General features: G+C 64.3%; 202 protein-coding genes, 8 tRNA genes and 3 pseudogenes (2 of these 213 cut by a window edge). 91 read left to right on the top strand and 122 right to left on the bottom strand.

Translation table 11 applies throughout. The features are described from left to right. Positions 1-55: the 3' portion of an LLM class flavin-dependent oxidoreductase gene (locus CUJ90_RS12420; RefSeq protein ID WP_073432469.1), read on the top strand. It extends 941 nt beyond the left edge of the window; 55 of the gene's 996 nt are visible here — the last part of the coding sequence; its start codon lies beyond the left edge, outside the window; its stop codon occupies positions 53-55. 173 nt (positions 56-228) lie between these two features. On the opposite strand, the gene CUJ90_RS12425 is transcribed toward CUJ90_RS12420, so the two are convergent. After that, positions 229-1,347, bottom strand: a complete 1,119-nt coding sequence (locus CUJ90_RS12425; RefSeq protein ID WP_114162888.1) for an alpha/beta fold hydrolase — start codon at positions 1,345-1,347, stop codon at positions 229-231. 760 nt (positions 1,348-2,107) lie between these two features. Here CUJ90_RS12425 and glgC point away from each other — a divergent pair. From glgC to CUJ90_RS12450, 5 genes are all read left to right on the top strand, one after another. Next, positions 2,108-3,373 (top strand): glucose-1-phosphate adenylyltransferase, encoded by a 1,266-nt coding sequence (gene glgC / locus CUJ90_RS12430; RefSeq protein ID WP_114162889.1) that lies wholly within the window; start codon positions 2,108-2,110, stop codon positions 3,371-3,373. Positions 3,374-3,439: 66 nt separating this feature from the next. Next, positions 3,440-4,900 carry a glycogen synthase GlgA gene (gene glgA, locus CUJ90_RS12435; protein ID WP_114162891.1) on the top strand — a complete coding sequence of 487 codons (1,461 nt, stop codon included), beginning with the start codon at positions 3,440-3,442 and terminating at the stop codon, positions 4,898-4,900. A 414-nt stretch (positions 4,901-5,314) separates the two neighbouring features. Beyond that, positions 5,315-6,181: a pyridoxal kinase PdxY gene (pdxY, locus tag CUJ90_RS12440; RefSeq protein WP_114162892.1), complete on the top strand. Its 867-nt coding sequence runs from the start codon at positions 5,315-5,317 to the stop codon at positions 6,179-6,181. A gap of 115 nt (positions 6,182-6,296) precedes the next feature. Further along, complete coding sequence (locus CUJ90_RS12445; protein WP_073432464.1) at positions 6,297-6,758, top strand: hypothetical protein; 462 nt, start codon at positions 6,297-6,299, stop codon at positions 6,756-6,758. 511 nt (positions 6,759-7,269) lie between these two features. Next, a complete protein-coding gene (locus tag CUJ90_RS12450) occupies positions 7,270-8,421 on the top strand; it encodes a branched-chain amino acid ABC transporter substrate-binding protein (protein WP_073432472.1) in 1,152 nt (383 codons plus the stop codon). A gap of 28 nt (positions 8,422-8,449) precedes the next feature. On the opposite strand, the gene CUJ90_RS12455 is transcribed toward CUJ90_RS12450, so the two are convergent. Both CUJ90_RS12455 and CUJ90_RS12460 read right to left on the bottom strand, forming a co-directional pair. After that, positions 8,450-10,414 carry a DUF3857 domain-containing transglutaminase family protein gene (locus CUJ90_RS12455; protein WP_244219920.1) on the bottom strand — a complete coding sequence of 655 codons (1,965 nt, stop codon included), beginning with the start codon at positions 10,412-10,414 and terminating at the stop codon, positions 8,450-8,452. Beyond that, positions 10,411-11,334: a helix-turn-helix domain-containing protein gene (locus tag CUJ90_RS12460; protein WP_114162894.1), complete on the bottom strand. Its 924-nt coding sequence runs from the start codon at positions 11,332-11,334 to the stop codon at positions 10,411-10,413. Before CUJ90_RS12460 ends, CUJ90_RS12455 begins: the two co-directional genes overlap by 4 nt. Before the next feature lie 118 nt (positions 11,335-11,452). Here CUJ90_RS12460 and CUJ90_RS12465 point away from each other — a divergent pair, with 118 nt between their 5' ends. Next, positions 11,453-12,025: a hypothetical protein gene (locus CUJ90_RS12465; protein ID WP_114162896.1), complete on the top strand. Its 573-nt coding sequence runs from the start codon at positions 11,453-11,455 to the stop codon at positions 12,023-12,025. A gap of 44 nt (positions 12,026-12,069) precedes the next feature. On the opposite strand, the gene CUJ90_RS12470 is transcribed toward CUJ90_RS12465, so the two are convergent. Then, on the bottom strand, positions 12,070-12,735 hold the full coding sequence (locus CUJ90_RS12470) for a hypothetical protein (RefSeq protein WP_073432461.1): 666 nt from the start codon (positions 12,733-12,735) through the stop codon (positions 12,070-12,072). Positions 12,736-12,934: 199 nt separating this feature from the next. Between CUJ90_RS12470 and CUJ90_RS32835 the strand changes: the two genes are divergently transcribed. Next, positions 12,935-13,072: a hypothetical protein gene (locus tag CUJ90_RS32835; protein WP_167449656.1), complete on the top strand. Its 138-nt coding sequence runs from the start codon at positions 12,935-12,937 to the stop codon at positions 13,070-13,072. 283 nt (positions 13,073-13,355) lie between these two features. Here the strand turns inward: CUJ90_RS32835 and hutG are convergent, their stop codons facing one another. The 8 genes from hutG to CUJ90_RS12510 form a co-directional block, all read right to left on the bottom strand. Beyond that, positions 13,356-14,168: an N-formylglutamate deformylase gene (hutG, locus tag CUJ90_RS12475; protein WP_083084161.1), complete on the bottom strand. Its 813-nt coding sequence runs from the start codon at positions 14,166-14,168 to the stop codon at positions 13,356-13,358. A gap of 52 nt (positions 14,169-14,220) precedes the next feature. Further along, positions 14,221-15,645 (bottom strand): formimidoylglutamate deiminase, encoded by a 1,425-nt coding sequence (locus CUJ90_RS12480; RefSeq protein WP_114162897.1) that lies wholly within the window; start codon positions 15,643-15,645, stop codon positions 14,221-14,223. A 10-nt stretch (positions 15,646-15,655) separates the two neighbouring features. Then, the gene (hutI, locus tag CUJ90_RS12485) at positions 15,656-16,879 is read right to left on the bottom strand and encodes an imidazolonepropionase (RefSeq protein WP_114162899.1); all 1,224 of its coding nucleotides are present in this window, start codon (positions 16,877-16,879) and stop codon (positions 15,656-15,658) included. Positions 16,880-16,964: 85 nt separating this feature from the next. Then, positions 16,965-17,591 (bottom strand): HutD/Ves family protein, encoded by a 627-nt coding sequence (locus CUJ90_RS12490; RefSeq protein ID WP_114163544.1) that lies wholly within the window; start codon positions 17,589-17,591, stop codon positions 16,965-16,967. A gap of 32 nt (positions 17,592-17,623) precedes the next feature. Next, positions 17,624-19,312, bottom strand: a complete 1,689-nt coding sequence (gene hutU, locus CUJ90_RS12495; protein ID WP_114162900.1) for a urocanate hydratase — start codon at positions 19,310-19,312, stop codon at positions 17,624-17,626. 55 nt (positions 19,313-19,367) lie between these two features. Next, complete coding sequence (gene hutC / locus CUJ90_RS12500) at positions 19,368-20,063, bottom strand: histidine utilization repressor (protein WP_114162901.1); 696 nt, start codon at positions 20,061-20,063, stop codon at positions 19,368-19,370. Between the two features lie 54 nt (positions 20,064-20,117). Further along, positions 20,118-21,641, bottom strand: a complete 1,524-nt coding sequence (gene hutH, locus CUJ90_RS12505; RefSeq protein ID WP_176035801.1) for a histidine ammonia-lyase — start codon at positions 21,639-21,641, stop codon at positions 20,118-20,120. 363 nt (positions 21,642-22,004) lie between these two features. Then, positions 22,005-22,901, bottom strand: a complete 897-nt coding sequence (locus tag CUJ90_RS12510; protein ID WP_073432454.1) for a LysR family transcriptional regulator — start codon at positions 22,899-22,901, stop codon at positions 22,005-22,007. A gap of 114 nt (positions 22,902-23,015) precedes the next feature. Here CUJ90_RS12510 and CUJ90_RS12515 point away from each other — a divergent pair, with 114 nt between their 5' ends. Both CUJ90_RS12515 and CUJ90_RS12520 read left to right on the top strand, forming a co-directional pair. Next, positions 23,016-23,975: an NAD-dependent epimerase/dehydratase family protein gene (locus tag CUJ90_RS12515; protein WP_114162903.1), complete on the top strand. Its 960-nt coding sequence runs from the start codon at positions 23,016-23,018 to the stop codon at positions 23,973-23,975. Positions 23,976-24,093: 118 nt separating this feature from the next. Beyond that, positions 24,094-24,276 (top strand): hypothetical protein, encoded by a 183-nt coding sequence (locus CUJ90_RS12520; RefSeq protein ID WP_083084172.1) that lies wholly within the window; start codon positions 24,094-24,096, stop codon positions 24,274-24,276. A gap of 143 nt (positions 24,277-24,419) precedes the next feature. On the opposite strand, the gene CUJ90_RS12525 is transcribed toward CUJ90_RS12520, so the two are convergent. The 3 genes from CUJ90_RS12525 to CUJ90_RS12535 form a co-directional block, all read right to left on the bottom strand. Beyond that, entirely contained in the window at positions 24,420-25,154 is a 735-nt protein-coding gene (locus CUJ90_RS12525) for a DUF899 domain-containing protein (RefSeq protein ID WP_114162904.1), read from the bottom strand. A gap of 142 nt (positions 25,155-25,296) precedes the next feature. Further along, positions 25,297-25,722 (bottom strand): ArsR/SmtB family transcription factor, encoded by a 426-nt coding sequence (locus CUJ90_RS12530; protein WP_114162905.1) that lies wholly within the window; start codon positions 25,720-25,722, stop codon positions 25,297-25,299. A gap of 244 nt (positions 25,723-25,966) precedes the next feature. After that, positions 25,967-27,349: an NCS2 family permease gene (locus CUJ90_RS12535; protein ID WP_114162906.1), complete on the bottom strand. Its 1,383-nt coding sequence runs from the start codon at positions 27,347-27,349 to the stop codon at positions 25,967-25,969. A gap of 384 nt (positions 27,350-27,733) precedes the next feature. Between CUJ90_RS12535 and CUJ90_RS12540 the strand changes: the two genes are divergently transcribed. Together CUJ90_RS12540 and CUJ90_RS12545 are read left to right on the top strand one after the other, a co-directional pair. Next, positions 27,734-28,705, top strand: coding sequence for a PRC-barrel domain-containing protein (locus tag CUJ90_RS12540; protein WP_083084179.1), 972 nt, complete (start codon positions 27,734-27,736; stop codon positions 28,703-28,705). After that, a complete protein-coding gene (locus CUJ90_RS12545) occupies positions 28,702-29,955 on the top strand; it encodes an MFS transporter (protein ID WP_114162907.1) in 1,254 nt (417 codons plus the stop codon). The genes CUJ90_RS12540 and CUJ90_RS12545 overlap by 4 nt, the downstream gene beginning before the upstream one ends. A 190-nt stretch (positions 29,956-30,145) precedes the next feature. Here CUJ90_RS12545 and CUJ90_RS12550 read toward each other — a convergent pair whose 3' ends face one another. The 3 genes from CUJ90_RS12550 to CUJ90_RS12560 all read right to left on the bottom strand — a co-directional run bounded on the left by CUJ90_RS12550 (position 30,146) and on the right by CUJ90_RS12560 (position 34,414). Continuing rightward, positions 30,146-31,276, bottom strand: coding sequence for an IS481 family transposase (locus CUJ90_RS12550; RefSeq protein ID WP_114161853.1), 1,131 nt, complete (start codon positions 31,274-31,276; stop codon positions 30,146-30,148). Positions 31,277-31,393: 117 nt separating this feature from the next. Then, positions 31,394-32,524 carry an IS481 family transposase gene (locus CUJ90_RS12555; RefSeq protein ID WP_114161853.1) on the bottom strand — a complete coding sequence of 377 codons (1,131 nt, stop codon included), beginning with the start codon at positions 32,522-32,524 and terminating at the stop codon, positions 31,394-31,396. Between the two features lie 213 nt (positions 32,525-32,737). Then, a complete protein-coding gene (locus CUJ90_RS12560; RefSeq protein ID WP_114162909.1) occupies positions 32,738-34,414 on the bottom strand; it encodes a methyl-accepting chemotaxis protein in 1,677 nt (558 codons plus the stop codon). A 512-nt stretch (positions 34,415-34,926) separates the two neighbouring features. On the opposite strand from CUJ90_RS12560, the gene CUJ90_RS12565 reads away from it, so the two are divergent. Together CUJ90_RS12565 and CUJ90_RS12570 are read left to right on the top strand one after the other, a co-directional pair. Beyond that, on the top strand, positions 34,927-36,153 hold the full coding sequence (locus CUJ90_RS12565; RefSeq protein ID WP_114162910.1) for an MFS transporter: 1,227 nt from the start codon (positions 34,927-34,929) through the stop codon (positions 36,151-36,153). Positions 36,154-36,509: 356 nt separating this feature from the next. Further along, the gene (locus CUJ90_RS12570) at positions 36,510-38,414 is read left to right on the top strand and encodes a propionate--CoA ligase (RefSeq protein ID WP_114162912.1); all 1,905 of its coding nucleotides are present in this window, start codon (positions 36,510-36,512) and stop codon (positions 38,412-38,414) included. A 38-nt stretch (positions 38,415-38,452) separates the two neighbouring features. Here CUJ90_RS12570 and CUJ90_RS12575 read toward each other — a convergent pair whose 3' ends face one another. The 4 genes and pseudogenes from CUJ90_RS12575 to CUJ90_RS33220 form a co-directional block, all read right to left on the bottom strand. Beyond that, the gene (locus tag CUJ90_RS12575) at positions 38,453-39,280 is read right to left on the bottom strand and encodes a 5'-methylthioadenosine/adenosylhomocysteine nucleosidase (RefSeq protein WP_114162914.1); all 828 of its coding nucleotides are present in this window, start codon (positions 39,278-39,280) and stop codon (positions 38,453-38,455) included. Then, a complete protein-coding gene (locus tag CUJ90_RS12580; protein ID WP_073432920.1) occupies positions 39,277-41,628 on the bottom strand; it encodes a UvrD-helicase domain-containing protein in 2,352 nt (783 codons plus the stop codon). Before CUJ90_RS12580 ends, CUJ90_RS12575 begins: the two co-directional genes overlap by 4 nt. A gap of 180 nt (positions 41,629-41,808) precedes the next feature. Further along, on the bottom strand, positions 41,809-42,978 hold the full coding sequence (locus CUJ90_RS12585; protein WP_244143167.1) for an IS4 family transposase: 1,170 nt from the start codon (positions 42,976-42,978) through the stop codon (positions 41,809-41,811). A gap of 457 nt (positions 42,979-43,435) precedes the next feature. Further along, a pseudogene (locus CUJ90_RS33220) lies at positions 43,436-43,573 on the bottom strand (helix-turn-helix domain-containing protein); the annotation flags it as partial. 272 nt (positions 43,574-43,845) lie between these two features. Here CUJ90_RS33220 and CUJ90_RS12595 point away from each other — a divergent pair. Beyond that, positions 43,846-44,073 (top strand): sulfurtransferase TusA family protein, encoded by a 228-nt coding sequence (locus tag CUJ90_RS12595; RefSeq protein ID WP_027776570.1) that lies wholly within the window; start codon positions 43,846-43,848, stop codon positions 44,071-44,073. Positions 44,074-44,201: 128 nt separating this feature from the next. Here CUJ90_RS12595 and galU read toward each other — a convergent pair whose 3' ends face one another. Further along, entirely contained in the window at positions 44,202-45,083 is an 882-nt protein-coding gene (galU, locus tag CUJ90_RS12600; RefSeq protein ID WP_073432963.1) for a UTP--glucose-1-phosphate uridylyltransferase GalU, read from the bottom strand. Between the two features lie 70 nt (positions 45,084-45,153). After that, a complete protein-coding gene (locus tag CUJ90_RS12605) occupies positions 45,154-48,033 on the bottom strand; it encodes a valine--tRNA ligase (protein WP_073432964.1) in 2,880 nt (959 codons plus the stop codon). Between the two features lie 339 nt (positions 48,034-48,372). Here CUJ90_RS12605 and CUJ90_RS12610 point away from each other — a divergent pair, with 339 nt between their 5' ends. Beyond that, a complete protein-coding gene (locus CUJ90_RS12610; RefSeq protein ID WP_114162917.1) occupies positions 48,373-49,503 on the top strand; it encodes an IS481 family transposase in 1,131 nt (376 codons plus the stop codon). A gap of 187 nt (positions 49,504-49,690) precedes the next feature. Here the strand turns inward: CUJ90_RS12610 and CUJ90_RS12615 are convergent, their stop codons facing one another. From CUJ90_RS12615 to CUJ90_RS12625, 3 genes are read right to left on the bottom strand one after another with little or no spacing between them, the layout of a single operon-like run. Beyond that, positions 49,691-50,731, bottom strand: coding sequence for a Gfo/Idh/MocA family oxidoreductase (locus CUJ90_RS12615; RefSeq protein ID WP_114162919.1), 1,041 nt, complete (start codon positions 50,729-50,731; stop codon positions 49,691-49,693). Further along, complete coding sequence (iolG, locus tag CUJ90_RS12620; RefSeq protein WP_073432689.1) at positions 50,731-51,747, bottom strand: inositol 2-dehydrogenase; 1,017 nt, start codon at positions 51,745-51,747, stop codon at positions 50,731-50,733. Before iolG ends, CUJ90_RS12615 begins: the two co-directional genes overlap by 1 nt. Next, a complete protein-coding gene (locus tag CUJ90_RS12625) occupies positions 51,740-52,621 on the bottom strand; it encodes a MurR/RpiR family transcriptional regulator (protein WP_073432687.1) in 882 nt (293 codons plus the stop codon). Before CUJ90_RS12625 ends, iolG begins: the two co-directional genes overlap by 8 nt. A 278-nt stretch (positions 52,622-52,899) precedes the next feature. Here CUJ90_RS12625 and CUJ90_RS12630 point away from each other — a divergent pair, with 278 nt between their 5' ends. The 9 genes and pseudogenes from CUJ90_RS12630 to CUJ90_RS12675 form a co-directional block, all read left to right on the top strand. Then, positions 52,900-53,946: a sugar ABC transporter substrate-binding protein gene (locus CUJ90_RS12630; RefSeq protein WP_073432685.1), complete on the top strand. Its 1,047-nt coding sequence runs from the start codon at positions 52,900-52,902 to the stop codon at positions 53,944-53,946. Positions 53,947-54,092: 146 nt separating this feature from the next. Further along, positions 54,093-55,250 (top strand): ABC transporter permease, encoded by a 1,158-nt coding sequence (locus CUJ90_RS12635; protein ID WP_114162920.1) that lies wholly within the window; start codon positions 54,093-54,095, stop codon positions 55,248-55,250. Positions 55,251-55,263: 13 nt separating this feature from the next. Beyond that, positions 55,264-56,091 carry an ATP-binding cassette domain-containing protein gene (locus CUJ90_RS12640; RefSeq protein WP_073432681.1) on the top strand — a complete coding sequence of 276 codons (828 nt, stop codon included), beginning with the start codon at positions 55,264-55,266 and terminating at the stop codon, positions 56,089-56,091. Positions 56,092-56,156: 65 nt separating this feature from the next. Then, positions 56,157-58,196 (top strand): bifunctional 5-dehydro-2-deoxygluconokinase/5-dehydro-2-deoxyphosphogluconate aldolase, encoded by a 2,040-nt coding sequence (locus CUJ90_RS12645; protein ID WP_114162922.1) that lies wholly within the window; start codon positions 56,157-56,159, stop codon positions 58,194-58,196. Then, the gene (iolD, locus tag CUJ90_RS12650; protein ID WP_114162924.1) at positions 58,193-60,160 is read left to right on the top strand and encodes a 3D-(3,5/4)-trihydroxycyclohexane-1,2-dione acylhydrolase (decyclizing); all 1,968 of its coding nucleotides are present in this window, start codon (positions 58,193-58,195) and stop codon (positions 60,158-60,160) included. The genes CUJ90_RS12645 and iolD overlap by 4 nt, the downstream gene beginning before the upstream one ends. A 10-nt stretch (positions 60,161-60,170) precedes the next feature. Further along, positions 60,171-61,097 (top strand): myo-inosose-2 dehydratase, encoded by a 927-nt coding sequence (gene iolE / locus CUJ90_RS12655; protein WP_114162925.1) that lies wholly within the window; start codon positions 60,171-60,173, stop codon positions 61,095-61,097. Next, entirely contained in the window at positions 61,094-61,894 is an 801-nt protein-coding gene (gene iolB / locus CUJ90_RS12660) for a 5-deoxy-glucuronate isomerase (protein ID WP_114162927.1), read from the top strand. The genes iolE and iolB overlap by 4 nt, the downstream gene beginning before the upstream one ends. 271 nt (positions 61,895-62,165) lie before the next feature. Beyond that, complete coding sequence (locus tag CUJ90_RS12665) at positions 62,166-63,362, top strand: IS4 family transposase (protein ID WP_114161999.1); 1,197 nt, start codon at positions 62,166-62,168, stop codon at positions 63,360-63,362. A 104-nt stretch (positions 63,363-63,466) separates the two neighbouring features. Then, positions 63,467-64,338 (top strand): annotated as a pseudogene (locus tag CUJ90_RS12675) (IS3 family transposase); the annotation flags it as partial. Positions 64,339-64,345: 7 nt separating this feature from the next. Here CUJ90_RS12675 and CUJ90_RS12680 read toward each other — a convergent pair. Beyond that, positions 64,346-65,743: an IS30 family transposase gene (locus CUJ90_RS12680; RefSeq protein WP_167449657.1), complete on the bottom strand. Its 1,398-nt coding sequence runs from the start codon at positions 65,741-65,743 to the stop codon at positions 64,346-64,348. Positions 65,744-65,783: 40 nt separating this feature from the next. Here CUJ90_RS12680 and CUJ90_RS12685 point away from each other — a divergent pair. The 5 genes and pseudogenes from CUJ90_RS12685 to CUJ90_RS12705 all read left to right on the top strand — a co-directional run. Continuing rightward, positions 65,784-66,062, top strand: a pseudogene (locus CUJ90_RS12685) (integrase core domain-containing protein); the annotation flags it as partial. 612 nt (positions 66,063-66,674) lie between these two features. Further along, on the top strand, positions 66,675-67,331 hold the full coding sequence (locus tag CUJ90_RS12690; protein ID WP_114162933.1) for a LuxR C-terminal-related transcriptional regulator: 657 nt from the start codon (positions 66,675-66,677) through the stop codon (positions 67,329-67,331). 52 nt (positions 67,332-67,383) lie between these two features. After that, on the top strand, positions 67,384-68,016 hold the full coding sequence (locus CUJ90_RS12695) for a hypothetical protein (protein WP_114162935.1): 633 nt from the start codon (positions 67,384-67,386) through the stop codon (positions 68,014-68,016). A 65-nt stretch (positions 68,017-68,081) separates the two neighbouring features. Continuing rightward, on the top strand, positions 68,082-69,161 hold the full coding sequence (locus CUJ90_RS12700) for a DUF535 family protein (RefSeq protein WP_114162936.1): 1,080 nt from the start codon (positions 68,082-68,084) through the stop codon (positions 69,159-69,161). 78 nt (positions 69,162-69,239) lie between these two features. After that, entirely contained in the window at positions 69,240-69,896 is a 657-nt protein-coding gene (locus tag CUJ90_RS12705; protein ID WP_152035348.1) for a hypothetical protein, read from the top strand. 359 nt (positions 69,897-70,255) lie between these two features. On the opposite strand, the gene CUJ90_RS12710 is transcribed toward CUJ90_RS12705, so the two are convergent. From CUJ90_RS12710 to CUJ90_RS12750, 9 genes are all read right to left on the bottom strand, one after another. Continuing rightward, the gene (locus tag CUJ90_RS12710) at positions 70,256-70,969 is read right to left on the bottom strand and encodes an ABC transporter ATP-binding protein (protein WP_114162940.1); all 714 of its coding nucleotides are present in this window, start codon (positions 70,967-70,969) and stop codon (positions 70,256-70,258) included. Next, a complete protein-coding gene (locus CUJ90_RS12715) occupies positions 70,966-71,718 on the bottom strand; it encodes an ABC transporter ATP-binding protein (RefSeq protein WP_114162941.1) in 753 nt (250 codons plus the stop codon). Before CUJ90_RS12715 ends, CUJ90_RS12710 begins: the two co-directional genes overlap by 4 nt. Next, positions 71,715-73,013 carry a branched-chain amino acid ABC transporter permease gene (locus CUJ90_RS12720; RefSeq protein WP_114162943.1) on the bottom strand — a complete coding sequence of 433 codons (1,299 nt, stop codon included), beginning with the start codon at positions 73,011-73,013 and terminating at the stop codon, positions 71,715-71,717. The genes CUJ90_RS12715 and CUJ90_RS12720 overlap by 4 nt, the downstream gene beginning before the upstream one ends. After that, on the bottom strand, positions 73,006-73,944 hold the full coding sequence (locus CUJ90_RS12725; RefSeq protein ID WP_114162944.1) for a branched-chain amino acid ABC transporter permease: 939 nt from the start codon (positions 73,942-73,944) through the stop codon (positions 73,006-73,008). The genes CUJ90_RS12720 and CUJ90_RS12725 overlap by 8 nt, the downstream gene beginning before the upstream one ends. Positions 73,945-73,948: 4 nt before the next feature. After that, the gene (locus CUJ90_RS12730) at positions 73,949-74,398 is read right to left on the bottom strand and encodes an acyl-CoA thioesterase (protein WP_083086636.1); all 450 of its coding nucleotides are present in this window, start codon (positions 74,396-74,398) and stop codon (positions 73,949-73,951) included. 66 nt (positions 74,399-74,464) lie between these two features. Continuing rightward, on the bottom strand, positions 74,465-74,995 hold the full coding sequence (locus tag CUJ90_RS12735; protein WP_073432649.1) for an NUDIX hydrolase: 531 nt from the start codon (positions 74,993-74,995) through the stop codon (positions 74,465-74,467). Between the two features lie 303 nt (positions 74,996-75,298). Beyond that, positions 75,299-76,330: a threonine aldolase family protein gene (locus tag CUJ90_RS12745; RefSeq protein WP_114162946.1), complete on the bottom strand. Its 1,032-nt coding sequence runs from the start codon at positions 76,328-76,330 to the stop codon at positions 75,299-75,301. Between the two features lie 226 nt (positions 76,331-76,556). Then, positions 76,557-76,796 (bottom strand): hypothetical protein, encoded by a 240-nt coding sequence (locus tag CUJ90_RS32365; RefSeq protein ID WP_152035349.1) that lies wholly within the window; start codon positions 76,794-76,796, stop codon positions 76,557-76,559. 28 nt (positions 76,797-76,824) lie between these two features. Next, complete coding sequence (locus CUJ90_RS12750) at positions 76,825-78,357, bottom strand: YbfB/YjiJ family MFS transporter (protein WP_114163546.1); 1,533 nt, start codon at positions 78,355-78,357, stop codon at positions 76,825-76,827. Between the two features lie 116 nt (positions 78,358-78,473). Between CUJ90_RS12750 and CUJ90_RS12755 the strand changes: the two genes are divergently transcribed. After that, positions 78,474-79,403, top strand: a complete 930-nt coding sequence (locus CUJ90_RS12755) for a LysR family transcriptional regulator (protein WP_114163547.1) — start codon at positions 78,474-78,476, stop codon at positions 79,401-79,403. 59 nt (positions 79,404-79,462) lie between these two features. Here CUJ90_RS12755 and alaS read toward each other — a convergent pair whose 3' ends face one another. Then, positions 79,463-82,087, bottom strand: coding sequence for an alanine--tRNA ligase (gene alaS, locus CUJ90_RS12760; RefSeq protein ID WP_114162947.1), 2,625 nt, complete (start codon positions 82,085-82,087; stop codon positions 79,463-79,465). A gap of 294 nt (positions 82,088-82,381) precedes the next feature. Here alaS and CUJ90_RS12765 point away from each other — a divergent pair, with 294 nt between their 5' ends. Beyond that, complete coding sequence (locus CUJ90_RS12765; protein WP_114163548.1) at positions 82,382-83,602, top strand: CaiB/BaiF CoA transferase family protein; 1,221 nt, start codon at positions 82,382-82,384, stop codon at positions 83,600-83,602. Positions 83,603-83,636: 34 nt separating this feature from the next. Here CUJ90_RS12765 and CUJ90_RS12770 read toward each other — a convergent pair whose 3' ends face one another. Continuing rightward, complete coding sequence (locus tag CUJ90_RS12770; protein ID WP_114162949.1) at positions 83,637-84,212, bottom strand: RBBP9/YdeN family alpha/beta hydrolase; 576 nt, start codon at positions 84,210-84,212, stop codon at positions 83,637-83,639. Between the two features lie 94 nt (positions 84,213-84,306). Further along, the gene (ggt, locus tag CUJ90_RS12775; protein ID WP_114162950.1) at positions 84,307-86,076 is read right to left on the bottom strand and encodes a gamma-glutamyltransferase; all 1,770 of its coding nucleotides are present in this window, start codon (positions 86,074-86,076) and stop codon (positions 84,307-84,309) included. Between the two features lie 389 nt (positions 86,077-86,465). Here ggt and CUJ90_RS12780 point away from each other — a divergent pair, with 389 nt between their 5' ends. Both CUJ90_RS12780 and CUJ90_RS12785 read left to right on the top strand, forming a co-directional pair. Next, complete coding sequence (locus CUJ90_RS12780; protein ID WP_073431216.1) at positions 86,466-88,175, top strand: glutamine--tRNA ligase/YqeY domain fusion protein; 1,710 nt, start codon at positions 86,466-86,468, stop codon at positions 88,173-88,175. A 140-nt stretch (positions 88,176-88,315) separates the two neighbouring features. Beyond that, the gene (locus CUJ90_RS12785; protein ID WP_114163549.1) at positions 88,316-89,335 is read left to right on the top strand and encodes a transporter substrate-binding domain-containing protein; all 1,020 of its coding nucleotides are present in this window, start codon (positions 88,316-88,318) and stop codon (positions 89,333-89,335) included. A gap of 79 nt (positions 89,336-89,414) precedes the next feature. Here CUJ90_RS12785 and CUJ90_RS12790 read toward each other — a convergent pair whose 3' ends face one another. Together CUJ90_RS12790 and CUJ90_RS12795 are read right to left on the bottom strand one after the other, a co-directional pair. Further along, complete coding sequence (locus CUJ90_RS12790) at positions 89,415-89,864, bottom strand: NUDIX hydrolase (protein WP_073431230.1); 450 nt, start codon at positions 89,862-89,864, stop codon at positions 89,415-89,417. Positions 89,865-89,949: 85 nt separating this feature from the next. Then, a complete protein-coding gene (locus CUJ90_RS12795; protein ID WP_073431215.1) occupies positions 89,950-90,339 on the bottom strand; it encodes an RT0821/Lpp0805 family surface protein in 390 nt (129 codons plus the stop codon). Between the two features lie 297 nt (positions 90,340-90,636). Here CUJ90_RS12795 and CUJ90_RS12800 point away from each other — a divergent pair, with 297 nt between their 5' ends. Next, complete coding sequence (locus tag CUJ90_RS12800) at positions 90,637-90,876, top strand: hypothetical protein (protein ID WP_114162951.1); 240 nt, start codon at positions 90,637-90,639, stop codon at positions 90,874-90,876. 35 nt (positions 90,877-90,911) lie between these two features. Here CUJ90_RS12800 and CUJ90_RS12805 read toward each other — a convergent pair whose 3' ends face one another. Further along, complete coding sequence (locus CUJ90_RS12805) at positions 90,912-92,366, bottom strand: cytochrome-c peroxidase (protein WP_208645218.1); 1,455 nt, start codon at positions 92,364-92,366, stop codon at positions 90,912-90,914. A gap of 215 nt (positions 92,367-92,581) precedes the next feature. Here CUJ90_RS12805 and CUJ90_RS12810 point away from each other — a divergent pair, with 215 nt between their 5' ends. Beyond that, positions 92,582-94,159: an acid phosphatase gene (locus CUJ90_RS12810; RefSeq protein WP_114162953.1), complete on the top strand. Its 1,578-nt coding sequence runs from the start codon at positions 92,582-92,584 to the stop codon at positions 94,157-94,159. A 370-nt stretch (positions 94,160-94,529) separates the two neighbouring features. Continuing rightward, complete coding sequence (locus CUJ90_RS12815) at positions 94,530-94,913, top strand: DUF427 domain-containing protein (protein ID WP_073431211.1); 384 nt, start codon at positions 94,530-94,532, stop codon at positions 94,911-94,913. A gap of 34 nt (positions 94,914-94,947) precedes the next feature. Here the strand turns inward: CUJ90_RS12815 and CUJ90_RS12820 are convergent. Continuing rightward, positions 94,948-95,021 (bottom strand) — tRNA-Arg (locus CUJ90_RS12820). Positions 95,022-95,318: 297 nt separating this feature from the next. Continuing rightward, entirely contained in the window at positions 95,319-96,149 is an 831-nt protein-coding gene (locus CUJ90_RS12825) for an undecaprenyl-diphosphate phosphatase (protein ID WP_114163551.1), read from the bottom strand. 628 nt (positions 96,150-96,777) lie between these two features. On the opposite strand from CUJ90_RS12825, the gene CUJ90_RS12830 reads away from it, so the two are divergent. From CUJ90_RS12830 to CUJ90_RS12840, 3 genes are all read left to right on the top strand, one after another. Next, positions 96,778-97,686: an aldose epimerase family protein gene (locus CUJ90_RS12830; RefSeq protein WP_114163552.1), complete on the top strand. Its 909-nt coding sequence runs from the start codon at positions 96,778-96,780 to the stop codon at positions 97,684-97,686. A 184-nt stretch (positions 97,687-97,870) separates the two neighbouring features. Next, positions 97,871-98,584 carry a peptidoglycan DD-metalloendopeptidase family protein gene (locus CUJ90_RS12835; RefSeq protein WP_073431208.1) on the top strand — a complete coding sequence of 238 codons (714 nt, stop codon included), beginning with the start codon at positions 97,871-97,873 and terminating at the stop codon, positions 98,582-98,584. A 125-nt stretch (positions 98,585-98,709) separates the two neighbouring features. Further along, positions 98,710-99,036: a hypothetical protein gene (locus CUJ90_RS12840; protein ID WP_073431207.1), complete on the top strand. Its 327-nt coding sequence runs from the start codon at positions 98,710-98,712 to the stop codon at positions 99,034-99,036. A gap of 838 nt (positions 99,037-99,874) precedes the next feature. Here the strand turns inward: CUJ90_RS12840 and CUJ90_RS12845 are convergent. After that, positions 99,875-100,615 carry a pentapeptide repeat-containing protein gene (locus CUJ90_RS12845; RefSeq protein ID WP_114162955.1) on the bottom strand — a complete coding sequence of 247 codons (741 nt, stop codon included), beginning with the start codon at positions 100,613-100,615 and terminating at the stop codon, positions 99,875-99,877. 110 nt (positions 100,616-100,725) lie between these two features. Between CUJ90_RS12845 and CUJ90_RS12850 the strand changes: the two genes are divergently transcribed. Further along, the gene (locus CUJ90_RS12850) at positions 100,726-101,034 is read left to right on the top strand and encodes a DUF2288 domain-containing protein (RefSeq protein ID WP_073431205.1); all 309 of its coding nucleotides are present in this window, start codon (positions 100,726-100,728) and stop codon (positions 101,032-101,034) included. A gap of 56 nt (positions 101,035-101,090) precedes the next feature. Beyond that, positions 101,091-102,419: an MATE family efflux transporter gene (locus CUJ90_RS12855; RefSeq protein ID WP_114162957.1), complete on the top strand. Its 1,329-nt coding sequence runs from the start codon at positions 101,091-101,093 to the stop codon at positions 102,417-102,419. Between the two features lie 263 nt (positions 102,420-102,682). Here CUJ90_RS12855 and CUJ90_RS32640 read toward each other — a convergent pair whose 3' ends face one another. Further along, positions 102,683-102,850, bottom strand: coding sequence for a hypothetical protein (locus CUJ90_RS32640; protein ID WP_208645219.1), 168 nt, complete (start codon positions 102,848-102,850; stop codon positions 102,683-102,685). 256 nt (positions 102,851-103,106) lie between these two features. On the opposite strand from CUJ90_RS32640, the gene CUJ90_RS12860 reads away from it, so the two are divergent. The 5 genes from CUJ90_RS12860 (at position 103,107) to CUJ90_RS12880 (ending at position 105,805) form a co-directional block, all read left to right on the top strand. Then, positions 103,107-103,286 carry a hypothetical protein gene (locus tag CUJ90_RS12860; RefSeq protein WP_073431204.1) on the top strand — a complete coding sequence of 60 codons (180 nt, stop codon included), beginning with the start codon at positions 103,107-103,109 and terminating at the stop codon, positions 103,284-103,286. A 478-nt stretch (positions 103,287-103,764) separates the two neighbouring features. Beyond that, on the top strand, positions 103,765-103,923 hold the full coding sequence (locus tag CUJ90_RS12865; RefSeq protein ID WP_114162959.1) for a DUF3309 family protein: 159 nt from the start codon (positions 103,765-103,767) through the stop codon (positions 103,921-103,923). An 85-nt stretch (positions 103,924-104,008) separates the two neighbouring features. After that, positions 104,009-104,085: transfer RNA gene (locus CUJ90_RS12870), tRNA-Pro, on the top strand. Positions 104,086-104,334: 249 nt separating this feature from the next. Continuing rightward, the gene (gene sixA / locus CUJ90_RS12875) at positions 104,335-104,793 is read left to right on the top strand and encodes a phosphohistidine phosphatase SixA (protein ID WP_083086622.1); all 459 of its coding nucleotides are present in this window, start codon (positions 104,335-104,337) and stop codon (positions 104,791-104,793) included. A gap of 199 nt (positions 104,794-104,992) precedes the next feature. Continuing rightward, positions 104,993-105,805 carry a GNAT family N-acetyltransferase gene (locus CUJ90_RS12880; RefSeq protein ID WP_114162960.1) on the top strand — a complete coding sequence of 271 codons (813 nt, stop codon included), beginning with the start codon at positions 104,993-104,995 and terminating at the stop codon, positions 105,803-105,805. A gap of 74 nt (positions 105,806-105,879) precedes the next feature. On the opposite strand, the gene ppx is transcribed toward CUJ90_RS12880, so the two are convergent. Beyond that, on the bottom strand, positions 105,880-107,505 hold the full coding sequence (gene ppx / locus CUJ90_RS12885) for an exopolyphosphatase (protein ID WP_073431200.1): 1,626 nt from the start codon (positions 107,503-107,505) through the stop codon (positions 105,880-105,882). A gap of 201 nt (positions 107,506-107,706) precedes the next feature. On the opposite strand from ppx, the gene ppk1 reads away from it, so the two are divergent. Beyond that, positions 107,707-109,770, top strand: coding sequence for a polyphosphate kinase 1 (ppk1, locus tag CUJ90_RS12890; RefSeq protein ID WP_114162962.1), 2,064 nt, complete (start codon positions 107,707-107,709; stop codon positions 109,768-109,770). Positions 109,771-109,904: 134 nt separating this feature from the next. On the opposite strand, the gene phoR is transcribed toward ppk1, so the two are convergent. The 11 genes from phoR to CUJ90_RS12950 all read right to left on the bottom strand — a co-directional run bounded on the left by phoR (position 109,905) and on the right by CUJ90_RS12950 (position 122,042). Beyond that, positions 109,905-111,218 (bottom strand): phosphate regulon sensor histidine kinase PhoR, encoded by a 1,314-nt coding sequence (phoR, locus tag CUJ90_RS12895; protein WP_114162963.1) that lies wholly within the window; start codon positions 111,216-111,218, stop codon positions 109,905-109,907. 45 nt (positions 111,219-111,263) lie between these two features. After that, positions 111,264-111,965, bottom strand: coding sequence for a phosphate regulon transcriptional regulator PhoB (gene phoB / locus CUJ90_RS12900; RefSeq protein WP_073431197.1), 702 nt, complete (start codon positions 111,963-111,965; stop codon positions 111,264-111,266). A 26-nt stretch (positions 111,966-111,991) separates the two neighbouring features. Then, positions 111,992-112,696: a phosphate signaling complex protein PhoU gene (phoU, locus tag CUJ90_RS12905; RefSeq protein WP_073431196.1), complete on the bottom strand. Its 705-nt coding sequence runs from the start codon at positions 112,694-112,696 to the stop codon at positions 111,992-111,994. A gap of 28 nt (positions 112,697-112,724) precedes the next feature. After that, the gene (gene pstB, locus CUJ90_RS12910) at positions 112,725-113,573 is read right to left on the bottom strand and encodes a phosphate ABC transporter ATP-binding protein PstB (RefSeq protein ID WP_073431195.1); all 849 of its coding nucleotides are present in this window, start codon (positions 113,571-113,573) and stop codon (positions 112,725-112,727) included. Between the two features lie 17 nt (positions 113,574-113,590). After that, positions 113,591-114,487: a phosphate ABC transporter permease PstA gene (gene pstA / locus CUJ90_RS12915; protein WP_073431194.1), complete on the bottom strand. Its 897-nt coding sequence runs from the start codon at positions 114,485-114,487 to the stop codon at positions 113,591-113,593. Next, positions 114,484-115,485: a phosphate ABC transporter permease PstC gene (gene pstC, locus CUJ90_RS12920; protein WP_073431228.1), complete on the bottom strand. Its 1,002-nt coding sequence runs from the start codon at positions 115,483-115,485 to the stop codon at positions 114,484-114,486. The genes pstA and pstC overlap by 4 nt, the downstream gene beginning before the upstream one ends. Before the next feature lie 132 nt (positions 115,486-115,617). Beyond that, positions 115,618-116,649 (bottom strand): phosphate ABC transporter substrate-binding protein PstS, encoded by a 1,032-nt coding sequence (gene pstS / locus CUJ90_RS12925; RefSeq protein ID WP_114162965.1) that lies wholly within the window; start codon positions 116,647-116,649, stop codon positions 115,618-115,620. 284 nt (positions 116,650-116,933) lie between these two features. Beyond that, positions 116,934-118,292, bottom strand: a complete 1,359-nt coding sequence (glmM, locus tag CUJ90_RS12935) for a phosphoglucosamine mutase (RefSeq protein WP_073431192.1) — start codon at positions 118,290-118,292, stop codon at positions 116,934-116,936. Between the two features lie 25 nt (positions 118,293-118,317). After that, positions 118,318-119,217, bottom strand: coding sequence for a dihydropteroate synthase (gene folP, locus CUJ90_RS12940; protein ID WP_073431226.1), 900 nt, complete (start codon positions 119,215-119,217; stop codon positions 118,318-118,320). Positions 119,218-119,300: 83 nt separating this feature from the next. Continuing rightward, entirely contained in the window at positions 119,301-121,190 is a 1,890-nt protein-coding gene (gene ftsH, locus CUJ90_RS12945) for an ATP-dependent zinc metalloprotease FtsH (protein ID WP_073431191.1), read from the bottom strand. A gap of 189 nt (positions 121,191-121,379) precedes the next feature. Then, complete coding sequence (locus CUJ90_RS12950; RefSeq protein ID WP_073431190.1) at positions 121,380-122,042, bottom strand: RlmE family RNA methyltransferase; 663 nt, start codon at positions 122,040-122,042, stop codon at positions 121,380-121,382. Positions 122,043-122,251: 209 nt separating this feature from the next. Between CUJ90_RS12950 and CUJ90_RS12955 the strand changes: the two genes are divergently transcribed. Next, positions 122,252-122,779, top strand: a complete 528-nt coding sequence (locus CUJ90_RS12955; RefSeq protein WP_073431189.1) for a YhbY family RNA-binding protein — start codon at positions 122,252-122,254, stop codon at positions 122,777-122,779. 169 nt (positions 122,780-122,948) lie between these two features. Here CUJ90_RS12955 and CUJ90_RS12960 read toward each other — a convergent pair whose 3' ends face one another. The 7 genes from CUJ90_RS12960 to gloB all read right to left on the bottom strand — a co-directional run bounded on the left by CUJ90_RS12960 (position 122,949) and on the right by gloB (position 133,173). Further along, the gene (locus tag CUJ90_RS12960; RefSeq protein WP_073431188.1) at positions 122,949-123,458 is read right to left on the bottom strand and encodes a DUF4149 domain-containing protein; all 510 of its coding nucleotides are present in this window, start codon (positions 123,456-123,458) and stop codon (positions 122,949-122,951) included. A 20-nt stretch (positions 123,459-123,478) separates the two neighbouring features. Continuing rightward, positions 123,479-123,955, bottom strand: a complete 477-nt coding sequence (greA, locus tag CUJ90_RS12965) for a transcription elongation factor GreA (RefSeq protein ID WP_073431187.1) — start codon at positions 123,953-123,955, stop codon at positions 123,479-123,481. Positions 123,956-124,109: 154 nt separating this feature from the next. Next, on the bottom strand, positions 124,110-127,364 hold the full coding sequence (gene carB, locus CUJ90_RS12970; RefSeq protein WP_114162967.1) for a carbamoyl-phosphate synthase large subunit: 3,255 nt from the start codon (positions 127,362-127,364) through the stop codon (positions 124,110-124,112). A 180-nt stretch (positions 127,365-127,544) separates the two neighbouring features. After that, positions 127,545-128,699: a glutamine-hydrolyzing carbamoyl-phosphate synthase small subunit gene (gene carA / locus CUJ90_RS12975; protein ID WP_083086613.1), complete on the bottom strand. Its 1,155-nt coding sequence runs from the start codon at positions 128,697-128,699 to the stop codon at positions 127,545-127,547. Positions 128,700-129,140: 441 nt separating this feature from the next. After that, the gene (locus CUJ90_RS12980) at positions 129,141-130,382 is read right to left on the bottom strand and encodes an MFS transporter (protein WP_114162968.1); all 1,242 of its coding nucleotides are present in this window, start codon (positions 130,380-130,382) and stop codon (positions 129,141-129,143) included. A 200-nt stretch (positions 130,383-130,582) separates the two neighbouring features. Then, the gene (locus tag CUJ90_RS12985) at positions 130,583-132,226 is read right to left on the bottom strand and encodes a transglycosylase SLT domain-containing protein (protein WP_073431225.1); all 1,644 of its coding nucleotides are present in this window, start codon (positions 132,224-132,226) and stop codon (positions 130,583-130,585) included. A 155-nt stretch (positions 132,227-132,381) separates the two neighbouring features. Then, positions 132,382-133,173 (bottom strand): hydroxyacylglutathione hydrolase, encoded by a 792-nt coding sequence (gloB, locus tag CUJ90_RS12990; protein WP_114162970.1) that lies wholly within the window; start codon positions 133,171-133,173, stop codon positions 132,382-132,384. Between the two features lie 17 nt (positions 133,174-133,190). On the opposite strand from gloB, the gene CUJ90_RS12995 reads away from it, so the two are divergent. The 5 genes from CUJ90_RS12995 (at position 133,191) to CUJ90_RS13015 (ending at position 137,749) form a co-directional block, all read left to right on the top strand. Further along, positions 133,191-134,045, top strand: coding sequence for a class I SAM-dependent methyltransferase (locus CUJ90_RS12995; protein WP_114162972.1), 855 nt, complete (start codon positions 133,191-133,193; stop codon positions 134,043-134,045). Then, the gene (gene rnhA, locus CUJ90_RS13000) at positions 134,042-134,488 is read left to right on the top strand and encodes a ribonuclease HI (RefSeq protein ID WP_073431181.1); all 447 of its coding nucleotides are present in this window, start codon (positions 134,042-134,044) and stop codon (positions 134,486-134,488) included. Before CUJ90_RS12995 ends, rnhA begins: the two co-directional genes overlap by 4 nt. 74 nt (positions 134,489-134,562) lie before the next feature. Continuing rightward, positions 134,563-135,297: a DNA polymerase III subunit epsilon gene (gene dnaQ / locus CUJ90_RS13005; protein ID WP_073431180.1), complete on the top strand. Its 735-nt coding sequence runs from the start codon at positions 134,563-134,565 to the stop codon at positions 135,295-135,297. A 48-nt stretch (positions 135,298-135,345) separates the two neighbouring features. Further along, positions 135,346-135,420 (top strand) — tRNA-Val (locus CUJ90_RS13010). A gap of 451 nt (positions 135,421-135,871) precedes the next feature. After that, on the top strand, positions 135,872-137,749 hold the full coding sequence (locus CUJ90_RS13015) for an ABC transporter ATP-binding protein (RefSeq protein ID WP_114162973.1): 1,878 nt from the start codon (positions 135,872-135,874) through the stop codon (positions 137,747-137,749). A 145-nt stretch (positions 137,750-137,894) separates the two neighbouring features. Here CUJ90_RS13015 and CUJ90_RS13020 read toward each other — a convergent pair whose 3' ends face one another. The 3 genes from CUJ90_RS13020 to CUJ90_RS13030 form a co-directional block, all read right to left on the bottom strand. Further along, positions 137,895-138,359, bottom strand: coding sequence for a DUF2214 family protein (locus tag CUJ90_RS13020; RefSeq protein WP_073431178.1), 465 nt, complete (start codon positions 138,357-138,359; stop codon positions 137,895-137,897). A 152-nt stretch (positions 138,360-138,511) separates the two neighbouring features. Next, positions 138,512-139,363 carry a hypothetical protein gene (locus tag CUJ90_RS13025; protein ID WP_073431177.1) on the bottom strand — a complete coding sequence of 284 codons (852 nt, stop codon included), beginning with the start codon at positions 139,361-139,363 and terminating at the stop codon, positions 138,512-138,514. 241 nt (positions 139,364-139,604) lie between these two features. Further along, positions 139,605-140,669 (bottom strand): glycosyltransferase family 4 protein, encoded by a 1,065-nt coding sequence (locus tag CUJ90_RS13030; RefSeq protein ID WP_073431176.1) that lies wholly within the window; start codon positions 140,667-140,669, stop codon positions 139,605-139,607. 666 nt (positions 140,670-141,335) lie between these two features. Between CUJ90_RS13030 and CUJ90_RS13035 the strand changes: the two genes are divergently transcribed. After that, complete coding sequence (locus CUJ90_RS13035; RefSeq protein WP_193615301.1) at positions 141,336-143,207, top strand: ABC transporter ATP-binding protein; 1,872 nt, start codon at positions 141,336-141,338, stop codon at positions 143,205-143,207. A gap of 132 nt (positions 143,208-143,339) precedes the next feature. Here the strand turns inward: CUJ90_RS13035 and otsA are convergent, their stop codons facing one another. Together otsA and otsB are read right to left on the bottom strand one after the other, a co-directional pair. Further along, entirely contained in the window at positions 143,340-144,812 is a 1,473-nt protein-coding gene (gene otsA, locus CUJ90_RS13040; protein ID WP_114162975.1) for an alpha,alpha-trehalose-phosphate synthase (UDP-forming), read from the bottom strand. Positions 144,813-144,867: 55 nt separating this feature from the next. After that, complete coding sequence (otsB, locus tag CUJ90_RS13045; RefSeq protein WP_114163553.1) at positions 144,868-145,617, bottom strand: trehalose-phosphatase; 750 nt, start codon at positions 145,615-145,617, stop codon at positions 144,868-144,870. A 343-nt stretch (positions 145,618-145,960) separates the two neighbouring features. Here otsB and CUJ90_RS13050 point away from each other — a divergent pair, with 343 nt between their 5' ends. The 3 genes from CUJ90_RS13050 to CUJ90_RS13060 are packed head-to-tail and all read left to right on the top strand — an operon-like array spanning position 145,961 to position 147,999. After that, on the top strand, positions 145,961-146,647 hold the full coding sequence (locus tag CUJ90_RS13050) for an SCO family protein (RefSeq protein ID WP_422879704.1): 687 nt from the start codon (positions 145,961-145,963) through the stop codon (positions 146,645-146,647). Between the two features lie 17 nt (positions 146,648-146,664). Next, the gene (locus CUJ90_RS13055) at positions 146,665-147,126 is read left to right on the top strand and encodes a copper chaperone PCu(A)C (RefSeq protein WP_114162976.1); all 462 of its coding nucleotides are present in this window, start codon (positions 146,665-146,667) and stop codon (positions 147,124-147,126) included. A gap of 9 nt (positions 147,127-147,135) precedes the next feature. Further along, on the top strand, positions 147,136-147,999 hold the full coding sequence (locus CUJ90_RS13060; protein WP_114162977.1) for a cytochrome c oxidase assembly protein: 864 nt from the start codon (positions 147,136-147,138) through the stop codon (positions 147,997-147,999). Between the two features lie 62 nt (positions 148,000-148,061). Here the strand turns inward: CUJ90_RS13060 and CUJ90_RS13065 are convergent, their stop codons facing one another. The 3 genes from CUJ90_RS13065 to CUJ90_RS13075 all read right to left on the bottom strand — a co-directional run bounded on the left by CUJ90_RS13065 (position 148,062) and on the right by CUJ90_RS13075 (position 149,734). Further along, positions 148,062-148,556, bottom strand: coding sequence for a GNAT family N-acetyltransferase (locus tag CUJ90_RS13065; protein ID WP_073431172.1), 495 nt, complete (start codon positions 148,554-148,556; stop codon positions 148,062-148,064). 176 nt (positions 148,557-148,732) lie between these two features. Then, positions 148,733-148,933 (bottom strand): hypothetical protein, encoded by a 201-nt coding sequence (locus tag CUJ90_RS13070; RefSeq protein WP_244219921.1) that lies wholly within the window; start codon positions 148,931-148,933, stop codon positions 148,733-148,735. Positions 148,934-148,975: 42 nt separating this feature from the next. Beyond that, positions 148,976-149,734 carry a TraB/GumN family protein gene (locus tag CUJ90_RS13075; RefSeq protein WP_114162978.1) on the bottom strand — a complete coding sequence of 253 codons (759 nt, stop codon included), beginning with the start codon at positions 149,732-149,734 and terminating at the stop codon, positions 148,976-148,978. A 335-nt stretch (positions 149,735-150,069) separates the two neighbouring features. On the opposite strand from CUJ90_RS13075, the gene CUJ90_RS13080 reads away from it, so the two are divergent. Beyond that, positions 150,070-150,492 (top strand): YfiM family lipoprotein, encoded by a 423-nt coding sequence (locus tag CUJ90_RS13080; protein WP_114162979.1) that lies wholly within the window; start codon positions 150,070-150,072, stop codon positions 150,490-150,492. Positions 150,493-150,624: 132 nt separating this feature from the next. On the opposite strand, the gene CUJ90_RS13085 is transcribed toward CUJ90_RS13080, so the two are convergent. From CUJ90_RS13085 to uvrC, 5 genes are all read right to left on the bottom strand, one after another. Continuing rightward, positions 150,625-150,698 (bottom strand) — tRNA-Cys (locus CUJ90_RS13085). Positions 150,699-150,801: 103 nt separating this feature from the next. Next, a tRNA-Gly gene (locus CUJ90_RS13090) sits at positions 150,802-150,877 on the bottom strand. A gap of 62 nt (positions 150,878-150,939) precedes the next feature. Continuing rightward, positions 150,940-151,015 (bottom strand) — tRNA-Gly (locus CUJ90_RS13095). A 278-nt stretch (positions 151,016-151,293) separates the two neighbouring features. Beyond that, positions 151,294-151,887: a CDP-diacylglycerol--glycerol-3-phosphate 3-phosphatidyltransferase gene (pgsA, locus tag CUJ90_RS13100; RefSeq protein ID WP_073431808.1), complete on the bottom strand. Its 594-nt coding sequence runs from the start codon at positions 151,885-151,887 to the stop codon at positions 151,294-151,296. 176 nt (positions 151,888-152,063) lie between these two features. Beyond that, positions 152,064-154,271, bottom strand: a complete 2,208-nt coding sequence (uvrC, locus tag CUJ90_RS13105) for an excinuclease ABC subunit UvrC (RefSeq protein WP_114162980.1) — start codon at positions 154,269-154,271, stop codon at positions 152,064-152,066. 158 nt (positions 154,272-154,429) lie between these two features. On the opposite strand from uvrC, the gene earP reads away from it, so the two are divergent. The 4 genes from earP to CUJ90_RS13125 all read left to right on the top strand — a co-directional run bounded on the left by earP (position 154,430) and on the right by CUJ90_RS13125 (position 158,775). Next, positions 154,430-155,623: an elongation factor P maturation arginine rhamnosyltransferase EarP gene (earP, locus tag CUJ90_RS13110; protein WP_114163554.1), complete on the top strand. Its 1,194-nt coding sequence runs from the start codon at positions 154,430-154,432 to the stop codon at positions 155,621-155,623. 414 nt (positions 155,624-156,037) lie between these two features. After that, complete coding sequence (efp, locus tag CUJ90_RS13115; RefSeq protein WP_012433870.1) at positions 156,038-156,595, top strand: elongation factor P; 558 nt, start codon at positions 156,038-156,040, stop codon at positions 156,593-156,595. 276 nt (positions 156,596-156,871) lie between these two features. Continuing rightward, a complete protein-coding gene (locus CUJ90_RS13120; protein WP_083086595.1) occupies positions 156,872-157,078 on the top strand; it encodes a CsbD family protein in 207 nt (68 codons plus the stop codon). A gap of 314 nt (positions 157,079-157,392) precedes the next feature. Further along, positions 157,393-158,775, top strand: coding sequence for a sigma-54-dependent transcriptional regulator (locus tag CUJ90_RS13125; RefSeq protein ID WP_073431805.1), 1,383 nt, complete (start codon positions 157,393-157,395; stop codon positions 158,773-158,775). Positions 158,776-158,898: 123 nt separating this feature from the next. Here CUJ90_RS13125 and nagZ read toward each other — a convergent pair whose 3' ends face one another. From nagZ to CUJ90_RS13240, 22 genes are all read right to left on the bottom strand, one after another. Beyond that, positions 158,899-159,927, bottom strand: a complete 1,029-nt coding sequence (gene nagZ, locus CUJ90_RS13130; protein WP_073431804.1) for a beta-N-acetylhexosaminidase — start codon at positions 159,925-159,927, stop codon at positions 158,899-158,901. A 63-nt stretch (positions 159,928-159,990) separates the two neighbouring features. Next, complete coding sequence (gene acpS / locus CUJ90_RS13135) at positions 159,991-160,434, bottom strand: holo-ACP synthase (protein ID WP_073431818.1); 444 nt, start codon at positions 160,432-160,434, stop codon at positions 159,991-159,993. Between the two features lie 23 nt (positions 160,435-160,457). After that, positions 160,458-161,222, bottom strand: a complete 765-nt coding sequence (pdxJ, locus tag CUJ90_RS13140; RefSeq protein WP_073431803.1) for a pyridoxine 5'-phosphate synthase — start codon at positions 161,220-161,222, stop codon at positions 160,458-160,460. Then, positions 161,219-162,130: a DNA repair protein RecO gene (gene recO, locus CUJ90_RS13145; RefSeq protein WP_114162981.1), complete on the bottom strand. Its 912-nt coding sequence runs from the start codon at positions 162,128-162,130 to the stop codon at positions 161,219-161,221. The genes pdxJ and recO overlap by 4 nt, the downstream gene beginning before the upstream one ends. Then, positions 162,117-163,016 (bottom strand): GTPase Era, encoded by a 900-nt coding sequence (era, locus tag CUJ90_RS13150; RefSeq protein ID WP_114162982.1) that lies wholly within the window; start codon positions 163,014-163,016, stop codon positions 162,117-162,119. Before era ends, recO begins: the two co-directional genes overlap by 14 nt. A 54-nt stretch (positions 163,017-163,070) precedes the next feature. Further along, positions 163,071-164,342 (bottom strand): ribonuclease III, encoded by a 1,272-nt coding sequence (gene rnc, locus CUJ90_RS13155; RefSeq protein ID WP_114162983.1) that lies wholly within the window; start codon positions 164,340-164,342, stop codon positions 163,071-163,073. 173 nt (positions 164,343-164,515) lie between these two features. Then, positions 164,516-165,409: a signal peptidase I gene (lepB, locus tag CUJ90_RS13160; protein ID WP_114162984.1), complete on the bottom strand. Its 894-nt coding sequence runs from the start codon at positions 165,407-165,409 to the stop codon at positions 164,516-164,518. Positions 165,410-165,427: 18 nt separating this feature from the next. Next, the gene (gene lepA, locus CUJ90_RS13165) at positions 165,428-167,221 is read right to left on the bottom strand and encodes a translation elongation factor 4 (RefSeq protein WP_073431798.1); all 1,794 of its coding nucleotides are present in this window, start codon (positions 167,219-167,221) and stop codon (positions 165,428-165,430) included. Between the two features lie 229 nt (positions 167,222-167,450). After that, positions 167,451-167,693: a glutaredoxin family protein gene (locus CUJ90_RS13170; protein WP_073431797.1), complete on the bottom strand. Its 243-nt coding sequence runs from the start codon at positions 167,691-167,693 to the stop codon at positions 167,451-167,453. Positions 167,694-167,695: 2 nt separating this feature from the next. Beyond that, a complete protein-coding gene (locus CUJ90_RS13175) occupies positions 167,696-169,222 on the bottom strand; it encodes a DegQ family serine endoprotease (protein WP_114162985.1) in 1,527 nt (508 codons plus the stop codon). Between the two features lie 34 nt (positions 169,223-169,256). Further along, positions 169,257-170,300 (bottom strand): MucB/RseB C-terminal domain-containing protein, encoded by a 1,044-nt coding sequence (locus CUJ90_RS13180; RefSeq protein WP_073431817.1) that lies wholly within the window; start codon positions 170,298-170,300, stop codon positions 169,257-169,259. 4 nt (positions 170,301-170,304) lie between these two features. Then, positions 170,305-170,931 carry a sigma-E factor negative regulatory protein gene (locus CUJ90_RS13185; RefSeq protein WP_114163555.1) on the bottom strand — a complete coding sequence of 209 codons (627 nt, stop codon included), beginning with the start codon at positions 170,929-170,931 and terminating at the stop codon, positions 170,305-170,307. A gap of 82 nt (positions 170,932-171,013) precedes the next feature. Then, the gene (gene rpoE, locus CUJ90_RS13190; protein WP_073431795.1) at positions 171,014-171,613 is read right to left on the bottom strand and encodes an RNA polymerase sigma factor RpoE; all 600 of its coding nucleotides are present in this window, start codon (positions 171,611-171,613) and stop codon (positions 171,014-171,016) included. 100 nt (positions 171,614-171,713) lie between these two features. Then, positions 171,714-172,202: a protein YgfX gene (locus tag CUJ90_RS33700; RefSeq protein ID WP_310314529.1), complete on the bottom strand. Its 489-nt coding sequence runs from the start codon at positions 172,200-172,202 to the stop codon at positions 171,714-171,716. Positions 172,203-172,217: 15 nt separating this feature from the next. Beyond that, on the bottom strand, positions 172,218-173,456 hold the full coding sequence (fabF, locus tag CUJ90_RS13200) for a beta-ketoacyl-ACP synthase II (protein ID WP_073431793.1): 1,239 nt from the start codon (positions 173,454-173,456) through the stop codon (positions 172,218-172,220). Positions 173,457-173,674: 218 nt separating this feature from the next. Beyond that, a complete protein-coding gene (acpP, locus tag CUJ90_RS13205; RefSeq protein WP_004197638.1) occupies positions 173,675-173,914 on the bottom strand; it encodes an acyl carrier protein in 240 nt (79 codons plus the stop codon). Between the two features lie 151 nt (positions 173,915-174,065). After that, positions 174,066-174,815, bottom strand: a complete 750-nt coding sequence (fabG, locus tag CUJ90_RS13210; RefSeq protein WP_073431792.1) for a 3-oxoacyl-ACP reductase FabG — start codon at positions 174,813-174,815, stop codon at positions 174,066-174,068. 73 nt (positions 174,816-174,888) lie between these two features. Further along, complete coding sequence (gene fabD, locus CUJ90_RS13215) at positions 174,889-175,824, bottom strand: ACP S-malonyltransferase (RefSeq protein ID WP_073431791.1); 936 nt, start codon at positions 175,822-175,824, stop codon at positions 174,889-174,891. An 80-nt stretch (positions 175,825-175,904) separates the two neighbouring features. Then, positions 175,905-176,894: a beta-ketoacyl-ACP synthase III gene (locus CUJ90_RS13220; RefSeq protein ID WP_114162986.1), complete on the bottom strand. Its 990-nt coding sequence runs from the start codon at positions 176,892-176,894 to the stop codon at positions 175,905-175,907. Then, complete coding sequence (gene plsX, locus CUJ90_RS13225; RefSeq protein ID WP_073431789.1) at positions 176,894-178,000, bottom strand: phosphate acyltransferase PlsX; 1,107 nt, start codon at positions 177,998-178,000, stop codon at positions 176,894-176,896. The genes CUJ90_RS13220 and plsX overlap by 1 nt, the downstream gene beginning before the upstream one ends. Before the next feature lie 172 nt (positions 178,001-178,172). After that, positions 178,173-178,352 carry a 50S ribosomal protein L32 gene (rpmF, locus tag CUJ90_RS13235; RefSeq protein ID WP_006051932.1) on the bottom strand — a complete coding sequence of 60 codons (180 nt, stop codon included), beginning with the start codon at positions 178,350-178,352 and terminating at the stop codon, positions 178,173-178,175. Positions 178,353-178,453: 101 nt separating this feature from the next. Further along, the gene (locus tag CUJ90_RS13240) at positions 178,454-179,098 is read right to left on the bottom strand and encodes a DUF177 domain-containing protein (RefSeq protein ID WP_073431788.1); all 645 of its coding nucleotides are present in this window, start codon (positions 179,096-179,098) and stop codon (positions 178,454-178,456) included. Between the two features lie 212 nt (positions 179,099-179,310). On the opposite strand from CUJ90_RS13240, the gene CUJ90_RS13245 reads away from it, so the two are divergent. After that, positions 179,311-179,928 (top strand): Maf-like protein, encoded by a 618-nt coding sequence (locus CUJ90_RS13245; protein WP_114163556.1) that lies wholly within the window; start codon positions 179,311-179,313, stop codon positions 179,926-179,928. Beyond that, positions 179,925-180,644 carry an SAM-dependent methyltransferase gene (locus CUJ90_RS13250; protein WP_073431786.1) on the top strand — a complete coding sequence of 240 codons (720 nt, stop codon included), beginning with the start codon at positions 179,925-179,927 and terminating at the stop codon, positions 180,642-180,644. The genes CUJ90_RS13245 and CUJ90_RS13250 overlap by 4 nt, the downstream gene beginning before the upstream one ends. A 57-nt stretch (positions 180,645-180,701) precedes the next feature. Here CUJ90_RS13250 and CUJ90_RS13255 read toward each other — a convergent pair whose 3' ends face one another. The 4 genes from CUJ90_RS13255 to CUJ90_RS13270 are packed head-to-tail and all read right to left on the bottom strand — an operon-like array spanning position 180,702 to position 183,807. Continuing rightward, positions 180,702-181,706 (bottom strand): S49 family peptidase, encoded by a 1,005-nt coding sequence (locus tag CUJ90_RS13255; protein ID WP_114162987.1) that lies wholly within the window; start codon positions 181,704-181,706, stop codon positions 180,702-180,704. A gap of 25 nt (positions 181,707-181,731) precedes the next feature. Beyond that, positions 181,732-182,133 carry a Rieske (2Fe-2S) protein gene (locus CUJ90_RS13260; RefSeq protein ID WP_083086578.1) on the bottom strand — a complete coding sequence of 134 codons (402 nt, stop codon included), beginning with the start codon at positions 182,131-182,133 and terminating at the stop codon, positions 181,732-181,734. After that, positions 182,130-182,789: an HAD-IA family hydrolase gene (locus CUJ90_RS13265; protein WP_073431783.1), complete on the bottom strand. Its 660-nt coding sequence runs from the start codon at positions 182,787-182,789 to the stop codon at positions 182,130-182,132. The genes CUJ90_RS13260 and CUJ90_RS13265 overlap by 4 nt, the downstream gene beginning before the upstream one ends. Beyond that, positions 182,782-183,807 (bottom strand): RluA family pseudouridine synthase, encoded by a 1,026-nt coding sequence (locus tag CUJ90_RS13270; RefSeq protein ID WP_114162988.1) that lies wholly within the window; start codon positions 183,805-183,807, stop codon positions 182,782-182,784. The genes CUJ90_RS13265 and CUJ90_RS13270 overlap by 8 nt, the downstream gene beginning before the upstream one ends. A gap of 732 nt (positions 183,808-184,539) precedes the next feature. On the opposite strand from CUJ90_RS13270, the gene CUJ90_RS13275 reads away from it, so the two are divergent. The 6 genes from CUJ90_RS13275 to CUJ90_RS13300 all read left to right on the top strand — a co-directional run bounded on the left by CUJ90_RS13275 (position 184,540) and on the right by CUJ90_RS13300 (position 191,989). Next, complete coding sequence (locus tag CUJ90_RS13275) at positions 184,540-187,836, top strand: Rne/Rng family ribonuclease (protein WP_114162989.1); 3,297 nt, start codon at positions 184,540-184,542, stop codon at positions 187,834-187,836. Positions 187,837-188,029: 193 nt separating this feature from the next. Next, the gene (gene moaA / locus CUJ90_RS13280) at positions 188,030-189,139 is read left to right on the top strand and encodes a GTP 3',8-cyclase MoaA (RefSeq protein WP_073431780.1); all 1,110 of its coding nucleotides are present in this window, start codon (positions 188,030-188,032) and stop codon (positions 189,137-189,139) included. A gap of 10 nt (positions 189,140-189,149) precedes the next feature. Further along, entirely contained in the window at positions 189,150-189,764 is a 615-nt protein-coding gene (gene mobA, locus CUJ90_RS13285) for a molybdenum cofactor guanylyltransferase MobA (protein WP_073431779.1), read from the top strand. A gap of 74 nt (positions 189,765-189,838) precedes the next feature. Beyond that, positions 189,839-191,143: a molybdopterin molybdotransferase MoeA gene (gene moeA, locus CUJ90_RS13290; RefSeq protein ID WP_114163557.1), complete on the top strand. Its 1,305-nt coding sequence runs from the start codon at positions 189,839-189,841 to the stop codon at positions 191,141-191,143. A gap of 82 nt (positions 191,144-191,225) precedes the next feature. Beyond that, complete coding sequence (locus CUJ90_RS13295) at positions 191,226-191,501, top strand: hypothetical protein (RefSeq protein ID WP_073431778.1); 276 nt, start codon at positions 191,226-191,228, stop codon at positions 191,499-191,501. Next, on the top strand, positions 191,501-191,989 hold the full coding sequence (locus CUJ90_RS13300; RefSeq protein WP_114162990.1) for a GNAT family N-acetyltransferase: 489 nt from the start codon (positions 191,501-191,503) through the stop codon (positions 191,987-191,989). The genes CUJ90_RS13295 and CUJ90_RS13300 overlap by 1 nt, the downstream gene beginning before the upstream one ends. A gap of 41 nt (positions 191,990-192,030) precedes the next feature. On the opposite strand, the gene CUJ90_RS13305 is transcribed toward CUJ90_RS13300, so the two are convergent. The 5 genes from CUJ90_RS13305 to pncB all read right to left on the bottom strand — a co-directional run bounded on the left by CUJ90_RS13305 (position 192,031) and on the right by pncB (position 197,990). Then, positions 192,031-193,479 carry a DNA recombination protein RmuC gene (locus CUJ90_RS13305; protein WP_114162991.1) on the bottom strand — a complete coding sequence of 483 codons (1,449 nt, stop codon included), beginning with the start codon at positions 193,477-193,479 and terminating at the stop codon, positions 192,031-192,033. After that, a complete protein-coding gene (locus tag CUJ90_RS13310) occupies positions 193,476-194,465 on the bottom strand; it encodes a 2-hydroxyacid dehydrogenase (protein WP_114162992.1) in 990 nt (329 codons plus the stop codon). Before CUJ90_RS13310 ends, CUJ90_RS13305 begins: the two co-directional genes overlap by 4 nt. Before the next feature lie 54 nt (positions 194,466-194,519). Beyond that, positions 194,520-195,950 (bottom strand): sodium:proton antiporter, encoded by a 1,431-nt coding sequence (locus CUJ90_RS13315; RefSeq protein ID WP_114163558.1) that lies wholly within the window; start codon positions 195,948-195,950, stop codon positions 194,520-194,522. A 63-nt stretch (positions 195,951-196,013) separates the two neighbouring features. Further along, entirely contained in the window at positions 196,014-196,676 is a 663-nt protein-coding gene (locus CUJ90_RS13320; RefSeq protein ID WP_114162993.1) for a LutC/YkgG family protein, read from the bottom strand. A 117-nt stretch (positions 196,677-196,793) separates the two neighbouring features. Then, complete coding sequence (gene pncB, locus CUJ90_RS13325; protein ID WP_114162994.1) at positions 196,794-197,990, bottom strand: nicotinate phosphoribosyltransferase; 1,197 nt, start codon at positions 197,988-197,990, stop codon at positions 196,794-196,796. 281 nt (positions 197,991-198,271) lie between these two features. On the opposite strand from pncB, the gene fdxA reads away from it, so the two are divergent. The 8 genes from fdxA (at position 198,272) to CUJ90_RS13370 (ending at position 203,172) form a co-directional block, all read left to right on the top strand. Beyond that, a complete protein-coding gene (gene fdxA / locus CUJ90_RS13335; protein WP_006052862.1) occupies positions 198,272-198,595 on the top strand; it encodes a ferredoxin FdxA in 324 nt (107 codons plus the stop codon). An 82-nt stretch (positions 198,596-198,677) separates the two neighbouring features. Further along, positions 198,678-198,753: transfer RNA gene (locus CUJ90_RS13340), tRNA-Asn, on the top strand. Positions 198,754-198,815: 62 nt separating this feature from the next. Beyond that, positions 198,816-198,891, top strand: a tRNA-Asn gene (locus tag CUJ90_RS13345). A 185-nt stretch (positions 198,892-199,076) separates the two neighbouring features. Beyond that, on the top strand, positions 199,077-199,556 hold the full coding sequence (locus tag CUJ90_RS13350; RefSeq protein ID WP_114162995.1) for a CreA family protein: 480 nt from the start codon (positions 199,077-199,079) through the stop codon (positions 199,554-199,556). Between the two features lie 100 nt (positions 199,557-199,656). Continuing rightward, the gene (locus CUJ90_RS13355) at positions 199,657-200,487 is read left to right on the top strand and encodes a helix-turn-helix transcriptional regulator (RefSeq protein WP_114162996.1); all 831 of its coding nucleotides are present in this window, start codon (positions 199,657-199,659) and stop codon (positions 200,485-200,487) included. A 477-nt stretch (positions 200,488-200,964) separates the two neighbouring features. Continuing rightward, positions 200,965-201,789 carry an AzlC family ABC transporter permease gene (locus CUJ90_RS13360; RefSeq protein ID WP_114162997.1) on the top strand — a complete coding sequence of 275 codons (825 nt, stop codon included), beginning with the start codon at positions 200,965-200,967 and terminating at the stop codon, positions 201,787-201,789. Further along, positions 201,786-202,109 carry an AzlD domain-containing protein gene (locus CUJ90_RS13365; RefSeq protein WP_114162998.1) on the top strand — a complete coding sequence of 108 codons (324 nt, stop codon included), beginning with the start codon at positions 201,786-201,788 and terminating at the stop codon, positions 202,107-202,109. Before CUJ90_RS13360 ends, CUJ90_RS13365 begins: the two co-directional genes overlap by 4 nt. A 301-nt stretch (positions 202,110-202,410) precedes the next feature. Next, entirely contained in the window at positions 202,411-203,172 is a 762-nt protein-coding gene (locus CUJ90_RS13370; RefSeq protein WP_114162999.1) for a DUF4088 family protein, read from the top strand. A gap of 22 nt (positions 203,173-203,194) precedes the next feature. Here the strand turns inward: CUJ90_RS13370 and CUJ90_RS13375 are convergent, their stop codons facing one another. The 3 genes from CUJ90_RS13375 to CUJ90_RS13385 all read right to left on the bottom strand — a co-directional run bounded on the left by CUJ90_RS13375 (position 203,195) and on the right by CUJ90_RS13385 (position 206,499). Next, positions 203,195-205,360: an ATP-dependent helicase gene (locus CUJ90_RS13375; protein ID WP_114163559.1), complete on the bottom strand. Its 2,166-nt coding sequence runs from the start codon at positions 205,358-205,360 to the stop codon at positions 203,195-203,197. Positions 205,361-205,615: 255 nt separating this feature from the next. Beyond that, on the bottom strand, positions 205,616-205,879 hold the full coding sequence (locus CUJ90_RS13380) for a hypothetical protein (RefSeq protein ID WP_114163000.1): 264 nt from the start codon (positions 205,877-205,879) through the stop codon (positions 205,616-205,618). Between the two features lie 164 nt (positions 205,880-206,043). Further along, on the bottom strand, positions 206,044-206,499 hold the full coding sequence (locus tag CUJ90_RS13385) for a hypothetical protein (RefSeq protein ID WP_073427216.1): 456 nt from the start codon (positions 206,497-206,499) through the stop codon (positions 206,044-206,046). Between the two features lie 307 nt (positions 206,500-206,806). Here CUJ90_RS13385 and CUJ90_RS13390 point away from each other — a divergent pair, with 307 nt between their 5' ends. The 4 genes from CUJ90_RS13390 (at position 206,807) to fumC (ending at position 212,152) form a co-directional block, all read left to right on the top strand. Next, entirely contained in the window at positions 206,807-207,025 is a 219-nt protein-coding gene (locus CUJ90_RS13390) for an RNA-binding S4 domain-containing protein (RefSeq protein ID WP_011489423.1), read from the top strand. A gap of 314 nt (positions 207,026-207,339) precedes the next feature. Beyond that, on the top strand, positions 207,340-208,767 hold the full coding sequence (locus CUJ90_RS13395; RefSeq protein WP_073427215.1) for an MATE family efflux transporter: 1,428 nt from the start codon (positions 207,340-207,342) through the stop codon (positions 208,765-208,767). Between the two features lie 303 nt (positions 208,768-209,070). Next, positions 209,071-210,735 (top strand): phospholipase D family protein, encoded by a 1,665-nt coding sequence (locus CUJ90_RS13400; protein ID WP_114163001.1) that lies wholly within the window; start codon positions 209,071-209,073, stop codon positions 210,733-210,735. Positions 210,736-210,751: 16 nt separating this feature from the next. Next, on the top strand, positions 210,752-212,152 hold the full coding sequence (gene fumC / locus CUJ90_RS13405) for a class II fumarate hydratase (protein ID WP_073427213.1): 1,401 nt from the start codon (positions 210,752-210,754) through the stop codon (positions 212,150-212,152). 162 nt (positions 212,153-212,314) lie between these two features. Here fumC and CUJ90_RS13410 read toward each other — a convergent pair whose 3' ends face one another. From CUJ90_RS13410 to CUJ90_RS32840, 4 genes are all read right to left on the bottom strand, one after another. After that, the gene (locus CUJ90_RS13410) at positions 212,315-212,821 is read right to left on the bottom strand and encodes an acyl-CoA thioesterase (RefSeq protein WP_114163002.1); all 507 of its coding nucleotides are present in this window, start codon (positions 212,819-212,821) and stop codon (positions 212,315-212,317) included. Positions 212,822-212,990: 169 nt separating this feature from the next. Then, complete coding sequence (locus tag CUJ90_RS13415) at positions 212,991-214,061, bottom strand: GlxA family transcriptional regulator (RefSeq protein WP_114163003.1); 1,071 nt, start codon at positions 214,059-214,061, stop codon at positions 212,991-212,993. Next, the gene (locus CUJ90_RS13420; protein WP_244219922.1) at positions 214,061-215,380 is read right to left on the bottom strand and encodes an MFS transporter; all 1,320 of its coding nucleotides are present in this window, start codon (positions 215,378-215,380) and stop codon (positions 214,061-214,063) included. The genes CUJ90_RS13415 and CUJ90_RS13420 overlap by 1 nt, the downstream gene beginning before the upstream one ends. 128 nt (positions 215,381-215,508) lie before the next feature. Beyond that, positions 215,509-215,652 (bottom strand): putative periplasmic lipoprotein, encoded by a 144-nt coding sequence (locus CUJ90_RS32840; RefSeq protein ID WP_167449659.1) that lies wholly within the window; start codon positions 215,650-215,652, stop codon positions 215,509-215,511. Between the two features lie 193 nt (positions 215,653-215,845). Here CUJ90_RS32840 and CUJ90_RS13425 point away from each other — a divergent pair, with 193 nt between their 5' ends. Next, positions 215,846-216,559 carry an ArsR/SmtB family transcription factor gene (locus CUJ90_RS13425; protein WP_114163004.1) on the top strand — a complete coding sequence of 238 codons (714 nt, stop codon included), beginning with the start codon at positions 215,846-215,848 and terminating at the stop codon, positions 216,557-216,559. 216 nt (positions 216,560-216,775) lie between these two features. Continuing rightward, complete coding sequence (locus tag CUJ90_RS13430) at positions 216,776-219,565, top strand: DUF6600 domain-containing protein (protein WP_152035350.1); 2,790 nt, start codon at positions 216,776-216,778, stop codon at positions 219,563-219,565. A gap of 117 nt (positions 219,566-219,682) precedes the next feature. Here CUJ90_RS13430 and CUJ90_RS13435 read toward each other — a convergent pair whose 3' ends face one another. Then, positions 219,683-220,654, bottom strand: coding sequence for a thymidylate synthase (locus CUJ90_RS13435; RefSeq protein WP_114163006.1), 972 nt, complete (start codon positions 220,652-220,654; stop codon positions 219,683-219,685). Positions 220,655-220,935: 281 nt separating this feature from the next. After that, complete coding sequence (locus CUJ90_RS13440) at positions 220,936-222,333, bottom strand: sigma-54 dependent transcriptional regulator (protein WP_073427204.1); 1,398 nt, start codon at positions 222,331-222,333, stop codon at positions 220,936-220,938. Positions 222,334-223,122: 789 nt separating this feature from the next. Here CUJ90_RS13440 and CUJ90_RS13445 point away from each other — a divergent pair. After that, complete coding sequence (locus CUJ90_RS13445) at positions 223,123-223,623, top strand: dihydrofolate reductase (RefSeq protein ID WP_073427203.1); 501 nt, start codon at positions 223,123-223,125, stop codon at positions 223,621-223,623. Between the two features lie 104 nt (positions 223,624-223,727). Here the strand turns inward: CUJ90_RS13445 and pmbA are convergent, their stop codons facing one another. Beyond that, entirely contained in the window at positions 223,728-225,098 is a 1,371-nt protein-coding gene (gene pmbA / locus CUJ90_RS13450) for a metalloprotease PmbA (protein ID WP_073427202.1), read from the bottom strand. Between the two features lie 399 nt (positions 225,099-225,497). Between pmbA and yjgA the strand changes: the two genes are divergently transcribed. Together yjgA and mog are read left to right on the top strand one after the other, a co-directional pair. Next, positions 225,498-226,109 (top strand): ribosome biogenesis factor YjgA, encoded by a 612-nt coding sequence (gene yjgA, locus CUJ90_RS13455; protein ID WP_114163007.1) that lies wholly within the window; start codon positions 225,498-225,500, stop codon positions 226,107-226,109. After that, entirely contained in the window at positions 226,090-226,734 is a 645-nt protein-coding gene (gene mog / locus CUJ90_RS13460; RefSeq protein ID WP_114163008.1) for a molybdopterin adenylyltransferase, read from the top strand. The genes yjgA and mog overlap by 20 nt, the downstream gene beginning before the upstream one ends. A gap of 22 nt (positions 226,735-226,756) precedes the next feature. Here mog and orn read toward each other — a convergent pair whose 3' ends face one another. Continuing rightward, positions 226,757-227,365 carry an oligoribonuclease gene (gene orn, locus CUJ90_RS13465; protein ID WP_073427200.1) on the bottom strand — a complete coding sequence of 203 codons (609 nt, stop codon included), beginning with the start codon at positions 227,363-227,365 and terminating at the stop codon, positions 226,757-226,759. Positions 227,366-227,509: 144 nt separating this feature from the next. Between orn and CUJ90_RS13470 the strand changes: the two genes are divergently transcribed. From CUJ90_RS13470 to CUJ90_RS13480, 3 genes are read left to right on the top strand one after another with little or no spacing between them, the layout of a single operon-like run. Further along, the gene (locus CUJ90_RS13470; protein WP_073427199.1) at positions 227,510-228,769 is read left to right on the top strand and encodes a M48 family metallopeptidase; all 1,260 of its coding nucleotides are present in this window, start codon (positions 227,510-227,512) and stop codon (positions 228,767-228,769) included. Further along, positions 228,766-229,716, top strand: a complete 951-nt coding sequence (rsgA, locus tag CUJ90_RS13475) for a ribosome small subunit-dependent GTPase A (RefSeq protein ID WP_073427198.1) — start codon at positions 228,766-228,768, stop codon at positions 229,714-229,716. Before CUJ90_RS13470 ends, rsgA begins: the two co-directional genes overlap by 4 nt. A 31-nt stretch (positions 229,717-229,747) precedes the next feature. Continuing rightward, positions 229,748-230,068, top strand: a complete 321-nt coding sequence (locus CUJ90_RS13480) for a putative signal transducing protein (RefSeq protein ID WP_114163009.1) — start codon at positions 229,748-229,750, stop codon at positions 230,066-230,068. Between the two features lie 53 nt (positions 230,069-230,121). Here CUJ90_RS13480 and CUJ90_RS13485 read toward each other — a convergent pair whose 3' ends face one another. Then, positions 230,122-230,686, bottom strand: the 3' portion of a protein-coding gene (locus CUJ90_RS13485; protein WP_073427196.1) for a CobD/CbiB family protein. It continues 374 nt past the right edge of the window; the window shows 565 of its 939 coding nt (coding positions 375-939); its start codon lies beyond the right edge, outside the window — the gene reads right to left on this strand; the stop codon is at positions 230,122-230,124.

Raw genomic sequence — 230,686 nt, forward strand, 5'->3', positions numbered from 1 at the left:
GCGCTCGTTTGAAATCGGCGCGCAAGTGCGCGATGAGCTGAGCGCCGGCGACTAACGGCGCTATCAAAAGAGGACGGCCGTATCGGCAACGGCCGTTTTCTCTTTTGCCGATTCGACGGCTATCCGCGACACGAACATCGGAACACCACGCGCCAGGGCTCCCGCACGATGTTCGGATAGTCAGCGTCCAAAGCGAAGTTCTCGCCCCACCCCGGCCTCAGCCGGAGTTCAACGACTCCCCACCCCCGCCAACCCATCCAGCAACGCCTGATGAAACGCCTGCGGATCCTGCATCTGCGGCGCGTGCCCCAAGTCGGCGAATTCGACCAGCGTGGCGTGCGGAATCGCCTTCGCCGTGGCCTTGCCCAGTTCCGGGTAGCGACCGAGCTTCGCGCGCACGTCGGGCGGCGCGGCGTCCTTGCCGATCGCGGTCGTATCCTTCTGGCCGATCAGCAAGAGCGTCGGCGTGCTCAGTTGGCCGAGTTCGTACACCACCGGCTGCGTGTAGATCATGTCGTACAGCAGCGCCGAATTCCACGCGACGATCTGCTTGCCCGGACCGCGATACAAACCCGCCAGCATCTGCACCCACGGTTCATAGTCGGCGCGCCACTGGCCCGCGTAATACGTCGTCTGCTCGTAGCGGCGAATGCCGTCGGCGGTGGTCTTCAGTTCGCGCTCGTACCACTGGTCCACCGAAAGCGACGGCACGCCCTTCGCCTTCCAGTCCTCGAGGCCGATCGGGTTGACCAGCACCAGTTGCCGCGTCTCGCGCGGATACATCAGCGCGTAGCGGATCGCGAGCATGCCGCCGGTCGAATGACCGATCACGGTCGCGTCGCTCACGCCGAGCGATGCGAGCAGCGCATGCGTGTTGCGCGCGAGTTGCTGGAAACTGTACTGATAGTGTTCCGGTTTGCTCGACTTGCAAAAGCCGATCTGATCCGGCGCGATCACGCGATAACCGGCGTCGCTCAGCCGATGGATGGTCGCATCCCACGTCGCCGAGCAGAAGTTCTTGCCGTGCAATAGCACGACGGTGCGGCCGTTCGCGCGCGCCGGCTTTACATCCATATACGCCATGTGCAGCGCCACGCCTTGCGAGGTGAAGTCGTACTGCTCGACCGGCGCCGGGTAATCGAAGCCCTGCAACTCGGGGCCGTAAGCGGGACCGGCGTTGTCGGCGGCGGCGATGGTGGCGATGGTGGCGATGGTGGTGCTGGCGGCGCTACCCGGCGCGGAAGCGGAGCCAGCGGAGGCGCCAGCCGAAGCGGCGAAAACAGCCGGCGCCGCGCTCAGCACGCAGGCGCTCAAGAAAGCGATCAGGGAATGACGACGGAAATTCATCGATAGGTTTTCTTGCAAAAAGAAAGAAGCATGCGGCACCGACGCGCGGGCAAACCGGCGCTGGACCGTGGGGGTGCGGACGATTCTACGACGCGCCGCCGGACTGCGCAGCCGCGCGGGCGCGGCGCATCGGCGCGCAGGCCGCTGCCTTGCCCGGCTGGGCACGCATATTGCGACCGCCTCACTTCGCGCGCTATGTGGCGTGGCGCACGGATCGCCGCGGTGCAACGGTCGATCGTGCGCGAGTCGAGCGAGCGCCCGGCATCCGCACAATTCACACTATTCGCTCGCGGCAAATCGGGTTAGAAGTAGCGCACGCTCCGCGAAGACGGGGCCGCCTGACAGTGCGGATCATGAATGGAGGGCAAGCAAGCAGACCATCCGGGGTAGAGAAACAGGCGAGTGATTGCATGGGATCGGAGCGCGCTGCGTGGGACCGGAGTAAGTGCTGAAGCACTAACTCCGGATCGACATAAGCGCTAAAGCGCCAACTCTGATCGACCGCGCTGCATGGGATCAGAGTAGGCGCTAAAGCGCTAACTCTGATCGACCGCGTTGCATGGGATCAGAGTAAGCGCTAAAGCGCTAACTCTGATCGACCGCGTTGCATGGGATCAGAGTAAGCGCTAAAGCGCCAACTCTGATCGACCGCGTTGCATGGGATCAGAGTAAGCGCTAAAGCGCCAACTCTGATCGACCGCGTTGCATGGGATCAGAGTAAGCGCTAAAGCGCCAACTCTGATCGACACAGGAGACAGATATGAGTACCCCGGAACGGCTAAACGATCTGCAACGCACCACCCTCGCCATCGTCCTCGCAGGCGGACGGGGCACGCGGCTCGGGCCGCTCACCAACAAGCGCGTCAAGCCGGCCGTGCACTTCGGCGGCAAATACCGGATCATCGACTTCGCACTCTCCAACTGCCTGAACTCCGGCATCCGCCGCATCGCGGTGGTCACGCAGTACAAGGCGCACTCGCTGTTGCGCCACATGCAGCGCGGCTGGAGCTTCCTGCGCGGCGAATTCGGCGAATTCATCGACCTGTGGCCCGCGCAGCAGCGCGTGGAAGGCGCCCACTGGTATCGCGGCACCGCCGACGCCGTGTTCCAGAATCTCGACATCATCCGTTCGATCCGGCCGAAATATGTGGTGGTGCTGGCGGGCGACCACATCTACAAGATGGACTACACGCGCATGATCGCCGACCACGCGGAAAGCGGCGCGGATTGCACGGTGGGTTGCATCGAGGTGCCGCGCATGGACGCGGTGGCCTTCGGCGTGATGGCGGTGGATGAAAACCGCCGCGTGACCGGCTTCGTCGAAAAGCCCGCCGATCCGCCGGCGATACCGGGCCGCCCGGATACGGCGCTCGCCAGCATGGGCATCTATGTGTTCAACGCCGATTATCTGTACGCGCTGCTCGAGGAAAACATCTCCACCGTCGACACGGATCACGACTTCGGCAAGGACATCCTGCCGCGCGTGGTCACCCGAGGCATGGCGATCGCGCATCCATTCAGCATGTCGTGCGTGTCGTCGGACCCGAACGTGGAGCCGTACTGGCGCGACGTCGGCACGATCGACGCCTACTGGGCCGCCAACCTCGATCTCGCGTCCACCATTCCCACGCTCGACCTCTACGATCGCAGCTGGCCGATCTGGACGTATCAGGAGCAGTTGCCGCCCGCCAAGTTCGTGCGCGACATGAAAGGCTTGCAGGGATCGGCCACCAATCTGATCGCGTGCGGCGGCTGCGTGATTTCGGGCTCGCAGATTTCGCGCTCGGTGCTGTCGTCGAATGTCAAGGTGAGTTCGTTCTGTAACATCAATGAGGCAGTCTTGTTGCCGCAGGTCACCGTCGGCGCGAGCTGCCGGCTGCAGAAAGTGGTGATAGACCGCGGCTGCGCCATTCCGGACGGCACGGTGATCGGCGAGGATCCGGCGCGCGACGCCGAACGCTTCTACCGCACCGACGACGGCGTCGTGCTGGTCACGCCCGAGGCGCTGCGGCAGGACGTGCGCTAAGGCGCGTCAAGGCAGCCGGCGGCCCCGCCGCGTTTGAACAGTAACCGACAGGAATAGATCGAGCCTATGACGATTCGCGCCCTGCACGTCGCAAGCGAGCTGTATCCCCTCCTCAAAACGGGCGGTCTCGCCGACGTCGCGGGCGCGCTGCCGCCCGCGCTGATCGAGCGCGGCGCCGACGCGCGGGTGCTGCTGCCCGGCTTTCCGGCGGTGCTCGCCGGTTTGGGCGACTTGCGTCAGATCGCGCAACTGGGCCGGCGCTTTGACGCGCCGGGAGTCACGCTCGAACAGGGCACGCTGGCGTCGAACGGTCTGATCGTCTACGTGATCCGCGCCGGCACGCTGTACGACCGCCCCGGCAATCCGTATCTGAACGACGAGCACGTGCCCTACGGCGACAACGCGCAGCGCTTCGCGCTGCTCGGCTGGGTCGCCGCGCAACTGGCGCAGCAGCTCGATCCGGCGTGGTCGCCGCAAATCGTCCACGCGCACGACTGGCATGCGGGGCTCGCGCCCGCCTACCTGAAAGCCGCCGAGCGCCAGCATGGCCGTCCGCTCGCGCGCAGCGTCTTCACGGTGCATAACCTCGCGTATCAGGGCATATTTCCCGCGCACCAGTTTGGCCAACTGGCGCTGCCGGACGATTTTTTCAACATGCACGGCGTCGAGTTCTACGGACAGTTGTCGTTCCTCAAGGCGGGCCTCTACTACAGCGACCGCACCACCACCGTCAGTCCGACCTACGCGCGCGAAATCCAGACGCTCGCCCAGGGCGGCGGACTCGACGCGTTGCTGCGCCATCGCGCGCACGACCTGAGCGGGATTCTTAACGGCGTCGACTATACGGTGTGGAATCCCGCCGGCGATGCGCTCATCGACAATCACTACAGCCCCACGCGCCTCGCCGGCAAAGAGGCGTGCAAGGAGGCGCTGCAAAAGCGCTTCGGCCTCGCGCAGAAAAGCGATGCGCTGCTGTTCGGCGTGGTGAGCCGGCTTACCGAACAGAAAGGTCTCGACCTGCTGCTGGAGGCGGTGCCCGAGATCGTCAAACGCGGCGGGCAACTGGTGGTGTTCGGCACCGGCGACCCGGCGCTGGAGAACGGCTTGAAGCGTGTCGCGCAGACGCATCCTGAATCGGTGGCGGTCGAACTCGGCTTCGACGAAACGCTCGCTCATACCATCGTCGCGGGCAGCGACGTGATCGCCGTGCCGTCGCGTTTCGAACCCTGCGGGCTGACGCAGCTTTACGCGCTGGCTTATGGATCGCTGCCGCTCGTGCACGGCGTCGGCGGGCTGGCCGACACGGTGATGGACGCCTCGCTCGAAAATCTCGCCGACGACCTTGCCACCGGCTTCGTCTTCGAGCGCTTCGAGCCGAAGGGCATTGCCGCCGCGATCCGCCGCGCCTTCGCGCTGTATGGCCGGCGCACCGAATGGAAAGCGGCGCAGCGGCGCGCGATGCGCCAGGACTTCGGCTGGGGCGCGTCGGCCGAGCGCTACCTGGCGTTGTATCGCGAGTTGGCGTGAGCGTCGGCGCCGCGACGTTAAGCTGAGCGAGGCGCCGACGCGCCGGACACCGCGTTCCGTGCACGATCGACCGCATTGATGCGCGCGGCACCAGGTTCGCGCAACGCATGCCATGCTCGCGAGGCGCCGGTTTTCACGCACGCCTCACCGACAGACTGCCGGGTCGACTGCCGGCATCCCGTCGTCCCCCATCACTGCGCCGCGTTTGATGGTTCAGCGCAACAACCCGTTGGCCGGGCCAACTCGCGCGCGGCAAACTCATGTATTGTTTCCTGACTACGCAGACCGTGCACTTTTCTTGCATCATCTGAAGCAGTCACGCCGCACGAGGCGCCCGGCCCGAAGCCGGTTGGCCGTCGCGGCCCATCCTTCCCGTTTCCTTGATCGCGCACGACCGTTGGCGCGGGCGACACCATGACGAAAAATGTTTTGAGCATCCAGTCACATGTCGTTTTCGGGCACGCCGGCAACAGCGCGGCGGTGTTCCCGATGCGCCGGCTCGGCGTCAACGTCTGGCCGCTCAATACCGTGCAGTTCTCGAACCACACGCAATACGGCCATTGGACCGGTAGTGCGATCGAGGGCTCGCAGGTGGAAGAACTGGTCGAAGGCATCGGCGCGATCGGCATGCTGCCGCGCTGCGACGCGGTGCTCTCCGGCCACCTGGGCACGCCCGAACAGGCGCAGTCGGTACTGGAAGTCGTCAAGGCCGTGAAGGCCGCCAATCCGCGCGCGTGGTACTTCTGCGATCCGGTGATGGGCGCGGCGAGCAGTTGCAAACCCGCGCCGGGCATCCAGGAGTTTCTGGTGCGCACGATGCCCGAAGTGGCCGACGCGATGGCGCCGAATCACAGCGAGTTGCAGCGGCTGGTCGGCCGCGAGATCGAGACGCTGGAAGAAGCCGTGGCGGCATGCCGCGAACTGCTCGCGCGCGGTCCGAAGCTGGTGCTGGTGAAGCACCTGCTCGACCGCAACAGTCCCGCCGACCGCTTCAACATGCTGGTCGTCACCGAGCGCGAGGCGTGGATGGGGCAGCGCCCGCTTTATCCGTTCGCGCGGCAGCCGGTGGGCGTCGGCGATCTGACGAGCGCGGTGTTCGTCGCGCGCACGCTGCTCGGCGACTCGATCCGCGCGGCGTTCGAGCATACGCTCGCCGCCGTCAACGCGGTGGTCAAGACCACCTGGCAGGCCGGTCGTTACGAGCTCGAACTGGTGGCCGCGCAGAACGAAATCGCGCAGCCGCGCGAATGGTTCGACGCGTGGGTCGCGGATACCGCATAGGCTGCGGCGCACGCCGTCCTATAATGCGTGCCGCGTGAAAGGGGCGCCTATTCGCGCATGCAGTGTTTTTTCGCGCATCCAGTTCAGCATTCAGCATTCAGCAGACGAGGCATCGATGGACGGTTATATCCGCAGCGAGCGGGAAGAATTTTTTGAGCAGTTGTGCATCAGCGTCGACGCCGACGAAGCGCACGAGCAGGAAGCGATCGAGTACTTCGAAAGCCAGTTCGACCAGGCCGACTTCGATCCCGCACAGTGGCTCGACATCGCGCTCTACTACTCGCCGGCGGTGGCGCGCGGCATCGTCGAGATGGTGACGCCCGACGACAAGGCGCGCAGCAACATCGCCGAAGTGATCGCCGACAACCTCGACATCTCCTACGGCGAGGACGAATGCCAGCAGTTCGCCGAGACCATCGAATTCGCGCTGAACAACGGCGTGCCGGTGGACCTCGATCTGGTGCTCGACGGCTGCCAGCGCGCGATCGACGACCTCGACACATGGGCCGACGAGGAGACCAAGGCGCCGCTGCTGCGTCTGCGTGAGGAGTTGCTGCGCCAGCAAGGCGAGCATTGAGGGCGTTGTTATGGGCGGCTAGTGGTCGCCTTGTTGGTCCCCGCTTCTTGATCCCGCTTCGGGCGCATTCGCGGCGCGCTTTCTCCGCAGTGCGCCGCAGTAGTCATATTTGCCCGGCACGCGCCCCCGCGGCGCATGCCAAAGTTCACCCCCTCCGCTCCCGCAGCGACCCCCGCCCTTCTTAAGCATGTGCCGCAATCGGCACCCGCCATCGACACGCCGCACCGCAGCCCATGCGCCGCCAGCAGCCGCGCCGCGCGGTCTATGCCGAAATCCTCATTCAAAGCGCCGCGAACTGCCAAGACGTCCGCAAATTGGCTTTCTATATTCGCGCCAGATTGACCGGCTTTCAAACGCTGACGCACGCATTACATGCAATCGAGCATTGTCCACAGCGCCGGTCATCCGTAGTCTTTCGATGCGCGGACAGGGCGAACCATGTCCGCTCGTCGATCCCGCGTTACCGCCTTGCCGTTTTCACACCCTGAAACTGTCGATGGAAGGAGAGACCATGAGTCTTCGCAACACGCTGAAACCGCTTGCCTTGTTGATCGGCGCCGTCTTCGCGATCGCGCCGCCGGCCAGTTTCGCCGACGACCTGCCGGTGAAGATCGGTTTTGCCGCGCCGCTCACGGGCGCGAACGCCGGCTACGGCAAGGACCTCGAGAACGGCGTCCGGCTCGCCATCGAGGAAGCCAATGCGCAGAAGATCAGGATCGGCGACAAGGTGGCGCAATTCCAGATCGTCTCGCAGGACGATCAGGCCGATCCGCGCATCGGCGTGCAGGTCGCGCAGAAGCTGGTCGACTCGGGCGTGTCCGTGGTCGTCGGCCACTTCAACTCGGGCACCACGATTCCGGCCTCGCAGGTCTACGAGCAGGCCGGCATTCCCGTGATCGACCCGGCCGCCACCAATCCGACCATCACGGGGCGCGGCTTCGCGAACACCTTCATGGTGATTTCCACCGATGCGCAAAACGCCGGCAACGCCGGCGTCTATGCGGTGGAAGTGACCAAGGCCAAGCGCATCGCGATCATCGACGACCGCACCGCGTTCGGCCAGGGCGAGGCCGACGAGTTCGAGAAGGCGGTGAAGGCGCGCGGCGGCAACATCGTGGCGCGCGAATACACGGATAACCACGCGGTGGACTTCAGCACACAGCTCACCAAGATCAAGGCGGCTAACGCCGATCTGATTTTCTTCGGCGGTCTGGATACGCAGGCCGCGGGCTTCGCGCGGCGGATGAAGCAACTGGGGATGACCGCGCAACTGGTGGGCGGCGGCGGCGTGGAGGACCCGGAATTCATCAAGCTCGCCGGCGACGCGGCGGAAGGCGTGATGGCCTGGGAATACGGCCGGCCGTTGGCCGAATTGCCGGGCGGCAAGGACTTCTCCGCGAAGTTCAAGAAGCGCTTCGGGGCGGACATCCTGTCTTACGCGCCGTTCGGCTACGACGGCGCGTGGGCCGCGATCAAGGCGATGCAGCAGGCCAAATCCAGTTCGCCGGCGGTGTATCGCCCGGTGCTGAAGGCGAGCGAGTTCGAAGGCATTACCGGCAAGATTTCCTTCGACAACACCGGCGCGCTGAAGAGCGGTGCGTCCACGCTCTATCAGGTGAAGAACGGAACGTGGGTGCCGATCGTGACCAAGAGCGGCACTTGAGCCAAGGCTCGCGCAACGCCAGCGCCCGCTATCCGGCGACCTTGAGCACCAGCGCCGTATCGAGGTCGCGTTCGATTCGCACGAGGTCGTCCTTCATCTCGGCGAATTCGTTGGCGGAACACATCTGATGTCCGAAGGCGGCACGAAGGTGCCGCCTCACCTGCAACACCCGCGCCGCCGGATCGAAGACGTAACGCGACGAGAACTCGATGAAGCGGTTCTTCACCGCCGTATCGGCCGGCAAATCCGTCACGCGGACAAAGCGCGGCAACGTCATTTCCAGCGTCTCGTCGAACTCGCCGCCGATGCACGTCCAGGGCTGCGTCCGGGCAGGCTCGGCAAGCCACGCCTCGACCTGGGTGCCCATGCCGCCCGCCAAACTGGTCAGCGCCGGCACCGCCGTGGTTCCATCCGTCCACACGAAATGCTCCACCTTGCCCTGCATCGACGTGGCGAAGGGTCCGTCCGTGGCCGCCACGTCGCCGGCGCGCAATTGCGCCGTGCCATGCAGCCCCGTCTGCAATAGACGGCTCGCGGCAATCTGCTGGGTGCGCTGCCGCGTCGCGCGCCGCAGCGTATTGCGTTCGAGCTCGGCGGTGAAGCCCGCATCCTCCACGCGGTACGCGTAGTTGGCTGCGCCGCGCTCGTCGATGTCGATCTGCAACCGCGCCGTGCGCTCGCGCGACTGCGCGGCCGGCGTGCGCGACACCACGCCCTGGTTCACCAGCAAGACCGGCCGGTCCATCGCGCCCGGCGGCAGATAACCGAAACCCACGCCGCCCGCGGTCGTATCCGCGAACAATGAGAGTTCGGGCATCCAGACGATCGCGTGATTGATCGCGCTCGCTCCGTAGCCGGGCACGTCGGGCAAACCGTAATACGGGCCGAGATTGAGCAGCACCGCCTCGCTGCGGATGCCGACCGCCGCCAGCAACGCGCTGTAGAGCGCGACGTGGTCCTTGCAGTCGCCATAGCGGTTGCGCAGGATGTCGATCGCCTTGTGCGGGATCGCCGCCGTCTCGCCGAGAAAAAGCGCCACGTAGCGAATGTTCAAACGCATCCAGTCGTACAGCACCTGCGCCTTCGCGCGCGGATCGGCGGCTTGCGCCGTGAGAGCCTGCGCGAGGCGGACGATCGCGGGGTCGCTCATCGTCGCGTCGAGCGCGGGGCCGCGATAGCGCGCGGCGAAGCTCGCGAAGTCGGGCACCGTCGATATCATCAGGCGATCGCCCCAGTTCGCGTAGCCGACCGCGCCCGCCTCGATGCGCGCATACGGACCGTGCCGGTAGTCGAACTCGTAGCGGGTGCGGCCGTTCGCCGTGACCGGCGGCAGCGCGACGTAGCCGCGCGCGTCGGCGTAGAGCGGAATATCCGACGGAAGATCGAAGATCAGGCGCTGCATCTCGACCGGTTCGCGCGTCGGTTCCACCAGGTACGCGAACGTGCCGGCCTGCAAGGGCCGCGTGCGCGTCTTGCGAAACGCGAGATGCACGCGCGAGCCGGATTCGACGCCGGGAAAGATCACCGTGCGCAACACGCCGTTCTGGAAGCTCGGCGCGCCCGCCGAGCGCGGCTCCTGCACGTCGCGGATCGCCTCGGGACCGACCGGATGCGCGACGCCGTTCGGGTCGATCGTTTCGGCGCCGAGCAATTGCACCTGCTCGATGTCCTTGTTGAACCAGATATAGCGTTGCGCGATATCGTCGACGCCGCTCGTGGTATTTGCGCGCAATACCGTGTCGTCGTGCTCCTCGATGGAGCCGTCTTTCTGGATCGTGAAGAGATGCACGTCGCGCTCGATCGTGGCGGGCGCGAGATCGTTGGCGGATAGCGCGGCGGGGCTGTCCTCGGCGAACGCGGTGGCTGCGCATAGGCAGAGTGATGCGATGAACAGCGCCTCGGACAGTGCGCCGAACAGTGCACCGAACAGCGCGCCGGGCGTCGACCTCGCGGCCCGCCCGACGAAAGAGACGAACGCGCCGCCCCGCATCATGTGCGGCGCGCCCCGCCCCGCGCGCGCCATGCGCGCGGGCTCGAAGCAAACTCCGCGCGAAACGCGTGATTGAAATTCGACAGATCATTGAAGCCGCAATCGAGCGCGATATCGACGACCTTCGCGCCGCCGGCGCGCTCGTCCCCGACCTCGCGCAGACGCAGCGCAGCCGCACGCAAACGCGCCCGCAACAGGTATTGATGCGGCGTCACGCCGACCACGCGCTGGAACGTGCGCAGGAAGTGGAATTCGCTCAGCCCCGCCGCGGCGGCCAGGTTCGCGAGCGTATGCGGCGCGCCGGGCGTTTCGTCGATCACGCGCGCGATTTGCGCGACGCGCGACCAGGCCGTGGCGCTCGCGGACGGTTCCGGCCGCGTCAGCGCACCGGACGCGTTGAGCGCCGCGGCGGCCAGTTCAACGGCGAGTTCGTCCCACGCCGCTGCGCCGCTGCCGTCACCGCAAGCGCCGGCGCAAGCCCGCGCGATCAGCGGTGACAACGCGCGCAGCGACGGTAGGCGCGCGCGTTCGAAGTTCAGCTTGCCGCTCGCCACACCCGCATCGGCGGCCAGCCGCTCGAAGTACGCCGGCGCATAGCGAAACGCGATGCAGCGGTCGCCCGCCCCATGCCGGTGGCCGCATTCGAAGCAGTCGCCGGCGTTGCCGAGCAGCAGCGCGCCGGGCGTGAGCAGTTCGCGGCCCGGCGCGGCCCGATAGCCGAACGAGCCGGCCACCACCATCGCGATGCACACGCCGCCGTGCCGCTCCTCGAACGGCTGGTCACGCGGACCCAGCGTGCAGAGGACATCCGCGACGTCCCAGCCCGCGCCTTGGGCCAACCCACGCGCGTTCGTGCCGCCGCGCGCGCCTTCCTGTTCGCGCCGCGCGAGCGCCTGCTGCAAGGTGACGGCAATTTTCCCCAAGATGCACCTCGGCTGAGTCCGTATCGTGGTTTTAGCACATCGGCGGCCGGCGCGGTTTTGCCGGTTTTCGCCCATTTTGCTGATGCCGATCCGACCAGAAACCGAAGGAGCACACAGGATGAACACGCTGGAACACAATCCGCACGACGCCCTGCAAGATGGCTTTCACGCCGCGTTGAGCGCCCCCGCGCGAGCCGCCGACATCGACGCCGCCGACGACGTCTACGGCTGGCTGATCGGCAGTTGGGACATGGACGTGGTGCACTACCGCGTCGATCTCGGCAACGCGCGCCGTCGCGGCGAGATTCATTTCGGCTGGGTGCTGGAAGGCCGCGCCGTCCAGGACGTATGGATCATGCCGCCACGCGGCGAACGCCAAGACGGGCTCACGGTGAACGAGACGATGTACGGCACCACGCTGCGCGTCTGGGACCCCACACTGCGTGCGTGGCGCGTGACTTACCTCAATCCGCGCACCGGCCAGCGGGACGAACTGACAGGCCGTCGCATCGGCGGCGAGTTGGTGCAGATCGGCACGCACGCCGACGGCACGCCGATCCGATGGAATTTCACCGGCATCACGCGCGATTCGTTCCGCTGGACCGGCGTCGCGCTGGCAAACGACGGCGTGACGTGGACGCTAGAAGCCGAGTTTCATGCACGGCGCAAGGGTGCGTCGATGGCGAAGTGAGCACCGCTTTGCAAGCGCGGATCGACAGGCCCGCGTCGCCGGCATCATTCGCTTTCCCCTAGCTGGCTCAGCAAGGCCTGCAACCTCTCCACATGCCTGAGCAGCAGATGCCGATGCTTCTCGATCTGTTCCAGCCGGCCCGCGAGGTCGGCATGAATCGGATCGTCGAGATCGGCGGCGGCGATCACGTCCTCCACCTTCGAGCGCATCGACGCCAGTTCCACCGGCGCGTGACTCAGATGCCGCTCGAAGCGCCGCACGTCCTGTATCGCCAGATCGCGGACCTTGCGGAAATACGCCTGACGCCGATGCGCTTCCGCGTCGACGCTCTCCTCCTCGGCGCGTTTGGCGGAACCCGACTGGCCGAATATCGGCTCGGGCGGCCGCAGCACGGTTTTCTTGCGCACCGGATGCGCCGTGCCGCGAAACCGCGCGAGCGGCCGCTCGTTGTCGATCGCCTCGCGCGCCTCGGCGGGGATGTCCGCTTCGCCGTGCGGCGCGTTCATCCAGCCGTGGGGCAGCCCCGTGACCGCTTCGATGCCGCGCACGAACTCCTCGCTGAATTCGCGCTGGCCGGACAGCATCAACTTCAGATAGCTCGCGGAGAAGGTCATCATGCGCGCGAGGCGAGTCGCCGCGCCGACCTCGCGAGTCAGCAGCACCAGGTTCGCCCGCCAGACCGGGAGCAGCAATTCGTCGGAATCTTCCATCGCTGGGTCTTCCATCTTTTTCGCCCGATGTAGGATAGCGCGTGCGTCACGCTTGCACGCGTCATCGTTTTGAAAGCGTAGCCGCTTGAACGCAGCGCATGCGATCCCCGCGCGCACTCGTCGCGGCGGTTGCGGCACACACCGCGCCGCGACCGCATTGCCGTAACAAGACCGCCATCACCGATTCAAGGATTTCGTAATGAAGCAAGTCATTCTCGCCCTCGCCGCAGCGGTGGCGTCCCTGAGCGCGATCGCTCCCGCTCAAGCCTATGAGCATCATCACCGCGCATGCCACAAGGTGCACGTTCACCATCATTGGGAAAAGCGCTGCCATTGAGGGTCATGCGCGGCCGGCGACGGCGTGCATCGAAAAGCCCCGCTCGACGCGGGGCTTTTTTTCAGGTTGACCAGGCGGACGCGGGCCGTGACATGCAGCGACGCTCTCTACGTTCGGCGCGAAAACGTCGGCGCGCAATCACGGACACATGCTGTTACACCTTGGCGGTGTGAGCCGACGCGAAGTTGCCGCTCGCGGAAATACGCAAGCGGCATCGGCCGCGTGGAGAAAGAGGGATAACGGGTGGAGGCGTAGCGAAGGAGTAGCGACGGCGAGCGCACCGTCACGCGGCCTTGACCCGCTCCAATGCCGTCGTGACGAGTGCTTCGAGCAAGGGCTCGACCCTGGCGGCAAGCGTTTCGTCATAGGCATAGGGAAACCGCTCTTCCATATACGTGATCTGCGACAGTTCGAGCTGCACCGCATGCACGTCTTGCGACGGCTGACCGTACTGCCGCGTGATATAGCCGCCCTTGAAGCGCCCATTGGCGACCGCCGAATATTCGCCATGCCGCTCGACCACGGCGGCCAATTCCTCGGCCAATCCCGCCACCGCGCTTGCGCCATTCGACGTGCCGAAATTGAAATCCGGCAGACGTCCCTCGAAAAAACGCGGCACGTGCGAGCGGATCGAGTGAGCTTCCCATAACAGCACCTTGCCGTGCCTCGCCTTCAACGCGGCCAGTTCGTTTTTCAACGCATCGTGATAAGGCTTCCAGTAAGCATCGCGACGGCGCGCGACTTCCGCCTCGGTGGGCAGATGGCCTTCCAGGTACAAGGGCGCCTTGTCGAAGGTGTCGACCGGCAACAGGCCGGTCGTGTCCTGGCCGGGGTAGAGATTCGCGCCGTCGGGCGGACGGTTCAGGTCGATCACATAGCGCGCGTATGTCGGCGCAAGAATCGACGCGCCCATGCGTTTCGCGAATGCATAGAGACGGTCGAGGTGCCAGTCGCAATCGTCGGTGCGTTGCGCGACGGGTGTCATCGTCGCGGCGATGTCGGCGGGAATCTGCGTGCCCAGATGCGGGATCGAGATCAGCAGCGGCAGGCTTCCCTGATGCAGCGAGAAAACCGGCGGAATGTTCGAAGCAGTCATGTCAGTCCCGAATCGATGGGATCGAAAAGAGTCGGTTATTCACTTGAGCAACTCACTTGAGCAACTCGGCGAGCGCCACGCGATAGCGCGTATAAGCGCCCTCTTCATCGCGATGCCGGCGGTTTTCGACGACCTTGTCGCCACCGGCATACACGTCGCGAATCGGCGTCTCGCCATGCTCGCAGAATACGACGCCCGAAAGCCAGGCGCTCGGCGCATGCTCGGCGATGCTCGAATGATTCGGGTCGAGCACGAGCCAGTCCGCGCGGCGGCCGGCTTGCAACGCGCCGACCGCGCGGCCGGTTGCCTGCGCGCCGCCTTCGAGCGCGGCGTCGAACAAACGGTCGGCGACATGCGTGGCCTGCGCCGACGCCAGCACGTTGCGTTGACGGCGCATCAAACGCTGGCCGTATTCGAGCAAGCGCAACTCCGAGCGCCAGTCGACGCCGATATGGCTATCCGAACCGACACCGATGCGCCCTCGCGCGTCGAGATATTCCTGCGCCGGAAAAATGCCGTCGCCGAGATTGGCTTCGGTGGTCAGGCACAAACCGGCGACCGCGCCGCTCTTCGCGAGCGCCAGCGTTTCATTCGCGTCGACGTGCGTGGCATGCACGAGGCACCAGCGGCTGTCGACGTCGAAACGATCGAGCAGCCATTGCACCGGACGCGCGCCTTCGGTGTCGAGGCACGCGTCGACTTCGGCGGTTTGCTCGGCGATATGGATATGAACCGGCGCGCTCCGTTCGATACCATCGAGCAACGCACGCAACGAATCCGCCGACACCGCGCGCAGCGAATGTGGCGCCACGCCATAGCGCAAGGCCGCGCTTTCCGGACGCGCCGCGCGCAGCGTGCCGAGCAAGTCGAGCAGACTCTCCGGCGTGTTGATGAAGCGCCGCTGATCGTCGCGCGGCGCGCGCGAGCCGAAGCCGCTGTACTGATACAGCACCGGCAGCATCGTCATGCCGATGCCGCTCGCCGATGCCGCATCAACGACTCGCTGCGCCAGTTCCGCCTGATTCGCATAGCGGCCGCCTTCGGGCGTGTGATGCACGTAGTGGAACTCGCACACCGACGTATAGCCCGCCTTCAACATCTCGATGTACAACCACTGCGCGACGCTTGCGAGCCCTTCGGGCGTGATGCGCGCGGCGAAGCGATACATCAGGTCGCGCCAGCTCCAGAAGTTGTCCGTGGCGCCCGTGCCCGATGCGGCGCGGTATTCGGTGAGACCCGCCATCGCGCGCTGGAACGCATGCGAATGCAGATTCGGCATGCCGGGCAGCACGGGGCCGGCGGCTTGGGGCACGCCTTCGGGAACCGCCGCCGTGTCGGGCGTCACGGATAGCAAGGTGCCGTTCGCGTCCCACTCCAACAGCACGTTGCGGCGCCAGCCGTCCGGCAAGTACGCGTGGTCCGCGAATAGGGACTGTGCCGGTTGCTTGGGTTGCTCAGATTGCTTCGGTTGCGTCATTGCTCGGGCCTTAGCTCAATTCACGCCGCGTATAAACGGTCTCGCCCGCGCGCACGACTCGCGCGCACAACGGACGTCCCATCCAGTAAGCCAGCTCGGCCAGCGAGTCGACCGGCCACACCGCGAAATCCGCCGCGCGCCCTGCTTCCAGCGCGCCGTGGGTATCGGCTTTGCCGAGCGCGAGCGCCGCATGCGATGTCACGCCTTGCAGCACTTCGGGCACGGTCATGCGAAACAGCGTGGTCGCCATGTTCATCATCAGCAGCAGCGAGGTGGCGGGCGAGGTGCCAGGGTTGCTGTCGGTGGAAATCGCGATCGGCACCTCGTGGCGCCGCAGCAAGTCCAGCGGCGGCAATTGCGTTTCGCGAATGAAGTAGTACGCGCCCGGCAGCAACACCGCGACGGTGCCCGCTTCTTTCATCGCGACGACGCCGGCTTCGTCGAGGAATTCCAGGTGATCGGCGGACAGCGCACGATGACGCGCGGCCAAGGCGGCGCCGCCGCCGTTCGACAACTGCTCGGCATGCATCTTCACCGGCAGCTTGTAGCGCTCGGCGGCGTTGAACACGCGCTCGCTTTGCGCCAGCGAAAAACCGATGCGCTCGCAGAACACGTCGACCGCGTCGACAAGACCTTCGTCGGCAAGCGCGGGCAACATGACGTTGCACACCTCGTCGATATACGCATCGGCGCGGCCGGCGAATTCGGGCGGCAACGCATGCGCACCGAGAAACGTCGTATAGACCGTCACCGGATAGCGCTCGCCCAACCGGCGCGCGACGCGCAGCATCTTGCGCTCGCTGGCGAGATCGAGGCCGTAGCCCGACTTGATTTCGACGGCGGTCACGCCTTCGGCCAGCAAGGGCGCAAGGCGTGCGGCCGATTGGCGGAATAGCGAGTCTTCATCGGCGGCACGCGTGGCGCGCACCGTGGAGATGATGCCGCCGCCCTGCCGCGCGATTTCCTCGTAGCTGACGCCCGCGAGGCGTTGCGCGAATTCGTCCGCGCGCTGCCCGCCGTACACGAGATGCGTGTGGCAATCGACGAGGCCCGGCGTCACCCACGCGCCGTGCAGATTCTCGCGTGGCCATGCGGCGTAGTCGGCGGGCAGGTCGGCGGCCGCGCCGAGCCAGGCGATCTTGCCGTTTTCAACGGCTATCGCGGCATCCGGCAGCGTGTGCTGCGGATCGCCCCGCGGGCAAAGTTTCAGGTGATCCCAAACGGTTTGCTTCATCGCGTGCTCTTTGCAGCTCGTTGCGTTTCCGTGGTGATTCGCGTGTGCGCGTGGCGGAGTGCCGGGACGTACTCGCGAATCGTCGTCATCGTCGCGCGTCGTTACGTATAGACCTATAGCGGATGCTGATCGCGAGCACCGCGCCCGCGCCCTGGATCGTGCAAGGCAGCGCGTTGGGCGTATCGATACGCAGCGTGTCGTCCTGTTCGAGCGTCAGCGCTTGCCGGTCGGCCAGCGTGATTTCGACCGATCCGCTGGCGCAGAACAGCAACGCGACGTCCGCAGATACGGTGCGTGGCTGCATCTGGCCGCGCCACACTTCAAGCTCGCCCACCGCCGCGCCACGCCGCACCATCAGGTTGAAGTCGCGCGTCGCGCCGTTGATCAGGCGCGCGTCGATTCGTGCTTCACCGGCGAAACGCGCGACATCGAGCGGCTGCGCCAACGCATGCGTCTTCGCGGCATGCGCGTTTGCGCCGTCCGTTTCGTCGAGCAACATGCCCGCGCCGGACAACAGCACGAGCGTGCGATCGATGCCCGCAAAGCGCGAGAACGGCCCGGCCTGCGCGACATCGGCGACGCTGACCCGCCACACGAAATCATCGTGCGCAACACCTTCGGGAAAGACCGCCACTTCACGCGTGACGCCGCCGCCGTTCTTCCACGGCGCCGCCACGAGATCGGCGCCGCGCATCAGTGCGATGCTTGCCATGCTGCCGGCGGGCGGGCTGCGAAGCGCCACGATCAACGGCCGAGCATCGGCAGATTGAGACCCGCCTCGCGCGCGGTTCGCTGCGCGAGTTCATAGCCCGCATCCGCGTGACGCATCACGCCGGTGGCCGGATCGTTGAACAGCACGCGGCCGAGGCGCTTGTCCGCTTCGTCCGTGCCGTCGGCGACGATCACGACACCCGAGTGCTGGCTAAAGCCCATGCCCACACCGCCGCCGTGATGCAGCGACACCCACGACGCGCCGCCTGCCGTATTCAGCAATGCGTTGAGCAACGGCCAGTCGCTCACCGCATCCGAGCCGTCCTTCATCGATTCCGTTTCGCGATTCGGGCTCGCGACCGAACCCGTGTCCAGGTGATCGCGGCCGATCACGATCGGCGCCTTCAGCTCGCCGTTCTTGACCATCTGATTGAACGCTTGACCCAGGCGATAGCGATCCTTCACGCCGACCCAGCAAATGCGCGCCGGCAGACCCTGGAACGCGATGCGTTCGCGCGCCATGTCGAGCCAGTTGTGCAGATGCGGATCGTCGGGGATCAGTTCCTTGACCTTCGCATCGGTCTTGTAGATATCCTCGGGGTCGCCCGACAGCGCGACCCAGCGGAACGGACCCTTGCCTTCGCAAAACAACGGGCGGATGTATGCCGGCACGAAGCCCGGAAAATCGAACGCGTTTTCAACGCCCATTTCCAGCGCCATCTGACGGATGTTGTTGCCGTAGTCGAGCGTGGCCGCGCCGCGTTCCTGCAAGGTCAACATGGCCTGAACCTGCTTGGCCATCGACTGCTTGGCCGGCTTCACGATCGAATCCGGCGCGGTCTTCTGACGCTCGCGCCAGTCCTCGACGCTCCAGCCTTGCGGCAGATAGCCGTGAATCGGGTCGTGCGCGCTGGTCTGGTCGGTCACGCAATCCGGCGTGATGCCGCGCGCGACGCACTCGGCGAACACGTCGGCCGCGTTGCCGAGCAAACCGATCGACACCGGCTTGCCCGCTTTCTTGGCTTCGTCGAGCATGGCGAGCGCTTCGTCGAGCGTCCGCGCTTTTTGATCGACGTAGCGCGTCTTCAAACGGAAGTCGATGCGCGTCTCGTCGCACTCCACCGCGATCATCGAGAAGCCGGCCATCGTCGCGGCGAGCGGCTGCGCGCCGCCCATGCCGCCGAGACCGCCGGTCAGAATCCAGCGGCCTTTCGGGTCGCCGTTGAAATGCTGGTTCGCGACCGAGAAGAACGTCTCATACGTGCCCTGCACGATGCCCTGGCTGCCGATATAGATCCAGCTGCCCGCGGTCATCTGGCCGTACATCATCAAGCCCTTGCGATCCAGTTCGTGGAAATGCTCCCACGTCGCCCAATGCGGCACCAGGTTCGAGTTCGCCAGCAGCACGCGCGGCGCGTCGGCATGCGTGCGGAACACGCCGACCGGCTTGCCCGACTGGATCAGCAACGTCTCGTCTTCGTTCAGGTCTTTCAGCGAGGCCAGAATCTGATCGAAGCAATCCCAGTTGCGCGCGGCGCGTCCGATGCCGCCGTACACGACCAGCGCATGCGGATGCTCGGCGACTTCCGGGTCCAGGTTGTTCTGGATCATCCGGTACGCGGCTTCCGCGATCCAGGTCTTGCAGGTCTTTTCCGCGCCGCGCGGCGCGCGGATCGTACGGGTGGGATCGAGACGCGGATCGATGTGCTTGGGGTTGTTCATGGTGGCCCTCGGAATGCTTGAAGAATGTGCAGGAGATGTTCGGAAAGTGGCGAAATCAGAAATGTCCGGTGAAGCGATAGCGGCTGCCGGGATGCCAGAGGTTGGCGATCGACGCAACCTGGCTTTGCGACCACGTGCGCCGATGCAGCACGAGGCAGGGTTCCAGTTCGTCCATGGTCAGCAGTTCGCGGGTATCCGCATCGGCGGCCAATGCCTCGATGCGGTACTCGACGCGCTGCAACGGCGCGACGCGCACGAGGTACTGATTCGGCGTGGTGTTCGTGAAGTCCTGCAACGCGTACTCGGGCGCGACCGCCGGGTTGACCCAGCGCTCCTCGAGTTGCACCGGCTCGTCGTTTTCGAAATGCAGCACGCGCGAATGAAATACCGGGCTGCCGGCGTTCACGTTCATTTCCGCGGCGAGCGCCTCGTCGGCGATGGTGGCGCCGATGTGCAGCACCTTCGCCTGATAGCGATGACCGCGCGCGACGATTTCGTCCGAGATGCTGCGGATCGCCACCAGCGTCGATTCGTACTTCGGGCGCGCGACGAACGTGCCGGAGCCCTGCACGCGCGTGAGCACCTGCTCCGAGGTCAGCTCGCGCAACGCGCGGTTCACCGTCATGCGCGCGACGTTGAATTTGCGCGCGAGTTCGTTCTCGGAGGGCACCTGGTCGCCTTCAGCCCATTCGCCCGCATGAATGCGCGCGAGGATGAAGTCCTTGATGCCCTGGTAAGCCGGTGCGTTCATGTTTGGCTTGGTCCGCGTGCCTGAAAGTCGCTCGATGGCTGCTGAAGTGATGGCTTATTGCTCGGAGGCGAACGAGAACGGGCTCAGCTTCGCGATCGTGCCGTTCTGCACGAGACGCGTCACCGCCGCGATGTCGGGCGCGAAGTAATGATCGATCTCATAGTGCGCGACGTCCTTGCGCACCGCGTCCATCACTTTCTGCAAACTCGGGCTGGTCTTGTGCGGCGCGCGCAGATCGACGCCTTGCGCGGCGGCAAGCAATTCGATCGACAGGATGTTCGCGGTGTTCTCCGCGATGTCGCCAAGCTTGCGCGCGGCGAAGGTCGCCATCGACACGTGATCTTCCTGGTTCGCGGAAGTCGGCAGCGAATCGACCGACGCCGGATGCGCGAGCGTCTTGTTCTCCGACGCGAGCGCGGCGGCCGTCACGTGAGCGATCATGAAGCCCGAATTCACGCCGCCGTCGCGCACGAGGAACGGCGGCAGGCCCGACAGCGTGGCGTCGATCAGCAACGCGATGCGGCGTTCGGCCAGGGCGCCGATTTCAGCCGCGGCGAGCGCGAGGTTGTCGGCGGCGAAGGCGACCGGCTCCGCGTGGAAGTTGCCGCCCGACAGCACTTCACCCGTGTCCGGGAAAATCAGCGGATTGTCGGAGACGGCGTTCGCTTCGAGCAGCAGCACGTCGGCGGCATGGCGCATCTGGTCGAGGCACGCGCCCATCACTTGCGGCTGGCAGCGCAGGCTGTACGGGTCCTGCACCTTGTCGCAATCGGCGTGCGAAACGTTGATGCCCGAGCCTTGCAACAGCGAACGGTAAGCGGCCGCGGCGTCGATCTGGCCTCGATGGCCGCGCAGTTCGTGAATGCGCGCGTCGAACGGCTTGACCGAACCCATTGCCGCGTCCACCGACAGCGCGCCCGCCACCAGCGCGGTGCGGTACAGGTCCTCGATCGCGAACATGTTGTAAAGCGCGAGCGCGGTGGATGCCTGCGTGCCGTTGAGCAGCGCGAGCCCTTCCTTGGCTTGCAGCGTGAGCGGCTTCAGGCCGACCAGCGCGAGACCTTCGGTGGCCGGCATGCGCTCGCCCTTCGCGAACACTTCGCCGACGCCGAGCAGCGTCGCCGACATATGCGCGAGCGGCGCGAGGTCGCCCGATGCGCCGACCGAACCCTTGACCGGAATCACCGGCAGCACGTCGGCGTTGTACAGCGCGATCAGCGCTTCCATCACTTCGCGGCGAATGCCCGAGTGACCGCGGCCGAGGCTCGACAGCTTCAACGCGATCAACAGACGCACCACCGGCCGCGACATCGGCTCACCCACGCCCACCGCGTGCGAGAGCACCAGATTGCGTTGCAACAGTTCGAGCTGGTCGTGCGGAATATGCGTGCTGGCGAGACGCCCGAAACCCGTGTTGATGCCGTAGGCCGGCTCGCCCTTCGCGGCGATATCGGCAACGGCTTGCGCGCAGGCGTCGATCGCGGCGTGGCTGGCGGGATCGAGCCGCAGCGCGACGTGTTCGCGGGCGATGCGGCGCAGTTGCGGGAGGGTCAGGTGGCCGGGCTTCAGAGTCATCATGGTTGGGTTGTCCTGTCTATACAATTTGAGAGAAGTCTAGCTGCGCCTTCTTGTATATACAACCTGTTTTTAAAGCTGCCGGCCTGGGAGTTTCCATTAGGGTGCGATATTCACAAGGCATGCGGGCGCTTGAACCGGCGTTTCGTTCGGCATTGCCGTTCTCATGGCCTTTGGTTGAGATTGGCGTCAACTTGTATATACACGTCCAAAATACGCCGCGCCAGCCGGTCAATCAATTCGATGCCGCGCCGCCACGCGGATTCACCCGTTTAGAGAGTTATAGAAGAGTCCGCTCATGGCGTAAAAAAGCCCGCGCTCAGGCGAGCCGCGGGCTTCTTCAGACGCACTCTCGCGAAAGAACCGCTACAGCCTCACCCGCGCCGCCATGAAATCCAGAAAGCACTGCACGCGCCCCGCCAACGACGCGCTCTGGTAATACACCGCGCTCACCGGCTGCCGCTCGTCGACGAGCACGTTGCCGAGAATCGGCACGAGCCGTTCCTCGCGGATGTCGGCCGCGGTCATGAAATCGGCGAGGCAGGCGATGCCCCATCCGCAAAGCGCCAGTTGCCGCAGCGTCTCGCCGCTCGATGCGGTGATCGCCGGCTCGATTTTCAGCGACTCCGCGCGGCCCTTTCTGCCTTCGCGCAGCGGCCAGCGATTCAGATGCTCGGGCGCGGTGAAGCCGATCAGACGATGCGCGCGCAACGCTTCCACCGAGCGTGGCTCGCCATATTCGGCCAGATACGCGGGACTCGCGACCACCCGCAGCTTGCTGCTGCCCAACGCGCGCGCATGCAAGGTCGAATCCTGCAAGGCGCCGATGCGGATCGCGATGTCCACCTTCTGTTCCAGCAGATCGACGATCCGCTCGTTGCTGGTCAACTCCAGCCGGATCTCGGGATACAACGCCGAAAACGCTTTCATATGCGGCGCAATGCAATGGAGCATGAACGGCGATGCGGCATCCACGCGCAGGCGCCCCGAAGGGCGCTCCCGTCCGCGTGTGACCGATTCCTCGGCCTCCTCCATCGCGTCGAGAATCGCGCGGGCGCGCCGCAGGAAAGCCTCGCCCTCTTCGGTCAATTGCAGACGGCGCGTGGTGCGCCGCACGAGCGCGGTGTCGAGTTTCTTTTCGAGGCGCGTGAGCGCGCGGCTCACGCCGGACACGGTTTGCTGCAATTTCTCGGCGGCCGCCGTAATCGAACCGCTGTCGATCACGGTCACGAAAACCAGCAGTTCGTCGGTGGAAGTCTTCATTGTTGATTTCAAATCAAGATTGATTTGAGACTAACACGCTTTTTGCGAGAATCGAGACGACGGATACTGCGGGCCTGTCATTCGTGTTCCCTCCATTTCTCCCAGGAGAACGTCTTGAAGATTTTCATCACGGGCGCAAGCGGTTTTATCGGCGGTTCGATCGCGGCGCACCTCGTGCGCGCCGGCCATCAGGTGCGCGGTTTGATCCGCAAGTCCGAACATAGCGCCGAGTTGCAACGCCTCGGTATCGAACCCGTTATCGGCACGCTCGACGACCGCATGCTGCTGATCGCCGAGGCAAAGGCCGCCGACGCCGTCATCAACGCCGCGAGCAGCGATCACGAAGGCGCGGTAACCGCGCTGATCGAAGGCCTCGCCGGGTCCGGCAAACCGTTCCTGCATACGAGCGGTTCGAGCATCGTCGGCGATGCGTCGGGCGGCGAGGCGGGTCAGGCGCGCGTCTATCACGAGGACGCGGTGCCCGAACCGAGCGCCGACAAGGCGGCGCGCGTGGCGATCGATCGGCAGGTGCTCGACTCGGCGCAGCGAAACATCCGCTCGGCAGTGTTGTGCAACACGCTGATCTACGGTCACGGTGCGGTGGCGGGCAGCGCGAGCGTGCAGTTGCCGCGACTCGTGCGTCAGGCGCAAAAGAGCGGCGTGGTGCGGCACGTGGGCAGCGGCGGCAACATCTGGTCGAACGTGCATATCGACGACGTCGCCGAACTGTATCGCCTCGCGCTGGAGAAAACGCCGGCGGGCACGTTCTATTTCGTCGAAAGCGGCGAAGCGTCGTTCCGCGAGATGAGCGCCGCGATCGCGCGGGTCATGAAACTGGGCGAGCCGCAAGCCTGGCCGCTCGAAGAAGCGCAAAAGGAATGGGGCTATGAAATGGCCTCGTATGGCCTCGGTTCGAACAGCCGCGTGCGCGGCGAGCGTGCGCGCAAACTGCTCGGCTGGGAGCCGAAACGCACTTCGGTGATCGAGTGGATCGAGCACGACATGATGTCCCCCAAGGGGACTTCCTTCGGGGCGCCCCCCAAGGGGACTTCCTTCGGGGCGCAAGAGGCTTGAGGGACGTAAGCTGTGTAAGCGTCGGCGTTGCGAATCCGTAAGCTCCACTCGATAGAATCGCGCTCACCCGATAGTGCGATTCGACAATCCGTCTCGCACGTGAGCCCGGATTGCAACGATGACCTTGGCGCTGAACTTCGACTGGCTGACCAACCTGCTGGCGATTCTTTTTGTCGTAGCGTGCCTCTACGATGCACGCTACGACGAATACGGCACGTTGACGCTGTCGGCGGCCGCGATGGGTCTCGTCGTGATGGCGATCGAACTGTTCCTCAGGCCCGCTTTCGACATGGCGCTTTGAGCGGCCATTGAGCCATATCGACTCGCAATCCGGCTTATTCGCGCCGGCTTTACGATGGGCGCGTGGCGTCGATGTGCACGACGTCACGCGCTTTTCCTGCATCTCGCCTCTTACATCTCGCCTCTTACATCTCGCTTCCTGCATTAGCCGCACGCCGCGCAACCGCCATGCGCTTTCTCCTCGTAGCGATCGTGATGCTTGACCCAGTCGGTCAGATTGCTCGCCTCGTTGCGGCCCTTCGGCGTCACGTCCAGATGCGCATACGTGTTGATGAAGCGCTCGTCGCCGCGGCCGTAGCAGGAATACGTGTGATACACGTCGCCCTTTTCGTCCTTGTAGAACACGCTGTGGCCGTGTTGCTCGTCGATGCCGACGTCCTGTTCGGTGAAATTGTAGAAGCCCTTCCTGCTCTCGAGTTCCTCGGGCGTAAACGACACGTGATAGTCGAAATTGAAATCGCTGCCGCTCGACGACACCCACGGGAACGTCCATCCCATGCGTTTTTTGAAGGCTTCGATTTTTTCGAGCGGCGCATGCGATACGGTCACATACGACACATCGTGATGTTCGAGATGCGTGACGATACCGACCATGTGATCCGAGAGGAACGAGCAGCCAACGCAGCCTTCTTCCCAGTCCGGTCCCATCATGAAGTGATAGATAATCAACTGGCTGCGGCCGTCGAACAGATCGGCGAGTGTCTTGCGGCCGTGCGGCGTATCGAACACGTAGGTCTTATCGACCTTCACCCACGGCAGAGCGCGGCGTTTGCGCGCAAGCTCGTCGCCGTCGCGCATGTGCGCTTTCTCTTCGGCTAATAGCGCCCTGCTGGCGGCCAGCCATTCTTCTCTCGTGCCAACTCGATGTTGCGGGTCCATGTGCGTCTCCTTTTCTGAATGACTCTGCGCGATGCGGATTCGCATCACGCAACTTGCGCGATTTCACGCAATGTCAGGCGAAATAGCGTTCCAGCAATTCGTGGTCCAAGGACGGCTTCGGCGCCGCCCGCATGCATCCGCTTCATGATTTGCGCCTGTTCCGTCCTGGCGCGGAAGACTTTCGCGGACGTGGCGTCGAGCCGCCACCGCGAGATGAAGCCGGACTGGGCGGAGGTGGCGCTTCCTCCTCTTCGACTAAAGCGGCGAGACGATCGAGCGATTCGGACCAGAAGTGCTGATAGCGGCGCAGCCACTCCATCGCCTCTTCCATGGGGCCGGCGGATAGCCGGCATGCAACCGTGCGGCCGGTCTTGCTGCGCGTGACGAGACCGGCGTCGGACAGCACGTCGAGATGTTTCATCACCGCCGGCAACGACATGGCGAACGGCTCGGCGAGTTCGCTCACCGACAGTTCGTTGCGCGACAAACGCGCGAGCAGCGCACGCCGCGTAGGGTCCGACAACGCGGCGAAGGTGCGATCGAGTAGCGTTTCGTTAAACTTAACCATGAGGTTAAGTATAGAAACGCGAATGCGGATGTCAAGGACAGGTCCGCACGTTATCGAAACATGCGAGAACACGAGAAGGAGAACGCGGCATAAAAGACATGCGGCGCGTCGCAAACAAGGCACTGCAACGCGCCGCATCGAGATGGAAAACAACCGGCTACACGCTGGAGCAAAACGGCAAGCGCCCTGCCCTCACGTCACTGCAATACAACCAGCAAACTCCGTGCAAGGGCTCGAGCGGAATTCAGATCGCCCAACCGCCCAGATAGAAACCCGCCAGCACCACGGCGATCACCACCGTGCCCACATTCAGCTTGCGATACTCGCCGCTCACCACGCGGCCGATCACCAGCGTCGCGAAGCCGAGCATGATGCCCGTCACGATGTTGGCGGTCAGCACGATGAACACCGCGCACATCAGACCCGACATCGCGTCGACCATGTCGTCCATGTGCAGCTTGCTGACGTTCGAGAGCATCAACAGACCCACGTACATCAGCGCGGGCGCCGTCGCATATGAAGGCACGAGGCCGGCGAGCGGCGAGAAGAACATCACGACGAGGAACAGCAGGCCGACCACCGCCGCCGCCATGCCCGTCTTGGCGCCGGCCGCCACGCCCACCGTCGATTCGATGTAGGCCGCGGCCGGCGCGCCGCCGAGCAGGCCCGAGAAGATCGAGCTCAGCGAATCCGCCGTCAACGCGCGGCCGCCGTTGATGATGCGGCCGTTTTCGTCGAGCTGGCCCGCTTGTCCCGCGACCGCGCGGATGGTGCCGGTGGCGTCGAACACCGCGGTCATCACGAGCGCCAGCACGCTCGGCAGAACGGCCATCGAGAGCGCGCCCTTGAGGTCCATCGCGCCGATCAGCGACGCATGGCCCGGCGCGCTCAGCGACGGCACCGCGAACACGCCATGAAACGACACCGCCGGATCGATCAGCAGCGCGAGCGCCGAGATCGCGACGATCACGATCAGGATCGAGCCCGGCACGCGGCGGCGCACCAGGCCGAAGATCGCCGCGAGCCCCGCCACCGACATCAACGCCGGCAGCGCCGTGATATGACCGAGCGACACCGGCAGACCGGCGCCCGGATTCTTCACGACCAGACCGACCTCGTTGGCGGCGATCAGCAGCAGGAACAGGCCGATGCCGATGCCCGTGCCGTGCACGATGCCCGTCGGCAGATTGCGCAGAATCCACGAACGCACGCCGGTCACCGAAATCGCGGTGAACACGACGCCCATCAGGAACACCGCGCCGAGCGCGACGTTCGGCTGCAAGCCCTTGCCGAGCACGAGGCCGAACGCGGTGAACGCAGTGAGTGAAATCGCGCAGCCGATCGCGATCGGCAAACGCGCCCACACGCCCATCAGCAGCGAGCCGAAGGCCGTGGTCAGGCACACGGCGACGAACACCGCGCTGGTGTCGAAGCCCGCCTTGCCGAACATGCCCGGCACGACGAATACCGAATAGACCATCGCGAGAAAGGTCGTGATGCCGGCGACGATTTCCTGACGCTGCGAACTGCCGCGCGAGGAAATTTCGAAGTAGCGGTCGAGCAAGCCTTTACCGTCGAATGATTCGGCGCCGACTTCGGAAATCGGCTGGGCGTGGGGTTCCATCATGATGAATGCCTCCTTTATCAGCGTGCTGAAACGGCCGCCGATGCGGGCGTCGTCAGGTTCGTCTCGTGGCGTTGGTTCAATGTGTGCGGCTCGTTGTCGTGTCGAAATGTAGGCCAACACAAATATGTCTCCCATCGCATGAATGGCATGCCCGACATGTCGCGACGCTTATATCGTCCAAGCGACGGCGAAGCGCGTCGGCGGTCCGCGCGTTTACACCTACGGTTTGTCATGAAAGCGTGAAAGGCCGTTGTGGGCTTGGGGAAGAGACGCAGCCTGGCAAAACCGGGACCGGCCGACGCCGCGGGTTACACTCTGGCCCGTACCTGTCTAACCGCGGCGGTCCACAGCGCCCGCCCGCACCGGCCCACGGAGTCCTTCTTGATGAGCGGCGGTTTTTCGCGTCCTGCCTGGCGTCTTCTGCTTCTTGCTGTGTTTGCGATGTTCGCGCTGTCCGGTTGCGGCAGCTTGCTGTGGGGCCCGCAGCAGGCGCCGATCGTCGAGGCCACGATCATGCCCGTGGAGCCGGCGAGCGCGCCCGTGGCGGCGTCCGAGCCCGAACCGGTCGAAACCGAGACGGCCGGGCCGGAGCAGCCGAGAAAGCCCAAAAAGCCGGTCGTCAAGCCGCACAAGGTCGAGCCGCCGCCGCCCGTCGCCGCACCCGCGCCGCCGCCTCCACCGCCCCCGCCGCTGATCGTGCTGCGCACGATCGAGCGCAACGACGCGCGCGCGCTGCTCGACAGCGAAGTGCAGAAGCCCGACGGCAAGGTGGTCGGCCGCGCGGTCGACATGACCACCGACGCGCTCGGCAAGCCGCGCGAGATCGTGGTCAATCTGCAGGGCTTCCTCGGCGTCGGCGATCGCAAGGTGATCTTCCCGTGGGGCGCGTTCCGCTTCACGCCGACCGCGAAGAGCGCGCCCATCACGCTCAATCCGACGGCCGCGCCGACGCCCGTGGCGAAGGCCTCCCCTGTGCAATTGCCGCTGATCGACACGACCGTCGAGCGTTCGAACGGCGGCAAGGTCGGCCGCGTGATCGACGTGCTGATCGACGCCAACGCGCAGCCGCAAGCGGTCGTGCTCGACGTCAACGGCATGGTCAGCACCGAGCGGCGCACGATTGCCGCGAACTGGTCGGCGCTGCGTTTCGTCACGAAGGACAAGGAACTGCATCCGCTGCTGGATCTGAGCGACGCCCAGATCAACGCGACGCCGCCCTACGCGAGCGACAAGCCGATTCGCGCGGTGTCGCCCGCGCCGCCACCCGCGCCGCCCGCGGCCGCTTCCGCGGCTCCGGCGGCGGCTGCCTCCGCGGCCACGGCCACCGCGGTTTCCAACGCACGGGCGGCCCGATGACAGGCCGCACTCTGGTAACCGCGCGCAGTCTGCGCGCGCTCGATTGGCTGAATTTTTTCGTCGCCAACGTGCAAACGGGTTTTGGGCCGTTCATCGCGTCGTATCTCGCGTCGCATAAGTGGACGCAGGGCGAGATCGGCATGGCGCTCTCGGTGGGCACCATCAGCGCGATGGTGAGCCAGGTGCCGGGCGGCGCCGCCGTCGATGCGTTGCGCAACAAGAAAGGCGCGGCTGCGTGGGCGATCATCGCGATCATCCTGAGCGCGGTGCTGCTGGCCGCGAGTCCGACGGTGCTGCCGGTGATCGCCGCCGAGGTGTTCCACGGCTTCGCCAGTTGCATGCTGACGCCGGCGCTCGCCGCGATTTCGTTCGCGCTGGTGGGGCGCGCGAATCTCGGCGACCGGTTGGGCCGCAACGCGCGCTGGGCGTCGATCGGCAGCGCGGTCGCGGCCGGGCTGATGGGCGTATTCGGCGAATACTATTCGCCGCGCGCGGTGTTCTGGCTGACCGCTGGGCTCGCCGTGCCCGCACTGATCGCGCTGACGATGATCCAGCGCACCGACACGATCGAACTGCCCAAGGTCGGACCGACGCCGCAGCAGATCGAACGGCGCGAGAGCCTGCGCGAATTGCTACGCGACAAGCGGATGCTGCTGTTCGCCGCGTGCATCGTGCTGTTCCACTTGTCGAATGCGGCGATGTTGAATCTTGCCGCGGGCGAAGTGACGGCCGGCATGGGCGACAACGTGCAGCTCGTGATCGCCGCGTGCATCATCGTGCCGCAAGCGATCGTGGCGATCATGTCGCCGTGGGTCGGGCGCTCGGCCGAACGCTGGGGACGCAGGCCGATCCTGCTGCTTGGCTTTTCGGCGCTGCCGATACGGGCGTTGCTGTTCGCGGGGATCAGCAGCCCTTATCTGCTGGTGCCGGTGCAGATGCTGGACGGGCTGAGCGCCGCGGTGTTCGGCGTGATGCTGCCGCTGATTGCCGCCGATGTGGCCGGCGGCAAGGGCCGGTATAACTTGTGCATCGGGTTGTTCGGGTTGGCGGCGGGGATTGGGGCGACTTTGAGCACGACTGCTGCTGGGTTCGTGGCCGATCATTTCGGCAATGCGGTTAGCTTTTTTGGCCTGGCCGCAGCCGGGGCGCTGGCTGTCTTGCTGGTGTGGGCGGCGATGCCGGAGACGCGGAACGCGGCTGCGGAGGATGGGGCGCCGGTGGCTGGTGGGGGGAAGTCGGCGGTTAGGTAGTGGTTTTGCGGGGTTTTTTGCCTGCGCGGCGCTGTTGGTGGTGGTTGTTGCTTTGTTGGCCTTTGCTTGATTTGTTGGTGGTCTATTAGCGTTGCCCCTGTGCGGGGCGGCACCTACTTCTCTTTGCCGGCCGTGTACAGACCGGAGACATGGTTGACGAACGTGCGAGGACATCGTTGACACTTTATGGTCAGCGGTTTTCGCTCCTCAGGTCAAGGGTGAGGATGCGGTGATGGGCAAACCAGAATTCAAATACGCCGTCTTCGCCGTCCTTTGCGCGTGCTGCAACCGGCAGCCGGTAAAGTGCTTTCGAGACCTTCAGGCGCCGTCCTTCAAAGCGTAGCTCGCCATTTGCCTTGACCCGCAGCACCACGTCATCCGGGCCGTACTCCGGCTCGCGCAGGACCGATGGAAACGCCCGCGGGCTCGGCTGGTAACGGCTCATCGGAGTGTCCATGCCGATCGCCTCATGCGGGCGCTCGCAGTTATAGATGGTGCGCCAGCGGTCCAGTTCGCGTTGCACGTGCTGCTGGGTGGCGAAGCTCCGTTCGTTCAGCACTTCGGCCTTCAGCGTGCGGTGAAACCGCTCGTCCTTGCCGTTGGTCTGCGGATGGTAAGGCCGGCTGTAGCTGATGCGGATCCCCAGCCGGATCAGCCAGACGGCCAGTTCGGTGAGCTGCCCCGGGCTGCCCGGTGAACCCCATGGCGAACCGTTATCGGTGTTGATGCGCAACGGCAGGCCGTAGTGGCCGAATGCCTCGCGCAGGCCCGCCTGCACCGTGGCCGTATCGGTTGGCCCACAGGCGCGCAGCAGGATGCTGAAGCGCGAATGGTCGTCGAGCACCGTCAGGGGGCTACAACGCCCCTGCTCGAGGGTATCGAAGTGTCCCTTGAAGTCCATCTGCCAGAGGACGTTGGGCTGCTCGTGCTCAAAGCGCTTCCAGGGTTCACTCATCGCTGAACCGGCCGGCAGGATCAGATTGTGCCGGTGCAGGATGGCTGTCACGGTGCTGGGCTGCGGCACCGCTTCAAAGCCCAGATCCCGCAGGCGCCGGCTGATCTTGCGGCCGCCCCAGCGCGGGTGTGCCTGACGCAGGCGCACCACCTCCTGCTCCATCTCAACGGTGGTCTTTGAGGGACTGCTGGCAGGGCGCCGCGACTGATCCGCCAGCGCGTCCTCGCCACGTCTGAGCCATTTGTAGCCGGTCTGCCGGCTGATGTTAAAGCGCTCGCACAGTTCGGTGACCGTGAGCGTGCGCTGACTGGCCAGATGAACAAATTCCTGTCTGAGGCTCATGGTGTCTCTTGCGTTCCAGGGCATGGTCGGGACCGGGCGTTTTCGTACCCGGAAGTGTCAACCATGTCCTCGCACACCTGTCAGTGTACAGACCGGAGACATGGTTGACGAACGTGCGAGGACATCGTTGACACTTTATGGTCAGCGGTTTTCGCTCCTCAGGTCAAGGGTGAGGATGCGGTGATGGGCAAACCAGAATTCAAATACGCCGTCTTCGCCGTCCTTTGCGCGTGCTGCAACCGGCAGCCGGTAAAGTGCTTTCGAGACCTTCAGGCGCCGTCCTTCAAAGCGTAGCTCGCCATTTGCCTTGACCCGCAGCACCACGTCATCCGGGCCGTACTCCGGCTCGCGCAGGACCGATGGAAACGCCCGCGGGCTCGGCTGGTAACGGCTCATCGGAGTGTCCATGCCGATCGCCTCGTGCGGGCGCTCGCAGTTATAGATGGTGCGCCAGCGGTCCAGTTCGCGTTGCACGTGCTGCTGGGTGGCGAAGCTCCGTTCGTTCAGCACTTCGGCCTTCAGCGTGCGGTGAAACCGCTCGTCCTTGCCGTTGGTCTGCGGATGGTAAGGCCGGCTGTAGCTGATGCGGATCCCCAGCCGGATCAGCCAGACGGCCAGTTCGGTGAGCTGCCCCGGGCTGCCCGGTGAACCCCATGGCGAACCGTTATCGGTGTTGATGCGCAACGGCAGGCCGTAGTGGCCGAATGCCTCGCGCAGGCCCGCCTGCACCGTGGCCGTGTCGGTTGGCCCACAGGCGCGCAGCAGGATGCTGAAGCGCGAGTGATCGTCGAGCACCGTCAGGGGGCTACAACGCCCCTGCTCGAGGGTATCGAAGTGTCCCTTGAAGTCCATCTGCCAGAGGACGTTGGGCTGCTCGTGCTCAAAGCGCTTCCAGGGTTCACTCATCGCTGAACCGGCCGGCAGGATCAGATTGTGCCGGTGCAGGATGGCTGTCACGGTGCTGGGCTGCGGCACCGCTTCAAAGCCCAGATCCCGCAGGCGCCGGCTGATCTTGCGGCCGCCCCAGCGCGGGTGTGCCTGACGCAGGCGCACCACCTCCTGCTCCATCTCAACGGTGGTCTTTGAGGGACTGCTGGCAGGGCGCCGCGACTGATCCGCCAGCGCGTCCTCGCCACGTCTGAGCCATTTGTAGCCGGTCTGCCGGCTGATGTTAAAGCGCTCGCACAGTTCGGTGACCGTGAGCGTGCGCTGACTGGCCAGATGAACAAATTCCTGTCTGAGGCTCATGGTGTCTCTTGCGTTCCAGGGCATAGTCGGGACCGGGCGTTTTCGTACCCGGAAGTGTCAACCATGTCCTCGCACACCTGTCAGCTATGTCCCCGGTCTGTACACGGCCGGCAAAGAGAAGTAGGTGCCGCCCCGCACAGGGGCAACGCCAATAGACCACTAACGAATCAAGCAAAGGCCAACAAAGCAACAACCACCACCAACAGCGCCGCGCAGGCAAAAAACCCAAAAACACAATCACAACCTAAACTTCCCCACCATCTCCTTCAACCCCCGCGCCTGATCATCCAGCGACCGCGCAGCGGCCGTCGCCTGTTCAACGAGCGCGGCATTCTGCTGCGTGCCCGAATCCATCTGCGTCACCGCGAGGTTGATCTCCTCGATCCCGGCGCTCTGCTCGGACGACGCCGCCGAAATCTCGCCCATGATGTCCGTAACCCGCTTCACCGCCTTGACGACTTCGTCCATCGTCTGCCCGGCGTCCTGCGCCAGGGTCGAGCCATTGCTCACCCGCTCGACGGAAGCACCGATCAACCCCTTGATCTCCTTCGCGGCCGCCGCGCTGCGCTGCGCCAGGTTGCGCACTTCCGCGGCGACCACCGAAAACCCGCGCCCTTCCTCGCCCGCCCGCGCGGCCTCGACCGCCGCGTTCAAGGCCAGAATGTTGGTCTGGAACGCAATGCCCTCGATCACGCCGATGATGTCGCCGATACTGCGCGCACTGTCGTTGATCTCGTTCATCGTCGCGACCACGCGGCTCACCACCTCGCCGCCCTTCTCCGCGATCTCCGATGCGTTGTTGGCGAGCGTGCTCGCCTGCTTCGCGTTGTCGGCGTTCTGACGCACGGTCGACGTCAACTGCTCCATGCTGCTCGCGGTGCGCTCGAGCGCCATCGCCTGCTGTTCGGTACGTTGCGACAGGTCCTGATTGCCCATCGAAATCTCGCCCGAGGCGGTCGCGATCGCGTCCGCGCTCGCGGCAATGTCGGAGACCGTCGTCGCGAGACCGCCTTGCATGTCGTGCAGCGCGTACAACATGCTCGACCTGTCGTTGCGGCCGAGCGCGATCCGGTTCGTCAGATCGCCCGCCGCGATCCGGCTGGCGATTTCCTTCGCATACGCGGGTTCGCCGCCGAGTTGACGGGCAAGGCGCCGCACCACCCATTCGCTGATGCCGAACGCCAGCACGATCAGCCCGAGCGTCATCACCGCGATCATCACGAACGACGAGTGATAGATGAAGCCCGACGCGTCGATGGTCGCCTTCGCGGCCGTGCCGCGCTGCGCGACGAGTTCGTCGACGAGCTTTTCGAGCTTGCCGGTCTCGACCAGCAGGGAAACGTCCTGCGTGCCGACCTGCCAGTTCATCTGCGACAGATCGAGCGGCTGCGCCTTCACGAGCGTCACGAAGTCGCGCAGGTGGCCGCTCCATGTCGTGACGGCGGCGGCGAATTTCTTCTGCTGATCGACCGCCTTCGCGTCGGATGAATCGACGTACTGCTGCAGCGTGCCCAGTTGCGCGCCGAGGCCGGCAAGGCCCTTGTCGATGTCGGCGCCCAGTTCGTCGCGCTCCTTCGCGGTGGTCGCGGTCAGCAGCGTTTTTTGCGCGCGGCTCGCGCGCAGCATGTAGCCGCGCGCTTCCTCGGCCGCGCGGCTGGCGACGTGGCCCTGGTCGTAGATCGATTGCGTGGAGGCATTCAGGCGGCTGATCTGCGTGAGCGAGAACACGCCGATCAGCAGCGTGCCGATCAGCAGCACCGCGAACGCGAGGCGCAGCATAATCCTCACCGGCAAGCCCTTGAACCGCACGGCGCGTGAGCGCCCGCCCTGTCCACGCGACGGCGACTTGCCAGCCGCTTGTGCATCCGGTACGAACCCCGCGCCCGTCTGGCCGCCTGGCGAAATGACTTTCATATTTTCCCGTCCCCACGAGTTCGGACTGCCGGAAAGGTCGATTCCGGCAGGGCTGCTTCATTGCTGCTTATCTTTCCGGGTCTACGGCATCAACCTCCGCGATCTTTAGCGTCGCGTCGAGAAAAAGCCGCTTGCGTGTCGCCCGGTTTCAGCGCGCCGCCTGGATGAGCGACGCATCCGCGACCGTTTTATACACGGCCAAAAATCGCTCCAAGCGCACTCCAGGCGCATTTATTCGGCCACTTGCCACACCCGAACGGTCATGGCAGCCGATTCGCGGCGAGCACCGCGGCGGTGCGACCCGCTCGCGTCTGGGCGCCTTTTTCGATGATCTTTAGGGTTGCGCATGTCCGATTCTCGACAAAGCTTGTCCTTACAATTCACTCAAGCCACATTAAACTTCGGCAATCAGCTCGCAACGCCGAAGGCCGCGTCGATATGCCGCGACGCCCCGCTCCCAGGCATCGCGGCGTTGCAACGCGGCCGCCACCCTTTCTTTTCTGAACTCACGTATGGAAACGAGCCTCGACAAAAGCGCCCTCGCCGGCGCGCAAGCGCCCGCCAAAGTGCAACGCACGGTGTATTCCGTGCTGGGCGCGATCAGTTTTTCGCATCTGCTCAACGACATGATCCAGTCGTTGATCCTCGCGATCTACCCAATGCTGAAAGACAACTTTTCGCTGTCGTTCGGGCAGATCGGCCTGATTACGCTGACTTACCAGATCACCGCGTCGCTGCTGCAACCGCTCGTCGGCATCTATACCGACAAGCATCCGAAGCCGTACTCGCTGCCGGTCGGCATGGGTTTCACGCTCGCGGGCCTGCTGCTGATGTCGGTCGCGCCCAATTTCGGCGTGCTGCTGGTGGCCGCGGCGCTGGTCGGCTGCGGTTCGTCGGTGTTCCATCCCGAATCGTCGCGGGTGGCGCGCATGGCTTCGGGTGGCCGTCATGGTCTCGCGCAGTCGCTGTTCCAGGTGGGCGGCAACGCGGGTTCGTCGCTCGGACCGCTGCTCGCCGCGTTGATCGTGATTCCGCACGGGCAGCGCAGCATCGCGTGGTTCTCGGTCGCCGCGCTCGTCGCGATCGTGGTGCTGACGCAGATCGGCCGCTGGTACAAGCAGCATCCGTCGGTGAAGAAGGCGCGCGGCCAGACGGCTCACGCCACGCTGTCGCGCAACAAGGTCATGTTCGCGATGGGCGTGCTGGTCCTGCTGGTGTTCTCGAAGTACTTCTATCTCGCCAGCATCAACAGCTACTTCACCTTTTATCTGATCGACAAGTTCCATTTGCCGGTGCAGGCCGCACAGGTCCATCTGTTCGTATTCCTCGCGGCGGTCGCGGCGGGCACGGTGATCGGCGGGCCGGTCGGCGACCGGATCGGCCGCAAGTACGTGATCTGGGTGTCGATTCTCGGCGTCGCGCCGTTCACGCTGCTGCTGCCGTACGCGAACCTGTTCTGGACCGGCGTGTTGACGGTGATCATCGGCGTGGTGCTGGCCTCGGCGTTCTCGGCGATTCTGGTCTACGCGCAGGAGTTGATCCCCGGCAAGGTGGGCATGGTCGCGGGGCTGTTCTTCGGTTTCGCGTTCGGCATGGGCGGGATCGGCGCGGCGGTGCTCGGGCAATTAGCCGACGCCACCAGCATCACCTACGTGTACAAGGTGTGCTCGTTCCTGCCGCTGATCGGCGTGCTGACGGTGTTTCTGCCGGACGTCGAAGGCAAGCGCGCGAAGGCGTGAGCGTTTGTTTTCGGGGGTTGCGTGAGGAAAAAGGCGCCGCGGCGCCTTTTTCTTTGGTGCTGGCGGGTGGCGCGGCGGGTCGTTTCGGTGCTCGTCTTGGTGCTCGTCTCGGTGCTCGGTGCTCGGTGCTCGGTGCTCACGGCTCACGGCTCGCGCCTCGCGCCTCGCGCCTCGGTTCGACGCAATCATCATGGCCCGTGTCTCGCTCATGGTGAACCCGCGTTGTCCGCCGTGCCGGGCGTACCCTATGCTTGCGTGGACACACACGCCTTGCACTCGCGCCGCGCCACATTCGGCAATACGGCCGCATGCCGACTCGACGTCCGTCCATTCACGCAGCAGAAGGATCGCCGCAGATGACCACCTACCGCGACTTCCACCGCCGTTCGATCGAGAACCCCGAGGCATTCTGGCGCGACGAAGCGCGGCGGATTCACTGGGAGACGCCGTTCGACAGCGTGCTCGACCGCTCGAATCCGCCGTTCGCGCGCTGGTTCGTCGGCGGGCGCACGAACCTGTGCCATAACGCGGTGGACCGGCATCTCGCCGAGCGCGCGCAGCAGAACGCGCTGATTTATGTATCGACGGAAACCGGCATCGAGCGGCGCTACACCTACGCCGAGCTCCACGCGGAAATCAACCGGATGGCGGCGGTCATGCGCTCGCTCGGCGTGAAGCGCGGCGATGTCGTGCTGCTCTATCTGCCGATGATTCCCGAAGCGCTCTTCGCGATGCTCGCCTGCGCGCGGCTGGGCGCGATTCACTCGGTGGTGTTCGGCGGCTTCGCGGCGCCGAACCTCGCCGCCCGCATCGACGATGCGAAACCCGCGCTGATCGTCACCGCCGACGCCGGCGCGCGCGGCGGCAAGGTGATCGACTACACGCCGCTGGTGGACGAAGCGCTCGCGCGCGCGGCCCACAAGACCCCGCACGTGCTGCTGATCGACCGGCAACTCGCGCCCGAGCGCCTGAACGCGAACTATCTGGTTGCCTACGAACCGCTGCGCGGGAAGTTCTTCGACGCCCACGTGCCGTGCGAATGGCTCGAATCGAACGAGCCTTCGTATGTGCTCTACACGTCGGGCACGACCGGCAAGCCGAAGGGCGTGCAACGCGACGTGGGCGGCTATGCGGTGGCGCTGGCGGCGTCGATGGAACATATCTTCGAGGGCCGGCCCGGCGACACGATGTTCACCGCGTCGGACGTGGGCTGGGTGGTCGGCCATAGCTACATCGTCTACGCGCCGTTGCTCGCGGGCCTGACCACCGTGATGTACGAAGGCACGCCGATTCGTCCTGACGGCGGCATCTGGTGGCGCCTCGTCGAACAGCACAAGATCAATCTGATGTTCACCGCGCCGACCGCGTTGCGCGTGCTGAAAAAGCAGGACCCGGCGCTGTTGAGGAAAGCCGATCTGTCGAGCCTGCGCACGCTGTTCCTCGCGGGCGAGCCGCTCGACGAACCGACCGCCGCATGGATCGCCGATGCGCTCGGCAAGCCGGTGATCGACAACTACTGGCAGACCGAAACCGGCTGGCCGATATTGGCGATTCCGCGCGGCGTCGAGGCGCTGCCGACCAGGCTTGGTTCGCCCGGCGTGCCGTCGGCGGGCTTCGATCTGAAGTTGCGCAATGAACTGACCGGCGAGCCTTGCGCGCCCGGCGAAAAGGGCGTGCTCACGCTGGGCTATCCGCTGCCGCCCGGCTGCATGTCGACCGTATGGGGCGACGACAAGCGCTTCGTGAGCACCTACTGGTCGAGCGTTCCGAATCAGCAGGTGTATTCCACCTTCGACTGGGGCATTCAGGACGAGGACGGTTACGTGACGATCCTCGGCCGCACCGACGACGTGATCAACGTCGCCGGCCACCGGCTCGGCACGCGCGAAATCGAGGAAGCGTTGTCGAGCCACGCGGCGGTTGCGGAAGTAGCGGTGGTCGGCGTGACGGACGCGTTGAAGGGTCAGGCGGCGCTGGCCTTCGTGGTGCTGCGCGACGCGCAAGCCTACGCGAACGACAAGGCGCGCACGAAGCTGGAAGCCGAACTCATCGCGACGGTCGATCGCCAGCTCGGCGCGATTGCGCGGCCGGCGCGGGTGGTGGTGGTGTCGATGCTGCCGAAGACCCGCTCGGGCAAGCTGCTGCGCCGCGCGATCGCGGCGCTGGCCGAGGGACGTGAGCCGGGCGATTTGCCGACTATCGAAGATCCGGCGGCGTTGCAGCAGGTGCGCGACGCGCTGGGGAAATCCGATCAGACGTAACCGACTAATCGACCCGCGGTGATTCAACCCGCGGCGACTCAACCCGCGCTACGCGCCGCCAGAAACCGCGCCAGAATCGCATTCGAATAAGCTCCGGCGATCTCGGTGAGAAACGACACGAACGACTCCGGCGCGTGATCGTCGGCGGTGTCCGAGATCGTGCGCACGACGGCGCACGGCACACCGTACTCGTGACACACCTGCGCGATCGCCGCGCCTTCCATCTCGACGGCAAGCGCGTCCGGCAAGGCCGCGCGCAAGGCTTCGACGCCCACCGCACTGGCAATGAACTGATCGCCGCTGATAATCAGCCCGCGATGCACGCGCGGCTCGCGCGTGCCAAACCGCGCCGCGGACGCCGCGCCCGCTTCTGCCACGAAACGCTCGCACGCGGCGGCCAGTTGATCGGCAAGCGCCGCATCGGCGGCAAAACGCGACACGCCCAACAGCGGCACTTCAAAACGCGGAAACAGCGGCGACGCGTCGAGATCGTGTTGCAGCAGCGCATTGGCGACGACGATATCGCCGATCCGCACCTCGCTGCCCACGCCGCCCGCGACGCCCGTGAACACGACGGCCTCGACGTCGAACGCATGAATCAGCGCGCTGACGGTCGCCGCGGCCGCGACCTTGCCGACGCGCGCCAGCGTCACCACGCACGGCGCACCGTGAACGGTGCCGAGGTGATAATCACGCTGACCATGCGTGATGGTGCGCAGACTGGATTCGGCCCGCATCGCCTCGATCAGATCGCCGAGTTCCTGCGGCAAGGCGGCGAGAATGCCGAGCGGACGATGCGACGCGCTCGCGCCGCCGCGATCGGGATCGACACCGCCCGCCGCCCCAGCAGCGCCAGCCGCGCTCATTCGACCGCCTGCAATTTGGCGACCGCGAGCGCCAGCCACTTCTCGCCGTGCCGCTTGAATTTGACCTGCGCCTTCGCGTCGGTGCCGCCGCCTTCGAGCGCAGTGATCGTGCCTTCGCCGAACTTGGTGTGGAACACCTGCTGACCGACGCGAAAACCCGTTTCCGCCGCGCGCTGTTCGTTGGCGAAGGCCGGCAGCGGCGCGGGCGTGGACGACGCCGCGCCCGTGTAACCCGGCCGCGCGAACCAGTCGCGCCCGTAACCGGCGTTGTCCGAGCGGCCGCCCCAGCGCGCGCCCGCCTCCACTTTCGGCGTGAGCCACTTGAGCGTTTCCTGCGGCAATTCGTCGAAGAAACGCGAACGGATGTTGTAGCGCGTCTGGCCGTGCAGCATCCGGCTTTGCGCGAACGACAGATACAGCCGCTCCTTCGCCCGCGTGATCGCCACGTACATCAAGCGCCGCTCCTCCTCCAGACCGTCCGACTCCATCGCGCTGTTCTCGTGCGGAAACAGGCCCTCTTCCAGACCGGTGATGAACACCGCCGTGAACTCCAGACCCTTGGCCGCATGCACCGTCATCAGTTGCACCGCTTCCTGGCCGGCCTGCGCCTGGTTGTCGCCCGCTTCGAGCGACGCGTGCGACAGGAAACCGGCGAGCGGCGTCATCGTGTCCGGGTTTTGCGCCGGGTCGGCGATGCCGGGCGCGTCGAACACGACCGTATTCGGATCGTCGGTGGCGACGGCCAGTTCGGGCGCGGCGGTCGCGCCAGGGCGCAGCGGAATCGAGCGCGCCGGCGTATCCATGCCGTAGCCTTCCTCGCTGACGAACGCGGCGGCCGCGTTGACCAGTTCCTGCAAGTTTTCCAGCCGGTCCTGGCCTTCGCGTTCGTTCTGATAGAACTCCGCGAGACCGCTCGTGCGGACCACGTGCTCGACGGTTTCCGGCAAGCTCATCTGCTGCGTTTCCGCGCGCATCCTGCCGATCAGATTGGCGAACGCCGCGAGGCTCGAACCCGCCTTGCCCGCGACATACGGAATCGCCGCGGCCATCGAGCAGTTGTACAGGCGCGCCGCGTCCGCGAGTTGTTCGATCGAGCGCGCGCCGATGCCGCGCGTCGGGAAATTGACGACGCGCGCGAACGCGGTGTCGTCGTTCGGATTGTCGATCAGGCGCAGATAGGCCAGCGCGTGCTTGACTTCCTGGCGCTCGAAGAAGCGCAAGCCGCCGTACACGCGATACGCGATGCCCGCGTTCACCAGCGTGTGTTCGATCGTGCGCGACTGCGCGTTGCTGCGGTACAGGATCGCAATCTCGCTGCGCGACGTGCCGGTGCTGATCAGCGCCTTGATTTCCTCGACGATCCAGCCGGCTTCCTGCGTGTCGGTGGCGGATTCGTACACGCGCACCGGTTCGCCGTGGCCGGCGTCGGTGCGCAGATTCTTGCCCAGCCGCCGCGAGTTGTTGGCGATCAACTGATTGGCGGCGTCGAGAATATGGCCGTGCGAGCGGTAGTTCTGCTCCAGCTTGATGAGATGCCGCACGTTGAACTCGTGCTCGAAGTCGCGCATGTTGCCGACGTTCGCGCCGCGGAACGCGTAGATCGACTGGTCGTCGTCGCCCACCGCGAAGATCGAGTTGGCCTGGCCCGCCAGCAGCTTCAGCCACGCGTATTGCAGCTTGTTGGTGTCCTGGAACTCGTCCACCAGAATGTGCCTAAAGCGCGCCTGATAGTGGGCGCGCAGCGGCGGATTGTGCGCGAGCAGTTCATGACAGCGCAGCAGCAGTTCCGGAAAATCGACCACGCCTTCGCGCTGGCACTGCTGGTCGTAGGCTTCGTACAGTTCGACGAACTTGCGGTTGAAGTTGTCGGTGGCGTCGACGTCCTTCGGGCGCAGGCCTTGTTCCTTCGCGTTGTTGATGAAGTACTGGAGATTTTTCGCCGGGTACTTTTCGTCGTCGATGTTGAGGCCCTTCATCAGACGCTTGATCGCGGAGAGCTGGTCGGCGGTGTCGAGAATCTGGAAGGTGGCCGGCAGACCGGCGTCGCGATGATGCGCGCGCAGCATGCGGTTGCACAGGCCGTGGAAGGTACCGATCCACATGCCGCGCGTGTCGATCGGCAGGAGCGCCGAAAGACGCGACATCATTTCGCGCGCGGCCTTGTTGGTGAAGGTCACCGCCAGGATCGTGGCGGGCGAGGCCAGCCCATGCTGGATGAGCCACGCGATGCGGGTGATCAGAACGCGGGTTTTGCCGCTGCCCGCGCCGGCGAGAATGAGCGCCGGCTCATTGGGGAGCGTGACGGCGGCGTGTTGTTCGGGGTTTAGGTTAGCTAGCAGATCGGGCATTTTTCTGGAGGGACGGCGGTTCGTTCGTCATTATATGCCCCTGCGGGGAGTGGGATTTTTGGCCTGCTCGGCGGGGTTTTGGTTTGGTTGGTCTTGCTTTTTGGCCTTTTCTTGATTTGTTAGTGGTCTATTAGTGTTGCCCCTGTGCGGGGCAATGCTCTCAACTTAAGCCCCGCTGCATCAAGCGAGTTTGTACGCGAGATGGAAGTGGGGCTTGGCTTTTCTGGGTGGTCTTGGATAGGAGCGTGAGGGCTGTATCCGGCATCGGGTCTGGTGGATCATTTCCAGCACACCGGCGAGGCCGTCCAGACAGCGCTGGATGCGCAGAAGACACGCGCCGAGGATGGGCTTGAGTGCGCCCAGTGCATACACCCGGTTAGGACGGCTGGCATGTCTGTCGTCGTGCGGCGCATCGAGATCGCTGAGCAGTGTGCACAGGTTGTCGGCGAGGATTTTTGCGCCGAAGTCCTGCTGTAACGCCAGGTAATCGAGGCCTGTGACGGCTTCCAGCCGCAGCCGGTGCTTGAGTCGTTTGAATGCTTCCTCGACCCGCCAGCGCTGGTGATAGAGCGCGCCGAACGATGCCGCCGGATAACGCCCGCCATCGAGCAGCGAGGTCATCAGCACACGCACGCGACCGCCCGGCGTGACGTCGCGGATCAGGCGCACAGTCGTGGGCGTACGCGCCAGTTCATAGGCGCGGGCATCCGGTTCGCTGGGCGCTTCCAGTGTCACCACATGCTCGGCTTTACCGCTGCGGGTAAAGGCGCTGACGCATTTCCAGTTACGCGCATCGACGCGCATGCAGAACGGGATTTCGCGCTGTGCGAGCGCCGCCACCATCGCGTTGCCGATATAGCCGCGATCGAGCAGCAGCAGGTCGGTATGCGGTTGCAGTACATCGAGGGCTTCGAACAGCATCTGCCGCTCGCCGCCGTCGGCGGGATGAAGTGCAGCGTGCAGGGTCAGTTCGGAACCCGGCAGGAACAGCGCAAACGCGTAGTGATCGGCGCGCAGTTCATGGCCGCGACGCGTGCCCACACGCAGGCGGCTACCGTCAGCGGCGACCAGCCTCAGGCCGTGCCAGCGCATCGAATCGATATGGGGTTGGGCCAGCGAGATCAGGCGGGCGCGGGCCAGTTCGAACAGTTCGGCAGACACTCCCCGTCGCGCCTTGCTGAAGGCCTGTGCGCTGACAGCGCGGGTGCGCCCGCCGCTGCTTCCCAGTGCGCCGAATAGCGCGTCAAGTTCGGCCTGCACACTGGCGCACATGCCGGACATCATCAGCGCGGCCATGCGCGGCAAGGTCAGTGTGCGATTGCGGGTAAAGGCAGTGGGAGAACGACGCACGCGATCGGCGAGCGCCGGATCGAGCAGGAAATCGGAGAACTCAGCCAGAAGCCGCGAGGACGCTGGTATTTGAGTTCATATCGTTGATTTATCAGTGAGTTATGCGATGAAGTTTACAGGGGCAATGCCTCGTTTACAAGCTCTTTGAGGCTTAAGTTGAGAGCATTGCTGTGCGGGGCGGCACCTACTTTCTTTGCCGCCGCAAAGAAAGTAGGCAAAGAAAGCGGCTCACACCGCCAGCTTTCAAGCGGGTCTCCTGGCTTGGAGGGGGCAGTGGTGCGATAAACGGATGATCCCTCGCACAGCCAGCGTCAGTGACCAGGCCGTCATCAGCTCCCACTCCGCACTGCGTGCGTCGCGGATGGGTCTGCCAGGGAAGACAGCGGTAATTTTTTGCGCCGTGGGGGCCGCCGTCGGCCTCGCCTCGTCCTTGCCGATCCGCCAGCGCGTCCTCGCCACGTTTGAGCCATTTGTAGCCGGTCTGCCGGCTGATGTTAAAGCGCTCGCACAGTTCGGTGACCGTGAGCGTGCGCTGACCGGCCAGATGAACAAATTCCTGTCTGAGGCTCATGGTGTCTCTTGCGTTCCAGGGCATGGTCGGGACCGGGCGTTTTCGTACCCGCAAGTGTCAACCATGTCCTCGCGCACCTGTCAGCCATGTCTCCGGTCTGTACACGGCGGCAAAGAAAGTAGGTACCGCCCCGCACAGGGGCAACGCTAATAGACCGCTAAGACCAACAAAGCAAGACCAACCAAACCAAACCCGCCGAGCAGGCCAAAACATCAAACAACTCCCTGCGGTAGAATTTGACCCTCTGCCCGGCGCCGCAACCGGCGCCCCCATCCCGAAGGTCATCGTCGATGCAAATTCAGATCCACAAGGAAGTCGATGCGCGCGGGCTGATGTGCCCGCTGCCCATCTTGCGCGCCAAGAAGGCGCTCGCCGACATGGAAAGCGGCCAGATTCTCAAGGTGCTGGCCACCGATCCCGGCTCGCAGCGCGATTTCGCCGCGTTCGCGAAGCAAACCGGCAATGAAATCGTCGAAAGCTCAGCGCACGACAAGGTCTTCACGTTTCTGATGAAGCGCCGCTGATTCACGCGCGCTCCCGAACGCTCGCACCCAAAACAAAAGGCGCTGTGCCCGCGAATGCGGGTCACAGCGCCTTTTTCATGCCCGGCAAGACCAATAAATAACCGGGCGCCGGGAACGCAACTGCGCGTTCAGCCTTCGAGCACCGGCGAACGCGTGCGCAGATATTCCTCGAAATCGGCGGCTACTTCCGGGTGACGCAGCGCGAACTCCACCGTCGCCTTCAGATAACCCAGCTTGCTGCCGCAGTCGAAACGCGTGCCGTGGTACTTGTACGCCAGCACCTGCTCATCGGCGAGCAGCGACTGAATCGCGTCCGTCAGCTGCAATTCGCCGCCGGCGCCCGGTTTGAGCGCGCGGATGTGATCGAAAATCCGCGGCTTGAGCACATAGCGGCCCACCACGCCGAGATTCGACGGCGCCACGTTCGGCTCCGGCTTTTCGACGATGCCCGACATCTTGATGATCGAGTCTTCCCACTCCTTGCCGTCGACAATGCCGTACGACTTGGTTTCCTGCGCGGGAATCTCTTCGACGCCGATCACCGAGCTGTGATAGTGGTCGAACACCTCGATCATTTGCGTCATCACGGGCGGCGTGCCGTACAGCAGATCGTCCGCGAGAATCACGGCGAACGGGTTGTCGCCCACCAGCTTTTCCGCGCACAGCACCGCGTGGCCGAGGCCCAACGCTTCCGGCTGGCGCACGTAGAAACAGTCGACGTGGCTCGGCTTGATGCTGCGCACCAGTTCGAGCAGCTTGTCCTTGCCGCGCGCCTGCAGTTCGGCTTCGATTTCATACGACTTATCGAAATGGTCCTCGATCGCGCGCTTGCTGCGGCCCGTCACGAAGATCATTTCGGTGATGCCGGCCGCCATCGCCTCTTCCACCGCGTATTGGATCAGCGGCTTGTCGACGATCGGCAGCATCTCTTTCGGGCTCGCCTTCGTGGCAGGGAGGAACCGGGTGCCGAGACCTGCCACCGGAAATACCGCCTTTGTAACTTTTAGCATGTGATTACCCTAGTCCTCTGGTTTGCTATGAGTCCGTACCCGCCGCACGAGGGGCGGGCACGAGCCTCGATCAGGCCGGCAAGCGCGCGAACTGCGCTTTCAGCTTGCCGACCGTGGCTTCGAATTCCGCCAGCCTTTTTTGCTCCTGCTCGACGACTGCCGGCGGCGCCTTCGCCACGAAGCTCTCGTTCTGCAATTTGGCGTTGCACTTGACGATTTCCGTGCTCAACCGCGCGATCTCCCTGGACAAGCGCTCGCGCTCGACGGCCACGTCGATCTCCACCTTCAGCACCAGCTTGTCACTGCCTACGATAGCAATTGGCGCGCCATCCGCTTGTGCATCGAGCGCTGCCTCGTCGGCGATGATCTGCACTTCCGATAAGCGAGCCAACGCCTGGGCGTACGGCGCAAACGTGCGCAGACGCTCCGCGTTGCCGGTCGCGAGCAACGGCACCTTGACCGCCGGCGACAGATTCATTTCGCCGCGCAGGTTCCGGCACGCATCGATCACGGCCTTCAGGTCGGCCGCCCATTGCTCGGCGTCTTCGTCGATCTTCGATGGCTCCGCAACGGGGTAAGGCTGCACCATGATCGACGCTTCACCCTCGGCTTTGCCTTCGGGGTAACGGCCGGCCAACGGCGCGACTTTCTGCCACAACGCCTCGGTGATGAACGGAATCACCGGATGCGCGAGGCGCAACACCGTCTCGAGCACGCGCAGCAGCGTGCGGCGCGTGGCGCGCTGCTGGTTCGGCTGACCCGTCTGGATCTGCACCTTGGCGAGTTCGAGGTACCAGTCACAGTATTCATCCCATACGAACTTGTATAGGGCGTTGGCCACATTGTCGAAACGATAGTCGGCGAAACCCTTCGCGACTTCCGCTTCCACGCGTTGCAGGCGGGAGACGATCCAGCGGTCGGCCGCCGAGAAATTCAGGTGGCCCTCCGGACCGCATTCGCCGCACTGCGCCGGCTTGCCGAAACCGCAATCGTGGCCTTCGCAGTTCATCAGCACGAAGCGGGTGGCATTCCACAGCTTGTTGCAGAAGTTGCGGTAGCCCTCGCAGCGTGCCAGGTCGAAATTGACGTTGCGCCCGAGCGTGGCCATCGACGCCATCGTGAAGCGCAGCGCGTCGGTGCCGAATGCCGGAATGCCCGCGGGGAATTCCTTGCGGGTTTTCTTTTCGATCGACGCGGCCTGCCTCGGATTCATCAGGCCGGTGGTGCGTTTGGCGACCAGCGCGTCGAGGCCGATGCCGTCGACGATATCGATCGGGTCGAGCGTGTTGCCCTTGCTCTTCGACATTTTCTGGCCTTCGGCGTCGCGCACGAGACCGTGCACGTAGACCGTCTCGAACGGCACGCGCCCGGTGAAATGCGTGGTCATCATGACCATGCGCGCGACCCAGAAGAAGATGATGTCGAAACCGGTAACGAGCACCGATGACGGCATGAAGTGCTTCAATTCCTTCGTCTCGGCGGGCCAGCCAAGCGACGAGAACGGCACCAGCGCCGACGAGAACCATGTGTCGAGCACGTCTTCATCGCGCCGCAACGGGCCGGTGTAGCCGGCTTCCGCCGCCTTTTCGCGGGCGCCTTCCTCGGTCTTCGCGACGAAGATTTCGCCGTTTTCGCCGTACCAGGCCGGAATCTGATGACCCCACCAGAGCTGACGCGAGATGCACCAGTCCTGGATGTTTTCCAGCCACTGGTAGTAAGTGCTGGTCCAGTTCTCCGGCACGAATTTGATTTCGCCGCTGCGAACCACGTCCAGCGCGGTTTCCGCGATCGACTTGCCGGGATTGAAGGTGCCTTCCGGCGCCGGCTTGCTCATCGCGACGAACCATTGGTCCGTGAGCATCGGCTCGATCACGACGCCCGTGCGGTCGCCGCGCGGCACCATCAGCTTGTGCGGCTTGACCGATTCGAGCGCGCCGAGCGCTTCGAGATCGGCCACCACGAGCTTGCGGGCCTCGAAGCGGTCCATGCCGCGATATCTTTCCGGCGCGTTCTCGTTGATCTTCGCGTCGAGCGTGAGGATTTCGATTTGCGGCAGCTTGTGGCGCAGGCCGACCTGGTAGTCGTTGAAATCGTGCGCCGGCGTGACTTTCACGACGCCGGTGCCGAACTCGCGGTCCACGTAATCGTCGGCGATGATCGGCACTTCGCGGCCCGAAAGCGGCAGCGTGACCGTCTTGCCGATCAACTGCGCGTAGCGTTCGTCTTCGGGATGCACCATCACCGCAGTGTCGCCCAGCATGGTTTCCGGACGCGTGGTGGCGACCGTCAGATGGCCCGAGCCGTCGGTGAGCGGATACTGGATGTGCCACAGGTGGCCGTTCTCTTCCTCGCTGACGACTTCGAGGTCGGAGACGGCGGTGAGCAGCACCGGGTCCCAGTTCACGAGGCGCTTGCCGCGATAGATCAGGCCCTGTTCGTACAGGCGCACGAACACGTCGCGCACGGCGGCCGACATCTTGTCGTCCATCGTGAAGTATTCGCGCGACCAGTCGATGGAAGCGCCGAGACGCCGCACCTGATTCGTGATGGTCGAGCCGGATTCCTGCTTCCATGCCCACACGCGCTCGGTGAATTTTTCGCGGCCGAGGTCGTGACGCGAGACGCCTTGAGCGTCCAGTTGCCGTTCGACGACGATTTGCGTGGCGATGCCCGCGTGGTCGGTGCCGGGCACCCACAGCGTGTTCTCGCCGAGCATGCGGTGGTAGCGGGTGAGGCCGTCCATGATCGTCTGGTTGAACGCATGGCCCATGTGCAGCGTGCCGGTGACGTTCGGCGGCGGCAACTGGATCGAAAAGTCTTTTTTGTTCGCGTCGAAGGAGGGCGCGGCGTAGGCGCGCTTTTCCCATTCGGGGCCCCAGTGGGCTTCGATCGTGTGGGGCTCGAAGCTTTTGGCAAGCGTGGAGGTGGTATCGCTCGGGGTGTCGCTCATTTGTTGATCGGCTGGTGGATGCGGAGAATGTTCGATTATAAGCGGCGCTGCGGGTGGGGTTTGGTTTTGGCCTGCTCGGCGGGGTTTGATGGTTGTGGTTGTTGATTTGTTGGCCTTGCTTGATTTGTTGGCCTTGCTTGATTTGTTGGCCTTGCTTGATTTGTTGGCCTTGCTTGCTTTGTTGGCCTTTCCTTGATTTGTTAGTGGTCTATTAGCGTTGCCCCTGTGCGGGGCGGCACCTACTTCTCTTTGCCGGCCGTGTACAGACCGGAGACATAGCTGACAGGTGTGCGAGGACATGGTTGACACTTCCGGGTACGAAAACGCCCGGTCCCGACCATGCCCTGGAACGCAAGAGACACCATGGGCCTCAGACAGGAATTTGTTCATCTGGCCAGTCAGCGCACGCTCACGGTCACCGAACTGTGCGAGCGCTTTAACATCAGCCGGCAGACCGGCTACAAATGGCTCAGACGTGGCGAGGACGCGCTGGCGGATCAGTCGCGGCGCCCTGCCAGCAGTCCCTCAAAGACCACCGTTGAGATGGAGCAGGAGGTGGTGCGCCTGCGTCAGGCACACCCGCGCTGGGGCGGCCGCAAGATCAGCCGGCGCCTGCGGGATCTGGGCTTTGAAGCGGTGCCGCAGCCCAGCACCGTGACAGCCATCCTGCACCGGCACAATCTGATCCTGCCGGCCGGTTCAGCGATGAGTGAACCCTGGAAGCGCTTTGAGCACGAGCAGCCCAACGTCCTCTGGCAGATGGACTTCAAGGGACACTTCGATACCCTCGAGCAGGGGCGTTGTAGCCCCCTGACGGTGCTCGACGACCATTCGCGCTTCAGCATCCTGCTGCGCGCCTGTGGGCCAACCGATACGGCCACGGTGCAGGCGGGCCTGCGCGAGGCATTCGGCCACTACGGCCTGCCGTTGCGCATCAACACCGATAACGGTTCGCCATGGGGTTCACCGGGCAGCCCGGGGCAGCTCACCGAACTGGCCGTCTGGCTGATCCGGCTGGGGATCCGCATCAGCTACAGCCGGCCTTACCATCCGCAGACCAACGGCAAGGACGAGCGGTTTCACCGCACGCTGAAGGCCGAAGTGCTGAACGAACGGAGCTTCGCCACCCAGCAGCACGTGCAACGCGAACTGGACCGCTGGCGCACCATCTATAACTGCGAGCGCCCGCATGAGGCGATCGGCATGGACACTCCGATGAGCCGTTACCAGCCGAGCCCGCGGGCGTTTCCATCGGTCCTGCGCGAGCCGGAGTACGGCCCGGATGACGTGGTGCTGCGGGTCAAGGCAAATGGCGAGCTACGCTTTGAAGGACGGCGCCTGAAGGTCTCGAAAGCACTTTACCGGCTGCCGGTTGCAGCACGCGCAAAGGACGGCGAAGACGGCGTATTTGAATTCTGGTTTGCCCATCACCGCATCCTCACCCTTGACCTGAGGAGCGAAAACCGCTGACCATAAAGTGTCAACGATGTCCTCGCACGTTCGTCAACCATGTCTCCGGTCTGTACACGGCCGGCAAAGAGAAGTAGGTGCCGCCCCGCACAGGGGCAACGCCAATAGACCACTAACAAATCAAGCAAAGGCCAACAAAAACAACACCAAAACCACCACCGCCGAGCAGGCCAAACCACCAAAACCATCAAACCACAACAGCCTCCCCCCTCACCAACGACTCCCGCATAGCCACCCCAATCCGAGTAGCCTCAACCGCATCCTCCAATGTGGCGCCGCCCTGCCCCCGGCCCTGCCCTCCACCCCGCACCGCCGCGACAAACGCCCGCGCCTCATGCAAAAACGCCTCCTCGAACCGATCAAAAAAACTCGGCGTGCATTCATTGCGAACACCGGTCGCATCATAAATCTCAACACGATTCGCACGCGGATTGCGCCCGATCGCCAGCGCACCGCCCGTGCCGATCACCTCGCTATGCGTGTCATTCCCATGCGCCTGCGTGCGCGACGCATAGAACATCGCGAGCTTCCCACCTTCGAATTCACAAATCGCCACGCCATTGTCGACATCGCCGAACTCACGCAGCCCCTCGTGCAGCGCAATCGCGCCCGCCGCGAACACCCGCTTCGCGCGCGGCTTGCCCAGCAACCAACGCGCGACGTCGATGTCGTGCACGGTGCAGTCCAGAAAAATGCCGCCGGACGTTGCCGCGAACCGCACGAAGAAACCATCGGTATCGTTCTTGTCCGTGGTTTGCGAGCGCACGAGAAACGGCGTGCCGATCTTGCCGGCTTCGACCATGTCGAATGCGTTTCTATAGCTCGGATCGAAACGCCGCATGAAGCCGATCGTCGCCTGAAGATGCGGATAGCGCGCGGCCTCGGCCAGCACGCGCTCGCATTCGGCGAGGTCCAGCGACAACGGCTTCTCGCAGAACACATGCTTGCCGGCGTGCAACGCATCCACGATCTGCTGCGCGTGCAACGACGACGGCGTCACGAGCCACACCGCATCCACCTCCCGATCGGCGAGCAGGTCGGCGTAATCGTCATAAAGACGCGGTTCGGGCAGCGCCTCGCGCGCCCACGCCCGCTCTTCCTCCAGAGGGCTGCAAGCGGCGACGAGCACCGCGCCGGGCACGCGATACGCGAGATTCTCCGCATGACGCTTGCCCAACCGCCCAAGACCGACCACACCCAATCGAACCCGCCCCGCGGCCGCCTTCATCACGATGCCTCGCCGAGTTTCACCGCGCGGCCCTCGCGCCATGAACGCGTGGCGGCGTCGGCGAGTTCGAGCGCTTTCAAGCCATCGGCGACGGTCGTGCGCACCGGCTTGCCGTGCGTGACCGCGTCGAAGAAATGCGCGATTTCCAGCGCGTAAGCCGCGCGATAACGTTCGAGAAAAAACGCTTCCGGCACGTCGCTCGACACTTTGGTTCTCGAGTACGCGGTCACTTCCGTGGGCCGCACGTTGCCCGCCTGCAGCATGCCGGCACTGCCGAGCACTTCGAAGCGCTGATCGTAACCATACGCGGCGCGGCGCGCGGTATTGATCTGGCACAATCGCCCGCGCTTCGTGCGGATCGTCACCGCGGTCGAATCGATATCGCCCGCTTCCGCGATCGCCGGGTCGGACAGACAACTGCCGGTGGCGTGCAGCGTGTCCGCTTCGTCGTCGAGAATCCAGCGGAAGATGTCGAAGTCGTGAATCAGCATGTCCTTGAAGATGCCGCCGGAATGCTTGATGTACTCCACCGGCGGCGCGCCCGGATCGCGGCTAGTCACCACCAGCATTTCCGGCGTGCCGATCTCGCCGGCATCGATACGCGACTTCAGCGCGGAGAACGTCGGATCGAAGCGGCGCTGAAAGCCGATCATGCACACCACGCCCGCGCGCGCGACCGCTTCGGCGCAGGCGCGCGCACGCTCCAGCGTGAGATCGACCGGCTTCTCGCAGAACACGTGCTTGTTCTGCGCGGCCGATTGCATGATCAGGTCCGCATGCGTGTCCGTGCTCGAACAGATCACCGTCGCGCCGATCGACGCATCGCCCATCGCGCCGTCGATATCCGCGACCTGCGCGCCGTGTTCGGCCGCGAGCGCCGCGGCCGCCTCGCGATTCACGTCGACCACGTACTTGAGCCGCACGCCCGGTTGCCGCGCGAGATTGGCCGCATGAATCTTGCCGATGCGCCCCGCGCCGAATACCGCTACGTCGATCGTCCTTACCGCGTCAGTCATCGTATCCTCCCATGTCCTTGGATTCTTCCACGTTTAATTCGAGCTTGTACGCCAGCGCGATGAACAACGCCTGGCACAAGCAGATCGTGCTGGTCAGCGAGCGGAACGCGAACGCGCTGCCCTCTTTCACATACAGTTGCGTGGTGGCGTAGCGCGCGAGCGGGGAAAGCTGGCTATCGGTGATGACCAGCGTCTTCGCCTGATGATGGTGCGCCACGCGCAGGCAATACTGCGTTTCCTTGCCATAGGGCGCGAAGCTGATCGCGATCACCACGTCGCCCTTCTTCACGCTGCGAATCTGTTCGCGGTACATGCCGCCGAATCCCGACACCAGATGCACGCGCTTGGGCGTGTGCTGCAACGCGTAGACGATGTAGCTCGCCACCGGAAACGAGCGCCGCACGCCGACCACGTAGATGTTGTCGGCCTGCTGCAGCATTTTCACGGCGGCGTCGAACTGCTTGTCGTCGAGTCCCGCTTCGAGTTCCTCCAGACCGCCGCGCGAAGCCGCGATGAATTCGCGCGCGACCGAACCGCCGGACAACGCGCCGGGCTTCTCGTCGATCAGCTTGCGAATCCTCTGCTGATAACTCGGCGACGACGTGCCCTGCCCCGTGTAAGCCTGACGGAACACCGCCTGCAAATCGGAGAAGCCGGAAAAGCCGAAGCGCTGCGCGAACCGCACCACGGCGGACGGATGCACGCCGCAACTCGCCGCGATGTCGCTAGTGCGATCCACCATCACGCTCGACCGATGCTGCTCGATATACGTGGCCACGTTTTTCAACTGACGCGGCAACGCTTCGTAGTTTTCCGCGATGCGCTGCATCAATTCATCGACGCTCGGCAATTCCTCGGTGCTCTCTTCCGCCATGGCTCTCTCTCGGGTGCTTTATTGCAGTGCGACAGACGCTTGCAAAGCCCGCCCACACTGCCTCCTGACGCTGCCGATTATAGGCAGGGCGCCGGGCAAATGGAACGTATTTTCCATTTTTATTTATTATGAAATTTTCATTGCAACGCTTCGGAAGATGGCCTAATCTTGGTCGTGAGCAATGGTGCAAGGGCGACCCCATACCGGCCGCAAGCGGATCAAAAGCCGCCCGCCAGACGCTCCCTTCAATAACGACAGACCGAGAAAAGGTGGAGACAATGAGACTTTGCAAGGGCAAGGCTACGCTCAGGATTCTGGTAACGGCATTGACGTTGGCGACGGGATTCGGCGCGGCTTCGGCCGCCCGCGCGGCTGACGCCCACTTCGTGCTGATCAGCCACGCGCCGGATTCGGATTCGTGGTGGAACACCATCAAGAACGCGATCAAGCAGGCCGACGAGGACTTCAACGTCGAGACCGACTATCGCAATCCGCCGAACGGCGACATCGCCGACATGGCGCGTCTGGTCGAACAGGCGGCCGCGCGCAATTACGACGGCGTGATCGTCACCATCGCCGATTACGACGTGCTGAAAAGCTCGATCAGCAAAGTGACCGCGAAGAAGATTCCGCTCGTCACGATCAACTCGGGCACCGAGGAACAAAGCGCGCAACTGGGCGCGATCATGCACGTGGGACAACCCGAATACGTCGCCGGCAAGGCGGCCGGCGAGAAAGCGAAAGCAGCCGGCGTGAAGTCGTTCCTGTGCGTCAATCACATCGCCACCAACACGGTTTCGTTCGACCGTTGCCGCGGTTTCGCCGAAGCGCTCGGCGTCGACTACAAGTCGTCCACGATCGACTCCGGCCAGGACCCGACCGAAATCCAGTCGAAGGTCAGCGCCTATCTGCGCAACCATCCGAACACCGGCGCGATCCTCACGCTCGGACCGACCCCCGCTTCGGCCACGCTGAAAGCGGTTCAGCAGATGGGCCTCGCGGGCAAGATCTATTTCGCCACGTTCGACTTCTCCGACGACATCGCCAAGGCGATCCAGGCCGGCACGATCCAGTTCGCGATCGACCAGCAGCCGTACTTGCAAGGCTATATCCCGGTGGCGGTGCTCGCGATCGTGAAGAAGGAGCACACCACCGATCCGGCGAAGATCCGCCAGATTCTCGAAGCCAATCCGAAGTTCAAGGCGCGCCTCGATACCTACGGTCTCGCGCCGTCGTATGGACCGAAGAACATCCGCTCGGGTCCGGGCTTCATCACCAGGGACAACCTCGACAAGGTCATCAAGTACGCAGGGCAGTATCGCTGATTCTTTCCTCTAGTTAGTCACGCGCGCGGCGGGCGGCCGCTTCAATACGGGCGGCACGCCCGCCTCCACCGCGCATTTCACCGGCTGCCGTTCTCACTCCGCCTTCGCGCGTGAACCGAGACACAGCCGGGCTCCAAGGAGACGTCATGGGTGTAGCCGGCAAACACTTTCCCCCGCCTGTCGAAACGAGCAACACCAATGCGGCGCCGTCGCATTCGGATTCCGATGAGCGCGTGCGCAAGGAATCATGGTTCGGTCATTTGCTGAACCGGCCGGAATTCGCCGCGATATCCGGCGCGGTGCTGGTGTTCCTGGTTTTCGCGCTGACCGCCGGCGGTTCCGGCATGTTCAATCTCGACGGCGTGATGAACTGGTCGCAAGTGTCCGCCTATCTCGGGATACTGTCGGTCGGCGCATGTCTGTTGATGATCGCCGGCGAGTTCGATCTGTCGATCGGTTCGATGATCGGCTTCTCGGGGATGATGGTCGCGATTCCGTCGGTGTATTTTCACTGGCCGATCTCGCTCGCGATCCTGTTCGCGTTCGCCGGCTCCATGCTGCTCGGCGCGCTGAACGGCTATCTGGTGATGCGCACGCGCCTGCCGTCGTTCATCGTCACGCTCGCGTTTCTGTTCATCCTGCGCGGCCTCACGCTGGCGCTGTCGATCATGTTCGCGGACCGCACCATCGTCTCCGGCGTGGGCGATCTCGCGCAAAACGACTGGCTCGCCAATACGCTGTTTCATGGCGTGGCGTTCAACGGCTTCTTCACGATGCTCGCGCAACACGGCATCGGCACCATGCTCGATAACGGTCATGCGCTGGTGCCGGGCATTCCCAAAGTGATCTTGTGGTGGATCGCGCTCGCGGCTGTCTGCGCCTTCGTGCTTGCCAAGACACGCGCGGGCAACTGGATTCTCGCCGTGGGCGGCGACGCGAACGCCGCGAAAAACGTCGGCGTGCCGGTGCGCCGCGTGAAGATCTCGCTGTTCGTGCTGACCGCGTTCTGCGCATGCCTGTTCGCGGTGCTGCAAGTGTGCGACATCGGCTCGGCCGCGGCGGACCGCGGCTTGCAAAAGGAATTCGAGGCGATCATCGCCGCGGTGATCGGCGGCACCTTGCTGACGGGCGGTTACGGCTCGGTCGTCGGCGCCTGTTTCGGCGCGCTGATCTTCGGCGTCGTGCAAATCGGCATCACGTACACCAACGTCAGCTCCGACTGGTTCCGCGTGTTCCTCGGCGTGATGCTGCTGATCGCCGTGCTGTTCAATCACTACGTGCGCCGCCGCGTCGCGCAATCGTAACGAGGAGACGATCATGTCCGATACGACGAATACGGTAAGCACCGCAAGCGCGGCGCAGGACGACATCATTCTCGCGCTGGAGAACGTCAGCAAGTACTTCGGCAAGGTGATCGCGTTGAGCGGCGTGACCTTGCGCCTGAAACGCGGTGAAGTGCATTGCCTGCTCGGCGACAACGGCGCGGGCAAGTCGACGCTCATCAAGACGCTCGCCGGCGTGCATCAGCCCTCTTCCGGCCAGTATCTGGTGGACGGCAAGCCGGTGCTGTTCGAGTCGCCGAAAGACGCGCTCGATCTCGGCATCGCCACCGTCTATCAGGATCTGGCGCTGGTGCCGCTGCTCTCGGTCGCGCGCAACTTCTTCATGGGACGCGAGCCGCAAAAGAAACTGTTCGGCTTTCTGAGCGTGATGGACCTCGAAACCAGCGCGACCACCGCGCGCGACAAACTCGCGGAAATGGGCATCAACGTGCGCGACCCGCATCAGCCGATCGGCACCATGTCGGGCGGCGAGAAACAGTGCCTCGCGATTGCACGGGCGATTCACTTCGGCGCACGCGTGCTGATCCTCGACGAACCTACCGCCGCGCTCGGCGTGAAGCAGAGCTTCAACGTGCTGAAGCTGATTCACAAGGCGCGCGCCAAGGGCATTTCGGTGATCTTCATCACGCACAACGTGCACCACGCGTATCCGATCGGCGACTCTTTCACGCTGCTCAATCGCGGCAAATCGCTCGGCACGTTCACCAAGGACACCATCAGCAAGGACGAAGTGCTCGACATGATGGCCGGCGGCGCCGAGATGCAGAAGATGATCGGCGAACTCGAAGGCGCGGAGATCTGATTCATTCGCGCGGCGTTCCGGTGCTTGCCGCGCCGGTCGCCGCGTACAGCCACTCAGGAACATTCATGGATCATTCCAGCACATCCAGCGGCGCCGCAACCGGAGTCGGGACGGCGGCCAGCCGCTTCGCGCCGGATCGCGGCCGCGACATCGTCTGCCTCGGCCGCCTCGCCGTCGATCTCTACGCGCAGCAAGTCGGCGCGCGGCTCGAAGACGTGTCGAGCTTCGCGAAGTACCTCGGCGGTTCGTCGGCGAATATCGCGTTCGGCTGCGCGCGCCTCGGCCTCGCCTCGGCGATGCTCGCGCGCGTCGGCAACGATCACATGGGCCGCTTTCTCACCGAAACCTTGACGAAGGAAGGCTGCGACGTCAGCCATGTGCGCGTCGATCAGGAACGCCTCACGGCGTTGGTGCTGCTCGGCCTGAAGGACCGCGATACCTTTCCGCTGATCTTCTATCGCGAGAACTGCGCGGATATGGCGGTGGATGAAGCGGATTTCGACGAAGCGTTCATTGCGTCGTCGAAAGCGCTGCTGATTACCGGCACGCACTTTTCCACCGAGCAGGTGAACCGCACGAGCCGCCGCGCACTCGATTACGCGCGACGCAACCAGGTGCGCACGGTTCTCGATATCGACTACCGTCCGGTGTTGTGGGGTCTCACCGGCAAGGCGGACGGCGAAACCCGCTTCGTCGCGAGCGAAGGCGTGACCGCGCATTTGCAGCGCATTCTGCCGCTGTTCGATCTGGTGATCGGCACGGAAGAGGAATTCCGCATCGCCGGCGGCAAGACCGAACTGGTCGACGCGCTCGCGATGGTGCGCGCCGTCACGCCGGCCACGCTGGTGTTGAAGCGCGGGCCGATGGGTTGCCAGATCATCGACGGCAAGGTGCCCGCCTCGCTCGACGACCTGCCGGTTCACGGCGGCGTGGAAGTCGAAGTGTTGAATGTGCTCGGCGCGGGCGACGCGTTCGCCTCGGGCTTTCTCTCGGGATGGTTGCGCGATCAGCCGCTCGAAGCCTGCGCGCGCGCCGCGAACGCGAGCGGCGCGCTGGTGGTTTCGCGCCACGGCTGCGCGCCCGCCATGCCGACGCCGGCCGAGCTCGACTACTTCCTGCGCGAAGCGAAAGCCGACCCGCAGCGCATGCGCCGCCCCGATCGCGACGCGACGCTGGCGCGCTTGCATCGCGTCTCGCCCGCGCGCAAGCAATGGAACGAAGTACTCGGCTTCGCGTTCGATCATCGCAACCAGTTCTTCGAACTCGCGCAGCAAACCGGCGCGGACGAAGCGCGCATCGCGCGGTTAAAGGGGCTATTCGTCGAAGCGGTGGCGCAGACCGAAAGCGCGTTGGGTCTGCAAGGCCGCATCGCCGTATTGATCGACGACCGCTATGGTCAGGACGCGTTGAACGCCGCGACCGGCCGCGGCTGGTGGCTCGGCCGTCCGGTGGAATTGCCGGGCTCCGTGCCGCTGGTGTTCGATCATGGCCGCTCGATCGGCACGACGCTCGTCGCGTGGCCGCGGGAGCATATCGCCAAGTGCCTCGTGCAGTTTCATCCCGACGAACCGATCGAACAGCGCCTCGAACAGGAAGCGCAATTGCGCGCGCTTTACGACGCGACGCAAGCGAGCGGGCATGAGTTGCTACTCGAAGTGATTCCGCCGAAGCACGCCCATCTGCCGCAAGGGCCGGACATCGTGTATCGCGCGTTGAAGCGCCTCTACAACATCGGCATCTATCCGGAATGGTGGAAGCTCGAACCGATGGACGCCGCGCAATGGCAAGCCGTCGACGCGCTGATCGCCGAGCGCGATCCGTATTGCCGGGGCGTGGTGCTGCTCGGTTTGGCGGCGGGCGTCGAACAGTTGAACGAGGGCTTTCGCGCGGCGGCCCAATCCGCGACGTGCCGCGGCTTCACCGTGGGCCGCACGATCTTTCACGAGCCGAGCCATGCGTGGCTCGCCGGCGAGATCGGTGACGACGAACTGATCGCACGCGTGCGCCGCACATTCGAAACACTGATCGCATCGTGGCGCGCGGCTCGCGGCACATCAGCCGCGCAGTCCGCCACGGCGAGCCATCACCAGGAGCAGGCGGCATGAACCACCGCGTATTGCATCATGACGATGCGGCGTCCGCTCGAGGCACCGGCGAAGCAAGCTCGCGCCTCGCCGGCACCGTCCGGCTGACGACCGCCCAGGCGCTCGTGCGCTATCTCGCCGCTCAACGCGTCGCGACCGAGGACCGCGGCGGTAGCGAGCCGCTCTTCGGCGGCGTGTTCGCGATCTTCGGGCACGGCAACGTCGCGGGAATGGGCGAAGCCTTGTATCAGCACCGCGACGCATTGCCCACGCTGCGCGCGCATAACGAACAGGCGATGGCGCACAGCGCCATTGCGTATGCGAAGGCGCATTTCCGCCGCCGCATGATGGCGGTCACGACTTCCATCGGGCCGGGCGCGACCAATCTGCTCACGGCGGCCGCGCTCGCGCACGTGAACCGTCTGCCGGTGCTGCTGTTGCCCGGCGACATCTTCGTCTCGCGCGCGCCCGATCCGGTCTTGCAGCAGGTCGAGGATTTCAACGATGGCGGCGTGTCCGCCAACGACGCCTTCAAACCCGTGTCGCGTTACTTCGATCGCATCGTGCATCCGGCGCAATTACTCACCGCGCTGCCGCGCGCGCTTCGCGTGCTGACCGACGCCGCGCTGTGCGGTCCCGTCACGCTCGCGTTGCCGCAGGACGTGCAGGCGCAGGCATGGGATTTCCCCGCGGACTTTTTCGCGCCGCGTGTCGTGACTTTTCATGCGCCCGCGCCGCGCGACGACGAGATCGACGCCGCGTTCGCGCATCTGCGGCGCGCCAGGCGTCCGTTGATCGTCGCGGGCGGCGGCGTGCTGTATGGCCGCGCCAGCGACGCGCTGCACCGCTTCGCCACCATGCACGGCATTCCGGTCGCGGAAACGCAGGCCGGCAAGAGTTCGCTTGCATGGAACGATCCGTTGAACGCCGGCGCATTGGGCGTGACGGGCTCGCCCGCCGCGAACGCGCTCGCGCTCGACGCCGACTGCGTGCTGGCGATCGGCTCGCGCTTGCAGGATTTCACGACCGGCTCGAACACGCTGTTCACCCAGGCCGAGCTGATCGGCATCAACGCCAACGCCTTCGACGGCGTCAAGCATCGCACGTTGACGGTCGAAGCCGACGCGCGTCTCGCGCTGGAGGCGCTCGCGGAACGCTTGCAAGGCTGGCACGCGGACCGCGCATGGACCGCACGCGCGCACAAACTCGCGGCGAGTTGGCGCGACACGGTGAGCACGCTCACGCATGCGCCGCAACGCGAGACCGTGCTGCCTTACGAGGGCGACGTGATCGGCGCGGTGCAGCGTTCGAGCGCGGCGTCGGATAAGGACGATATCGTCGTGTGCGCGGCCGGCACCTTGCCCGCCGAATTGCACAAGCTGTGGCGCGCCGGCAGGCCGGGCGCGTATCACGTCGAGTACGGCTATTCGTGCATGGGCTACGAGATTGCCGGCGGTCTCGGCGTGAAACTCGCGCGCCCCGAGCGTGAAGTGATCGTGATGGTCGGCGACGGCAGCTATCTGATGATGAACAGCGAGATCGCGACTTCGGTGATGCTCGGCGCGAAGCTGATCGTCGTGGTGCTCGACAATCGCGGCTACGGTTGCATCAACCGCTTGCAACAGGCCTGCGGCGGCGCGCCGTTCAACAACCTGCTCGACGACTGCCTGCAAGGCCCGCTCGGCGCGCCGCGAATCGATTTCGCCGCGCATGCACGCGCGCTCGGCGCGCAGGCCGAGCACGCCGCGAATATCGCTGAACTCGAAGCCGCGCTGCAACGCGCGCGCGCCGCCGATCGCACCTACGTGATCAGCATCGACACGGACCCCGCCCGCACCACCGACGACGGCGGCTGGTGGTGGGAAGTCGCCGTGCCCGAGGTGTCGACGCGCGATAGCGTGCGCGTGGCGCGTGCGAAATACGAAGCACAGCTCGCGGCACGCGCCGAACCGATGGCCGCCGTCGAGCGCACCGACAAGGAATGAGGACACCCGCATGACCACTTTCGACGTACGCATCGGCATCAATCCGCTCTCGTGGATGAACGACGATCTGCCTTCGCTGGGCGGCGAGACGCCGCTCGAATTGGCGTTGACGGAAGGCCGCCAGATCGGCTATCAAGGCTTCGAGCTCGGCAACAAGTTTCCGCGCGAACCGCGGGCATTGAAAACGCTGCTCGCGCAATACGACCTCGCCCTGGTATCCGGCTGGTATTCGGGCCGGCTCGCGCGGCGCAGCGTCGAGGAAGAAATCGCCTCGGTCGGCCCGCATCTCGAACTGCTCGCGCAAAACGGCGCGACCGCGATGGTATACGGCGAAGTCGCCGATTCGATTCAGGGCGCGCCGCAGCCGCTGTATCAGCGCCCGCGTTTTTTCAGCGAGGCGCAATGGGCTGAATATGCCGCACGTGTCGATGAATTCGCGCGTTACACGCAAAGCCGCGGCGTGCGGCTGGCTTACCACCATCACATGGGCGCTTATGTCGAAACGCCCGCCGACGTCGATCAATTGATGTCGCGCACGAGCGATGCTGTCGGCCTGCTGTTCGACGCGGGGCACATCACGTTTGCCGGCGGCGATCCGCTCGCGGTGCTCGACAAGCATATCGCGCGCGTATGCCACGTGCACTGCAAGGACCTGCGCCCCGCGGTGACCAGGCTCGCGCGCAATCGCAACTGGAGCTTTCTCGACGCGGTGATCAATGGCGCCTTCACGGTGCCGGGCGACGGCGCGGTGAATTTCCCGGCGATCATCGACCGGTTGAAGCGGCACGGCTATCGCGGCTGGCTCGTGGTGGAAGCGGAACAGGACCCGGTGGTGGCCCCCTCGTTCGAGTATGCGCAGAAGGGCTACAGAACATTGCGAACGTTGGTCGACGCACCGCTCGGCGCCGCAAGCAAGACTGAGCAGGAGGCAGCATGAGTTTATTGGTGAAGGCGCAGCGCGAAGGCCAGACGATCGCGCGAGTGACGCCGGAATCGGCGTGTTGGCGGTATGTGGGATTCGCCGCCTACCGGATGGGCACGAGCGAGGTGGTGCATCTGTTCGAGCCGTCGCGTGAGATGTGCATTGTCGTGCTCACGGGTTCGGTGGATATCGAAACCGCGGAGCGCACGTGGAGCTCGCTGGGTTCACGCGATAGCGTGTTCGAGGATGCCGCGCCGTATGCGGTGTATTTGCCGCCCGGCGTGCGCGCGACGGTGCGTGCCTGCCGGGATGCGGAGATTGGCGTGGCTAGCGCGCCGGCGAAGGGCGAGTATGCCGCGAGGTTGATCGAACCTTCCTCGATGAAGCGCTCCACGCGGGGCAAGGGTCTGAATACGCGATACGTATGCGATATTCTTCCGCAGACGGAGCCTGCCGAGTCCTTGCTTGTCGTCGAGGTCAGGACGCCCGGCGGGCATGCGTCGAGCTATCCGCCGCATAAGCATGATACGGATAATGTGCCGCATGAGAGTTCGCTCGAGGAGACTTACTATCATCGGCTCGATCCGCCGCAGGGGTTTGCTTTTCAGCGCGTGTATACGGACATGCGGGATATCGATGAGTCGATGGCCGTTGAGAATCATGACGTGGTGATGGTGCCGCGTGGGTATCATCCGGTCGTTGTGCCTTATGGGTATGACTCTTATTACCTGAATGTCATGGCCGGGGCGCGGAGGGTTTGGCATTTTCGGAATGATCCGGCGCATGAGTGGATTGTTGGGAAGGAAGGTTGATGTTTTTGCCTGCTCGGCGCTTGGGGTTGTGGTTTTATGGTGTTGGCCTTTGCTTGATTTTCTAGTGGTCTATTAGCGTTGGCCTTTCCTTGATTTGTTAGTGGTCTATTAGCGTTGCCCCTGTGCGGGGCAATGCTCTCAACTTAAGCCTCAAAGAGCTTGTAAACGAGGCATTGCCCCTGTAAACTTCATCGCATAACTCACTGATAAATCAACGATATGAACTCAAATACCAGCGTCCTCGCGGCTTCTGGCTGAGTTCTCCGATTTCCTGCTCGATCCGGCGCTCGCCGATCGCGTGCGTCGTTCTCCCACTGCCTTTACCCGCAATCGCACACTGACCTTGCCGCGCATGGCCGCGCTGATGATGTCCGGCATGTGCGCCAGTGTGCAGGCCGAACTTGACGCGCTATTCGGCGCACTGGGAAGCAGCGGCGGGCGCACCCGCGCTGTCAGCGCACAGGCCTTCAGCAAGGCGCGACGGGGAGTGTCTGCCGAACTGTTCGAACTGGCCCGCGCCCGCCTGATCTCGCTGGCCCAACCCCATATCGATTCGATGCGCTGGCACGGCCTGAGGCTGGTCGCCGCTGACGGTAGCCGCCTGCGTGTGGGCACGCGTCGCGGCCATGAACTGCGCGCCGATCACTACGCGTTTGCGCTGTTCCTGCCGGGTTCCGAACTGACCCTGCACGCTGCACTTCATCCCGCCGACGGCGGCGAGCGGCAGATGCTGTTCGAAGCCCTCGATGTACTGCAACCGCATACCGACCTGCTGCTGCTCGATCGCGGCTATATCGGCAACGCGATGGTGGCGGCGCTCGCACAGCGCGAAATCCCGTTCTGCATGCGCGTCGATGCGCGTAACTGGAAATGCGTCAGCGCCTTTACCCGCAGCGGTAAAGCCGAGCATGTGGTGACACTGGAAGCGCCCAGCGAACCGGATGCCCGCGCCTATGAACTGGCGCGTACGCCCACGACTGTGCGCCTGATCCGCGACGTCACGCCGGGCGGTCGCGTGCGTGTGCTGATGACCTCGCTGCTCGATGGCGGGCGTTATCCGGCGGCATCGTTCGGCGCGCTCTATCACCAGCGCTGGCGGGTCGAGGAAGCATTCAAACGACTCAAGCACCGGCTGCGGCTGGAAGCCGTCACAGGCCTCGATTACCTGGCGTTACAGCAGGACTTCGGCGCAAAAATCCTCGCCGACAACCTGTGCACACTGCTCAGCGATCTCGATGCGCCGCACGACGACAGACATGCCAGCCGTCCTAACCGGGTGTATGCACTGGGCGCACTCAAGCCCATCCTCGGCGCGTGTCTTCTGCGCATCCAGCGCTGTCTGGACGGCCTCGCCGGTGTGCTGGAAATGATCCACCAGACCCGATGCCGGATACAGCCCTCACGCTCCTATCCAAGACCACCCAGAAAAGCCAAGCCCCACTTCCATCTCGCGTACAAACTCGCTTGATGCAGCGGGGCTTAAGTTGAGAGCATTGCTGTGCGGGGCGGCACTGTAGTGGTCCAATGACTCTGGACACCTCTAAAGGGGATAATCTCCAACCGAGGTGAGAAATGAGCAGACGGAACATAACCGACGAATTCAGGGCCGAGGCGGTGCAGCTGGTTGTCGCGCAGGGCTATTCGTTTGCCAGGGCCTGCGAGGCGCTGGGCGTTGGCGATACCGCGTTGCGGCGGTGGGTGGCGCAATGGCGGGCCGAGCAGGCTGAGCCTCCGCGCACCGAGGTGCAGTTCAAGGCCGACCAGCGACGTATCCGGGAGCTGGAGGCACGCGTGACCGAGCTCGAAAGGGAGCGCGAGATACTAAAAAAGTCCACGGCCTTCTTCGTCAAGGAACTGGATCGCTCCTCGAGGTGATCCGTTCGCTGAAGAAGGCCTGGCCAGTCAGCGTGATGTGCCGGTTGCTGAAGGTGCCGCGAAGCAGCTACTACACCTTTGCCGCGCGGCGGCCCGCCAGGGCTGCGGCTTCGCCGGCCCTGCTCAGGGCCGTGCGTGAAATTCACAACGAAAGCCGCGGCAGCTATGGCAGCCGCAGGATGGCTCAGGCGTTACAGCACCAGGGCCATGCGATCGGACGCTACCGCGCGCGGTCGTTGATGCGTGAGGCGCAACTGGCCGTGACGCGACGACGAACGCACCGTTACCGCAGGGCTGACGGTGAAGCGCTGGTGGCGCCCAACCTGCTTGAGCGCCGCTTCCAGCCGCCGGCGATCAATCAGGTGTGGGCGGGCGACATTACGTACGTGAGAACGCTTCAGGGCTGGTCCTATCTGGCGATCGTGATGGACCTGTATTCGCGCCGTATCGTCGGCTGGGCGTTCGCGCTGTTGCCGGATACGGTTCTGGTTATCCGGGCCTTGCAAAGGGCGCGCGAGCATCGACGCCCGCCGCCCGGCCTGATGTTCCACTCCGATCAGGGATGCCAGGGCGGATTCAACCGGTCGTCGCAACACTAGAATGTTGAACGGATTTTAGGTAGGCGTCCAGGGTTTCCGCAGGCGTCTTCCAGCCGAGCGTTTTCCGGGGCCTTGCGTTTAACGTGTTAGCAACTGCCTGGAGCTCTTGAACACTCCATCTGGACAGGTCCGTGCCCTTTGGAAAGTACTGTCTTAGAAGGCCATTGGTGTTTTCGTTCGTACCACGCTGCCATGGACTGTGCGGGTCGGCGAAGAAGACCTTCACGCCCGACTCAATAGTAAAGCGTGCGTGATCGGCCAGCTCTTTGCCACGATCCCATGTCAGTGATCGCCACAACTGAGCAGGTAAGTCCCCCACAGTCTTCTTGAGTGCGTTGGCCATCGTGACAGCTCCATAGCCGGCGAGCGCGGGCCCGTTCTTCGTGCGTGGGATCACCCCATAGCCTTTCTCGCGAGGCAAGTGCACGAGCATCGTAAAGCGGCTTGATCTCTCCACCAACGTGCCGATGGCTGATCGATTTAAACCGATAATCAGATCTCCCTCCCAATGGCCCGGCACAGCACGATCTTGCACCTCTGCAGGCCGGCTGGAAATCATCACCTCCTCGCTGACATGCGCCCATGCCTTGGCACGCGCTCTCGCTCGGGGAACGCGCAAGGCACGCCCGGTGCGAAGGCAACCCACCAGCTCCCGCTTGAGTGCACCGCGCCCTTGAATATAGAGGGCTTGATAAATGGCTTCGTGAGAGATGCGCATAGATTCATCATCCGGGAAATCGGCCTTCAATCGATTAGCAATTTGCTCGGGTGACCAGCCGTTGACCCACTTTCGGTCCCCGCGATGTGGTTTATTGCGCCCCTTGAAGGGCGCCTGCCTGGGACCTGCAATATCACGGCCATCCGCGTCACGCACCTTGCCCTCCAAACGCTCCCGTACGTATTGGAGCAGCCGTGCATTACTCGTTAGCTTCGCCGGCTTTGGTCGTTTGGCGATCCGCTCCGCCTTCCACTGCGCGACCGAAGCACGATACTCGAGGTACCCACCACGTGTCGCCGCATTGCGGGTAAGCTCTCTTGAAACGGTTGATGGACTGCGTCCGATGCGGCGGGCGATTTCGCGTACACCGATGTCTTGAATAGAAAGCAATGCTATCTCTTCTCGCTCAGCGAACGACAAGTATCGACCAGCGATAGGTTTCGACATGAATAGTGGCATGCCGCCACGATAGCGGAACCAGCGCGAGCCTACCGCCTGAGACACGCCGACCGCCTCCGCTGCTTTCTCGCTTGTAATGCCGGTTCCGATCTGTAGCCAAAAGCGACGCTCGACCTCATTTCCAAGCGACGGCGCACCCGGTGAGTACATCGCTGCTCGCCCTGTCAACTGATACACCCGCTTTGCACTTTGAACCATGGCAACACCTCCTTAGTTTAAGGTGTTGCGACGACCGGTTGAATCCGCCCAGTACACCAGCGCGCATTTCGTGAACGAACTGAAGGCAAACGGCATCATTCAGAGTATGAGCAGAAAGGGAAACTGCTGGGATAACGCGCCGGTTGAACGGTTCTTCAGAAGCCTGAAGAACGAGTGGATCGACGAGAAAGGGTACCCGGATCACGCGCAGGCCGAGCGCGACATCGGGGCCTACATCGACAACTTTTATAACTACAGGCGCATCCATTCGGCGGCAGGCGGTCTGCCACCGGCACGGTGCGAAGCTTCGCTTTTTTAAAAATTCGCCTTTGGGGTGTCCAGGTTTGCTTGACCACTACACACCTACTTTTCTTTGCCGGCCGCAAAGAAAAGTAGGCAAAAGAAAGCGGCTCACACCGCTAGCTCTTAAACGGGTCCCCTGGCTCGGAGGGGACAGTGGTGCATCTCGAATCCGTGTTCTCGCACATTCCGCATTGGTGACAAAGCCGTCATTAGCTCCCACTCCGCACTGCGTGCGTCGCGGATGGGGCTGCCAGGGAAACCAGGGCGCGTTTGTGCGCCTTGGGGGCCATCGACTTCGCCTCGGCGATGCTCCGTCGTGAATCGATTGATTGGCGACGGTGCGCGCCGCGCCGCGCCGCGTTTCCGCGGGTACGCGTCTGCGAATACTGCGACGCTTTATCGCTTCAACATGCGGTCGTCGCATGTTATTCCCAACCTCATGGCTGACATCGAGACGCCTGCTTCGGCCAAAAACATTGGCAAAAACAGGATGCGTCCAATTGAGTCACGCCATGCTTATGGAATACCTTAGCAGGCTATCGAGTCATGCACCCGGTCTTCCAATGACCGTTCGTGCTACGCGCCCTCGTCATCCCGTGTTAACTGAACCAGCTTTGGAGCACGACCCATGGCAATAAAAGTCATCGCTGCGGATAGCCATCCGCTCTTTACGCTGGGAATCGAGTCCGCGCTCAGCAAATGCGACGACGTCGACCTGGTCGGAATCGCACACAGTAGTAGCGAACTCTTTACTTTGGCCGCTGACATTCCCTGCGACGTGCTCGTTATCGATCACTGCTCGTGTAGGTGGGAAGGCTTCGGCTCATTGATGTCCGCGCTTCGTGCCGCTCACCCTCATTTGAAAATGGTCGTGCAGGTCTGCATGCACAATGCCGCGCTGCTGGCAACGATGTCGCGCTTAGGCATCGGCGCAGTGTTGCACAAATGCGATGCCGTCAACCACCTGGCGCACGCAATCCAGGCGGCACACGCCGGCGCCATCTACGTATCTCCCGCTCTTCAGTGTCTAAAGCCAATGGCGGGCAATCTCGACGTATCTTGCGTACTGACCGCACGGGAAACGGAAATTCTGCGGCTGTTCCTATCCGGCCTTCCGGTATGCGAGATCGCCCGTAAGCTGCACCGCGCCAAGCAGACAGTCAGTGCCCACAAATCGAAGGCGATGAGAAAGCTGGGCGTGGAGTCAGACGCAGAACTCTTTGGTCTCAGGTATCTGGATGCCCTGTTCGCGATTAATGGTTTCCAGGAAGCTACGCAGACGTGATTGATCTCGCGGCCATTCTTCCACGATTAAGCGACTATCAAAGGCCATGCGTATGAATGCGCTATTCACGGCGCGGCAGTCGATCCATGCGGCAATTGCCCCCTTGCTTGTTTCGGCGCTTAGCGGATGCTCCAACCCATTTGCGGATCACTACCGGCAGTTCGCCAATCACGGCACGTATCTGCCGGACTTCGAAAAGTCGCCGGAACTTGTCGCAACCGAAGCGTTAGAGAGCCGCCGTAATGAACTGAAAGCCCGCAACATGGTTCAGATCGGCCAATCTGTTTTCAGGGAATCGAAGTACGGATGGGCCCTCGAAGACGCGTTGGCACAGGGGCGTGTCACTGGCGCAAGGGTCGTGCTGTTCTCCGAGAGATCGGCTGGCGTACAGTCGAGCACGTTAGCCGTTAACGTCCCGCAAACAAGGCAAGAATACGAGCGCTGGTTGACACGCGGCCACCGCTCCGCGGCATACAACGGCCACGATACGGGCGACGAGCCTTTCTGCAAACCGGGACAAGCACTGGAAGGCAGGTCACCGTTGGGCTATCCCATGAAGCAGCGCCCAGATGCGACGACATCCTGCATCGTGTCCACGGTAGACGTCGTGGATTATCTCGCCGAGTACTGGGGCGAGAAGCGAGCAGTTGATGCTGCTGCATCGAGCAACGCCGTAGAAAACTGACTCCTATTTTTAATTCCGCAGTACCCCCGCTGCTACGAGGCAGACCAGACTAAAGGGCGTTACGCATGCAACTAACTCGGCGAAGATTGGAAGTGCCCACCGGTACATCGAAGGCGGATACTTTTCAGTTTTCATTCCAACGTATTTCCGTCAATCCTCTGACACTGCTGCGCTCAATTTCGCTCATAACCGCGAGTGCGCAGCAGGCCTATCCCGGCTCATCGTCATTTGAACGCTTGAGGCGTCTACGGTTCTTTTGCAGATCGCTGCTGTGGTGGCGGCCTACTGTCAGTTGGCTTGGCTTATGCACCCAACCTCCTCTGGCACACCTGGCGCGACACTGTCCGACCATGCTCGAACGAATGCACCGTCCTTTTCTGCATGGCAGTTTTACCGCGGAGCAGGCTTTTATCGTAAGCGCGCAACACCAGGCATTTACGCGGACTTCGATTCCGGGGATCGTGAACAGTCTCGCTGCCGGCCATGGGCACAGGGTGGCCAAGTTCGAAGTCGAGTCCGAGAACTGGCATGTGCTCATTGAATCGCTTGACCGATTCCAGAAGGAGGGCGACTGGACGCTCAGCGTCCGTGATATTGGAGGATGGCGCCTGGTTTCATGCACGTTCTCGCTGGCGCACATAGGTGGACGGATTTGTCGGCCCCGGCTTTTGATCGGATGTGTGCAAGGCCCGGATCGGTCTGCCGGAGGGCAAGACCTCTTTCGTTCGCTGACGCGGAAATGGCACGGTTTACGGCCCAAGGACCTTATTGTTTATTTAGCTCAATCCCTGGCATTCGCGCTCGAAATCCGCAACGTCATGATCGTGTGTCACGAGGCGCACATCTATTCGAGCTGGCGCTATCGATTCGGAAGGAACCGGATCGCCGCCGACTACGGGGCGCTCTCGAATCAGAAGGATAAGCGCAAAGTCTGGAAGGGTTGGTTCGTTCTCGGCAAGCCTCGATGCCCACATGAGGCGACGTTCAGGCAAACGACCGGTGCGCCGACTCGTCGGCAACGCCGAGAATCTCTGAAGGCGTCGCTGCATGTTCAGATCGGATCCGCCGTGGCAAGGGCCAGGGAAGCGAATTGCGCTCAAGTGAAAGGCCGGCCATGCAGGCACAGACGTTATCGGCGCCATTGATTACCTCCGCCATTGCCTATGACGTCGCCCGACATTGTCGGTTCGCAATGCGCCGATAGCGCGATCAACCCGAGAGTTATGACCTACGCCATTCTAAGCACGCCCGATATCGCGGATTCAGTGACCGAAGTGGATTGCGACGCATCGAAATGGATCGAGTACACGGACGGCGATTCGGTGTGTATAGCGAGGTTCCCCTCGCCAGTCAGCGAGACAATGCGCCAAGGGTTGCACGAGTACGCCCGCTGGAGTTTATGGGGAAACTTGTTCACTTCCGGCGAGCAGCAGCCGGTCACCGACGCGGACGTCGTCGACACAACATTGAATTGCCAGGCTGCGCCCACTGCGATCAGTTGGGGAGGATTTCTGGTGGCCGCATACGACCAGCGCTCGCAGCATTTTCTGGTGTTCGCGGACCCGACCGGTAAGTTGCAGGCACAGTATCGCCAGGACGAACACGGACATTTACACGTAGGCCAAGTGCCAAGGCCATGCAGACGAAGGGAGCCCGTGCAAAAGGCTGGACGGGATCGCTTTCCTGCTCGCAACACGCTTCGTACGCACGAACGCCACAGCAACCGTGCGCGCCAGGAGTTCGCTGTTTTGCCACAGGGGGCTGTCCTCTTATTCCGAAGCGGAGAGCTAAGCCTGCTGAGTCACATCTACCCGCAGAGCCCGGCGAAGGTGTTAAGCATTATCCAGAGGGCGAAGCTTCGCGTCGGCAATGCCTCTTGATGGAGTACTAGCGCTCCCCTCGAGCCAGCACCGAAGATCGCCAAAAGTACCGCGACGGCGCGCGCAGCGCCGCCGGAAGAATGACTGCTGTGTCACGAACGCGGAGTGCGCGAGAACACGGATTCCAGATGCACCACTACCGTTACTGCGCGAGGGCTCCACTTAAGAATTAGCGGTGTGAGCCGCTTTCTTTTGCCTACTTTTCTTTGCGGCCGGCAAAGAAAAGTAGGTGCCGCCCCGCACAGGGGCAACGCCAATAGACCACTAACAAATCAAGGAAAGGCCAACGCCAAAGCCATGTAGTGACAAAAAACCCCAAACACCACACCGCAATAAACCAGCCAGGCACCACCCCACCCTCACCCCACGCCAAGCCATTCCCTCGCCACCTCGGTCCGCTGCAAAAATACCGCGAGTTCGCCGTCGAACACGATCTCGCCGTGCCCCATCACCGCGACCCGGCTGGCGATGTCCTGTGCGATCACGAGCCGCTGTTCGATCAGCAGCATCGCGACACCGCGATCCCGCAGCATGCGCAGACACTGCGCGACCTGCGCGATCACCTGGCTTGCGAGACCCTCGCCAGGCTCGTCGATCACCAGCAAATCGGGGTCGCCGAGCAGCGCGCGGGCAAGCGTCAGCATCTGCTGCTCGCCGCCCGACAGCGCGCCGGCACGCGTGCGCTTCCGCTCGCGCAAAACGGGAAACAGCGCGTAAGCATCGTCGAAGCTAAAGCGCGGCATGCGGGCGCGCGCATGCGGCACGACACCGAGTTGCAGATTTTCGTGGACGCTCAGCGTCGGGAAAACGTCGCGCTGTTCGGGCACGTAGCCAAGCCCGAGACGCGCGATCTCAAAGGTGCGCAGCCCGCCGAGCGCGCGACCGGCGAAATGCAAGCCGCCCTCGCTGCGCACGAGGCCCATGATCGCGCGGGCGAGCGTCGAGCGGCCCGAGCCGTTGCGCCCGACGAGCGCCAGCACCTCGCCCGCCTCGATCCGCAACGTGACGCCGTGCAGCGCCTGGCTCGCGCCGTACCAGGCGTTGAGTTGCCGAATGTCGAGCAAGGCCGTCATGCGCGGAATCCGTCGCCGAGATAGGCGGCGCGCACCGCCGCATCCGCGCGAATCGCCGCCGGTGTGCCGGTCGCGATGATGCGCCCTTGCACCAGCACCGAAATGCGATCGGCGAGTGCGAACACCGCGTCCATGTCGTGCTCGACCATCAGCAGCGTGCGGCCCGCCGTGGTCGCGCGAATCAGCTCGATCGCGCGCGCCGCTTCGGCGCGGTTCATGCCGGCCGTCGGCTCATCGAGCAGCAACGTGTGCGCGCAGCCCGCGAGCGCGAGACCGAGGTCGAGCGCGCGCTGCTCGGCATAGCTGAGCGTGCCGGCCTGAAGGTGGCGGCGCGCGCTCAAGCCCACTGCGTCGAGTACCTGCTCGGCGCGCGCGTTCACCGTGGCCGAGCCGGTGAAACGCTGCCACCAGCGGGTGCGGTCGCGCTCGGCGAGCATCGCCGCGCAGCGCAGGTTGTCGAACACCGTCAGCCGGGCAAACACGCTGGTGGTCTGGAAGCTGCGCGCGAGGCCGCGGCGCGTGATCGCGGCCGGTGCGAGTCGCGTGATCTCCGCGCCGAACAGGTCGATGCGCCCCGCGTTCGGCCGCGCGCCGCCGGCGATCAGATTGAAGAGCGTCGACTTGCCCGCGCCGTTCGGGCCGATCAACGCATGGCGCTCGCCCGGCTCGATCGCGAGATCGACGCCGCGCAGAATCCGCGTGGACCCGAAGCGTTTTTCGATGCCGTACAGCGCGAGCGCCGGAATCATTGCGTGTCTCCGGCGATTCGCGTGGAGCGCGAGTTCATCGCAAGGCGCGCTTGCGCGCGAACGGCGTAGCGCGCCGACAGTGCGCCCAACGCGGCCAGCATGAATACGACGCCGCTGAACCATAGCGCCGACGACGCCATCCACAGCGGCAGGCCGTCGACGCCGAAAGACGCGCTGTCATCCATGCCGAATTGCACCGCGTATGCCCATTGCACCGCGAGCACGACAGCCAGCGTCCACAGCAACGCGGCAGCCGCACCCCATAGATACACGGCGCGGCACATTCGCCAACCGCATGCCGCGACGCGTGCGATATGCCGTTGCATGAAGCCCGCGATGCCATCGGGTGATATCACCACGACCACGACAAAGAACAGCCCGAGATAGAATAGCCACGCCCGCGTGACGCTCGCCACCGCGACGCTGAAAAACGTCAGCACGACCGCGCCCGCCACCGGTCCGAAGAACGCCGCCGTGCCGCCGATCACCGTCGCGATCAGCACCGCGCCCGAACGCATCATGCCGACGCTTTCGCTCGACACCAGTTCGACGTTGATCAGCCCCAGGGTGCCCGCGACGCCCGCAAAAAACGCCGACAACACCACGACGCCATGGCGAACGCGACGCGGATAGCAGCCGATCGCCGCGGCGCGCGCCGGGTTGTCGCGCACGGCGTTGGCAAGACGCAGGAACGGCGTGCGCGACAGCGCGAACAGCGCGGCGCTCGCCAGCAGGCACCACAGCGCGATCAGCGCATACGCCTCGCGGGCCGGCCCGAAGCTCCAGCTTCCGAGCGCGTGGCCGCTCGCGCGATCGATCGCCACGCCCGCCTCGCCGCCGAACCAGTCGGGCAGCGTCCATGCCGCCGCCGACACGAGTTCGCCGATGCCGAGCGTGATCATCGCGAAGGCCGTCCCGGCACGCCGCGTCGAGATGAAGCCGAACACGACGCCGCACAGCGCGCCGCCGAGTCCGCCGATCAGCGGCAGCAGGACGAGCGGCACGCCGACGCGATTGAAGACGTGCGCGGCGACGAGCGCGCCGAGTCCCGAGTAAGCGGCATGGCCGAAGGACAGCAAGCCCGTTTCGCCGAGCAGCAGGTTGTACGAGAGCGCGAACACGATCATCGTCGCGGTCTGCGCGAGATAGGCGAGCAGCCAGCTTTGCGGCCAGATCAACGGCGGCACGGCGAGGAACAGCACGAGCGCGAGCCACGGCGCGATCAGCCGCCACATGCGGCGCGACGCCGAGGCGGAGGTGGCGGTCAACGCGGACGGTCCGAAGGGCTCACGCATGCTCGTCGCGCCGCCCGAAGAGTCCGCGCGGACGCAGCGCCAGCATCGCGACGAGCAGCAGATAGGGAATCAGCGGCGCGAGTTGCGCGAGCGTCAAGGCGTCCCATTCGGCGGGCAGCGAGGCGCCGAACGCCGCCAGCACGCCGCCCAGCGACACGTCGCTCGCCACCGCGAAGGTCTGCACGCAGCCGACCAGCAGCGACGCCGCCAGCGCGCCGCTCAACGAGCCCAGGCCGCCGATCACGACCACCACGAACACGATGGAGCCGAGCGATTCCGCCATCGCCGGATCGATCACGAAGAGCGGCGCGCCGATCACGCCGGCCAACGCCGCGAGCGCCGTGCCGGCCGCGAACACGCCGGTGAATACGCGCGGCACGTCGTGGCCGAGCGCTTCGACGGCGCTCGCGTGCGTGAGCGCGGCGCGCACGATGAGGCCCGTCTTCGAGACGCGCAGCACCGCGTACAGCAGCGCGAGCATCACCAGCGACACCGCCATCATGAACGCCCGATAGCGCGCGAACGCCGCGCCGTAGAGCGTGAACAAAGGGCCGTCGAGCGCGGGCGGCACCGTCGCGCTCAATGGACTCAAGCCCCAGCCGAGCTTGACCAGCTCGCCCAGCAGATACGCCGCGCCGAACGTCAGCAGCAACTCGGGGAGGTGGCCGTGCACGCGCACGCGGCGCAACAGCCAACGCTCGAGCGCCGCGCCGATGGCGCCGACGATCAGCGGCGCGATCACGAGCGCGCTCCAGAAACCCGCATGCGCCGCCACCGAGAAACCGACGTAAGCGCCGAGCATGTAGAAGCTCGCATGCGCGAAATTCAGCACGCCGAGCATGCTGAAAATCAGCGTCAAGCCGGCCGACAGCATGAACAGCAGCAAGCCGTAGCTGACACCGTTGAGCAGATTGATGACGAACGACTGCACGCGCCTAGCCCGCCTGCCCGGCTACGTTTAGCGGTTCGAGCGCCGCGCGCAGATCGGCGGGCAAGCTCACGGGACGACGCGTGACGCGATCGACATACACGTGCACGAAGTGGCCCTGCGCGGCGGGCTCGTCGTCGCCTTCCTTGAAGAGCCCCACTTCATAGCGCACGCTCGACGTGCCGAGCCGCGCGACCCGCAAGCCGGCCTCGACGCGATCCGGAAACACCAGCGGCGCGAAGTAATTGCAGTGCGTCTCGACCACCAGACCGATCGTCGCGCCATGCTCGAAGTCGAGCACGCCGGTGCGGATCAGATAGTCGTTCACCACCGTGTCGAAGTAGCTGTAATAGACGACGTTGTTGACGTGACCGTAGACGTCGTTGTCCATCCAGCGCGTGGTGATCGGCAGGAAATGCGGGTACGCGGCGCGCGCGGCGGGGGCGGGTTTGTTCATGGTGGCGTGGCGTCGGGGGTGGTTGCGTTTTGGGCGGGCTGCGTGTGCGTGCGCCGGGCGGGGGCGTTATTGCCCCGGCTTCTCGACGAACTCGAAGGGCAAGCCGCGCCGCCGCATCCATTCGCCGAGCGCCTGGCCGGTGCCCGCTCGCCACGGTCGCAACTTCGCCGGCTCCACCAGCCGGTATTCGAGCAATTCCGGCGACAGCGCGATCGTTCCATACGCCTTCACGTGATACGCGATGATCAGTTCGTTCTTGCGGATGAATTCATACACGCCGATCAGTTCGACGGTCTCCGTGTGCAGCGAGGTTTCCTCGAGCACTTCGCGCGCAATGCCTTGTTCCGGCGTCTCGCCGTTCTCCAGGAAGCCGGTGATCAGCGCGAACATGCCCTCCGGCCACGCCGCGTTGCGCGCCAGCAGAATCTTGCCCTCGTACTCGACGATCGCCGCGACCACCGGCAGCGGGTTATTCCAGTGGACGTAGCCGCATGCCGTATCGGGACAGGTTTGACGGATGCGGCCGCCTTCATGCTCGGCATCGGCGCGTTCGATCAACGGCGTGGAACAGCGCGGACAAAATCGGTATTCGGTCATGGCGAGTGGGCGCGTTTCGTGGCGTAGTTCGTGGTGTTGGGCCGGCTAGGTTTTGCGTGTCGTGCGTGTCGTGCGTGTCGTGCGTATCGTGCGTGTCGTGCAGGTCATGCGTGTCGTGCAGGTCGTGCAGGTCGTGCAGGTCGTGCGATGCGGGTGTTCAGCAGGTGATTCCGTGGCTGGTTTTACGCCTGACTTCAACGTGCGGCTATCGCACTTCGCTCGGTATGCGGCTTCAGCACCGCGGTCGGCGCGCGATCCCAACGCGAGCGCGGCACCGATGCGGCGTCCAACTCCAATACGAACTCACGCCGCGCACAAGTCCCGCAGTTCGGCGGCGAAACGCTCGACGGTTTCCGGCTGCGTGTCCCACGCGCACATCAGCCGGCAACCGCCCGCGCCGATGAACTCGTAGAACTTCCAGCCGCGCGTGCGCATCGCGCTCGCGGCTTGCGGGGGCAACTGCGCGAAGACCGCGTTCGATTCCGCGGAGAACATGATGCTCACGCCGGGGATTTCCCGCAACCGCGTCTGCAGCAATTGCGCCATTGCGTTCGCATGACGCGCGTTGCGCAGCCACACGTCGTTATCGAGCAGACCGAGCCAGGGCGCGGAGATGAAGCGCATCTTCGAGGCCAGTTGGCCGGCCTGCTTCAGCCGGTAGGCGAAATCGTCGGCGAGCGTCCGGTCGAAAAACACCACCGCTTCACCGACCGGCAAGCCGTTCTTGGTGCCGCCGAAGCACAACACGTCGACGCCCGCGCGCCACGTGATCTCCGACGGATGCATGTCGAGCGCGGCGACCGCGTTCGCAAAACGCGCGCCGTCCATATGCACTTTCAGATGACGCCGTTTGGCGGTCGCCGTGATCGCCCGCACTTCGTCGACGCTGTAGACGGTGCCGACTTCCGTCGATTGGGTCAGCGTGACGACCTTCGGCTTGGGGTAATGGATGTCGGCGCGGCGCGTGATGACCGCTTCGATCGCCTCCGGCGTGAGCTTGCCGCCGACGCCCGGCGCGGTCAGCAGCTTCGAGCCGCCCGAGAAGAATTCCGGGCCGCCGCATTCGTCGGTTTCGATGTGCGCGAGTTCGTGGCAAATGACCGAGTGGTACGACTGACACAGCGACGCGAGCGCCAGCGAATTGGCCGCCGTGCCGTTGAACACGAAGAACACTTCGCAGTCGGTCTGGAACAGTTCGCGCAGACGGTCGCAGACCTGGTTGGTCCAGGAGTCGTCGCCGTAGGCCGGTTCGTGGCCGCTGTGGTTGGCGGCGATCAGCGCCTCGAGCGCTTCGGGACAGATGCCGGCGTAGTTGTCGGACGCGAAATGTTGCATGGATGGCGGCGCGTCCGGCGACGGGCGCGCTGAGATGGCGGGAAAGCGGTCATTTTAGAGCGCTGCGGGGTGATTTGTTTTTTGGCGGTGGGTTGGGTGGCGGTCCGGTGGCGGTTTGACTTGCCGTTGGTCGATGCGTTGGTCGATGCGGCCGAGGGGGCATGCGTCGACAATCGCGGCGATGGCGCGCGGCCACTTGCGGTTTAGGCGGCGGTCGGCGGCAGTATCAATCGCGCATTCGGCGACGGTTGCGGCGATGGGCTTTGCGGCGGGTCGATACGCCATTCGTTGCAGCGGCAAGCGGGCAACCGGCGGTGACAGCGGACAGGTTCGCTACGGACGCGTCGATACGCCCATTAATCGCAGTTGCAAGCAGGCACCCGGTGACAGTTACGGCAAGCGCCCCTTGGCTCGGCACGCCATGCGTTGCAGCGGCAAGCGGGCAACTGGCGGTGGTCGCGAACATGCCCTCTCCGGTCGCCTCGATCCTTCCCTCAACCGCAGTTGCAGGCGGGCATCCGGCCGCGTCCGCGCGACATCCGCGTCACGACGATCAGCCCGGCCGCGCCCAGCAGCAACGCGCCCGCCGCCAGCCACAACGCGGGCGAAAACGATCCGGTTCGTTCAGCGATCGGCGCGGCGACAAGCGGGCCGACGATCTGACCGACGCCGTAGGCCGCCGTCGCGTAGCCCATCAGACCGGCCGCGTCGTCGCCGCGCAGACGCCGCGCCTCGCGCATCGCGAACAGCGTGATCGCGGTGAACGGCAGGCCGATCAGGATGCTGCCGAGCGAAAAGCCGCCCGCCGTCGGCCAGACGATGCCCAGCGCGATGCCCAGGGCCTGTAGCACATAGCAGCCGGCGAGCAGCGTGCGGTTATCCCAATGCACCGGCAGGCGCGCCGCGAGCAGTGCGCCGACCATCAGCGCCGCGCCGAACATCGGCCAGAACAGATCGGGCCACGACGAGCCCGGCAGCGCATGGCGCGCGATCACCGGCAGGAAAGTCGCGGTGATGATGTAGCCGAAGCCGGGGACGCCGTAGAGCAGGATCAGCCAGAAGGCGTCGGCGCGGTGCGGGGTCGGGGTCGCTGGGGTTGGGGTCGGCGAGGTCCGGTTCGGCGAGGTTGGATTCGCCGAGGCCGGGTTCGCCGAGGCCGGATTCGCCGAAGTCGGATTCGCCGAGGCCCGGTTCGCCGAGGCCCGGTTCGCCGACGCCGGGTTCGCCGCAGTCGGGTTCGCCGAGGCCGGGACCGCCGGCGTCGGATTCGCCAGAGCGGGATTCGCCACGCTTGAGCCCACAACGTATTGGCTCGTGGCGCGTCGGTCTGCAACACGCTGGTTTGCATCGGTTGCGCCGGCGGAAGCGGCCGCGCGCGCATTCGCACTGCCCGCACTGCTCCCACTGCGCGCCGACGAGCCCGCCGCCGCCCCGAAAACCGGCCAAACCACGATCGACAGCACCGCCGCGATCAGCCCAAAGCCGATCCACCCGGCCGTGGCGCCGTAGCCGCCGGCGGCGCTGACCAGCAAACCCGTCCCGGCAATCCCGAAGCCCGGCCCCGTATAGATCACCCCGCCCCAGCCATGCGCGCCCAGTTCGGCGAGCCGCCGCAAGCCCCACTGCGAGGCGAAAACGAAACTCCACGCGCTGACCGCACCGGCGACGAAGCGTACCGCCGCCCACACCCAGAACTGATTCGTGACGCCCATTGCCAGGGTCAGCAGGGCGGTAGCGACGAGCCCCGCACGCACCATGCGCGCCGGTTCGACCCGCAGCGCCGCGCAGGTCACCGCGCCGACAAAATAGCCCGCGTAGTTGAACGACGCGAGCCAGCCGCCGTGCTGGATATCGATCTGCGGCTGACCCGACGCGCCGCCGTGGAGCATCAGCGGCAACAGCGGCGTGAAGGCAAAGCGCCCGATACCGAGGACCACGGCCAGCGTCACCATGCAGGCGAGCGCCGCGCGCCGGGCGGCGTCCCGTTCGGACGAAACGTGCTGCGTGGGGGAAGCGAGATCGTTCATGAGCAGGCGAAAAATGATATCGGACCCGGCGGTCACCGGTCTCAAAGCATATTAGCTTGACCTTTGGATCATGAAAAATGAATAATTTGGATGCCAACCATCGCCAGGAGAGAATCGTGGATCTGGCCGCCTTGACCATCTTTCGCGCCGTCGTGCGAGAAAACGGCGTGACGCGCGCCGCCGCCAAACTCAATCGCGTGCAATCGAACGTCACCACGCGCATCAAGCAACTTGAGCAGCAACTGGGCACCGACCTGTTCATCCGCGACGGCCGCCGTCTCGTGCTGACGCCCGCCGGCGAGACGCTGCTGCCCTACGCGGAGCGTCTGCTCGCGCTCGCTGACGAGGCGCGTCATGCGGTTCGCGAGGACCGTCCGAGCGGACGCTTGCGGTTGGGCACGATGGAAAGCGTCGCGGCAACGCGTCTGCCGGCCTTGCTCGCGCGCTATCACCAGCAGTGGCCGGCTGTCGCGCTGGAACTCGAGACCGGCACGACCGGCAAGCTGATCGAACGGGTGCGCGAGTTCGAGGTGGATGCGGCCCTGGTGGCCACGCCACCGGATCCGGCCTTGCTCGGTGAAATATTCGAGACGGTGTCGGTGTTCAGGGAAGAACTGGTGATGCTGACGCCGCGCGGGCATCGGCCGATTCACGAGGTGCGGGACATTGCGCTATCGACGCTGATCGCGTTCGAGCGCGGGTGCGCTTACCGGAGCTACATCGAGAATTGGTATCTGGAACATGGCGTGAGGCCGGCTCGCGTGCTGGAGCTGGGTTCGTATCACGCAATCGTGGCATGCGTGGCCGCGGGCGCGGGGGTGGCCGTGGCGCCACGGTCAGTACTGAATTTGCAGACCGATGCCAGCAATATCGCGGTTCATGCGCTACCGGATATCGGCGTGATCGAGACGCTTCTCGTGTGGCGGCGCGGGCATTTTTCGCCGGCGCTCAATGCGTTGAAGCAGACGCTGCTGGCTCGCGACGATGCGGTGGAATCGCCCGCGGTTACAGCGGTTACAGCGGTTACAGCGGTTGATGCGGGCTGATCGCAAACCACGCGGGACGCTAAAACCGCAGCGCCCGCGTGGCACACATCAACCTCGACTCAAAGCTGGGCCTCGACCCAGCCCTTGACGCCGGCAAGCGCCGCCGGCAGATTCGCCGGCTCGGTGCCGCCCGCCTGGGCCATGTCCGGCCGGCCACCGCCCTTGCCGCCGACCTGCTGCGCGACGAAGTTGACCAGCTCGCCGGCCTTGACCCGCTTGCTCGCATCAGCCGTCACACCGGCAATCAGGCTCACCTTGCCGCCCTCGACCGAGGCCAGCACGATGGCCGCGCTCTTGAGCTTGTCCTTCAGCTTGTCGACCGTCTCGCGCAGCGTCTTCACGTCCGCGCCGTCGAGCGTTGCCGCCAGCACATGCACGCCGGCCACTTCGATCGCCTGACCGGCCAGTTCGTCGCCCTGGCTCGACGCCATCTTCGACTTCAGCGCGCTCAGTTCCTTCTCGAGCGATTTCACCTGGTCCTGCACCTGCACGATCCGCTGCGTCAGTTCCGACGGCTGCGCCTTCAGCGCGGCCGCTGCCGCATTGATCTTCGCATCGAGGTCCTGCACGAAGCGCACGGCGTTGTCGCCCGTGATCGCCTCCACGCGACGAATGCCCGCCGCCACGCCGCCTTCCATCACGATCTTGAAGAAGCCGATGTCGCCGGTGCGATGCACGTGCGTGCCGCCGCACAACTCACGCGAGAAACCCAGATCGAGCACGCGCACTTCGTCGCCGTACTTTTCGCCGAACAGCGCCATCGCGCCGCCCTTCACCGCTTCGTCGAACGGCATGACGCGCACGATACCCGGCGCGTTCGCGAGCACTTCGGCGTTGACGATTTCCTCGACGCGGCGGATCTGTTCGTCCGTCATCGGCGCGTTATGCGCGAAGTCGAAACGGGTCTTGTCGGGATCGACCAGCGAGCCCTTCTGCTGCACGTGCGAGCCGAGCACTTCGCGCAGCGCCTTGTGCATCAGGTGGGTCGCCGAGTGATTGCGGGCCGTGCGGGCACGGCGCACCGCGTCGATTTCCGCCTTGACGACGTCGCCGACCTTCAGCGTGCCCTGCTCCAGCGTGCCGTGATGACCGACCACGTCGGCCTGCACCTTCAGCGTGTCGGCGACGGCAAAGCGCACGCTCGCGTTGGCGAGCAAACCCTGATCGCCGACCTGGCCGCCCGATTCGGCATAGAACGGCGTGTGGTCTAGCACGACGACCGCTTGCTGGCCGTGGCTCACTTCCCGCACCGACGCGCCGTCCACGTACAGCGCGATCACCTTCGCGTCGTCGAAGACGATTTCCTCGTAGCCGTGGAACGTGGTCTTCGCGCCCGAGTATTCGAGGCCCTGCGCCATCTTGAACTTGCCCGCCGCGCGAGCCTGTTCGCGCTGGCGCGCCATGGCTTCGTCGAACGCGGCTTCGTCCACCGTGACTTCGCGCTCGCGGCACACGTCCGCCGTCAGATCGAGCGGGAAGCCGTAGGTGTCGTGCAGCTTGAATGCGAGTTCGCCGTCGAGCGTCTTGCCGCCCTTCGCTTCGAGATCGGCCAGCGCGCTTTCGAGAATCGACATGCCGTGCTCGATGGTCTCGAAGAAGCGCTCTTCTTCCTGGCGCAGCACGTCGGTCACGCGTTGTTCGGCTTGCTTCAGTTCAGGATAGGCGCCGCCCATTTGCGCGACGAGGTCGGCCACCATGCGATGAAAGAACGAACCCTTCTTGCCCAGCTTGTAGCCATGCCGGATCGCGCGGCGCACGATCCGGCGCAGCACGTAGCCGCGGCCCTCGTTGCCAGGAATCACGCCGTCGACGATCAGGAACGAGCACGCGCGAATGTGATCGGCGATCACCTTCAGCGAATTGTTCGTGAGGTCGCTCACGCCGGTTTCGCGCGCGGCGGCCTGGATGAGCGCCTGGAACAGGTCGATCTCATAGTTGCTGTGCACGTGCTGCAGCACCGCGGCGATACGCTCCAGGCCCATGCCGGTGTCGACGCACTGCTTGGGCAGCGGCGTCATGTTGCCCTGGGCGTCGCGGTTGAACTGCATGAACACGAGATTCCAGATCTCGATGTAGCGGTCGCCGTCTTCCTCAGGCGATCCCGGCGGGCCGCCCCACACCTCGGGACCGTGGTCGTAGAAGATTTCCGAGCATGGGCCGCACGGCCCGGTGTCGGCCATCTGCCAGAAGTTGTCCGATGCGTAGCGCGCGCCCTTGTTGTCGCCGATGCGGATGATGCGCTCGACCGGCATGCCCACTTCCTTCGCCCAGATGTCGTGCGCCTCGTCGTCTTCCTGATAGACCGTGACCCACAGCTTGTCCTTCGGCAACTGATAAACGCCCGTCAGCAATTCCCACGCGTAGTGGATCGCGTCGCGCTTGAAATAGTCGCCGAACGAGAAGTTGCCCAGCATTTCGAAGAACGTGTGGTGACGCGCGGTGTAGCCGACGTTTTCCAGATCGTTGTGCTTGCCGCCGGCGCGCACGCTGCGCTGCGCGGTCGTGGCACGCGAGTACGGACGCGATTCCGCGCCGAGGAACACATCTTTGAACTGCACCATTCCCGAATTGGTGAAGAGCAGCGTGGGGTCGTTGCCGGGCACAAGGCTCGACGAGCGAACGATCGTATGGCCCTTCGATTCGAAGAACTTGAGGAATTTCTCGCGGATTTCGGCGGCTTTCATAGCGTGCGGGGGACGGGTTTGCCAGTTCCCTGGCTGTTACCGGCGGCATCGTAGGATGCGCCAACTGTTTGTTTCTTAATCGGCCGATTATACGGGATCGGCGCGCCTGCGCGGCAGCGCGCCGTGCGGGTTGGCCGTTCGGCCAGGATTCGTCGAGCCGGATCGGACATCGCCGGCGCGTCGTTCGTCCTATGCCGTTCGGCTGACTCCACCCGCGTGCCGGAATCGCTTAAGATCGCCTCACATCCGCGGCGCGAGATGCGCCGCCTCGGCTACCAGGAGACAACGACGAATATGGGCGCTCTCAGTCACATCCGCGTGCTGGATCTCACACGCGTGCTCGCCGGACCGTGGTGCGCGCAGACCCTCGCCGATTTCGGCGCCGACGTCATTAAGATCGAGCGCCCGCGGGTCGGCGACGACACGCGCCACTGGGGGCCGCCATACCTCAAAACGCCGGACGGCGCGGATACCCGCGAGGCCGCGTACTACCTCGCCGCGAACCGCAACAAGCGCTCGGTCACCGTGGACATCGCATCGCCCGAAGGCCAGCGGATCATTCGCGAACTGGCCGCGCAAAGCGACGTGGTGCTGGAGAACTACAAGGTCGGCCAGTTGAAGAAATACGGCCTCGATTACGCGTCGCTCAAGGAAGTGAAGCCCGATCTGGTCTATTGCTCGGTGACCGGCTTCGGGCAGACCGGGCCGTATGCGCAGCGAGCGGGCTACGACTTCATCGTGCAGGGCATCGGCGGTTTCATGAGCATTACCGGCGAACGCGACGGCCAGCCGGGCGGCGGTCCGCAAAAGGCCGGCGTGGCGATCGCCGACCTGATGACCGGCATGTATTCGACCATCGCCGTGCTCACCGCGCTCACACACCGCGACCGCACGGGCGAAGGCCAGTACATCGACATGGCGCTGCTCGACGTGCAGGTGGCGATGCTCGCGAACATGAATTCGAATTACCTCGCAAGCGGCCAGCCGCCGGTGCGCTGGGGCAATGCGCATCCGAACATCGTGCCCTACCAGACCTTCCAGACGAGCGACGGCTGGATCATCGTCGCGGTCGGCAACGACGGGCAGTTCCGCAAATTCGTCGAAGCGGGCGGCCGCGCGGAACTGGCCGACGACGAGCGTTTCGCCACCAACCCGGCTCGCGTGCGCCATCGCGAAGTTCTCGTGCCGATTCTGGCGGAAATGGTTCGACTGCAGGGCAAACAGCAGTGGATCGCGGCGCTGGAGGCGGCGGGCGTGCCGTGCGGGCCGATCAACGATCTGGGCGAGGTGTTCGAGAACGAGCAGGTGGTGGCGCGCGGCATGCAGGTGGATCTGCCGCATCCGTCGGGCGGCACGGTCAAGCTGGTGCGCAACCCGATCAATATGACGGGCACGCCGCCCGAGGCGTTGACGCATCCGCCCACGCTCGGCGAGCATACCGAGAACATTCTGCGCGACGTACTCGGTTACGACGAGGCAAGGATCGCGGCGCTGCGGGCGCAGTCGGTGATTTGAGCTTGCCGGCGCGGCGCGGGCACAAACGTCGGGCTCAACCTCGCTCGCCGAATGAAGCCAGCCAGCGCCGCCCTTCTTCCCAATCGCCGAGCCCGCTATCGGCGTTGATGTGGCCGCGCGGACCGAGGTCGATCCAGCGGCTGCCCCAAGCGTTCGCACAGGTCTGAGAGAACGGCACGCCGCCGTACGGATCGTCGCTGCTCGCCACGACGATGCTCGCGAACGGCAAGCGCGTGAGCGGCACCGGCGCAAAGCCGCTCGCGTCCTCTGGAAAATGAGCCTCGGCCGGATCGGGCACCGCCACCAGCAATGCGCCCGCCACCTTCGCAAGCTGCTTCGCGCTCGCATATCGCGCCGCCCAGAAAGCGGTCGTCAGGCAGCCCAGGCTATGCGCGGCCAACACCACCGGCGCGCGCGCCGCGGCCACGGCGGCGTCGAGCGTGCGGCACCAGGCATCGCGCACCGGATGATCCCAGTCGGGCATTGGCACCCGCAGGCACGAGGCATCGAGGGCTTCCCAGCGCGTTTGCCAGTGACCGGCGCCGGAGTTTTGATAACCGGGCAGGACCAGTGTGGTCGTTTCTTGTTGTGTGGTTGCGTGTGGTGTCATTGCGTTCCCCGCCGCCGTTTGCGACGATCCTTGTTGCCATTCTTTCTGGCCGTTGGCTTTGCAGTTCGTTTCGCTCGCGCGGCCGGCGCCCGCTTCAACGGATCACGCGAGCCACACCCGCGCCGCGCGGGTCCGCCGCCGGCTCGGGCAGCGTGCCGTCGATGCGAATCATCTGCACGTCGCCGTTGAACGACTGCCCTTCCAGCGCGTAGCCCATGCCTTGCAGTTGCTCGGCCAGCTCGCGCGTAATCGGATGATACGGCTCGAAGTAGATCGTCTTCGGTGGCAGCAACTGATGATGGAACCGCAGCGCGGCGAGCGCATCGGTGGGCGTCATGTTGAAGTCGTAGAGATCGGTCATCACCTGGAAAATCGACGTCAGGATACGCGAGCCGCCCGGCGTGCCGATCACGAGCGACACCTTGTCGTCCTTCAACAGAATCGTCGGCGTCATCGACGAGAGCGGCCGGCGTCCCGGCGCAATGGTGTTGGTGTCGAGGCTGTTCACGCCGGGCTGACTTGCTCCCGCAGCGCTCGCGCCGCTCGGCCTCGTGACGAAGTCGTCCATGGCGTCGTTCAGCAGAAAGCCGCCGCCGTCCACCACCACCCCCGAGCCGAATGGCCCGTTCAGCGTGTAGGTGTTCGAGACGGCATTGCCCCACTTGTCGACCACCGAGAAATGCGTGGTTTGCGCCTTTTCCGGCATCGCGTCGCCGAGGCCGGGCTTCACCGGCGTCGCGCCCGGCACTTCGTCGGGCTTGACCTCGTCGGCGCGTTGCGCGAGGTAGGCGTCGTCGAGCAGTTTGTCGACCGGCACCTTGAACGAATCCGGATCGCCCATGTATTGCTGCCGATCGGCGAACACACGGTCCTCGATTTGCGCGATCAAATGGATGTACGGCGCGGAGTTCAACTCGACACCGTCGAACGCCTGCTTCAGCGCGGCCTTCATTTTCAGCATCTGGATCAGGCCCACGCCGCCCGAGCTCGGCGGCGGCGCCGTGACCACCCGGTAGCCGTTCCAGTCGGCGGTGAGCGGCTGGCGCCACACGGCCTTGTATTGAATCAGGTCCTGTTTGGTGACGAGACCGTGGCCGTACATTTGCTGGGCGATCAGTTCGGCGGTGCGGCCTTCGTAAAACTCACGGCCGCCGTCGTCGGCGATACGCGCCAGGGTTTGCGCGAGCTCCGGCTGGCGGTACGTCACGCCCGCCTTGAGATTCGAGAAGTAGGCGTCGAAGTTGGTCTTGCCCGCGAAGGTCTTCACCACGGCGTCGCGGCGCTGCTGCAGCCAGGGCTCGGCCTGGAAGCCGTCGGTGGCATAACGTAGCGCGGGCCCCAGCACCTGCTTCCACTTCAGCTTGCCGAAACGGCGCTGCGCCTGCCACATGCCGTCGACCGTACCCGGCACGGCCACCGCGCGATGGCCGACGGCGCTCATGCCCGGCACCGGGTTGCCCTTGTCGTCGAGATACATCTCGCGGGTCGCCTGTTGCGGCGCGCGCTCGCGGTAGTCCAGAAAGTACGGCTTGCCGTCCATGAACACGGTCATGAATCCGCCGCCGCCGAGGTTCCCCGCGTCCGGCGCGGTCACCGCGAGCGTGAACGCGATCGCCACGGCGGCGTCCACCGCGTTGCCGCCGGCGGCGAAGATCTGCTGTGCGGTGTCCGCGCTGTAGCGATCGGGCACGGCGACCGCCGACGCGTCGAGCGCGGCCTTCGGCGGCGGCGTTTTCGCGAGCGCCGGGGCCGGCGTGACGACGCTGCCGGCGAACGCGACGACCACAGCCGAAACCATGACGAGGCGGGCGAAGGAAACAGAAGCGAAAGGCGCGCGAGGCGCGTCGTGCGTCGGGACTGACATCCGAGAAACTCCGGAAACGAAGGGCGCCACGGGGCGCGAGCAGACAGGATTCGGGCGCGGTGGCAAATGGGCGGTGCGTCTTGCAAGGGCGGCTGCCGTGCTTCTCGCGCGGTGCGGCTTGTGCGGAAATTCAAAGGCGGCGGCGCTTCCCGCGCGGCTCGCATCCCGAACTGCGCGCCCCGCGCCGCTCGCATCCTAAGTCGGCGGCGCGCGCGTCGACAAAACGTTTTACCTCCTGTTACAGCGCCCGGCCCCGCCCTTGAATTTCCGCGCAAACCGCCCGAACATGGGCCGCGCGCCGCACTCGCCTGCCGCCAAGGGCCCCGTCAGGTAGAATTAACGGATAAGTGGGCGCATTGCGCACCCCCGACAGACTTTCACCTTCTCGCATGAATACCGAACGCAACGACGCGCCAGCGGCATCCAATTTCATCCGCAACATCATCGACGACGACAACCGCAGCGGCAAGTGGGGCCAGCGCGTCGAAACGCGCTTTCCGCCCGAGCCGAACGGCTATCTGCACATCGGTCACGCCAAGAGCATCTGCCTGAATTTCGGCGTGGCGCGCAGCTACGGCGGCGTGTGCCATCTGCGTTTCGACGACACGAACCCGGAAAAGGAAAGCGTCGAATACGTCGACTCGATCATCGACGCCGTGCGCTGGCTCGGCTTCGAATGGGAAAAGGACGGCAAATCGCAGCTCTACTACGCGAGCGACTACTACGACAAGCTCTACGAATTCGCCGAACTGCTGATCGAGCGCGGCAAGGCGTATGTGGACAGCCAGTCGGCGGAAGAAATGCGCGCGAACCGCGGTTCGGCAACCGAGGCCGGCACGCCGTCGCGCTTTCGCGATCGTTCGGTGCAGGACAACCTCGACCTGTTCCGCCGCATGAAGGCCGGCGAGTTCAAGGAAGGCGAGCACGTGCTGCGCGCGAAGATCGACATGGCCTCGCCGAACTTCAACATGCGCGACCCCGTGATCTACCGGATCCGCTTCGCGCATCACTACCGCACCGGCGACAAGTGGTGCGTGTACCCGATGTACGACTACACGCACTGCATCTCGGACGCGCTGGAAAACATCACGCATTCGCTGTGCACGCTCGAGTTCGAGGACCATCGTCCGCTGTACGACTGGATCCTGAACGAGCTTGCCGACGCCGGCATCTTCACGCGTCCGCTGCCGCAGCAAATCGAATTTTCGCGCCTGAATCTGACCTACGCGATCACCAGCAAGCGCAAGCTGCTGCAACTGGTGAACGAAGGCCATGTCGACGGCTGGGACGATCCGCGCATGCCGACCATCGTCGGCGTGCGCCGGCGCGGCTTCACGCCGGAGTCGATCCAGTTGTTCTGCGAGCGCATCGGCGTCACCAAGGTCGATTCGTGGATCGACATGAGCGTGTTCGAAGGCGCGCTGCGTGACGATCTCGACGAAAAAGCGCCGCGCATCGCGGCCGTGCTCGATCCGGTCAAGCTGATCATCAATAACTTCCCGATGGGTCTCACCGAGCCGTGCAGCGCGCCGGTCCATCCGCATCATCCGGAACAGGGCATTCGCGAGTTCCCGATCTCACGCGAGCTGTGGATCGAGCGCGACGACTACACGGAAACGCCGCCGAAGGGCTATTTCCGCCTCTTCCCCGGCAACAAGGTGCGCCTGCGTTACGGCTACGTGATCGAATGCACGGGCGCCGACAAGGACGAGAACGGCAACGTCGTCGCGGTCCACTGCAACTACTTCCCGGACAGCAAATCGGGCACCGAAGGCGCGAACAATTACAAGGTGAAGGGCAACATTCACTGGGTCAGCGCGGCCGCCGCGTACCCGGCCGAAGTGCGCATCTACGACCGTCTGTTCAAGGAGCCGCAACCGGACGCCGGCGGCCGCGACTTCCTCGAAGCGCTGAATCCCGATTCCAAACGCGTGGTCAACGCGTACCTCGAGCAGGGCGCACACCACGCGCTGCCCGAGCAGCGCTATCAGTTCGAACGCCACGGCTACTTCGTCGCCGACCGTGTCGATTCGAAGCCGGGCAAACCCGTATTCAATCGCATCGTGAGCTTGCGCGACAGTTGGGGCAAGCCGGCGTAAGCTGAAGCGGATGCCGCTCCCGGCATGACCAGCGCTGATCGACGGCGTGCATTCCGCTCACGGGATGCACGCCGTTTCGTTACCAGAGTTCTATCGACAAACGCGGCGCAGCCATGTTCAAGCGCCGGCCCGGAGATCCGATGAAAGTTGCAGCCCGCCGCGAAGCGACTCCTGGGAACACGGCAAGCGGACCGCATCCTCATGCGGGCGCCGTTGCCGCCGCGCACCTCGCGCGCTCATCCCGTGCCGCACGTTTCGCGCATCGCGCGCGCCGCGCGCTCGTGGCGTTGGCGACATTGGGCGCGGCGTCGCTCGCCTGCGCCGCCAACACCGAAGAGCTCACCGGAACGCTGAAAAAGATCCACGACGACGGCGTCGTCACACTCGGCGTGCGAGAAGCATCGATTCCCTTCTCGTACTTCGACGGCAAGCAGACAGTCGGCTATTCGCAAACCATCGCATTGCAGATCGTCGACGAGATCAGAAAGACGCTCGGCATGCCGCAACTGCGAGTGCACGAAGTCACCGTAACCTCGTCGAACCGCACGCCGATGCTGCTGAACAACCAGATCGATCTGGAATGCGGCTCGACCACGCATACGGTGGAACGCGAAAACGCGGTCGCTTTTTCCAATAGTTTTTTCCAGTACGCGGTGCGCATGATCGTGCGCAAGAGCAGCGGCATCAGCGATTTTACGGACCTGGCCGGCAAGACGGTCGTGACCACCGCGAGCACCTCCGACGAACGCCTGCTGCGCCGTCTCAACGCAGACAGGCATCTGAACCTGCGCATTACCGCAGCGCGCGATCACGCGGAAGCATTCGCGGCGCTCAAGGAAGACCGGGCGGTGGCGTTCGTGATGGACGAGCCGATCGTCTACGGTTTCAAATCGACCGACCCGCGTCCCGGCGACTTCGTGGTGACCGGCACGCCGCTCGGCTACGAGGTTTACGCGTGCATGTTTCGCAAGGGGGACGAGCCGCTCCGCAAGCTCGTGAACGGCGTGATCGCGCGCGGACAAATTTCCGGCGACGCGGAACGGTTGTACAAACAATGGTTCACGCAGCCGATTCCGCCGCACGGCATCAACCTGAATTTCCCGCTGTCGGAGCAGAACCGCGCGCTCTTCGCTCATCCGAACGATCGCGCGCTGGACTGAGGCCGGCTGGCGTCCGGCTGCGATCGACACCGATTGAACTTGCGACTGCCGGCGCGCCGGGGTTGCGCGCCGTCGCGGCCTATAACGACCGATGCAGTTCCGCCAGCGATAGCGTGGTCTGAAAGAGCCGCGTGAGACTGCGGCTCGCATATTTCTCGACTTCGTGCGGCGCGACCCAGCGGTATGAATCCATCTCGGGAATCAGCGTGCCGTCGGAGCGGCGCGGAAACATCGACGTGCAGGTGCATGAACTCAGATCGAGTTCGCATGCCTCGGCGCGTGCCGCGAACAGATGCAGATCCTTGTCGCGCCGGTAGACGAACAGGCCGAGGTCTTTCAGACGCCCGGCCTCGATCGCGATGCCGGTCTCCTCGACCATCTCGCGCAGCGCCGTGACGTGCGGCGCCTCGCCCTCCTCGCCGTGTCCTTTCGGAATGTCCCAGTGCGACGTTTCGGTGGCGTGCGCAAGCAGCACTCGCCCGTCCGGATCGAGCAGCACGATGCCGCAGGAGACGACCCGCGCGGCCATCATCGGCGCACCGCGCCGGCCGGATGACCCGCGCCGGGACGCACCCGCGGCAAGCCGACGCGCGTTGTCATGCCGGCTCGCATGCTCAGTGCTTTTTCTGCAACTGCCAGTTGCCGCTGCCCTGCTTGCAGAATTGCGGGCGCAGGTTCATGGATTGCCCCTTCGCATTCAGCACGACGCCGACGTCGCGGCAGGTGCGCTCACCCATCTTCGCCGTGTTCCCGGCGGTGATGGTGGCGTCGATCTTCACGCTATTGCCGGTGCCTTCGTTGAGCCAGTTCGCGCTTTCGCCGTCCTGCTTGTCGTTCAGCACGGCGAAGACGGCCTTCTTGATCGAATCGACGTCGCGTTGCTTCATGTAGCTGACCGGCGTGTCGTTCAGAAACCCGAGATTCGCCGCTTGCGCGCCTACTGCGGTGGCAATCAACAGGGCGCCGGCGGTCAGATGAAGCAGGACGCGAGTTCGCATCGACATGAAGAATTCTCCTCGAGAAGTGTTTGGGGCGGTCTCGAACGCGCTTGTCGCGGCTCGTGATTGGACCCCAAAAGCATAGCATGCCGCCCTCGATGCGCCGCCGAAGCAGTGACCATGCCGCAGCGAAATTCGCCGCATTCATTGACGCCCTGACCCACGCGCCGCCGTGGCACACGAACGATCGGGCATGGCAAGCCTTCCGTGTTTTCGGACCCGTCAAGTATATTTTTATCGGGCGTGTTCCTAAGATCGCTCTATTGCGCACAGCGCGCCAGCGAGCCTTATTCAACACCTCAGATGAACGTCTATCTCACCCTCGAAACGCTCGCCGTCGCCCTTGCGCTGCTTTGTGTGGCGCTCATGCCGGCCTCCATCCGCATCGATACCGGTCTCGCGCGACGCATCGTGCCACTGGACAGAGTGCCCGGCATGCGCTGGCCCGCTCTGCTGACCCGCGTCGGGCTCGTATGCCTCCTCGCATCCTTCGTCCTGCTGCTCGTCGCCTGCTATTACATTCTGGCCGGCACCAGCTGGTAACCACGGCCTGGCGGCCGCTGTCCTCTTTCATCGGTTCAGTTCGCGGCGACTGCCTTGGTCTTTTCGGCGACCACCTTGCCGCCCGCTTCATATCCATCCGTGAGCGTATTCAGAAACGCCACCACGTCCTTGATTTCCGCCTCGTCGAGCGCCGGCTTGTTGCCCGGCTTGCGGTCGAACGGCGGCTCGGCATTCAGGTTGTCCCAGTAGCGCCGCGGCAAATCGTCGAACTTCCGCACACGGCCGTTGACGACCGGGTAGAACTTCTCGGGATGCGTGTCCCGCTCGGCGTAAAAGCGCAGCACCTGTTCCAGCGAGTCGTAGATGCCGTTGTGGAAGAAGCGCTTCTTCAACGCGACGTTGCGCAGCGTCGGCGTGCGGAACAGGCCGCAAAACTCGGCGCGGCCCTTCAGATCGGTACGCTCCGGCCCACACGCGCCGAGGTCGTAAAAATGCGGATCGCGATTCACCGGCAACGCGCGATTGCGCGGCACGCCGATCGCGATCAGGCCGAAGTCGCTGAACTGCGGCGGCGCGCCGTCCCGCGTGCGCTGGCTGATGTGGCAGCTCGCGCAATTGCCCTTCGTTTCGTCGTTGAACAGTTGCAGACCGTGAAGTTCGGCCTGAGTCAGTTGCGCCTTGCCCGCCAGAAACGCATCGTACTTGCTGGTGTACGGATAGAAAATCCCGGGTGCCTGCTCGAACGTTTCGAGCGCCTGCAACACGGCTTTGAACGTCGCTTCGTCGCTATCGAAAATGCGCGCGCCGAACGCCGCGCGGAAAGCGTCGGCATACGGCGCGGCTTTCACCGCGGCCGTGACCCTGGCCGGCGTGCTGCCCATTTCGAACGACGACAGCAGCGGAATGCGAGCCTGGTCGGCGCCGCGGTCGACGCGGCCGTCCCATGTCAAACCACCGGTCGGCCCCGCATCCACGCTTTCGTCGCCTTCGTCGTCCGACTCGTGATAGTGCTCGGCGAACGCGGGCACCGATTGCAGATATTTGAGCGTGGGCGCGGCGCGCATGCCGGTACGGTGCATGTCGCTGCCGCCCAGTTGCACGGGCAACGCATTGGCCGGCGAAAACGCATGGTCCGGGTTGTGGCACGACGCGCAGGCGAGTTTGCCCGAGCCGGATAGCGACGCATCGAAGAAAAGCTGTTTGCCGAGCGCCGTCATTTGCCGCACGGATTCGTAGACTTGCGCGCGGCTTTGACCGGCCTGCTGGCCGGCGACCGGTGTGGCTGAAGCCGCCGTTGGCGCGGCCGCGCGCGATCCGCTGACGGCAGCGCTCGCGCCACTCGCGGCGCTTGCAGCGGCAGCGAGCGTCGCCGTAGCGCCCGCAGCCGGCGCCCCTGCATCGCATGCGGCCAACGTCATCGTCATTCCGGCGAGCATGAACGCCGTCAGCGGCGTCTTCATCGTCGTCGATCGGACGCATCGCCGCGCCCGCGCCACAGCGCTCCGAATCCCCGTCAAGGCAAGCCGCATAGGAATGATGTGAGTTCGCGATATCGAAGTCCGCGAGCGTATTTCATGCATATGTCGCTCACATGACATGCGGCCGACCAAAAGCATCTCGAACCAAGCTGTTCGTAAGGCGAAACACATCGTGCTGTCAACTTTCCTTGCGAAACTTTCCCGGACGGCCATCCATGCAAGGCATCACGCGGCCCGTCCCCAACGCGAGAGAGAACCCACATCTTATGAACAAGAAATTGATCTGCGCGGCGCCCCTGGCGATCGCAGCAGCGTTGAGCCTGTATGCGTGCGGCGGCAATGAGATCACGCAGCCGGACATCACATCGATCAAGACGGTCGTGGTGATTTACGCGGAGAACCGCAGCTTCGACAACCTGTACGGCAACTTCCCCGGCGCGAACGGTCTGCAGAACGTGTCGAGCGCGAGCGCGACGCAGGTGGACCGTGACGGCACGCCGCTCGTGACGCTGCCGCAGGTCTGGAACGGCCTGACGCAAACCGGCGTGACGCCGGTGGTCACGCAGGCGATGACGGCCAATCTGCCGAACAGCCCGTTCGCGATCGACGACCCGAAGGGCTTCAACACGCCGATCACCGCGACCACGCGCGACCTGTATCACCGCTTCTACGAAAACCAGATGCAGATCGACGGCGGCAAGAACGACAAGTTCGCCGCGTGGGCCGATTCGGGCGGCCTCGTGATGGGCCACTACACGCTCGACGCCGACAAGCTGCCGCTGTGGAAGATCGCGCAGCAGTACACGCTGGCCGACAACTTCTTCATGGGCGCGTTCGGCGGCTCGTTCCTGAATCACCAGTGGCTGGTATGCGCATGCACGCCGATCTATCCGAATGCGGACAAGAGCCCGGCAGCGGCTTCGATTTCCGCGGTGGAAAGCGACGGCGTCACGCTGAAGCTCGCCAGCAATTCGCCCGCGTCGGCGTTGAGCGGGCCGCCGAAATACGTGCTGTCGGGCAACCTGACGCCCGACTTCTACGCGATCAACACGATGCAGCCGCCGTATCAGCCGAGCGGCAACAAAGCGGCCGCGGGCGGCGACGCGAACCTCGCCGATCCGGCCGCGGCCACCACGCTGCCGGCCCAAACGCAGCAGCACATCGGCGATCTGCTGAACAACGCCAAGGTATCGTGGGCGTGGTATGGCGGCGCGTGGGGCGCGGCGTTGTCGGCGGCGCAAACCGGCACGTCGAACGTGATCTACGGCGCGAATCTGTCGGCGCCGAACTTCCAGCCGCATCATCAGCCGTTCAATTATTTCGCCGACCTCGCGCCGGGCACCGCGAACCGCGCGCAGCATCTGCTCGACGGCGGCCTCGGCGGCTCGGAGTTCATCAAGGCGATCGATAACGGAACGCTGCCGCAAATGACGTTCTACAAGCCGCAAGGCAACCTGAACGAGCACCCCGGCTACACGGACGTCGCTTCGGGCGACCAGCACATCGCCGATGTGATCTCGCATCTGCAGAAGAGCCCGCAGTGGAACAACATGCTGGTGGTGGTGACATACGATGAAAACGGCGGCTTCTGGGATCACGTCGCGCCGCCGAAGGCCGACCGCTGGGGCCCGAGCACGCGCATTCCGGCGTTGATCATCTCGCCGTACGCGAAGAAGGGCTACGTCGATCACACGCAGTACGACACCACATCGATCCTGCGCTTCATCACGCACCGCTTCTCGCTGCCGACGCTGCCGGGCATCGCCGCGCGCGACGCGGCGCTCGCGAGCAACGGTGGCAAGCCGATGGGCGACCTCACCGCGGCTTTGAACATCCGGCAATGAGTGGCGTAGCAGCGCAAGGGGTGTGGGGGTTCGAGTCCCCTCCACTCGCGCCGGCGTCGGACGTTCAGCGATGAATGTCCGACGAAAGCGCTCGGCAATCCGGCGCGCGGCCACCGACAGTAAGCAATAGCCAGCCTCGTGACGAGGCTTTGACAGGGCAGCTCCGGCTGCCCTTTTTTGTTTTCGGCGCGCACCCCGGCGACGTCGTCACGCCCGCTCGTCGACGTGCTCGCGTGGCGACACAACGGGGCTTGCAATACAGCGTATGCTTCGACCGAAGGCGCGATCATCGTGTCGTCGCGAGCGGCGGCGGCGCTGAATTCCCGGCAATGCGTCGCAGCTTGGCCCACTCTTCCAGGAGCCCGACAGCATGACTGAAAAAACCATCAAGATCCCCGGCCCCGACCATCCGATCACCGTCGAACCGGCCAACGCGCGCGTCATCGTGACCGTGGCCGGTCGCGTGATCGCGGATACGAACAAAGCGCTGGCGCTGCGTGAAGCGTCGTATCCGGCGGTGTATTACATTCCGCGCGACGATGTCGACATGGCGCTGCTCGAACGCACCGATCACGCAACTTATTGTCCCTACAAAGGCGATTGCGCTTACTACAGCATTGCGATCGGCGGAGAGCGCGCGGTGAATGCGGTATGGACGTACGAGTCGCCTTATGCGGCCGTGAAGGAGATCGCGCGGCATCTCGCGTTCTATCCCGAGCGGGTCGATTCGATCGACGTGCAGCCGGTAGCTTGAGAGGCAATGCGCGGGAATGCGCGCAAGATTGAAGTACGGCAGGAGGGACTCGAACCCACCACCCTCGGCTTAGAAGGCCGATGCTCTATCCAGCTGAGCTACTGCCGTAATGAAGAGAGGCGATGCTACGCCAGGCTACGGCGTACAACGTGCATCACCCGCAATGAGAACCCGCGATCGGGAATTGGAATTGTGTGGGATCGCGCCACACGCGGTCGTGGCATACCGAAATTCTAACTGACCGGCGCGGAGACTGGAAATCTCGCTCCGCGGGGTCGTCGGCATTCGTCATAGCCACGCCGGAAAACAAACAGGCCCGGCGGGTTGAGCCGGGCCCGGATTATAACCGATCGCTCCTTGCCCGCCAGCACGCGGGCGCGCAACGAGGGCGGACCTCGAACGCGATCAGACCGGTTGCGGATGCAACAGGAACCAGCCGAGAAACACGATCCCCGCGATCACGCAGTACACGCCGAACGAAGCCAGACGTCCGCGACCTTCGAAATAGCGCATCAGGAAACGCACGCTCAGATACGCGGCGATCGCGGTAAGCACGCCGCCCAGCAGGGCGTCCGCCAGTTGACCGGGCGCATGAAAGAGCTTCGGCAATTCGAGCAGGCCCGCCGCGAAAATGATCGGCGTGCCGAGCAGAAACGAGAACTCGGCGGCCTTCTCCGTGGTCAAGCCGGCCGCATTGCCGGCGATCATCGTCAGACCGCTGCGCGAAAAACCGGGAATCAGCGCGCCGACCTGAGCCAGCCCGACGAGAAACGCCTGGCGGAACGTCATCTTCTCCGGCGGCTGATGCGCGCGCGAGCGTTGCAGGCGGTCGCCGAACCACAGCAGCACGCCGTTGACGATCAGCGCGATCGCGACGATGCGCAGGTCGTGAAAAATCAGTTCGAGCCGTTTCTCGAGCAGCAGCCCGACGATACCCGCCGGAATCGTGCCGATGATGAGCGCCCACATCATGTGCGCGTCGTCATTGCGACGGCCGCCGAACGAGGCGAAGAAGCCGCGCACCAGCGCGCACCAGCGCTCGCGGAAGTACCACAGCAGCGCGAACGCGGTGCCGAGGTGCAACGCGACGAGAAACGGCAGCAACTGCGGCGCGTGCTTGTCGATATGCATGTCGAACAATGCGGGCACCAGCAGCGTATGACCGAGACTGCTCACGGGAAACAGTTCGGTGACGCCTTGCAGCACGCTCAGAAAGATCAGAAACGACAGGTTCACGCGGCGGTCCTTGTAAGGAAAATGTCGGGGGAACAGCGCGCCGCAAAGGAGTGACCGGCGCGTCAAAAGCGCGTCGATTATGCCTGGCTGCAATGTCAGCGCCAAGCGTTTGAGCCTCGATCGGGGGAAATATTGATGCGCTGCGTCACAACTGGAAACCGTTGTTACGCGCCGGAAAAGAAACGGGCCGCCGTGAACGGCGACCCTGTCATCATGAGAAATTCGTGAGCTTCAAGCGACCGGCTTCACGCCGGCGCGTAATGGCGGGCCGGCAGGCGAAACGAAAGGTGGGATCAGCGCTCGAGCTGGTAGAAAAAGTAGACCGTGCTTGCTGCGAACATGCCGAACAGTGCGACACCCATTGCCATTGCGAGATCCATTACGCCCTCCTGAGCCGGTCTCGCCCGGTGTTCTGATCACCGGGCAGTGAGACGGATTATCTGCAAGGAAGCCCCTTGTGCGACACCCGCAATTTCCCCAGAAGGGTTTCCCCGTAGCACAAAGCGGCGCAAAATCTTCGTCTGACAACGCACATATTCGGCGTTGTCGGGCGTCCGGCACGTTCGTGAGGTATGCGTCGGATGCGTCTACCAACCTTCAACCCAATCTGATCAACCAGCCCATCGACATGCCCCTTTCCCCGCAACAGGACATTCTCGAAATCGCCCAGGACGCCTCCGTGCTCCGCTTCGCGCCGCAAGCCGGCGGCCGTCTGTTGTCGTGGACGATCGACGGCGAGGCCGTGATTCATTGGCCCGAGCACGCCGACTGGAGTCAGCCCGCGCGGATCCGTGGCGGCAATCCGCTGCTGTTTCCGTTTCTCGGCCGCCATCGTGTCGACGGCAAGATCGGCTATTGGCGCGACGCCGCGGGCGCGGTGCGCGAGTTGCCGATGCACGGCTTCGCGCGCGACCTGCCGTTCGACGCCCATGCCGACGTTCATGGCGCCGGCCTGCGCATGGTGCTGACCGACAACGCCGCGACGCGCGTCTTCTATCCGTTCGGCTTCCGGTTCGAGGCGGTCTACACCCTGATCGACGCAGCCACGCTCGAAGTCACGCTGCGCACCGCCAACACCGGCGACGCGCGGCTGCCCTACTACGCCGGCCATCACTTTTACTTCACGCTGCCGCACACACAGCGCGGCGAGACCTCGCTGGAACTGCCGCGCACCGAACGCCGCCATCAGCAGGACGACGGTTCGATCAGCGCCGCCGAGCCGGGCGAAGCGCGCTACACGCTCGACGAGGCGCGCATTCATGACCGGTTCCATTGCCTCGTCGGCGACCCGGATCAGCCGGTGCGGCTCATCGCGCCTGGTCTCAACCGGCTCGTCACCATCGATCTGCAGCGGCCGGACTCGGTGCCCTGGTACGCCGTCACCACGTGGACGGAAGCCGCTGATTCCGACTTCTACTGCGTCGAGCCGTGGCTGGGACTGCCGGATGCGATCCACAACGGCATGGGTTTGCGCTGGCTCGAACCGGGACAAACCGAGGCGGCCACGCTGCGTATCAACGTCGGCAAGCTGCGCTGATGGCGGCTTTCACGTCGAGCGACGCGCGGTGGATGGGGCCGCGTTGCGCCGCGTTTCATGCCGCGCGTGGTCTTGTCGCTGCCCGTTTTTCGCGTGTTGCAACGCAAAACCGTTAGAATCGGACGCTTTGCATCCACCTGCCGCGTGATCGGGATCGGCGCGCGGCAGCGCTTTGCGAGGTCCAATGCGGGGAACAACAAGAATGATCAAACGGCTCGCCTGCGCGTCGTTGGTGGCGCTGCTCGTCGCGTGCGGGTCGGCGCCGGTGGCGCCAGGCTTCTATCGGGTCGAACGGGGCGATACGCTGTCGAAAATCGCGCGCAGCAACCGGCAATCGGTGCAAAGCATCGTGCGCTGGAACAATCTGACCAACCCGGACAGCATCGAGGTCGGCCAGGTGCTGCGCGTCGTGCCGCCAGGCGGAGCATCGACGAGCGGCGCGACACGCAGCAACGGCGGCGCGAGCGCTTCGGCGTCGCCGCGCCCGGCGCCGGCCTCGGAGGACAGCGCGCCGTCGTCCGCGCCGGCTTCCGCGATCTCGCTGATCTGGCCGGCCGACGGCACCGTGATCCGGCGTTTCGACGGCGCCAATTCCAAGGGCATCGATATTTCGGCGGCCGCGGGCACACCGGTGGTCGCCGCGGCGGCCGGCACGGTCGTGTATGCGGGCAACGGTTTGCGCGGTTACGGCAATCTGCTGATCCTCAAACACAATGCCGAGTACCTGACCGCTTATGCGCACAACCGCGTGCTGCTGGTGAAGGAAGGCCAATCGGTCGCGCGCGGCGAAAAGATCGCCGAGGTGGGCAACACCGATACCGATCGTGTCATGCTGCACTTCGAGTTGCGCTATCAGGGCCGCTCGATCGATCCGTCGAAGGCGCTGCCGCCCAGATAGGGGCGTCTGAAGCGCTGGCACGCACCCTGCGTCCGCGGTCGAGGGAACCTCGCGTGCTACGCTCTTTCTCGACACGCGACGTGGCCGTGCGCCACGTCTTTCCCGTCATCTGTGAGGAATCTGTCATGAAGAGCGCATTTGCGTCCGTCGCGACCGCGGCGGCGATCGGTCTTGGCCTGCTGACGCTCGGCGGGCTCGGCGGCTGCTCCAGCACCACCACCATGACCTACCTGCCTAGCGGCGAAACCGGCTTTGCAATCAACTGCAGCGGCAGCGACGCCAGTTCCAGTTGGGGCGAGTGCTACAAGCGCGCCGGCGAAGTCTGCGGCAATTACGGCTACGACGTCGTTTCAAAAGACGTCGACAGCGGCGGCACTTCCGGCGGCTCGGTCGGCGGGATTTTCGGCGCGAATGTGAAGAACCGATCGATGGTGATTCGCTGCAAACAGTGACGGCCCGGCCCGCAACAAGCGGCACCGCTGGCACTGGCAGCGGCGGCAGATCCGCCGGAACCGGCAGGCATTAGCGCCTCCGCCGCCTTCGCGAGCGCGGACGGAGGCCGCAGCGAAATCCAAACCGCGCGCGCGACGACGCCCTTGGCGAGGCGCCAAAAAAATCAAGCACGTCGGGAGCGATAAAAAGGGATGTCACTTTCACGATCGACGGCGTATGAATCGGAGCAAAAAAAAGCCCGGCACGAGGCCGGGCTAACGGGGGTTCGGCGCATATCGGCAAAGGACCGGTTCACCATGCGCCAGAACGAAATCTAACAACTCGCTTTTACAAGCGCAATATATTAATTTCTCACGCAATGTGATGCGGCGTACGGATTCCGCATTATGTGAACCAGAAACGCCGGCAATAACCACGCTCAATCCACGCACCATTTCGTCCGGCAAAGCGATTAAGCGCGCCGAAGAAAATCCGTGCATCGCCCGACAGACGGGGCACCCATGCTTATACCCAAAGCGCGTTCAAAAACCCTGAAGAAAGACTAAAAACCGATTTTGGCGAGGCGCACCCGGCATAATCGTGGCGCATTTCGCGCCGCTCAGACTTGGTGCGCAAACACACCAACGCGGGCATTTAATCCGCGTTGATCCGTACGAATAAATCGAGGGAATTTCGTCACAAGAAAAATTCGCGAATGGCGAAATAATTAAAATTTGGTAATAACATACAAATTGCGAAGTTTTAAAACCATTATTCATTCTACCAATGGAATGATATGCGCGTCGCCCGTCGATTCGAACCGGCCATTGGTCTCGCCCGGCCGGCTAAAACCCCGGCTCACATGACTCGCAAACCGAGTTCGGTGACCAGCACCGCAGCTTGATGATGCGAAATCGTCGCGCCCTTGAAGAGCGCCGCATCGACAAGCCGCACGCCGCTCAAATCGGCTTCGCGCAAATCGGCGCCGTCGAAGCGCGCGCCCTTCAGATGCGCGTCCTTCAGGCTGCCGCCCTCGAAAATCGCCTCGCGGAAATCGACGCCGGCGAGATCGGCGTCCGAGAAATCGAGTTGCTGGAGCGTGGCCTTGCGAAACGACAGGCCGCGCAAATGCGCGCCCACCAGCAAGCTCTCGACGAAGCTCAAGCCAAGCGCGGCGCAAGCCTCGAAATTCGCGCCCGTCAGCTTGCAGCCGTGAAACGACGCCGACGCGAGCTTGGCGCGCCGCCAACTGGTGTTGTTCAGATCGCTCGACTGGAACGCCGCGTCGACCAGGTCGGCGGACGCGAAATCCGCCTCGCGCCCACGGCAACGGACCCAGCGCGTCTGCGAGAGCGTCGCGCCGAAAAACGAGGTCTCCACAATCGTGCAGCGATGAAATTCGGCGCCGCGCAGATCGAGCCGCGACAGATCGGCGCCTTCGAAATCACAGTCGGCGAAATGAAGCGGCTGCCGGGGCGGCTCGCTATCGCTCGCGCGATTCGCCGCGATGAGGCGCTCCACGTCGGCCCGCGCAAGCGTGGCGCCGAGCACTTGATGAGCTTGCGCGCCCGCAGCCGGCGCCGTTGAATCCAGTGACATGAGGGTTCAGAATCAGAATTTCGCAAGACCCAAAGCCTACCGGAATGCGCGCCGCCCTGGCGGTCCGCGCCAATGGTTTATAGTGACGGCCCGTCAAAAACGCGCGAACGATGACTTCCAACGACGCCACCCACAGCCCGCTGTACGCGAAACTGCTCGCCGAAACCGCCAAGATCGGCTGGCCCGAACTCGAACGCTTTTTCGCGCGCGGCATGCTGCTGCGCGTCGCACGCGACCTCGATCTGGTCAGCGTCGCCGAAGCCATCGCCAGCGACGACACCACGCAGGTCACGCAATGGCTGTCCGCCGGCCTCGTCGAACGCGTGCAGGCGGAAACCGCCGCGGATTTCGCCGCGCGCGATCCCGATCTGTGGGCAGTGGTCGTCTCTCCTTGGGTGTGCGTGCAGGAACGCGGTTGAGCGAACCCGCGCACGGTCCGAAGGAAGCCCCCTTGGGAGACGGCGCGGGCGCTGCCATGCCCGCCGTGCCCGCGCACTGGCATCGCCGGGTGCTGACGCTGGCGTTTCCCATCGTCCTCGCCAATCTGACGCAGCCGATTCTCGGCGCGGTCGACACCGCCGTCGCCGGCCATCTCGACGGCGCGTCGTATCTCGGCGGCGTGGCGCTCGGCGGCGTCTTTTTCAACTTCGTGTTCTGGGGCTTCGGCTTTTTACGCATGGGGACCACGGGCCTCGTCGCGCAAGCGCATGGTGCGCGCGACGAGGCCGGGCTGCGCAACGACGTCGTGCGCGCGCTGCTGCTCGCAGCCGCGATCGGCGCGGCGGTGCTGGCGCTGCAAATGCCGCTGATCGAGTACACGTTGCGCGCGATCGGCGGCAGCGAGGCCGTGCAGCATCAAGCGCGCATCTACTGCCACGCGCGCATCTGGGCGGCCCCGCTCGCGCTCGGCAATTACGTCGTGCTCGGCTGGCTGCTCGGCACGCAGCAAGTGCGACTCGCGCTGCTCTCGCAAGTGTTCATCAACAGCGTGAACATCGTGGCGGTACTGCTCTACGTGCATGGCTTCGACTGGGGCGTGGCCGGCATCGGCGCCGCGACCGCCACGGCCGACGCGCTCGGCTTCGTGCTCGGCGCCGCGCTGCTGTGGCGCGGCCGGCCGCGCGGTTTGCCCGCGCTGAACCGCGCGGCCTTGCTCGACGCGGCGGCGCTCAGGCGTCTGGTGGTGCTCAATCGCGACATCTTCGTCCGCACGCTGTGCCTGCTTCTGTCGTTTGGCTGGTTCGCGCATCTCGGCGCGAGCCAGGGCGACGCCATCCTCGCCGCCAACGCGCTGCTGCTGAATTTTCAAACCTTCATGGCCTACGGACTCGACGGCTTCGCGCACGCCGCCGAAGCGCTCGTCGGCGCGGCGATCGGCGCGCGCGACCGGCACGGCTTCAGACAGGCCATTAGCGTGACGGCGCTGTGGTCCGCGCTCGGCGCGCTGGGTTTCTCGCTCGTGTATTGGGGCGCGGGCGCATGGATCGTCGAGCGACTGACCGATCAGGCCGCGGTGCGCGCCGCCGCTGAAACGTATCTGCCTTGGGCCGCGTTGTCGCCCGTGGTGTCGGTGTGGGGCTTCGTGCTCGACGGCGTGTTCATCGGCGCGACGCGAACGCGCGAACTGATGATGTCGATGGTGGTGTCGTTCGCGGTGTTCGTGGCGGCGTCGTGGCTGTTGCTGGCGCTCTTCGGCAATCACGGTTTGTGGGCCGCGATGCTGATCTTCATGGCCGCGCGGGGCGTGACGCTCGCGCGCTATCTGCCGGGCATCGTGCGCGGCATGGCGGGTGCGAACGGCTAGCCGTCGATTGTGCGTCCGCTTGGCATGCCTTTGTTGCAACGCGAATCTGGCGCGAGACGGTGCTTTGCGCCTGCCGCCAAGACGTGACGCGCAGCGATCTCATGCATTCCGGCCGCGGCGCGGTGATGGCTTGAAACAGGCGCATGCGTGTCGCGCATGAGATGGGCTCTGGAATGACCGCAGCCCGCGCGCTCCGTGCGAACTGCATGCGTAACTGTGAGCGCGCGCGCGTCGGCGCTTTCGCTTTGATCTTCAGTCGACGCTCAAGGCGAGACCGGCGCGGGCACCATCGAGGGCGGCCGATTGTCGGTGGGCACCCCGTGATAGTCGGCGGGATCTTGCGGCGGCGGACCGCCGTGACGGCCGGGACCGTTCGCACAGCCGGCGAGGCCAGCGACCAGCAGCAGCACAACCAATGGGACGCGAATCATGGACACCAATCTCTCTCGAAACAGAATGAAGTAGCGGCAGCAAGCGCAAACCTGACGCGCTTCCAACCAGGCGCCGAGAGTCTACCCGCAAAGCACATTCCTCGCCGCCGCGATAAGCGAGGTACATCCCTGAACGACGCCTGGACACACCGCGACGGATTTCGGTTTCCCGTATTGCGGCAAGCGCTCTTCGGCTCCCAAATCGCCGGGCGTGACCTACTATTGATGTCACAGGCGCACGTCATAGGAGACTGCCATGGACGCTGAATCGATCGCAGGTCTGGTCGGGCTCGCAATAGGTCTGCTCGTGCTGCTGGCGCTGTCGATTTTCGAATCGCGGGAATACAAGCGCGAGCACCACGGCGAAGGCATGCTGCATCACTGGGTCACCCATCAGCACATGCATATGCCGCACTGGATGCGTCGCCGGCACTGAACAGGGTACTCGCGCTCGTTCGGCCTTTTCGTGGATTCGGTTGACAACGCGGTAGCGACTCCGGGGCCAAACGGGAACCGCATTGGCACCCGACGGCGCGGCGCTCGCGCCCGTCGTTTCGTTTGACCACTACGACGCCTGGATCGCCGCGGCTACCGCGCGCCGGCTACGATCGTTATCGGCCCGCCCCGGCTGCAAATGCCTTGCATGCACGCCGTCGCCCCTCAAACGCCGCCCCGAATACAAGGCGCCGCGCGCGCAAGTTTTTCCTGCCTGCAGTGGCATGAAAACACCGTCGCCCCACAACGCGCAGCCACACGCCCGGCGGCTTGCCCTGCCCGCCTTGTTCCCCGATAGGCACGTGCCTTGCTCCCTCACACCTGAAGGCGCGCATGCCGCGCGCCGATCGTCCCGGCGTGCATGCGCCGACCATCAGACCATGTGGCCCAGCCTCTGAGGGCCGGACAGGAGAACTCGAATGACCATCGGAACCATACTGCTTATCGTGCTCATCCTTCTGCTGATTGGCGCATTGCCGAGTTGGCCGTACAGCAGCGGTTGGGGCTATGCGCCGACCGGCGTGATCGGCATCGTCTTGATCATCGTGATCGCATTGCTCGTGATGGGGCGGCTATAGAAGCATGGCCGCGCGCTGCCTTTTCGCGCCGGCGCAATTCGTGATTGACTCTGGCACCCAATGCCAGATAAAATCTCGGATTCGTCGGAGCGTAGCGCAGCCTGGTAGCGCATCTGATTTGGGATCAGAGGGTCGAAGGTTCGAATCCTTTCGCTCCGACCACGAAAAGCAATACGAAACCCGCGTCGCCTCCGGCTTCGCGGGTTTTTGCTTTTGGGCGTTGCATTTGCTATCGGGCGTTGCACTTGCGATCCGGGTGATCGCGCATTTCACTTAGGAATCGATGAGGGCATCGACTTGCGGACTCGCAACGCCGCATGCGACAGTGAGTGAAAAATGGGCGGAAAACCGGCGCAGCCACCCTGGCCGCAACCCGGACCAACCTGAGCAACCAGAATCAAGGAGACATGCATGGACCTGATTCTCTGGCGTCACGCCGAAGCCGAAGACTTTGCCGCCAGCGATCTGTCCCGGGCGCTCACTACCCGGGGCCGCAAGCAGGCGCAAAACGTCGCCAAATGGCTGCGCGCGCGGCTGCCCGACGACGCCGTGGTCCTCGCGAGTCCGGCCGTGCGCACCATTCAAACCGCGGAGACCTTGAGCGACCAGTATCGCGTGATGCGCGAACTCGCGCCCAACGCCAGCGCCAATGACGTGCTCGAGGCGGCCGGCTGGCCCAAGGGCATCGCGCAAACGGTGGTGGTGGTCGGCCATCAACCCACGCTCGGCCACGTCGCCGCGCGGCTCGTCGGCAACAGCGAGGCAAGCTGGCCACTGAAAAAAGCCGGCGTATGGTGGATCGCGAGCCGTGAACGCGACGGTGATGAACAGGCCGTGCTGCGCGCCGCGATCAGTCCCGATCTGATCTAGGCAAGGCAACATTCAAAGCCCGCGCAACAACGCGTGCCGCCAGCGCAAAACCCACGCGCGAAAGCGCGGCATGGCGAGCCGCAAGCTCCTCATGCTTACGGGCAGTCATCCAATCGTCACGGCTTTGCCATGCGAGCGTCACCGGGCGTTACTACATTGGCGAAAAAAGAATTCTCCCTTTTTTCGACCAGGACGCCCCATGCGAGAACTGCCGACGCCTACCCTGCCCCTCGCTTCGATCTTCGAATTGCGTCGTCTGCCGCGCGCCGAAGAGACGGTCACCGCCCAGCATCGCCTGCAAGTCACGTGGGCCCGCACGGATGAAGAGCTGCGCGAGGCGCAGCGTCTGCGCTACCGCGTTTTCGCCGACGAAATGGGCGCGCGCCTGACGGGCCCCACGGGTCTCGACGTCGATGCATTCGACAACTACTGCGATCATCTGCTGGTGCGCGATCTCGACACGCTGAAAGTGGTCGGCACGTATCGCGCGTTGCCGCCACACCAGGCGGCACGCATCGGGCGCCTGTATGCGGAAAGCGAATTCGACGTGTCGCGTCTCACGCACCTGCGCGCGAAGATGGTGGAAGTGGGCCGCTCATGCGTGCATCCCGACTATCGCAGCGGCTCGGTGATCATGTCGCTGTGGGCCGGGCTCGCCGGGTACATGAAACACAACGGCTACGAAACGATGCTCGGCTGCGCGAGCGTCGCGATGGTCGACGGCGGCCACTACGCGGCGAATCTGTATTGCTCGCTGCGCGATAGCGCCATGACGGCGCCGGAATATCGCGCGTTCCCGCACACGCCGTTGCCCGTGGACGAATTGCAAACGGGCGCCGATGTCGCGCCGCCGCCGCTCGTGAAGGGTTATCTGCGTCTGGGCGCGAAGATTTGCGGCGCGCCCGCATGGGATCCCGACTTCAACACCGCGGACTTCCTGACGCTGTTCCGTCTGTCCGACATCAATGCGCGTTACGCCCGCCACTTCCTCGGCGATGCGATGCCGCGCTGAGCAGCGGCGATGTTCAAAAAGAAAAGCCCGGCAATGACCGGGCTTTTCTTTTTTCACCGACGATGAGACGCGCTTCAATCGTCGGTATAAACCACCCGATACGGGATGCCAACCTTCTCCCATTCCGCAGCTTCCTGGATCAGGCTGTAATCGGTCAGCGGATTGTTCGCCACCCATTCGTTCGGCAGACGCACCTCATAGCCGCCGTTGGCCTGCGCAACCGCGATATTCGGCAAGCCGACATCCGCACGCCGACGGCACAACAGCGCCGCGAGCCGCAGACAGAAGAGCAGCGGCCATTCCACTTCACGCGTTTGCGAGAGCTTGCCGAGCTTGCCCGCGTGACCGAGCACGAGCGCGGCGAGCCGCGCCTGGTCGGTGCGTGAAAAACCCGGCATGTCCGCGTTGCTGGCGATATAGGCCGAATGCTTGTGATACGCGCTGTGCGAAATCGATAGCCCGATTTCATGCAGCGCCGCCGCCCAACCGAGGAACATGCGGTTTTCCAGCCGGCGTTCCTCGTCCGGCTCCGCGAACTGGTCGTAAAAACGCACCGCGAGTTCGCCGATACGCCCGGCCTGCGCACGATCCACGCCATAGCGGCGCATGAAGCCCTCCACCGTGACCGTGCGCATGTCTTCGTGCTGCGAACGGCCCAGCAGGTCGTACAACACGCCGAGGCGCAGTGCGCCGTCTGTCGTATCGACGTAATCGACGCCGAGTTCGTCGAACACCGCGATCATGATCGACAGGCCGCCGGCCAGCACCGGCACGCGATCGCTCTTCAACGCGACGAGCTTCAAACGATTGACGTTCTCCGCCTTGATCAACGCGCGCTTGAGCCGCTCCAGCCCGCCGCGCGAAATGCCGTGGGTGACGCCCGGATCGTTGAAGCCGTTGGCCTCGACCAGTTCGGCCAACGCGCGCGCGGTGCCGGATGATCCGATCGCCTGCTCCCAACCGGTTTTCTTGTATTCGGCGGAAATGATCTGGATTTCGCGGCCCGCGGCGAGTTCGGCCTGGCGCATCGTGTATTCGTCGACATTGCCTGCCGGGAAGAACGTCCGGCTATGGCTCACGCAGCCGATGTACAGGCTCTCCATCTTGATCGGCGTGTAATGCGAACCGATGATGAATTCCGTCGAGCCGCCGCCGATATCGACCACGAGGCGCTTGCCGGCGCTGGCGGGCACCGAGTGCGCGGCGCCCGCGTAGATGAGGCGGGCTTCCTCGCGTCCGGCGATCACCTCGATCGGGAAGCCGAGCGCGGCTTGCGCCTCACCGAGAAATTCGCCCGCGTTCTTGGCGATGCGCAGCGTATTGGTGGCGACCGCGCGAACGTGGTCGGGATGAAAGTCGCGCAGCCGCTCGCCGAACCGCTTGAGCGCGTCCCAGCCGCGCACTTGCGAGGCGCGATCGAGCATCTTGTCGCGCGACAGACCGGCGGCAAGACGCACCGGCTCACGCAATGCGTCGACCTGATAGATCTGGCTACCCGCGTCGGTTTCCTCGACCCGGCCCACGATCAGACGGAAGCTGTTGGAGCCGAGGTCGACGGCGGCGAGGAGTTGTGGCGTATTGACCATCGGGTAAGCGGACTCCATGCGCGCGAGCGCGGCGGCGGTGGATGCGGAAGACACCGGATGCTCACCCGGCGCTTTGGGCGTCTTGTGGCCGGCCGCGCTGTTCAAAGACGCCATTCTAAGCGTACGGGGCCTCACGATGTCACCTCGCAGCAATGGGGTGCCCCATGGTCCCATATGCACTGCGTCATATTGACGACACGCGGCGAATACGGCGTAGAATTTATAACATCGAGAATGTCATAACCTTGTCATCATACTGTGAGAATTTCCGAGCGTCTTTTCGCGTCTCTACCTGATCCTCCATTCTCGCTGCCGATGTCCATCCGCTACCCGTTATTGAATCGCGAACTGGGCATTCTGGGTTTCAACGAGCGTGTGTTGGCGCAAGCAGCCGACCCCGCCGTTCCTTTGCTCGAACGCCTGCGCTTCATTTGCATCACCAGTAGCAATCTCGACGAATTTTTCGAAGTCCGCATGGCCGGACTGCAGGAACAGATGCGCGATAACCCCGGCGCGTTGTCGCCGGACGGCATGTCGTTGCAGCACGTCTACGACCTCGTGGTCGAGCGCGCGCAGAAGCTCGTGCATCGTCAATACACCATGCTGCACGATACGGTGCTGACCGCGCTCGAAGCGGAAGGCATCTACTTTCACGGCACCGAAGCATGGAACGAAGCGCAGACCGAATGGGCGCGCGACTATTTCTTCAATGAACTGCTGCCGGTGCTCACGCCGATCGGGCTCGACCCCGCGCACCCGTTTCCGCGTGTGCTCAACAAGAGCCTGAACTTCGTCGTCGAACTCGAAGGCAAGGACGCGTTCGGCCGCCAGGCGATGATGGGCATCGTGCAAGCGCCGCGCGCACTGCCGCGGCTCGTACGCATGCCGCAGGAACTGTCGGGCTATCCGCATGGTTTCGTGCTGCTCAGTTCGCTGTTGCAGCGCTTTGTCGGCGAGCTGTTTCCGAACCTGGTGGTGCGAAGCTGCAATCAGTTTCGCATCACGCGCAATAGCGAACTGTTCGTCGACGAAGACGAGATCACCAATCTGCGCGTCGCGTTGCAGGGCGAATTGCCGGCGCGCCATCTGGGTAATGCGGTGCGGCTGGAAGTGTCGGCGGAAACGCCGGCGCATGTCGTGCGGCGCCTGCTCGACGAGAGCAGCCTCACCACCAAGGATTGCTATTTCGCCGACGGCCCCGTCAATCTCGTTCGGCTCATGCAATTGCCGGAGATGGTGGACCGGCCCGACCTGAAGTTCGTGCCGCACATCCCTTCGATTCCGCCGCAGATCGCCAACAGCACCAGCCTGTTCGACGTGATCGATCAGGGCGACGTGCTGCTGCATCATCCGTATGAGAGCTTCCAGCCGGTGCTGGAACTGCTGTTGCAGGCGGCAAAAGATCCGAACGTGGTGGCGATCAAGCAAACCATCTATCGCACCGGCACCGACTCGCCGCTCATGGACGCGCTGATGCAAGCCGCGCGCAACGGCAAGGAAGTCACGGTGGTGGTCGAACTGCTCGCGCGCTTCGACGAGGAAACCAACATCAATTGGGCGGCGCAGCTCGAAGCGGTGGGCGCGCACGTCGTGTATGGCGTGGTGGGCCACAAGTGCCACGCGAAGATGATGCTGATCGTGCGGCGCGTGTCGGCCGGCGGCAAGACCACGTTGAAGCGCTATGTCCACCTCGGCACCGGCAACTATCATCCGCGCACCGCGCGTCTTTATACCGACTTCGGCCTGATGACCGCCGATCAGAAGATCTGCGAAGACGTGCACCACGTGTTCCAGCAACTGACCGGCATCGGCGGCGAACTGAAGCTGCACGAACTGTGGCAATCGCCGTTCACGCTGCATCCAAAACTCGTTGAAGCGATTCGCGCCGAGGCCGAGCATGCGCGCGCCGGCAACAAGGCGCGCATCGTCGCGAAGATGAACGCGCTGCTCGAACCCACCGTGATTGCCGAGCTATACGAAGCGTCACAGGCGGGCGTGAAGATCGATCTGATCGTGCGCGGCGTGTGTTCGTTGCAGCCGGGCGTGCCGGGGCTGTCGGAGAACATCACGGTACGCTCGATCGTCGGGCGCTTTCTCGAACATCATCGTATCTATTACTTCTACGACGGCGGCAAGGAACAGGTTTATCTGTCGAGCGCCGACTGGATGGACCGCAATTTCTTCCGTCGTGTCGAAGTCGCGTTTCCGATCAACAACCGGCGCCTGAAGCGGCGTGTGATCGCCGAAGGTCTGTCGGCGTTTCTCGGCGACAACCAGTCCGCGTGGCTGATGCAAAGCGACGGTCACTATCGGCGTCGCCGGCCGGGAAAATCGTCGCGCAATGCGCAGATGAGTTTGCTGGGGAAGTTCTGCCCGTGAGCTGACGGTCGTGGCGCTCGCTTCGGTGAGCGTGAACCGGCCATACGCCGGCCACACGCCGGCCACACGCGATATAAAGCCCGCCTTGCGTTCTTGCCAGGCGGGCTTGTCTTTTCAGCCGCTGCGCGCGCCGCTCAAGCCGGCGCCGGTTGCCGGCGCGCCGTGCGATATGTCGGAAAGCGCACGGTGAAGGTACTGCCGCGGCCTTCCTCGCTCTTCACTTCGAGTTGTGCATCGTGCCGTTGCAGCACGTGCTTGACGATCGCGAGGCCCAGGCCCGTGCCGCCCGTGTCGCGTGAGCGGCTGCGATCGACGCGATAGAAGCGCTCGGTCAGCCGCGGAATGTCCGCCGCCGGAATGCCCAAGCCGCTATCGGTGACGGAGAACACCGCGCCGCCGCCGCTCGCCTGCCAGTTCACCCTGATCGCGCCGCCGTCCGGCGTGTAGCGAATCGCATTCGTCACGAGATTGCCGAGCGCGCTGAGGATTTCCGTTTCCACGCCGGTCACGGTGAGGCCCTCGTCGACGTCGAACGCGATCTTGTGATGATCGCTCGACAGGCTTTCCGCATCGTGCTTCAGATGCCGCAGCACCGCGCGCATGTCGATCATCTGATCGCTCGGCGGCTTGTTGTCGCCCTCGAGCTTGGCGAGCACCAGCAGATCGTTGACGATGTGGCGCATGCGCGAGGCCTGCTGCTCCATCAGTTCCAGATAACGCCCGCGTTCGGCTTCGTTCAGCGGCAATTCGCGCATCGTCTCGAGGAAACCGGAGAGCACCGTGAGCGGCGTTTTCAGTTCATGCGAGACGTTGGCGACGAAGTCGCGCCGCATGGCGTCGGTGCGCTCCAGTTCGGTGATGTCTTGCGACAGCACCAGCTTGCGGTTTTCGCCGTAGGGAAACACCTGCACCGACAGCACGTTCTGGCGCTTGTCGCCCATGCCGCGCATGATCAGCATTTCTTCGTAGCGATGCGAATTCAGGTAGCGGACGAAATCGGGCTGACGCACCAGATGCGTGATGTGCTGACGCAGATCGCGCTTCGCGTCGAGACCGAAATGCAGTTCGGAAATCGCGTTGCACCATTCGATCTGGTCGTGATCGTCGAGCATCGCGACACCGTTCGGCGACGCCTGGATCGCCTGAATGAAACGCGAATGCTGCTGCTCGACTTGGCGCACCTGAGCGTGCCAGCGCTTCGCGAGCTTATGCAGACGGTAGTAGATTTCGCCCCAGATGCCGGGGGCGCTCGGCACCTCGCCGTAAACCGGCGCGTCGAGCAGGCGCCAGAGCTGCTGCTTGTGGAAAGTGCTGAAGAAGCTCTGCGCGAGCAGCAAGACGATCGCGAGGACGAGTGCCGCCTTGACGTTCACGAGCGCGCCGACCACCACGCACAGAACAGCCAGCAGCACGACCGACACGATGGAGCGCGCCCAGATGATGTTCATGGTCTAGCGATCGAGAGGAAGGACGTATGCGCCGGGGCGGCGAGTTCAGGCGCTCTTCGCAAGCCGGTAGCCGCTGCCGCGCACCGTCTCGATCATAGCATCGCACCCGGCCGGCTTGAGCGCCGCGCGCAGGCGCTTGATGTGCACGTCCACCGTGCGTTCCTCGACGAATACATGATCGCCCCACACCTGATCGAGCAGTTGCGTGCGGCTATGCACGCGCTCCGGGTGCGTCATGAAGAAGTGCAGCAGACGGAATTCGGTCGGACCGAGGTCGAGCTTGATCTCGCTGCCTTCCGCATGCGCGGCCACGCGATGCGTCGCCGGATCGAGCTTCAGGCCGTTGATCGCGACCACGTCCTCGGTAAGCTGCGGCGCGCGGCGGCGCAGCACCGCCTTGATGCGCGCCATCAGTTCCTTGGGCGAGAACGGCTTGGTGACGTAGTCGTCCGCGCCGATTTCGAGGCCGAGCACCTTGTCCTGCTCATCCCCACGCGCGGTCAGCATGATGATCGGAATGTGCCTGGTCCGCTCGTTGCTGCGTAGGTCGCGCGCGAACGCAATGCCGGACTTGCCCGGCAGCATCCAGTCGAGCAGGACGAGATCGGGCAACACGTCGCTGATCAGGTTTTGCGCCTGCTCCGCGTTGTACGCGCGAATCGGGCAGTGTCCGGCGTGTTGAAGATTCACCGAAATCAGTTCGGAAATGGCGGGCTCATCTTCAATGACGAGAATGCTGCTGGGCATCGGCACCTCTGGTCCTTATCTTTGGATTAACTGAGCGCTTCGCGTTCGAGCGCGTCGCGCGACTTGTGCCGCACGTCGGTGCCCTTCACGATGTAGATGATGAATTCGGCGATGTTCTTCGAGTGGTCGCCGATCCGTTCGATCGCCTTGGCGATGAACAGAAAATCGAGGCCCACCGAAATCGAACGCGGATCTTCGGTCATGTACGAAATCAGCTTGCGAACGAACGCGCGGAATTCCTCGTCGATCGCCTTGTCGTCGCGCACGATCTGCGCGGCGGCCACCGTGTCGAGACGCGCGAACGCGTCCAGCGCGCGGCGCAGAATCGACACCGCCATTTCGCCCGACAGTTTGATCTCGGCGATATTGATGGTGCGCGACGCGCCGTCTTCCATCAGCCGCTTGGTGCGCTTGGCGATTTTTTCGGCTTCGTCGCCGGCGCGTTCGAGATTCGTGATGGTCTTGGAAATCGCGATCAACAGGCGCAGGTCGCGCGCGGCCGGCTGACGGCGCGCGATGATGTTGCTGCACTCCTCGTCGATTTCAATTTCCATCGTGTTCAGGCGCTCTTCGGCGGCGATCACCTGTTCGGCGATGTCGAGATCGAATTCGTTGAGCGCCCGCATGGCGTTGACGATCTGCGATTCGACGAGGCCGCCCATTTCGAGCACCTTCGAGGAAACCAGATTCAGGTCGGCGTCGAACTGGCTGGACAGGTGTTTATCGGACATGTCGTACTCCGTTATTGTGCTCGGCGGTTTAGCCGAAGCGGCCAGTGATGTAATCCTCGGTTTCCTTGCGGACCGGCTTGATAAAGATCTTTTCGGTGTCGCCGAACTCGATCAGTTCGCCAAGGTACATATAGGCAGTGTAGTCCGAACAGCGGGCCGCCTGTTGCATGTTGTGCGTGACGATCACCACCGTGTAATCGCTCTTCAGTTCGGCGATCAATTCCTCGATACGGCCCGTCGAAATCGGATCCAACGCTGAGCACGGTTCGTCGAGCAACAGCACTTCGGGACGGATCGCGATACCGCGCGCGATGCACAAACGCTGCTGCTGACCGCCCGACAACCCATAGCCGCTCTGGCCGAGCTTGTCCTTCACTTCGTTCCACAGCGCGGCCTTCGTTAGCGCCCATTCCACGCGGTCGTCCATCTCCGAGCGCGGCAGCGTCTCGAACATCTTCACGCCGAACGCGATGTTGTCGTAGATCGACATCGGGAACGGCGTCGGCTTCTGGAACACCATGCCGATCCGCGCGCGCAGCAGCGAGATATCGCGCTTCGAGGTCAGCAGGTTCTCGCCGTCCATCAGGATCTCGCCTTCGGCGCGTTGCTCCGGATAGAGCGCATACATCTTGTTGAAGGTGCGCAACAAGGTCGACTTGCCGCAACCCGACGGGCCGATGAACGCGGTCACCTTGCCTTCGGGAATCCGCAGGTTGATGTTCTTCAGCGCGTGATACTTGCCGTAGAAGAAGTTGAGGTCGTTGACCTCGATCTTCGGGCGCGACTGAGCTTGCGCCTGACCGCTCTGGGCGGGATCGAAACCGGCGGGCGCGGTCGGGCGCGAAATCGGATTGAGTTGAGTTTCTGCCATATTCATCGGATTACACTCCGCCCTTACTTGTTCGAGAAGATCGTGCGCGCGAGGATGTTCAATCCCAGCACCGCGAGCGTGATCAGGAAGACGCCGGCCCACGCGAGTGATTGCCACTGCGCGAACGGGCTCATCGCAAACTTGTAGATCGTGACCGGCAGATTCGCGACCGGCTGGCCCATGTCGAGCGAGAAGAACTGGTTCGACAGCGCCGTGAAAAGCAGCGGCGCGGTTTCGCCGGCGATGCGCGCGATCGCGAGCAGCACGCCGGTGACGATACCGGCGACCGACGCCTTCAGCGTGATCGACAGCACCATCTTCCACTTCGGCGTGCCGAGCGCGAAAGCGGCTTCACGCAGCGCGTTCGGCACCAGCTTCAGCATGTTTTCGGTCGTGCGGATCACGATCGGAATCTGCAGCAAGGCGAGCGCGAACACGCCGGCCCAGCCACTGAAGTGGCCCATCTTCGCGACCACGAGTGCGTAGACGAACAGACCCACGACGATCGACGGCGCCGACAACAGAATGTCGTTGATGAAACGCGTGACGCTGGCGAGCCAGCCTTTCTGCCCGTATTCGGCGAGATAGACGCCCGCCAGGATGCCGATCGGCGTGCCGACGAAGGTCGCGAGCACAACCAGCATCACGCTGCCGACGATCGCATTGGCGAGCCCGCCGCCATCGGTGTTCGGCGGCGGCGTCGATTGCGTGAACAGTTCGACCGACAAACCGCCGATGCCGAGGCGCAGCGTCGTATAGAGAATCCACACGAGCCACAACAAGCCGAACGCCATCGCCGCGAGCGACAGCGTCAGCGCGACCGCGTTCTTCATGCGGCGGCGGCCCTGCAGGCGCACGCGCATGGCTTCGAGCGCGACGGCGTCGTTCGAGCCGGGCATATTCAGACTGGACTGGCTCATTTCGCGCCCTCCCCTTTCTCGAGGCGAAGCAGCATCATTTTCGAAATCGCCAGCACGATGAAGGTGATCACGAACAGGATCAGGCCGAGCTCCATCAGCGCCGACGTATGCAGGCCAGGATCGGCTTCGGCGAATTCATTGGCGAGCGCCGAGGTAATACTGTTGCCCGGCGAAAACAGCGAGACGTTGTCGAGCAGATTGGTGTTGCCGATCACGAAGGTGACCGCCATCGTCTCGCCGAGCGCGCGGCCGAGGCCCAGCATCACCCCGCCGATCACGCCGCTCTTGGTGAAGGGCAGCACGATCTTCCACATCACTTCCCACGTCGTGCAGCCGATGCCGTACGCCGATTCCTTCAGCAGCACCGGCGTGACTTCGAACACGTCGCGCATCACCGAGGCGATGTACGGAATGATCATGATCGCGAGAATCACGCCCGCGCACAGAATGCCGATGCCGATCGGCGCACCCTGAAACAACGCGCCCACCACCGGAATACCGCCGAGCACCGCGCCGAGCGGCTTCTCGAACCACGTCGCGAAGATCGGCGCGAACACCAGCAGGCCCCACATGCCGTACACGATCGACGGAATCGCGGCGAGCAGTTCGATCGCGATGCCGAGCGGCCGGCGCAGCCACGCGGGCGCGAGTTCGGTGAGGAAAAGCGCGATGCCGAAGCTGACCGGCACCGCGATGATGAGTGCAATGAGCGAGGTCGCGACCGTGCCGTAGATGGGCACCAGTGCGCCGAATTGCTTGCTGGGTGGATCCCATTCGGCGGTCCACAGGAAGGCGAGGCCGAACTGCTTGATCGAGGGCAACGAGGCGACGATCAGCGAGACGATGATGCCGCCGAGCAGCAGCAACGTGACGATGGCCGCAAGGCGTGCGAGGCCGCCGAAGATGATATCGCCGGCGCGGCTGGGCGCTTTCTGCTGCGACGCGCTGCCGGGCGGGGTCGAACGCGACGAGCCGGACGCTAAATGGATATCGGACATGAGAGCCTGATGGATCTGTTTCCAGTTGCCGTACGACACTTGTCGCGCGGCGATGTTGCCGGTCAATGCCGTTGGCCGTCCTCGCGCGAGGACGGCCAACGTGTTACGCGATGCGACTGTCTACCGCTTTAATTACTCCGCGAGCGGCTTGCCCGCGGCGTCCTTCACCTTCGACTTCCACTGCGTGCGGATTTCCGATACCACCGACTCCGGCAGCGAGATGTAGTCCAGATCGTTGGCGGCTTGCGTGCCGTTCTTGAATGCCCAGTCGAAGAACTTCAGCGTTTCGGAGCCTTGCGGCGCCTTTTCCTGCGTCGTGTGAACCAGCACGAACGTCGCGCCGACGATCGGCCATGCGTTCTTGCCCGGCTCGTTCGTCAGGATCTGGTAGAACGACTTCGACCAGTCCGCGCCCGCTGCCGCTGCCTTGAAGGTTTCCGTCTTCGGCTCGACGATCGTGCCCGTCGAATTCTTCAGTGCGACATACGTCATGTGGTTCTGCTTGGCATACGCCCATTCCACATAGCCGATTGCGCCCGGCAGACGTTGCACGAAGGCGGCGACGCCGTCGTTGCCCTTGCCGCCCGTGCCCGTCGGCCAGTTGACCGTCGAACCTTCACCGACCTTCGACTTCCAGTCGGCGTTGACCTTCGACAGATAGTTCGTCCAGATGAAGCTGGTGCCCGAACCGTCGGCGCGGCGCACCACGGCGATGTCGGTATCCGGCAGCTTGACCTTCGGGTTCAGCGCGACGATCGCCGGGTCGTTCCACTTCTTGATCTTGCCCAGGTAGATGTCGCCGAGCACTTCGCCCGACAGCGTCAGTTCAGCCGGCTTCACGCCCGGCACGTTGACGACCGGCACCACGCCGCCCACCACCGTCGGGAACTGGAACAGGCCTTCCTTGGCGAGTTCTTCGTCCTTCAGCGGAGCGTCCGAACCGGCGAAGTCGACGGTCTTCGCGACGATCTGCTTCACGCCGCCCGACGAACCGATGCCCTGGTAGTTAACCTTACCGCCGCCGGACTTCTGGTAGGCGTCGGCCCATTTCGTGTAAATCGGTGCTGCGAAGGTGCTGCCCGCGCCGGTGATGTCTGCGGCTTGCGCTGCGATCGCGAAAAGCGCGCCAGCGACGCCAGCGAACACGGTTTGCATCAATTTCATGAGACCTCCAAGGTGTGAGCGGTGTGAGCGAGTAACACGAACACCGCGAAGCTTAGGGTCTCTTTGTGACAGTAACGTGACCGACCGTGAAACTCGCGTGACAGTCTGTTTACGGATGTGAAAGGCGTTTTGTTCGGTGAAAGCGCCGGTTTTGCGTCGCTCTACAGATTAGGCGAAAAAGATGGGGCGCGAACGTTTGCGTGTGCGCGGGAGGGGATTTTTAGGTGGCGGTGGGCGTTGGGACGATCCGAGCATCGTCCCAACGCCGTGCAGGAAACCGTGGTTCAGGCGGTCGCTTCCTTGACCGCGCCGGCGATCGATTCAGCATGCAGCAGCGCGTCGTCGACCTTTTCGGCTTCGACCATCACGCGCAGCACGGGCTCGGTGCCCGAGGCGCGGATCAGCACGCGCCCACGGCCATTCAGCGCGCCCTCGGCCGTGCTGATGGCGCGGCGGATCGCGTCGCTGCCCTTCCAGTCGGCGCCAGGCTTCATCCGCACGTTGATCAGCTTCTGCGGAAACAGCGTGACGCCGTCGAGCAGCTCGGCGAGCGTCTTGCCGCTGCGCTTCATGGCCGCCAGCACGAGGAGCGCCGAGACGATGCCGTCCCCGGTGGAATGGCGGTCGAGCGAGAGAATATGGCCGGAGCCTTCGGCTCCGAGTTGCCAGCCGTGTTCACGCAACTGCTCCAGCACGTAGCGGTCGCCCACCGCCGCGCGCACGAATTTCACGCCGGCTTTTTGCAGCGCGACTTCGACAGCCATGTTGGTCATCAAGGTGCCGACCGCGCCTTCCACGTTGCCGTCGGTGGCGATGCGGTCCTTGACCAGCACGTACAGCAGTTCGTCGCCGTTATACAGGCGGCCGGCGGCGTCCACGACCTGCAGACGGTCGGCGTCGCCGTCGAGCGCGATGCCGAGATCCGCGTGGTTGGCTCGCACCGCGCGCATCAGCGCGTCGGGCGCGGTCGCGCCGACGCCGTCGTTGATGTTGAAGCCATTCGGCGCGACGCCGATCGGGATCACGTCGGCGCCGAGTTCGTGGAAGACATGCGGCGCGACGTCATACGCGGCGCCGTGCGCGCAATCCACCACCAGCTTCAGGCCGCGCAGATCGAACGCAGCCGGAAACGTGCTCTTGCAAAACTCGATGTAGCGGCCGGCCGCGTCGTCGAGACGCCGTGCCTTGCCGAGCTGCTCGGAGGCTGCGCACGCGAGCGGCAGGTCCAGTTGCTCCTCGATTTGCGCTTCCACTTCGTCGGGCAGCTTGTTGCCGTCGGCGGAGAAAAACTTGATGCCGTTGTCGTAGTACGGATTGTGCGACGCGCTGATCACCACGCCCGCGGCGAGCCGCAGCGCACGCGTCAGATACGCAATGCCCGGAGTGGGCATTGGGCCGGCCAGCATCACATCGACACCGGCCGCGGAAAAACCCGCTTCAAGCGCGGCCTCGAGCATGTAACCCGACACGCGGGTGTCCTTGCCGATCAGCACCGTGGGCCTCGCGCCCGTTCTCGCCCAGCGGTCCGCGCCCGCCAGCACTTTGCCGGCGGCATAGCCGAGCCGCAAAACAAACTCCGGTGTAATGGGCCCTTCGCCGACCTTGCCCCGAATTCCGTCCGTGCCGAAAAAACGACGTGCCATATTTTATTTTCCTCCTTCCTTGCGTTCAGCCGCGCGTGCGGCCGTGATTCGCCGCGTCGCGCATGGCCGTCCATACTTTCAATGCATCCACTGTTTGCGCGACGTCATGCACGCGCACAATCGCGGCGCCCCGCCCGGCTGCGCACACCGCCGCGGCGACGCTGCCCGCGATGCGCTCGGGCGCCGGGCGCCCGACCACCGCACCGATCATCGACTTGCGCGACATGCCCGCGAGAATCGGATACGGCGGCTCTGCTCGAGGCGCCGTATCCGGCAGATGCGCGAGTAGCGCGTAATTATGCTCGAGCACCGCCTTGCCGAAACCGAAACCCGGATCGACGCTGATGCGCGCACGAGCGATGCCTGACTGCTTGAGAGCCGCGACCCGTTCCTCCAGAAACTGCCGGACCTCGCTCACCACATCGACATAAACAGGTTCGCCGCGTTGCATGGTCTGCGGTTCGCCGAGCATGTGCATCACGCACAAACCGCATTCGCTATCGCGCACCGCCTCGATCGCGCCGGGCATCCGGAAACCCCAGACGTCGTTGATGAGATCCGCGCCCGCGCTCAAAGCCTGGCGCATCACTTCCGGCTTATAGGTATCGACCGACAACGGCACATTCGCGCCGCGCAACTGTTCGACGAGTGGGATCACGCGCTCCAGTTCCTCGTCGAGCGATACCGGCGGCGCGCCGGGACGCGTGGACTCACCGCCGATGTCGATGATGTCCGCGCCGTCGAGCAGCATGCGCTCGGCCTGGCGCAGCGCATCGCCGCGCATCACGTATTGGCCGCCGTCGGAGAAGGAGTCGGGCGTGACGTTCAGGATGCCCATGACCAACGGGCGTTCAAAGGTCAGCTTGAAGCGGCCGCATTGAAGGGGCTCGGGAATGGGAAAAGAGAGAAAGTCGACTTTCGACACGTGGCAGCGCTTCACATAAAACGGATAAATGCAAAACGGGCCGGTGTGAAACACACCGGCCCGCACTTTCTACTGGTCGCCTATCAGGCCGGCGCGGTAGCGCTGCCCGGCTTAACCTCGGTGCCCGGGCTGCCGCCCGACGAGGCGTCGCTTGCCGGCGGCGGCGAACTCTTCGGCGAACGCGGCGGACGTCCGGCCATGATGTCGTTGATCTGATCGGCGTCGATCGTCTCCCACTCCATCAGGGCGGCGGTCATCGCTTCGACCTTGTCGCGGTTCTCTTCCAGCAGGCGCTTCGCAAGGTTGTACTGCTCGTCAAGCACGCGACGGATTTCCGCGTCGACCTTTTGTTGCGTCGCTTCAGAAATGGTACGCGTGAACCCACGGCCAAACGGCGTTGCGTCGTTTTCGTCGTCGACGTAGACCATCGGTCCCAGCGCGTCCGTCATGCCGAAGCGAGCCACCATGGCGCGCGCGGTTTGCGTCGCCTTGTTGAAGTCGTCAGACGCGCCGGTGCTGATCAGGTTCAGGAACAATTCCTCGGCGACACGGCCACCGAACAGGATCGCGAGACGATCGAGCAGGTAGTCCTTCGAATACGTTTCGTTGTCGTGCTCCGGCAACTGCCACGTCACACCGAGGGCGCGGCCGCGAGGGATGATCGTGACCTTGTGCACCGGATCAGCCTTCGGCAACAGCTTGGCGATCACCGCATGGCCCGACTCGTGATACGCGGTGGCGCGCTTCGATTCCTCGCGGATCACGGCCGACTTGCGCTCCGGGCCCATGAAGATCTTGTCCTTCGCGTCCTCGAAGTCCGTCATCTCGACGATGCGCTTGCCGCGGCGAGCCGCGAACAGGGCCGCCTCGTTCACGAGGTTCGCCAGATCGGCGCCCGAGAAGCCCGGCGTGCCGCGAGCGATGACCGCCGCGTCGACGTCGTTCGAGATCGGCACCTTGCGCAGGTGGACTTTCATGATGTGTTCGCGGCCGCGGATGTCCGGCAGACCGACATACACCTGACGATCGAAACGGCCCGGACGCAGCAGCGCCTTGTCGAGCACGTCCGAACGGTTCGTTGCGGCGATCACGATCACGCCCGAGTTCGCCTCGAAGCCGTCCATCTCGACCAGCATCTGGTTCAGCGTCTGCTCACGTTCGTCGTTACCGCCGCCCATGCCGGCGCCGCGATGACGGCCGACCGCGTCGATTTCGTCGATGAACACGATACACGGCGCGTGCTTCTTGGCCTGCTCGAACATGTCGCGCACGCGAGCCGCGCCGACGCCGACGAACATTTCAACGAAGTCCGAACCCGAGATGCTGAAAAACGGCACCTTCGCCTCGCCGGCGATGGCGCGCGCGAGCAGCGTCTTGCCGGTTCCCGGCGGGCCGACCAGCAGCACGCCGCGCGGAATGCGCCCACCCAGCTTCTGGAACTTCTGCGGGTCGCGCAGGAAGTCGACCAGTTCGGAGACTTCTTCCTTGGCTTCGTCGCAACCGGCGACGTCGGTGAAATTGATCGCGTTGTTATTTTCGTCGATCAGACGCGCACGGGATTTGCCGAACGAGAACGCACCGCCTTTCCCGCCCCCCTGCATCTGTCGCATCATGTAGAACCAGAAACCGATGATCAGAATCGTCGGCCCGAGGTAGTACAGCGCCGACACCAGCGCATTAGGTTCGTCGTCAGCCTTGCCGCTCACCTGAACGCCATACTTCATCAGATCGCCGACCATCCAGATGTCGCCCGGCGACACGATCTGGTACTTCTGGCCGTCTGCTGGAGTGACCGTGAGGTTCCGCCCCTGGACAATGACGTTCTTGACTTTGCCGTTCTTCGCGTCGTCCATGAACTGCGAATAGGAAACGCCTTCCTGGACACGGGGCTTGTCGAACTGCTTGAACACCGTAAACAGCACCAGTGCGATAACCAGCCACACTGCTGCCTTCGAAAACATATTGTTGTTCAAAGCACCACTCCTTCACTTAGACGGGCGCCTACACTTGCCTTGCGGCACCACGAAAGCATTCTAATCCAGTCCGCAGACCCCTGCCATAAGGTTTCACTACCACAGAAATAGCGTAACCGGCTGTTACAGCGCCAATTTCCGGCGCCGGCAGACTATTTATCGGCAGATGCGGATCCGTCCTGCAGCGCCCTACGCGGGCCGCTTGAGATGCTTACCCAAAATAAACGTTTCTGACGACTTGTCCCGCGACGCCTTCGGCTTGCGGGCCGCCACCACCTTGAACTGATGCTTGAACTTTTCGACAATCTGGCTGTAACCGCTGCCGTGAAAACATTTGACTAAAAGGGCACCATCCGGCTTCAGGTGATTTTGCGAAAACTCCAATGCGAGATCGCACAAATGCTCGATTCGCGCGGCATCCGCCACCGCCACCCCCGACAGGTTGGGCGCCATATCCGAAATTACAAGATCAACCTGGCGTTCTCCGACTAATTCTTCCAGTTGGCCGAGGACCGAGTCCTCGCGGAAGTCACCCTGGATGAAGTGAACGTCGGCGATCGGCTCCATCGGCAGCATGTCCAGCGCGATGATCGTGCCGTCGATGCCGCCCTCGCGTTCGGCGTCGCGCTGCGCGCCCTTCGCGAGCTTGTTGCGTGCGTACTGGCTCCAGCTGCCCGGCACCGAGCCGAGGTCGACGATCACCTGCCCCGGACGGATCAGCTTGTCCTGTTCATCGATTTCCTTGAGCTTGTAGGCGGCGCGGGCGCGATAGCCCTCCCGCTGCGCCATTTTCACGTACGGGTCGTTGATATGGTCATGCAGCCATGCCGTGTTGAACTTGTTTTTTGCCATTAAACGTTGAACTCTTGCTGCGCCATGTCGCGCTTTAGCGGATAATACGCGGTTAATTTCGCGCGGCCACCGCCAAAACTGGCGGTCATCCGCGATTCTGTTGTTCTGACGCGCCGTCCTGCTGATCGATCGAAAACCCAATCGCCGCTAATCGAGCGAGTGGATCGGGAATGCAGGCGCCGCCATTTTAGTCGAGTCTCCCACTTTCCATGCCAGCCCTCAAAGTCTCTTCCGACCAACGCGCCGAATTGCGCTCCCAGGCACACGCGCTCAAACCGGTGGTGCTCGTCGGCGCCGAAGGCTTGACCGACGCTGTGCTCGCCGAGATCAAGGTGCACCTTGACGCCCATCAGCTGATCAAAATCCGCGTGTTCGGCGACGAACGCGAAGAACGCATCGCGATTTACGAACAAATCTGCGACAAGCTGAACGCTGCGCCGATCCAGCACATCGGCAAGCTGCTCGTGATCTGGAAGCCTGAAACCGCGCAACCGGCGGTGAAGACCAGGCGCGGCACCTTGCCGAGCGCCCGGGAAGCCGCCGCGGATGCCAAACCGGGCAAGGGCCGCGCACCGCGCGTGGTAACCGTGGTGAAGCCCAGCGAAATCCCGATGCGCAAGCCGAAGGCAAAAGCGGTCGTGGTGCGCGGCAATGAACGCGTTACGCAAGGCGGCAACATCAAGCGGGCCAAGAAGCGCCAGACCAGCGCGAAGCGCTCGCATCAGTCGTCGAAATAAGCAAATGAGGGTGGAGGTGCGGACCAGGTCCGCACTCTGGTTTGCTTTAACGCTGATTGCGCGAGGCGAATTGCTTGAACCGCGGCTTGAACTGCGCGTTCGGGCTGATGCCTGGGCGGACCTGCCGGGCTGCTCGAACACGAAACTGCGGCGGCGCGCGAACCGGCAATCAGCGCGTTACGCGCCCGGCGGCACCGCCGCCATCTGCTTCAGCCATGACTGCGCCGGCGCCCGCTGGCAGCTTCCACACCAGCGCCACGCCCAACAGGCTTTCGACCAGATAGAACAGGCTCGACACGCCATGCAGGATGCCAAAGCGCGTCGCATAAGCCGAATGGCCGACATCGCTACCCGCTTCGAACGCGGCCACGCGCATTGCATTCATGAACGGCTGCAACGCGAAGTAACCCACCAGCACGCACACGAGCATGCCCGCGATCAGCCAGCGCAGACGACGATACGCGTCGCCGCCGCGGCGAACCAATACGTTGGCGAGAACGAGCAGCAAAATGCCGCACACCGCACCCAGCACGCCCTCGATGCGAAACAACTGCGCGGCCACCGCGCCCGCCGTCGTGCGATCGAGCGACGTGAACAGCACCGGCGCGACAGCATAGCCGATAGTCAGCAGACTACCGACCCACACCACCGTCAGCAGACGGAAAAATCGATGCGGCATCAAGGACACCGGAGCCGCCTTCAAATGTAGCTAACCGCGATGATTTCGTATTCGCGCACGCCGCCCGGCGCCTGCACCGATGCCACGTCGCCTTCCGATTTGCCGATCAGCGCGCGGGCGATCGGCGAGCTGATCGAGATCAGGCCGTGGTCGATGTCCGCTTCGTCGTCGCCGACGATCTGATACTTGACCGGCGCCCCCGAATCCAGGTCTTCCAGTTCCACCGTTGCGCCGAACACCACGCGGCCGTCCGCGTCCACCTTGGACGGATCGATCACCTGCGCGCCGGCCAGCTTCGATTCGATTTCGGCGATACGGCCTTCGATGAAGCCCTGCTTTTCCTTCGCCGCGTCGTATTCCGCGTTTTCCGACAGATCGCCTTGGGCGCGTGCCTCCGCGATCGAGTTGATCACTGCGGGACGCTCAACCGATTTCAGGCGCTGCAATTCATCGCGCAGCATGTCTGCGCCGCGCTTCGTCAATGGAATAGTGCTCATAAACAACTCTAGAGGCTAAAAAACGGCCGTAAAAAAAATCACCGCGGTTAAGTGCATTTCGCGCGGACCAGAGCGCCGGGCGAGACCCGGGCCGAGGCACCTGCGAAACGCCGCTTAACCGCGGCACTTACGTCTTGGACAGGTATTCGAAGCCTTAGTTTAGGCGAGCGTGGAGTCCTTGTAAATCATAGACTTCCAGGTCCTTCAAATAGCGCAAGCCTTCCACCGCGGCCCGCGCGCCGGACATGGTCGTGTAGTACGTGACCTTGTTCGCCTGCGCGCTCATGCGGATCGAACGCGAATCGGCGATCGCCGCGCGGGTCTCGTCGACGGTCGTGAAGACCAGCGCGATCTCGCCGTTCTTGATCATGTCGACGATGTGCGGACGGCCGTCCTTCACCTTGTTGACGACCTTGACCGGCACGCCGGCCGCTTCGATCGCGGCAGCGGTGCCCTTGGTCGCGACGATCGGATAGCCGAGTTCGTGCAGCATGCGCGCGACTTCGACGGCCTTGGGCTTGTCGGCGTCCATCACGGTCAACAGCACCGTGCCCGACTCCGGCAGACGCGAACCCGCCGCGAGTTGCGACTTGAACAACGCTTCGCCGAAAGTCTGGCCCACGCCCATCACTTCACCGGTCGAGCGCATTTCCGGTCCGAGCACCGGATCGACTGCCGGGAACTTGACGAACGGGAACACCGCTTCCTTCACGCTGAAGTACGGCGGATCGATTTCCTTCGTCACGCCTTGCTCGGCGAGCTTCTGGCCGACCATCGCGCGCGCCGCGATCTTCGCGAGCGGCAGGCTGGTTGCCTTCGACACGTACGGCACCGTGCGCGATGCACGCGGGTTCACTTCGAGCACGTAGATCACGTCCTCTTTCGAACCGTCCGCTTGCGGCACTTGCTGGATCGCGAACTGCACGTTCATCAGGCCGATCACGTTCAGCGCCTTGGCCATCGCGCCCGTCTGACGCTTCAGTTCGGCCACGGTTTCCTTCGACAGCGAGTACGGCGGCAGCGAACAAGCCGAGTCGCCCGAATGCACGCCCGCCTGCTCGATGTGCTCCATCACGCCGCCGATGAACACGGCCTCGCCGTCGGAGATGCAATCGACGTCGCATTCGATCGCGTCGTTCAGGAAGCGGTCGAGCAGCACAGGCGAATCGTTCGACACCTTCACGGCCTCGCGCATGTAGCGCTCGAGATCACGCGGCTCGTGGACGATTTCCATCGCCCGGCCACCCAGCACGTACGACGGACGGACCACCAGCGGGTAGCCGATTTCGTCGGCGAGCTTGAGCGCTTCGTCTTCGGCGCGCGCCGTGCGATTCGGCGGCTGACGCAGGCCGAGATCCTGCAGCAGCTTCTGGAAACGCTCGCGGTCTTCCGCGGCGTCGATCATGTCCGGCGAGGTGCCGATGATCGGCACGCCATTGGCCTCGAGATCGAGCGCGAGCTTCAGCGGCGTTTGGCCGCCGTATTGCACGATCACGCCGACCGGCTTTTCCTTGTCGACGATTTCGAGCACGTCTTCGAGCGTCAGCGATTCGAAATAGAGACGATCGGAGGTGTCGTAGTCGGTCGAAACGGTTTCGGGGTTGCAGTTGACCATGATCGTTTCATAGCCGTCCTCGCGCATGGCGAGCGCCGCGTGCACGCAGCAGTAGTCGAACTCGATGCCCTGGCCGATCCGGTTCGGGCCGCCGCCCAGCACCATGATCTTCTTGTTGCTGGTCGGGTTCGCCTCGCACTCTTCCTCGTAGGTCGAGTACATGTAGGCGGTTTTCGTCGCGAACTCGGCGGCGCACGTGTCGACGCGCTTGTACACCGGACGCACGTTCAACTCGATCCGGCGTTGACGCACTTCGGCCGGCTTCGCGCCGAGCAGCTTCGCGAGACGTCGGTCCGAGAAGCCGCTCTGCTTCACATACTTGAGTTCTTCTTTCGACAGGCTCGCAAGCGTGCGGCCCGTCAGCGCCTTTTCCTTCAGGACGATCTGTTCGATCTGCGCGAGGAACCACGGATCGATCGAGGTCTCCTCGAAGATTTCCGCGGCGCTCATGCCGATGCGGAACGCGTCGCCGACGTACCAGATGCGATCCGGACCGGCTTCGCCGATCTCGCGGATGATCTCGTCGCGGTTGCCGGTCTTTTCGTCCAGGCCGTCGACGCCGACTTCGAGACCGCGCAGCGCCTTCTGGAACGATTCCTGGAAGGTGCGGCCGATCGCCATCACTTCGCCGACCGACTTCATCTGCGTGGTGAGGCGTGAATCGGCTTCGCGGAATTTCTCGAACGCAAAACGCGGGATCTTCGTGACGACGTAGTCGATCGTCGGTTCGAACGACGCCGGCGTCTGGCCGCCGGTGATTTCGTTCTTCAGTTCGTCGAGCGTGTAGCCGACCGCGAGCTTCGCCGCGACCTTCGCGATCGGGAAGCCGGTGGCCTTCGACGCCAACGCCGACGAACGCGACACACGCGGGTTCATTTCGATCACGATCATCCGGCCGTCTTTCGGATTGATCGAGAACTGCACGTTCGAGCCGCCGGTATCGACGCCGATTTCGCGCAGCACCGCGAGCGACGCGTTACGCAACACCTGATATTCCTTGTCGGTGAGCGTTTGCGCCGGCGCGACGGTGATCGAGTCGCCGGTGTGGATGCCCATCGGGTCCAGGTTTTCGATCGAGCAGACGATGATGCAGTTGTCCTTCTTGTCGCGGACCACCTCCATCTCGTACTCTTTCCAGCCGAGCAGCGACTCTTCGATCAGCAATTCGCGAGTGGGCGACAGATCGAGACCGCGCTTGCAGATCTCTTCGAATTCGTCGCGGTTGTAGGCGATGCCGCCGCCCGAACCGCCCAGCGTGAACGACGGGCGGATCACCACCGGATAGCCGCCGCTGCCGGTTTCCGCCGCGATTTTCGCCTGCACCTGCAGCGCTTCTTCCATCGAATGCGCGGTGCCCGATTTGGCCGAACCGAGGCCGATCTTCGTCATCGCGTCCTTGAACTTCTGACGATCTTCCGCCTTGTCGATCGCTTCCGGCGACGCGCCGATCAGCTCGACCTTGTATTTGTCCAGCACGCCGTGCGCATGCAGATCGAGCGCGCAGTTCAACGCGGTCTGACCGCCCATGGTCGGCAGAATCGCGTCCGGGCGCTCCTTCGCGATGATGCGCTCGACCACTTCCCACGTGATCGGCTCGATGTAGGTCACGTCGGCCGTGTTCGGGTCGGTCATGATCGTCGCCGGATTGCTGTTGACGAGAATGACCTTGTAGCCTTCCTCACGCAACGCCTTGCATGCCTGCGCGCCCGAGTAGTCGAACTCGCACGCCTGGCCGATGATGATCGGACCCGCGCCGATGATGAGGATGCTCTTGATGTCTGTCCGCTTGGGCATAACGCTCTCGCTAATGTATTCCTGAATTCTTTCCGTCGGCGCGCGTCGTTGCTACGCTGCGCGCGCTCTGTTTGTGCGGCTCGCCCGACAGGCGCTGAGCACAGTGAGTGCACCGAGTGCGTGGCGCGGCTCGGCCGCGCGCGCCGCAACGGCGCTTCACAGGCCCGCTTCTATCGCCTCTTACGCCGCCGCGGTCCTGCCTGCCTTCTTCGCGTCCATCAACCCGGTGAAGCGGTCGAACAGATAGGCGATGTCGTGCGGACCAGGCGATGCTTCCGGGTGCCCCTGGAAGCAGAACGCCGGCTTGTCGGTCAGCGCGAAGCCTTGCAGCGTGCCGTCGAACAACGAGACATGCGTGACCTTGGCGTTGGCCGGCAGCGTGTCGGCGTCGACCGCGAAGCCGTGGTTCTGCGACGTGATGACCACGCGGCCGTCGTCCAGATCCTTCACCGGATGGTTTGCGCCGTGGTGGCCGGTCTTCATCTTCAGGGTCTTCGCGCCGAGAGCGAGCCCCATGATCTGGTGACCGAGGCAGATGCCGAACGTCGGAATGCCGCGCTCGATCAGCTCCTTCGTGGCCGCGATTGCGTAGTCGCACGGTTCCGGATCGCCGGGGCCATTCGAGAGGAAAATGCCGTCCGGGTTGAGCGCGAGCGCGTCAGCCGCGCTGGCTTGCGCCGGCAGCACCGTGACGTGACAGCCGCGCTCGGCCAGCATGCGCAGGATGTTGTACTTGACGCCGTAGTCGAACGCGACCACGCGGTACTTCGGCGCATTCTGCTTGCCGTAGCCCGTGCCAAGACGCCATTCGGTCTGGGTCCATTCGTAGGCTTCCTTCGTGGACACGACCTTTGCGAGGTCCATGCCCGAGAGGCCTGGGAACGAACGCGCGAGTTCGATGGCCTTGGCCTCGTCGTCCGAGCCGGCCAGAATCGCGCCGTTCTGTGCGCCCTTGTCGCGCAGAACGCGGGTCAGCTTGCGGGTGTCGAGGCCGGCGATGGCGACCACGCCTTCGTCCTGCAGATACTGCGAGAGCGTGCGCTCCATGCGGAAGTTCGACGCGAGAACCGGCAGATCGCGAATGATCAGGCCGGCGGCATGGACTTTCGTAGCTTCAATGTCTTCAGCATTCACACCGACGTTACCGATGTGCGGATACGTGAGGGTCACGATCTGGCGCGCATAGCTCGGATCAGTCAGGATTTCCTGATAGCCGGTGATAGCGGTGTTGAACACGACTTCGCCGATCGTATGCCCTGGGGCGCCGATGGAATAACCACGAAAGACCGTGCCGTCGGCGAGCGCGAGCAGAGCGGGAGAAAATGACGGCAACACGGGAGACTCCTTGGGGAACACCCTGTTGCCGACCTGTCTATCCGACTGCGAGCCGCAGCGAAAAGCATCCACGGGATGCGCGCGCAGACTCGCTCGCGTACTGCCGTCGACGTTGCAAGGGGCGCGATGAGCCCATTGTCTGGACGGATCGGCTGGGTGCGTGGCCCTTCTTGCTACGCAAACGGCGCGCGGCGGATGAACGGTATGGGAGAGGTAGGCGCTAGGGTGCGGGTTGATAAGCTCAAACCTTGTAATTATAGCTGGAAACTGCCCTTCTCTCCAAATCCGAGATGGGGAGCGAACCAGGGCGCGCGTCCGCAGAAATCGGCGAAACCCTTGCTGGGCCGGAGCGCTGCCGCCGTCGGACAAGACCTGCGGCGAGCGGAATCGGGATAGCGTCGGCAAACGCGCTCGGGGCCGGCGAAGCGCCGCGCGACAGTCTCAGGCCTCGTGCTCCGCATGCAGCACGACCGGCCGAACAGGCGTGCGGCCAGGCAATACGTACCAGACCGCGCTCAACACCTGCAGCCCCACCAGAATGCCCCAGGCGGTCAGATGCGCGACCGCCGGATAGTGGCCGCCGCTCGCCGGCCAGCGCGACAGCACCGCACCCACGCCAATCTGAAAACCGAAGATCAGCAGAAAGATGATGAGCGTGAGCGTGGTGTTCACCCGGCCGGTCATCTGCGCAGGAAAATGCCGTGCCATCACCGCGTAGCTGAGAATGCCGGTGCCGCCAAAAATCCCATACGCCGCCCACAGCAGACTTGCGGGCAGCGGCGCGCGGAACATGATCAGCATTTGCGTCGCAACGTAAAGCGCCATGCCCACGCCGCAAAACGCATACAGCGAGACGCCGCGGCGTTCGAGGACGCGCGCCGCCGCGCCGAAACCCACGCAGCCCGCCATCATCGCAAAGCCCAGAATCGACACCAGCGCGGCCGCCTCGGGCGGCTGGAAGCCCTGAACGTCACGCAACCAGGCGCCCACCCATAGCGATTGCATCGCATAGAACACGCCTTGGGTGACGACCGAGAACGAAGCGATTCTCCAGAACGCGGCGCTGCCCAGGATATGCAAGGTGCCTTTGAATTGAGTGCCAAGACTCGCCTGTCGGCGCGTTTCGTGCGCGTCCGGCGCAAGCGTCCATTGCGCCAGCGCCACCAGCACCGTCAGCAGAACCAGTCCCACGCAGACCGTGCGCCAACTCGCGAAGCCGAGCACCCACGTGAGCGGCGAGCCCACCATCACGCCGCCTAAACCGCCGATCGCCATCACGAGTCCGTTCATCAGCGGCAGGCGCGCCGACGCGAAGTGCTGCGCCAACGCCTTGAAAGCCGCGCCGAGGCACACCGACACGCCGACGCCGATCAGGAGCCGCCCGACCATCATCACGCCGACGCTATGGGCGGCGCCGAACACCCCTATTCCGAGCGCGGCAAACAGCAGGGTCGCGGCGGTCACGCGCCGCGCGCCGAAGTGATCGAGCAACACGCCGGCCGGAATTTGCGCGCCCGCGAAGCCAAGGAAATACAGGCTGGTCAGCAAACCGAGGTCGGTTGCCGACAAGCCCAGGTCATGCGTGATGAACGGAGCAAAGCCCAGGTTGACGCCGCGAAACACGTACGAAACGAAGTAGCCGGCGGAAAACAGGAGAAAGACGCGCAGTTGGGTCGACGACATAAGCTTCGATCGGGGCGGCCGGTCGGCCAAAGCTCGAACGATAAAGGAAATCCGTCGAACTCGCCCGCGATGAACCGCACAACGAAAAACGCCGTCACACAGGTGACGGCGTTGGCAAGACTTCGGTGCGAGCGCATCGCTATGGCGGCGGTGCTCCAGTACTGCGTGGCCTCACTACCGAGGCGGAGCGGCTTTTCGCGCTATTTGCTCTTCTTCGTGTCCGCCGCGGTTTTCGACACCTTGCTGGATGTGGAAGCCGACGCTTTCGTCACCTTGCCCTTGCTCGCGGATGCCGCCGGCTTGCCGGCTTTGCCCGCGGGCTCGGCCACCTTGACCACCGCTGAACGGCCACGGCCCTTCTTCGTGTCACCGACCCGCGTGCCGATTTTCTGGACGCCGCCGCCTTGCACGTTGGTGGCAATGCGCTCGGGGCCGGGTTCGCTCGGCACCGTCTTGCCCACCGGCACGTGCAGCACGATGACCTGGCCACGCGAAACCTCGTTACGATGCGTGCGATTCCACGACTTTAGCTGGCCGAGCGAAACGCCGTAACGTGCGGCGATCGCCGCCATGCTCTGATTGCGGCGCACGCGGATCAACATCTTGCGGGTATCGGGGACGTCCGGCTCCATCGCCAGAACCGCGCTTTCGGCAACATCGGCGCTGATGTCCTCGTCGTCGTCCGAACCGCGCGGCACCACGATCGTGGAGCCCGGCTTAAGACGCATGCCGGCCGGAATCTTGTTCACTTCCATCAGCGTGTCGGCGTCGACGCCGATTTTTTGCGCGATCGCCGCCGGCGCCGAACGCTCCGTGACGGTGTAGGTAGTCCATGAGGACAGCGAACCCGAATACGTCTTCAGATTGCGCTCGAAGGCGCTCGCGTTGTCGAACGGCAGCAGGATCTGCGGCTGCGTGGCGCCGAGAATCACCGGCTTCCTGAACGATGGATTCAGCGAACGGAATTCATCCAACGAAAGATTCGCCAGCTTGGCAGCCGTGTCCACATCGATATCGTGCGAGGTGGTGACCGTGACGAAATACGGGTGATTCGGAATCGACGGCAACGCGAGCCCGTACATTTGCGGGTTCGCCACGATGTTTTTCACCGCCTGCAGCTTCGGCACGTAGTTGCGCGTCTCGTTCGGCATGCGCAAGCTGAGGTAGTCGGTGGGCAAGCCCGCCGCTTCATTGCGCGCGATCGCGCGCTGCACGTTGCCCTCACCCCAGTTGTACGCGGCGAGCGCGAGCTGCCAGTCGCCGAACATGTCATGCAGACGCGACAGATAGTCGAGCGCGGCACTGGTCGAGGCCAGCACGTCGCGACGCTCGTCCTGCCACATGTTCTGCTTGAGGTTGTAGGTGCGGCCGGTGCCGGGCATGAACTGCCACATGCCGGCCGCCTTCGCCACGGACAAAGCCTGCGGGCTGTACGCCGATTCGATGAATGGCAGCAGCGCGAGCTCGGTCGGCATATGGCGCGCCTCGAGTTCCTCCACGATGTGATAGAGGTACTTCTGCGAGCGCTCGGTCATGCGCTGCACGTAATCGGGACGCTGCGCGTACCAGTTGACCTGCATGTCGACGAGGTCGGTCTGCAAATCCGGCATTTGAAAACCGCGGCGAATACGGCCCCAAAGATCGGCATCCGCGCTGGTCAGTTGAGTGACTGAACCCTGATCGACGTTGATCGTCTCTTTGGCGGTGGCTGTCTTGCGAAGGGCGTCGGCTACGGCTTGCTGACTGGCGGGATTTGTTGCGGTGGTGGGGCTATTCGTTGTCGGTCCCTGGCTCGCGCAAGCGGCGAGTGTCAGGACCAGCAACGCACTTAAGATAAATCTCATGAACGTCTCGGTTTCCACAAGGGCTGGAATTTGAGCCGATAGTACGAAACGCCAACGTCCACGTCAATCGGAAAATTACGAAAAAATCAAGTAAATCTAGGGCTTGGCGAATTTTTCGGATTATTCCCCTGAACAACACCCTCATGCGAATCCGGTTAACGGAAGCGGTTTTTCCATTCACGCATCAATGTGAATGCCGCCAACCGGTCAGAGACTTTCTCATGCAACTGCGCCTGCAAGCTCGCTTGAACGGCCGGATTGCCGGCGCGCAAAAACGGATTCACGGCGCGTTCGTGGGCGATGGTGGTGGGCAGTGTCGGCGTATTGCGCGCGCGGAGTTCGCTCGCCTTGTCGCGCCAGGCTTGCAGCTCGGCATTGTCCGGCTCGCAGGCGAGCGCGAAGCGGATGTTCGACAGCGTGTACTCGTGCGCGCAGTGGACCTCTGTCGCGCCGGGCAGCGCGGCGAGCGAATCAAGCGACGCGAGCATCTGTTGCGGCGTGCCTTCGAACAGCCGGCCGCAACCGCAAGCGAACAGCGTGTCGCCGCAGAACACGTGCGGCGTGCCGCGCGGGTCTGCCGCCTGGAAGTAGGCAATATGTCCGCTCGTGTGACCAGGCACCTCGAGCACGCTGAATTCGAGCGCGGGGGCCGCGATCGTCACGTGATCACCATTTCGGAGACGGTGTGTGAGATGCTCGATCGCTTCACCGGCGGGGCCGTACACGGGAACGGCCTGGCCATTCAGCAGATCGGCCACCCCGCCGACGTGGTCTTGATGATGGTGCGTGAGTAAAATAGCGCTCAGCCGCCAACCTCGTTTCGCCAGATAGGCGAGCACGGGTGCGGCTTCGCCCGGATCGACGACCACCGCCTGGTGTCCGTCGGAAACGACCCAGATGTAATTGTCTTCAAACGCCGGGACCGGTACGTACTCGAGCGCATTCATAGGCGACGCATTTTGATATGACTGACCGAGCGATTATAGACTGGCCCGCCTGGACCGATTCACCGCCTGGCCGCTACGTGCTCGAGTGGGAGCAGACCCAGCTCGACCGCGTGGTGTCGGACGTGTTCGGTTACCACGCGCTGCAACTTGGCCTGCCGCAGCTCGACGCCTTGCGCGAAAACCGCATGCCGTGCCGCGGGCTGGTGCTCGATGCCGCGAGCGGCGCGAGCGCGCCCTACACTTTTCCGCGTGGCCCGGCGCAGGCCGGCAACGGCTCCGCGGGTAACCGTTCCGCGCAAGCCGAGCCCACCGTCCTGACCGCGCCGTCCGGACGCAGCGCGGTATGGTGCGATCTGCTCGACTTGCCGTTCGAAGCGCAAAGCGTCGACCTGATCGTGATGCCGCACACGCTGGAATTCACCAGCGACCCGCACCGGCTGCTGCGCGAAGCCGAGCGCGTGCTGATGCCCGAAGGCCAGTTGATCATTCTCGGCTTCAACTCGCTGTCGTTATGGGGCGCGCGACAATCGGTCGGCAAAATGACCGGGCGGCCCTTTGTGCCCGCCGCGGTCGATCTGATCGCCTTCACTCGCCTGAAGGACTGGATCAAGCTGCTGGGTTTCGACCTTGAACGCGGGCGCTTCGGCTGCTATCGTCCGCCCCTCGGCAGCGATCAGTGGCTGTCCCGCTATGGTTTCATGGAAGCCGCCGGCGACCGCTGGTGGCCGATTTTCGGCGCGACCTACATGATCAAGGCGATCAAGCGCGTGCGCGGCATGCGTCTCGTCGGCCCGCTGAAAGTGAAGAAACCCGTCCTCGCTCCGGGCCTCGCGCCCGCCGCCACACCGAACACACGCAACCACACTCAATGACTTCCGATCACATCGATATTTATACCGACGGCGCCTGCAAGGGCAACCCCGGCCCCGGCGGCTGGGGCGCGTTGCTGCGCTTCGGCGACCAGGAAAAAGAACTGTTCGGCGGCGAGGCGAATACCACCAACAATCGCATGGAACTGATGGGCGTGATTGCCGCGCTCGAAGCGCTGAAGCGCCCCTGCAAGGCGGTCGTGCATACCGACTCGCAGTACGTGCAGAAGGGCATCAGCGAATGGATTCACGGCTGGAAAAAGAAAGGCTGGATCACCGCCGCGAAGCAGCCGGTGAAGAACGCCGATTTGTGGAAGCGGCTCGATGCGCTCGTCGCGCAACACGAAATCGAATGGCGCTGGGTGCGCGGCCACAATGGCCACCCGGAAAACGAACGCGCCGATCAACTGGCCAATCGCGGCGTCGCGTCGCTCGCCGAACTGTGACGTCCGCCGCCGCGCCGGCACCCATGCGCGCACCGTCTTTTTTGCTGCAATTTTTTGAAGCAGGCTAATCCCCCATGCGCCAACTCATCCTCGATACCGAAACCACCGGCCTGAACGCACGCACCGGCGACCGGATTCTCGAACTCGGTTGCGTCGAACTTGTGAACCGCCGGCTAACCGGCAACAACCTGCACTTCTACATCAATCCGGAACGCGACAGCGATCCGGGCGCGCTGGCGGTGCACGGCTTGACCACCGAGTTCCTGAGCGACAAGCCGAAGTTCGGCGAGATCGCCGACCAGATCCGCGACTTCATCCAGGGTGCGGACCTGATCATTCACAACGCACCATTCGATATCGGCTTCCTCGACGCCGAGTTCGCCCTGCTGGGTCTGCCGCCCGTCAGCACCTATTGCGGGGAAATCATCGACACGCTCGCGCGCGCCAAGCAGATGTTCCCCGGCAAGCGCAATTCACTCGACGCGCTGTGCGATCGCTTCGGCATCAGCAACGCGCACCGTACGCTGCACGGCGCGCTGCTCGACTCGGAGTTGCTCGCCGAGGTCTATCTGGCGATGACGCGCGGCCAGGAAAGCCTCGTCATCGACATGCTCGGCGAGTCTCACGCGAATGGAAACGAGCATGCGCCGCGTGTGGCGATCGACTCGCTCGAACTGGTCGTGATCGCCGCCAGCGACGACGAAATCGTGGCGCATCAGGCCGTGCTGGACGGTCTCGACAAGGCGGTCAAGGGCACGAGCGTGTGGCGCCTCGAAACCGTGCCCGCAGCGGATGAGCAAGCCGCTTAAAAAATACTGGACGCGTAAAAAAAACCCTGACATAATTCGGGTCTCTTCGGGTGGTTAGCTCAGCGGTAGAGCACTGCCTTCACACGGCAGGGGTCACTGGTTCGATCCCAGTACTACCCACCAGAATTTTGGTGTGTCGATCACCGAAGACTAAAGGGCTTATGCAGAAATGCGTAGGCCCTTTTCTATTTGCCGCTCAAGCTTCAGCGTCTGATTGCATGCCGCAGTGCGCCAGCCTCGTCAGGCTTGCGCGTCAACACCGAAACTTCGTACGATTGCAGCCGCCAGGCACTTGCTGATATAGTCGGCACTCGGGCATTCGCCCCGTCCATCTTCTTCACCTCATTCGACCATAGGGAGGCGTCACATGTTTGCAGTGCACATCGCCATCCCTTACATGGTCTCGCGACCTTAATCCGTCGCTTACGCGGCTCCGCCTGAACCCGGCGTTCCGCGCAAAACCCTAGACAGTCCACAGTTTCATTGCCGGTGCTTTCCGGCACGCTTCGACTGTCTCGTTCTCTCGCTTCTGACTGGAACCTCGGTGCGCTCACGCGTCGCCGGGTCGTCGCAAATGACCAGAAAAAAACTCGACTTTCGCGGACAAGCCTTCAAGGACGTCCTCGGCTTCACCTTCCTGCATTGGGCACGGCAGCCCTGGCGCATCGTCGCCATCACGGTGCTCGTGCTGCTCTCGGCCGTGGCGGACGTGCTCACGCCGATGTTCGCCGGGCATCTCGTCGACGCGATCGCGTCCGGCTCGGCCGGCAACGCCGTCGCCTGGCACGCCGCGCTCACGGCCTTCGGCCTGCTGAGCGCGCTTGGGCTCGGCGCCACCCTGCTTCGCCAGGGCGTGTTCTTTCACATCATCAAGCTCACGCTCAAGATGATGAGCGAGGTCGCCGCGAACGCATTTCATCGCGTGCAGCGCTTTTCGACCGACTGGCACGCCAACAGCTTCGCCGGCTCGACCGTGCGCAAGATCACGCGCGGCATGTGGGCGCTCGACCTGCTCAACGATACGCTGCTGATCGCGCTGTTCCCGTCGCTGGTCATGCTGGTCGGCGCAACGACCTTGCTCGGCTGGCGCTGGCCGATGATGGGCACGGTCGTCGGCATCGGCTCGGTGTTGTATATCGCGGTGACCGTGGCCCTGTCGCTCGGCTTCGTGGCGCCCGCCGCGCGCCTTGCGAATGCGTGGGACACGCGCATGGGCGGCGCGCTCGCCGACGCCGTCAGTTGCAACGGCGTGGTGAAGGCGTTCGGTGCCGAGGAGCGCGAAGAAGCGCTGCTTGCGGGCGTGATCGGCAAGTGGCGTCATCGCACGCGCCGCACGTGGATGCGCGGCACCATCAATGGCGGCGTGCAGGGCGGCATGCTGGTGGCGATTCAGGCTGCGATTCTCGGCGCCGCGCTGCTGTTGTGGATGCGCGGCGAGGCGAGTGTCGGCGACATCACGTTCGCGCTCACCATGTTTTTCATGCTGCAAGGTTATCTGCGCGAGGTGGGCATGCACATCCGCAATCTGCAGCGTTCGGTCAACGACATGGAAGAGCTGGTGTCGCTGGAACGTCAGCCGCTCGGCATCGAGGATCAGCCGGGCGCGGGTCCGATCGTGATCGGCAAGGGCGAGATTCGTTTCGAGCACGTCACCTTCCATTACGGTGCGAACGCCACGCCGCTCTACGACAACTTCTCCGTGCGGATCGCGCCCGGAGAACGCGTCGGACTGGTCGGCCATTCGGGTTCGGGCAAGACGACCTTCATCAAGCTGATCCAACGCCTTTACGATCTGTCGGAAGGCCGCATCACGATCGACGGTCAGGACATCGCGCATGTGCGGCAAGCGTCGTTGCGCAGCCAGATCGCGATCGTTCAGCAGGAGCCGGTGCTGTTTCACCGCTCGCTCGCGGAGAACATTGCGTATGCGCGGCCCGGCGCGAGCCGCGCCGAGATCGAGCGCGCCGCGAGGCTCGCCAGCGCGCACGACTTCATCGCGGCGCTGCCCAACGGCTACGACACGCGGGTCGGCGAACGCGGGGTGAAGCTGTCGGGGGGCGAGCGTCAGCGCGTGGCGATCGCGCGCGCGTTTCTCGCCAACGCGCCGATCCTGATTCTGGACGAAGCCACCTCGAGCCTCGACAGTGAAAGCGAGGTGCTGATCCAGCAGGCCATGGAACGGCTGATGATGGGCCGCACGACGCTAGTGGTGGCGCACCGCCTGTCCACCGTGCGGGCACTCGACCGGTTGCTGGTGCTGGACAAGGGCAAGGTCATCGAGGAAGGCAGTCACGACGCGCTGATCAAGCTCGAGAACGGGCTGTACCGGCGGTTGTTCGAACGTCAGGCGCTGGAACTCATCAAGGGCTTGAGCGAGCCGGATACCTTGCCCGAAACGGCGGCCGCCAAGGCAAACCGGACAGATGATTCCAGTCTGCTCGTGGGGAAGTAACTTGCAACGAATGTGTGGAACGTCGAGCGGAGACCGCCGGTAAGTACCGGTAGCAAACGGTTTGCGCTGGCGTTTCACACGCTTAGCGCGTTGGCCGTACAACGCGACCGCAGCCCCGCCCGGTTTTATCGTTGGAGTGCGCCAGCTACACCGCGCCCGCGGACAAGCCAATGCCGCGCGCCATTCCCGCGGCCGCGAACACCATCAAAACCAGCAACACCGTTTGGATCACGCTGAGGTGGGCATACGAACGCGCCTTTCGCAGATCCGGCGCGGCGCCCTTCCTCACCGCGGCGCGCCAGCGCATCAGCGCCAGCATCGACGGTACTTCGAGGACGAGAATCACCACGAGCAGCGTCATCTTGACGTGAAAGAGCGGCTCATGCAGGTAGTAGTCCGCGCCTTTTTCGTAGGTGCCGAAGACGCGCATCAAGCCGGTAATGACGAGCACCAGTGCGGAGAGGCCCCAGCGGGTATCGGCGCGGAACAGGGATCGCAAGGCCGCGGGCACAGTGGCTCGGCGTAGCGCCCAGGTACGCCGGAGAATCGACGCGAGCGCGAACCCATAAGCGAGCAGATGAATGGCGGCAAGCAACCAGCGAACCAGCATAGCGACTCCTGCAAACGACGCGATACGATCGGTGTACGTCTGACCCGCCGGCCTTGCAGCGCCGTGCGGCACTCACTTCATTATCGACCAGCGCATACTTTACGACGCCCGCTTCGGCCACCGCGTGTGGCCGACTGCACAAAGCGTCGGATTCAGACTTGCTGCAAAGACGTGTCGAGCGCACGCGCGGCGACCCGATCGCCTTCGGTAGTCAGCGCGGTGCGGAATACGGTCTGTCGGTTATGGCCGGCAGCAGCCGGCGAGTCCCACAGCAATTCGATTTTCGGACGGCGGCCGAAGGCGCCGCGCGCCAGCGACGGCGCAGCGGTCGAGCGAGGCGCCGCGTGCCCGTCCGGCTCGCCGGCCGTCGCGAACACCACCGTGCGAGCGGCCGCCGGCGTGCCGCGCACGCCTTGCGCGGCGGCCCAACGCACCGACAATTCGCGAGCGTCGTACTGCCCCACCTTGCGACGCTCGGCCCACACGCTCACTGTGCGCGTGACGGGATCGAGCGCAACCGCATAGCGGCCGATCGCAAAGCGGCGCGCGGCGACATTGGTTCGCCACAGCGCGCGCGGGCGGCAAATCCACAGGACGGCCGCGTATAGCGCCGGCGCGGCCAGCAGCCAGCCGTTGGTGGCCGCCACCGTTTGCACGGTGCGCCGCCAACCGGCGCTCGCCGCGAACGCGCCCACCGACCAGACCGCGAACAGGAATCCAAGGAAAGCAAACAGACGCAGCGCCTGGCGCAGCCATTGCGGCAGCGGATGAAACGGACGCTCGGCCACGGCGCGCGCGCCGGGCAGGAAGATCAGCAGGAACAGGAACACGAGGTTGATGCACGCCCACGGCGAGGACACCATCGCCGACAGCGCCGCGCCCAGGTCCATCTGCGCCATCGAAAACAGCCAGCGAGCCAGAAGCACGAGACCGATGGCGCGCAGCGCGAAAATCGTTCCGGCGCCGGGCGCCGCGTTCGCGCGCGTCTCTTTCGTTCTCGCCAAGGCATCCTCCTGTCGTCGGCGGCGCCGCAGCCAAATTTGCGGCACGGCCATTATAGGGATATTACGGAGGGTGACCCATTCTTGCAGACACGAAACCCTCCATTTCCGCCGCTCCTCGGGAAAAACGCGGCGCGCATGCAACAACGCCCCGCGGCGAGTGGCTCACGGGGCGTTATTCGCGGTTCAGTGAGCGCCCGAAAGCGCCTGGTGAAACGGCTTGACTGCTTTTACCTATGGCGCATTAGCTGGCGTTGACTTCGCGCAGCACCGTGCGATGCTTCTGACGCAGCAGTTCCTCGTAGGTGGCGACGTAGTTCTGCGCCATGACCTTCGACGAAAAGCGCGACTCGAACGCCTTGCGCACCGTTTCGCGCGGCAACGTGTGCAGACGCTTGACCGCGGCGACCGCGCTGATTTCATCTTCGACGACAAAACCCGACACGCCGTTTTCGATCACTTCCGGCACCGAACCGCGATTGAACGCGATCACCGGCGTGCCGCAAGCCATGGCTTCGATCATCACCAGACCGAAGGGCTCCGGCCAGTCGATCGGGAACAGCAGCGCGTGGGCGTTGCCGAGGAACTCGGTCTTTTCCGATTCGCTGATTTCGCCGATGTATTCGACGTGCGGCAGCGACATGAGCGGCTTGATCACTTCTTCGTAATAGGCGCGGTCGGCCTTGTCGAGCTTCGCGGCAACCTTGATCGGCATGCCGGCTTGCTGGGCAATGCGAATCGCGGTGTCCAGACGCTTTTCCGGCGAGATGCGGCCGAGGAACGCGAGGTAGCTCGGCTTCACGTCCTTGATCGGCGTGAGCAGGTTTTCCGGCAGGCCGTGATAGACGGTTTGCAGCCAGTTCGCCTGCGGCAGCGGAATACGCTGGTTGTCCGAAATCGACACCACCGGCACGTCGCTGAACGTGTTGAAGATCGGCTGCAATTCCGGCAGATCGAGACGGCCATGCAGCGTGGTCACGAACGGCACCGGCTGGCGGGCGAACAGCGAGAACGGGTAATAGTCGATATGGAAATGCAGCACGTCGAATTCGTCCGCGCGGCGGCGCACTTCCTCGAGCAACAGCATGTGCGGCGCCATCACGTCGCGAATGGTCGGATCGAGGCGCAGCGCCTGCGGCCAGAAAGCTTCGAGTTTTGCCGAGGTTTGCGAATCGCCGCTCGCGAACAGCGTCACATCATGGCCCTGTTCGACCAGCGCTTCGGTCAGGTAGGACACGACGCGTTCCGTACCACCGTACAGCTTGGGAGGAACCGCCTCGTGCAACGGAGCGATTTGAGCGATTCGCATAATGAAGAACTCCTCGTAAAAAATCAGGCAAAGGTACTGCGTTTGATAAAAGCGACTCGCTTGCTCGCCCGGGCCGCCTGCCGGACATGCCGGCGCGGCCTGATTCTTCGAGAAATCTTGCGATGGGTCGCCTGGATAGTGGCCCAGACCAGTCGATCACCGTCTGCGCATGTGCCGGTAAACGCACTCGCGCGGCCTACGTTGACAAACTGTCAGAAATTTCAGGAGCCTACGGAGCACGCATTATCGATGCCCGAATCCTTGCCGCGCCACGACATTTCAAAGTCTTTACGTTGTTACACGAGGGAAACACTTTACAAACCCTTGTTTTATAAGGCGGTTCTACAGTGGCGGTTGGCCTTGGACAGGTCCGGTCGACCCGACATGTGCAAGCTCTTGCAAGCTTGCGCGTCAACTTTACCGGCAGCGTTGAAGCAATGACGCGCCTCGGTTGAAGGCAATTTGTAATTGTATCTCGAAACTTTTCGCAGCCGGCGTGAACCCCACGCCGTGCTGGGCGGTCGAGCAACTACAGGTTGTGCAGTTCTATCGCGAAATCACTCGCGTCACGGCCCGGATACCCAGGGCGTAATCGCTTTTGCATGTTTACAATGCGAAGCATCGGGTTCGCGGCGAACCCTTTTTTCCGTATGGCCCGCGCTTTGCATGCGCAAGCCGAAACCCATCGAACCCACGATCAATTTGGAACACTTAACCATCGCCCAGCGCAACGCCCAGAACGCAAAGCTCGCGAGCTATGCGCATCGGCCGCTTGCGTTTCTTTTCCGCTTTATTCGCCGCCACCCGCTCGCGCATGCGATCGTCGTGTGCAGCGTATTCGCGGCCGTGGGCTGTGCGCTCGCATCGCAATACGCGATCAAACACCTGATCGACGTGCTCGGCCAGGGCCGGCATCATCCCGGTCCGCTGTGGGGGGCGTTCGCCATCCTGGTCGGCCTGATCGCCGCCGACAACCTGCTGTGGCGGGTCGGCGGCTGGGTCGCCGCGCACACGTTCGTCGCCGTGACCGGCGACTTGCGGCGCGATCTGTTCCAGTATTTGAGCGGACACTCGCCGACCTATTACTCGGAGAAGCAGCCGGGCATGCTCGCGAGCCGGATCACGGCCACCTCGAACGCGGTGTACACCGCCGAGAACACCACCGCCTGGAACGTGCTGCCGCCGTGCATCGCGGTGCTCGGCGCGATCGTGATGATCACCGCGGTGAATCCGCTGATGGCCGGCGGCCTGATGCTGTGCTCGGCGATCCTGTCGGTCGTGCTGTACAAGCTCGCCGGCCGCGGCTCGGCGCGTCATCATCATTTCGCCACCCGGGCGGCCTCCGTGGACGGCGAACTGGTCGACGTGATCAGCAACATGGGCCTCGTGCGCGCGTTCGGCATGACGTTTCGCGAGCAGCAGCGTTTCGGCGCGACCGTCAAGGCGGAAATGGAGGCGCGCCAGCAGAGCCTGCTGTATCTGGAGAAGCTGCGCCTGCTGCACGCGGTGATCACCGCGTTGCTCTCGGCCGGCTTGCTCGGCTGGGCGCTGTGGCTGTGGGACCAGGGCCGGGCGACTTCCGGCGACATCGTGCTCGTCAGTTCGCTCGGCTTCACGATTCTGCACGGCACGCGCGATCTGGCCGTGGCGCTCGTCGACGTCACGCAGCACGTGGCGCGGCTCGCGGAGGCCGTGCGCACCCTGCTCGAGCCGCACGGCATGCCGGATCGCGACGGCGCGACGGAACTCGTGCCGCAAGGCGGCCGGGTCGACTTCGAAGGCGTGACGTTCGCCTACCCGCGCCGCCGTCCGATTCTCGATCACTTCGATTTGCATATCGAGGCGGGCCAGCGGGTCGGCCTGATCGGCAAGTCGGGCGCGGGCAAGTCCACCGTGCTGGCGCTGCTGCAGCGTTTCTATGAGACCCAGGGCGGCGCGATCAAAATCGACGGCCAGGACATCGCCACGATCACTCAGGACAGCCTGCGCCATGCGATCGCGCTGGTGCCGCAGGATATCTCGCTGTTCCATCGCACCGTGTACGAGAACATCGCCTATGGCCGTCCCGAAGCGAGCCGCGAAGAAGTGCTCGCCGCCGCCCGCGAGGCGCGTTGCACGGACTTCATCGAGGCGATGCCGGAAGGCTTCGACACGATCGTCGGCGACCGCGGCGTGAAGCTTTCCGGCGGCCAGCGTCAACGCATCGCGATCGCTCGGGCGATCCTGAAGAACGCGCCGATCCTGCTGCTGGACGAAGCCACCTCGGCGCTCGACAGCGCGTCGGAAGAAGCGATCCAGAAAGCGCTCGACCGCCTGATGGTGGGCCGCACGGTGGTCGCGATCGCGCACCGCCTGTCGACGCTGAACAACTTCGACCGGATCATCGTGATGAGCGCCGGCAAGGTAATCGACGACGGCAGCCCGGAAGAGCTGCGCCTGCGCCCCGGTCTGTACCGCGATCTGCTGTCGAAGCAGTACGGCAAGGGCGCGACGCTGCATGTCGGCGGCAAGAAAGTCGACGAACAGCACGTGGTCTGAGCCACGCGCGACGCGCTGTAACCCTGCGCTGTAACCCCGCGCTGCGACCCGTCAGCAAGCTGCAAACAGAAAAGCCGCTCGAAAGCGGCTTTTCTGTTTTTCCGAACCTGGGAAGGCAGCCTTTTTAAAGCGCTATCCGGCCAGCGTTTCGCGCGCCGCCTTTTTCCCCGCCACGGCGCGCGCCTTCCCGCTTCTGGTGCTCCGTGCACCATTCCCCGCGCCGTTGACACCTTGCAGATCGCGCATGAAGTTATCGCGCCACACCGACACATTGTTCTCCCGCAACTGCACCATCATGTCGCGATGACGCGCCTGGCGCTCCGCAAGCGGCATGTCCAATGCGCGAGCAAGCGCTTCGGCCATGCCGTCGATGTCGACCGGATTCACGATCAGCGCGCCATCCAGTTCCTGTGCCGCGCCGGCAAAGCGTGACAGCACGAGCACGCCCGGATTCTCCGGGTCTTGCGCCGACACATATTCCTTGGCGACGAGGTTCATGCCGTCGCGCAACGGCGTGACATAACCGACGTGCGCGGTGCGAAACAGCGCGGCCAGCACCGAGCGCTCGTATTGCTTGTGAATGTAGAGAATCGGCGTCCAGTCCAGTTCGGCGAAGCGGCCGTTGATGCGTCCCGACTCCCCTTCGAGTTGCAGACGAATGTCCTGGTACGCGTGCAGGTCAGCGCGCGTGGGCGGCGCGATTTGCAGGAACGACACCTTGTTGCGTTGCGCCGTCGCATGTTCGAGCAGACGCTCGAAGGCGCGGAAACGCTCGACCAGCCCCTTCGAATAATCGAGGCGGTCCACGCTCATGATCAGCTTGCGCGAATGCAGCGTCGCCTTCATCGTGCGCACCGGTTTGCCGCGCTCGCCGGCTTTCGCCAGTTCGGCGATCTCGTCCGGATAGACGCCGATCGGGTAAGCCGACGCGCGCAACGTGCGGCCGAACGCGTGAACGATGAGCGGACCGCTCGCCGATGCGTCGACCGTGCCGTTCGCCTCGTTGACGATGTAATCGCAGAACGCGCGCAAGTCCGGCTTGGTCTGGAAGCCCAGCAAATCGAACGAACACAGCGCCTCGACCAGTTCCCGATGCGGCGGCACCGCGAGCAGCACCTGCGAAGCCGGAAACGGAATATGCAGAAAGAAACCGATGCGATTTTTCACACCGGCCGCGCGCAGCGCCTGCGCGAACGGAATCAGGTGATAGTCGTGGACCCAGATCACGTCGTCGTCGCGCAGAAGCGGCACGAGTTGCTGCGCGAGCCATGCATTGACGCGCCCGTAGCCCTCGAAGTCGTGCCGGTCGTAGTGCAACAGATCGGCGCGGTAGTGGAACGCGGGCCAGAGCGTCGCATTCGAGAAGCCGCGATAGTACTGATCGTAGTCGCGGCGCATCAGCGCGATGGTCGCGAAGGTCACCGGCCCGCGTTCCTCGACCTTGATCCGCGGCTGACCCGAGCTCAGCACGTCGCCGCTCCAGCCGAACCACATGCCGCCGGTTTCCTTCAGCGCGTCGTACACGCCGACCGCCAGACCACCCGCCGCCGGGCCGCCCTCCGAGATCGGCGCAACCCGGTTCGATACGATGATCAGTCGGCTCATGAAGCGCGATTCCCGATACGGTGCGTTAGGTGCGTTGAGCGGCGCGGCGTGGCGATCATGCCCTGCGCGCCGCCGCGATAATCGATTCGACCCAGTCGAGCAGCGCGGAGATCGATTCGATGCGCGTACGCGCCATCGTCTCGCCCACGCCGACCTTGATCGACAGGCCGCCGCGCTCGTTGACGACGGCAAAGCCTTTCTCATCGGTCAGATCGTCGCCGGCGAACACCGCGAAGCGGCCGACGAACGGCGGCTCGTCCAGGAACGCGCGCATCGCGCGGCCCTTGTCGACGTCCTTCGGCTTGATTTCGTAGACCATCTTGCCGGGCTGCAGCACGTATGCGCCGGGGTAATCGGCCACCAGACGCTCGGTCGCCTCGCGCGCCACCGGCTCGCGGTCCGGCGCGTTGCGGTAGTGCAGCGCGAGCGCCGCGCCCTTGATCTCGAGCAGCATGCCGGGATGTTCGTTGACCACCTGCGCGAGCACCTGCTCCATTCGCAAGAGCCGCTGATCGTGAAAGCCGATGCGCTGCGTGTCGCCGTTCGCGTCGCGCCGCTCGGCGCCATGCAGGCCGGCAATCGGCAGGTCGGGCATGCCGAGAAACGCGTCGATACTGTCGATGCCGCGGCCGGATACCACCGCGACCGCGCCGTTCGTCAAACGCCGCAGTTCGCTCAGCAGTTCGACCACGCGAGGTTCGACCTGCACGCCATCCGGCGTGGGTGCGAGCTCGACGAGCGTACCGTCGAAATCGAAGAAAAATGCCGTCTCGCTCGGAGACAGGACAGCCGGAAGTACTTGCATCGGTTGGTTTTGCCTTTCAGCCTTGTGCGGCCGGAAAAGTGTGCGCATCTTACCGCGCATCAGTCAATTTTTCGAGAAAGTAAGCGAAGACACAGGCTCGGCCTGACGGCGCGCGGCAAGACCGCTTCGGATTGCATTCAAAAAGAGAACGATCAGGCTGCAGCCGGCTTTCATCGGCGTGCGTCAAATTGCCTCGCAAACCACGCGCCAGCGGGCGCTCGACGACGCCACCGGAGATTTTGCGATACAGTCGCTGCCACGCGGACCGTTGCGGTCACGTTCATATTTGCACGATCTCGCGTCTTGGCGGCGATGGCGGCTGCCCTTCAAGCGCCGCTTTTTAATCGAGTCATTGATACCTGCTTTGTTCCCGACCATCTCATCCCGACGCCGGCAAGCCGATCCCGCACCGTCAGACCGGCCACGCCTGGTACAACGGTTAGCGCTGCGCGCGGTCGTCGCGATCGCCGCGCTGGCAGCGCTCGGCGGCTGCACGCAACGCGCCGAGCCCTGGCACCTGACCAATGTGACCGGCCACTTGCCGGACCTCGACTTCACGCTGACCGCCGACGACGGCCGCGCCGTCGACGGCGATTCGTTCAAGGGCCGCACCGCGCTGGTCTACTTCGGCTACACGCATTGCCCGGATGTCTGCCCGGAAACGATGGGCCGGCTAATGCAAGTGCTCGGCAAGCTCGGCCCCGACGCGCGAAAAGTGCGCATCCTGTTCATCACCGTCGATCCCGCGCGCGATACGCCACAAGCCTTGCACGATTACGTCGGCGCCTTCGACTCGCAACACGCCGAAGGGTTGACCGGCACCGACCGGCAAATCGAGTCGCTCGCCAAGCGCTACCGCGTCGCCTATCAGATGGAAAAGCGCGACCCGAATGGCAGCTACGAAGTGACCCATAGCTCCGCCGTCTACGTGTTCGATCCGCAAGGCCGCGCGCGTCTGCTGGCCACCGACCACGACACCCCCGATGCGATCGCGCAGGACCTGCGCCGTATCATCGATGACCGCTCCTGACCTTTCCGATTCCACTTATGTCGATCAAGAAAAACACGTTCGCCGCCCTCGCCTGCACCCTCGCCCTTTCGTTCGGTTTCGCTCCGGCCGCGCAAGCCGCCGGCGCGCAGGCGATCAGCGTCAAGGACGCCTGGGTCCGCTGGCTGCCCAACAACTTGCCCGCCGCCGGCTACGCGACGCTCGTGAATACCAGCGATAAGCCGGTCGATCTCGTCGATATTTCGAGCAGCGATTATGGCGACGCGATGCTGCATCAGACCGTGTCGAACGGTTCGTCGCAGAAGATGGTGATGGTCGACAAGCTCACGGTGCCCGCGCACGGCCAGGTGGCGATTGCGCCGGGCGGTTATCACGTCATGCTCGAAGATGCGAAGCGCAAGATCGCACCAGGCGACACGGTGCGTCTCAAGCTGAAGTTCTCCGACGGCGAAACGCTCGACGCGCCGTTCGCCGTCAAATCGCCGGCCCAGATCAAGTAACCCGCCGCGATGAACCTGCTCTACTGGCTCGATCCCTGGGAGTTTTCGCCGACCGTCGTGATCGCCCTGCTGGTGCCCGCGATCCTGTTCGTGCGCGGCGCGCGCAAGGCGAGGCTGTCGGTCGCCCGGCGCGTTTCCTTCTGGTTCGGGCTGGTGGCGTTATACGTCGCCCTGCATACGCGGCTCGATTATTTCTTCGAGCATGAGTTCTTCATGCATCGCGCGCAGCATCTGGTGCTGCATCACCTCGGGCCGTTCTTCATTGCGCTGTCGTATCCGGGCACCGCATTGCGCGCGGGGATTCCGTTCGGCTGGCGGCAGCGCTTCGTGCGGCCCGCGCTCGAAACCCCGGCGGTGCGCAAACTGCTCGATATCGTGATGCATCCGGTGGTCGCGGTCACGTTGTTCGTCGGCCTGATTTACTTCTGGCTGATGTCGCCGGTGCATTTCGTCGCGATGCTCGACTGGCGGCTTTATCGCGTGATGAACTGGAGCATGGTGATCGACGGCCTGCTGTTCTGGTGGCTCGTGCTCGATCCGCGGCCGGCGCCGCCGGCGCGTTTGTCGCCCGGCAAGCGCGTGCTGGTGGTGATCGCCGCGATACCGCCGCAAATCATCCTCGGCGCGTTCATCTTCTTCACACCGCGCGAGTTGTATCCGATCTATTCGATCTGCGGCCGCGCCTTCACGTGGCTGAGTCCGATGCGCGATCAGCAGATCGGCGGGCTATTGCTATGGATTCCGGGCTCGATGATGAGCGTGATTGGCGCGCTGGTGGCGCTGCGTCACTGGATGCGGCTCTCCGCTCGCGGACGCCTGCGCGGCGAACGGCGCGCGCTGGCGACGCAAGCGTTGGCGCGCGGCCAGCGCTGAGCCAGGCGTCCGGCACAAGAGCCGGCCGTTCGGCGCGCACGCGCCGGGCTTCGTGACGGCGCTCAGGCCGAGCGCATCCAGACGTGCGGAATGCCGTCCTCTTCGTGGATCTCCGATACCGGCGCGAAGCCGAACGCCCCATAGAAGCCTTGAAGATGCGCCTGCGCATGCAAACGAACCGGCGTCCGCGGCCACTGCGCGCGGATATGTTCGAGCGCGCGTTCGAGCATCGCGTTGCCGAGACCGATGCCGCGAAAATCCGCGGTGGTCAACACGCGACCGATACGGATATCGGCATCATCGGCGTCGGGCAACAGCACGCGCAGATAGCCGGCCAGCGGCGGACGCGTTGCGCCGGGCCCGTAGGCCAATAGATGCCAGGCGTCGGTATCGAGCCCGTCGATATCGCCATACAGGCAATGCTGTTCGATGACGAATACCGCGCTGCGGGCGGCCAGCATGGCATAGACTTCGGCGCTCGTGAGTTCGTCGAAGGCTTTCCAGCGCCATTCGATTTCAGCGAGCCGCGCGGCGGCAGTGTGCTTCGGTTCGTTCATGGAAAGGCTCAAAGAAGTGGGCCGGACCTGGTGGCGGCGATCCGCAATTATGCCGGGCGCGCTGCGCTTAAGCCATGCGGCAGCGCGCGCATCGTGACGATGCATGCGCAAAAAGCAGCGTGAGACGCTCGCGGCGCATGAAGCACGTCCGGTCCCGCTGACGCCCCGAGCCGCGTTCAGCGGCTATGAACGGTGTGCGCTTTCGACGCCTGCTTGTGGCGGTACATCGCGGCATCGGCCGCCGCCAGCAGTTCGCCGATCGCGCCATGCCGCACCGGATCGTATTGCTTCTGGCCAACGCTATAGCGGATCTGATAACCGCGCTGAGCCTGGGCGTTGCGCGCGTCGAGCAGGTGCGGGCGAATACAGGCGTTCACGCTCAACTCATGATGCCGCAAGGCATGCGAGACGCGAATGCGCTACGTGCTCGCAAAAACCGGTTCGACGGGATGCGCGAGACAGTCGATCAGGTTGCCGGGACCGCACAGATGCAGCGCGCCCACCACTACCAACGTCCGTTCGGGACGCGTTGGCAAGTCCTTCAAACGCGCCGCCCAGGCGCGATTGCGTGCATCGAGAATCGCCTCGCGGATGCCTGGCAAATTGAACATCGGCGATTCGGCGGCAATGCGCTGCACCTCGGCCAGATCGCCGTCCAGCCAGGCCGCGTGCATCCGCTCGAGCGTGCGCTGCGGTTCCGCCAGATCGGACATCAGCAAGTCGAGCGCGGCGCCGATCGCATCGAGCGGAATCGATTCGAGCGACGCGGCCACTTCCCGCGCGGTCTCCAGATACCGATACGGTTTGCCCTGCGTGATCGCCGAGCGCAGCATGCGCGGCTCGACACCTTCGACCACCTGCTGGAACAACGTCGGCGCGACGATCAACGCCGCCCACGGACGCAGATCGGCGAGCGGCGCCAATGCTCCCTCGACGGGCCACGCCGCCTCGAGACGGTCCCAGGCATCGGCGGATAGCAGCGACCGCAGCCGGTTTGCGCCATCGTGCGGATGCGCCTTCAGAAACGGCAGGATCGTCGGCGGATCGGACTCGAAGACCAGCGCTTCGGCCCAGTCGTACGCTTCGGCGATCCACGGCGGCATCTTGCGGCTCGCCGCGGGGAACAGATGCATCGAGCCCAGCAAACGGACCTGGGTGCCGGTGAGTTGTAGATACATGCAGCCTCGGTGCGGACGGGAAAATGATGCGAAGAAGCGAGCGATTCACGTAGTGACGCCGAGCGCAATCCCAACAGCGGAAAAACGCAGCGGTGTTCGAGATGCCGGCTTTGGCCGTGCGTGATTACCCGCACGCGAAGCCGCCATTATCCGCATCTGCGGCATAGCGCACACAGTTGGCGGAATGGTCGTATGGCAACCGACGTTTCCCACGCATGCCCCCCTGTAAAACGACAACACAGATTGGCGACGCGCAAATCGGGTACCGGCCCGGTATGCGTCCCGATAAGAAAAACGTCGAAACGAAAACGTAGAAACAAAAGGGGGAGTAAAACATGTCAACAAAATGGCGACACGGCATCTGGCTTGCCACGATGCTAAGCGTAAGCGCTGCGGCGCATGCGGACATAGACTGCAACGGGGGACGCGGTGGGTATCGCATGCAAACATCGGATGGCTGGTTTCACAGCGACAAGCTGAAGCACTTCGCGGTCTCGGCGCCTTTCGGCGCACTGGGCGCCTACCTGACGCGCGACACCGAGCATCCCGTGATCTACGGCACGCTGATCGGTACGATACCTGGCTTGATCAAGGAAGGCATCGACGGCACGTGCCGCGGCGGCGGGTTTTCGTACAAGGATCTGGTCGCCGACGTAGCGGGCGCGCTGACCGGAGCATTGCTGACCAACTGGGCCATCAGCTATAGCCGGGATGGCCGCAGCCGCACCGTCGCGATTTCCTATAGCCGACGCTTCTGAATACCGTATCGACCTGGCGCCGATAGTTGGAAAGCGCCTCGCATCACACTGCGCGCACCGCATCGACATGCATGACAAGACGCTGAAAAAGAAAAGCCCCGACGAGTCGGGGCTTTTCCTTACATCAACTACTGGAGGCGCGAGCCGGAGTCGAACCGGCCTAAACGGCTTTGCAGGCCGCTGCATAACCGCTTTGCTATCGCGCCGCAAGCGGACTGGAATCTAGCTGCAGATTCGCAGGTTTATCTGGCTGCCAACCTCTGGGACCGGCCTACCAAACAAAAAGGGAAGCGTTGCTTCCCCTTGGTATGGAGCGGGAGACGAGGCTCGAACTCGCGACCTCAACCTTGGCAAGGTTGCGCTCTACCAACTGAGCTACTCCCGCATTGCACTGCTTCACAACGCCTTGCACTTTTACTTCGCCAAACAACGCGTTGCTTCGAAAACTGGAGCGGGAGACGAGGCTCGAACTCGCGACCTCAACCTTGGCAAGGTTGCGCTCTACCAACTGAGCTACTCCCGCGTATTACTGCTTTTGTGCTGCTTACTGCTGCGTTCTTGCTGCTACTGCCTGCCTACTGTTTCCGACGTTTCGAACTGCTCACATCGGAGAAACGAGATTATGGAGAAACGGCTGAAACGTGTCAACCCCTTTTGCGAACGTCTTTAACCGAAAAGATTTCACTCACCGTCTCGTCGCAACGCGCGGTCTTCACGCCCGTCCTTCTTGCCATTACCGGGACGAAATGCACGACGCAGCACACGCGAGAGCCCGCGACAAACCGCACCGTGAACGAGCCCTCAAACAGCACCGCCGCGCTCGCGGATCTGCGGCCATGCGAGCTTCATGTAGTAGAGCATCGACCAGATGGTCAGGAACGCGGCCAGATAGATGAGCCACAGGCCCCACACGCGCGTGTCGACCACGATGCCGCCGCCGAACGGCAACGGCCCGTAGTACAACAGCATTGGAATCGCGACCATCTGGCAAGCGGTTTTGAACTTGCCGAGCGAATTCACCGCCACGCTCTTCGACGCGCCGATCTGCGCCATCCACTCGCGCAGCGCCGAAATCGCGATCTCGCGCCCGACGATCACAAGCGCGATCGCCGAATCGATCCGCGCGAGCTGCACTAGCACAAGCAACGCCGCGGTCACCATCAGCTTGTCGGCGACGGGGTCGAGAAAGGCGCCGAACGCCGAGGTCTGATTCCACTTGCGAGCGAGGAAGCCGTCGAACCAGTCGGTGAGCGCCGCCAGGACGAAGATGGTCGCGGCAGCCACATTGCGGTGCGCCGGGCTCATCATCATGTCAGGCAAATAGAACACGCCGACGACGAGCGGAATCAGGATGATCCGCAACCAAGTCAGGAAAATCGGGAAATTAAACGGCATGGGCAGGTGCAGCGTCTGACAAGGGAGATGCAATTGTGCCGCGTCACAAGGCCTGCCACAAGCAAAGCGGCGCGCGGGCAAGGCCCGCGCGCCGCTTATTTGTCGCCTGTTCGTCCGCCTATTACCCGCTTTTCACCCACGCATGCACCAACCACCGCGCATCTGGCCGCAAAGAATCAGTGCAATTGCCGATAAATCTGCTCCGCGAGCGCCTGTGAAATTCCTTCGACGCTGGCCAGATCCTCGACGCTGGCCGCCACCACGCCGCGCAGTCCGCCAAAGCGGGCGAGCAGCCGCTGGCGCCGCTTCGCGCCCACGCCCTCGAGTTCCTCGAGCCGCGAGGTCTGGCGCGTTTTGCCGCGCTTCGCGCGCATGCCGGTGATCGCGAAGCGGTGCGCTTCGTCGCGAATCTGCGCGACCAGCATCAACGCCGCGCTTTCCTTGCCGAGTTCGAGCGGCGCGCGGCCGTCGGCGAAAATCAGGGTCTCGAGGCCGACCTTGCGCCCTTCGCCCTTCGCGACGCCGACCAGCATGCCGGTATCGAGACCCAGTTCCGTGAACACCTGGCGCGCGATTTCGACCTGGCCCTTGCCGCCGTCGATCAGCACGATGGTCGGCAAGATGCCGCCCGCCGCCGACGGCTCGGCGGCATCCGACGCGAGCGACGGATCGGCGGCCGCATCGCTTTGCAACTCGGCGGCTTCGTCGGCGGCATTCGCGGCGGCTTGCGCGACCATCTTCTCGTAGCGGCGCGTGAGCACCTGGCGCATCGCCGCGTAGTCGTCGCCGGGCGTGATGCCGGTGATGTTGTAGCGGCGATATTCGGACGACTGCATCTTGTGATGGTGATACACCACGCACGACGCCTGGGTCGCCTCGCCCATCGTGTGGCTGATGTCGAAACATTCGATTCGCAGATGCGCGAGGTCGTCGCATTCCATGCCGAGCGTATCGGTGAGCGCGCGCGTGCGGGCCTGCTGCGAGCCTTGCTCCGACAGCAGGCGTGCGAGCGCGAGCCGTGCGTTCTGTTCGGCCATCGCGAGCCAGGCGCGCCGTTGGCCCTGCGGCTGACGCAGCACCGTCACCTTGTGGCCGGCCTGCTCGATCAGCACGTCGACGAGTTCGCGGGTGGACGGTGCGTGGCTCACCACCAGCACCGGCGGCACGCGATTGCCCAGGTAATGCTGCGCGATGAACGCTTCCAGCACTTCGGACTCGATGCCGCCGGCCGCGCGGCGTTTGCGCGGCTTCGACGGTTCAGATTCCGACCCGGCTTCGGCATCCGCTTCGCCGAGGTCATCTGCCTCGGCTTCGAGCGCGGCGTCTTCGTCTTCCTCTTCTTCCGATGGCATGTCTTGCGCGATCGCGAGCACGTCAGCAGCATCCGGCGAGCCGGTTTCGCCGCTCGTGCCTGGTTGCGCGACCAAACCTGCATTGGCCGCGACGTCCACCAGCGCCTCGCCGCGGCCTTCCTCGAGGCCGCCCTCGTCCACCGTCAACGCGCTTTCCACATGCGCCGGGAAATATGCCTTGTCGCCGAGATGCCGGCCGCCGCGCACCATCGCCAGATTCACGCAGACGCGGCCGCCAAGAGCCACCACCGCGAGAATGTCCACGTCGCTATCGCTGCCGACTTCGATTGCCTGCTGATGCAGCACCGTCGACAACGAACTCATCTGATTGCGCACCGCCGCGGCCTGCTCGAACTTCAACTCGCTCGCGAACGCGTGCATCTTCTGCTCGAGCTCCTTCATCACCTCGCCTTGGCGGCCCAGCAGAAAGCGCGACGCGTTGGCGACATCGCGCGCGTAGTCCTCCTCGCTGATGGCCGCGACGCATGGCGCTGTGCAGCGGCCGATCTGGTGCAGCAGACAGGGCCGCGTGCGATTGTTGAACACGGAGTCTTCGCAGGTGCGCAACTGGAACACGCGCTGCAGGATCTGGATGCTTTCGCGCACCGCCCACGCGCTCGGAAACGGACCGAAGTACTGATTCTTGCGATCCACGGCGCCGCGGTAGTACGCCATGCGCGGAAACTTGTGACCGGTGAGCTTGAGGTAGGGGTACGACTTGTCGTCGCGAAACAGGATGTTGTAACGCGGCGCCAGCGCCTTGATCAGATTGTTTTCGAGCAGCAGCGCCTCGGCCTCGGAACGCGTGACGGTCGTCTCGACGCGCGCGATGCGCGTCACCATCATCGCGATGCGCGGCGACAGTAGCGTCTTCGTGAAGTAGCTCGAGACACGCTTTTTGAGGTCGCGCGCCTTGCCTACATAAAGCACCGCGCCGTGCGTGTCGTAATAGCGATAGACGCCCGGCAGATGCGGCAATTGGGCGAGCACTTGTTTCGGCTCGAAAACGTCGGTTGCTTCGGGTTCGGTCATGCAGAATCGGTAGGATGGGACGGTCTCGCGAAGCCTTGTTCCGTGTGTCGCGCGCTCCGATGAACCGGCGCGCGCACCGCGAACGAGTGCTTTAGAATCGCCAGTTTAGAACATTCCGCGTGGCTTCGAATCCGTTCGACTCCGCGACCCACGCCATCATGTCCGCCGCCACGCCCCATTCCGAAGCACCGCCCGCCGCGTCCACGGCCATCGCCTGCGATATCTTCTGCGCGGTGATCGACAACTTCGGCGACATCGGCGTGTGCTGGCGCCTCGCGCGCCAGCTCGCGAGCGAACACGGCTGGCAGGTGCGCGTGTTCGTCGACGACCTGCACGCGTTCCAGAAACTGTGCCCATCGCTGGCGCTCGAACGCGCGCGCCAGACGTTGAGCGGCATCGTCATCGAACATTGGCACGAGCCCGCGCATGCGGGCGCTACGCTCGAAGTGGCCGACGTCGTGATCGAGGCGTTCGCCTGCGAACTGCCGCCGATCTACGTCGCCGCGATGGCGCGGCGCGAGCGCACGCTGGTGTGGGTCAACCTCGAATATCTGAGCGCCGAGGACTGGGTCGCGGATTTTCACCTGCGGCCGTCGCCGCACCCGCGCTACCCGCTCACCAAGACGTTCTTCTTCCCGGGGCTCGGTCCCGGCACGGGCGGCGTGCTGAAAGAACGGCATCTCGACGCCGCGCGCACGGCGTTCGAGACGTCGCCGTCCGCGCGCGAGGCATGGTGGCTGGAAACCACCGGCCGCGCGCCGCCGCCCGCCGCGGCCACCGTGGTTTCGCTGTTCGCCTATGAAAACCCCGCTGTCGACAGTCTGCTCGAACAGTGGCGCGACAGCGACGAGCCGGTCGTGCTGCTGGTGCCGGAAGGCCGCATCTCGGGGGCGATCGCGCGCTTTTTCGGCTTGCCTTCGTTCGCCGCGGGCGCGCGGGCCGAAGTCGGCAGCCTGACCGCCCACGCACTCGCCTTTACCCGGCAACCCGCCTACGACGCGCTGCTTTGGGCGAGCGACGTCAACTTCGTGCGCGGCGAAGACTCGTTCGTGCGCGCCCAATGGGCCGCGAAGCCCTTCGTCTGGCACATCTACCCGCAAGCCGACGACGCCCATTTGCCCAAGCTCGACGCCGCCCTCGCCCACTACGCCCGCACGCTGCCCGCCGACGCTCGACACGCCCTCGCGCGCTTCTGGCATGCGTGGAACGGCGCCGGTCGGCCGGACTGGGCGGAATTCCAGCGCCACCGGGCGGTGCTCATGCAGCGCGCGGCCGATTGGGCGGGCGAACTGGCGCAGGCGGGCGACCTCGCGGGAAATCTGGCCTTATTCGCAAAAACTCAGCTAAAATAAGCGGTTATCCAACGGCCGACGACGCAAGCGCGGCCCGATCGCAACAGCGAACCTACCCAGATCGACCTGCCTGATCAACGTGCCTCGAAAGATGCACGACCCGCTCTCATCATTCCCGGTAAGCAGCGGCGAACGGCAAGAAAATCGGGAAAGGACGTGTTCAGCGCATCGGCGCCACTCGTGTACACGCCCGCACAGGGTAAAAAGCAGGTAACGGATTGCAGAGTTTGCATGAGCCGCGCACAGGCGGCGCCATCGTGGATTCCGACAGCGAGCCGGCCTTGTTTCCCGCATCGCCGCCGGCGCGCCCGCTTCAAACGGCGCACCGCGCGCAATGCGAGAAGCGCCGAAGCCGCTTGCGCCGTATGCCGTTGAGCAATAGTTGAAGCTACTTATTTCGTACAGGACAGTTTTATGAAGACCGCACAGGAACTCCGCACCGGCAACGTCGTCATGATCGGCGCAGACGCCATGGTCGTGCAAAAGGCCGAATACAACAAATCGGGCCGCAACTCCGCCGTCGTCAAGATGAAGTTCAAGAACCTGCTGACCGGCGCAGGCATGGAAAGCGTCTACAAGGCGGACGACAAGTTCGACGTCGTCGTGCTCGAGCGCAAGGAAGTCACGTACTCGTACTTCGCCGACCCGATGTACGTGTTCATGGACGCCGACTACAACCAGTTCGAAGTCGAAGGCGAGATGATGGGCGACGCGCTGCATTACCTCGAAGACGGCATGGCTTGCGAAGTCGTGTTCTACAACGAGAAGGCGATCTCGGTCGAACTGCCGACCACGCTGGTTCGCGAGATCATCTATACGGAACCGGCTGTGAAGGGCGATACGTCGTCGGGCAAGGTGCTGAAGAACGCCAAGCTCAACACGGGTTTCGAACTGCAAGTGCCGCTTTTCTGCAATATCGGCGACAAGATCGAAATCGACACGCGTACGCACGAATACCGCAGCCGCGCTTAAGCGCGCTGCAAGCCTGACTCCGGCGCCGGGGCAACACCGGCACCGGAAAAAAATGGCAAAAAAAAAGCGCCCGTCCTGGGCGCTTTTTCTTTTTGGCGCCGCCGTGTATCGTTGAGGAAAACTTTACCGGGAACCTTCCCAAAATTGCCCGTCCGCCGTCCAGCCCCCTGCCCCAAGCCGCTGATTCGTTTGGATAAACGCGTCTGGCACAGTCACTGCTTACCATCGAAGAACGCCAGCATGGCTTTATTTTTTTCTCAACTCGGGAGGTGCGAGATGAATAACGACATCGCTGAAGGCAAGTGGAAGCAGTTGATCGGCAAGGCCAAGACGGCATGGGGCGAATTGACGGACGACGAACTGATCCGGGCCGAAGGCCGCGCCGACAAACTCACCGGCCTGATCCAGGAGCGTTACGGTAAAACGCGGGACGAGGCCGAACTCGAAGTACGCCGCTTCTTCGACAGCAACCGGGATTTCTGACCGACCCTGTGAAGAAAGTGCCCGTGTCTGGCCACGTCATAAACGTCAGGCCGGGCACCGCATCCGCTGAGAAGCAAAAAGGACCAGAACTACATGAGTCGAATCGCCGCCGCCTCGCCTGCATGGAGAGGGACACGCCGTGCGCCGCGTTCATGCCGGCCGAGTCGCCGCGCCCGCGCCGCATTGGCAAACGCTGCCCGGGTGGCCTCGCATTCGACCGGCAGTAACGGCCAGCCATCGCGCCCGCGGGTCGCGCCAGAGACTGTCTGGTGCGGTCCACACGGTATTCCGTCCATTAAAAAATTGCGCTCGCCATGCCACACGCCCTGATTGTTGAAGACGATCCCAATAGCCTGTCGGGTCTGTCCGCCATCCTCGCCGCCGACGGCTTTTCCGTCGATACCGCGACCACAATCGCCGAGGCACGGGCCGCGCTGACACGCTTCATCCCCGACGTCGTGCTGGTCGACCTGAATCTGCCGGATGGCAGCGGCCTCGATTTGCTGCAGCATCTGCCGGCGCATCCGCCGGGCGGCGCCTTGCCCGTGATCGTGATGACCGGCAACGCGACGGTCGAGAGCGCGATCGAAGGCTTGCGGCACGGCATCTGGGACTATCTGCTCAAGCCGGTCAACATACCGCGTTTGCGCAGTCTGCTTGCGCGTATTCCGCGCCCGTATGAACTCACCGAGGAAGTCCAGACGCTGCGCGCGTCACTGCGCCAGCTCGGCCGTTTCGGCGCGATGCTGGGCCGCGACGGGGCGATCCAGCACGTCTACGACACGATCGAGCATATCGCCCCGACTGAAGCCGCCGTGCTGATCTCCGGCGAGGCCGGCACCGGCAAGCACGTTGCGGCGCGCACGCTGCACGACATGAGCCGGCGCCGCAAGGGTCCGTTCGTCACGTTCGATTGCCGCAGCGCGGGCAGCCTCGCCGCGCAGCGCTCGCTCGACAGCCTGCTGTTCGGCCACGAACGCGGTGCGTTCAGCGGCGCGGAGCAGCGCGAACCGGGTCTGTTCGAACAGGCAAGCGGCGGCACGCTCTTCATCGACGAAATCGCCGAATTGCCGCGGGTCCAGCAGGAAGCGCTGCTGCGCGCGCTCGATTCGCAGACCTTCATGCGGGTCGGCGGCAGCAATCAGGTGGTGACGGACTTCCGGCTGATCGCTTCCACGCGCAAAATGCCGCGCGCGGCGGTCGCCGACGGCAGCCTGCACGAAGATCTCGCGCTGCGGCTGGAAGCCGCCGCGGTCACGCTGCCGCCGCTGCGCGAACGTGGCGAGGATGCGGCGCTGATCGCTCAGGCGACCGTCGACGAATTGAATCTCGAAGCGGCCGCGCGCGGCACCTCGGAAGCCGCCAAGCAGATCGGCCCGAACTTCCTGCGCGAATGTCTCGCCTACGAATGGCCGGGCAACGTGCGGGAACTCCAGGATCGCGTGCGGCGTGCGTATCACGCGTCGGGCGATGTGCTGGAATCGTTGCGCGCCGACGAGACGGCTTCGGCGAACGGCCGCGATCTGAACGGGAGCCGCGTGCAGGTCACTGTCGGCACGCCGCTCGCGGACGTCGAGGAAATGTTGATTCGCGCGACGCTCGATGCGGTGGGTGGCACGCGTCATCGCGCGGCGTCGCTGCTCGGGATCAGCCCGAAGACGCTGTACAACAAGTTGCAGCGGATGCGTTTGAACTGAGTCGTGCGATCTTTCGGGCCGGCGAACCGGCCTGAATAAAAACGGCGCCTCGATTGATTCGAGGCGCCGTTTTTTTGTCCGCTTAAATGCCACTGCGCGATTGCTGCGTGGCTACCGCGTGGCTTATGCGAACGCGCTACGCAGCAACGCCTGCGCTTGCAGATACTGCGGGTCGGCAACCAGCTTGCTCCACTTCAGCGCCTTGCCGCGCGGCCGCATACGTTTGAGGCGCTGCCGCGATTCCTTCGACGGCGTGAAGCGCAGCGCGTCCAGCACCTTCTCCGCTTCATCCGGCTGATTGCAGATCAAGACCATGTCGCAACCGGCCTCCAGCGCGGCGCTCGCGCCTTCGGTCAGCGTGCCGCCCTGGCGCGCGGCTTCCATCGAAAGATCGTCGCTGAAAATCGCGCCTTCGAAACGCAGCTTGTTGCGCAGAACGTCCTGCAACCAGATGCGCGAGAAACCCGCCGGCTTCGAATCGACCTTCGGATAGACCACATGAGCGGGAAGCACCGATCCCAACGACAAACCGAGCCAGTCATACGGCGCCACGTCGTCGCGCAGGATTTCGTCGAGCGAGCGGTCGTCGACCGGCATGGCGACGTGCGAGTCCGCGTGCGCGAAACCGTGCCCTGGAAAGTGCTTGCCGCAATTGCTCATGCCGGCCAGCGCGAGGCCGTGGTTGAGGCTCTTCGCCAGCAGCGCCACCACGCGCGGATCGCGGTGAAACGAGCGATCGCCGATCACTTGCGACTGCCCGTAGTTCAAGTCGAGTACGGGCGTAAAGCTCATGTCGACGCCGCACGCGCGCAACTCCGAGGCGAGGATGTAGCCGATCGCGGTCGTCACCTTGGTCGCGTGCAGAACGTCGCTGTCCCACAGTGCGCCGAGCTTGCCCATGGACGGCAAGACCGTGAAGCCGTCGGTGCGAAAACGCTGAACGCGCCCGCCCTCGTGGTCGACCGCGATCAGCAGATCCTCGCGGACCGCGCGGATCGAATCGGTCAGCGCGATCAATTGCGCGCGGCTCTCATAGTGGCGCGCGAACAGGATCACGCCGCCGGTCATCGGATGGGCAAGGCGGCGCTTGTCGTCGTGGTTCAGCGTTTTGCCGACCACGTCGAGCATGACCGGTCCGGGAGTTGTTTTCATCGAATTCCGCTAGAAGGAAGCTCAGGGCAAAAAAGACGCGGCCAGGGCGGCCGCCTTCGAGTTTTATTCGTCGCTGGCGGGCGCGTGCGGTGCGACGGGCTCTCGCGCCACCGCCCCCGTTTCCGCTATGACGAACGACACCGCGTAATCGTGCTCGTCGCTGATCGTCACGCGCGCCGTGATGCCGCGCGCGTCGAGCCACGCGGCCAGTTCGCCCGAGGCGACCACCATCGGCTCGCCGCTCGGCTTGTTGAGCGTTTGCAGCGCGCGCCAGGTCATCGGCCAGTGCATGCCGAGGCCGATCGCTTTCGAGAAGGCTTCTTTCGCCGAAAACCGCGTGGCGAGAAACGCGAGACCGCGCGCCGCCGAACGCGCCTGGCGCGCGTGATAGACGCGCAGCTCGTCAGGCCCGAGCACCTTTTCCGCGAAACGGCCCTTGGTGCGCGTCATGACCGCGGCCACGCGGCTGACCTGAACGATGTCCGTGCCGATGCCGTAGATCGCCATGTGCGACGCCGCCTCGGGCCGCATCAGGCGCGAGCGCCGAGACGCGCGGCGACCATGATCGCCTTCATCTCGCGCACCGCGTTGTCCCAGCCGGCGAAGATCGCGTGCGCGACGATCGCATGGCCGATATTCAACTCGACGATGCCCTCGATCGCGGCGATCTGCTGGACGTTCGTGTAATGCAGACCGTGGCCCGCATTTACCTTGATGCCGAGCGTCGCGCCGAATTCGACCGCGCGAACCACGCGCTCGTATTCGCGCTGCTGCTCGGCGGGGTCGTGCGCTTCCGCGTAACGGCCGGTGTGCAACTCGATCACTGGCGCGCCGGCTTCATGCGCGGCGCGAATCTGGGTCTCATCCGGGTCGATGAAGAGCGACACGCGGGAGTTCGCGTCGGCGAGTTGCCTGCATGCGGCACGCACGGCTTCGAACTGGCCGGCGACATCGAGGCCGCCTTCGGTCGTCAGCTCCTGACGTTTTTCCGGCACGAGGCAAACGTCGTGCGGCTGCACTTCACAGGCGATGTCGAGCATCTCCTGCGTGACCGCGCATTCCAGGTTCATGCGCGTTTTCAGGAGCGGCCGCAGCTTGTGGACGTCGGCGTCGACGATATGGCGGCGATCTTCGCGCAAGTGCAGCGTGATCGCGTCGGCGCCGGCCTCTTCGGCGAGCAACGCGGCGCGGATCGGGTCGGGGTAAGTCGTGCCGCGCGCGTTGCGCAGCGTGGCGACGTGATCGATGTTCACGCCCAGGTCGATCACGGTCGGCGACGTAAGAAAGAAGCTCATAGATTCTGCAAGTCGATCAGGATCTGGCGCGTCGCGAGCGGCGTGCCGCCAAGATAAGTGTTGAGCAGAAAGCGCATCAGCGTTTTGCTTTGCGCCACGGTCTGCGCTCGATGGTAATCGTCCTGTTCCATATCGAGCAAGGTTTGTCCCGCGACCACCGGCCATTGCGCGGGCAGATCGTCGGACGCCTCGCGCACGCCGCGCTCGGGGTCGAACACGTAGCGGCCCTCGGCCTGCACCGCCTTGCGCGCGACGGTGCGATCCAGCGCCATTGCATAGCCTGTTTCGCGCAGCAGCACGCGCTCGAACGAACGCAGCACCTGCACGGGCGGCTCGTCGTGCGCGAGACGCGTCATCGTGACGACGTAATGATGGAACAGTTGCGGATGCGGATCTTCGCGCGCGCAGAATTTAACCAGCAGTTCGTTCACGTAGAAGCCGCAGAGCAACGCGCCGCCGGTCAATGGCAACATTCCGCCGACCCATTCGGCGCCGGTCAACGTGCGCACTTCGGATTTGCCCGACCACGACAACGCGAGCGGCTGGAACGTTTGCAACACGCCGCGCAGTGCGGAGTGCGGACGCTTCGCGCCCTTCGCGACGAGCGCGAGACGGCCATGATCGCGCGAGAGCACGTCGATGATCAGACTGGTCTCGCGATACGGGTAACTATGCAGGACAAAGGCGGGCTGTTCCGCGATCCGGTATTCGGATGCGGACGCAGCGCTTCTGGGCGCGCGGCGCGCCGGCGCTTTGCGCGGCTCGCCCTCGGCGCCCTGCGCGCTTCCGGCGCTCGGGGCGGATTTTTTGGCGGTTCGTCTGGACGGCTCGCGCGCCGGCGCGGCCGGCTGGGAGTCGTCCGGGTCAGCGTCGGAATTCAGCGTCATCGACGCGTCATTCGTACCCATACGCGCGGAGTCCTGCCTCGTTGTCGGCCCAACCGCTCTTCACCTTGATGAAGGTTTCCAGATACACCGGACCGTCGAAGAGCTTTTCCATGTCGAGACGTGCTTCGGTGCTGATCTGTTTCAGCTTGGCGCCCTTCTGGCCGATGATCATCGCCTTGTGCGTATCGCGCTCGACCATGATGGTCGCGAAAATGCGGCGCAGGCGCCCTTCGGTTTCGAACTTGTCGATCAGCACGGTGCTCGTGTACGGCAATTCGTCGCCGGTCCAGCGGAACACTTTTTCGCGCAGAATTTCAGCGGCGAGGAAACGCTCGCTGCGATCGGTCAGGTCGTCTTCGCCATAGATCGGCGCGCCTTCCGGCAGGAACGGCTTGACGGTCGCCATCAAACGCTTGATGTCGTCGGGATTTTTCGCCGACAGCGGCACGATTTCGTTGAACTCGCGCAGCGCGCTCATCTGCTGCATGAACGGGAACAGCGAATCCTTATCGGACACGCGGTCGAGCTTGTTGGCGATCAGCAGCGTGGGCACCGACGGCGGAATCAGGTCGAGCACCTTCTGGTCGTCCGGGCCGAAACGGCCGGCTTCGATCACGAACAGAATGGCATCGACCGAAGTCAGCGTGGACGTGACCGCGCGATTGAGCGAACGGTTCAGCGCGCCGCTGTGCTTGGTCTGGAAACCCGGCGTGTCGACGAAGATGTACTGCGCGCCTTCGAGCGTATGAATGCCGGTGATGCGGTGGCGCGTGGTCTGCGCCTTGCGCGACGTGATACTGACTTTCTGGCCGACCAGCGCGTTCATCAGCGTGGATTTGCCGACGTTCGGGCGGCCGACGATCGCGACCATGCCGCAGCGGAAACCAGTGGGAGTGGGAGCGTTCATATTCGGGCTACGGCAAGTTCAACTCGGCGCGCGGAATGGACGCGCCGATGGCAATCAATGGCCCGCATCGGCGACGCGGGTTTGCACCGCGTCGGCTACGCCGGGTTCGTGTTCGGTGGACGCCGGCATGCCGGGCGCGGGCACGGCTGCGCCGGCTGCGGGGTCGCGGCTGCGGTGTTTGTCGGCGTGTTTTTCGGTTTGTTTTTCGGCGCTGCGGACGCTGGCGGCTTCGACGAATTTCGCGTCGGCTGACTTCGCCTCCGTCGGTTTCGTATCGGACTTCTCGGCTGGCTTGTCCGCTGCCGCCTGGTCAGTCGCCTTCTCAGACGACTTGTCGGCTCCGTGAGCCGACGCTTTATCCACCTTCTCGGCGCGCTCGGATTTCTCTTGCCCGCTATATTCGACGTGCGCGGCGCGAATCACGGCCAGCGGCGCGGCAGCGGCTGTCGGCAACGGCCGTTCGGCGGACGGCTCCATTGCTGCCGCGGCTACCGCCCGGGCCTCGGTCCGCCCAGTACCGCGTTCGCCCTTGCGATCCGGACTGCGCAGATCGAGCGCGGCCTGCACGCCGGTCACGCCGGGCACGATCTCAGGCTCGGCGTGCTTCGCCGCGCGGGCGCCCTTCGAGCGCTTCGGCTTGGCGACCACGGCGGGCGCCGCCGCCATCACCTCGTCGAGCGCCTTCTTGGCCGCGGCCTGCTCCGCCGCCCGGCGGCTCGCACCGGAACCCGACACTTTCACGTCCAGCTTCGGCACCGTGCATTCGACTTCGAATTGCTGATTGTGCGCTGCGCCATGAGTCGCAACCACCGTGTAAGTAGGCAGCGCGATCTTGTGGCCCTGCAGATACTCCTGCAGCAGCGTCTTGGAGTCCTTGCCCAGCGTGCGCGGATCGATGTGATCGAGGATCGGCACGTAAAGGCGCTTGATGACCGTTTGGGCGGCGTCGAAACCGCCGTCGAGAAATACCGCGCCCAGCACCGCCTCCAGCGTGTCGGCGAGGATGGAGGGCCGGCGAAAGCCGCCGCTGCGCAACTCGCCTTCACCGAGCCTCAAACCTTCCGAGATATTGAGGGCCTGAGCGATCTCGTAAAGCGACTGCTGTTTGACCAGATTGGCGCGGACGCGCGACAGATCGCCTTCGTCCAGTTTGCCGAAGCGTTGGAACAAAAGCGCAGCCACCGCGCAGTTCAGAACGGAATCGCCGAGAAACTCGAGCCGTTCGTTGTGCGTGGAACTATGACTGCGGTGCGTTAAAGCCTGGCGCAACAATTCCGCATTGCGAAATTCGTAGCGCAAACGGCTTTCCAACGGAGATAGGGGCATGGGCAGAGTATAACGCGGGTGCCTTACCCCGCGAAAAGGCGGGACGGCCAGCGGAAAAAGCGTGCTGAAGCGACGTTACCGCAGCTTCTTAAAGTGGTGTAACAACACGCCGCGACTTAATTGACCATGCGTTGGCCATCGCGCGACGTGTCGTGCAATCGGTGCACGCGAACTCAGTTGAACGAGCCGATGCGTTTCAGATTGCTGAAGTTCATCCAGATGAAAAACGCGCGGCCAACGATATTCTTATCCGGCGCAAAACCCCAGTAACGACTATCCGCGCTGTTGTCGCGGTTGTCGCCCATCATGAAGTAATTGCCCGGCGGCACTTTGCAGATCACGCCGCGTGCGTTGTACGTGCAGTTGTCGCGATATGGATAATCCTCGGCGCCGATGATGAACGGCGGCACGGCGGGATTATTCAGGATCGCGTTCTTGCGTCCTTCGATATTTTCCTCGAACTGCTTCGCGTAACCGAGGCGCTCTTCGTCGAGATAGTCCGGCAGCGGCGTTTCAGGAACCGGCTTGCCGTTGATCGTCAGTTTCTTGTCCTGATAGGCGACTGTGTCGCCCGGCACACCGATCACGCGCTTGATGTAGTCGACGGATTCGTCTTTCGGGTAGCGGAACACGACGACGTCGCCGCGTTGCAGCGGACGGCCTTCGGTGATCTTCGTATTGATGATCGGCAAGCGGAGGCCGTAATCGAATTTATTGACGAGGATAAAGTCGCCCACCAGCAGTGTCGGCACCATCGAACCCGACGGAATCTTGAATGGCTCGACCACGAAGGAGCGCACCACGAACACCACGAGAATCACCGGGAAGAAGCTCGCCGAATACTCGAGCCACCACGGTTGACGCAGCTTGTTGTCACGCAGACGGGCGCGCGTTTGCGCGGCATTTTCGTCGGCGAAACGCTCGCCGATGCGTGCCTGCAGACGGTCGAATTCGGCGACCGCGGCTTCCGCCGCGCGGCGCCGTTGCGGCATGAAAACCAGTTTGTCCGCCACCCATGCGATACCCGTCAAAACGACGAGCACAAAAAGAATCAGCGCAAAATTCATAGAGTTCCGTTGTTCGTCTTATTTGTCTTCGACACGCAGAATCGCGAGGAAAGCCTCTTGCGGAATCTCGACGGACCCGACCTGCTTCATTCGCTTCTTGCCTGCCTTTTGCTTTTCGAGCAATTTCTTCTTGCGTGAAATGTCACCGCCGTAGCATTTTGCCAGCACGTTCTTACGCAACGCTTTAATGTTTTCGCGCGCAATAATGTTCGAACCGATGGTGGCTTGAATCGCGACGTCGTACATCTGGCGCGGAATCAGTTCGCGCATTTTTGCCGCGACTTCGCGGCCGCGATACTGGCTTTGCGAACGGTGCACGATGACCGAGAGCGCATCCACCTTGTCGCCGTTGATGAGCATGTCGACCTTCACGACGTCGGAGGCGCGATATTCCTTGAACTCGTAATCCATCGACGCATAACCGCGCGAAATCGACTTCAGACGATCGAAGAAGTCGAGCACGACTTCGCCCATCGGAATTTCATACGTGAGCTGCACCTGACGGCCGTGATACTGCATGTTGATCTGGTTGCCGCGCTTCTGCGTGCACAGCGTGATCACCGCGCCGACGTAGTCTTGCGGCATGTACAGATTCACGGTGACGATCGGCTCGCGCACCTCCTCGATCTTCGACGGCTCGGGCATCTTGGCCGGATTTTCGACCATGATGGTCGTGCCGTCGCGTTGCAGGACTTCGTACACCACGGTCGGAGCCGTGGTGATGAGGTCCATGTCGAACTCGCGCTCGAGACGTTCCTGCACGATCTCCATATGCAGCAGACCGAGGAACCCGCAACGGAAACCGAAACCGAGCGCCTGGGACACTTCCGGCTCGTACTGCAGCGACGCGTCGTTCAGCTTCAGCTTCTCGAGGGAGTCGCGCAGCGCGTCGTACTGGTTCGCCTCGACCGGATAGAGCCCCGCGAACACCTGCGGCTTCACTTCCTTGAAGCCCGGCAGCGGCTCGGCGGCTGGACGGTTCAGCAGCGTGACAGTGTCGCCCACCTTCGCCGCGGCCAGCTCCTTGATGCCGGCGATGATGAAGCCCACCTGCCCCGCCGATAACGATTCGAGATTCTTCGACTTCGGCGTGAACACGCCGATATGCTCGACCGGATACTGCGCGCCGGTCGCCATCATGCGAATCTTGTCTTTCGGACGCAGCGTGCCGTTGACGATACGCACCAGCATGACGACGCCGACGTAATTGTCGAACCACGAGTCGATGATCAGCGCTTGCAGCGGCGCTTCAGGATTGCCCTTGGGCGGCGGCACTTTTGCGATCAGCGCTTCCAGCACGTCTTCGACGCCTTGGCCGGTTTTCGCGCTGCAATGCGTGGCATCCGTTGCGTCGATGCCGATCACGTCCTCGATTTCGGAAATCGCGTTTTCGGGGTTTGCCGCCGGCAAGTCGATCTTGTTGAGCACCGGAATCACGTCGACGCCGAGTTCGATCGCCGTGTAGCAGTTGGCGACGGTTTGCGCCTCCACGCCCTGGCTCGCGTCGACGACCAGCAGCGCGCCTTCGCAGGCGGACAGCGAGCGGCTGACTTCATACGAGAAGTCGACGTGGCCCGGCGTGTCGATCATGTTCAGGTTGTAAACCTGCCCGTCACGGGCGCGATACGTCAGTGCGGCGGTTTGTGCCTTGATGGTGATGCCGCGCTCGCGCTCGAGATCCATCGAGTCGAGCACCTGGGCTTCCATCTCGCGGTCGGACAAGCCGCCGCAGATCTGGATGATGCGATCCGCGAGCGTCGACTTGCCATGGTCGATGTGCGCAATGATCGAGAAGTTACGAATATGATCCATTCAGTACCGATCAAGCGAAAAAGGCGCGCTCGGACAATAGCGGAGCACGCCTTGTAAGTAGGTGAAAAACCTATCTATTTTAGCCGAAAAGGCTATCGCCCGGCGCATCTTGCGAGGCCGGGGCAGAAAGACGGCTCAGGAGAGACGTGGAACTTGGCGCGAACATTTTCATAAAGCGCGCGCTTGATCCTGTTGCGCGTGCTGCAACATCTTTTGAACTCAGCGCACCTCAACGCATTGCAAGCGCGGCGCGAACTCGTGCGATGTCGAGGTGATAGTGGCACAACTCGATGCCGTCGCAGACCAGGACGGGCACCAACTCGTTGTAACGCGCTTCCAGCGAGGGATCGGCGTCGACGTCGACAACTTCTAGCTGCGCGCCGAACTCGGCCAACAACGGCTCGAGCGCGGCGCGCATGTCTTCGCACAGGTGGCACCACGCGCGCCCGTAAAGCGTGAGCGGTGCCGCCATGCTTACTTGGTGCCGCTGCGCGGGCGAATCGGCACGAACTGCGTGGTCTCGCCGCGGCGAACCAGCAGCGCGACCATCTTCTGCGAATCGAGATGCGAGCTGATTTCGTCGAACTGCTTCGCGCTCGTGATGTCGGTATCGCCCACACGCAAGATGATGTCGCCCTTTTGCAGCCCGACGCGCGCGGCCGGTCCGTCCACCGCGTCGATCTGCACGCCGTTGCGCAGCTTGAGCGCCTTCAACTGATCCGAGGGGATGTCGCTGACGGCGACACCCAGCACGTTCGTGGCGCGTTGCTTCGGCGGCTGCGGCTTCTTCTGGTCCGCCTTCGCGCTCTTGTCAGGCTGCATCTCGGCGATCGTGACCGGCAGATCGCGCGTCTGGCCCTTGCGCCAGATCGTGATCGTCGACTTGGTACCCGGCTTGGTGTCGCCCACCATGCGCGGCAGATCCGTTGCGGTATCGACCGAATGACCGTTGAACTTCAGGATGATATCGCCCGGCTGCACGCCCGCCTTGTCCGCCGGACCGCCCGGTTCGACGCTGCTGACCAGCGCGCCCTGCGCCTTTGGCAGGCCGAGCGAATCGGCCACGTCCTTGGTGACCTCGCCGATCGCGACCGCGATCCGGCCGCGTACGACCTTGCCCGATGCCTTGAGCTGATCGGCCACGCGCATCGCCTCGTCGATCGGAATCGCGAACGAAATGCCCATGAAACCGCCGGTGCGGCTGTAGATCTGCGAGTTGATGCCGATCACCTCGCCCTGCATGTTGATCAGCGGCCCGCCCGAGTTCCCCGGATTGACAGCCACGTCGGTCTGGATGAATGGCAGGTAATCGCCCGTGTCGCGCCCCTTCGCACTGACGATGCCAGCCGTCACCGTGTTCTCAAGACCGAACGGCGAGCCGATCGCGACCACCCATTCGCCCACGCGAACCTTGTTCGAGTCGCCGATCGTAATCGTGGGCAAGTTGCCGGCGCTGATCTTCACGACGGCGACGTCGGTTCGATCGTCCACGCCCACCAGCTTGGCCTTGAATTCGCGCTTATCGGTAAGCGTGACGTAAATGGTGTCCGCGTCATCGACGACGTGCGCGTTCGTCATCACGTAACCGTCCGCCGACAGAATGAAGCCCGAGCCCACACCGCTGTTCTGTTCCGGATCGCTGCCGTCCGGTGAGTCCGGCGTGCCGCCGCTGCCGCCGTTGTCGCCGCCGCGCGGCGCTCCGGGCGTTTGAGGTGAGCCGGGGGATTGCGGTGATTGCGGCATCGGAATGCCGAAAAAGCGGCGGAAGAACTCCGACATGTCGCCGTCGTCCATGCCGGGCGGTAGACCGCCACGCAGACCGCTGCTCGATACGCGCGTGGTCGTGCGAATGTTGACGACCGCCGGGCCGACTTTGTCGACGAGGTCGGTGAAATCGGGCAGATTGGCTGCTGGAGCCGCAGACGCCGTATGCGGTACGAGCGGCAAACACGCCGCTACCACCGCGGCCGCGAGGAAATTGCGCACCGAGAAAGTCGTCATATCGTAGAAAGCCGAGGGATTCAGGATTCGGGGGTTACTTCGGAGCCTTGTATTCTATGGCAGACGCAAATTGCTGCAATGTGCTCTGGGGCACTTCACCGAGCAGGGTAATCCAGAAGTCGCCACGCCGCTTGACGAGCACATGCGTCGCGCCGCTGCTGCCCGCGCCCTCTTTGCGCGTGTTGTTCTCGACCGGTTCAACGAACACGGAAATCGCCGCGAGGCCGTCGGAGAACACGGCCTGGTCCACGGGAATGGTCGGCTGGCCGGCTTCCCGCGCGGCCATCGGACGACGCAACTCGCGAATCTTGCGGAATCCGGGAACCGTCGGCGAGATCTGCCAGCCTTGCGCAGCCATATCAACCGGCTCAACTGGAGGACGCACCACCGTCCAGCCTGCCGTATTACGAATTCCGTTGACGATTGCGGCCTTGTCGACCGGCACGCCGATGCGAATCTGAGAAAACGACAACTGTTCGAGCACCTGGCCGTTTGGGTCGAGTGTCTGCGCCCGCAGCAGCAAGCCGGTCTTTTTGTCGGCCCACAGTTTGTAGGCAAAGCGATACGCATCTTTCGGATCGAGTTCGATCACCTGGCTGTCGATGCCGGCGACGCGGTCGTCGCCGAGCAGTTTCGGCTCGTAGACCGACAGCACCTGCTCGCCGCTTACCGCGAGCAGCGCCGGAAACGAGTCCTTGTTTTGGCGCTTTTCGACTACGCACAGACGCCGCTCCGGCACAAACGTGTAGAGCTCGTCGTTATGACGAAGCATCCTGCGCGGCTTGCCGTCGAGGCTTTCGAGTTGCTCGTATTCGCCGTCTGCGCGGGTCGCATAATGCGATATCCGCGATGTCTGAACGAAATTGCCGCGTTGATAAACGAACGCGCCCTCGTAGTTTTGCTGTTGCGCGGCCTGATGGATGCGATCGAGCATATCCGCAGCCGTGCGACGAACGGCGAGCGGATCGTCGGTTTGTGCAAAAACCCGCGGTGTAGCGGACAACAACACGGCTGCGCAGAATAAAAATGCCGGCAGCCGCCCCCAAATAGTCGTTTTATTCAACCGCGGAGTCTGCATCAAACTATTGGCCTTGCGTAGTGACCGCCGCGGCACGAATCAGCGGCATCGAGCCCGGCATGGCCGGTTGTTGCGCGAATTGCTGGTGCGCTTCCAGATACTGATCCAGACTGGCGTCGCGAATGATGTTGGCGTCTTGTGCGACGGCCTGAACGGCAGCCGCCGGCGCGGACGCCATCGCCACCCGCTGCAGCGCACCCTGCGACTGAACCGACGCGACCTGCGCCGCGCCCGGCCCGCCCGGTACACCTTGTAGTTGCGGCACGACGATCCAAGTGAGCGTCGCGGCGGCGGCAGCCACGGCAAAGGCCGGCACCACACGGCGACGCAGCGCCAATAAGCGGCGCGCGATCGGCATCGCCTCAGGCGCGAGCACATGCGGTTCGTTTTCGAAGCGCGCGGCGAAACCGCTCAGAAACGCGCGGCTCACCGCCGGGCTAACCGCCAGATCGTCGGAACGCAACGCGTCGCCGATCAGGTGATAGCTCGACCAGCCGGCACGATCCTCGCCGTCCAGCTCGGAAAGAAACTTGTTGAGATTCAGATACTCTTCGCCGAATTCACCGTCGACAAAAGCGGACAGACGCTCGCCGCGCGAACTGGCTTGCGATTGCATCGAGACCGACCCCATGATGCTCCCCATCTTACAAATACCCCGTAGTGACACCACTAATCCAGAGATTGCACCCGCGCCCATTCGGCGAGCCGGTAACTTACCAGCGCTTGCCTTCAGGTGTGTCAAGCAACGGACGCAATTTTGCCGCAATGGCTTCGCGAGCGCGGAAAATTCGCGATCTGACGGTGCCAATCGGGCAACCCATCATCTCGGCGATTTCCTCGTAGCTCAAACCTTCAATTTCACGAAGAGTAATGGCGGTGCGCAGCTCTTCCGGTAAAACCGCCATCGCAGCATTGACCGTCTCTGCGATCTGCTTGCTCATCAACATCGACTCAGGCGTGTTGATATCCCTTAGTTGGTCGGCATCCGAGAAAGTTTCAGCTTCTTCAGCATCCGCTTCGGTCGAGGTCGGAGCGCGCCGGCCCTGGGTCGCAAGGTAGTTCTTTGCCGTGTTGACCGCAATCCGGTACAACCACGTGTAAAAGGCCGAGTCCCCGCGAAACTGCGGCAAGGCCCGGTATGCCTTGATGAAGGCGTCCTGGGCAACGTCTTCCACTTCGGCGGGATCGCGCACGAGGCGCGAGATGAGCCGGAGAATCTTGCGGTGGTATTTGGAGACCAGAAGCTCGAACGCGGCCTTGTCGCCCTTCTGGACGCGCTCGACCAGCACCTGATCAATTTCTTTTTCGCTCACCTGATAAATCCGTTAACTATAGGGCGCATGGAGGGGCACCATTGTAGCGCCCCAGACATTGCGGCAAGTTACGCCGGTAACACGGTTACAGTCGTTACAGTCACGCGCCGGCGCCACGCCGGCCCAGCACCGCCAGTTCCCGGAAGGCAGACGCGGGAATCGCATCGACGGGGACCATCAGCGTGCATGGCCGCCCATGATCCGGCGCGAGGGCCAGAACCAGCAAACGACCGGTCCACTGCGAACAACCGGCAATGCGCCCTTGGGCGAGCAGATTTCCAGCGCCATCCCATGCGGACAAGCCGTCCGGCCCAAGTTTGAGCGTGATGGGCCGCGCAAGCTCATGTCTGGCCGCGCCCAGTATGAGCAGCGCGCATGCGGCGAGCGTAAACGGAACCGCCCACCACGCGCCCATGCGCGCGGCGAGACATGTGTAGACGGCCAGTGTCGCGATCAGCACGAAAACCGCCGCCGCAGTGCGCAGCGTAACGGAGCGCCGCAACGCGATCCGTTGCGACGCTCCGTCGGGCGTTGCCGATTCAAGGGAAGCCGCCGGCGGAGCCGGCGTCGCGGACTGGCGTGTCGTCACCAAACGATCGGGCGATCAGGCGCGCTTGAAGACCAGCGTGCCGTTCGTGCCGCCGAACCCGAACGAGTTCTTTAGCGCGACGTCGATCTTCATCTCGCGCGCGGTATTGGCGCAGTAGTCGAGATCGCAGGCCGGGTCCTGGTTGAAGATGTTGATCGTCGGCGGAGACACCTGGTGATGCACGGCCAGCACGGTGAACACGGACTCAAGACCGCCGGCGCCACCCAACAGGTGACCCGTCATCGACTTGGTCGAGTTCACGACCATGTCCTTGGCGTGATCGCCGAATGCGCGCTTGATGCCGGTAGTTTCGGCCAGGTCGCCGAGCGGCGTGGACGTGCCGTGCGCGTTCAGATAATTCACCTGATCCGAGTTGATGCCCGCGTTCTTCAGCGCGGCCAACATGCAGCGGCGTGCGCCGTCGCCATCTTCGAGCGGCGCGGTCATGTGGTAGGCGTCGCCGCTCATGCCATAACCGCTGATTTCGGCGTAGATCTTCGCGCCGCGCGCCTTGGCGTGCTCGTACTCCTCCAGCACCATGACGCCCGCGCCCTCGCCCAGCACGAAGCCGTCGCGGTCCTTGTCCCACGGACGGCTCGCCGTGGCCGGATCGTCATTGCGTTGCGACAGCGCGCGCGCCGCGGCAAAGCCGCCGATGCCGAGCGGCGACACGGTGGATTCCGCACCGCCAGCGATCATCACGTCGGCGTCGCCGTATTCGATCAGGCGCGAAGCCTCGCCGATACAGTGCAGGCCAGTGGTACACGCGGTGACGATCGCGAGATTGGGACCCTTGATGCCGAACTTGATCGACAGATGGCCCGAAATCATGTTGATGATCGACGCCGGCACGAAGAACGGCGAAATGCGGCGCGGGCCGCGATTGAGCAGTTCAGTTTGCGTCACTTCGATCATCGGCAGGCCGCCGATACCCGAACCCACCACCACGCCGATGCGCTCCGAATTCTCGTCGGTGACTTCGAGCCCGCTGTCCTGCATCGCCTGGATGCCTGCAGCCACGCCGTAGTGGATGAACGTATCCATGTGGCGCGCCTCTTTACCGGGGATGTAGTCCTCGATATTAAAGCCCTTCACCTCGCCGGCGAAACGAGTGGAAAAGTTCGACGCGTCGAACTTCGTGATATTGGCAATACCCGACTTGCCGGCGACCAGATTGGCCCAGCCGTCGGCAACATTATTGCCAACAGGCGAAATCAGCCCCAGGCCTGTAACAACAACACGACGGCGGCTCACGGTAACCCCTTTTTCATAGATGACAAAAGCAAAAGCCACAGCGACCACAGGAACCTGCCCTGTATGCCCTGTGGCTGTTAAGTCGGCAATCGCGCGAAAGTTGCGCTGTCAACATCGCTGGCTCCTGCACGGCAAAAAGCCCTAACCCCGCTGACGTCGGCAACCGACGCGGCAGGGCGTCACACGCCGCCAACGCAGAAACGCAGGCGCGAATGACCTTAGGCCTTGACGTTCGCGCGAGCGTAGTCGATCGCTTGCTGAACGGTGGTGATCTTCTCGGCTTCTTCATCCGGAATTTCCATGCCGAATTCGTCTTCGAGGGCCATCACGAGTTCAACGGTGTCGAGCGAGTCGGCGCCGAGGTCGTTCACGAACGAAGCTTCGTTCTTGATTTCAGCTTCTGCAACGCCCAGTTGTTCTGCGACGATCTTCTTGACGCGCTGTTCGATATTGTCCATTACCCCTCCAAGGGAAAAGAAGTTCAAAAATACAGGTGCGCGCATTTTATCAGGTTTGACCCGGCAAAAAAGCGGCGCATCGGGTTCCTGTCAAGGCATGCGCCTTACGCTTTTGCAAACGCATCAAGGCGCGGATAGTAACCGAATTTGGTTACGACATGTACATTCCGCCGTTCACATGCAATGTCGTGCCGGTGATGTAGCCGGCTTGCGGCGACGCGAGGAATGCGACCGCGTGCGCGATGTCTTCGGGACTACCGAGGCGGCCGAGCGGAATCTGCGTCTTCAGCACGGTTTGCTGCTCTTCCGGCAGACTCTTGGTCATGTCGGTGTCGATGAAGCCCGGCGCCACGCAATTCACGGTGATGCCGCGGCTGCCGATCTCGCGCGCGAGCGCGCGTGCCATGCCCGCGACGCCCGCTTTCGCGGCAGCGTAGTTGACCTGCCCCGGGTTGCCGGCCGACCCGACCACAGACGTGATGTTGATGATGCGGCCGCCCTTCGCCTTCATCATCGGACGCAGCACCGCCCGCGACAGGCGGAACACCGACTTGAGATTGGTGTCGATCACCGCGTCCCAGTCGTCGTCCTTCATGCGCATTGCAAGTTGGTCCTGCGTGATGCCGGCGTTGTTCACCAGCACGTGCAGCGCGCCGAATTCCTTCACCGTGCCGTCGATCAACGCCTCGGCTGCGGCCGCGTCGTTCACGTTGAGCACCGCGCCGCGGCCGTTCACGCCGGCTGCCTTGAAGGCTTCGGTGATGGCGGTCGCGCCGCTTTCGCTGGTCGCCGTGCCGATCACGGTCGCGCCCTGGCGCGCCAGTTCCAGCGCGATCGCACGGCCGATGCCGCGCGAGGCGCCCGTCACGATTGCGATCTGCTTGTCGAGAGTCTTGTCCATCTGTCGGTCCGGATACCCTTTCGAAGGGCTGATTGGTTCTTGATGTGGAGTTCTGGCGGTGATGACGCGGCGATCAGCCCGCCGTTACCAGCTTGAGCGTCTCGTCGAGCGAGGCCGGATCGAACACCGACGCGCCGACCAGGTTGCCGTCGATTCGCTTGGTCAATCCCGCAAGGACCTTGCCCGGCCCGCATTCGATCACATGCGTGACGCCCTGCGCCGCCATCGCCTGAACGCTTTCGACCCAACGCACCGCGCCGGCCGCCTGACGCACCAGCGCATCCTTGATTTTGGCCGGTTCGTTGACCACCGCGACGTCGACGTTGTTGATTACGGGAATCGACGGCACTTGCACATTGACGCTTGCCAGATATTCCCGCAATTGATCCGACGCCGGCTTGAGCAGCGACGAGTGGAACGGCGCCGACACCGCCAGCGGCAATGCGCGCTTTGCGCCCTTCGCCTTCGCGATCTCACAAGCTTTTTCGATCGCGGCCTTGTGACCGGCGATCACGACTTGCGCCGGCGCATTGAAATTGACCGCCTCGACGACGCCCGCCACCGACGCTTCCGCGCACACCGCGCGCACCGCGTCGTCGTCGAGGCCGAGAATCGCGGCCATGCCGCCCTCACCGACGGGCACCGCCGTTTGCATGGCTTGCGCGCGAAAACGCACGAGCGGCACGGCATCGCGAAACGCGAGCGCGCCGGCCGCGACCAGCGCCGTGTATTCGCCGAGGCTGTGACCAGCGACGATCGCGGGTTTGGGACCGCCCGCCGCCTGCCATGCGCGATAAATCGCGTATGCCGCGATGAGCATGACGGGTTGCGTGTTGGTGGTGAGATTGAGATCTTCGGCGGGACCCTCGGCGATCAGTTTGCCGATGTCCTGATTGAGCGCGTCGGATGCTTCCTGAACCGTTTCACGCACGACCGCGTGATCGGCGAATGCATTGAGCATGCCGACCGACTGCGAGCCTTGCCCAGGAAAAACGAACGCAAATTTCATATCGTCCCCAAAATCGGTTTGATCAGATGTGGGTAGCCGCGGACGGCGCCGCAAACGGCGCCCGTGGTTCGTCGTCGCTATCAGTAGCGGATAACCGACGCGGCCCAGGTGAAGCCGCCGCCGACGCCTTCGATCAGCACGTTCTGGCCGCGCTTGATGCGGCCGTCGCGCACTGCGACGTCGAATGCAAGCGGAATGGACGCAGCCGACGTGTTGCCGTGCTCGCCCACCGTGACGACCATGCGTTCCTGCGGCAAGTGGAGCTTGCGGCAGGTGCTTTGCATGATGCGGATATTGGCCTGATGCGGAATCAGCCAATCGATCTGCTCGGCCGACAGATTGGCTTTCTCGAGCGCCTCGACCGCGACCTTTTCGAGCACGTTGACGGCGAGCTTGAATACCGCCTGACCGTCCATATGAAGAAACGCGCTGCCGGCCACTATGCCGCCGTTCACGTTACCCGGCGTGCAAAGAATGTTCGAATAGCTGCCGTCCGCATGCAATGCGCTAGCGAGTACGCCCGGTTCTTCGGACGCTTGCAGAATCACCGCGCCCGCGCCGTCGCCGAACAGCACGCAGGTGGTGCGGTCGTTGAAATCGAGAATGCGCGAGAAGGTTTCCGCGCCGACCACCAGTGCCGTGCGATGCTGGCCGCCGCGAATCAGGCTGTCCGCCATCGCGACCGCATAGGCGAAGCCGGAACAGACCGCCTGTACGTCGAACGCGGCGCCGTGGTTCTTGATGCCGAGCTTGTTTTGCAACAGACACGCGGTACTCGGAAACACGAAGTCGGGCGTGGACGTTGCAACAATGATCAGATCGATGGACTGCGGATCGATGTCGGCCGCCTCGATCGCGCGCTGCGAGGCGAACAACGCCAGATCGCTGGTGGTGACGTCAGGCTCCGCGAAGTGGCGCGCGTGGATGCCCGTGCGGGCAACGATCCATTCGTCGCTCGTCTCGACGCCCTGCCTGGCGAGACGGTCCGCCAGATCCTGATTGGTGACGCGCGCGGGTGGCAGGTAGCTGCCGGTGCCCAGCACGCGGGAATAAATTGTCGATTGAGCCATTATGCCTTCGAGGATTGCGCAGCGTAGGGCTCGGCCGGCTGGCCTGCGATCGGGCTTGCGTGACCCGCACCGCTTGCTTCGCGCGCGGCCTGTTCCAGAGAACCCGCGTTCTCCTCCATTGCTCGCGCAAGGCGTTCCAGCACGCCGTTTTTGACGGCATCATACCCGCGTTTGATAGCCCACTCAAACGCATAGGCGTCCGCCGAACCGTGGCTTTTGATGACCAGCCCGCGCAAGCCGAGCAGCGCGGCCCCATTGTATTGCCGATGATCGACGCGCTTCTTGAAGCGCATCAACACCGGCAATGCGAGCACCGCCATCACCTTCGTGAGCCACGAACGGCCGAACTCTTCCTTGATGATGTTGGAGAGCATCTGCGCGAGGCCTTCCGACGTCTTGAGCGCGACGTTGCCGACAAAACCGTCGCAGACGATCACGTCGACCGTGCCCTTGAAGATGTCGTTGCCTTCAACGTTGCCGTGAAAGTTAAGTGTACTCGCGCGCAGCAATTCGCCGGCACGTTTGATGGTGTCGTTGCCCTTGATGACTTCTTCACCGATGTTGAGCAGGCCGATGGTGGGCCGGTCGCGGCCCTCAAGCGCCGACACGAGCGCGTGCCCCATCTCCGCGAACTGCAGCAGATGCTGCGGCTCGCAGTCGACGTTGGCGCCCAGGTCGAGCATCATCGTGTAGCCATTGGGATTGGGCAATGCCGACGCGATCGCCGGGCGTTCGATGCCCGAGAGCGTTTTCAGCACGTAGCGCGAGACCGCCATCAGCGCGCCCGTGTTGCCAGCGGAAATACAGGCTTGCGCCTCGCCTTCCTTGACGCGATTGAGCGCCACGCGCATGGACGAGTCTTTTTTCTTGCGCAGCGCGACTTCGACCGGATCGTCCATGGCGACGATCTCGGAAGCGGGCACGACGGTCAGCGCCGGCAGGTCCTGAGCCTTCAGCTTCTTGAGCTGCGCACGAATCGCAGTTTCAATGCCGACGAGCAGCAGTTGCGCGTCGGGATGCGAACGAACGAAGCTGACGGCAGCGGGAACGGTCACGGACGGGCCGTGGTCGCCTCCCATGCAATCTATCGTGAGCTTTACTGTCATGGAGTGCGACGAATTTCAGGCACCCTGCTTGGGATCGCGGCAGGTGCCAAAGCGCCAACTGCGATCGACACAAAAAAGCGGCAGTTGAATGCCGCCTTTTTGCCGAGCCGGGAAAATGTCAAGCGAGCCGATCGCCACGCGAAACGCCAAGGGGCGCAACGCAGTGAAACGATTAGTCGTTCTTCGTCTTGACGACTTTCTTGCCGCGATAGTAGCCGTTCGGGCTAACGTGGTGACGCAGATGCACTTCGCCCGTGCTCGGCTCCACTGCCAACGGCGCTGCCGTCAGGAAATCGTGCGAACGGTGCATGCCGCGCTTCGACGGCGACTTCTTATTTTGTTGAACTGCCATGACTAACTCCTAAAAATTTTCCGAATTCTAACACAGCCCGATCCGGTCTCCGCCACTGGCCAAATGGCCAATACGCCCGTATCGCGCTCCCATGCAACTGATCAGTGCTTCTTGTCGTCCGGCTCGCCGCGCTTGAGATCCTTGAGCGCCGCGAACGGATTGGGCCGTTCGGGTTCGCCGCCCGCATCAGCCTCGTCCTGCGCGCTCTCGTCGCCCTCGCCTTCCGCACCGGCCACACCAGAGACGAGGCTCTCGTGCACTTCGGGGCAGACCTCGTGCTTGGGCACGAGCGGCAAGGAAAGCAGCAACTCTTCTTCGATCAAGTCGATGAGATCGAACTGGCGCGAGCCGACGATCACCTCGACTTCATCCTCGTCGAGCGGAAACTCTTCGGCTTCCGCCTCGGTGCTGACGATCCGGTAAGTTGCATCGACATTGAACGCCTGCGAATACGGTGTCATGCACCGCTGACATTCGAGCCATGCCGCGCCGTGAACCGCCATCCTCAAATAAGGCTGGGGACCCTCGGTGCCGTCATCCTGCAATTCCGGCTGCGTCGCCCCTTCGGCTTGCCAGGTGAACGCGGTATCGCGATCTGGCGCTTCTGCCGGGACTTCGTTTAACATGCGCGGCAGTTGCGAGACGCGCACGACACCTGCGGCCTGCCGCCCACTCCGCGCAAATTCGAACAGATCGAGCTCATGCGGGTCGGACAGACCAGCAGGGTTGCCAGGATGTTGAGTCATGTGCGCTCCTGCGTCGGCAAGGATTTCGCCGGGATAACCGGGTTTATATTGCAGCCCGCGAACTCTGTAAAAAAGCCCGCCCGCGCAATAGCATACCGATGAAAAGCCCAAAATCATATCCGTTTTGTCTTTTTGAGTCAAACACTTAAGCCCGTACACGCGCGAGTTCCGCGCAAGCCCGTACGTCCCGCCTCTCTAGCCGTTGGTTGACCATGCCAGATTCCCCCAATCGCCCGCCGCGCCTGATTCTGGCGTCCAGTTCGCCGTATCGCCGCGAACTGCTGGAACGCCTGCGCGTGCCGTTCGACGTCGCCGTGCCCGCAATCGACGAAACACCCTTCGCTGGCGAAACACCCGACATCACCGCGCTGCGGCTCGCCGAGGCGAAGGCTCGCGCGGTGGCGGCGGGACTCCCCGCCGGCGAGGCCGCGCTCGTAATCGGTTCGGACCAGGTCGCCACCTACGACGGCTTGCAGATCGGCAAACCCGGCACGCACGAAAAGGCGCTCGCGCAGTTGCGGGCGATGCGCGGCCGCGAAGTGCTGTTCCACAGCGCGCTGTGCCTGTTCGATAGCCGCTCGGCAGCAGCGCAGACGGCCGACGTGATGACCCGCGTGCGGTTCCGCGATCTGCCGGACGCCGCGCTGGACGCCTATCTGCGGGCGGAAACGCCTTACGACGTCGCGGGCAGCGCAAAATCCGAGGGACTCGGCATCGCGTTGCTCGAGGCCATTCATTCCGACGACCCGACGGCACTCGTCGGCCTGCCGTTGATCGCACTGTCGCGCATGCTGCTCGCGGTGGACTTTCCACTCCTGGGGGCGCAATGACCGGCACGCTTTATCTGATCCCGAACACGCTCGGCGAAGGCGACGCTGACGCGCTCGACGCCGTCCTGCCGGCGCCGGTGCGCGCCCGCGCGGCGTCGTTGCACTATTACATTGGCGAAAACGCGAAAACCACCCGCGCTTTCCTGAAGAAAGTCGGCACCGAACGGCCGATTCAGGAAATCGAAATTCGCGAACTGAACGTCAACACGCCGGCTGGCGAGATCGACAAGCTGCTCGCGCCGCTCCTGGCCGGCACCGACGCGGGCCTCGTCTCCGAAGCCGGCTGTCCGGCGGTCGCGGACCCTGGCGCGCTGCTGGTGCGCCGCGCGCATGAGCGCGGCGTGAAAGTCGTGCCGTTTGTCGGACCCAGTTCGATTCTGCTGGCCTTGATGGCTTCCGGCCTGAACGGCCAGAGTTTTGCGTTTCACGGCTACTTGCCGGTCGAGCCCACCGAGCGGGCCAAGCGCCTGAGGGAACTCGAACTGCAATCGCGCAAGGGTAAGCAAACGCAGATTTTTATCGAAACGCCATATCGGAATCGTGCGCTGCTGGACACCGTGCTGGCGACGTGCGCGCCGTCGACGCTCGTTTGCGTCGCAGTCGATCTGACGTTGGAGACGGAAACCATCGCCAGCCACAGCGTGGCCGACTGGAAGAAGAAGTCAGCGCTCGATCTGCACAAGCGGCCAGCAATCTTCCTCATTCTGGCCGTTTGAGGCCCGCACGCAAAAGCCCTGCGCAATCGCATTGCGCAGGGCTTTTTCCACGACGAATCACCGCAGGTTGAACTTCCCGCCCAACGCCATCGCATGCACGGCGCCGCTGCCGACCGCCGCGCCGAACTTCCGCGCGACGCGGTCCGTGATGCTTTCCTTCACCGTGTAGTCGACGATATCCGGCGCCTTGATGATGTCGCGTGCGACGAAATTGGCGTCGCCAAAACCGTCGGCAAGACCCAGTTCGACACTTTTCTGACCCGTCCAGAACAGGCCCGAGAACATGTCCGGCGTTTCATGAAGGCGCTTGCCGCGGCCCTCGCGCACCGCCTCGATGAACTGCGCATGAATCTGGTCGAGCAACTCCTGCGCATGCTGATCCATCTTCGGCGTTTCCGGCGAGAACGGATCAAAAAAGCCCTTGTTCTCACCGGACGTGCGCAGTCGCCGCTGGACCCCCAGCTTGTCCATCAGGCCGGTGAAGCCAAAGCTGTCCATCAGCACGCCGATCGAGCCGACGATGCTCGCCTTGTCCACGTAGATCTTGTCGGCCGCCGCGGCCGCGTAGTAACCGCCGGACGCGCACATATCTCCCACCACGACGTACAGCGGAGTGGACGGATGCTTGGCGCGCAACCGGCGAATCTCGCTATAAATGATGCCCGCCTGCACCGGACTTCCGCCCGGACTGTTGCAGCGCAGGATCACGCCGGCCGTGCCGGAGTCGTTGAACGCGCTTCGCAAGGCGGTTGCAACGTCTTCGGCGTTCGCGGTGGTGTCGGCGGAGATTTCGCCGTCGAGTGCGATCATCGCCGTGTGGCGTCCGGCGACGGCAACCTTGTCGCCGGAAAAATCGAACAGACCCCGGACGGCGAGCAGCACGACGGCCAGAAAGATGAAACGGAAGAAGATCTTCCAGCGGCGCGCCGCGCGCTGTTCGTGGATCGCCGCGAGCGCAATGCGTTCGAGCGCGGCGCGCTCCCAGCCCGGCGCATCGGCGGAGGTACGGGGGCGGCCAGTCAGGGAGGGTTCCTTCGGCTCGGGAGTCAAATTGTCGGACATGCGGTGCAATGGAAAGAGAAGGGAATCAGGGCGTGAGGGGGCGCAGTTCGCCGTCCGGCAGCCAGAATACGGCACGGCCTTCGGGCGTATCGCGTTCTTCCACTTGGACGGGGCGTAATCTGCCGCCGCGGCAGGGGCCACCGACGCATTTGCCCGTATCGGGCGCGTAAATCGCGCCATGTGTAGCGCACATCAAGTATAAACCTGACGATTCGAAGAACTGTCCCTCGGCCCAGTCGAGCTCCATGGGCACGTGGGCGCAGCGGTTCAGATAACCGTAGGCGCGGCCGTCGTAGCGAACGAAAAACACCACGACCTCGTCGTTCGCGAGCCGCGCGGCGCGGCGCACGCCAGCGCCGCCGTCCAACAGTTCGTCAGCGGCGCACACGCGGACAGCTTGCGCCGCCTCCGCCACGCCCGCACTCATGCGTTCTCTCGCAGCCAACCAGACAGCACACTGACGCTGGAGGCGACGAATTTCGGCGACAAAGCGCTCAAGGAGCCCGCCGGATGCGCGCCGTAAGTCACGCCGATGCCGGCGACGCCTGCATTGATCGCCATTTGCAGATCGTGCGTGGTATCGCCGACCATCACTGTGCGCAGCGGGTCCTGCCCCAGTTCGCGCGTGAGTTCGTGCAGCATGGCCGGATGCGGTTTAGAAAAGGTCTCGTCCGCGCAGCGCGTGCCGTCGAACAGGCTGGTCAGGCGCGACTGGTCGAGCGCGCGGTTCAGCCCGACGCGGCTCTTGCCCGTCGCCACGGCCAGCAGATAACCTTGGTCGCGCAATTCCTGCAGCATCTCGCGCACGCCGACGAACAGCTCGGTGGTCTGATCCTTGACCAGATAATGGAAGCGGTAGCGCTCGGCCAGACGCGGATACTCCACCGGATCGAGCGTGGGCGCGGCGATTTGCAGCGCGTCGCGCAGCCCGAGACCGATGACGTAGCTCGCGGCCTCGTCGGCCGGCACGGGCAAGCCCAGGTCGCGGCACGCCGCCTGGATGCTGCGCGTAATGTGAGCGGTCGAATCCATCAGCGTCCCGTCCCAGTCGAAGACGATCAGGTCAAATTGCTCTCTAGCCATGCGTGGACGTCTCCGGGTGTGACCCATTTCGTAATTCGTTGAGCTGCGCGATGAAGCTGCGGCACTCGGCCGGCAACGGCGCCTCCAGTTGCAGCGGCGCGCCGGTTGCCGGGTGCGTGAGCTTGAGCCGGCAGGCATGCAGGAACATGCGCTTCAAGCCCGGCCTGGCGTTGGCGCGCGCCAGCGCCTTGTTCAGCGCGAAGTCGCCGTATTTGGCGTCGCCGACGATCGGCAGGTCCAGATGCTGCAAATGCACGCGAATCTGGTGCGTGCGGCCGGTTTTCAGTTCCGCCTCGAGCAGCGCGTATTCCGGCCAGCGATCGATCAGATTGAAGACCGTGTGCGACGCGAGGCCATCCGCCTGCACCCGCACGCGCCGCTCTCCGTCTGCTGTCAGGTACTTGTGCAGCGGTTCCTTGACCGCGCGGCGGCGGCCCCAATCGCTCGCCCAATCGCCGTGAACGCACGCATAGTAGCGCTTATCCATCCGGTTCTCGCGAATCTGCTCGTGCAGATCGACGAGCGCGGCGCGCTTCTTCGCGAGCATCAGGATGCCGGAGGTCTCGCGATCCAGCCGATGCACCAGTTCGAGAAATCTCGCCTGCGGCCGCGTCTCGCGCATCTGTTCGATCACGCCGAAGGCGACACCGCTGCCGCCATGCACCGCCACGCCGGCCGGTTTGTCGATGACCAGCAGATGCTCGTCCTCGAAAATGATCCTGAACTGCGCCGACGGCACCGCCGCTTGCGTGATCTGCTCATTGTGCTGGGCGACCCGAATGGGCGGCACGCGCACCAGGTCGCCAAGCTCGAGACGGTACTGCGCGTCGATCCGGCCCTTGTTGACCCGCACTTCCCCGCTGCGCAGGATGCGGTAAATATGGCTTTTCGGCACGCCTTTACAGACGCGCAACAGGAAATTGTCGATGCGCTGTCCGGCCGCACTGTCGTCGATCTCGATCATCGAGACCTGGTCGCTTGCGACCGATTTCTGGGATATTTTGCCTAACTCTTTCATTCTGAATATAATTTGCCCAGCAGTCTGCGGCGGCCGGCGCAGTGTCCGGAATTCGGGCGGATTGCGCGGGTGCAAGCGATAAACCGTTATTTTACTTGCGCCGGGGTCTGGTTGCTCACCCTCAAAATGAGATGCAACAAGTTGCACGCACGAAGTCAGTGCCCGGCAGGGACGGCGCCCACAGGCGCGTTCGGTCAAGGTCGGCTTCGACGGTAACGGAATTTTGGTAAAAAAGAATTTAACTTTCAGCTTCGGTATCGGGCGGTCTGACGCCCTGTTGTACGAAGCTGCCGGTTGCGAAAATACGGCGTGCGCCCAAGGCGTCTTGTAGAAAGTACAAGACATGGCGACGTCAAAATGAGGCGAGACACCCCCAGCAGGAAAAGACGCGCCGCTTGCGCGAACTTCCCGTTGCGGCATGACCGCAGCCTTCGACCCTCCGGTCACGCGCCCAGTCGGCGCACCGGCGCGAGTGGACGAATGGCTTATGAAGGTCTGCTGGCAGAACCCGCGGCGTGTCGGGTCGTTATTTGAAGCCGTGTTCGCATGTGCCCTGCGGCACCGCGCCCATGTTCAATGGGCCGGGCCCTCTCAGGCAATTCTCCCGCCAATTTTCCCGCTCCAGCGTGCTTGTGAAAACACAATAAGGCGCGGCATGCCGTTGCCCCCTGCGCTCTCGCGACTGACAACCGCGCGGCCAGGGGCCAGGCTAAGCCGCTCTGGAGCCGTTCAATGAAACGCATGTTGTTCAATGCGACGCAGCAGGAAGAACTGCGCGTCGCCATCGTCGATGGGCAAAAACTCATCGACATCGACATCGAAACCGCCGGCCGCGAACAGCGCAAAGGCAATATTTACAAGGGCATCATTACCCGCATCGAGCCATCGCTCGAAGCCTGTTTCGTCAACTACGGCGAAGACCGCCACGGTTTTCTGCCGTTCAAGGAAGTCGCCCGCCAGTACTTCCGCGACGGCGTCGACATGCGCTCCGCGCGCATCCAGGACGCCCTGAAAGAAGGTCAGGAACTGATCGTTCAGGTCGAAAAGGAAGAGCGCGGCAACAAGGGCGCGGCCCTCACCACGTTCATCTCGCTCGCCGGGCGGTATCTCGTTTTGATGCCGAACAACCCGCGCGGCGGCGGCGTATCGCGCCGTATCGAAGGCGACGACCGTCAGGAACTGCGCGAAACCATGGCGCAGTTGCAGTTGCCGGAAGGCATGAGCATCATCGCGCGCACGGCCGGCATCGGCCGTTCCGCCGAAGAACTGCAGTGGGACCTGAACTACCTGATGCAATTGTGGCGCGCGATCGAAGCCGCGTCGCAAAGCGGTTCGGCCGGCCAGCCGATGCTGATTTATCTCGAATCGAGCCTCGTGATCCGCGCGATTCGCGACTACTTCCAGCCCGATATCGGCGAAATCCTGATCGACACCACCGAAATCCATGACCAGGCCCGCGCCTTCATGGACATCGTGATGCCCGACAATGTCAGCAAGGTGAAGCGGTATCACGACGACGTGCCGCTCTTCTCGCGCTTCCAGATCGAACACCAGATCGAAACGGCGTACTCGCGCACGGTGCCGCTGCCCTCGGGCGGCGCGATCGTGATCGACCACACGGAAGCACTGGTCGCGATCGACGTGAACTCGGCGCGCGCCACGAAGGGCGCCGACATCGAGGAAACCGCCGCGCGCACCAACCTCGAAGCCGCCGACGAAGTGGCCCGCCAGTTGCGCCTGCGCGACCTGGGCGGCCTGATCGTGATCGACTTCATCGACATGGAATCGGCCAAGAGCCAGCGCGAAGTCGAACAGCGCCTGAAAGACGCCTTGAAGCACGACCGCGCGCGCGTCCAGATGGGCAAGATCTCGCGCTTCGGCCTGATGGAACTGTCGCGCCAGCGTCTGCGCCCGGCCTTGTCGGAAGGCAGCCACGTGACCTGCCCGCGCTGTAACGGCACGGGCCACATCCGCGATACCGAATCGTCCGCGCTGCAAGTGCTGCGGATCATTCAGGAAGAAGCGATGAAGGAGAACACCGCGGCGATCCACTGCCAGGTGCCGGTCGAGGTCACCGCCTTCCTGTTGAACGAAAAGCGCTCGGAAATCAACAAGATCGAGTCGCGCTTCAAAGTCAACGTCGTGCTGGTGCCGAACAAGCACCTCGACACGCCGCACTACAAGCTGGAGCGCCTGCGTCACGACGATGCACGCCTCGACGAACCGCGCGCTTCGTGGAAGATGGCCGAGGAAGCGGCCCGCGAACTGGAATCGGAAACCGGTTACAGCAAGCGCACCGAGGAAGTGAAGCCGAAGCAGGAAGCGGCGGTCAAGGGCATCACGCCGGAGAAGCCCGCGCCGAGCGCGCCGGTTCGCCCGGTGGCGACAGCCCCGGCTCCGGTCGCGGTGACGCCCGCTGGCGGCGGCTTCATCGGCTGGCTGAAAAATCTGTTCGGCATGCAGCCGGCAGCCCCGGCGCCCGCGGCGCCGGCCACCGCCGAGAAGCAAGCGCGTCCGCAACGCGGCGAGCGTACGGAGCGCGGTGAGCGCACCGGCGAACGCGGCGGCGATCGCAACCGCAATCGCCGTGGCGGCGCAGCCGGCCGCGATGCGGCGAGCCGTGGCGAAGGCACGGGCGGCGGCCGTCAGGCTCAAGGGCAACAGCCGTCGGCGCGTCGCGAGGAACGCGAACCGCGTGAAGGCCGCGAGGCACGCGAGGGCCGTGAGCCGCGTGAAGCACGTGAGCCGCGTGAACCGCGTGCCGGCCGCGAAGGCCGTGAGCCGCGCGAAGGTCGCGAGGGCCGTGAAAACCGTGACCGCGACAATCGCGGCGCCGAGCGCGCGGAAACCGTCGAAGGCGCACCGCGGGGCGAGCGTCCGGAGCGCGGCGAACGCCGTGAACGGGGCGAGCGTGTCGAACGCGGCGAGCGCCGCAAGCAGCAAGCGGAAACCACGGATGCGCTAACGACGCAGCCGGACGCGCAAGCGGCGGAAGAACTGGCGCAAAAGCAGGTCGCGCTGGGTGAAAGCGGTGCGCCGGTCGATCAGGAAGCGGTGGCGCGTGAAGGTGAAGAGCGCCGTCGTCGCCGTCGCGGCCGTCGCGGTGGCCGTCGTGAGCGTGAAGAAGACGTGAACGGCAATCTGGCCGCCGATGTCGCGGAAGCTGAAGGCCAAAACGTCAGCGTGACCGACGAAGCGCCGGTGCGCACGACGCATCAGCCAGTCGAGCATAAGGCTGAAGTCAGCGCCGAAGCCGGCGAAGCGAAGCAGGTGACGCCGGTGGAAGTCGTGGTCGCAGCTGTCGCCACTGAGTCGGCTGTGGTGAGCGAACTGCACGCGGCAACCGAGACGCCGGCTCTGGCCGCCGAGAAGGCCGCCAGGACCGAAACGGTCGTTCCGGTCGCAGAGGCGCCGGCGGCACCGGCGGCAATCGAACCGGCAACGGAAACGCCGGTTGCGCAAGCCGCCGCGGCACCCGTTGAAGCCGCGCAAGCGACGCCGGCCGCAAGTGAAACCGTTTCGCTGGTCGAACCGGTCGCACGTGCCGAAGCTCCGGTTCAGGCGCAGGCTGAAACGCCCGCACCGGCTCCGGCTGCCGAGGCGCAAGCCGCACCGGCTCCGGTGGAAACCGTGGCTCCGGCCGCAGTGGTCGAGACGCCGGCCGCCGAGCCGGCGCCGCAAGCCGAGATCGTCGAACCGCAGCCGATCGTGGCAGCGGTTACGCCGGCGGCGGAACCGGCGGAACCTGCGAAACCCGCGGCGGCCGAGGCGCCTGTCGCCGCCGCACCGTTGGCGACACAGGCTCCGCACGCGGTACGCAATGGCGCCGTGTCGGCGGAAGCCCTAAAACCGGCGCTGGAACAAGCCGGTCTCGTCTGGGTGAACACCGACGCTGAGAAGCTGCGCGCAGCGCAGGAAGCCGCTGCGCAGGCCGCCAAGCCGGCCCGCGTGGTGCGCGAGCGCAAGCCGTTGCCGCCGCTCGATAGCGCGCCGATGCAACAAGTGGAAACGGGCAAGCACACGCAGTAAGCCGCCCCTTCGTCCTCGAAAAGCCCGCCTTCATCGGCGGGCTTTTTTTATGCGCGAGGAAAGCAGGCTGGACACCGCGCCGGACGCGGCTCCCCGTATACCCGCAGAGGCGCCAGGGCTCCATCAGTCGCGCAATGCATTTCCGATAGAATGAACAGGCCGCTTTTCATTCCAGTACCGAGCCAGGCCATTCATGTCCCGACGCATCATCCCTGTTGCCGATCTCAGCGCGGTACCGGTCATCTCCGGCCCGGCGCAGGCGCCCAGCGGCGCGTTGCACGATACGCTCGCCCGGCCGCTGCGCGACCTGCGCATTTCGGTGACGGACCGCTGCAATTTCCGCTGCGTCTACTGCATGCCTCGCGCCGTGTTCGATAAGGACTACGCGTTCCTGCCGCACAGCGCGTTGCTGAGCTTCGAGGAAATCGAGCGCCTCGCGCGGCTCTTCGTCGCGCATGGCGTCGAGAAAATCCGGCTCACGGGCGGCGAGCCGCTACTGCGTAAAAACCTCGAATTCCTGATCGAACGGCTCGCGCGGCTCTCCACGCCGGCAGGCCGCCCGCTCGATCTGACGCTGACCACCAACGGCTCGCTGCTCGCGCGCAAAGCGCAAAGCCTGAAAGACGCCGGCCTGAGCCGCGTGACCGTGAGTCTCGACGCGCTCGACGACACGCTGTTTCGCCGCATGAACGACGCCGACTTCGCCGCGGCGGACGTGCTGGAGGGCATCGCCGCGGCGCAAGCGGTCGGCCTCGCGCCGGTCAAGGTCAACATGGTGGTCAAGCGCGGCACCAACGACAGCGAAATCTTGCCGATGGCGCGCCATTTCAAAGGCTCCGGCGCGGTGCTGCGCTTCATCGAATACATGGATGTCGGCAGTTCGAACGGCTGGAACATGACCGAGGTGCTGCCGTCCGCCGACGTGGTCGCGCGCATTGCCGAGCATTTCCCGCTCGTGCCGCTCGAAGCGCACAGCGCTGCCGAGACCGCCCAGCGCTGGGGTTATGCCGACGGCAGCGGCGAGATCGGCGTGATTTCGAGTGTGACGCGCGCCTTTTGCGGCAGTTGCACGCGAGCGCGTCTATCGACTGAGGGCAAGCTGTATCTGTGCCTGTTTGCATCGTCCGGTCACGATCTGCGTGCGTTGCTGCGCGCCGGGGCGAGCGACGTCGAGATCGCCACCGCCGTCGCCGAAATCTGGCAAAGCCGCGGCGATCGTTATTCGCAACTGCGCGGCAGCAGCGCAGCCGAACCCCACGCGCAGGAAGGCCGCCGCGTGGAAATGTCGTACATCGGCGGTTGAGCCGCGGCGCATGAAGCCAGGCCGCGAACACATCACGGGGCTGGTGCTCGCCGGCGGCCGCGGCATGCGCATGGGCGGTGCCGACAAGGGTCTGCAGGCGCTGCATGGCGAACCGCTCGCCGCGCATGTGCTGAAGCGCCTCGCACCGCAAGCCGGCGCGCTGCTGATCAGCGCCAATCGTCATCCCGAGGCGTACGCCGCGCTTGGCGCGCCGTTCGGCGCCACGGTAGTGGCCGATACCCTGCCCGGCTTTCCCGGCCCGCTGGCCGGGCTGCTCGCGGGGCTGCGCGCGGCCGGCAGCGCTTACGTGCTCAGCGCGCCGTGCGACACGCCTGGCCTGCCCGACGACCTCGGCACCCGCCTCGCGCACGCGCTCGATTCGAGCGAGGCCGACATCGCCACGGTCACGACCTGCGACGCGCAAGGTCAAGTCTCCCTTCATCCGGTGTTCGCGTTGCTGCGCACCGATCTCGCGGACGACCTGTCCGCCTTTCTGGACGCCGGTGAGCGCAAGGTGCGCGCGTGGTACGCGCGCCACAAGACGGTGGAAGTCGCCTTTACCGACGAGCGCGCGTTTTACAATATCAATTCGTTACAAGAACTCGCCGACCTCGAGCGTCATTGAGGCCCCGGTTGAAATCCCGCTCCGGCCGCACGGCAACAGCCGCTCCCGCCTTCGGCCGCGACGTCCAGCTCTTCATGACCACGCTTAACGAATTTTCCCGCTGCGTCGCGCAGTACGATCCCCACGCGCTACCGGTTTCGGCCGCCCAGGCGATCGTCCGGCAGTGGGCGACGCCGGTCACGGCAATCGAACGCGTGCCGTTGCGCGACGCGCTCGACCGCGTGCTGGCCGCCGATATCGTGTCGCCGATCGACGTCCCCTCGCACGACAACTCCGCGATGGACGGCTACGCGTTCAACCGCGCGGCGCTGGCAAGCAATGCGTCCGCCGTCGAGTTGGCGATCGTCGGCAAGGCGCTGGCCGGGCATCCGTTCGCGGGCCGCGTGGATGCGGCGACGCAATGCGTGCGCGTCATGACGGGCGCCTCGATGCCGGCGGACTGCGACACGGTGGTGCCGCAGGAGCTCGTCGAACGGGCCGCCGACGCCGCCTCGATCCGCTTCGCGGCGAATGCCGTCGCCGCCGGCGCCAACCGGCGCCGCGCCGGTGAAGACCTCGCGCGCGGTCATGCGGCACTGCGCGCCGGGCGCATCATGCGGGCGTCGGATCTCGGCCTGCTGGCGTCGCTTGGCATCGGGGAAGTCAACGTGCGGCGGCGCTTGCGCGTCGCCTTCTTCTCGACCGGCGACGAATTGCGCTCGCTCGGCGAACCGCTCGACCCGGGTTCCGTCTACGACAGCAACCGCTACACGCTGTTCGCGATGCTCCGGCGCCTGAACATGGACACGCTCGATCTCGGCGTGGTGCGCGACGAGCCTGCCGCGCTCAAGGCCGCGCTGCGCAGCGCCGCGGCCAGCGCCGACGTGGTGTTGACCTCGGGCGGCGTCTCGGTCGGCGAGGCGGATTTCACCAAACAACTGCTGCAGACATTCGGCGACGTCGCCTTCTGGAACCTGGCAATGCGACCCGGCCGGCCGCTCGCTTTCGGCCGCGTCTGGTCCGGCGAGCGACCGGGGCTCGGGCTTCCCGCGCTATTCTTCGGTTTGCCGGGCAACCCGGTCGCCGTGATGGTGACGTTCTATCAGATCGTGCGCGAGGCGCTGTTGCTGATGTCGGGCGCAACGCCGCAGCCGCTGCCGGTCATTCACGCCGCCAGCCGCCAGGCGATCCGCAAGCGCGCCGGGCGCACCGAATTCCAGCGCGGCGTCGCCGCACGAGACGCGCAGGGGCAATGGCACGTCACGCCAACCGGTTCGCAAAGCTCCGGCGTGCTGAGTTCGATGAGCGAGGCGAATTGTTTCATCGTGCTCGGGCACGATGAAGGCGACATTGCCGAGGGAGAACGCGTCGCTATCATGTTGTTCGACGGCCTCATCTGACGCCTCGCCCGCCGAAGGCGTCCATTACCGGTCATTTGCAGCTGTACCCATTACCACTACGACATATACGGGTTTGACTTACATGAAAAAACAGATCTCGTTCATCGCACCGGGACAAACGGCCAAAGCGCTCATCCTTGTTTACCTGACCTTCTCGGTGCCGATCGTGCTGCTGGGCGTGCTCGTCGCGTTCATCCGGTACGGCTCGGTGGAACTGAGCACGGTGTTCAGCGCGCTGCTGCTCAATGCGATCCTCGGTTTCATCTTGTTGTGGATCGCATGCCACGCGTACAACTGGGTGGCTTCGCGCTTCGGCGGCATCGAAATCCAATTGACCGACGTGCCGGAAGAAGCCTGATGTCCGCAACGATCCGCCCCGCCACGCCGGCGGACACCGGCGCGATCTTCGCGCTGGCGTACGAACTGGCGGAATTCGAAAAGCTCACGCACATCTTTGCCGCGACGGAAGACGGTTTGCGTGACGCGCTGTTCGGCGCGCGGCCCTCGATCGAGGCGCTGGTGGCCGAAAACGAAGGTCGCATCGTCGGCTATGCGCTGTTCTTCCACAATTACTCGAGTTTCGTCGGCAAGCGCGGGCTGTATCTCGAAGACGTTTACGTGCAACCGAGCCAACGCGGCAGCGGTCTGGGCACGGCGCTGTTGCGGCGTCTCGCGGCATTGGCCGTGGAACGGCGGTGCGGGCGATTCGAATGGACCGTGCTGGACTGGAACCAGCCGGCCATCAGCTTCTACGAAAAAATAGGCGCGACGGTCATGCCGGATTGGCGTGTCGTGCGGCTGACGGGGGAGGCGCTCGAACGGCTGGCCCAAGGAGTGGCGGCCTGACTCAGCGCCACGTCCCAAGCCGAAGGAGCGCCCCAACCACCTCAGTGCTCCTCGGACTCCACGCCCGATAACGCATCACCGAGCAAACCGCTCGCCTCTTCGCCCGGCAGCGCCTCGACATCGCGCAGCTTGCGGGTCATGACGCGAGTGCGCGTCTCTGCGGCTTCGATCGAACGCGTGACGGTTTCCAACTGCGCCTTGGTCCTCGCCAGCACGTCGCCGAATTTGCCGAACTCTGTTTTTACCGCGCCGAGCACCTGCCACACCTCGCTCGAACGCCGCTCGATTGCGAGCGTGCGAAAACCCATCTGCAAACTATTGAGCAATGCGGTGAGCGTGGTCGGACCGGCGATCGTCACGCGATAGTCGCGTTGCAGCAGATCGGTGAGACCCGGCCGGCGCAGCACCTCCGCGTACAGGCCTTCGGTCGGCAGGAACAGCAGCGCGAAATCGGTGGTGTACGGCGGCGACACGTATTTCTCCGCGATGCTGCGCGCCTCGGCGCGAATGCGCGCTTCGAGCGCGCGCGACGCCTCTTCCACCGCGATCGGATCGGCACGCTCCTGCGCTTCGATCAGGCGCTCGTAGTCTTCGCGCGGAAACTTGGCGTCGACCGGCAACCAGACCGGCGTGGCCGCGTCCCCCTGCTCGGCCCGCCCCGGCAGCTTGATCGCAAATTCGACGCGCTCGGCGCTCTTCGGCACGGTCGCGACATTTTTCGCGTACTGGTCCGCGGTGAGCATCTGTTCGAGCAGGGCCTCGAGCTGCACCTCGCCCCATGTGCCGCGCGTCTTGACGTTGGTGAGCACCTTCTTCAGATCGCCGACGCCGGCAGCCAGCGTCTGCATTTCACCCAGCCCGCGATGCACCTGTTCGAGCCGGTCGGACACCAGCTTGAACGATTCCCCGAGGCGCTGTTCCAGCGTGGCGTGCAATTTTTCGTCGACGGTGCGGCGCATTTCCTCGAGCTTGGTCGAGTTGTTCGCTTCGATATCCTTCAGCCGCTGTTCGATGGTCGCGCGCACCTCGACGAAGCGGCGATCGTTCGCCTCGGTGAGCTGCCCGAGTTGCAAGCTCAGCGTCTCGCCGAACTGCCTGAGCGTTCGGGCCTGTTCGTCGCGCGCCTGTTGCGCCTGCTGCTGCAGGCTGTGACGCACCGCGTCGAGTTGCTGCGCGAAGCCGTCGATCTTGCCGCCCTGCACCGTCGTCATACTGCTGAACTGCGAGGCCAGCGTTTGTTGAAAGTGCGCGAAGCCGCCGCTCTGCTCGGCACGCGACACGCGCGCCGTCTCGGTGATGTCGTTGCGCAGTTGCCGTTCGAGCCGCTCGTAAGCGTGCGCCTGCGCATCGGCGGCGGCGTCGATACGTTCGCCAAGCAACTCGAACTGCTCGCGCTCGTCGACGCGGCCTTGCCCGCGCATCAACAACGCCAATGCGATCACCAAGGCGATCGCCAGCACCGCGACGGCCGCCACCAGAAGCATTGTCATGAGCGCGCCCGGCCGATGACCTCGGGATTGATCGGGTTCGGCGGCCGGCCGGCGCGCGGGCCTTCGCCCAGCGCCGCGATCAAATTGTCCGCGGCGAGATTCGCCATCGCGCGGCGCGTGGCTTCGGTCGCGCTGGCGATGTGCGGGGTCAGCACGACATTCGGCACCGTCAGCAGGTCGGGATTCAGCTTCGGCTCGCCTTCGAATACATCGAGACCGGCCGCCGCGATCTGTTTCGAGCGCAGCGCCTCGACCAGCGCCGCGTCGTCGACGATCCCGCCGCGCGCGATGTTGGTGAGCGTCGCGCTCGGCTTCATGAGCGCGAGTTCGGCCGCGCCGATCGTGTGATGATTTTCCTGCGTGTACGGCAACACGAGCACGACGTGATCGGCACGCCGCAGCAAGTCCTGCTTCGACACGTATTCGGCATTCAACTCGGCTTCGATCTCCGGCGCGACGCGCGAACGGTTGTGATAGATCACCTGCATGTTGAAGCCTTTCGCGCGCCGCGCCAGCGCCTGGCCGATCCGGCCCATGCCGATCACGCCGAGCGTGGAACCGTGCAGATCGCCGCCGAGAAACGCGTCGTACGCCCACTTCTCCCATTTGCCCGCGCGCAGCCAATGCTCCGATTCGGCGATGCGGCGTGCCGCCGCCATCATCAGCGCCCAGCCGAAATCGGCGGTGGATTCGTTCAGCACGTCCGGCGTATTGGTGCCGAGCACGTTCGCCGCGTTGAACGCCGCCATGTCGAAGTTGTTGTAGCCCACCGCCATGTTCGACACCACGCGCAAACGCGGCGCCGCCGCGAGCACCGCCGCGCCGACCGGATCGCCCGCGGTCAGCGCGCCGTCCCTATCAGCGAGACGGCGCGTGAATTCATCGGCGGGCAATACGTCGCCCTGATTCCAGTCGACGTCGAAATACTGCTTGAGCCGTTCGATCACATCGGGAAAGATCGGACGGGCGACGAGGATCTTCTGCATTGCAATTCTCCGAATAGCGCGTCGAGCTCGACTGTCTCGGCGTCAAAGCCTGCGTCAAAAAAAGAGCCATCCTGTCACGACGAAGAGCGGCAACAACACCGCGCCGGACCAGCCCAGATACGCGAAGAAACCTGGCATGCGAACGCCGCGCGACTCCGCGATCGCTTTCACCATGAAGTTCGGCGCATTGCCGATATACGTGTTCGCGCCCATGAACACCGCGCCGGCCGAAATCGCGGCGAGCGTGGTGGCGCCGGTGGTCATGAGCGTTTGCGCATCGCCGCCGGCCAGGTTGAAGAACACCAGGTAGGTCGGCGCATTGTCGAGAAACGAAGACAACAGACCCGTCGCCCAGAAATACATCGCGTCGTGCGGCTGACCGGCCGAGTCGTTGACCAGATGGACGATGCCAGCGAAGGCGCCGGCCTCGCCCGCGCGCAGGATCGTGATGACCGGCGCGATGGTCAGGAAGATACCGGCGAACAGCTTGGCGACCTCTTCGATCGGCGCCCAGTTGAAATCGTTGCCCGCGCGAGCCGCACGCGGCGTGAATGCCAGCGAGAGCAGCGTGACGCCGATTAGCGCGATGTCGCGCACCGCATTTTGCAAGGCGACGTGCGTGCCGAATACGTCGAACGTCACGCCCGGCTTCCACAGCCCGCTCATCAGCACCAGCGCGACCACCGCGGCCAGAAACAGAAAATTGATCTTGCCGTCCATGCCGAGCGACGGCGAGTCCGGTGTGGGATCGAGAAAGCGCGAGCGCTCTTCCTCGCGCCGATGAAAATAGTACGAGTCCAGTGCATAAAATCCGGCGAGCAACACGCTGCAAACGAACAGCATGGGCAGCGCGAGATGCGTGGTGGTCCAGAAGAAACTCACGCCTTGCAGGAAGCCGAGAAAAAGCGGCGGGTCGCCCAACGGCGAGAGCGAACCACCCGCGTTCGCCACCAGGAAGATGAAGAACACCACGACGTGAACGACGTGCTTGCGGTTGTCGTTGGCGCGCAGCAAAGGGCGGATCAGCAGCATCGCGGCGCCGGTGGTGCCCATGATGCTGGCGAGGACGGTGCCGAGCGCAAGAATCGCCGTGTTCAGGCGCGGCGTGCCATGCAGATTGCCGCGCACGCAGATGCCGCCCGCCACCGTGTAGAGCGCGCTCAGCAACACGATGAACGGAATGTATTCCTCGAGCAACTGATGCACCAGCGTGCCGAGCGCGACGCCCGCGCCGAACGTGAGCGCGAACGGCACGAGAAACACAAGCGCCCACGCTGCCGTGATCTTGCCGAAATGGTGATGCCAGAACCTTGGGGCGAGCAGTGGAAACGCCGCGATCGACAGCAACACGCCGGCGAACGGCAGACCCCATAGCGCCGACAAGGTCGCGCCCTCGAGCGTCGCGGCGCTGGCGAGTTGAGGCCAACCCGCGAGCGTCAGTACGGCGGCGAACATCATGCTCGCCGACACGGCATGCCGTTTCATATTCTTGAAGTCCTTGTCATGACGGACGGCGACTGGTGCCGTGAAAGCCAGCCGCTCGCCCACTCAGGCGCCCTGCACGACGATCACATGGACCCGGTAAGGTCCATGCGCGCCCAGCACGATGGTCTGTTCGATATCGCCGGTGCGCGAAGGCCCGGAGACGAAATTGACGGCGCGCGGAAGTTCGCCGCGCTCGCTGCGGATCAAGGCGAATGCCTCTTCGTGTCCCGCGACGATGCGCGAAGCCGGCACGATCGCAATGTGCGTTTCCGGCAGCAGGCCCGCCGATGCATAGGTCTGCGGCCCGGACAGCAAGACCAGCGTGCCGGTCTCGGCGGTCGCGCAGAAGCAGCCGGTAAGACCGACCACGTCGCCGTCTCGCGGCTTGCGGAACTCGACGGCAAGACCGGCTTCGTCCCACGGCAGATCCTGCAGCGTTTGCCATGCGATCGCCTGCAGCGGCAACGCATGTTGCGTGAGGTAGCGATGCGCCGCGGCCGGCGCTTCGCTCAATGCCTGAACCGTGTCGACCGTGGTCGCCATTTTCTGCGCTTCCTCGATGAAGCGCGCGCTCAGATCGGCCGGCATCTCCGGGCGCGGGCCTAACGGATGACGCGCGAGATAGTCCGCCGCTGCCTCGCGCTCGGAAGCGGACGGCTCGGGCTCGCGCCCTTGCGCCGCGCGGATGCGCGCCAGGATGTTGCGGCGGGCAATCGATGTGTCCATATGCGAGATCCTCGTGTCGACAGCCGTGCGATGTGACGAGAATTATACCGGCCACCCCGCGCGCGAACACCTTGGCCGAACGGCCAGGCTGCGCGTGGGAGCCGCGTATGAACCGCGTTAATTCACGTCTTCTTCCGCCGGCTGCGCGATGCCGAACACCTGCCGCAGATAGGCGAGATAGGCTTTGTCGTCGCACATGTTCTTGCCCGGCGAATCGGACAGCTTCGCCACCGGCTGACCGTTGCAGCGAACCATCTTGATGACGATCTGCAGCGGGTTATAACCGAGGTCGTTGGTCAGATTGGTGCCTACACCGAACGCCAGCTTGCAGCGCCCGCGGAAACGCTCGTACAGTTGCAGCACCTTCGGAATGTCGAGCGCGTCGGAGAACACGAGGATCTTGGTGCGCGGGTCGCAGCGGTTGGCCTCGTAGTGCTTGAGCAGACGCTCGCCCCAGTCGAACGGGTCGCCGGAATCATGACGCGCGCCGTCGAACAGCTTGCAGAAGTACATGTCGAAGTCGCGCAGAAACGCCTGCATGCCGTACACGTCGGACAGCGCGATACCCAGGTCGCCGCGATATTCCTTCGCCCACATTTCAAAGCCGAAGGTTTGCGAGTCGCGCAGCCGCGGCCCGAGCGCCTGGCATGCCTGCAAATACTCATGCGCCATCGTGCCGAGCGGCGTGAGGCCGTGTTTCATTGCGTAGAAGACGTTGCTGGTGCCGGCGAACTGTTCGCCCAGACCGTCTTTCAGCGTGAGGATCACCTCTTCGTGCCACTGCTTCGAGAAACGGCGGCGGGTGCCGTAGTCGGCGATCTTGCAGTCGGCGAATTCCGGGCGCGCGCCTAGCAGTTTCATCTTGTCGACGAGGCGCCCGCGCCCTTCGCCGTAGGCCGGCTCCTGCTGCGTATTGCGGAAATACACCTCGTTGACGATCGCCAGCATCGGGATCTCGAACAGGATCGTGTGCAGCCACGGCCCCTTGATCTCGATGTCGATTTCGCCATTGCCCTTGGGCGACGGTTCAATCGATATGTATTTCTCGTTCAGATGGAACAGCGCGAGAAACTCGATGAAATCGCCCTTGATGAAGCGCATGCGCCGCAAGTAGTCGAGTTCGTCGTCGGTGAAACGCAGTTGGCACAGCTTGCGCATCTCGGCGTGAATCTCGCCGATGTACGGCACGAGATCGACATTCGGCGTACGGCAGCGGAAGCGATACTCCACGTTCGCCGCGGGAAAGTGATGCAACACCACTTGCATCATCGTGAACTTGTACAGATCGGTGTCGAGCAGCGAAGTAATAATCATGATGGTGCGAACTGGACCGCGATAGAAACGGAAGGCCTGACATGGAAGGCCCGACTTGCCCATGCGCATGCGACGCGCCCCGAGCGCGCCGACTGATGCATGTTACCCGAATGCGCCCCCATTCAGCGCGCCGCCGGGCGGCTCTTGCCGGAGCCCATAAACTAATCACGAAAACGTATAAAAGGCGCTATCCGATGCTGCATGCGGCTCTTGACGTTACGTTACAATAACGCTTTTGGCGCTTGGCGCCGTTCTCTGATCCGCATGCAGGAGCTGCCTGAATGACTCACGTTGTGACCGAAAGCTGCATCAAGTGCCGCTATACCGACTGCGTCGATGTGTGCCCGGTGGACTGCTTTCGCGAAGGTCCCAACTTCCTCGCGATCGACCCCGACGAATGTATCGACTGCGCCGTGTGCGTGGCCGAATGCCCGGTGAACGCCATTTACGCCGAAGAAGACGTGCCGGGCGACCAGCAGAACTTCATCGAACTGAATGCCGATCTGGCGAAGAACTGGCCGAGCATCACCAAGACAAAAGCGCCGCTGCCGGAAGCCGACGAGTTCAAGGACGTGAAGGAAAAGCTCGCGCTGCTCGTCCGCTGAGCGTTGCGGCGCGTAAGCACAAGGTATTGACAGGCGCGTAAGCTGCTCCTACAATTTCGTTTCTCTGCTGTTGTTGTTCTGTTCCTCGATAGCTCAGTCGGTAGAGCGCCGGACTGTTAATCCGTAGGTCCCTGGTTCGAGCCCAGGTCGAGGAGCCAAGAATTGCAAAGGCCCGTTAACCAAGACGGGCTTTTTTATGTAGATCAGGTTGTACTGCTGTTCCTCGATAGCTCAGTCGGTAGAGCGCCGGACTGTTAATCCGTAGGTCCCTGGTTCGAGCCCAGGTCGAGGAGCCAAAATTCTGGAAGGCCCGCATCCGTGCGGGCCTTTTTGTTTTGGCGTGGCGCTCGCCTGCGTCGATCGCACTCGCCCCCGTGACCGGCACGCCGTTATACGATGGCGGTTTCCCGGCGTGCATGTCACGCCCGGTCCCGGCATCCCGTCCATGCGTCCAATCCCGACGCTCATTCACGACCCTCTCATGAAACCGATCTCGTCGCGCCTCGCGCTCGCAGTTGCCGCCGCACTAGCCCTCGTACCGACGGCACACAGCGAGGAAGTCGCCAGCGTCAATACCAACTTCCGCATCACCGGTTCGGACCGCGTGGTCGTCGAGGCTTACGACGACCCCGCGGTTCAAGGCGTGACCTGCTATGTGTCGCGAGCGCGCACCGGCGGCGTCAAAGGCACGCTCGGCATCGCGGAAGATCCGACAGAGGCGTCCATCGCCTGCCGGCAAGTCGGCGCCATCCATTTCACCGGCCCGCTCAAGCAGCAAGCCGACGTGTTCTCCGTGAGCATGTCGCTGATCTTCAAGTCGCTGCACGTGGTGCGGGTGGTCGACGCGAAGCGCAACGCGCTGGTGTATCTGACCTACAGCGACCGGGTCGTCAGCGGCAGCGCGAAGAACAGCGTGAGCGCGGTGCCGATGCCGGCCGGCACGACGATCCCGGTCAGGTAAGCGCCGCATCCACGGCAAACCGCACGCAAGATACGCGCATCGGCCCACGCGCCGGCAGGTCACGGCGCGCTACACTGGGCAGTCTCGCCCGACCTTCACCATGACCGCCGCCCATCGCTTTCAGGACTCCGCCCGTTACTGGCGCACGCCGCTTCTGCCCGGCGCGGACCCGCTCACGGCCGAATACCACGACCACGAGTTCACGCCGCATTGGCACGATGCATACACGATTCCCGTGATCGTGGCGGGCGCCGAGGGCTATCGCTATCGCGGAACGGATTATGTTGCCGAGGCCGGCAGCGTCCCGATCATCAATCCGGGCGAATTGCACACGGGCTCGAGAGCCGTCGAGGCCGGCTGGCGCTATCGGGTGATGTATGCGCCGGTGCATTTCATTCACGCGCTCGCCGATGAAGTCGCCGGCAAGCGAAAGGCGCTGCCGTGGTTCGCACCCGGCGTGATCCGCGACGCCGATCTCGCACGACGGTTGGCGCGAGCGCATCGTCTGCTGGAGGCGGGCGACGACGCGCTCGCCGCCGAGGCCGCCATGTTCGACGCGTTGTCCACGCTATTGGTCCGCTACGCGCAAACGCAGCCGGAGCCTGCGCGGCTCGCTACCGACGACGTCCGCGTGGCGATCATGAAAGAGCGTCTCGCGGGCGACCTCGTCACGCCCGTCACGCTGACCGATGTCGCGCGTGCGGCGGGCCTCTCGCCGTTTCACGCGGCGCGCCTTTTCACGCGGGCCACCGGCCTGCCGCCCCACGCGTGGCGCAATCAGGTGCGTCTGCAACGCGCGCTTGCGCCGCTGCGCGCCGGCGTTTCGGTGACGGAGGTCGCCGCCGCCAGCGGGTTCACCGATCAAAGCCATTTCACCCGGCATTTCCGGCGCATGTTCGGGGTGCCGCCTGGGCGCTGGCAAGGGCGCTGAAGCGGCGCGGGCGAGCGGCGTGGGCGTTGGCCCCCTTTGGGGCAACAACGCAGCCGCTCTTCGCCCGCTGCTTGCTGCCCCCGCCTTCTGTCCGTTGCCCGTTGCGCTCTGCCGTCCTCTTCGCCCTCCGCCCTCCGCCCTCCGCCCTCCGCTCTTCGCCCTCCGCTCTCCGCCCTCCGCCCTCGCCCTCGCTCTCCGCTCTCCGCTCTCCGCTCTCCGCCCTTCGCCCTCCGCCCTCCGGCCTTCGCTCTCCGGCCTTCGCTCTCCGCCCCTCGCCCTCGCCCTCGCCCTCGCCCTCCGCCCTCCGCCCTCCGCCCTCCGCCCTCCGCCCTTCGCCCTTCGCCCTTCGCTCTACGGCCTTCGCTCTACGGCCTTCGCTCTCCGCCCCTCGCCCTCGCCCTCGCCCTCGCCCCCGCCCCAGTCCCCGCCCCCGCCCCCGCCGCAAGAACGTACAAGCCTCGTCCACCACCGCCCGCTATGCTTCCCGAACCAAGGAGGCAACGATTGACCCATCCCACCCCAAGCCGGCCCACCCACCCGGGCCATCGAAAAGACTTCACCGCCGGCGCACGCGACATCATCCCGATGATGGTCGGCGCGGCGCCCTTCGGCGTCATCTTCGGCACACTCGTCGCATCGGGGCCGCTGCATTCCTGGCACGGTCAGTTGATGTCGCTCGCCGTGTTCGCCGGCTCCGCGCAGTTCATCGCGCTCGGCCTGATCGCCGGCCACGCGAGCTTCGCGGTGATCTGGGCGACGACGCTCGTCGTCAATCTGCGTCACGTGCTGTACAGCGCGACGCTCGCGCCGCACGTCGCGCATCTGCCGGCTCGCTGGCGCTGGGTGCTCGGCGCGCTGCTCACCGACGAAGTCTTCGCCGTCGCGTGGGAGCATTACCGGCACAGGGCGCCCGGCACGGTCGGCCCGCACTACTTCTTCGGCGCGGGCCTGGCGATGTACCTGAACTGGCAGCTCTGGACCGTCGCGGGCCTGTTGTTCGGCGCGGCCTTCCCCGGCTTGCAGTCGCTCGGGCTCGATTTCGCGATGGTCGCCACCTTCATCGCGATCGTCGTGCCGCAACTCGTCGCGCTGCGCTACATCGCGGCGGCCGTCACCGCGGGCATGCTGGCGTTTTTCTGGCAGGCGTGGCCGTACAAGCTCGGCCTGCTCGCCGCCGTGTTCGCGGGCGTCGCGGTCGGCGTGCTGCTGTCGCTCTCGCGGCCGAACTCGCGACGTAGCCGGAAAACGACCCAGGAACACGCGCGAAACAACGCCCGGAAAACGGCGGGAGCGTCGCAATGAGCTATGTCGTCCTGATTCTCGGCATGGCGGTCATCACGTGGGTGATTCGCGCCGCCGTCTTCGTTCTCGGCGACCGGCTGGGGTTCCCGCCGCTCATGCGCACCGCGCTCGGCTTCGTGCCGGTGACCGTGCTGACCGCGATCATCGTGCCGATGGCGGTTTCGCCGCACGGCGCGAGCGCCGAACTGACGTGGCGCAATCCACAACTGGTCGGCGCGCTGTCCGCCGTCGCCGTCAGCGCGCTGACGCGCCGTCCGCTGCTGACCATCGCGGCCGGCCTGACGGTCTTTTTTATCTGGCAATGTGTCGTGCTCAAATAACGCGCGAACCGTGAGCCGCATACGCCGACCGCGCGCCGTACCGGCGCTGCGGGCCGTGCGGCACGCGCGCATGCCGGGCGACGCATTGCTCCAAAGCCGGCGCCATCGCCGGCACGCCCTCAAGTTTCCGTCGAATCCGCCGATATGCAGTCGAGGTCCGCTCGTCGGGATACAGGTCCCGCTGGTTACGCGGCAACAGGCAGGAATCAACCGCGCCGGCATCCGGCGTCGCGTCTCACCGGGTCCGCACGCGGCCGAACGACACGACGAGGCCGCGCGGCAGGACCAAACGGGATATCACATGGGTCAAATCACCCTCACGCTCAAGGACGAGACCATTGCGACGCTGCGCAAGGATTTCGACGCTTTTCTGCGCGTCTCGCTAAAGCTCGATCCGCAGTTCGCAACGCCGTCGTTCGAAGACTTTTTGCGCGCCAAGCTGCTCGACAACATGGTGCCGTTGACCGAACACGCGGTTCAACGGATGTTGCAAGGCGGTCAATACGCGTGGGCGAAGCGCACGCTCGACAAGGAATTCCCCGATGTGGTCGCGATTCTGATGCGGCAGGCGGGCGAATTCGGTTTCGGCTTCGCGGCGCGCTCGGAATGGACGCCGGAAGAGCTCGCCAAGCAATGTCGCGACTGGGCGGCGGCGATCGTCAAGGAAGCGGAAGGCGACGCGGTGCTGGTCGATCCGCTCGCCGCGCAGATCAAGAGCGCGGTGCAGGACATTCAGGCGCTCGAGGAAATCATGCAGACGCCGGCCTGGCGGCTAGTGGAGTCGCTGCGCCAGCGCGTCTACGAAGCCAAGGTGGCGTGCGAAACCGGCGTGGGCAGCACCGCGCGCGAGAAGCTCGGCGAGTTGCGCGGGCTGCTGCGCCTGGGCATTTCGCACGGCTCGTTCCAGAAGCAGGAAGCGCAGCAGATCATGGAGTACCTGCGCCTGCTGAAGCCGGAGATTTTCGTCGAAGAGCCGTACGATGTGTTCTCGCGCATGGCCGCATGGCTGCGCAATTTCTTCGTGCCGCCGCGTCCGCAACAGCAGCAGCGGCAGTCGCGGTAACCCTGAGACCGTCGCTTGGGGCTCAATCCCACATCTTCCTGAGCTTCGCCCCGATCTCGATCTTCGCCTGCGCCGCGGCGGCCAGCCCCGCCGCCGTGGGCGCGGCCGGCACCGGCACGCGCGGCCACGCATACGCGTCGAACAACGGCAGCAGATGCGCGGGGATGAAGCGCGTGCGCGACGCCCACACGTGACGGTCGCCCATATGCGTCTGGTTGTGCACGTAAAAGCGCTGCGGCACGACGATGTGCAGGTCTTCCTTCGCACGCGTCATCGCTACGTATAACAGACGCCGCTCCTCGTCGATGTCCTCTTCGCTGCCGGTGGCGAGATCGGACGGCATGCAGCCGTCGACGCCGTTCAGCACGAACACGTTGCGCCACTCCTGGCCCTTCGCCGAATGGATCGTGGAGAGGATCAGGTAGTCCTCGTCGATCAGCGGCACGCCGGATTCGTCGCTCGTGGCGTCGGGCGGATCGAGCGTCAGTTCGGTCAGAAAGCGTTCGCGCGACGGGTAGGTGCCCGCGATGCTTTCCATCTGCAACAGGTCGGCGTGGCGGATCGCCGCGTCTTCATGATTGCGCTCCAGATGCGGCTCGTACCAGCGCCGCACCATTTCGAACTCGGCGGGCCACGGCGTTTGCCGCGCATACACGCTCGACATGAGCTTGACGAACGGATGCCAGTCTTCCTGCGCGCGAGCGGGCGGCGCGAACGCGGCCAACGCGCCGGCCGCGCTGTTGGTCGCGTTGTTGGTCGCGCTGCCGGACGCATTGCCGGCCGGCTCACCGTTGCCGGCGCGCGCGGCGACTTCGTCGAGCACCCTCGCCGCGGTGGCCGGCCCCACGCCCGGCAGCAACTGCACGACGCGAAAACCGGCGACGCGGTCGCGCGGATTTTCCGCCCAGCGCAGCACGGCGAGCACGTCCTTCACGTGTACGGAATCGAGAAACTTCAGCCCGCCGAATTTCACGAACGGAATGTTGCGGCGGGTCAGTTCGATCTCCAGCGCGGCGCTGTGATGCGCGGCGCGAAACAGCACCGCCTGCGACTTGAGTTTCATGCCCTGCTCGCGCGCTTCGAGCACCTGCTCGACGACATAGCGGGCCTGATCGGCTTCGTCGGCCACCGTGACGAGACGCGGGCGCTGCGCCGACGCCTTGTCGGTCCACAGATTCTTCGTGTAGCGCTCGCTGGCGAGCTCGATCACCGCGTTCGACGCCGCCAGGATCGGCCCGGTCGAACGGTAGTTGCGCTCCAGCGTGACCTGCCTCGCGGGCGGATCGAAATGCGCCGGAAAGTCGAGAATATTGCGCACGGTCGCGCCGCGAAACGAATAGATGGACTGCGCGTCGTCGCCGACCACGGTCAGGCCGCGCCCGTCCGGTTTCAACGCGAGCAGAATCGACGCCTGCAGGCGGTTGGTGTCCTGGTACTCGTCGACCAGCACATGATCGAAGCGCGCCGACAGATCGGCGGCGATCGCCGGCTCCGCGGCCATGTGCGACCAGTAAAGCAGCAGGTCGTCGTAATCGAGCACGCTCTGCTTCTGCTTCGCTTCGACGTAAGCCGCGAACAGCATGCGCAGATCGGCTTCCCATTCGCGGCACCAGGGAAACGCCTTGTCGAGCACCTGACCAAGCGACGCGCCGGTGTTCACGACGCGCGAGTAAATGGCGAAACAGGTGCTCTTGGCCGGAAAGCGCCGCTCTTTCGCCGACAAACCGAGTTCATGGCGCACGAGGTTCATCAGGTCGGCGGAATCCTCGCGGTCGTTGAGCGTGAAGGCGGGCGCAAGGCCGATCAGATCCGCGTATTCGCGCAAGAGACGCGCGCCGACGCTATGGAACGTACCCGACCATGTGAGCCCTTGCGCCAACGCGGCCCGCGTGCCCAGCGCCGCGCCCGCGATGCGCGTGACGCGGCGGGTCATTTCGAGTGCGGCGCGGCGCGAAAACGTCAGCAGAAGGATGCGGCGCGGATCGGCGCCCTTCACCACCAGATTGGCGACGCGGTGCGCCAGCGTATTGGTCTTGCCGGAGCCGGCGCCCGCGATCACCAGCAGCGCGCCCGGCGGCGCGGTGGGTGTGTCGGCGCCGTATTCGACGGCTTCGCGTTGCGCGTCGTTGAGCCTGGCGAGCCAGGCGGCGGTATCGAACGGCGGCGGAGATTCGGCGACGGAGGGCAAGATGGCTTTGAGCGTTGGATTGGATTTGGTGCGGCGACGCACACTGTATATCCATACAACCACTGCAGACAAGCGACCCTTTTTTGCGGCACGCGCCTTGCGCCGTTCAACGCTGCGCCGCTCGCTCGACTACGCCGTTCACGACCAGCGAGCACGAAACGACCGCGCGAAAAAATGGCCCGAAGCGCATCCGCGCATCAGGCCACTTTTTCGTGCACGGCAGAACGTGTGTCGACGCCCGCGCGCAGCCGAACCCTACTGCTTCTTCGCATCCTTCAGCTTGGCCTCGGCGTTTTCCTCATCCGCGTCGGCCTGAGCCTCGGTCTTCTTCTTGTCCGCCTTGGCTTGCGCGACCGACGACTTCTTGTCGGCCTTCGCCTGTTCCTTGGCCGCCTTCTTGTCGGCGTGGGTCACGGGCGCGGCGGCGGGATCGCTCGCCTGCGCGAACGCCACTGACGACAGGCAACCCGCGATCAGGGCGGCACAAAGCTGGTTCCTGGTGGATTGATTGATGCTCATGCGATACCTCCGTTTAATGCGATGCGGGACGAGACAGCGCGCTTCGAATCGGACAGATCGTCACGCGGCAAGCTGGGCGAAGCATCCGGTCCGCACCCTTTCAAGCGCGCCTGGTTGCGGCCAGCGTGCCGGCCCGTTCGGCCAGCACGCCTGCCGCCTCCGGCTTAGTGCTTCACGTCGGCCCCATCGGTCTGCTCGACCGACTGGCCCTGCATGTTCATCTTCATCTCGTTGCTGGCGGCCTGCTTGTCCGCCTTCTGGTTGATCTTGGCGTCGCGCACGTGTTCCTTGTATTGCGACTTGGCGGCCTTCTGCTCTTCCTTCAACTCCGCCTTGGACGCCTTCTTCGACGCCCGGTATTCGGCATTGGCCTTGGCATTGGCGTCGCGCTTCTGGACCAGCGGGTCGGTCGAACCCGGCGCGGTCAGCACCGTCGGCGCGGGCGTTACCGGTTGCACGCCTTGCGCGGCCGGCGCCGCGGGCGCGAGATCGGCCCCTTGGGTCTGAACCTGTGCCTGGCCGCTCACACCGGCGGACGGTTGCGCGGTCTGCGCGACCGCCGCGGTGGCGGCAAAAGCCGTGAGGGCGGTACCGATCAGGAGGGTGCGAATCTTGGTCATGGCTAATCCTCTCTAAGATTGTTGTGACGCGGGCGTCGAATCGAGTGCAACGGCGGCAAGGCTGGAGCCGCTGCCGGTTCTCGCCCGGTCTACTGCTGCCGGAAAATCCAGCAGGCTTTGCTACTGGATCCAACTTTACGAGTGAAGTCCGCGATACACGACCGGTGTTACGCAAGGTTTCACTTTCCGACAGAAACCTAACAACTGCTTGCATTTGCTTGCGCGACGTCTTCGCTACACGCTGTGTTTCATCCAAGGCAAGCTTGTGGCTTATGATGCGAACCCTTTGTCTGAAGGCGCAAACGCCATGCCCAATCTCGATTTCACGCTGACCGGCGACTACGTCGAATTGCACAATCTGCTGAAGATAACGGGCCTCGCGGACAGCGGCGGCTCCGCGAAAATGATGGTGGCGGACGGCGCGGTCACCGTCGACGGCCGCGTCGAAACGCGCAAGACCTGCAAAATTCGCGCAGGCCAGGTGGTGCTGCTCGGCGATACGCGGATCGCGGTTCACGAGGCGTGACAAGCGGTCGGACGCGCATTCCGGGAACTCGGAGGAAGGCGCGCACCAAAATCGTGCCTTATCCATCGACATCGTGACGGCATCGCAATAAGCTGTCGGTTTCCCACAGACAAACCATTGGGCTGACAGCCGCCCTACGCGCTCGCCGAAGGACCGCAAGGCACGGCAAGCCTCGCCGGAATCAGGCCGGGCCGCCGCCGCATCTCGCCGCATCTCGCCCGTCAGCGCCGCCGCGCTCGTGCGACCTGCGTCCGCGGCCGCGCTGCCGCCCGCTGCCAACCGCTGCTGTCACCATTTCCGCCGCCAGGCGCTCCATGACTGAATCCGGCTTTACGAGGGTGGCCGCCCGGCCCCCGACCTTGACCCGCCACGCCGCCGACACCGCCCGGCTTGCCGCGCCGCTTGCCATCGCGCAGCTTTCGCAAATGGCGATGGCCGTGACCGACACGATCCTGCTCGGCTCGCTCGGCCCCGATGCGCTCGCCGCCGGCGGCCTCGGCGCCAACCTGTTCTTCGTCGTGGTGACGCTGTTGCAGGGCGTGCTGACCTCGGTCAGCGTGAGCGTGTCGCACGCGCGCGGCGCGCAGGACGAAGGCCGCGTGCCGCATATCTACTGGACCGGCTTCGTGCTGTCCGTGCTGCTCTCGGTGCCGGCCTTCTTCCTGCTGTCGTTCGCCACGCCGATCCTGCTGGCCTTCGGCGAGCCGCCGCTGCTCGCGCGCAACGTCGGCGAATACGCGGCGGTGCTGCGCTGGGGCGCGCTCGGCAGTCTGATCGGCGTCGGCTTGATGCGCTCGTTCCTGCCGGCGATCGGCGCGGCAAAGCGGCTTCTGTGGGTGTCGATCGTGAGCGTGGGGGTGAACGGCTTTCTGAATTACGGCCTGATCCACGGCGCGTATGGTCTGCCGCGCCTCGGTTTTCTCGGCTCGGCGGCCGCCACCTCGATCACCGTCTGGCTGAGCGCACTGGTGTTGATGGCGCTGCTGCACTTGCGGCCGCGCTACCGGCATTTCGTGGTGGCGACGCGGCCCAACGTGCCGTTGATGGGCGAACTGTTCGGCATCGGCTGGCCGGTCGCGATCACCTACGGTGTCGAGTCGACGCTGTTTCTCGCCACCGGTCTGATGGTCGGGCTGCTCGGCGAATCGCAACTGGCCGCGCATCAGATCGCGCTGAACGTGGCCTCGGTGGCCTTCATGGTGCCGCTCGCGATCGGCCAGGCGGCCAACGTGCGGGTCGGCTTCTGGTCGGGCGCCGGGCAGCCGCTCGCCGCGCGGCATGCGGGCTTCGTCGCGCTGGCGCTGGGCGTCGGCTTCATGACGCTGTCGGGCATCGTGCTGATCGCCGCGCCGCACTGGATCGTCGGCCTGTATCTGCATCTCGACGACCCGGGCAACGCGGCCACCGTTGCGCTGGCGAGTTCGCTGCTCGGCGTGGCCGCGATTTTCCAGATCGTCGACGGCATGCAGACGGTCGGCTCGGGTTGCCTGCGCGGCTTGAAGGACACCCGCGTGCCGATGATCGCCGCGGCGTTCGGCTACTGGGTGATCGGTTTTCCGACCGGCTACACGCTGGCGTTTCACTTCGGCCTCGGCGCGCGCGGCTTGTGGTGGGGGCTCGCGGCGGGCCTCGCGAGCGTCGCGCTGCTGATGACCCTGCGCTTTCATAAGCTGAGCTTGCGGCGCGTGCCGGCGGCGCCCGACGTGCCGGCTGGCGGGTCGGCGCGAGCGCCGGATCGCTAAACGTAGCCTGCGGTTCACCGGGGTATTCGCGGCACCGCTAATCGCGCGTCTTTATGTGGCGGCAACGACCGCCGTCGGCATCATGTCAGGCCAATGAGCACCTGCGAATCGTCGTGGGTCTCGTTGGCCGTTGCCTGTTCAGCAAGACCCTTCCATCCGCGGTCCAGGGCCATTGGGCGCACCCCGCAGCCATATGGAAGGACGAAAACCCGTCAGCCTGATTCCCCTTAGAATGGATTTCTCGACAGCGTGAGCTGACCGCCCGCGCTGCCGATTAGAACCAGAAAACAAGGGAGATAAAGCGTGCCGCGGCATCAAGATCAACAAGAGGCTACACAGCGGGCTACCCAGCGAGACAAGCGCGCGTTCAGCACCGTCAGACATCTCTTCCTGCTGGCCTGCGCGACCGCCTTGCTGAGCGCCTGCGCCGACAAACCGCCCGCCACCGCGTTCGACCGTCCGGTCACGCACGCGCTGCCCGCCAGCGACGCCACCCCGCTTCGCACCGCCCTCGCGCCGCTCGAAGCCGCGCACCGGGATCAGTCCGGCTTCCGGGTGTTGTCGAGCGGCACCGACGCGTTGCAGATGCGCATCGCGCTCGCCCGCGCCGCGACCAAAACCCTCGACATGCAGTACTACATCGCCAACGAGGACACCACCGGCAAGCTGTTGCTCGGCGCCGCGCTTTACGCGGCCGATCACGGCGTGCGCGTGCGCATGCTGGTCGACGATCTGAACTTCAAGGACATCGACCGTTTGATGGCCGGCTTGAATTCGCACGACAAGATCGAGATCCGCGTATTCAATCCGTTCGGCAGCGCGCGGGAAAATCTGGTCCAGCGCACGACGAACGTGTTCACGCAGATCGGTCATTTCACGCGCCGCATGCACAACAAGGCGATGATCGCGGACAACCAGTTGGCGATCGTCGGCGGCCGCAATCTCGGCGACGAATACTTCAGCGCCAGCGATACGCTGCAGTTTCGCGATCTCGACGTGCTGGCCGCCGGCCCGATCACCGCCGACATCTCCGCCAGTTTCGACGACTACTGGAACAGCAGCATGGCGTATCCGCTGCGCGTGCTGAACAAGCAGAAGTTCGAGGCGAAGAAACTGGACGAGACGCGCGACGAGTTGCGCCAACACTGGCGCACCAACGCCGACCCGTATAACGCGAAGCCGCTGAACGCCACGCCGCTCGCTTCGCAGATCGCCACGCAGCAACTCGGTTTGACCTGGGCGCGCGCCGAATTCAAGGTGGACGTGCCCGAGAAAATCGAACATCCGTCGCCGGACTACGTCAGTCCGCCGTTCAAGCGGCTGGGCGAATTGATGCGCGACGCGCGGAAGGATCTTCTCGTCGTGTCGCCCTACTTCGTGCCGCACGAGGCGGGCGTCAAGGCGGTCGGCCAGTTGACGCGGCGCGGCGTGCGCGTGGCGATCCTGACCAATTCGCTCGCCGCGACCGATGCCGTCGCCGTGCAGGCGGGCTACAGTCCGTTTCGCGTGCCGCTGCTGAAACAGGGCGCCGAGTTGTACGAGTTCAAGCCGCAGCAGCAGGACGGGCCGCCGGCAGGCTTCGCCGGCTCGCAATCGCGCGCGAGCCTGCACGCGAAAGCCTATGTAATCGACCGCCAGATCCTGGTGATCGGCTCGATGAATCTCGATCCGCGCTCGGCCAACCTGAACACCGAGCTGGCGCTGGTGATCCATAGCCCGCCGCTCGCCGCACAGGTCGCGCATATCTTCGATCTCACCACGAAGCCCGAAGTGAGCTATCGCGTGACGCTCGCGGACGACGCGCAAGTCGCCCATCTGCGCTCGATCGGCGCGCCGTCCTCGCCGCTCGTGTGGACCGACGTCGAAAAAGGCGCGCGCCGCACCTACATTTTCGACCCGGAGGCCGGGTTATACCGGAATGCGCTAACCGGGCTATTCTCCCTATTGCCCGTCAACGCAGAACTTTGAAAAGCGGAGTTGAACCATGAGTGAAGATGTTCGAATGGAGCGCGACACGTTCGGTGAGATCGGCGTGCCGAACGCTCGTCTATGGGGTGCGCAGACCCAGCGCTCGCTGCAGAATTTCCGCATTTCCACCGAGAAGCAGTCGCCCGAACTGATCACCGCGCTGGCCGTGATCAAGCGCGCCGCCGCCGAGGTCAACCTGGGTCTCGGCGTGCTCGACGAAAGCAAGGCGAAGGCGATCATGCAGGCGGCCGACGAGATCATCGACGGCAAGCATCCCGACGAATTTCCGCTCGCGGTGTGGCAAACCGGCTCCGGCACGCAGACCAACATGAACCTCAACGAGGTGATCGCGAACCGCGCGAGCGAACTGCTCGGCGGCGAGCGCGGCGAAGCGCGCAAGGTGCATCCGAACGACGACGTGAATCGCGGCCAGTCGTCGAACGACGTGTTTCCGACGGCGATGCACGTGGCCGCCGCGTATGGGATCGTCAAGCATCTGCTGCCCGCGCTGAAGACGCTGCGCGATACGCTCGACGGCAAGGCGAAAGCCTTCGCCGACATCGTCAAGATCGGCCGCACGCACTTGCAGGACGCCACGCCGCTCACGCTCGGCCAGGAGTTTTCGGGTTACGTCGCGCAACTGGACCAAGGCATCCGTCATGTGGAAGCGGCGCTGCCGCATCTGTATGAACTCGCCCAGGGCGGCACGGCGGTCGGCACCGGTTTGAACGCGCATCCGCAATTCGCCACCCAGGTCGCCGCCGCGATCGCCAGGCTGACCGGCGTGCCCTTCATTTCGGCCGCGAACAAATTCGAAGTGATGGCCGCGGCCGACGCGCTGGTGTTCGCGCACGGCGCCTTGAAAACCGTGGCGGCAAGCCTGAACAAGATCGCCAACGACGTTCGCTGGCTGGCGAGCGGCCCACGCTGCGGCCTCGGCGAACTGTCGATTCCGGAGAACGAGCCGGGTAGCTCGATCATGCCGGGCAAGGTCAATCCCACTCAGTCGGAAGCGTTGACGATGCTCTGCGCGCAGGTATTCGGCAACGACGTCGCGGTGAATATCGGCGGCGCGAGCGGCAACTTCGAGTTGAACGTGTTTCGGCCGATGATCGCGCACAACGTGCTGCAATCGATCCGCCTGCTCGCCGACGGCGCGCTCAGTTTCAACGACAACTGCGCGGTGGGTATCGAGCCGAACCGCGAGCGTATCGACACGTTGCTCAACGAATCGCTGATGCTGGTGACGGCGCTCAATCCGCACATCGGCTACGACAAGGCCGCGCAGATCGCGAAAAAGGCGCACAAGGAAGGCACCACGCTGAAGGCGTCGGCGCTGGCGCTCGGCTACGTCACCGAGCAGCAGTTCGACGAATGGGTGCGGCCGCACGACATGGTGGGGCATTCGGCGAGTTGAGGATGCTGGGGGGCGGCGGTTGCGGTTGCGGTTGCGGTTTCGGTTGCGGTTGCGGTTGCGCTTCGCGGTTGCGGTCCGCCTCAACGGTCGGCGCTTGCAGTTGGCCTCAGCGCTTGGCCCCGCCGCCAGCGCCCCGTGCGCCACGCCAAAAGCGAGCGCCGCTTAAACCTTGCCCTGCGCCACTTCTTCGGGCTTCAGCTCGACGATCGCATCGAGCGCTTCCTTCACGTCCATCGCGTATTTGGCGAGGCGCTTCTGTTCATCCGTCTCCGGCATGAACGCCGGCACCGGCACCGGATGGCCGTTTTCGTTGACGGCCACCATCACGACCAGACAATCCGTGGTTTGCAGCAGCTCACCGCCCTTCGGGTCGCCCGCCTGCACCGACACGTGAATATGCATGCTGGTGCGGCCCGTCGCCACGACCCGCGCGCGCAGTTCGACCAGGTTGCCGACGAGGATCGGCCGGCGAAAGCGGATATTGCCCACGCTGACCGTCACGCAATAGCGCCCCGACCAGACCGCCGAGCACGCGTAGGCGGTCTCGTCGATCCACTTCATCAACGCGCCGCCGTGCACCTTGCCGCCGAAGTTGACCGAGCTCGGCTCGGCGAGAAAGCGGAAAGTGGTTTCGGAACGGTCCAGCGGCGCTACGAGATGGCTGCTCATCTTGACTCCGGTCAATCGGATGCATTGAAAGGAGGCGATTATACGAGCGCAATATTGACAGCGTCGCGGGTTGGGTGGGCCGGATGCGCGGAATTTTTGCCGGGGAGAGGACGCGCTCGCGCATGGGGCTTCGGGTAATGACTCGGTTGCGTCGCGCCCGAATCGCGGCTCAGCCCGCCCTCGCTTCCTCGGACGCCGCCGCGCGCTGCGGCACGACCGCCGACATGAAGCGCTGCCGATAATCGAGCGGCAGCACGCCGAAGCGCCGCACGAACGCGCGCCGCAAGTTCTGTTCGCTGCCGAAGCCGCAATCCAGCGCGATCCGCTTGAGCGGCCGGCGCGATTCCGCCAGCGCCCGCGCGGCCGCTTCGAGCCGCAGCGCGGAGACGGTTTTGGCCGGCGTGCGGCCGACCTCGTCGACGTAGCGTCGCGCGAAGGTCCGCGGGGTCATCCGGGCGCGCTCGGCGAGCCGTTCGATCGACAGATCGTCGCGCAAATGCGCCGCCATCCAGCCGTGCAACGCCTCGAACGGTCCATGCGCCGAGGCCTGCGCCGTCAGCGCCGCGCTGAACTGCGACTGTCCGCCGGGCCGCTTCATGAAGACGACCAGGCGGCGCGCGGCCTGCATCGCCACCGCGTGGCCGAGGTCTTCGTCGATCAGCGCGAGCGCCAGGTCGATGCCCGCCGTCACGCCCGCCGACGTCCATACGGCGCCCTCGCCTTCACGATGCCCCGCATCGCGGATGAAGATCGGATCGGCATCCACCTGCACGTTGGGAAAGCTGCGTGCGAGTTGCGCCGCGCTGCGCCAGTGCGTGGTCGCGCGGCGGCCGTCGAGCAGGCCCGCCGCCGCCAGATAGAACGCGCCGGTGCACACCGAGCACACGCGCCGCGCCCGCGGCGCGTGGCGCCTGATCCACGCGACGAGTTCGGGTTGCAGCGTGCCCTGTTCATCGATCGGCACGCCGGGGACGACGAGCGTGTCGATCGGCTGGTCGTCGAGCGAGTCGAGCCGTTCGGTGACGACCGGCAAGCCGGGAAAGGTTTGCAGCACGCCGCCTTCGATCGACGCGACCGTCGTGCGGTAGGCCACCGGGTGGGCCGGTTTGACGCCGGAGTCCGCAGCCGCGGCGGTAGCCGCCGCAGCCAGCTCCGCGCGCCAGAACGCCTCGAGCGGCCCGCACGCGTCGAGCAGCACAAGCTCCGGGGCAACCGCGAAAACGATATGACGGACAGCCATCACGACACCACCTCCGCCGCTGCCTGCTTTCTCGACCACGCGTAGGCCAGCGTGGCCAGCGCCGCGATCCCGAGCAGCGGAAAGATCGCGGCATTGATCGTCGCCCAGCCGAAGCGCGTCAGCAGTTGGCCGGCGAACAGGGAACCGAGCGCGGAAAACGCGAAGGTCGTGAATTCGCTGGTGGCCTGCGTCTTGGCCCGTTCCGACGGCCGGTACGATTGCGCGAGCAGCGTCGAGCCGCCGACGAACATGAAGTTCCAGCCCACGCCAAGGCACGCGAGCGCCGCGTAGAAATGCGGCAGATCGGTCGATCGCAACGCGAACACGCCGCACAACGCGGACAGGCCAATGCCGGCGCCGATCACCGGCAGCACGCCGAAGCGCCCGATCAGGCGCGCGGAAAAGAGCGACGGCGCGTACATGCCGACCAGGTGCCATTGGATGATCGCCGCGCCGTCGCCGATCGTATGGCCGCACGCGACCGCGGCGATCGGCGTCGCGGTCATCACGAACATCATCACGGCGTAGCCGAGCGCATTGTTGGCGAGCGCCGCGGCAAAGATCGGCTGCCGCACGATGTCGCCGAGCGGCCGCGCCGCTGCGTGGGTGGCGGTGACGCGCGCGAACGGCGCGGCGTCGCGATAGAGCAGCGCCAGCAACGCAATCGACACGAGGCCGAAGCCCGTCACCAGCACGTAGGAACCGGCGAACGCGACCGGCGTGAGCCAGTCCTTGCTCCACGCGGCGAGCAGCGGCCCACACACGGCCGCCACCACGCCGCCCGTGAGCACCGTCGAAATCGCGCGGCTTTTGCCGTCCATGCCCACGGCGTCCGCCGCCGCGAGCCGGTAATACTGCGCGAACGCCTGGAACACGCCGACCGTCGCCGTCCCGGCGCAAAAGGCCCAGAAACTGTGATGAAAGATCGCCCACACGGAGACCGCGCCGCCCAGTGCACCGACGCCCGCGCCGAGCATGAAGCCCGCGCGCCGGCCCACGCGCGCCATCAGGAACGATGCGAAGATCGTCGTGAGCGCGGCGGCGACCGTGATCAGCGAGAACGGCAGCGTGGCGAGCGCCTTGTCGTCGGCGAGCGTGTAGCCCACCAGACCGGTCAAGGTCAGATCGATCGATACCGACGACGTGTAAAGCGCCTGGCAGACGGCCAGCACGCGGGCAGCGCGCCGGCCGTGCGGGTCGGGGCGGTGAACGTCGGTTTCGGCGGCGGCGGCGGTGGTGACCGCAGGGGGAGTGGCCGTCGGCGCGATGGCGAAAGTGGCTGAAGTGGAGAAAGCGGAGGAAGTGGCGGACGGCGGCATCGGCGAGACCTCTGGCGGCGAAAATGGCGATGCCCTGATCGTCACACGAGCGGCGGTGGCAGAAATGACAATGATGCATCATTCTCTGCCAGCCGGTTCGGTTCGTCCGCCTGGAAAAGCGCCGGTCTTTATTTGCGGAAGGTGATTCCTTCGTCGATCGTGCCGTACATCGTGATGCTGCCGGTGCCCGCACCCGCGTCCGAATCGGCGCCGCCATGCGCGCAAGCACTCAACAGCATGACCGCGGCGGCAACGGCGAAAAGAGTTTTCATGACAGCGTGTTCCCGCAAGGACAGGGTTTCGATTCTAGCCTGGCGATTTCGCGTGACGCCGAAGCCGCGCGTTCGAAACACATTTGCGGAGCTGCTGCACTCCATCGTTCACGCTAAGCTGAAACATCGAATGCCGCGGCCCGATACAGTGACCGCATGACGCCCCATCCGCGCCGCCAACGGAGATACCCGAATGACCGCTACGCTTGCAGACCAACAGAACCATTTTCCGGGGCTGAGCCGAATCGGCGCATTGCTCGCCGACCCCGGCCGTGCCGCGATGCTATGGGCGTTGATGGACGGCAGCGCCCGGCCAGCCGGCGAATTGACGATGATCGCCGGGCTCTCGCCCTCGGCGGCCAGCGCGCACCTCGCGCGTCTGACCGACGGCGGCTTGCTCGCCCTCGAGGTGCGCGGCCGGCATCGCTATTTCCGCATCGCCTCGGCTGACATCGCCGCGTCGATCGAAGCGCTCGCCAACGTCGCACAAGCCAGCGCGCCGCAGCGGCCCGTGCCGCGCGCGGCGCGCACCGTGCCGCTCGACATGCGCTACGCCCGCACCTGCTACGACCACATGGCCGGCGAGCTGTCGGTGCGGGTGTTCGCGCGACTTGTCGAGCGAGGTCTGCTGACGCTGCACGGCACGTCGCTCGAAGCCACGCCCGAAGGCGCCGTTCGTTTCGCCGACTGGGGCATCGACCTGTCCGCGCAGAAGAGCCGGCGGCGGCGCTTTGCCTGCACCTGTCCCGACTGGAGCGAGCGGCGTCCGCATCTGGGCGGCGCGCTCGGCGCGGCCCTGCTGGATTCGTGGTCCACGCACGGCTGGGTCGAACGCACGGAGCGCCCCCGAATCCTGCGCGTCACGCCCGCCGGGCATCGGCATTTCGATGCGTTTCTGGCCGCTTGAATCGCGGCTGAAAAACACGGCTAATCGAGTGCTCCGATTACAGAAAATCCGCAATCGGCTTACGAAAGACCTTCCCGGAAGCCTTCTCCGGCTTGGGCGAGACCTTTTGTTACACGCTGGTGAGGCGGCCTTACAAAAGTGGGGGCCTTGAAACAAACGCTGCGGGTACAGTGGGTTCACGGTTGCTGCACATGCACCATCCGTCGGAGAGAGCTCATGAGAATAGTGACCACACCCCAGCATTCGAAACGCCGCCCCACCCGCCCTACGCCGATCGCCAGGGCGGTCTGTCTCGCGACCTGTCTCGCGGGATTGCTGTTCACGACGCACGCCGCGCTGGCGCAGGAAACCGGCGAGGCGCCCCAGGGCGCGGCCAGCCAGAACACCGATCCGCCCGGACGCGTCGCGCGTCTGAACTACATGGCCGGCACCGTGACCACTGAGCCGGCCGGCGCCAATGACTGGTCGTACGCGCAGATCAATCGGCCCCTCACCACGGGCGACCAGTTGTGGAACGATCAGAACGCGCGCTCGGAGTTGCACATCGGCTCGACCGCGGTGCGCCTCGGCCAGTCCACCAGCCTCGACCTGCTCAATCTCGATGACAACAGCGCGCAGCTAAAAGTCGCGCAGGGCACGCTGTCGGCACGGGTGCGCGAACTGCCGCCGGGCTCGTCGTATGAAATCGACACGCCGAATCTGGCGCTCGGCCTGAACGGCCCCGGCGATTATCGGGTCGACGTCGCGCCGGACGGCAGCAGCACCACCGTCACCGTGCGGCGCGGCAGCGCGACCGCGTACGGCGACGGCGGCCAGGTGCCGGTCGCGGCCGGCCAGCAAGTGCGCTTTGCCGGCACCAACCTGCAACAAGTCGCCAACGACGGCGCGCCCGGTCCCGACGGCTTCGACCAGTGGGCCGCGAGCCGTGACGCCGCGGAAGACCGCTCGGTGTCGGCGCGCTACGTATCGCGCGAAATTCCCGGCTACCAGGATCTCGACGCCAACGGCACATGGCGCAGCAGCCCCGAATATGGCGAAGTGTGGGTGCCGCGCGCCACGCCCGCCGGCTGGGCGCCCTACCACGACGGCCATTGGGTATGGCAGGCGCCGTGGGGCTGGACGTGGGTCGACGACGCGCCGTGGGGCTTCGCGCCTTACCACTACGGCCGCTGGGCCTATGTCGACGACTCGTGGGCATGGGTGCCGGGACCGGTGGTGGTCAGCCAGCCGCCGGTGTATGCGCCGGCGTTGGTGGCCTTTGTCGGCGGCGGGGGCGGCGGCGTCGATTGGGGCGTGAATCTGGCCATCGGCGGCGCCGTCGCGGCCGGCGTCGCGTGGTTTCCGCTCGGGCCGGGCGAGCCGTGGCATCCGCGCTGGGGAGATCGCGATCATTGGAGTCCGCGCTACTACGAACGCGTGAATCAGACGACGATCGTCAACAACTACAACCGCAACGTCACGAATGTGAATGTGACCAACATTCACAACACCTACGTCAACTATCGCGCCCCGGGCGGCGTGACCGCGGTGCCGGCGACGGCGTTCGTGCATGGTCAATCGGTCGGGCGCTTCGCGCAGAAGGTCGATCCGCAGCAATGGCGCAATGCGCGGATCAATCCGGGGGCGCCCGGCATCGCGCCGGTGCGCGAGAGCTTTGGGCCGGGCCTGCGCAACGCCAATTACCGGCCGCCGGCGGGGGTGATGGCGCGTCCGGTGGTCGCGACGCGCAATCCGGCGATGCCGGCCGCCTACCACGACAGTCTCGCGCAGCGCTTCGCGCAAGGCGGCGGACGGGTGCCGGGCGCCGGTCAGCCGATCGTCCGAACCTCGGTCCCGGCGCGCATGGCGGGCGGTCCGGGCGCGCTGCCGGTGCAGAATGTGCGGGTCGTGCAGTCGCATATCGCCGGACGTCCGCCGGGGGTAGCGCCGGGTGCGCCTGGTGCGCCTGGTGGAACGGTGGGCTCGTCGGCCGCGCCGGGGACGCCTGGTGCGCGGGGAGCGCCGGGAGCGCCGGGTGGACCCGCGCCAGTCGGTGCGCTTGGGACGACCGGTGGACGGGAAACGCCCGGAGCGCCGGGCGGGCCGACGGGCATGCAGCAGCCTGGACAGCGGCCTCGGCCTGGCGAAGCACCGATTAACCAGCGTGCCGGCGAACCGCAAGGGCGGCCCGGCATGCCGCCGCAGACCGCCAGTGGGCGCCAGCCGCCTGGAGACGGGGGTCATCCGTCAAATGGCGTGCCGCGCCCGCCACAAGCGGCGGTCGGCGGCAATCTGAACGCTTTCCCCCAGCAACGCGGCGGGCCGCAACAACCGGAAGCGAACGGACGCCATGAGCCCGTCTGGACGCAGCCGCATGCGCCGATGGCCCAGCAGGCGCAATCCGGGCAACCGGGACAGGCGCGCGGTGGTTCGCAGGAGCAGGCCGCACGGCCGGGCTTCGCGCCGCAGCCTGGCGCCGACGCGCGCGGCGGAATGCAGCCTCGCGGCGTGCCGCGTCCGGCGGACAACATGGCTTCGGCGCAGCAGATGCAACGTCAGCCTGAAGCGCAGGTGCCGCGTCCGGCGGATGTCCCGCAGATGCGGCAGGAGCCGCGCCAGGACGCTTATGCGCAAGCGGCGCAGCAGCAAGCGCGTCAGGAAGCTCGTCCGCAACCGACGCCGCAGCCTCGCCAGGAACCTCGTACGCAGCAGGTTCAGCAGCAACCGCGTCCGGAATTTCGTACCGAGCAAGCGCCGCAGCCGCGCCAGGAGCCGCGTCCGCAGCAGGTTCAGCAACAGCCGCGTCCGGAGTTTCATCCGCAGCCGACGCCGCAGCCGCGCCCTGAGCCGCGTCCGCAGCAAGTTCAGCAACAGCCGCGTCCGGAGTTTCATCCGCAGCCGGCGCCACAGCCGCGTCCTGAGCCGCGCCCACAGCAGGTCCAGCAGCCGCGCCCGCAACCCCAGCCGCAGCACGGCGAGCAACATTCAGGCGGCGGCGGCAATCGCGATGAGCATCACAAAGGTTGAGCGCCAGCCGAATTCCAGCGCCCTTCGCTCCGCGTGCTCATAGGCAGGAAGAAAAAACCCCCGCGATTCACGTCGCGGGGGTTTTTTCCTTGATCAGCCTGCCGGCCGGGTGGACGCTCAAACCGCCATCGGCGCCGTCAACGGCTCGTGATGCCGGTAACCCACCAGCGAGAAATCCGACGGCTCGATCTTCTCGAGCCATTCCGGCTCGTAAACGCCGGTTTTGGCATAGTCCGGCACGCGATCCGAGATCGCGAAGGACGGGCTGTCGTAGGGCTCGCGCCCGAGTTGTTGACGCAACATGTCGAGCTGATTCTCGTAGATATGCGCATCGCCGATGAAGTAGGTGAACCAGCGCGGCGTGTACCCCGTCAGGCGGCCGACCAGGTGCAGCAAGGCCGCGCCTTCGGTCAGGTTGAACGGCGTGCCGAGGCCGACATCGTTGCTGCGAATGTACAGGCACAGCGAAATCTCGCGGCGCGCCACGTTCGGCAGAAACTGGTAAAGCAGGTGGCAAGCCGGCAACGCGATCTGATCCAGCACCGCGGGGTTCCAGGCGTGAAACAGAATGCGCCGGTCGCCGGGATTCTGCATGATCGTGTCGAGGCACTGGCGCAACTGGTCGATCGCCTTGTACAGCAGCACCTTGCGGCTGCCGTCTTCCTCGAACTCGGTCACGACACGGAAGCCACGCGCGCCCGCGTCGGCCAACCGCGCGCTCGCGCTTGCGTCCAGCACCTTGTACGCCGGCCACTGACGCCACTGCACGCCGTACACGTCGCCGAGATCGTCCGGACCCTGCCGATACGGATTGGCGAGCCACTGCGGATTCTGGTTGGCGTTCGCGTCCCACACTTTGCAGCCGAGGTCGCGAAAATCGGCGGCGCTGCGCGACGCGCGCAGGAACCCGACCAGTTCGCCCACCGCCGACTTGAACGCCAGCTTTTTCGTGGTCACCGCGGGAAAGCCCTGCTGGAGATCGAAGCGCAACATGGCGCCCGGCATGCTGATGGTGCGGATGCCCGTGCGGTTCTCCTGCCACGTGCCGGTGTCGAGGATCATGCGGACGAGGTCCAGGTATTGTTTCATGCGGTTTCCTTCGACGAGGCGCGTGCCGCCGTCAGCACGCGTCACGGATTGAGCGAAAAACCGATTTTAGCAAGCGCGGGCAGGCAACGTCCGGTCGCGGCGTGCATCGAGGAAAACATCGCGGAAGGGAGCGCTATGGGCAACGCTGGGCAAGATGGAGACGCGCGCTCGGTCCAGGCCGTTGGCGGCCTCCGACAAACTCGCACGAAACGCATGCCGGGCTCGCCCACACGCATCGAGACCCGCTCGGGACTCGTCAAGACCTCAGGCTGACCTCAGGCTCAGAGGTGCGGCACGGAAGCCGGCAAGTCTCCGCCGTGCGGCGCGGCAAGCGGTTCGCCTTCCATATGGCGCATGCCGTGCGAGCACAGCAGACGATACAGCGTCACCCGCGAAATGCCGAGTTCCTGCGCCGCGTCGCCAAGCCTTCCGCGATGGCGCAGTAGCGCCAGTTCGATCGCCTGGCGCTCCGCCGCTTCGCGCGCTTGCGCGAGCGAGACCGGCACGATCTCGACGTATTCGGCCAGTTCCAGATCGCGCGCGGTGATCGCGCGCCCTTCGGACATCACGATGGCCCGCCGCACGCGGTTGATCAACTCACGCACGTTGCCCGGCCAGCCGTAGTTATGCAGCGCCGCGATGGCGTCCGGCGCAAAGCCGCGCAAGCGCCGGCTCGCATCCTTCTTGAAACGCTCCAGCATGTGCCGCGCGAGGAGTTCGATGTCCTTGCCGCGCGCGCGCAGCGGCGGTTCGTCGATTTGCAGCACGCACAGCCGGTGATACAGGTCGGAGCGGAAGCGCCCTTCGATCATCGCCGCGGTCATGTCCACGTGAGTGGCCGAAATGATCCGGACGTCGACATCGATCGCGCCGTGGCCGCCGAGCCGCTCCACCTTGCGCTCCTGCAGGAAGCGCAGCAGGCTCGCCTGGCTTTCGAGCGGCAGGTCGCCGATTTCGTCGAGAAAAAGCGTGCCGCCGTTGGCCGCTTCCACCCGGCCGATCTTGCGCTGGTTGGCGCCGGTGAACGCACCGCGTTCGTAGCCGAATAATTCAGATTGCAGCAGATGCGGCGGAATCGCGCCGCAGTTGATCGGCACGAAGGGCGCGTTGCGGCGCGCCGAGCGTTCGTGGATCGCGACCGCGGTCAACTCCTTGCCGGTGCCCGATTCGCCCGAGATGAATACCGGTGCGTCGGTCATCGCCACTTTGCGAATGGAGCGGAACAGCGCGAGCATGGCGTCGCACGAGCCGACCATTTCGCCCTCCGCGCCTTGCGAACCATCGTTCGAGGCCGGTTCGCCCAGTGAGATCATTCCGTAGGCGTGCCCGACCGAATCGACGATCCTGTCGCCCGCATACGGCACCGTGACATAGTCGAAACAGTAGTCGCGCACGAGCCGGCGCAAGGCGGCGTCCTGCAATTGCCCGGGCATGGTGGCCGCGACCCAGCCGACATTCGGCATGGTGAGGCAGGATTCGAACGCGGCGATTTCGTGCGGCTGAAAATGGCTGGACAGATCGAGCAGCCCGCCCGCGGCCATTCCGGCGCGAACGGCACGGCGCACGTCGCGCGCCGATCCCACGACTTCGACTTGCCAGCCGCGCTGGTGAAAGCGGGTATTCAGTTCTGCGCTCGGATCGCGCGAAACGTAAATCAGTTGCCGCGTTGCGGGTTCCATTATTCAGATCCTCTCGTCAACGAACGTTAAGGATGACGCACGTACCTGAACCACGTTCAGACACGCTGACTCGTCCGGGATTCGCGAAATAGCAAAAACCGAACGGCCATTCCATTCCGTGCGGACAGCTGATCCCCAAGAAAAGCGGCGTGTGTGTTTGAAACGGCCCGTGAGTGGGCTTTTTTAAATGCGAAGCTGTTTTTACAGAGCTTACTATACGCGCGTCGCTTGGAAAACAACTATGCGAATTTAATCAGCGGATCATTGGAGCAAGGGATGGAGCGCCAATAGACCCTTATTCAGCCGACGAATTAAACAAATCCCGGCAAGCGCTTTTTCGTGTTCGCCGTCCATGTAGTTCATACCATGCGAATTAAGCCATTGCAGTATTTTCCATCTGCCGTTTCAATGCTGAAACATTTCTGCCCGTTTCGCTTATTGCCACGCCAGGAATTACCGATCCCATCCCTATCCGCCAATGGATTGCCAGCGATGGCACGCATTTCGCTAAATAATCCCCATCAAGGAGATATATCGTGCGATCCGCTTTGCGCCGCGATCCCGGTGATATTCCGGCTCGCGTGATCTTATGGGACGAACTTGCGCCGCCTTCGCCGCTGCCGATCCCCGTGGACGCCGCACGGAGTAATGCCGCCAGTGATCTGACAAGGTAGGCGGACCGGATCGAACGGCGCGAACAGGTGCAAGCCGCCGCAGCGGAGCCTGACGAGGCGGCGCCCGCCACCGCGTCAGGTAGAATCGCTCCGGTTATGTTCCCTTTCCCATTCGATGACGACGCTCACCCTGATCGTCGCTCGCGCCAATAATGGCGTGATCGGCCGCGACAACCAGTTGCCCTGGCGACTTCCCGAAGATCTTGCGTTCTTCAAGCGCACGACCATGGGTGCGCCCATCATCATGGGCCGCAAGACGCATGAATCGATCGGCCGGCCGCTGCCGGGGCGCCGCAACATCGTCGTGACGCGCGATGCCACGCGCCGTTTTCAGGGTTGCGACACCGCGACGACGCTGCAGGAGGCGCTCAAGCTCGCCGCGCGGGATCAGGCGCCCGAAGCGTTCCTGATCGGCGGCGCGCAGTTGTATGAGGAAGGTCTGCGTCGGGCCGACAAGCTCATCGTCACCGAGATCTCCGCCGACTTCGAAGGCGACGCAACCTTCCCCGCGCTCGATGAAAACGAGTGGCAAGAAGTCGCGCATGAAACGCATCGCGCGCATGCGCCGAATGATTTCGACTACGCGTTCGTCACCTATAAACGCAAGGGCGTTTAAGGTTTTTGCGGCGCCCATGAAAAACGCCACGCAATCACTTGCGTGGCGTTTCCGTTTGCAGCGCCGGGCATGCTGCACAACCGGCGGCCAAAAACCAGAACCGCTTACTGGCCCGCGATCGTCATCCGCTCGATCAGCACCGAGCCGGTTTGCTTGGTGCCGCGCGTGATCGTATCCGCGCCGATTGCGACGATATGGTGGAACATTTCCTGCAACGTGCTCGCCACCGTGATTTCCTCGACCGGATACTGGATCTTGCCGTTCTCGACCCAGAAGCCCGACGCGCCACGCGAATAGTCGCCCGTCACGTAATTCACGCCCTGGCCCATCAGTTCGGTGAGCAACAGGCCCGTGCCGAGTTTCCTCAGCATCTCCTCGAAGTCGTCCTCCGCGCGCGTGGTCGAACTGCGCAACGACAGATTGTGCGAGCCGCCCGCATTGCCGGTGGTCTGCATGCCGAGCTTGCGCGCCGAATAGGTGGAGAGGAAATAGCCTTCCACCACGCCGTCTTTCACGACCGAACGCTGCCGCGTGCGCACGCCTTCCTCGTCGAACGGCGCGCTACCCATTGCACGCGCGACATGCGGATCCTCGACCACCTGCACGTGCGGCGCGAACACCGGCTTGCCGAGGCTATCGACCAGAAACGACGTCTTGCGGTATAGCGCGCCCCCGCTCGTGGCCTGCACGAACGCGCCGAGCAGGCCGGCGGCGAGCGGCGCTTCGAACAGCACCGGCACCTTGCGAGTATCGAGTCCGCGCGCGCCGATGCGCGCCAGCGCGCGTTGCGCCGCGTAACGGCCGACCGCTTCAGGATCGGCCAGGTCTTCCGCGCTGCGGGTGGACGTGTACCAGTCGTCGCGCTGCATGTTGCGGCCGCTACCGGCGATCGGCGCGCACGCGACATAGTGGCGCGAGTACGGATAGCCCGCGAGGAAACCGCGCGAGGTGGCGAGCACGAACTGCGAGTGCTGCGCCGAAACGCTTGCGCCTTCCGAGTTCTTGATTTGCGGATCGGTGGCGAATGCGGCGTCTTCCGCGCGGCGGGCGATTTCGACGGCTTCGTCCGCCGAGAGATTCCACGGGTGATACAGGTCGAGGTCGCGCGGCGCGGTTTCGAGCAACTCCGCTTCCGCGAGACCCGCGCAGTCGTCTTCAGCGGTGAAGCGCGCGATGTTGTACGCCGCCGCCACCGTGTCCTTCAAGGCCTGCGACGAAAAATCCGAAGTGCTCGCGTTGCCGCGCTTGTTGCCGATGAATACGGTCACGCCGACCATCTTGTCGCGGTTGTGCTCGATCGTCTCGACTTCGCCGCGCCGCACGGAAACGGACAGGCCGTCGCCCTCGGAAATCTCGGTTGCCGCGTCGGTGCCGCCGAGCGACTTCGCGTGACGAAGGATGTCCGAGGCGATTTCCTTCAGTTCATCCTGGGTATGCGGAAAAAAGCGCTGCTTGACGTCCATGTCTGCTGCCATTGTCGTTGCCGTCCTGTTCGGGGCCGGGCGGCCCTGTGGGTTCACACATGCCACGCACTTGCGTGCGCATTTGCATCGTTAAGCATCCCGCGATCATAGCAAGGTACGCGCTGGTGTACCTGGCATTCGCGGCTGTTTCCCTGCATTCTCCGGGCCTCGTGGTGCCGCTGCTTCGCTGCCGCTTCGGGGTGTTGCCTGGGCACTGCCTGGTTGTGGCTTTCGTGCCGCCCAGGTGCGGCTTGAATGCGGCTCGAATGCGGCTTGGATGCTGCCGCTGTGCCGTCGAGCCGCGGCTCAGTTACGACCGGCTGCCGCTTTAACGCCGCCCGTTGTCCCGCGCGAGGCCGTACGCGCGACAGCACGGCGGGTTCGGCAAGCCCGGCACGCTACAATATCGGTATGACACGCAAAACCCGCATTCAACCGATCGAATCCGCCGAGCCGGAAGTCGACGAAAACGGCTACGACCGTCCGAGCAAGTCCCAGCTCAAGCGCGAAATGCACGAGCTGCAGGAACTGGGCTCGGCGCTCATCGCGCTGCCCAAGGACGCGCTCAAGCGCATGCCGATGCCCGAAAAGCTCGACGACGCCGTGCGTGAAGCGCGCCGCATCACCGATCACGAAGGCAAGCGCCGCCAGGTGCAATACGTGGGCCGCGTCATGCGCTCGCTGCTGGACGACGAAACCGCCGCGCTGCGCACCGCGCTCGACACGTACAACGGCGTCAACAAGGCGGAAACGGCCAAGCTCCACTGGATCGAACGCACTCGCGAGAAACTGCTCGCCGACGACGCCGCGCTCACCGAGTTCATCCGCCAGCATCCGAACGCCGACCCGCAGCAGGGCCGCACGCTGATCCGCAACGCGCGCAAGGAAGCGCAGCAGAGCAAGCCGCCGCGCTACTTCCGCGAACTGTTCCAGTGGATCAAGAATGCGGACGGCCCCGCCGCCGGCACCGATTCCGCAGCCGACGACGCCCTGGAAAACGACGATGACGACCGCGACGAATAAGCTGACGCGTCAGCACCCCGACGAAATCGTGATCGGCCTCGTGTCGATCAGCGACCGCGCCTCCACCGGCGTGTACGAGGACAAGGGGATTCCGGCCTTGCAGGAATGGCTCGCCGCCGCCTTGACCTCGCCGTGGCAGATGGTCACCCGCCTGATTCAGGACGACGCGCCCACCATTTCCGCCACGCTGACCGAACTGGTCGACGAAGCAGGCTGCGATCTGGTGCTGACGACCGGCGGCACCGGCCCGTCGCGCCGCGACGTGACGCCCGAAGCGACCCTTGCGGTGGCGACGAAGGAAATGCCCGGCTTCGGCGAGCAGATGCGGCAGATCAGCCTGAATTTCGTGCCCACCGCGATCCTGTCGCGCCAGGTGGCGGTGATCCGCGAAACCGCGGACCACGCGGCGCTGATCATCAATCTGCCGGGTCAGCCGAAGTCGATCAGGGAAACGCTGGAAGGCCTGCGCGACGCCGAAGCGGGCGGCGCCGTGAAAGTGCCGGGCATCTTCGCCGCGGTGCCCTATTGTCTCGACCTGATCGGCGGCCCGTATGTGGAAACCAACGCCGACGTGGTGAAGGCGTTCCGGCCGAAGAACGCGGTGCGCGCCCCCCGGCAGGCTTGACTCGCGAACAGCGCTTGCCGCGTTACATCACCACCGGCGCTTGCGGGGCCGTCGGAATCAGGAAATGCTCGCGGTAGTACTTGAGTTCCTCGATCGACTCATGAATGTCGGCCAGCGCCGTGTGCAGCGCGCGCTTCTGGAAGCCCTTGTAGATGGCCGGCTGCCAGCGGCGGCACAGTTCCTTCAGCGTGCTCACGTCGAGATTGCGGTAATGGAAGAAGCGCTCCAGATCCGGCATCCAGCGCGCCATGAAGCGGCGGTCCTGGCAGATCGAGTTGCCGCACATCGGCGATTTGCCCGGCGGCACGTAGGCGCTGAGAAAGTCGCGGATCTGTTCGGTGGCGTCGGCTTCGCTCACCGTCGAGGCCTTCACGCGGTCGATCAGACCGGAGCGGCCATGCGTGTTCTGGTTCCACTGATCCATCCTGGCGAGCGTCTCGTCGCTCTGATGAATCGCCAGCACCGGCCCCTCGACCATCCTGTCGAGCGTCGAATTCGTCACCACCACCGCGATTTCGATGATGCGGTCGGAATCCGGTTCGAGACCGGTCATTTCCATGTCGAGCCAGACGAGATTCATGTCGCTGCGCACGAGCGACGGATGTTCGATGGAGGCGAGGATGTCAGTCATGAAGGCAACCCTGTATCCGCGCAGACGGCCTCCCAGGAAGCCCGCTTGCCGCGGCGAATGTTCGTTTGAAATTGGTTTGAGCGTGTCCCGCCTGGCGGCGGGAAGAAACATATAATTCTCGCATAGATACCACGGAATCCCTGGATGCCTACCCTGTACTTCACCGTCCTGTTCGTCGTCGCCGTCGTCGCGATGGTCGGCACCAAACTGTGGCTCGCGTCGCGGCAGATCCGCTTCGTCGCCGGCCATCGCGAGCAGGTGCCGAGCCAGTTCGCGGGCACTATCGCGCTCAGCGCGCATCAGCGCGCCGCGGATTACACCGTGGAACGCACCCGTCTGACGATGATCGAGGTCGTGGTCAGCGCGGCCGTGTTGATCGGCCTCACGCTGCTCGGCGGCGTGCAGGCGCTCGATCTGGCGATCTCCGATTGGCTGGGCCGCGGCTATGCCGGCCAGATCGCGCTGGTCGCGGCGGTCATCGCGATCACCAGCGTGATCGACCTGCCGTTCGATTACTACCGGCAATTCGTGGTCGAGCAGCGCTTCGGCTTCAACCGGATGAGCAAGGGCATTTTCTTTCTGGACCGTCTGAAGGGCGTGCTGCTCGCCGCGGCGTTCGGCCTGCCGCTGCTGTTCGTCGTGCTGTGGCTGATGAACCGTGCCGGCAGCCTGTGGTGGTTGTGGACGTGGATCGTCTGGGTGGTGTTCCAGATGCTCGTGCTGGTGCTGTATCCGTCGTTCATCGCGCCGCTCTTCAACAAGTTCGAGCCGCTCAAGGACGAAGCGCTGAAAAGCCGCATCGAAGCGCTGATGAAACGCTGCGGTTTCGCCGCCAAGGGCCTCTTCGTGATGGACGGCAGCCGCCGTTCGGCGCACGGCAACGCGTACTTCACCGGCTTCGGCGCGGCCAAGCGGATCGTGTTCTTCGACACCTTGCTCGCGCGCCTGTCGGGCAGCGAGATCGAGGCGGTGCTTGCGCATGAACTCGGCCACTTCAAGCGCCGTCACGTGATCAAGCGCATGCTCGTTACCTTCGCGATCAGCCTTGTGATGCTCGCCCTGCTCGGCTGGCTGAAGGAAAGCGTGTGGTTCTATGAAGGGCTGGGCGTGCGGCCGTCGCTGCTCGGCGGCAATGACGGACTTGCGCTGGTGCTGTTCTTCCTTGCACTGCCGGTATTCATCTTCTTCGTCACGCCGCTCGGCAGCCTCAGTTCGCGCAAGCATGAGTTCGAAGCCGACGCGTTCGCCGCCACGCAAACCGATGCACATGACCTCGTCAACGCGCTCGTCAAGCTCTATGAAGACAACGCGTCGACCCTGACGCCCGATCCGCTCTATACCGCGTTCTACTACTCGCATCCGCCGGCGTCGCAGCGGATCGACCGCCTGCTGCGGCACGCATGAGCGGCCGCTCCCCGAAAGCGCCGCGCGCTCCGTCCAGCACGCGCGTAGGCGGCCTCGTGGTGGCGGCTCATGGCCGCCATTACCTCGTCGCGCCGGAAGACGGCGGCGCCATGCTCCAGTGCTTCCCGCGCGGCAAGCGCAGCGAAGTGGCGGTCGGCGATCGCGTGATCTACGAGCCGACCTCGGCGGATCAGGGCGTGATCGTCGAGATCGGCGAGCGGCGCAATCTGCTGTACCGCTCCGATCAGTACAAGTCGAAGCTCTTCGCGGCGAATCTCGATCAGTTGCTGATCGTGCTCGCGACCGAGCCGCATTTCAGCGAGGACCTGCTCGGGCGCGCGCTGGTCGCCGCCGAGGCGCACGAGCTGAAGCCGTTGATCGTGCTGAACAAGATCGACGTTGTGGCAGAACTGGAAGGCGCGCGTACCCGGCTGGAACGCTATCGCGCGCTCGGCTATACGGTCGTGGAAGTGTCGATCAAGATGCAGCCCGATGCCGCGCGCGCGGCGTTGATCGAGCATCTGCACGGTCATTCGACGCTGCTGCTCGGGCAGTCGGGCATGGGCAAGTCGACGCTGGTCAATCTGCTGATTCCGAACGCCGAAGTCGCCACGCGCGAGATTTCTACCGCGCTGAACAGCGGGCGTCATACCACCACCTTCACGCGGCTCTACCCGCTGCCTGACAGCGCGGACGGCGACGGCGGTGCGTTGATCGACTCGCCCGGCTTCCAGGAATTCGGCCTGCACCATCTGACCGAAGGCCGGCTCGAGCGCGCGTTCCCCGAATTCCGCCCGCTGCTGCCGAATTGCCGCTTTTACAACTGCCATCACTTGCACGAGCCGGGTTGTGCGATTCTCGAAGCGGTTGCCGACGGCCGCATCCGGCGCGAGCGGCACGCGTTGTACGCGCAACTCGTGCATGAAGCCAGCCAGATCGTCCGGTGAAGCACGTCGCCGTCACCCTCCTGGACTCACGATGAAATTGATGCGAGCGCCGAACCTGATCATCGGACAGCATTGGGTCAATGTGCTCGAAGCGGCGGGCATTGCCTGCGAGTTGCACAACCGCTACCTGAACGGCGCGCTCGGCGATATTCCAGCGGATCAGTGCGCGCCGGAATTATGGCTGGTCGATGAACGGGATGAGGCGATGGCGCGGCAGCTGATCGATGCCGCTTCGCGTGGGCCTGCCTCGGGGTCGCCTGCGTGGCAATGTCGCAAGTGCGGTGAGACGCTCGAAGCGCAGTTCACCGTATGCTGGCAGTGTGGGACGGCGCGGGATTCGCGCGACGGGTGAGGCGGTTCGGGGCTGCCCTTAGGCAAGCCTCGAACGGAGCCTCAAGCGGAGGCTCAAGCGAGCCATACGGCGATCGTCAGCATCAACAGCAGAATCATCCACAGCACCACCGCGCGCCAGACGAGGCCCACGGCCGATTGGAGCGTGCGAGGCGTGCAATCGTCACCGACCTGCATCGGACCGCCGTCGCCGGTGGCGAGCGCGTCCAGACTCGACGGCTCGGCAAGCGGCCCGCTCAGCCGCGCGCCCAATGCGCCGCTGCCCGCGGCCAGCAACACGCCGTCGTTGGCATCCGGCCACTGGCGCGCATGGTTGCGCCACGCGTAAATCGCGTCCTCGAAATTACCGACGATCGCGAAGCCCAGCGACGTGAGCCGCGCCGGCACCCAGTCGATCACGAAGAAAGCGCGCTGCGCGAAGCTCGAAAACGCGATGGTGCGGTCGTCGACCGGCCGTGCCCATGTGCGTGCCAGATATTCGGCGATCCGATACAGCACCGCGCCCGCCGGCCCGACCGGAATCAGGAACCAGAAGAACACGCCGAACACATGACGATGCGAAGCGACCACCGCGTGAATCAGCGTATGACGCACGATCTCGCTGACGGGCATGTCGACG

It is taken from the genome of Paraburkholderia terricola (assembly GCF_003330825.1).
Lineage (GTDB): Bacteria > Pseudomonadota > Gammaproteobacteria > Burkholderiales > Burkholderiaceae > Paraburkholderia > Paraburkholderia terricola.

Coding starts and splice junctions, on each gene's coding strand:
- CUJ90_RS12425 (WP_114162888.1), bottom strand. CDS start 1,347: ATGAATTTCCGTCGTCATTCCCTGATCGCTTTCTTGAGCGCCTGCGTG.
- glgC (WP_114162889.1), top strand. CDS start 2,108: ATGAGTACCCCGGAACGGCTAAACGATCTGCAACGCACCACCCTCGCC.
- glgA (WP_114162891.1), top strand. CDS start 3,440: ATGACGATTCGCGCCCTGCACGTCGCAAGCGAGCTGTATCCCCTCCTC.
- pdxY (WP_114162892.1), top strand. CDS start 5,315: ATGACGAAAAATGTTTTGAGCATCCAGTCACATGTCGTTTTCGGGCAC.
- CUJ90_RS12445 (WP_073432464.1), top strand. CDS start 6,297: ATGGACGGTTATATCCGCAGCGAGCGGGAAGAATTTTTTGAGCAGTTG.
- CUJ90_RS12450 (WP_073432472.1), top strand. CDS start 7,270: ATGAGTCTTCGCAACACGCTGAAACCGCTTGCCTTGTTGATCGGCGCC.
- CUJ90_RS12455 (WP_244219920.1), bottom strand. CDS start 10,414: ATGATGCGGGGCGGCGCGTTCGTCTCTTTCGTCGGGCGGGCCGCGAGG.
- CUJ90_RS12465 (WP_114162896.1), top strand. CDS start 11,453: ATGAACACGCTGGAACACAATCCGCACGACGCCCTGCAAGATGGCTTT.
- CUJ90_RS12470 (WP_073432461.1), bottom strand. CDS start 12,735: ATGGAAGATTCCGACGAATTGCTGCTCCCGGTCTGGCGGGCGAACCTG.
- CUJ90_RS32835 (WP_167449656.1), top strand. CDS start 12,935: ATGAAGCAAGTCATTCTCGCCCTCGCCGCAGCGGTGGCGTCCCTGAGC.
- hutG (WP_083084161.1), bottom strand. CDS start 14,168: ATGACTGCTTCGAACATTCCGCCGGTTTTCTCGCTGCATCAGGGAAGC.
- CUJ90_RS12480 (WP_114162897.1), bottom strand. CDS start 15,645: ATGACGCAACCGAAGCAATCTGAGCAACCCAAGCAACCGGCACAGTCC.
- hutI (WP_114162899.1), bottom strand. CDS start 16,879: ATGAAGCAAACCGTTTGGGATCACCTGAAACTTTGCCCGCGGGGCGAT.
- CUJ90_RS12490 (WP_114163544.1), bottom strand. CDS start 17,591: ATGGCAAGCATCGCACTGATGCGCGGCGCCGATCTCGTGGCGGCGCCG.
- hutU (WP_114162900.1), bottom strand. CDS start 19,312: ATGAACAACCCCAAGCACATCGATCCGCGTCTCGATCCCACCCGTACG.
- hutC (WP_114162901.1), bottom strand. CDS start 20,063: ATGAACGCACCGGCTTACCAGGGCATCAAGGACTTCATCCTCGCGCGC.
- hutH (WP_176035801.1), bottom strand. CDS start 21,641: ATGATGACTCTGAAGCCCGGCCACCTGACCCTCCCGCAACTGCGCCGC.
- CUJ90_RS12510 (WP_073432454.1), bottom strand. CDS start 22,901: ATGAAGACTTCCACCGACGAACTGCTGGTTTTCGTGACCGTGATCGAC.
- CUJ90_RS12520 (WP_083084172.1), top strand. CDS start 24,094: ATGACCTTGGCGCTGAACTTCGACTGGCTGACCAACCTGCTGGCGATT.
- CUJ90_RS12525 (WP_114162904.1), bottom strand. CDS start 25,154: ATGGACCCGCAACATCGAGTTGGCACGAGAGAAGAATGGCTGGCCGCC.
- CUJ90_RS12530 (WP_114162905.1), bottom strand. CDS start 25,722: ATGGTTAAGTTTAACGAAACGCTACTCGATCGCACCTTCGCCGCGTTG.
- CUJ90_RS12535 (WP_114162906.1), bottom strand. CDS start 27,349: ATGATGGAACCCCACGCCCAGCCGATTTCCGAAGTCGGCGCCGAATCA.
- CUJ90_RS12540 (WP_083084179.1), top strand. CDS start 27,734: ATGAGCGGCGGTTTTTCGCGTCCTGCCTGGCGTCTTCTGCTTCTTGCT.
- CUJ90_RS12545 (WP_114162907.1), top strand. CDS start 28,702: ATGACAGGCCGCACTCTGGTAACCGCGCGCAGTCTGCGCGCGCTCGAT.
- CUJ90_RS12550 (WP_114161853.1), bottom strand. CDS start 31,276: ATGCCCTGGAACGCAAGAGACACCATGAGCCTCAGACAGGAATTTGTT.
- CUJ90_RS12555 (WP_114161853.1), bottom strand. CDS start 32,524: ATGCCCTGGAACGCAAGAGACACCATGAGCCTCAGACAGGAATTTGTT.
- CUJ90_RS12560 (WP_114162909.1), bottom strand. CDS start 34,414: ATGAAAGTCATTTCGCCAGGCGGCCAGACGGGCGCGGGGTTCGTACCG.
- CUJ90_RS12565 (WP_114162910.1), top strand. CDS start 34,927: ATGGAAACGAGCCTCGACAAAAGCGCCCTCGCCGGCGCGCAAGCGCCC.
- CUJ90_RS12570 (WP_114162912.1), top strand. CDS start 36,510: ATGACCACCTACCGCGACTTCCACCGCCGTTCGATCGAGAACCCCGAG.
- CUJ90_RS12575 (WP_114162914.1), bottom strand. CDS start 39,280: ATGAGCGCGGCTGGCGCTGCTGGGGCGGCGGGCGGTGTCGATCCCGAT.
- CUJ90_RS12580 (WP_073432920.1), bottom strand. CDS start 41,628: ATGCCCGATCTGCTAGCTAACCTAAACCCCGAACAACACGCCGCCGTC.
- galU (WP_073432963.1), bottom strand. CDS start 45,083: ATGCTAAAAGTTACAAAGGCGGTATTTCCGGTGGCAGGTCTCGGCACC.
- CUJ90_RS12605 (WP_073432964.1), bottom strand. CDS start 48,033: ATGAGCGACACCCCGAGCGATACCACCTCCACGCTTGCCAAAAGCTTC.
- CUJ90_RS12610 (WP_114162917.1), top strand. CDS start 48,373: ATGCCCTGGAACGCAAGAGACACCATGGGCCTCAGACAGGAATTTGTT.
- CUJ90_RS12615 (WP_114162919.1), bottom strand. CDS start 50,731: ATGAAGGCGGCCGCGGGGCGGGTTCGATTGGGTGTGGTCGGTCTTGGG.
- iolG (WP_073432689.1), bottom strand. CDS start 51,747: ATGACTGACGCGGTAAGGACGATCGACGTAGCGGTATTCGGCGCGGGG.
- CUJ90_RS12625 (WP_073432687.1), bottom strand. CDS start 52,621: ATGGCGGAAGAGAGCACCGAGGAATTGCCGAGCGTCGATGAATTGATG.
- CUJ90_RS12630 (WP_073432685.1), top strand. CDS start 52,900: ATGAGACTTTGCAAGGGCAAGGCTACGCTCAGGATTCTGGTAACGGCA.
- CUJ90_RS12635 (WP_114162920.1), top strand. CDS start 54,093: ATGGGTGTAGCCGGCAAACACTTTCCCCCGCCTGTCGAAACGAGCAAC.
- CUJ90_RS12640 (WP_073432681.1), top strand. CDS start 55,264: ATGTCCGATACGACGAATACGGTAAGCACCGCAAGCGCGGCGCAGGAC.
- CUJ90_RS12645 (WP_114162922.1), top strand. CDS start 56,157: ATGGATCATTCCAGCACATCCAGCGGCGCCGCAACCGGAGTCGGGACG.
- iolD (WP_114162924.1), top strand. CDS start 58,193: ATGAACCACCGCGTATTGCATCATGACGATGCGGCGTCCGCTCGAGGC.
- iolE (WP_114162925.1), top strand. CDS start 60,171: ATGACCACTTTCGACGTACGCATCGGCATCAATCCGCTCTCGTGGATG.
- iolB (WP_114162927.1), top strand. CDS start 61,094: ATGAGTTTATTGGTGAAGGCGCAGCGCGAAGGCCAGACGATCGCGCGA.
- CUJ90_RS12680 (WP_167449657.1), bottom strand. CDS start 65,743: ATGGTTCAAAGTGCAAAGCGGGTGTATCAGTTGACAGGGCGAGCAGCG.
- CUJ90_RS12690 (WP_114162933.1), top strand. CDS start 66,675: ATGGCAATAAAAGTCATCGCTGCGGATAGCCATCCGCTCTTTACGCTG.
- CUJ90_RS12695 (WP_114162935.1), top strand. CDS start 67,384: ATGAATGCGCTATTCACGGCGCGGCAGTCGATCCATGCGGCAATTGCC.
- CUJ90_RS12700 (WP_114162936.1), top strand. CDS start 68,082: ATGCAACTAACTCGGCGAAGATTGGAAGTGCCCACCGGTACATCGAAG.
- CUJ90_RS12705 (WP_152035348.1), top strand. CDS start 69,240: ATGACCTACGCCATTCTAAGCACGCCCGATATCGCGGATTCAGTGACC.
- CUJ90_RS12710 (WP_114162940.1), bottom strand. CDS start 70,969: ATGACGGCCTTGCTCGACATTCGGCAACTCAACGCCTGGTACGGCGCG.
- CUJ90_RS12715 (WP_114162941.1), bottom strand. CDS start 71,718: ATGATTCCGGCGCTCGCGCTGTACGGCATCGAAAAACGCTTCGGGTCC.
- CUJ90_RS12720 (WP_114162943.1), bottom strand. CDS start 73,013: ATGCGTGAGCCCTTCGGACCGTCCGCGTTGACCGCCACCTCCGCCTCG.
- CUJ90_RS12730 (WP_083086636.1), bottom strand. CDS start 74,398: ATGAACAAACCCGCCCCCGCCGCGCGCGCCGCGTACCCGCATTTCCTG.
- CUJ90_RS12735 (WP_073432649.1), bottom strand. CDS start 74,995: ATGACCGAATACCGATTTTGTCCGCGCTGTTCCACGCCGTTGATCGAA.
- CUJ90_RS12745 (WP_114162946.1), bottom strand. CDS start 76,330: ATGCAACATTTCGCGTCCGACAACTACGCCGGCATCTGTCCCGAAGCG.
- CUJ90_RS32365 (WP_152035349.1), bottom strand. CDS start 76,796: ATGTTCGCGACCACCGCCAGTTGCCCGCTTGCCGCTGCAACGCATGGC.
- CUJ90_RS12750 (WP_114163546.1), bottom strand. CDS start 78,357: ATGAACGATCTCGCTTCCCCCACGCAGCACGTTTCGTCCGAACGGGAC.
- alaS (WP_114162947.1), bottom strand. CDS start 82,087: ATGAAAGCCGCCGAAATCCGCGAGAAATTCCTCAAGTTCTTCGAATCG.
- CUJ90_RS12765 (WP_114163548.1), top strand. CDS start 82,382: ATGGGCGCTCTCAGTCACATCCGCGTGCTGGATCTCACACGCGTGCTC.
- CUJ90_RS12770 (WP_114162949.1), bottom strand. CDS start 84,212: ATGACACCACACGCAACCACACAACAAGAAACGACCACACTGGTCCTG.
- ggt (WP_114162950.1), bottom strand. CDS start 86,076: ATGTCAGTCCCGACGCACGACGCGCCTCGCGCGCCTTTCGCTTCTGTT.
- CUJ90_RS12780 (WP_073431216.1), top strand. CDS start 86,466: ATGAATACCGAACGCAACGACGCGCCAGCGGCATCCAATTTCATCCGC.
- CUJ90_RS12785 (WP_114163549.1), top strand. CDS start 88,316: ATGAAAGTTGCAGCCCGCCGCGAAGCGACTCCTGGGAACACGGCAAGC.
- CUJ90_RS12790 (WP_073431230.1), bottom strand. CDS start 89,864: ATGGCCGCGCGGGTCGTCTCCTGCGGCATCGTGCTGCTCGATCCGGAC.
- CUJ90_RS12795 (WP_073431215.1), bottom strand. CDS start 90,339: ATGTCGATGCGAACTCGCGTCCTGCTTCATCTGACCGCCGGCGCCCTG.
- CUJ90_RS12800 (WP_114162951.1), top strand. CDS start 90,637: ATGAACGTCTATCTCACCCTCGAAACGCTCGCCGTCGCCCTTGCGCTG.
- CUJ90_RS12805 (WP_208645218.1), bottom strand. CDS start 92,366: ATGCGGCTTGCCTTGACGGGGATTCGGAGCGCTGTGGCGCGGGCGCGG.
- CUJ90_RS12810 (WP_114162953.1), top strand. CDS start 92,582: ATGAACAAGAAATTGATCTGCGCGGCGCCCCTGGCGATCGCAGCAGCG.
- CUJ90_RS12815 (WP_073431211.1), top strand. CDS start 94,530: ATGACTGAAAAAACCATCAAGATCCCCGGCCCCGACCATCCGATCACC.
- CUJ90_RS12830 (WP_114163552.1), top strand. CDS start 96,778: ATGCCCCTTTCCCCGCAACAGGACATTCTCGAAATCGCCCAGGACGCC.
- CUJ90_RS12835 (WP_073431208.1), top strand. CDS start 97,871: ATGCGGGGAACAACAAGAATGATCAAACGGCTCGCCTGCGCGTCGTTG.
- CUJ90_RS12840 (WP_073431207.1), top strand. CDS start 98,710: ATGAAGAGCGCATTTGCGTCCGTCGCGACCGCGGCGGCGATCGGTCTT.
- CUJ90_RS12845 (WP_114162955.1), bottom strand. CDS start 100,615: ATGTCACTGGATTCAACGGCGCCGGCTGCGGGCGCGCAAGCTCATCAA.
- CUJ90_RS12850 (WP_073431205.1), top strand. CDS start 100,726: ATGACTTCCAACGACGCCACCCACAGCCCGCTGTACGCGAAACTGCTC.
- CUJ90_RS12855 (WP_114162957.1), top strand. CDS start 101,091: ATGCCCGCCGTGCCCGCGCACTGGCATCGCCGGGTGCTGACGCTGGCG.
- CUJ90_RS32640 (WP_208645219.1), bottom strand. CDS start 102,850: ATGATTCGCGTCCCATTGGTTGTGCTGCTGCTGGTCGCTGGCCTCGCC.
- CUJ90_RS12860 (WP_073431204.1), top strand. CDS start 103,107: ATGGACGCTGAATCGATCGCAGGTCTGGTCGGGCTCGCAATAGGTCTG.
- CUJ90_RS12865 (WP_114162959.1), top strand. CDS start 103,765: ATGACCATCGGAACCATACTGCTTATCGTGCTCATCCTTCTGCTGATT.
- sixA (WP_083086622.1), top strand. CDS start 104,335: ATGGACCTGATTCTCTGGCGTCACGCCGAAGCCGAAGACTTTGCCGCC.
- CUJ90_RS12880 (WP_114162960.1), top strand. CDS start 104,993: ATGCGAGAACTGCCGACGCCTACCCTGCCCCTCGCTTCGATCTTCGAA.
- ppx (WP_073431200.1), bottom strand. CDS start 107,505: ATGGCGTCTTTGAACAGCGCGGCCGGCCACAAGACGCCCAAAGCGCCG.
- ppk1 (WP_114162962.1), top strand. CDS start 107,707: ATGTCCATCCGCTACCCGTTATTGAATCGCGAACTGGGCATTCTGGGT.
- phoR (WP_114162963.1), bottom strand. CDS start 111,218: ATGAACATCATCTGGGCGCGCTCCATCGTGTCGGTCGTGCTGCTGGCT.
- phoB (WP_073431197.1), bottom strand. CDS start 111,965: ATGCCCAGCAGCATTCTCGTCATTGAAGATGAGCCCGCCATTTCCGAA.
- phoU (WP_073431196.1), bottom strand. CDS start 112,696: ATGTCCGATAAACACCTGTCCAGCCAGTTCGACGCCGACCTGAATCTG.
- pstB (WP_073431195.1), bottom strand. CDS start 113,573: ATGAATATGGCAGAAACTCAACTCAATCCGATTTCGCGCCCGACCGCG.
- pstA (WP_073431194.1), bottom strand. CDS start 114,487: ATGAGCCAGTCCAGTCTGAATATGCCCGGCTCGAACGACGCCGTCGCG.
- pstC (WP_073431228.1), bottom strand. CDS start 115,485: ATGTCCGATATCCATTTAGCGTCCGGCTCGTCGCGTTCGACCCCGCCC.
- pstS (WP_114162965.1), bottom strand. CDS start 116,649: ATGAAATTGATGCAAACCGTGTTCGCTGGCGTCGCTGGCGCGCTTTTC.
- glmM (WP_073431192.1), bottom strand. CDS start 118,292: ATGGCACGTCGTTTTTTCGGCACGGACGGAATTCGGGGCAAGGTCGGC.
- CUJ90_RS12950 (WP_073431190.1), bottom strand. CDS start 122,042: ATGGCAAAAAACAAGTTCAACACGGCATGGCTGCATGACCATATCAAC.
- CUJ90_RS12955 (WP_073431189.1), top strand. CDS start 122,252: ATGCCAGCCCTCAAAGTCTCTTCCGACCAACGCGCCGAATTGCGCTCC.
- CUJ90_RS12960 (WP_073431188.1), bottom strand. CDS start 123,458: ATGCCGCATCGATTTTTCCGTCTGCTGACGGTGGTGTGGGTCGGTAGT.
- greA (WP_073431187.1), bottom strand. CDS start 123,955: ATGAGCACTATTCCATTGACGAAGCGCGGCGCAGACATGCTGCGCGAT.
- carB (WP_114162967.1), bottom strand. CDS start 127,364: ATGCCCAAGCGGACAGACATCAAGAGCATCCTCATCATCGGCGCGGGT.
- CUJ90_RS12980 (WP_114162968.1), bottom strand. CDS start 130,382: ATGTCGTCGACCCAACTGCGCGTCTTTCTCCTGTTTTCCGCCGGCTAC.
- CUJ90_RS12985 (WP_073431225.1), bottom strand. CDS start 132,226: ATGAGATTTATCTTAAGTGCGTTGCTGGTCCTGACACTCGCCGCTTGC.
- gloB (WP_114162970.1), bottom strand. CDS start 133,173: ATGAATGCGCTCGAGTACGTACCGGTCCCGGCGTTTGAAGACAATTAC.
- CUJ90_RS12995 (WP_114162972.1), top strand. CDS start 133,191: ATGACTGACCGAGCGATTATAGACTGGCCCGCCTGGACCGATTCACCG.
- rnhA (WP_073431181.1), top strand. CDS start 134,042: ATGACTTCCGATCACATCGATATTTATACCGACGGCGCCTGCAAGGGC.
- dnaQ (WP_073431180.1), top strand. CDS start 134,563: ATGCGCCAACTCATCCTCGATACCGAAACCACCGGCCTGAACGCACGC.
- CUJ90_RS13015 (WP_114162973.1), top strand. CDS start 135,872: ATGACCAGAAAAAAACTCGACTTTCGCGGACAAGCCTTCAAGGACGTC.
- CUJ90_RS13020 (WP_073431178.1), bottom strand. CDS start 138,359: ATGCTGGTTCGCTGGTTGCTTGCCGCCATTCATCTGCTCGCTTATGGG.
- CUJ90_RS13030 (WP_073431176.1), bottom strand. CDS start 140,669: ATGCGAATCGCTCAAATCGCTCCGTTGCACGAGGCGGTTCCTCCCAAG.
- CUJ90_RS13035 (WP_193615301.1), top strand. CDS start 141,336: ATGCGCAAGCCGAAACCCATCGAACCCACGATCAATTTGGAACACTTA.
- otsA (WP_114162975.1), bottom strand. CDS start 144,812: ATGAGCCGACTGATCATCGTATCGAACCGGGTTGCGCCGATCTCGGAG.
- otsB (WP_114163553.1), bottom strand. CDS start 145,617: ATGCAAGTACTTCCGGCTGTCCTGTCTCCGAGCGAGACGGCATTTTTC.
- CUJ90_RS13055 (WP_114162976.1), top strand. CDS start 146,665: ATGTCGATCAAGAAAAACACGTTCGCCGCCCTCGCCTGCACCCTCGCC.
- CUJ90_RS13060 (WP_114162977.1), top strand. CDS start 147,136: ATGAACCTGCTCTACTGGCTCGATCCCTGGGAGTTTTCGCCGACCGTC.
- CUJ90_RS13065 (WP_073431172.1), bottom strand. CDS start 148,556: ATGAACGAACCGAAGCACACTGCCGCCGCGCGGCTCGCTGAAATCGAA.
- CUJ90_RS13075 (WP_114162978.1), bottom strand. CDS start 149,734: ATGTATCTACAACTCACCGGCACCCAGGTCCGTTTGCTGGGCTCGATG.
- CUJ90_RS13080 (WP_114162979.1), top strand. CDS start 150,070: ATGTCAACAAAATGGCGACACGGCATCTGGCTTGCCACGATGCTAAGC.
- pgsA (WP_073431808.1), bottom strand. CDS start 151,887: ATGCCGTTTAATTTCCCGATTTTCCTGACTTGGTTGCGGATCATCCTG.
- uvrC (WP_114162980.1), bottom strand. CDS start 154,271: ATGACCGAACCCGAAGCAACCGACGTTTTCGAGCCGAAACAAGTGCTC.
- earP (WP_114163554.1), top strand. CDS start 154,430: ATGTCCGCCGCCACGCCCCATTCCGAAGCACCGCCCGCCGCGTCCACG.
- efp (WP_012433870.1), top strand. CDS start 156,038: ATGAAGACCGCACAGGAACTCCGCACCGGCAACGTCGTCATGATCGGC.
- CUJ90_RS13120 (WP_083086595.1), top strand. CDS start 156,872: ATGAATAACGACATCGCTGAAGGCAAGTGGAAGCAGTTGATCGGCAAG.
- CUJ90_RS13125 (WP_073431805.1), top strand. CDS start 157,393: ATGCCACACGCCCTGATTGTTGAAGACGATCCCAATAGCCTGTCGGGT.
- nagZ (WP_073431804.1), bottom strand. CDS start 159,927: ATGAAAACAACTCCCGGACCGGTCATGCTCGACGTGGTCGGCAAAACG.
- acpS (WP_073431818.1), bottom strand. CDS start 160,434: ATGGCGATCTACGGCATCGGCACGGACATCGTTCAGGTCAGCCGCGTG.
- pdxJ (WP_073431803.1), bottom strand. CDS start 161,222: ATGAGCTTCTTTCTTACGTCGCCGACCGTGATCGACCTGGGCGTGAAC.
- recO (WP_114162981.1), bottom strand. CDS start 162,130: ATGGGTACGAATGACGCGTCGATGACGCTGAATTCCGACGCTGACCCG.
- era (WP_114162982.1), bottom strand. CDS start 163,016: ATGAACGCTCCCACTCCCACTGGTTTCCGCTGCGGCATGGTCGCGATC.
- rnc (WP_114162983.1), bottom strand. CDS start 164,342: ATGCCCCTATCTCCGTTGGAAAGCCGTTTGCGCTACGAATTTCGCAAT.
- lepB (WP_114162984.1), bottom strand. CDS start 165,409: ATGAATTTTGCGCTGATTCTTTTTGTGCTCGTCGTTTTGACGGGTATC.
- lepA (WP_073431798.1), bottom strand. CDS start 167,221: ATGGATCATATTCGTAACTTCTCGATCATTGCGCACATCGACCATGGC.
- CUJ90_RS13170 (WP_073431797.1), bottom strand. CDS start 167,693: ATGGCGGCACCGCTCACGCTTTACGGGCGCGCGTGGTGCCACCTGTGC.
- CUJ90_RS13175 (WP_114162985.1), bottom strand. CDS start 169,222: ATGACGACTTTCTCGGTGCGCAATTTCCTCGCGGCCGCGGTGGTAGCG.
- CUJ90_RS13180 (WP_073431817.1), bottom strand. CDS start 170,300: ATGCAGACTCCGCGGTTGAATAAAACGACTATTTGGGGGCGGCTGCCG.
- CUJ90_RS13185 (WP_114163555.1), bottom strand. CDS start 170,931: ATGGGGTCGGTCTCGATGCAATCGCAAGCCAGTTCGCGCGGCGAGCGT.
- acpP (WP_004197638.1), bottom strand. CDS start 173,914: ATGGACAATATCGAACAGCGCGTCAAGAAGATCGTCGCAGAACAACTG.
- fabG (WP_073431792.1), bottom strand. CDS start 174,815: ATGGACAAGACTCTCGACAAGCAGATCGCAATCGTGACGGGCGCCTCG.
- fabD (WP_073431791.1), bottom strand. CDS start 175,824: ATGAAATTTGCGTTCGTTTTTCCTGGGCAAGGCTCGCAGTCGGTCGGC.
- CUJ90_RS13220 (WP_114162986.1), bottom strand. CDS start 176,894: ATGGCTCAATCGACAATTTATTCCCGCGTGCTGGGCACCGGCAGCTAC.
- plsX (WP_073431789.1), bottom strand. CDS start 178,000: ATGACAGTAAAGCTCACGATAGATTGCATGGGAGGCGACCACGGCCCG.
- rpmF (WP_006051932.1), bottom strand. CDS start 178,352: ATGGCAGTTCAACAAAATAAGAAGTCGCCGTCGAAGCGCGGCATGCAC.
- CUJ90_RS13240 (WP_073431788.1), bottom strand. CDS start 179,098: ATGACTCAACATCCTGGCAACCCTGCTGGTCTGTCCGACCCGCATGAG.
- CUJ90_RS13245 (WP_114163556.1), top strand. CDS start 179,311: ATGCCAGATTCCCCCAATCGCCCGCCGCGCCTGATTCTGGCGTCCAGT.
- CUJ90_RS13250 (WP_073431786.1), top strand. CDS start 179,925: ATGACCGGCACGCTTTATCTGATCCCGAACACGCTCGGCGAAGGCGAC.
- CUJ90_RS13255 (WP_114162987.1), bottom strand. CDS start 181,706: ATGTCCGACAATTTGACTCCCGAGCCGAAGGAACCCTCCCTGACTGGC.
- CUJ90_RS13260 (WP_083086578.1), bottom strand. CDS start 182,133: ATGAGTGCGGGCGTGGCGGAGGCGGCGCAAGCTGTCCGCGTGTGCGCC.
- CUJ90_RS13265 (WP_073431783.1), bottom strand. CDS start 182,789: ATGGCTAGAGAGCAATTTGACCTGATCGTCTTCGACTGGGACGGGACG.
- CUJ90_RS13270 (WP_114162988.1), bottom strand. CDS start 183,807: ATGAAAGAGTTAGGCAAAATATCCCAGAAATCGGTCGCAAGCGACCAG.
- CUJ90_RS13275 (WP_114162989.1), top strand. CDS start 184,540: ATGAAACGCATGTTGTTCAATGCGACGCAGCAGGAAGAACTGCGCGTC.
- moaA (WP_073431780.1), top strand. CDS start 188,030: ATGTCCCGACGCATCATCCCTGTTGCCGATCTCAGCGCGGTACCGGTC.
- mobA (WP_073431779.1), top strand. CDS start 189,150: ATGAAGCCAGGCCGCGAACACATCACGGGGCTGGTGCTCGCCGGCGGC.
- moeA (WP_114163557.1), top strand. CDS start 189,839: ATGACCACGCTTAACGAATTTTCCCGCTGCGTCGCGCAGTACGATCCC.
- CUJ90_RS13295 (WP_073431778.1), top strand. CDS start 191,226: ATGAAAAAACAGATCTCGTTCATCGCACCGGGACAAACGGCCAAAGCG.
- CUJ90_RS13300 (WP_114162990.1), top strand. CDS start 191,501: ATGTCCGCAACGATCCGCCCCGCCACGCCGGCGGACACCGGCGCGATC.
- CUJ90_RS13305 (WP_114162991.1), bottom strand. CDS start 193,479: ATGACAATGCTTCTGGTGGCGGCCGTCGCGGTGCTGGCGATCGCCTTG.
- CUJ90_RS13310 (WP_114162992.1), bottom strand. CDS start 194,465: ATGCAGAAGATCCTCGTCGCCCGTCCGATCTTTCCCGATGTGATCGAA.
- CUJ90_RS13315 (WP_114163558.1), bottom strand. CDS start 195,950: ATGAAACGGCATGCCGTGTCGGCGAGCATGATGTTCGCCGCCGTACTG.
- CUJ90_RS13320 (WP_114162993.1), bottom strand. CDS start 196,676: ATGGACACATCGATTGCCCGCCGCAACATCCTGGCGCGCATCCGCGCG.
- pncB (WP_114162994.1), bottom strand. CDS start 197,990: ATGATTATTACTTCGCTGCTCGACACCGATCTGTACAAGTTCACGATG.
- fdxA (WP_006052862.1), top strand. CDS start 198,272: ATGACTCACGTTGTGACCGAAAGCTGCATCAAGTGCCGCTATACCGAC.
- CUJ90_RS13350 (WP_114162995.1), top strand. CDS start 199,077: ATGAAACCGATCTCGTCGCGCCTCGCGCTCGCAGTTGCCGCCGCACTA.
- CUJ90_RS13355 (WP_114162996.1), top strand. CDS start 199,657: ATGACCGCCGCCCATCGCTTTCAGGACTCCGCCCGTTACTGGCGCACG.
- CUJ90_RS13360 (WP_114162997.1), top strand. CDS start 200,965: ATGCTTCCCGAACCAAGGAGGCAACGATTGACCCATCCCACCCCAAGC.
- CUJ90_RS13365 (WP_114162998.1), top strand. CDS start 201,786: ATGAGCTATGTCGTCCTGATTCTCGGCATGGCGGTCATCACGTGGGTG.
- CUJ90_RS13370 (WP_114162999.1), top strand. CDS start 202,411: ATGGGTCAAATCACCCTCACGCTCAAGGACGAGACCATTGCGACGCTG.
- CUJ90_RS13380 (WP_114163000.1), bottom strand. CDS start 205,879: ATGAGCATCAATCAATCCACCAGGAACCAGCTTTGTGCCGCCCTGATC.
- CUJ90_RS13385 (WP_073427216.1), bottom strand. CDS start 206,499: ATGACCAAGATTCGCACCCTCCTGATCGGTACCGCCCTCACGGCTTTT.
- CUJ90_RS13390 (WP_011489423.1), top strand. CDS start 206,807: ATGCCCAATCTCGATTTCACGCTGACCGGCGACTACGTCGAATTGCAC.
- CUJ90_RS13395 (WP_073427215.1), top strand. CDS start 207,340: ATGACTGAATCCGGCTTTACGAGGGTGGCCGCCCGGCCCCCGACCTTG.
- fumC (WP_073427213.1), top strand. CDS start 210,752: ATGAGTGAAGATGTTCGAATGGAGCGCGACACGTTCGGTGAGATCGGC.
- CUJ90_RS13410 (WP_114163002.1), bottom strand. CDS start 212,821: ATGAGCAGCCATCTCGTAGCGCCGCTGGACCGTTCCGAAACCACTTTC.
- CUJ90_RS13415 (WP_114163003.1), bottom strand. CDS start 214,061: ATGGCTGTCCGTCATATCGTTTTCGCGGTTGCCCCGGAGCTTGTGCTG.
- CUJ90_RS13420 (WP_244219922.1), bottom strand. CDS start 215,380: ATGCCGCCGTCCGCCACTTCCTCCGCTTTCTCCACTTCAGCCACTTTC.
- CUJ90_RS32840 (WP_167449659.1), bottom strand. CDS start 215,652: ATGAAAACTCTTTTCGCCGTTGCCGCCGCGGTCATGCTGTTGAGTGCT.
- CUJ90_RS13425 (WP_114163004.1), top strand. CDS start 215,846: ATGACCGCTACGCTTGCAGACCAACAGAACCATTTTCCGGGGCTGAGC.
- CUJ90_RS13430 (WP_152035350.1), top strand. CDS start 216,776: ATGAGAATAGTGACCACACCCCAGCATTCGAAACGCCGCCCCACCCGC.
- CUJ90_RS13435 (WP_114163006.1), bottom strand. CDS start 220,654: ATGAAACAATACCTGGACCTCGTCCGCATGATCCTCGACACCGGCACG.
- CUJ90_RS13440 (WP_073427204.1), bottom strand. CDS start 222,333: ATGGAACCCGCAACGCGGCAACTGATTTACGTTTCGCGCGATCCGAGC.
- CUJ90_RS13445 (WP_073427203.1), top strand. CDS start 223,123: ATGACGACGCTCACCCTGATCGTCGCTCGCGCCAATAATGGCGTGATC.
- pmbA (WP_073427202.1), bottom strand. CDS start 225,098: ATGGCAGCAGACATGGACGTCAAGCAGCGCTTTTTTCCGCATACCCAG.
- yjgA (WP_114163007.1), top strand. CDS start 225,498: ATGACACGCAAAACCCGCATTCAACCGATCGAATCCGCCGAGCCGGAA.
- mog (WP_114163008.1), top strand. CDS start 226,090: ATGACGACCGCGACGAATAAGCTGACGCGTCAGCACCCCGACGAAATC.
- orn (WP_073427200.1), bottom strand. CDS start 227,365: ATGACTGACATCCTCGCCTCCATCGAACATCCGTCGCTCGTGCGCAGC.
- CUJ90_RS13470 (WP_073427199.1), top strand. CDS start 227,510: ATGCCTACCCTGTACTTCACCGTCCTGTTCGTCGTCGCCGTCGTCGCG.
- rsgA (WP_073427198.1), top strand. CDS start 228,766: ATGAGCGGCCGCTCCCCGAAAGCGCCGCGCGCTCCGTCCAGCACGCGC.
- CUJ90_RS13480 (WP_114163009.1), top strand. CDS start 229,748: ATGAAATTGATGCGAGCGCCGAACCTGATCATCGGACAGCATTGGGTC.